Annotated in this window: 207 protein-coding genes and 2 tRNA genes (1 of these 209 cut by a window edge); 80 read left to right on the forward strand and 129 right to left on the reverse strand. The window is 52.6% G+C overall.

From position 1 onward, the window contains the following. The first annotated feature begins 16 nt into the window (after positions 1–16). Together OGY18_RS09840 and yohP are read left to right on the forward strand one after the other, a co-directional pair. Positions 17–691 carry a class I SAM-dependent methyltransferase gene (locus OGY18_RS09840; protein ID WP_286553073.1) on the forward strand — a complete coding sequence of 225 codons (675 nt, stop codon included), beginning with the start codon at positions 17–19 and terminating at the stop codon, positions 689–691. A 70-nt stretch (positions 692–761) separates the two neighbouring features. Next, positions 762–845 carry a small membrane protein YohP gene (gene yohP, locus OGY18_RS27525; protein ID WP_015572324.1) on the forward strand — a complete coding sequence of 28 codons (84 nt, stop codon included), beginning with the start codon at positions 762–764 and terminating at the stop codon, positions 843–845. Positions 846–948: 103 nt separating this feature from the next. Here yohP and dusC read toward each other — a convergent pair whose 3' ends face one another. From dusC to mhbT, 6 genes are all read right to left on the reverse strand, one after another. Next, on the reverse strand, positions 949–1,893 hold the full coding sequence (gene dusC / locus OGY18_RS09845) for a tRNA dihydrouridine(16) synthase DusC (protein ID WP_126317689.1): 945 nt from the start codon (positions 1,891–1,893) through the stop codon (positions 949–951). 61 nt (positions 1,894–1,954) lie between these two features. Continuing rightward, entirely contained in the window at positions 1,955–3,148 is a 1,194-nt protein-coding gene (locus OGY18_RS09850; RefSeq protein WP_286552862.1) for a 3-hydroxybenzoate 6-monooxygenase, read from the reverse strand. Positions 3,149–3,162: 14 nt separating this feature from the next. Beyond that, the gene (gene maiA / locus OGY18_RS09855; RefSeq protein ID WP_103014205.1) at positions 3,163–3,807 is read right to left on the reverse strand and encodes a maleylacetoacetate isomerase; all 645 of its coding nucleotides are present in this window, start codon (positions 3,805–3,807) and stop codon (positions 3,163–3,165) included. Between the two features lie 8 nt (positions 3,808–3,815). Continuing rightward, a complete protein-coding gene (locus tag OGY18_RS09860) occupies positions 3,816–4,517 on the reverse strand; it encodes a fumarylacetoacetate hydrolase family protein (protein ID WP_286552864.1) in 702 nt (233 codons plus the stop codon). 15 nt (positions 4,518–4,532) lie between these two features. Then, positions 4,533–5,570, reverse strand: a complete 1,038-nt coding sequence (gene gtdA, locus OGY18_RS09865; RefSeq protein ID WP_286552866.1) for a gentisate 1,2-dioxygenase — start codon at positions 5,568–5,570, stop codon at positions 4,533–4,535. An 11-nt stretch (positions 5,571–5,581) separates the two neighbouring features. Further along, on the reverse strand, positions 5,582–6,940 hold the full coding sequence (gene mhbT / locus OGY18_RS09870; protein ID WP_128611991.1) for a 3-hydroxybenzoate transporter MhbT: 1,359 nt from the start codon (positions 6,938–6,940) through the stop codon (positions 5,582–5,584). Between the two features lie 126 nt (positions 6,941–7,066). On the opposite strand from mhbT, the gene OGY18_RS09875 reads away from it, so the two are divergent. The 6 genes from OGY18_RS09875 (at position 7,067) to OGY18_RS09900 (ending at position 11,361) form a co-directional block, all read left to right on the forward strand. After that, positions 7,067–7,975 (forward strand): LysR substrate-binding domain-containing protein, encoded by a 909-nt coding sequence (locus tag OGY18_RS09875; RefSeq protein ID WP_149281503.1) that lies wholly within the window; start codon positions 7,067–7,069, stop codon positions 7,973–7,975. A gap of 131 nt (positions 7,976–8,106) precedes the next feature. Beyond that, positions 8,107–8,511: a CidA/LrgA family protein gene (locus OGY18_RS09880; RefSeq protein WP_003834497.1), complete on the forward strand. Its 405-nt coding sequence runs from the start codon at positions 8,107–8,109 to the stop codon at positions 8,509–8,511. Further along, entirely contained in the window at positions 8,508–9,203 is a 696-nt protein-coding gene (locus OGY18_RS09885) for a CidB/LrgB family autolysis modulator (protein ID WP_003027380.1), read from the forward strand. The genes OGY18_RS09880 and OGY18_RS09885 overlap by 4 nt, the downstream gene beginning before the upstream one ends. A 148-nt stretch (positions 9,204–9,351) precedes the next feature. Beyond that, entirely contained in the window at positions 9,352–10,236 is an 885-nt protein-coding gene (cdd, locus tag OGY18_RS09890) for a cytidine deaminase (protein WP_003834500.1), read from the forward strand. A gap of 163 nt (positions 10,237–10,399) precedes the next feature. Further along, the gene (sanA, locus tag OGY18_RS09895) at positions 10,400–11,119 is read left to right on the forward strand and encodes an outer membrane permeability protein SanA (RefSeq protein WP_003027383.1); all 720 of its coding nucleotides are present in this window, start codon (positions 10,400–10,402) and stop codon (positions 11,117–11,119) included. 2 nt (positions 11,120–11,121) lie between these two features. Then, on the forward strand, positions 11,122–11,361 hold the full coding sequence (locus OGY18_RS09900; protein ID WP_003834502.1) for a DUF2542 family protein: 240 nt from the start codon (positions 11,122–11,124) through the stop codon (positions 11,359–11,361). Between the two features lie 51 nt (positions 11,362–11,412). Here OGY18_RS09900 and mglC read toward each other — a convergent pair whose 3' ends face one another. From mglC to folE, 6 genes are all read right to left on the reverse strand, one after another. Further along, on the reverse strand, positions 11,413–12,423 hold the full coding sequence (gene mglC, locus OGY18_RS09905) for a galactose/methyl galactoside ABC transporter permease MglC (protein WP_003027393.1): 1,011 nt from the start codon (positions 12,421–12,423) through the stop codon (positions 11,413–11,415). Between the two features lie 15 nt (positions 12,424–12,438). Then, positions 12,439–13,959, reverse strand: a complete 1,521-nt coding sequence (gene mglA / locus OGY18_RS09910; protein WP_003027396.1) for a galactose/methyl galactoside ABC transporter ATP-binding protein MglA — start codon at positions 13,957–13,959, stop codon at positions 12,439–12,441. A gap of 71 nt (positions 13,960–14,030) precedes the next feature. After that, positions 14,031–15,029: a galactose/glucose ABC transporter substrate-binding protein MglB gene (mglB, locus tag OGY18_RS09915; RefSeq protein WP_043016958.1), complete on the reverse strand. Its 999-nt coding sequence runs from the start codon at positions 15,027–15,029 to the stop codon at positions 14,031–14,033. A 293-nt stretch (positions 15,030–15,322) separates the two neighbouring features. After that, a complete protein-coding gene (gene galS, locus OGY18_RS09920) occupies positions 15,323–16,348 on the reverse strand; it encodes an HTH-type transcriptional regulator GalS (RefSeq protein ID WP_032943995.1) in 1,026 nt (341 codons plus the stop codon). 144 nt (positions 16,349–16,492) lie between these two features. Beyond that, positions 16,493–17,650: a DUF418 domain-containing protein YeiB gene (yeiB, locus tag OGY18_RS09925; RefSeq protein ID WP_063940519.1), complete on the reverse strand. Its 1,158-nt coding sequence runs from the start codon at positions 17,648–17,650 to the stop codon at positions 16,493–16,495. A gap of 14 nt (positions 17,651–17,664) precedes the next feature. Then, entirely contained in the window at positions 17,665–18,333 is a 669-nt protein-coding gene (gene folE / locus OGY18_RS09930; protein ID WP_003027410.1) for a GTP cyclohydrolase I FolE, read from the reverse strand. A gap of 322 nt (positions 18,334–18,655) precedes the next feature. On the opposite strand from folE, the gene fghA reads away from it, so the two are divergent. Then, the gene (gene fghA / locus OGY18_RS09935) at positions 18,656–19,492 is read left to right on the forward strand and encodes an S-formylglutathione hydrolase (RefSeq protein WP_200921380.1); all 837 of its coding nucleotides are present in this window, start codon (positions 18,656–18,658) and stop codon (positions 19,490–19,492) included. 279 nt (positions 19,493–19,771) lie between these two features. Further along, a complete protein-coding gene (locus OGY18_RS09940) occupies positions 19,772–21,757 on the forward strand; it encodes a ligand-gated channel protein (RefSeq protein WP_123267558.1) in 1,986 nt (661 codons plus the stop codon). A 65-nt stretch (positions 21,758–21,822) separates the two neighbouring features. Here OGY18_RS09940 and lysP read toward each other — a convergent pair whose 3' ends face one another. Together lysP and yieE are read right to left on the reverse strand one after the other, a co-directional pair. Beyond that, entirely contained in the window at positions 21,823–23,292 is a 1,470-nt protein-coding gene (gene lysP / locus OGY18_RS09945) for a lysine-specific permease (RefSeq protein WP_003834517.1), read from the reverse strand. A 192-nt stretch (positions 23,293–23,484) separates the two neighbouring features. Then, on the reverse strand, positions 23,485–24,366 hold the full coding sequence (gene yieE, locus OGY18_RS09950; RefSeq protein WP_003834519.1) for a DNA-binding transcriptional regulator YeiE: 882 nt from the start codon (positions 24,364–24,366) through the stop codon (positions 23,485–23,487). Between the two features lie 244 nt (positions 24,367–24,610). Between yieE and OGY18_RS09955 the strand changes: the two genes are divergently transcribed. After that, the gene (locus tag OGY18_RS09955; RefSeq protein ID WP_003834521.1) at positions 24,611–25,660 is read left to right on the forward strand and encodes a YeiH family protein; all 1,050 of its coding nucleotides are present in this window, start codon (positions 24,611–24,613) and stop codon (positions 25,658–25,660) included. Between the two features lie 71 nt (positions 25,661–25,731). Beyond that, positions 25,732–26,589 (forward strand): deoxyribonuclease IV, encoded by an 858-nt coding sequence (gene nfo, locus OGY18_RS09960; RefSeq protein ID WP_003834523.1) that lies wholly within the window; start codon positions 25,732–25,734, stop codon positions 26,587–26,589. 32 nt (positions 26,590–26,621) lie between these two features. Here the strand turns inward: nfo and hypT are convergent, their stop codons facing one another. Next, positions 26,622–27,533: a hypochlorite stress DNA-binding transcriptional regulator HypT gene (gene hypT, locus OGY18_RS09965; protein WP_020996669.1), complete on the reverse strand. Its 912-nt coding sequence runs from the start codon at positions 27,531–27,533 to the stop codon at positions 26,622–26,624. Between the two features lie 352 nt (positions 27,534–27,885). On the opposite strand from hypT, the gene cuyB reads away from it, so the two are divergent. Together cuyB and OGY18_RS09975 are read left to right on the forward strand one after the other, a co-directional pair. Continuing rightward, positions 27,886–28,605, forward strand: coding sequence for a cysteate racemase (cuyB, locus tag OGY18_RS09970; protein ID WP_126317682.1), 720 nt, complete (start codon positions 27,886–27,888; stop codon positions 28,603–28,605). A 75-nt stretch (positions 28,606–28,680) separates the two neighbouring features. Further along, the gene (locus tag OGY18_RS09975; RefSeq protein ID WP_063940523.1) at positions 28,681–29,979 is read left to right on the forward strand and encodes an anaerobic C4-dicarboxylate transporter; all 1,299 of its coding nucleotides are present in this window, start codon (positions 28,681–28,683) and stop codon (positions 29,977–29,979) included. 106 nt (positions 29,980–30,085) lie between these two features. Here OGY18_RS09975 and fruA read toward each other — a convergent pair whose 3' ends face one another. From fruA to fruB, 3 genes are read right to left on the reverse strand one after another with little or no spacing between them, the layout of a single operon-like run. Continuing rightward, positions 30,086–31,774 (reverse strand): PTS fructose transporter subunit IIBC, encoded by a 1,689-nt coding sequence (gene fruA / locus OGY18_RS09980; RefSeq protein WP_148361737.1) that lies wholly within the window; start codon positions 31,772–31,774, stop codon positions 30,086–30,088. A 16-nt stretch (positions 31,775–31,790) separates the two neighbouring features. Further along, complete coding sequence (gene fruK / locus OGY18_RS09985) at positions 31,791–32,729, reverse strand: 1-phosphofructokinase (RefSeq protein WP_003834544.1); 939 nt, start codon at positions 32,727–32,729, stop codon at positions 31,791–31,793. Beyond that, the gene (gene fruB, locus OGY18_RS09990) at positions 32,729–33,859 is read right to left on the reverse strand and encodes a fused PTS fructose transporter subunit IIA/HPr protein (RefSeq protein WP_003834546.1); all 1,131 of its coding nucleotides are present in this window, start codon (positions 33,857–33,859) and stop codon (positions 32,729–32,731) included. The genes fruK and fruB overlap by 1 nt, the downstream gene beginning before the upstream one ends. Positions 33,860–34,227: 368 nt before the next feature. Here fruB and setB point away from each other — a divergent pair, with 368 nt between their 5' ends. Continuing rightward, entirely contained in the window at positions 34,228–35,409 is a 1,182-nt protein-coding gene (gene setB, locus OGY18_RS09995) for a sugar efflux transporter SetB (protein ID WP_057066526.1), read from the forward strand. On the opposite strand, the gene OGY18_RS10000 is transcribed toward setB, so the two are convergent. Continuing rightward, on the reverse strand, positions 35,406–35,660 hold the full coding sequence (locus tag OGY18_RS10000) for a YkgJ family cysteine cluster protein (RefSeq protein WP_016153739.1): 255 nt from the start codon (positions 35,658–35,660) through the stop codon (positions 35,406–35,408). The two genes, setB and OGY18_RS10000, sit on opposite strands and share 4 nt — an antisense overlap. Positions 35,661–35,817: 157 nt before the next feature. Here OGY18_RS10000 and yeiP point away from each other — a divergent pair, with 157 nt between their 5' ends. Then, positions 35,818–36,390, forward strand: a complete 573-nt coding sequence (gene yeiP / locus OGY18_RS10005) for an elongation factor P-like protein YeiP (protein WP_003027452.1) — start codon at positions 35,818–35,820, stop codon at positions 36,388–36,390. A gap of 55 nt (positions 36,391–36,445) precedes the next feature. Here the strand turns inward: yeiP and torD are convergent, their stop codons facing one another. The 3 genes from torD to torC are packed head-to-tail and all read right to left on the reverse strand — an operon-like array spanning position 36,446 to position 40,709. Then, positions 36,446–37,078 carry a molecular chaperone TorD gene (gene torD / locus OGY18_RS10010; protein WP_286552877.1) on the reverse strand — a complete coding sequence of 211 codons (633 nt, stop codon included), beginning with the start codon at positions 37,076–37,078 and terminating at the stop codon, positions 36,446–36,448. Beyond that, on the reverse strand, positions 37,068–39,566 hold the full coding sequence (gene torA / locus OGY18_RS10015) for a trimethylamine-N-oxide reductase TorA (protein ID WP_286552879.1): 2,499 nt from the start codon (positions 39,564–39,566) through the stop codon (positions 37,068–37,070). Before torA ends, torD begins: the two co-directional genes overlap by 11 nt. A gap of 9 nt (positions 39,567–39,575) precedes the next feature. Then, entirely contained in the window at positions 39,576–40,709 is a 1,134-nt protein-coding gene (torC, locus tag OGY18_RS10020; protein ID WP_148361732.1) for a pentaheme c-type cytochrome TorC, read from the reverse strand. A gap of 165 nt (positions 40,710–40,874) precedes the next feature. On the opposite strand from torC, the gene pdxR reads away from it, so the two are divergent. Then, positions 40,875–42,347, forward strand: a complete 1,473-nt coding sequence (gene pdxR / locus OGY18_RS10025; RefSeq protein WP_286552881.1) for a MocR-like pyridoxine biosynthesis transcription factor PdxR — start codon at positions 40,875–40,877, stop codon at positions 42,345–42,347. A gap of 45 nt (positions 42,348–42,392) precedes the next feature. On the opposite strand, the gene uxuA is transcribed toward pdxR, so the two are convergent. Beyond that, entirely contained in the window at positions 42,393–43,583 is a 1,191-nt protein-coding gene (gene uxuA / locus OGY18_RS10030; protein ID WP_279275689.1) for a mannonate dehydratase, read from the reverse strand. Positions 43,584–43,785: 202 nt separating this feature from the next. On the opposite strand from uxuA, the gene OGY18_RS10035 reads away from it, so the two are divergent. From OGY18_RS10035 to yejF, 9 genes are all read left to right on the forward strand, one after another. Continuing rightward, positions 43,786–45,252 carry a mannitol dehydrogenase family protein gene (locus OGY18_RS10035; RefSeq protein WP_003834561.1) on the forward strand — a complete coding sequence of 489 codons (1,467 nt, stop codon included), beginning with the start codon at positions 43,786–43,788 and terminating at the stop codon, positions 45,250–45,252. Between the two features lie 119 nt (positions 45,253–45,371). Continuing rightward, on the forward strand, positions 45,372–46,358 hold the full coding sequence (locus OGY18_RS10040; protein ID WP_126317673.1) for a CobW family GTP-binding protein: 987 nt from the start codon (positions 45,372–45,374) through the stop codon (positions 46,356–46,358). Positions 46,359–46,391: 33 nt separating this feature from the next. Beyond that, complete coding sequence (locus OGY18_RS10045) at positions 46,392–47,105, forward strand: phosphatase PAP2 family protein (RefSeq protein ID WP_126317672.1); 714 nt, start codon at positions 46,392–46,394, stop codon at positions 47,103–47,105. 413 nt (positions 47,106–47,518) lie between these two features. Next, positions 47,519–48,088 carry a bifunctional murein DD-endopeptidase/murein LD-carboxypeptidase gene (gene mepS, locus OGY18_RS10050; RefSeq protein WP_003834567.1) on the forward strand — a complete coding sequence of 190 codons (570 nt, stop codon included), beginning with the start codon at positions 47,519–47,521 and terminating at the stop codon, positions 48,086–48,088. Positions 48,089–48,255: 167 nt separating this feature from the next. Continuing rightward, positions 48,256–49,815 carry a cyclic di-GMP phosphodiesterase gene (locus OGY18_RS10055; protein WP_286552885.1) on the forward strand — a complete coding sequence of 520 codons (1,560 nt, stop codon included), beginning with the start codon at positions 48,256–48,258 and terminating at the stop codon, positions 49,813–49,815. 100 nt (positions 49,816–49,915) lie between these two features. After that, positions 49,916–51,730, forward strand: coding sequence for an extracellular solute-binding protein (locus OGY18_RS10060; RefSeq protein ID WP_286552887.1), 1,815 nt, complete (start codon positions 49,916–49,918; stop codon positions 51,728–51,730). Further along, on the forward strand, positions 51,731–52,825 hold the full coding sequence (locus tag OGY18_RS10065; RefSeq protein ID WP_003834575.1) for a microcin C ABC transporter permease YejB: 1,095 nt from the start codon (positions 51,731–51,733) through the stop codon (positions 52,823–52,825). Then, on the forward strand, positions 52,825–53,850 hold the full coding sequence (locus OGY18_RS10070; protein ID WP_003834577.1) for an ABC transporter permease: 1,026 nt from the start codon (positions 52,825–52,827) through the stop codon (positions 53,848–53,850). Before OGY18_RS10065 ends, OGY18_RS10070 begins: the two co-directional genes overlap by 1 nt. Before the next feature lies 1 nt (position 53,851). Further along, positions 53,852–55,441, forward strand: coding sequence for a microcin C ABC transporter ATP-binding protein YejF (gene yejF, locus OGY18_RS10075; protein ID WP_149384773.1), 1,590 nt, complete (start codon positions 53,852–53,854; stop codon positions 55,439–55,441). Between the two features lie 3 nt (positions 55,442–55,444). Here the strand turns inward: yejF and OGY18_RS10080 are convergent, their stop codons facing one another. From OGY18_RS10080 to rsuA, 3 genes are all read right to left on the reverse strand, one after another. Further along, positions 55,445–55,789, reverse strand: coding sequence for a YejG family protein (locus OGY18_RS10080; RefSeq protein ID WP_085951589.1), 345 nt, complete (start codon positions 55,787–55,789; stop codon positions 55,445–55,447). Between the two features lie 333 nt (positions 55,790–56,122). Beyond that, entirely contained in the window at positions 56,123–57,313 is a 1,191-nt protein-coding gene (locus tag OGY18_RS10085; protein WP_003834584.1) for a Bcr/CflA family multidrug efflux MFS transporter, read from the reverse strand. A gap of 15 nt (positions 57,314–57,328) precedes the next feature. Then, entirely contained in the window at positions 57,329–58,036 is a 708-nt protein-coding gene (gene rsuA, locus OGY18_RS10090) for a 16S rRNA pseudouridine(516) synthase RsuA (protein WP_003834586.1), read from the reverse strand. 151 nt (positions 58,037–58,187) lie between these two features. On the opposite strand from rsuA, the gene radD reads away from it, so the two are divergent. Beyond that, on the forward strand, positions 58,188–59,948 hold the full coding sequence (radD, locus tag OGY18_RS10095; RefSeq protein WP_286552890.1) for a DNA repair helicase RadD: 1,761 nt from the start codon (positions 58,188–58,190) through the stop codon (positions 59,946–59,948). A 124-nt stretch (positions 59,949–60,072) separates the two neighbouring features. Next, positions 60,073–60,357: a 50S ribosomal protein L25 gene (rplY, locus tag OGY18_RS10100; protein WP_003027502.1), complete on the forward strand. Its 285-nt coding sequence runs from the start codon at positions 60,073–60,075 to the stop codon at positions 60,355–60,357. 120 nt (positions 60,358–60,477) lie between these two features. Here the strand turns inward: rplY and yejK are convergent, their stop codons facing one another. Then, the gene (gene yejK, locus OGY18_RS10105; protein WP_003027504.1) at positions 60,478–61,485 is read right to left on the reverse strand and encodes a nucleoid-associated protein YejK; all 1,008 of its coding nucleotides are present in this window, start codon (positions 61,483–61,485) and stop codon (positions 60,478–60,480) included. Between the two features lie 134 nt (positions 61,486–61,619). Here yejK and OGY18_RS10110 point away from each other — a divergent pair, with 134 nt between their 5' ends. The 4 genes from OGY18_RS10110 to narP all read left to right on the forward strand — a co-directional run bounded on the left by OGY18_RS10110 (position 61,620) and on the right by narP (position 64,646). Then, complete coding sequence (locus tag OGY18_RS10110; protein ID WP_003027506.1) at positions 61,620–61,847, forward strand: YejL family protein; 228 nt, start codon at positions 61,620–61,622, stop codon at positions 61,845–61,847. A 31-nt stretch (positions 61,848–61,878) separates the two neighbouring features. Beyond that, entirely contained in the window at positions 61,879–63,639 is a 1,761-nt protein-coding gene (yejM, locus tag OGY18_RS10115; RefSeq protein ID WP_003834595.1) for an LPS biosynthesis-modulating metalloenzyme YejM, read from the forward strand. Between the two features lie 74 nt (positions 63,640–63,713). Next, positions 63,714–63,790: transfer RNA gene (locus OGY18_RS10120), tRNA-Pro, on the forward strand. Positions 63,791–63,998: 208 nt separating this feature from the next. Continuing rightward, the gene (narP, locus tag OGY18_RS10125) at positions 63,999–64,646 is read left to right on the forward strand and encodes a nitrate/nitrite response regulator protein NarP (RefSeq protein ID WP_003834605.1); all 648 of its coding nucleotides are present in this window, start codon (positions 63,999–64,001) and stop codon (positions 64,644–64,646) included. Between the two features lie 96 nt (positions 64,647–64,742). Here narP and OGY18_RS10130 read toward each other — a convergent pair whose 3' ends face one another. From OGY18_RS10130 to napF, 15 genes are all read right to left on the reverse strand, one after another. Beyond that, on the reverse strand, positions 64,743–65,792 hold the full coding sequence (locus OGY18_RS10130) for a cytochrome c-type biogenesis protein CcmH (protein ID WP_149384771.1): 1,050 nt from the start codon (positions 65,790–65,792) through the stop codon (positions 64,743–64,745). Next, the gene (dsbE, locus tag OGY18_RS10135; protein WP_003834613.1) at positions 65,789–66,346 is read right to left on the reverse strand and encodes a thiol:disulfide interchange protein DsbE; all 558 of its coding nucleotides are present in this window, start codon (positions 66,344–66,346) and stop codon (positions 65,789–65,791) included. Before dsbE ends, OGY18_RS10130 begins: the two co-directional genes overlap by 4 nt. Continuing rightward, on the reverse strand, positions 66,343–68,298 hold the full coding sequence (locus OGY18_RS10140; RefSeq protein ID WP_008785295.1) for a heme lyase CcmF/NrfE family subunit: 1,956 nt from the start codon (positions 68,296–68,298) through the stop codon (positions 66,343–66,345). Before OGY18_RS10140 ends, dsbE begins: the two co-directional genes overlap by 4 nt. After that, positions 68,295–68,774, reverse strand: a complete 480-nt coding sequence (gene ccmE / locus OGY18_RS10145) for a cytochrome c maturation protein CcmE (RefSeq protein ID WP_003834619.1) — start codon at positions 68,772–68,774, stop codon at positions 68,295–68,297. Before ccmE ends, OGY18_RS10140 begins: the two co-directional genes overlap by 4 nt. Further along, positions 68,771–68,983, reverse strand: a complete 213-nt coding sequence (gene ccmD / locus OGY18_RS10150) for a heme exporter protein CcmD (protein ID WP_149335130.1) — start codon at positions 68,981–68,983, stop codon at positions 68,771–68,773. The genes ccmE and ccmD overlap by 4 nt, the downstream gene beginning before the upstream one ends. After that, positions 68,980–69,717 carry a heme ABC transporter permease gene (locus OGY18_RS10155; protein WP_003027538.1) on the reverse strand — a complete coding sequence of 246 codons (738 nt, stop codon included), beginning with the start codon at positions 69,715–69,717 and terminating at the stop codon, positions 68,980–68,982. Before OGY18_RS10155 ends, ccmD begins: the two co-directional genes overlap by 4 nt. A 76-nt stretch (positions 69,718–69,793) precedes the next feature. Then, positions 69,794–70,453: a heme exporter protein CcmB gene (ccmB, locus tag OGY18_RS10160; RefSeq protein WP_003027542.1), complete on the reverse strand. Its 660-nt coding sequence runs from the start codon at positions 70,451–70,453 to the stop codon at positions 69,794–69,796. Further along, the gene (gene ccmA / locus OGY18_RS10165) at positions 70,450–71,070 is read right to left on the reverse strand and encodes a cytochrome c biogenesis heme-transporting ATPase CcmA (protein WP_057066517.1); all 621 of its coding nucleotides are present in this window, start codon (positions 71,068–71,070) and stop codon (positions 70,450–70,452) included. Before ccmA ends, ccmB begins: the two co-directional genes overlap by 4 nt. A gap of 20 nt (positions 71,071–71,090) precedes the next feature. After that, positions 71,091–71,693 (reverse strand): cytochrome c-type protein NapC, encoded by a 603-nt coding sequence (gene napC / locus OGY18_RS10170; RefSeq protein WP_003027548.1) that lies wholly within the window; start codon positions 71,691–71,693, stop codon positions 71,091–71,093. A gap of 9 nt (positions 71,694–71,702) precedes the next feature. Continuing rightward, on the reverse strand, positions 71,703–72,152 hold the full coding sequence (gene napB, locus OGY18_RS10175) for a nitrate reductase cytochrome c-type subunit (RefSeq protein WP_003834627.1): 450 nt from the start codon (positions 72,150–72,152) through the stop codon (positions 71,703–71,705). Then, positions 72,149–73,012, reverse strand: coding sequence for a quinol dehydrogenase ferredoxin subunit NapH (napH, locus tag OGY18_RS10180; RefSeq protein WP_286552894.1), 864 nt, complete (start codon positions 73,010–73,012; stop codon positions 72,149–72,151). Before napH ends, napB begins: the two co-directional genes overlap by 4 nt. Then, a complete protein-coding gene (napG, locus tag OGY18_RS10185; protein ID WP_003834629.1) occupies positions 72,999–73,694 on the reverse strand; it encodes a ferredoxin-type protein NapG in 696 nt (231 codons plus the stop codon). The genes napH and napG overlap by 14 nt, the downstream gene beginning before the upstream one ends. Before the next feature lie 6 nt (positions 73,695–73,700). Beyond that, positions 73,701–76,187 (reverse strand): nitrate reductase catalytic subunit NapA, encoded by a 2,487-nt coding sequence (gene napA, locus OGY18_RS10190; protein ID WP_008785300.1) that lies wholly within the window; start codon positions 76,185–76,187, stop codon positions 73,701–73,703. After that, complete coding sequence (napD, locus tag OGY18_RS10195; protein WP_003027560.1) at positions 76,184–76,447, reverse strand: chaperone NapD; 264 nt, start codon at positions 76,445–76,447, stop codon at positions 76,184–76,186. Before napD ends, napA begins: the two co-directional genes overlap by 4 nt. Beyond that, positions 76,437–76,928, reverse strand: coding sequence for a ferredoxin-type protein NapF (napF, locus tag OGY18_RS10200; RefSeq protein WP_003027564.1), 492 nt, complete (start codon positions 76,926–76,928; stop codon positions 76,437–76,439). Before napF ends, napD begins: the two co-directional genes overlap by 11 nt. Positions 76,929–77,341: 413 nt before the next feature. Between napF and eco the strand changes: the two genes are divergently transcribed. Beyond that, positions 77,342–77,839, forward strand: coding sequence for a serine protease inhibitor ecotin (gene eco / locus OGY18_RS10205; protein WP_032934607.1), 498 nt, complete (start codon positions 77,342–77,344; stop codon positions 77,837–77,839). Between the two features lie 96 nt (positions 77,840–77,935). Here the strand turns inward: eco and mqo are convergent, their stop codons facing one another. After that, positions 77,936–79,597, reverse strand: coding sequence for a malate dehydrogenase (quinone) (gene mqo, locus OGY18_RS10210; protein ID WP_286552898.1), 1,662 nt, complete (start codon positions 79,595–79,597; stop codon positions 77,936–77,938). 278 nt (positions 79,598–79,875) lie between these two features. Here mqo and OGY18_RS10215 point away from each other — a divergent pair, with 278 nt between their 5' ends. Continuing rightward, a complete protein-coding gene (locus tag OGY18_RS10215; RefSeq protein ID WP_149335126.1) occupies positions 79,876–81,123 on the forward strand; it encodes a SulP family inorganic anion transporter in 1,248 nt (415 codons plus the stop codon). Here OGY18_RS10215 and mgtE read toward each other — a convergent pair. From mgtE to OGY18_RS10245, 6 genes are all read right to left on the reverse strand, one after another. Beyond that, positions 81,086–82,522 carry a magnesium transporter gene (mgtE, locus tag OGY18_RS10220; protein ID WP_008785304.1) on the reverse strand — a complete coding sequence of 479 codons (1,437 nt, stop codon included), beginning with the start codon at positions 82,520–82,522 and terminating at the stop codon, positions 81,086–81,088. The two genes, OGY18_RS10215 and mgtE, sit on opposite strands and share 38 nt — an antisense overlap. 105 nt (positions 82,523–82,627) lie before the next feature. Beyond that, positions 82,628–84,271 carry a multidrug ABC transporter permease/ATP-binding protein gene (locus tag OGY18_RS10225; RefSeq protein ID WP_286552900.1) on the reverse strand — a complete coding sequence of 548 codons (1,644 nt, stop codon included), beginning with the start codon at positions 84,269–84,271 and terminating at the stop codon, positions 82,628–82,630. Between the two features lie 75 nt (positions 84,272–84,346). Further along, positions 84,347–84,997 carry a DNA oxidative demethylase AlkB gene (alkB, locus tag OGY18_RS10230; RefSeq protein ID WP_003834647.1) on the reverse strand — a complete coding sequence of 217 codons (651 nt, stop codon included), beginning with the start codon at positions 84,995–84,997 and terminating at the stop codon, positions 84,347–84,349. After that, complete coding sequence (gene ada, locus OGY18_RS10235) at positions 84,997–86,061, reverse strand: bifunctional DNA-binding transcriptional regulator/O6-methylguanine-DNA methyltransferase Ada (RefSeq protein WP_063940546.1); 1,065 nt, start codon at positions 86,059–86,061, stop codon at positions 84,997–84,999. The genes alkB and ada overlap by 1 nt, the downstream gene beginning before the upstream one ends. Before the next feature lie 79 nt (positions 86,062–86,140). Beyond that, positions 86,141–87,193, reverse strand: a complete 1,053-nt coding sequence (apbE, locus tag OGY18_RS10240) for an FAD:protein FMN transferase ApbE (RefSeq protein ID WP_286552902.1) — start codon at positions 87,191–87,193, stop codon at positions 86,141–86,143. A 115-nt stretch (positions 87,194–87,308) separates the two neighbouring features. After that, positions 87,309–88,433 carry a porin OmpC gene (locus tag OGY18_RS10245; RefSeq protein WP_003834654.1) on the reverse strand — a complete coding sequence of 375 codons (1,125 nt, stop codon included), beginning with the start codon at positions 88,431–88,433 and terminating at the stop codon, positions 87,309–87,311. 743 nt (positions 88,434–89,176) lie between these two features. Here OGY18_RS10245 and rcsD point away from each other — a divergent pair. Together rcsD and rcsB are read left to right on the forward strand one after the other, a co-directional pair. Further along, complete coding sequence (gene rcsD, locus OGY18_RS10250; protein WP_286552904.1) at positions 89,177–91,846, forward strand: phosphotransferase RcsD; 2,670 nt, start codon at positions 89,177–89,179, stop codon at positions 91,844–91,846. Positions 91,847–91,862: 16 nt separating this feature from the next. After that, on the forward strand, positions 91,863–92,513 hold the full coding sequence (gene rcsB / locus OGY18_RS10255; RefSeq protein ID WP_003027592.1) for a response regulator transcription factor RcsB: 651 nt from the start codon (positions 91,863–91,865) through the stop codon (positions 92,511–92,513). A 118-nt stretch (positions 92,514–92,631) separates the two neighbouring features. Here the strand turns inward: rcsB and rcsC are convergent, their stop codons facing one another. Further along, positions 92,632–95,478: a two-component system sensor histidine kinase RcsC gene (gene rcsC / locus OGY18_RS10260; RefSeq protein WP_286552908.1), complete on the reverse strand. Its 2,847-nt coding sequence runs from the start codon at positions 95,476–95,478 to the stop codon at positions 92,632–92,634. Positions 95,479–95,599: 121 nt separating this feature from the next. Next, positions 95,600–98,239: a DNA topoisomerase (ATP-hydrolyzing) subunit A gene (gene gyrA / locus OGY18_RS10265; RefSeq protein WP_003834662.1), complete on the reverse strand. Its 2,640-nt coding sequence runs from the start codon at positions 98,237–98,239 to the stop codon at positions 95,600–95,602. A gap of 158 nt (positions 98,240–98,397) precedes the next feature. On the opposite strand from gyrA, the gene ubiG reads away from it, so the two are divergent. The 4 genes from ubiG to yfaE all read left to right on the forward strand — a co-directional run bounded on the left by ubiG (position 98,398) and on the right by yfaE (position 103,326). Then, the gene (gene ubiG / locus OGY18_RS10270; protein ID WP_008785314.1) at positions 98,398–99,126 is read left to right on the forward strand and encodes a bifunctional 2-polyprenyl-6-hydroxyphenol methylase/3-demethylubiquinol 3-O-methyltransferase UbiG; all 729 of its coding nucleotides are present in this window, start codon (positions 98,398–98,400) and stop codon (positions 99,124–99,126) included. Between the two features lie 419 nt (positions 99,127–99,545). Continuing rightward, positions 99,546–101,831, forward strand: coding sequence for a class 1a ribonucleoside-diphosphate reductase subunit alpha (gene nrdA, locus OGY18_RS10275; protein ID WP_286552910.1), 2,286 nt, complete (start codon positions 99,546–99,548; stop codon positions 101,829–101,831). Positions 101,832–101,941: 110 nt separating this feature from the next. Then, entirely contained in the window at positions 101,942–103,072 is a 1,131-nt protein-coding gene (gene nrdB / locus OGY18_RS10280) for a class Ia ribonucleoside-diphosphate reductase subunit beta (RefSeq protein ID WP_003834668.1), read from the forward strand. Next, positions 103,072–103,326, forward strand: a complete 255-nt coding sequence (yfaE, locus tag OGY18_RS10285; protein WP_003027609.1) for a ferredoxin-like diferric-tyrosyl radical cofactor maintenance protein YfaE — start codon at positions 103,072–103,074, stop codon at positions 103,324–103,326. The genes nrdB and yfaE overlap by 1 nt, the downstream gene beginning before the upstream one ends. A 3-nt stretch (positions 103,327–103,329) precedes the next feature. On the opposite strand, the gene OGY18_RS10290 is transcribed toward yfaE, so the two are convergent. Continuing rightward, a complete protein-coding gene (locus OGY18_RS10290) occupies positions 103,330–104,520 on the reverse strand; it encodes an MFS transporter (protein ID WP_048234859.1) in 1,191 nt (396 codons plus the stop codon). 160 nt (positions 104,521–104,680) lie between these two features. On the opposite strand from OGY18_RS10290, the gene OGY18_RS10295 reads away from it, so the two are divergent. Next, entirely contained in the window at positions 104,681–105,559 is an 879-nt protein-coding gene (locus OGY18_RS10295; protein ID WP_008785317.1) for a LysR family transcriptional regulator, read from the forward strand. Between the two features lie 60 nt (positions 105,560–105,619). Here OGY18_RS10295 and glpQ read toward each other — a convergent pair whose 3' ends face one another. Continuing rightward, complete coding sequence (gene glpQ, locus OGY18_RS10300; RefSeq protein WP_003834675.1) at positions 105,620–106,687, reverse strand: glycerophosphodiester phosphodiesterase; 1,068 nt, start codon at positions 106,685–106,687, stop codon at positions 105,620–105,622. Between the two features lie 3 nt (positions 106,688–106,690). Further along, positions 106,691–108,049: a glycerol-3-phosphate transporter gene (gene glpT, locus OGY18_RS10305; protein WP_003834677.1), complete on the reverse strand. Its 1,359-nt coding sequence runs from the start codon at positions 108,047–108,049 to the stop codon at positions 106,691–106,693. Between the two features lie 270 nt (positions 108,050–108,319). Here glpT and glpA point away from each other — a divergent pair, with 270 nt between their 5' ends. From glpA to OGY18_RS10325, 4 genes are all read left to right on the forward strand, one after another. After that, positions 108,320–109,948 carry an anaerobic glycerol-3-phosphate dehydrogenase subunit A gene (glpA, locus tag OGY18_RS10310; RefSeq protein WP_286552914.1) on the forward strand — a complete coding sequence of 543 codons (1,629 nt, stop codon included), beginning with the start codon at positions 108,320–108,322 and terminating at the stop codon, positions 109,946–109,948. Beyond that, on the forward strand, positions 109,938–111,197 hold the full coding sequence (gene glpB / locus OGY18_RS10315; protein WP_286552917.1) for a glycerol-3-phosphate dehydrogenase subunit GlpB: 1,260 nt from the start codon (positions 109,938–109,940) through the stop codon (positions 111,195–111,197). The genes glpA and glpB overlap by 11 nt, the downstream gene beginning before the upstream one ends. Next, positions 111,194–112,384: an anaerobic glycerol-3-phosphate dehydrogenase subunit GlpC gene (glpC, locus tag OGY18_RS10320; RefSeq protein WP_003834686.1), complete on the forward strand. Its 1,191-nt coding sequence runs from the start codon at positions 111,194–111,196 to the stop codon at positions 112,382–112,384. The genes glpB and glpC overlap by 4 nt, the downstream gene beginning before the upstream one ends. 183 nt (positions 112,385–112,567) lie before the next feature. Beyond that, positions 112,568–113,521 (forward strand): Rpn family recombination-promoting nuclease/putative transposase, encoded by a 954-nt coding sequence (locus OGY18_RS10325; RefSeq protein WP_286552919.1) that lies wholly within the window; start codon positions 112,568–112,570, stop codon positions 113,519–113,521. 38 nt (positions 113,522–113,559) lie between these two features. Here OGY18_RS10325 and OGY18_RS10330 read toward each other — a convergent pair whose 3' ends face one another. Together OGY18_RS10330 and OGY18_RS10335 are read right to left on the reverse strand one after the other, a co-directional pair. Beyond that, entirely contained in the window at positions 113,560–114,756 is a 1,197-nt protein-coding gene (locus OGY18_RS10330; protein ID WP_286552920.1) for a nicotinamide mononucleotide deamidase-related protein YfaY, read from the reverse strand. Positions 114,757–114,835: 79 nt separating this feature from the next. After that, positions 114,836–115,378: a YfaZ family protein gene (locus OGY18_RS10335; RefSeq protein ID WP_003834693.1), complete on the reverse strand. Its 543-nt coding sequence runs from the start codon at positions 115,376–115,378 to the stop codon at positions 114,836–114,838. Between the two features lie 318 nt (positions 115,379–115,696). Here OGY18_RS10335 and nudI point away from each other — a divergent pair, with 318 nt between their 5' ends. The 8 genes from nudI (at position 115,697) to arnF (ending at position 123,782) form a co-directional block, all read left to right on the forward strand. Beyond that, positions 115,697–116,122: a nucleoside triphosphatase NudI gene (gene nudI, locus OGY18_RS10340; RefSeq protein WP_125112762.1), complete on the forward strand. Its 426-nt coding sequence runs from the start codon at positions 115,697–115,699 to the stop codon at positions 116,120–116,122. Between the two features lie 283 nt (positions 116,123–116,405). After that, positions 116,406–117,545: a UDP-4-amino-4-deoxy-L-arabinose aminotransferase gene (gene arnB, locus OGY18_RS10345; RefSeq protein WP_286552923.1), complete on the forward strand. Its 1,140-nt coding sequence runs from the start codon at positions 116,406–116,408 to the stop codon at positions 117,543–117,545. A gap of 2 nt (positions 117,546–117,547) precedes the next feature. Continuing rightward, a complete protein-coding gene (gene arnC, locus OGY18_RS10350) occupies positions 117,548–118,531 on the forward strand; it encodes an undecaprenyl-phosphate 4-deoxy-4-formamido-L-arabinose transferase (RefSeq protein ID WP_191235032.1) in 984 nt (327 codons plus the stop codon). Continuing rightward, complete coding sequence (gene arnA, locus OGY18_RS10355) at positions 118,528–120,510, forward strand: bifunctional UDP-4-amino-4-deoxy-L-arabinose formyltransferase/UDP-glucuronic acid oxidase ArnA (RefSeq protein ID WP_149282071.1); 1,983 nt, start codon at positions 118,528–118,530, stop codon at positions 120,508–120,510. Before arnC ends, arnA begins: the two co-directional genes overlap by 4 nt. Continuing rightward, positions 120,507–121,409, forward strand: a complete 903-nt coding sequence (arnD, locus tag OGY18_RS10360; RefSeq protein ID WP_125112627.1) for a 4-deoxy-4-formamido-L-arabinose-phosphoundecaprenol deformylase — start codon at positions 120,507–120,509, stop codon at positions 121,407–121,409. The genes arnA and arnD overlap by 4 nt, the downstream gene beginning before the upstream one ends. Further along, positions 121,406–123,064: a lipid IV(A) 4-amino-4-deoxy-L-arabinosyltransferase gene (arnT, locus tag OGY18_RS10365; protein WP_125112628.1), complete on the forward strand. Its 1,659-nt coding sequence runs from the start codon at positions 121,406–121,408 to the stop codon at positions 123,062–123,064. Before arnD ends, arnT begins: the two co-directional genes overlap by 4 nt. Further along, positions 123,061–123,396, forward strand: coding sequence for a 4-amino-4-deoxy-L-arabinose-phosphoundecaprenol flippase subunit ArnE (arnE, locus tag OGY18_RS10370; RefSeq protein WP_003834709.1), 336 nt, complete (start codon positions 123,061–123,063; stop codon positions 123,394–123,396). The genes arnT and arnE overlap by 4 nt, the downstream gene beginning before the upstream one ends. Then, a complete protein-coding gene (gene arnF / locus OGY18_RS10375) occupies positions 123,396–123,782 on the forward strand; it encodes a 4-amino-4-deoxy-L-arabinose-phosphoundecaprenol flippase subunit ArnF (RefSeq protein WP_003834713.1) in 387 nt (128 codons plus the stop codon). Before arnE ends, arnF begins: the two co-directional genes overlap by 1 nt. Positions 123,783–123,784: 2 nt before the next feature. Here arnF and pmrD read toward each other — a convergent pair whose 3' ends face one another. The 9 genes from pmrD to OGY18_RS10420 all read right to left on the reverse strand — a co-directional run bounded on the left by pmrD (position 123,785) and on the right by OGY18_RS10420 (position 132,145). Next, the gene (gene pmrD / locus OGY18_RS10380; RefSeq protein ID WP_003834715.1) at positions 123,785–124,048 is read right to left on the reverse strand and encodes a signal transduction protein PmrD; all 264 of its coding nucleotides are present in this window, start codon (positions 124,046–124,048) and stop codon (positions 123,785–123,787) included. Between the two features lie 95 nt (positions 124,049–124,143). After that, complete coding sequence (menE, locus tag OGY18_RS10385) at positions 124,144–125,568, reverse strand: o-succinylbenzoate--CoA ligase (RefSeq protein ID WP_286552927.1); 1,425 nt, start codon at positions 125,566–125,568, stop codon at positions 124,144–124,146. Continuing rightward, positions 125,565–126,527 carry an o-succinylbenzoate synthase gene (gene menC / locus OGY18_RS10390; protein ID WP_125112629.1) on the reverse strand — a complete coding sequence of 321 codons (963 nt, stop codon included), beginning with the start codon at positions 126,525–126,527 and terminating at the stop codon, positions 125,565–125,567. Before menC ends, menE begins: the two co-directional genes overlap by 4 nt. Continuing rightward, positions 126,527–127,384 (reverse strand): 1,4-dihydroxy-2-naphthoyl-CoA synthase, encoded by an 858-nt coding sequence (menB, locus tag OGY18_RS10395; protein ID WP_003027671.1) that lies wholly within the window; start codon positions 127,382–127,384, stop codon positions 126,527–126,529. The genes menC and menB overlap by 1 nt, the downstream gene beginning before the upstream one ends. Positions 127,385–127,398: 14 nt before the next feature. Beyond that, positions 127,399–128,157, reverse strand: a complete 759-nt coding sequence (gene menH, locus OGY18_RS10400; RefSeq protein ID WP_148361707.1) for a 2-succinyl-6-hydroxy-2,4-cyclohexadiene-1-carboxylate synthase — start codon at positions 128,155–128,157, stop codon at positions 127,399–127,401. Next, the gene (gene menD, locus OGY18_RS10405) at positions 128,154–129,824 is read right to left on the reverse strand and encodes a 2-succinyl-5-enolpyruvyl-6-hydroxy-3-cyclohexene-1-carboxylic-acid synthase (RefSeq protein WP_286552928.1); all 1,671 of its coding nucleotides are present in this window, start codon (positions 129,822–129,824) and stop codon (positions 128,154–128,156) included. Before menD ends, menH begins: the two co-directional genes overlap by 4 nt. Before the next feature lie 87 nt (positions 129,825–129,911). Beyond that, on the reverse strand, positions 129,912–131,210 hold the full coding sequence (menF, locus tag OGY18_RS10410) for an isochorismate synthase MenF (protein WP_286552929.1): 1,299 nt from the start codon (positions 131,208–131,210) through the stop codon (positions 129,912–129,914). Between the two features lie 104 nt (positions 131,211–131,314). Next, entirely contained in the window at positions 131,315–131,620 is a 306-nt protein-coding gene (gene elaB, locus OGY18_RS10415) for a stress response protein ElaB (RefSeq protein ID WP_003027683.1), read from the reverse strand. A gap of 63 nt (positions 131,621–131,683) precedes the next feature. Then, positions 131,684–132,145 carry a GNAT family N-acetyltransferase gene (locus OGY18_RS10420; protein WP_003834735.1) on the reverse strand — a complete coding sequence of 154 codons (462 nt, stop codon included), beginning with the start codon at positions 132,143–132,145 and terminating at the stop codon, positions 131,684–131,686. Between the two features lie 66 nt (positions 132,146–132,211). On the opposite strand from OGY18_RS10420, the gene rbn reads away from it, so the two are divergent. Together rbn and OGY18_RS10430 are read left to right on the forward strand one after the other, a co-directional pair. Beyond that, a complete protein-coding gene (gene rbn, locus OGY18_RS10425) occupies positions 132,212–133,129 on the forward strand; it encodes a ribonuclease BN (RefSeq protein ID WP_003834737.1) in 918 nt (305 codons plus the stop codon). Between the two features lie 64 nt (positions 133,130–133,193). After that, entirely contained in the window at positions 133,194–134,198 is a 1,005-nt protein-coding gene (locus OGY18_RS10430) for a chemotaxis protein (protein WP_003834740.1), read from the forward strand. Between the two features lie 58 nt (positions 134,199–134,256). Here OGY18_RS10430 and nuoN read toward each other — a convergent pair whose 3' ends face one another. The 14 genes from nuoN to lrhA all read right to left on the reverse strand — a co-directional run bounded on the left by nuoN (position 134,257) and on the right by lrhA (position 150,955). Beyond that, a complete protein-coding gene (gene nuoN, locus OGY18_RS10435) occupies positions 134,257–135,714 on the reverse strand; it encodes an NADH-quinone oxidoreductase subunit NuoN (protein ID WP_003027689.1) in 1,458 nt (485 codons plus the stop codon). Positions 135,715–135,720: 6 nt separating this feature from the next. Continuing rightward, positions 135,721–137,250 carry an NADH-quinone oxidoreductase subunit M gene (gene nuoM, locus OGY18_RS10440; protein WP_003027692.1) on the reverse strand — a complete coding sequence of 510 codons (1,530 nt, stop codon included), beginning with the start codon at positions 137,248–137,250 and terminating at the stop codon, positions 135,721–135,723. A gap of 251 nt (positions 137,251–137,501) precedes the next feature. Then, positions 137,502–139,343 carry an NADH-quinone oxidoreductase subunit L gene (gene nuoL / locus OGY18_RS10445; RefSeq protein WP_003834744.1) on the reverse strand — a complete coding sequence of 614 codons (1,842 nt, stop codon included), beginning with the start codon at positions 139,341–139,343 and terminating at the stop codon, positions 137,502–137,504. Further along, complete coding sequence (gene nuoK / locus OGY18_RS10450; RefSeq protein WP_000612644.1) at positions 139,340–139,642, reverse strand: NADH-quinone oxidoreductase subunit NuoK; 303 nt, start codon at positions 139,640–139,642, stop codon at positions 139,340–139,342. The genes nuoL and nuoK overlap by 4 nt, the downstream gene beginning before the upstream one ends. Beyond that, complete coding sequence (gene nuoJ, locus OGY18_RS10455) at positions 139,639–140,193, reverse strand: NADH-quinone oxidoreductase subunit J (protein ID WP_003028059.1); 555 nt, start codon at positions 140,191–140,193, stop codon at positions 139,639–139,641. Before nuoJ ends, nuoK begins: the two co-directional genes overlap by 4 nt. A gap of 11 nt (positions 140,194–140,204) precedes the next feature. Beyond that, positions 140,205–140,747 carry an NADH-quinone oxidoreductase subunit NuoI gene (nuoI, locus tag OGY18_RS10460; RefSeq protein WP_005129470.1) on the reverse strand — a complete coding sequence of 181 codons (543 nt, stop codon included), beginning with the start codon at positions 140,745–140,747 and terminating at the stop codon, positions 140,205–140,207. Between the two features lie 14 nt (positions 140,748–140,761). After that, complete coding sequence (gene nuoH, locus OGY18_RS10465) at positions 140,762–141,739, reverse strand: NADH-quinone oxidoreductase subunit NuoH (RefSeq protein ID WP_003028063.1); 978 nt, start codon at positions 141,737–141,739, stop codon at positions 140,762–140,764. Further along, entirely contained in the window at positions 141,736–144,462 is a 2,727-nt protein-coding gene (nuoG, locus tag OGY18_RS10470; RefSeq protein WP_079937729.1) for an NADH-quinone oxidoreductase subunit NuoG, read from the reverse strand. The genes nuoH and nuoG overlap by 4 nt, the downstream gene beginning before the upstream one ends. Positions 144,463–144,542: 80 nt before the next feature. Continuing rightward, positions 144,543–145,880 carry an NADH-quinone oxidoreductase subunit NuoF gene (gene nuoF / locus OGY18_RS10475; protein ID WP_003834753.1) on the reverse strand — a complete coding sequence of 446 codons (1,338 nt, stop codon included), beginning with the start codon at positions 145,878–145,880 and terminating at the stop codon, positions 144,543–144,545. Further along, positions 145,877–146,377 (reverse strand): NADH-quinone oxidoreductase subunit NuoE, encoded by a 501-nt coding sequence (gene nuoE, locus OGY18_RS10480; protein ID WP_003028069.1) that lies wholly within the window; start codon positions 146,375–146,377, stop codon positions 145,877–145,879. The genes nuoF and nuoE overlap by 4 nt, the downstream gene beginning before the upstream one ends. A 2-nt stretch (positions 146,378–146,379) precedes the next feature. Beyond that, entirely contained in the window at positions 146,380–148,182 is a 1,803-nt protein-coding gene (gene nuoC / locus OGY18_RS10485) for an NADH-quinone oxidoreductase subunit C/D (protein WP_003834757.1), read from the reverse strand. Positions 148,183–148,267: 85 nt separating this feature from the next. Next, positions 148,268–148,930 (reverse strand): NADH-quinone oxidoreductase subunit NuoB, encoded by a 663-nt coding sequence (gene nuoB, locus OGY18_RS10490; RefSeq protein WP_003028075.1) that lies wholly within the window; start codon positions 148,928–148,930, stop codon positions 148,268–148,270. Between the two features lie 15 nt (positions 148,931–148,945). Continuing rightward, positions 148,946–149,389, reverse strand: coding sequence for an NADH-quinone oxidoreductase subunit NuoA (nuoA, locus tag OGY18_RS10495; RefSeq protein WP_003028077.1), 444 nt, complete (start codon positions 149,387–149,389; stop codon positions 148,946–148,948). A 627-nt stretch (positions 149,390–150,016) separates the two neighbouring features. Continuing rightward, the gene (gene lrhA, locus OGY18_RS10500) at positions 150,017–150,955 is read right to left on the reverse strand and encodes a transcriptional regulator LrhA (RefSeq protein ID WP_003834760.1); all 939 of its coding nucleotides are present in this window, start codon (positions 150,953–150,955) and stop codon (positions 150,017–150,019) included. A gap of 927 nt (positions 150,956–151,882) precedes the next feature. On the opposite strand from lrhA, the gene alaA reads away from it, so the two are divergent. Both alaA and yfbR read left to right on the forward strand, forming a co-directional pair. Further along, on the forward strand, positions 151,883–153,100 hold the full coding sequence (alaA, locus tag OGY18_RS10505) for an alanine transaminase AlaA (RefSeq protein WP_286552933.1): 1,218 nt from the start codon (positions 151,883–151,885) through the stop codon (positions 153,098–153,100). A gap of 83 nt (positions 153,101–153,183) precedes the next feature. Next, positions 153,184–153,783, forward strand: coding sequence for a 5'-deoxynucleotidase (gene yfbR, locus OGY18_RS10510; RefSeq protein WP_003028083.1), 600 nt, complete (start codon positions 153,184–153,186; stop codon positions 153,781–153,783). Between the two features lie 63 nt (positions 153,784–153,846). Here yfbR and OGY18_RS10515 read toward each other — a convergent pair whose 3' ends face one another. The 4 genes from OGY18_RS10515 to yfbV all read right to left on the reverse strand — a co-directional run bounded on the left by OGY18_RS10515 (position 153,847) and on the right by yfbV (position 157,460). Beyond that, complete coding sequence (locus OGY18_RS10515; RefSeq protein WP_286552935.1) at positions 153,847–155,679, reverse strand: SLC13 family permease; 1,833 nt, start codon at positions 155,677–155,679, stop codon at positions 153,847–153,849. 77 nt (positions 155,680–155,756) lie between these two features. After that, positions 155,757–156,434 (reverse strand): sugar phosphatase, encoded by a 678-nt coding sequence (locus OGY18_RS10520; protein ID WP_008785348.1) that lies wholly within the window; start codon positions 156,432–156,434, stop codon positions 155,757–155,759. Further along, positions 156,427–156,921: a YfbU family protein gene (locus OGY18_RS10525; protein WP_003028086.1), complete on the reverse strand. Its 495-nt coding sequence runs from the start codon at positions 156,919–156,921 to the stop codon at positions 156,427–156,429. Before OGY18_RS10525 ends, OGY18_RS10520 begins: the two co-directional genes overlap by 8 nt. A gap of 83 nt (positions 156,922–157,004) precedes the next feature. After that, entirely contained in the window at positions 157,005–157,460 is a 456-nt protein-coding gene (gene yfbV / locus OGY18_RS10530) for a terminus macrodomain insulation protein YfbV (protein WP_003028087.1), read from the reverse strand. 339 nt (positions 157,461–157,799) lie between these two features. Here yfbV and ackA point away from each other — a divergent pair, with 339 nt between their 5' ends. From ackA to yfcC, 3 genes are all read left to right on the forward strand, one after another. Then, positions 157,800–159,002 (forward strand): acetate kinase, encoded by a 1,203-nt coding sequence (gene ackA, locus OGY18_RS10535; protein ID WP_286552938.1) that lies wholly within the window; start codon positions 157,800–157,802, stop codon positions 159,000–159,002. 75 nt (positions 159,003–159,077) lie between these two features. Next, positions 159,078–161,222 (forward strand): phosphate acetyltransferase, encoded by a 2,145-nt coding sequence (pta, locus tag OGY18_RS10540; protein ID WP_008785351.1) that lies wholly within the window; start codon positions 159,078–159,080, stop codon positions 161,220–161,222. Between the two features lie 199 nt (positions 161,223–161,421). Next, entirely contained in the window at positions 161,422–162,942 is a 1,521-nt protein-coding gene (yfcC, locus tag OGY18_RS10545) for a putative basic amino acid antiporter YfcC (RefSeq protein ID WP_003834773.1), read from the forward strand. Between the two features lie 56 nt (positions 162,943–162,998). On the opposite strand, the gene yfcD is transcribed toward yfcC, so the two are convergent. From yfcD to yfcF, 3 genes are read right to left on the reverse strand one after another with little or no spacing between them, the layout of a single operon-like run. Beyond that, on the reverse strand, positions 162,999–163,553 hold the full coding sequence (yfcD, locus tag OGY18_RS10550) for an NUDIX hydrolase YfcD (protein WP_003834775.1): 555 nt from the start codon (positions 163,551–163,553) through the stop codon (positions 162,999–163,001). 56 nt (positions 163,554–163,609) lie between these two features. Beyond that, a complete protein-coding gene (yfcE, locus tag OGY18_RS10555; protein WP_003834777.1) occupies positions 163,610–164,161 on the reverse strand; it encodes a phosphodiesterase in 552 nt (183 codons plus the stop codon). Between the two features lie 55 nt (positions 164,162–164,216). Next, complete coding sequence (gene yfcF, locus OGY18_RS10560; RefSeq protein WP_286552941.1) at positions 164,217–164,861, reverse strand: glutathione transferase; 645 nt, start codon at positions 164,859–164,861, stop codon at positions 164,217–164,219. A 134-nt stretch (positions 164,862–164,995) separates the two neighbouring features. On the opposite strand from yfcF, the gene yfcG reads away from it, so the two are divergent. The 4 genes from yfcG (at position 164,996) to OGY18_RS10580 (ending at position 167,549) form a co-directional block, all read left to right on the forward strand. Further along, positions 164,996–165,631, forward strand: coding sequence for a GSH-dependent disulfide bond oxidoreductase (gene yfcG / locus OGY18_RS10565; RefSeq protein ID WP_126319775.1), 636 nt, complete (start codon positions 164,996–164,998; stop codon positions 165,629–165,631). A gap of 54 nt (positions 165,632–165,685) precedes the next feature. Then, complete coding sequence (gene folX / locus OGY18_RS10570; protein ID WP_003028107.1) at positions 165,686–166,048, forward strand: dihydroneopterin triphosphate 2'-epimerase; 363 nt, start codon at positions 165,686–165,688, stop codon at positions 166,046–166,048. 20 nt (positions 166,049–166,068) lie between these two features. Continuing rightward, entirely contained in the window at positions 166,069–166,962 is an 894-nt protein-coding gene (locus tag OGY18_RS10575) for a TIGR01777 family oxidoreductase (protein ID WP_149281783.1), read from the forward strand. A 71-nt stretch (positions 166,963–167,033) separates the two neighbouring features. Further along, the gene (locus OGY18_RS10580; RefSeq protein ID WP_074170577.1) at positions 167,034–167,549 is read left to right on the forward strand and encodes a GNAT family N-acetyltransferase; all 516 of its coding nucleotides are present in this window, start codon (positions 167,034–167,036) and stop codon (positions 167,547–167,549) included. Between the two features lie 33 nt (positions 167,550–167,582). On the opposite strand, the gene hisP is transcribed toward OGY18_RS10580, so the two are convergent. The 15 genes from hisP to pdxB form a co-directional block, all read right to left on the reverse strand. Beyond that, complete coding sequence (gene hisP, locus OGY18_RS10585; RefSeq protein WP_003028114.1) at positions 167,583–168,356, reverse strand: histidine ABC transporter ATP-binding protein HisP; 774 nt, start codon at positions 168,354–168,356, stop codon at positions 167,583–167,585. A 13-nt stretch (positions 168,357–168,369) separates the two neighbouring features. Beyond that, a complete protein-coding gene (hisM, locus tag OGY18_RS10590; protein ID WP_003028116.1) occupies positions 168,370–169,077 on the reverse strand; it encodes a histidine ABC transporter permease HisM in 708 nt (235 codons plus the stop codon). Next, positions 169,074–169,760 (reverse strand): histidine ABC transporter permease HisQ, encoded by a 687-nt coding sequence (locus OGY18_RS10595; RefSeq protein ID WP_126317640.1) that lies wholly within the window; start codon positions 169,758–169,760, stop codon positions 169,074–169,076. Before OGY18_RS10595 ends, hisM begins: the two co-directional genes overlap by 4 nt. A 186-nt stretch (positions 169,761–169,946) precedes the next feature. Then, positions 169,947–170,729, reverse strand: a complete 783-nt coding sequence (gene hisJ / locus OGY18_RS10600) for a histidine ABC transporter substrate-binding protein HisJ (protein WP_003028120.1) — start codon at positions 170,727–170,729, stop codon at positions 169,947–169,949. 247 nt (positions 170,730–170,976) lie between these two features. Further along, positions 170,977–171,759 carry a lysine/arginine/ornithine ABC transporter substrate-binding protein ArgT gene (gene argT, locus OGY18_RS10605; protein WP_003834788.1) on the reverse strand — a complete coding sequence of 261 codons (783 nt, stop codon included), beginning with the start codon at positions 171,757–171,759 and terminating at the stop codon, positions 170,977–170,979. Between the two features lie 287 nt (positions 171,760–172,046). Then, positions 172,047–172,616 carry a UbiX family flavin prenyltransferase gene (locus OGY18_RS10610; protein ID WP_003028125.1) on the reverse strand — a complete coding sequence of 190 codons (570 nt, stop codon included), beginning with the start codon at positions 172,614–172,616 and terminating at the stop codon, positions 172,047–172,049. Between the two features lie 96 nt (positions 172,617–172,712). Continuing rightward, positions 172,713–174,230, reverse strand: coding sequence for an amidophosphoribosyltransferase (gene purF / locus OGY18_RS10615; RefSeq protein ID WP_003028127.1), 1,518 nt, complete (start codon positions 174,228–174,230; stop codon positions 172,713–172,715). A gap of 33 nt (positions 174,231–174,263) precedes the next feature. After that, positions 174,264–174,752, reverse strand: a complete 489-nt coding sequence (gene cvpA, locus OGY18_RS10620; protein WP_003028129.1) for a colicin V production protein — start codon at positions 174,750–174,752, stop codon at positions 174,264–174,266. Positions 174,753–174,965: 213 nt separating this feature from the next. After that, a complete protein-coding gene (gene dedD, locus OGY18_RS10625; RefSeq protein ID WP_286552944.1) occupies positions 174,966–175,634 on the reverse strand; it encodes a cell division protein DedD in 669 nt (222 codons plus the stop codon). Beyond that, the gene (gene folC, locus OGY18_RS10630; protein ID WP_286552946.1) at positions 175,624–176,892 is read right to left on the reverse strand and encodes a bifunctional tetrahydrofolate synthase/dihydrofolate synthase; all 1,269 of its coding nucleotides are present in this window, start codon (positions 176,890–176,892) and stop codon (positions 175,624–175,626) included. Before folC ends, dedD begins: the two co-directional genes overlap by 11 nt. 192 nt (positions 176,893–177,084) lie before the next feature. Next, on the reverse strand, positions 177,085–177,999 hold the full coding sequence (gene accD, locus OGY18_RS10635) for an acetyl-CoA carboxylase, carboxyltransferase subunit beta (protein ID WP_003834797.1): 915 nt from the start codon (positions 177,997–177,999) through the stop codon (positions 177,085–177,087). A gap of 149 nt (positions 178,000–178,148) precedes the next feature. After that, positions 178,149–178,808 (reverse strand): DedA family protein, encoded by a 660-nt coding sequence (locus OGY18_RS10640; protein WP_003028140.1) that lies wholly within the window; start codon positions 178,806–178,808, stop codon positions 178,149–178,151. A 24-nt stretch (positions 178,809–178,832) separates the two neighbouring features. Continuing rightward, on the reverse strand, positions 178,833–179,645 hold the full coding sequence (gene truA / locus OGY18_RS10645) for a tRNA pseudouridine(38-40) synthase TruA (RefSeq protein ID WP_003028142.1): 813 nt from the start codon (positions 179,643–179,645) through the stop codon (positions 178,833–178,835). Then, positions 179,645–180,658, reverse strand: coding sequence for an aspartate-semialdehyde dehydrogenase (locus OGY18_RS10650; RefSeq protein WP_003834801.1), 1,014 nt, complete (start codon positions 180,656–180,658; stop codon positions 179,645–179,647). Before OGY18_RS10650 ends, truA begins: the two co-directional genes overlap by 1 nt. Positions 180,659–180,726: 68 nt before the next feature. After that, positions 180,727–181,863: a 4-phosphoerythronate dehydrogenase PdxB gene (gene pdxB, locus OGY18_RS10655; RefSeq protein ID WP_286552948.1), complete on the reverse strand. Its 1,137-nt coding sequence runs from the start codon at positions 181,861–181,863 to the stop codon at positions 180,727–180,729. 108 nt (positions 181,864–181,971) lie between these two features. Between pdxB and flk the strand changes: the two genes are divergently transcribed. After that, complete coding sequence (gene flk, locus OGY18_RS10660) at positions 181,972–182,973, forward strand: flagella biosynthesis regulator Flk (RefSeq protein ID WP_286553079.1); 1,002 nt, start codon at positions 181,972–181,974, stop codon at positions 182,971–182,973. On the opposite strand, the gene OGY18_RS10665 is transcribed toward flk, so the two are convergent. Next, complete coding sequence (locus tag OGY18_RS10665) at positions 182,970–184,148, reverse strand: MFS transporter (protein ID WP_003834805.1); 1,179 nt, start codon at positions 184,146–184,148, stop codon at positions 182,970–182,972. The two genes, flk and OGY18_RS10665, sit on opposite strands and share 4 nt — an antisense overlap. A gap of 214 nt (positions 184,149–184,362) precedes the next feature. Then, a complete protein-coding gene (gene fabB, locus OGY18_RS10670) occupies positions 184,363–185,577 on the reverse strand; it encodes a beta-ketoacyl-ACP synthase I (protein WP_003834815.1) in 1,215 nt (404 codons plus the stop codon). Between the two features lie 159 nt (positions 185,578–185,736). On the opposite strand from fabB, the gene mnmC reads away from it, so the two are divergent. Further along, on the forward strand, positions 185,737–187,737 hold the full coding sequence (gene mnmC / locus OGY18_RS10675; protein ID WP_286552950.1) for a bifunctional tRNA (5-methylaminomethyl-2-thiouridine)(34)-methyltransferase MnmC2/FAD-dependent 5-carboxymethylaminomethyl-2-thiouridine(34) oxidoreductase MnmC1: 2,001 nt from the start codon (positions 185,737–185,739) through the stop codon (positions 187,735–187,737). Positions 187,738–187,851: 114 nt separating this feature from the next. On the opposite strand, the gene OGY18_RS10680 is transcribed toward mnmC, so the two are convergent. From OGY18_RS10680 to prmB, 6 genes are read right to left on the reverse strand one after another with little or no spacing between them, the layout of a single operon-like run. After that, positions 187,852–188,127, reverse strand: a complete 276-nt coding sequence (locus OGY18_RS10680) for a YfcL family protein (RefSeq protein WP_003028163.1) — start codon at positions 188,125–188,127, stop codon at positions 187,852–187,854. A 32-nt stretch (positions 188,128–188,159) separates the two neighbouring features. Then, on the reverse strand, positions 188,160–188,708 hold the full coding sequence (locus tag OGY18_RS10685) for an elongation factor P hydroxylase (RefSeq protein ID WP_003834819.1): 549 nt from the start codon (positions 188,706–188,708) through the stop codon (positions 188,160–188,162). Beyond that, a complete protein-coding gene (locus tag OGY18_RS10690; protein WP_003834821.1) occupies positions 188,708–189,517 on the reverse strand; it encodes a sulfite exporter TauE/SafE family protein in 810 nt (269 codons plus the stop codon). Before OGY18_RS10690 ends, OGY18_RS10685 begins: the two co-directional genes overlap by 1 nt. Then, positions 189,517–190,341 carry a penicillin-insensitive murein endopeptidase gene (gene mepA, locus OGY18_RS10695; RefSeq protein WP_063940571.1) on the reverse strand — a complete coding sequence of 275 codons (825 nt, stop codon included), beginning with the start codon at positions 190,339–190,341 and terminating at the stop codon, positions 189,517–189,519. Before mepA ends, OGY18_RS10690 begins: the two co-directional genes overlap by 1 nt. Before the next feature lie 3 nt (positions 190,342–190,344). Beyond that, positions 190,345–191,430: a chorismate synthase gene (gene aroC, locus OGY18_RS10700; RefSeq protein WP_079939928.1), complete on the reverse strand. Its 1,086-nt coding sequence runs from the start codon at positions 191,428–191,430 to the stop codon at positions 190,345–190,347. Between the two features lie 39 nt (positions 191,431–191,469). Further along, positions 191,470–192,402 carry a 50S ribosomal protein L3 N(5)-glutamine methyltransferase gene (gene prmB / locus OGY18_RS10705; protein WP_003834827.1) on the reverse strand — a complete coding sequence of 311 codons (933 nt, stop codon included), beginning with the start codon at positions 192,400–192,402 and terminating at the stop codon, positions 191,470–191,472. 166 nt (positions 192,403–192,568) lie between these two features. Between prmB and smrB the strand changes: the two genes are divergently transcribed. Beyond that, the gene (smrB, locus tag OGY18_RS10710) at positions 192,569–193,120 is read left to right on the forward strand and encodes an endonuclease SmrB (protein WP_003839296.1); all 552 of its coding nucleotides are present in this window, start codon (positions 192,569–192,571) and stop codon (positions 193,118–193,120) included. 74 nt (positions 193,121–193,194) lie between these two features. On the opposite strand, the gene sixA is transcribed toward smrB, so the two are convergent. The 4 genes from sixA to OGY18_RS10730 all read right to left on the reverse strand — a co-directional run bounded on the left by sixA (position 193,195) and on the right by OGY18_RS10730 (position 197,808). After that, positions 193,195–193,680: a phosphohistidine phosphatase SixA gene (gene sixA, locus OGY18_RS10715; protein ID WP_003028179.1), complete on the reverse strand. Its 486-nt coding sequence runs from the start codon at positions 193,678–193,680 to the stop codon at positions 193,195–193,197. 208 nt (positions 193,681–193,888) lie between these two features. Then, entirely contained in the window at positions 193,889–196,036 is a 2,148-nt protein-coding gene (gene fadJ, locus OGY18_RS10720; RefSeq protein ID WP_286552954.1) for a fatty acid oxidation complex subunit alpha FadJ, read from the reverse strand. Further along, a complete protein-coding gene (fadI, locus tag OGY18_RS10725) occupies positions 196,036–197,346 on the reverse strand; it encodes an acetyl-CoA C-acyltransferase FadI (protein ID WP_286552955.1) in 1,311 nt (436 codons plus the stop codon). Before fadI ends, fadJ begins: the two co-directional genes overlap by 1 nt. Positions 197,347–197,523: 177 nt before the next feature. Next, positions 197,524–197,808: a YfcZ/YiiS family protein gene (locus tag OGY18_RS10730; RefSeq protein WP_003834838.1), complete on the reverse strand. Its 285-nt coding sequence runs from the start codon at positions 197,806–197,808 to the stop codon at positions 197,524–197,526. A 371-nt stretch (positions 197,809–198,179) separates the two neighbouring features. On the opposite strand from OGY18_RS10730, the gene fadL reads away from it, so the two are divergent. After that, positions 198,180–199,466 carry a long-chain fatty acid transporter FadL gene (gene fadL, locus OGY18_RS10735; RefSeq protein WP_148361694.1) on the forward strand — a complete coding sequence of 429 codons (1,287 nt, stop codon included), beginning with the start codon at positions 198,180–198,182 and terminating at the stop codon, positions 199,464–199,466. 59 nt (positions 199,467–199,525) lie between these two features. On the opposite strand, the gene mlaA is transcribed toward fadL, so the two are convergent. Then, positions 199,526–200,281: a phospholipid-binding lipoprotein MlaA gene (mlaA, locus tag OGY18_RS10740; RefSeq protein ID WP_003028190.1), complete on the reverse strand. Its 756-nt coding sequence runs from the start codon at positions 200,279–200,281 to the stop codon at positions 199,526–199,528. Positions 200,282–200,569: 288 nt separating this feature from the next. On the opposite strand from mlaA, the gene OGY18_RS10745 reads away from it, so the two are divergent. After that, entirely contained in the window at positions 200,570–201,511 is a 942-nt protein-coding gene (locus OGY18_RS10745; RefSeq protein ID WP_286552958.1) for a formate/nitrite transporter family protein, read from the forward strand. Positions 201,512–201,586: 75 nt separating this feature from the next. Beyond that, a tRNA-Arg gene (locus OGY18_RS10750) sits at positions 201,587–201,661 on the forward strand. 46 nt (positions 201,662–201,707) lie between these two features. On the opposite strand, the gene OGY18_RS10755 is transcribed toward OGY18_RS10750, so the two are convergent. Together OGY18_RS10755 and OGY18_RS10760 are read right to left on the reverse strand one after the other, a co-directional pair. After that, entirely contained in the window at positions 201,708–202,340 is a 633-nt protein-coding gene (locus OGY18_RS10755; protein ID WP_148361693.1) for an ECs1377 family protein, read from the reverse strand. A gap of 186 nt (positions 202,341–202,526) precedes the next feature. Further along, entirely contained in the window at positions 202,527–204,425 is a 1,899-nt protein-coding gene (locus tag OGY18_RS10760; RefSeq protein ID WP_286552963.1) for a methyl-accepting chemotaxis protein, read from the reverse strand. 372 nt (positions 204,426–204,797) lie between these two features. Here OGY18_RS10760 and OGY18_RS10765 point away from each other — a divergent pair, with 372 nt between their 5' ends. Next, positions 204,798–205,337 (forward strand): DUF2058 domain-containing protein, encoded by a 540-nt coding sequence (locus tag OGY18_RS10765; protein WP_020996692.1) that lies wholly within the window; start codon positions 204,798–204,800, stop codon positions 205,335–205,337. A 105-nt stretch (positions 205,338–205,442) separates the two neighbouring features. On the opposite strand, the gene pgtA is transcribed toward OGY18_RS10765, so the two are convergent. The 3 genes from pgtA to pgtC are packed head-to-tail and all read right to left on the reverse strand — an operon-like array spanning position 205,443 to position 209,885. Then, positions 205,443–206,690 carry a two-component system response regulator PgtA gene (pgtA, locus tag OGY18_RS10770; RefSeq protein WP_148361691.1) on the reverse strand — a complete coding sequence of 416 codons (1,248 nt, stop codon included), beginning with the start codon at positions 206,688–206,690 and terminating at the stop codon, positions 205,443–205,445. Continuing rightward, positions 206,680–208,674 carry a two-component system sensor histidine kinase PgtB gene (gene pgtB, locus OGY18_RS10775; protein ID WP_186336569.1) on the reverse strand — a complete coding sequence of 665 codons (1,995 nt, stop codon included), beginning with the start codon at positions 208,672–208,674 and terminating at the stop codon, positions 206,680–206,682. Before pgtB ends, pgtA begins: the two co-directional genes overlap by 11 nt. An 11-nt stretch (positions 208,675–208,685) precedes the next feature. Then, on the reverse strand, positions 208,686–209,885 hold the full coding sequence (pgtC, locus tag OGY18_RS10780; protein WP_125112650.1) for a phosphoglycerate transport regulator PgtC: 1,200 nt from the start codon (positions 209,883–209,885) through the stop codon (positions 208,686–208,688). A gap of 415 nt (positions 209,886–210,300) precedes the next feature. On the opposite strand from pgtC, the gene pgtP reads away from it, so the two are divergent. Next, positions 210,301–211,692, forward strand: coding sequence for a phosphoglycerate transporter PgtP (pgtP, locus tag OGY18_RS10785; protein ID WP_079939112.1), 1,392 nt, complete (start codon positions 210,301–210,303; stop codon positions 211,690–211,692). A gap of 109 nt (positions 211,693–211,801) precedes the next feature. On the opposite strand, the gene OGY18_RS10790 is transcribed toward pgtP, so the two are convergent. Continuing rightward, positions 211,802–212,044 (reverse strand): DUF2545 family protein, encoded by a 243-nt coding sequence (locus tag OGY18_RS10790; RefSeq protein WP_003834857.1) that lies wholly within the window; start codon positions 212,042–212,044, stop codon positions 211,802–211,804. A 440-nt stretch (positions 212,045–212,484) separates the two neighbouring features. Between OGY18_RS10790 and lpxP the strand changes: the two genes are divergently transcribed. Beyond that, positions 212,485–213,405 carry a kdo(2)-lipid IV(A) palmitoleoyltransferase gene (gene lpxP / locus OGY18_RS10795; protein WP_149385262.1) on the forward strand — a complete coding sequence of 307 codons (921 nt, stop codon included), beginning with the start codon at positions 212,485–212,487 and terminating at the stop codon, positions 213,403–213,405. Between the two features lie 41 nt (positions 213,406–213,446). Here lpxP and OGY18_RS10800 read toward each other — a convergent pair whose 3' ends face one another. After that, complete coding sequence (locus OGY18_RS10800; protein ID WP_286552970.1) at positions 213,447–214,061, reverse strand: lysozyme inhibitor LprI family protein; 615 nt, start codon at positions 214,059–214,061, stop codon at positions 213,447–213,449. A 343-nt stretch (positions 214,062–214,404) separates the two neighbouring features. Between OGY18_RS10800 and ypdK the strand changes: the two genes are divergently transcribed. Then, positions 214,405–214,476 carry a membrane protein YpdK gene (gene ypdK, locus OGY18_RS10805; protein ID WP_010723117.1) on the forward strand — a complete coding sequence of 24 codons (72 nt, stop codon included), beginning with the start codon at positions 214,405–214,407 and terminating at the stop codon, positions 214,474–214,476. Between the two features lie 64 nt (positions 214,477–214,540). Here ypdK and alaC read toward each other — a convergent pair whose 3' ends face one another. Further along, positions 214,541–215,779, reverse strand: a complete 1,239-nt coding sequence (gene alaC / locus OGY18_RS10810; protein ID WP_008785386.1) for an alanine transaminase — start codon at positions 215,777–215,779, stop codon at positions 214,541–214,543. Positions 215,780–216,167: 388 nt separating this feature from the next. Between alaC and OGY18_RS10815 the strand changes: the two genes are divergently transcribed. From OGY18_RS10815 to OGY18_RS10830, 4 genes are all read left to right on the forward strand, one after another. Continuing rightward, a complete protein-coding gene (locus OGY18_RS10815; RefSeq protein ID WP_126317618.1) occupies positions 216,168–217,865 on the forward strand; it encodes a sensor histidine kinase in 1,698 nt (565 codons plus the stop codon). Positions 217,866–217,879: 14 nt separating this feature from the next. Continuing rightward, positions 217,880–218,614, forward strand: coding sequence for a LytR/AlgR family response regulator transcription factor (locus tag OGY18_RS10820; RefSeq protein ID WP_003834866.1), 735 nt, complete (start codon positions 217,880–217,882; stop codon positions 218,612–218,614). Positions 218,615–218,629: 15 nt separating this feature from the next. Further along, positions 218,630–219,493, forward strand: a complete 864-nt coding sequence (locus OGY18_RS10825; protein WP_149385260.1) for an AraC family transcriptional regulator — start codon at positions 218,630–218,632, stop codon at positions 219,491–219,493. A gap of 101 nt (positions 219,494–219,594) precedes the next feature. Next, positions 219,595–219,783, forward strand: coding sequence for a hypothetical protein (locus OGY18_RS10830; RefSeq protein ID WP_286552974.1), 189 nt, complete (start codon positions 219,595–219,597; stop codon positions 219,781–219,783). Between the two features lie 77 nt (positions 219,784–219,860). On the opposite strand, the gene ptsP is transcribed toward OGY18_RS10830, so the two are convergent. From ptsP to glk, 6 genes are all read right to left on the reverse strand, one after another. Next, the gene (gene ptsP / locus OGY18_RS10835; RefSeq protein WP_191236123.1) at positions 219,861–222,356 is read right to left on the reverse strand and encodes a phosphoenolpyruvate--protein phosphotransferase; all 2,496 of its coding nucleotides are present in this window, start codon (positions 222,354–222,356) and stop codon (positions 219,861–219,863) included. A gap of 23 nt (positions 222,357–222,379) precedes the next feature. Continuing rightward, positions 222,380–223,420 (reverse strand): aminopeptidase, encoded by a 1,041-nt coding sequence (ypdE, locus tag OGY18_RS10840; protein ID WP_149385258.1) that lies wholly within the window; start codon positions 223,418–223,420, stop codon positions 222,380–222,382. Beyond that, positions 223,420–224,505 (reverse strand): aminopeptidase, encoded by a 1,086-nt coding sequence (gene ypdF / locus OGY18_RS10845; protein WP_149385257.1) that lies wholly within the window; start codon positions 224,503–224,505, stop codon positions 223,420–223,422. The genes ypdE and ypdF overlap by 1 nt, the downstream gene beginning before the upstream one ends. A 17-nt stretch (positions 224,506–224,522) precedes the next feature. Further along, positions 224,523–225,770 (reverse strand): PTS fructose transporter subunit IIC, encoded by a 1,248-nt coding sequence (locus OGY18_RS10850; protein WP_079939122.1) that lies wholly within the window; start codon positions 225,768–225,770, stop codon positions 224,523–224,525. A 20-nt stretch (positions 225,771–225,790) separates the two neighbouring features. After that, positions 225,791–226,117, reverse strand: a complete 327-nt coding sequence (locus OGY18_RS10855) for a PTS fructose transporter subunit IIB (RefSeq protein ID WP_003028254.1) — start codon at positions 226,115–226,117, stop codon at positions 225,791–225,793. Positions 226,118–226,308: 191 nt separating this feature from the next. After that, a complete protein-coding gene (gene glk, locus OGY18_RS10860; RefSeq protein WP_003028256.1) occupies positions 226,309–227,274 on the reverse strand; it encodes a glucokinase in 966 nt (321 codons plus the stop codon). A gap of 204 nt (positions 227,275–227,478) precedes the next feature. Between glk and OGY18_RS10865 the strand changes: the two genes are divergently transcribed. Continuing rightward, positions 227,479–228,714 carry an ion channel protein gene (locus OGY18_RS10865; RefSeq protein ID WP_286552976.1) on the forward strand — a complete coding sequence of 412 codons (1,236 nt, stop codon included), beginning with the start codon at positions 227,479–227,481 and terminating at the stop codon, positions 228,712–228,714. On the opposite strand, the gene OGY18_RS10870 is transcribed toward OGY18_RS10865, so the two are convergent. Then, entirely contained in the window at positions 228,715–230,367 is a 1,653-nt protein-coding gene (locus tag OGY18_RS10870) for an alpha-keto acid decarboxylase family protein (RefSeq protein ID WP_286552978.1), read from the reverse strand. A 182-nt stretch (positions 230,368–230,549) separates the two neighbouring features. On the opposite strand from OGY18_RS10870, the gene mgrA reads away from it, so the two are divergent. Further along, positions 230,550–230,686, forward strand: the 5' portion of a protein-coding gene (gene mgrA / locus OGY18_RS10875) for an L-glyceraldehyde 3-phosphate reductase (RefSeq protein WP_003834887.1). Its footprint extends 853 nt past the window's final position; the window shows 137 of its 990 coding nt (coding positions 1–137); its start codon is at positions 230,550–230,552; its stop codon lies beyond the right edge, outside the window.

Below are 230,686 nucleotides of genomic sequence, written 5' to 3' on the forward strand. Positions count from 1 at the left end.
AAAAAAATCGGCCCAGATCCGCGAAATTTTAATCAGCGAGTCAGCTTGGGAAGAAATGACCTGCTTATTCGCACCTTCCCAAGGCAAAAACATTCTTGATTTGGGCTGTGGATATGGTTGGTTTTGCCGCTACGCGCGCGATAATCAGGCAGCCAGCGTAATGGGACTGGATATTTCACAAAAAATGTTAACCCAGGCACACAGTATGACGCAGGGTAATGGCATCGTTTATCAGCGTGAAGATCTCGAAACGCTAACCCTGTCCCCAAATTCGTTTGACCTGGTTTATAGCTCGCTTGCCCTGCACTATTTGCACGATATAGAACGATTATTCGTAACCATTTACCAGTCATTAACACCAGGCGGTATGTTAGTTTTCTCTGCCGAGCATCCAATTTATACCGCACCGCTTAATCAGGGCTGGATAAAAGACAAAACCGGGCAGCTGTCCTGGCCGGTTAATCATTATCAGCAGGAAGGTGAGCGCATCAGTAACTGGTTTGCTGAAGGCGTCAAAAAACAGCACCGTAAGCTGGCGACCTGGATTAATGCGCTGATTGCCGCCGGATTCGAGATCGTTTGTCTCGATGAATGGGGACCTTCCGGGCAACAGATTGCTGAAAACCCGGCTTTAGATGAAGAAAAAGAGCGGCCGATGGTGTTTCTGCTCAGCGCACGTAAACCAGCATAACAACGCCCCCAGGCAGAATGATTGATACTTTCCTATACTCAATCTGAACTTACCAAAAAAAGGAAAGTTAATGAAAATTCTGCTGTGGGTAATTCTGATTATTTTTCTGATTGGGCTATTGGTGGTAACAGGCGTGTTTAAGATGATTTTCTGATGTCGTCATTTCGCCCAGGCCTGATAGCAGAAATCTCAGGCTATTATTCTCTCTGATGCCGGATGGCGGCGTAAACGCCTTATCCGGCCTACTGGAGCTGAGATCAGGCAGTAATCTCAATAGCCTGAATCGCACGTGCGATATCCGGCGAATTATTTAACGCACGAATTTCCTGAAACAGTTCTGTTGCCTCTGAATATTCTTTGCGCAAATACCCTAACCACTGCTTAATCCGCGCTACATGATACAGCCCGGTGTCCCCCTGCTTTTCAAGGCGGGTATATTTTTGCAACAGCGTCACGACTTCAGGCCACGGCATACGCGGCTCGTTGTATTTCACCACGCGGCTCAGGTTCGGAATATTTAATGCGCCACGTCCGATCATCACCGTATCGCATCCGCTGATGGCCATACAATCCTGGGCGCTCTGCCAGTCCCAGATTTCGCCATTCGCAATAACCGGAATGGACAGCCGCTGACGGATCTCGCCAATCGCCTGCCAGTTGATATGTTCCGCCTTGTAGCCCTGCTCTTTGGTTCGGCCATGCACCGCCAGTTCGCTGGCACCAGCCTGCTGGACGGCATCGGCAATTTCAAACTGCCGGTCGCTGTTGTCCCAGCCCAGACGAACTTTCACCGTCACCGGAAGATGAGCCGGGACCGCCTCGCGCATAGCTTTTGCGCCCCGGTAAATAAGCTCAGGATCTTTCAATAATGTTGCGCCACCGCCGCTACCGTTCACCAGCTTCGATGGACAGCCACAGTTTAGATCGACACCGTACGAGCCCAGTTCTACCGCGCGTGCGGCATTCTCCGCCAGCCACTGCGGATACTGTCCTAACAGCTGAATGCGAACCAACGTGCCGGATGGCGTCCGGCTGTTGTTATGCAGTTCCGGGCAGAGTCGATGAAATACTTTTGCCGGCAGGAGCTGATCCACCACGCGCACAAACTCGGTGATGCACAGATCGTAATCATTCACTTCAGTCAGCAGCTCGCGCACCAGTGAGTCGAGCACGCCTTCCATCGGCGCCAGTAAAACACGCATATCGTCACCCGCAAAAAAAGAGGCGCTATGGTAGCGCCTCCGTTCGGGAGATTAAAGAGGCTCAGCGCGGCAACAGACAGTTATCTTCTTTCCAACCGTACAGCCATTCCATACCGCGATAAAACTCTGCCTGCGATTTGTCTTTCCACAGCAGATTACGTACCTGACGCTCGACGCCTGCGGCGTGGTAGACACGGCCCATTTCACGCGTTGACCAGACGATGCGTGCGGTACGCGGAATACGCACCGACTCATACAACGCAAAGGCATCAGCCGCATCGCCACCACACTGCTGTAGCGCTTTACCGAGCGTTACCGCGTCTTCCAACGCCATACAGGCACCCTGCGCCATATATTGCGCAACCGGGTGCGCGGCGTCTCCCACCAGCGTGATGCGGTCGGTTCCCCATTTTTCTACCGGCTCGCGGTCGGCAGTGGACCAGCGCCGCCATGATGTCGGTTTATCCAGCATCTGGCGCGGGCGCGGATGGATACCCGCAAAATAGGAGAGCACTTCCTCTTTGCTGCCATCCTTCACGCCCCACTCTTCCTGCTGACGACTGTGGAAGGTCACCACCAGGTTATATTGCTTACCGCCGCGCAGCGGATAGTGCACCAGGTGACAGTGTGGTCCGGCCCACAGAACCGGTGCGTTAATGCGTAAATCTTCCGGCATATCATCGCAATTAATCACGGCACGATAAACCACGTGCCCGGTAACCCGCGGAGCATCGCCGATCAGAGACTGACGAACAACCGATTTCACACCGTCACAGCCCACCAAAATATCCGCCGTCCAGCTGTTGCCGTGCTCATCAAATACCGTCACGTCATTCTCTGTCTGGCGGATATCAACCACGTTAGTTGAAGTGCGATACTCAACGTTAGGATGCACCAGCGCCGCTTCCCAAACGCTGGCGTGAATATCAACCCGATGGATAACCGCATAAGGACCGCCAAAGTGATCGCGGAACGCCTGGCCGGTTTCAATGCGGACCACCTCTTTCGCATTTACCGCATCCATCATCGTGATGTGGTCGGTAAAAACGGCACGCTGACGGGCGACTTCTCCCACGCCAAGGCTGTCCAGAGCAGAGAATGCATTCGGCCCGAGCTGAATACCCGCGCCAATTTCACCAATCTCGTGCGCTTTCTCCAGCAACATCACTTTAATGCCCTGACGGGCCAGCGATAGCGCGGTCGCCGCGCCGCCAATCCCGCCACCCACGATAATTGCGCGTGTCACTTTAGCCATTGTCGTTCTCCTTATCAGGCTGGAATTTTATCTTGTTGATTCTCGGGCGCGGCGGCGATAAACGCCGGAAGCTGAGTACAGGCATCATATACCGCCTTACAGCGCGGATATCCGCTCAGATCGCAGCCCATACGTAACGCGTTCGCCCACTGTGGGATCAGACAGCAATCCGCCAGCGTTGGCGCATCACCCACGCAGAACGTCCCCGAATGGCTCTGGCGCAGCATCTGTTCCACCGCGCTTAACCCTTGCTGGATCCAGTGTGCATACCAGCGTTTTTTATCTTCTTCACTGACCTTTAACTCTTCGCTCAGGTAGCGCAGTACCCGCATGTTATTCACCGGGTGGATATCACAGGCGATGGCATAGACAATTTCCAGCACCTTACTGCGCACCGGGAAGTCGGCTGGCAGCAGCGGCGTTTGCGGAAAGTGGCCATCCAGCCAGTCAATTATTGCCAGCGACTGCCCAAGTGATTCTCCGTCATCGGTCACCAGCGTCGGCACCAGTCCCACCGGGTTCATCCGTCGGTAGGCCAGTTCGTTCTGCTGACCAATGCGAATGTTGACGCCCACCGTCTGGTAATCCAGCCCCTTCAGCGCCAGCGCAATGCGCACCCGATATGACGCCGAGCTATTAAAGAAACTGTACAGCTTCATCATCCACCTCAGACAATCTTCACGGCGATGGGGGTTAAACCGTCTACGTTTCCGGTGATCACATCCCCTTTCACTACCGCCCCCACGCCTTCAGGGGTACCGGTGTAGATCAGATCGCCCGGCTGCAGTTCGAAGAAGCCAGACAGATAGCTGATGGTTTCATTCACAGACCAGATGAGGTGGCGAATATCGCTCCGCTGATGATCGTCGCCGTTGACCTGCAACCAGATTGGCGCATGGTTAACATCCACACTTTCGCTGGCTTTATGCAGCGGCGCGATGGGCGCGGAGAGATCAAACGCTTTGCCAATTTCCCACGGACGCCCCATCTGGCGCATCTCCATCTGCCGATCACGGCGAGTCATATCCAGACCGGTGGCATAGCCCCAGATATATTCGTGCGCTTTTTCCAGCGGAATATCACTGCCCTTTTTGCCAATCGCCACCACCAGCTCTATCTCATAGTGATAGTTATCGGTTTGCGATGGGTACGGCAGTTCGAGGGTCTGACCAACCGCCACCGGGACTACCGCATCGGCAGGTTTACAGAAAAAGAACGGCGGTTCGCGATCCGGATCAAAGCCCATTTCACGGGCATGAGCGGCATAGTTACGGCCCACACAGTAAACTCGGCGCACAGGAAATTGTTCATCACAGCCAACAACCGGAACGGTAACAGGCGCTTGTGGTTCAAATACGTATTGCGTCATTTTCTCTCTCCCAAATTAATAACGTGCTTCGCGGAACAACCCCAGCGCTTCCTGAACCGGTCTGTCCGAAAAACTGAATAAGACGGTATCTTCGCGGGTCTGGAACGACACGCCGTGCCAGGTCGGCACCACAAAGATATCTTTTGGCGAAAAGTTGAAGGTCTCATTGCCGATGGTGACCTGCCCACTTCCTTCCACCACGTGGTAGATAGTGCTGTCGGTGGTACGCGCCATTCGTGAGGAAAAGCCCTGCGGCAACAGTTGCAGGAAGGTTCCCATTGAAGGCATGGGATAACCGCCGGTTACCGGGTTGACGTAACGCATCTTGTAACCGTCCCATTCATCGGCGTCACCCATGCGGGTCAGGTCATGCAGTGCCTCACGGCTGCGATCGTAGCGATAGTTAAAAATCGGCGATGAATTACCTTTCTGATGACGCAGCGGCAGCATATTGGCCGCGTAGCGCGGTAAATAATCCCCTTCCTTGCGCGTGACCGTCTGCTGATCTTCCGGGTAGTCTTCCGCAAAGCCACAGCCCAGCAGGTTCACCAACGGCAGGTCCAGACCGTCCAGCCACACCACCGGTTCACTGCCCGGGTTGCCGTGATCGTGCCAGCGCCACTGCGGCGTCAGAATAAAATCGCCTTCTTGCATCTGGGTGCGCTCGCCATCCACGGCGGTAAATGCCCCTTTCCCTTCGACAATAAAGCGCAGCGCAGACTGGTTGTGGCGGTGACTCGGCGCAACCTCGCCCGGCATAATTAACTGCAATCCCGCGTACAGCGTTGGGGTGATTGAAGACTGTCCGCGCAGCATTGGGTTTTCCAGCACCAGCACGCGACGAATCGCCTCTTTCGCGCCAATCAGATTGCCACTTTCTAACAGTAGTGGACGGATCTCCTGATAGTTCCAGTACTCTGGCGCGCAATGTGCGTTCGGAGTTGGCGGCACCAGACGATGCAGCGACTCCCACAGCGGGGTCAGATTCTGCCCGGAAATATGCTGGTAAAACTGCTGACGGCTGTTCTTAACATCCTGATTCAGTTCAGACATAGGGATTCTCCTTATTCATTCACAACACCTGCGCGAGGCAGAGTATTCGAGGCAGAGGCCGACTGGCGGATAACAACCGTCAGCAGCGTAAGCATCACCGCGCTGATGGCCGCCGGGACGGCAATAATGAAAAACAGGTTATCGAATGAGAAATTCATCGCCATCATCACGCCGCCGGAAAGCGAGCCGACAATCGCGCCGCAGCGTCCCACCGCATTAGACCAGCTGACGCCCGTCGCCCGGCTTTGTGTCGGATAAAGCGTGGCGGTTAACGCATTAAGACCAACCTGAGAACCGCTGATACCAATGCCGGTGCCAAAAATGGCCAGCGCCATCAGCCACAGGCCGTTCTCACTCAGACCAATCATGACGATGCATACCGCTCCCAGCGCATAGCTCACGGCCAGCACGCGGAAAGGATTGTATTTATCCATCAGCACGCCCAGCGCCAGCGCGCCAAGCGTACCGCCAATCTGGAAGGCAGCGGTCACCCAGGAGGCATGCTGCAGATCAATTCCACGGTGGTTTAACAGCGTTGGCATCCAGCTGGAGAGCAGATAAATAATCAGCAAGCTCATAAAGAACACTACCCATAGCATCAGGGTAATGGGCAGCTGTCGCCCGACGAACAGCTGGCGAATGCTGCCTTTAGCAATTGCGGCGCCCTCGTTGAGATAAAAATGGGTATTGTCATAACGTTCCCGGGTGATGGCGCTAACGGTTCTGGCAATCACGTTTTGCGGCAGCTGACGACGAACCTGCCAGCGTGGGGATTCCGGTAGCGCAAACAGCAGGGCCACAAACAGCATCAGCGGTAGAACGCCTCCCAGCACCAGGATGCCGTGCCAGCCAATCACCGGCACCAGCTGCGCGCTGACGATGCCGCCCATTGCCGATCCCAGGGTGAATCCGCAGAACATCATGGTGACCAGTGCCCCACGCCGACGCGCTGGCAGGTATTCAGACGTCATGGTGATGGTATTTGGCATTGCGCCGCCCAGACCTAAACCGGTCAGGAAGCGCAAAATAACCAGCGTTTGTAGATCGGGTGAAAAAGCCGAGATCAGACTTAGCGCACCGAACAATGCCACGCAGAGTTCTATCACTCTTTTGCGGCCAAAACGGTCGGACAGCGGGCCACAGAGCAGCGCGCCAGCGGTCAGTCCCAGCAGACCTGCGCCAAACAGCGGGGCCAGATCGCCGGCAGTCAGCTGCCAGTGAGTGCGAATGTCGGGTGCGATAAAACCAATCGCCGCGGTATCAAATCCGTCGAGCATGACAACCAGAAAACAGCAGATGATAACGCGCCACTGGGTCTTACCGACGGGGGCGGAATCGATCAGCGCTTGTAGATCACGTTGTTGAGTCATAGTGAATGCCTCAGTGCAGGTAGAGTAGATGTCTGTTTTGTTTTAGGTATGTTGCGACTTTGTATGTTTGGAGATGAAATGTACAATGGCTTTTCATGCAGAGGTATAACCTGGAGGTTATAGCAAATGGCAAACTGGGCGCAGAAACTGAAGTTGCACCACCTGCAAACGCTTATTGCACTGGGCGAACAGGGAAATCTGACTCACGTCGCCCGGATGATGAATATCACCCAGCCCGCGTTGTCGAAATGGTTATCACAACTCGAAGATGAGATTGGCATCACGCTCTTTGAACGTCATAGCAAAGGCTTGCGTCCTTCCGAAGGCGGCAAACTGCTACTGCAGCATGCCCAACGCCTGATCAATGATATGGAACGTTCGCAGTATGAGATCGCCCGTTTTAAGCAAGGCGGCCTTGTAGGGAGTCTGAAGATTGGCTGCTCGCCAGTAGCGACCGACTGTGTTTCTCAGGCAATACTGGAGTTGCTTAAAGAGTTACCAACCCTGCATCTTAATATTGAAGAGAAAGTGATGACCCCGCTGCTGCACGATCTGCTCGCGGGTTCGGTGGATGTCGTCGTCGGTCGCGTCGGTGGCCGGGCGCTTCAGTTGCCGCTCAATTACCAGGTGCTGTATACCGAGCCGGTCTGTTTCGTCGCCCGTCCCGACCATCCCTTAGCAAAATATCCCCTGCTCACCTGGCACGATCTGGCGAACTGGCGTTGGATTGTCTGGCCGACAGGAACCCCTATCCGGATAAGCATTGATAACGCACTGGTTGATAACGGCGTCATGTTGCCGGAAAACATCATTGAATCAGCATCGATCAACGTCAGTACCAACCTGCTGCAAAGTAGCGACATGATCTCTATTCTTTCTTTGCGTCTGGCACAAAGGTATGCCGCCCAGGGACAGCTGGCTATCCTGAATCTGCCGAAGATTGAACAAAAAGGCAGCGTCGGCGTATTCTGGCGCAACAACGAAACGCCGACTACCGCCCTGAATCGTTTTTTGTATTATCTGGCACAGGTTTAGCGCGGAGAGTTAGGGCCATCGCCCGATGTTCCAGATATCTATTTCCTCTATGCTTAGAATTCATGATGTGATCGGTAGCACGTTTTTAAGTTTAATTGTATGATGAATGAGTCTCGTCAAGGGTTTCAACTATGAGCAAAGCACTGAACGTTATCTGGCAATATTTGCGCGCATTCGTCCTGATTTATGCCTGCCTCTATGCAGGTATTTTTCTTGCATCGCTACTCCCTATCACCATTCCGGGCAGCATTATCGGCATGCTGATCCTATTTGTCTTACTGGCTTTGCAGGTGTTACCGGCAAAATGGGTTAACCCTGGCTGCTACGTGCTGATTCGTTATATGGCCCTGTTGTTTGTCCCGATTGGCGTGGGGATCATGCAGTACTTTGACCTGCTCCGCGCACAATTTGGTCCGGTGGTGGTGTCTTGTACCATCAGTACGCTGGTCGTTTTCCTGGTGGTGAGCTGGAGCTCGCACATTGTGCACGGTGAGCGCAAAATCGTTGGGCAAAAAGAGGCTAAGGCAAAAAAATGATGTCGTATATATGGTGGTCGTTACCTCTTACGCTGGCGGTATTTTTTGGCGCACGTAAGCTGGCAGCTCGCTTTAAAATGCCTTTGCTGAACCCTCTGCTGGTGGCCATGGTGGTAATTATTCCCATTCTGCTGCTGACCGGTATTCCCTACGATCACTATTTCAAAGGCAGCGAAGTGCTGAACGATTTGCTGCAACCTGCCGTGGTCGCACTGGCTTATCCGTTATACGAACAGCTGCACCAGATTCGCGCCCGCTGGAAATCAATCATTGCTATCTGTTTTGCCGGGAGCGTTGTGGCGATGGTAACAGGTACAACAATCGCCTTGTTGATGGGCGCATCGCCGCAAATTGCCGCGTCTATCATGCCAAAATCGGTCACCACACCTATCGCTATGGCCGTGGGTGGCAGTATTGGCGGTATTCCGGCTATCAGCGCCGTTTGCGTCATTTTTGTCGGCATTCTCGGGGCAGTATTTGGTCATACGTTGCTTAATGCGATGCGTATTCGCACCAAGGCCGCTCGTGGGCTGGCAATGGGCACCGCGTCGCACGCCCTGGGAACCGCACGCTGTGCGGAACTGGACTATCAGGAAGGTGCGTTTAGCTCACTGGCGCTGGTCATTTGCGGCATTATTACCTCGCTGGTAGCCCCGTTCCTGTTCCCGATTATTCTGGCAGTGGTGGGTTAACCTTCATTTTTTAGCTATTTATTTGCGATGCGTTGCACATTTTTCATTTAAGTTTCATAAGTTGCACACACAATGAGATTTGGATCACATATAAAGCCATAACAGGCCCGTAAACTACGATTCCATTACATTGTTATGAGGCATCGCCATGCATCCACGTTTTCAAACTGCTTTTGCCCAACTCGCGGATAACTTGCAATCAGCCCTGGCCCCTGTTCTGGCGGATGCACATTTCCCCGCCATGCTGACTGCTGAGCAGGTCTCTTTGCTGAAACGCGAATCGGGACTGGACGAAGACGCGCTGGCATTCGCTCTGCTGCCGCTGGCTGCGGCCTGCGCACGTACTCCGCTATCCAACTTCAACGTTGGGGCAATTTCTCGCGGCATCAGCGGCAACTGGTACTTCGGTGGGAACATGGAGTTCCTGGGCGCGACCATGCAGCAAACCGTTCATGCCGAGCAAAGCGCCATCAGCCACGCCTGGCTGCGCGGTGAAAAAGGGCTCGCCGCCATCACCGTCAACTACACGCCGTGCGGCCATTGTCGCCAGTTTATGAACGAACTGAACAGCGGACTGGATTTACGTATTCATCTGCCGGGACGTGCACCACACGTGCTGCGCGATTACCTGCCAGATGCCTTCGGCCCGAAAGATCTGGAGATTAAAACGCTGCTGATGGACGATCAGGATCACGGTTTCGCGCTGCAGGGCGATACGTTGACTCAGGCGGCAATCACCGCTGCCAACAGATGCCATATGCCGTACAGCAAATCCCCAAGCGGCGTGGCGCTGGAGTGTAAAGATGGTCGTATTTTTAGCGGCAGCTATGCTGAAAATGCCGCCTTTAACCCGACCCTGCCACCGCTGCAGGGCGCGTTAAACCTGTTGAATCTCAACGGTTATGATTATCCAGATATCCAACGTGCTGTACTGGCTGAAAAAGCCGACGCGCCATTGATTCAGTGGGATGCAACCTCCGCCACGCTGAAAGCACTGGGCTGCGACAATATAGAGCGCGTACTTCTGGGTTAATCGACTCAATAACGCCAGTTCGTAGGCCGGATAAGGTGTTTACACCGCTATCCGGCACTATGCGCAATGCCTAAAATCCCCTCAATCAGACTGCTGTTTCTTGCGCTACGTCTTCCGGTACAGTAGCCTGATTGAAATTCCATCCAAATAACGAGTTTTCTGCATGTTAAAGCGCGTGTTTTACAGCCTGTTAGTCCTGCTAGGCTTGCTGCTTTTGACTGTGCTTGGACTCGATCGCTGGATGAGTTGGAAGACGGCTCCCTACATTTACGACGAACTGCAGGATTTACCCTACCGCCAGGTAGGTGTGGTTCTGGGCACGGCGAAGTATTACCGCACCGGCGTCATCAACCAATATTACCGTTACCGCATTCAGGGCGCATTGAACGCCTATAACAGCGGGAAGGTAAACTATCTGCTGTTAAGCGGCGATAATGCCCAGCAAAGCTACAACGAACCCATGACGATGCGTAAGGATCTGATTGCCGCAGGCGTCGATCCCGCTGACATCGTGCTTGATTACGCAGGGTTCCGGACACTCGACTCCATCGTGCGTACCCGCAAGGTCTTTGATACCAACGATTTCATCATTATTACTCAACGATTCCACTGTGAGCGCGCCTTGTTTATTGCGCTGCATATGGGTATTCAGGCCCAGTGCTACGCCGTACCTTCGCCAAAAGATATGCTCACCGTGCGGGTACGTGAATTTGGCGCCCGTTTTGGCGCACTCGCCGATCTCTACATTTTCAAACGTGAGCCCCGTTTTTTAGGCCCACTGGTGCCCATCCCTACTATGCATCAGGTACCGGACGATGCGCAGGGGTATCCGGCGGTCACGCCTGAACAATTACTCGAATTACAAAAGAAACAAGGAAAATAAGCATGGAAGGAAAAACGATCTTTATCGTTATTGGCGTACTGATGATTGTTCTCTGGACGTGCAGAGAAGGCCTGAAGGGACTGCGTTCCGGTATCGTCGAGAAAACAGTGAAAGGTTCGCAGACGCCAATGATCATTTCTCGCGCTAAAGAACCCAGCACTTACTGGAGCTATATCATCGTTTATTTCGGTATGGCCATTGGTGCACTGTTCACTGGTATCTGGTTACTCTTTATCAAATAAAAAAACCGATGCAGAACGCCTCTGCACCGGTTTTATTTTTCTCTTCCCAGATTACTTCTTACGCGCGTACTTCAGTGAGTCCAGCGCGACCGCGAAGATAATAATGCCGCCCTTGATAATATACTGCCAGTAAGGGTTCACGCCGATGTAGGTCAAACCGTAGTTGATGACGGTGAAGATGATCACACCGGTTACTACGCCAAACACGGTACCTACCCCGCCGCTGAACGACACGCCGCCAACCACGCACGCCGCAATCGCATCCAGCTCATACATAAAGCCGAGGTTGTTGGTCGCCGAGCCGATACGCCCGGCTTCGAGCAAACCGCCGAAGGCATAGAACACGCCAGACAACGCATAGATAATCAGCAGGTTCAGCGCAACGTTTACCCCGGACACTTTCGCAGCTTCCGGGTTTCCGCCGATGGCGAAAATGTTTTTACCGAAGCGGGTCTTGTTCCACAGCACCCACACAAAAGCCACCGCAATCAGCGCATAGAAAGTGATGTAGGAGAGTCGGAAACTGCCCAGTGCAATAAAGCCCTGCGCAAAGGTTGAGAATCCGCTGTCAAAGCCAGAAATTGGCGATGCGCCGACGAAGTCGTAGTACAGGGAGTTGATCCCGTAAACGATAATCATCGTACCCAGAGTGGTAATAAACGGCGTTACGTTCAGATAAGCAATGATAATACCGTTCACCAGACCGATAATGGCACCAATCACGCAGACAATCAGCACCACTACAATGATCGGCATCGTCGCCATTTCCGGGAATACCTTGTTGGCATTCTCCATCGACTGCAACAGAGTTGCCGCCACCACTGCCGCCAGGCCAACCTGACGCCCCGCCGACAGGTCGGTCCCTTGGGTAACAATCAGTCCAGCCACACCCAATGCGATAATAATACGCACCGAGGATTGCGTGAGAATATTACTCAGGTTCAGTAAGCTTAAGAAAGTGGGATCCTGGAAAATAATAATCGCCAGCAAAACCAAAAGAACAACGTAAATTCCGCCTTCTTTCAGGTAAGTAAGAAAACTTTTCTTATTTAACGCACTCATGAGGAGCCCCTAATCTTAAAGGTGCAAAGACGCAAGACGGAGGATTTCGTTTTGCGTTGTTGTTTTAGTGTCAACAATTCCAGCAACGAGACCATTGCTCATCACCAGAATACGATCGGTAATACCCAGCAGCTCCGGCATTTCAGAGGAAATAATAATAATCCCCTTATCCTTTTTCGCGAGTTCGGCAATCAACTGATAAATTTCAAATTTCGCGCCAACATCGATTCCACGCGTCGGTTCATCCAGCATCAGAATTTCTGGCTGGGTTAATAACCAACGACCAATAACCACCTTTTGCTGATTACCGCCAGAAAGTGAACCGATTTGCGTACGATGACCCGGTGTTTTTACTCTCATGGAGTCAATTACCCACTGGGTATCACTCTTCATGCGGGAATTATCCAACAGACCAACTTTGTTTTTATAGTTTTGGATATTGGAGATTAACGAGTTAAAACCAATGTCCAGATATGCATAAATACCGGTTGAGCGGCGCTCTTCCGTGACCAGTGCAAAACCATGGTTGATGGCTTCATTTGCACTGTGGTTATTAATTTTTTTGCCGTGTAGCGTAATCGTACCTGATGATTTCTCACGAATACCAAAAAGCGTTTCAACGATATCCGTGCGTTTTGCGCCTACCAGACCTGCAATCCCAAGAATCTCCCCTTTGTGCAAATCAAACGAGATATCACGAATCGACGGCTGGCGCAGCGAGGTCAGGTTACGCACTTGCAGAATGACTTCACCAGGTTTGTTTTCTTTATCCGGAAAACGTTGGTTCAGTGAACGTCCGACCATCATGGCGATGATCTTATCCATATCCAGCCCTTCCAGCGGCTGGGTCGCAATCCACTGACCGTCGCGTAGTACGGTAATTTCATCGCACAGCTGGAAGATTTCTTCCATTTTGTGAGAGATATAAACAATACCGCATCCACGCTCTTTCAGCTTACGGATGATGGTGAACAGATGGTTAACTTCTTTTTCAGTTAACGATGAAGTTGGTTCATCCATGATGACGATTTTGGCGTCATAGGAGAATGCTTTCGCAATTTCAATCATCTGCATTTGTGAAACGGATAATGTACCGACGCGCGCACGCGGATCGATATCAATATCCAGTTCATCAAATATCGCTTTGGTATCGCGGTACATTTTTTCCTGATCGACAAACATGCCTTTGGTGGGATAGCGTCCCAGCCACATGTTGTCCATTACAGAACGTTGTAATACCAGGTTTAATTCCTGGTGTACCATCGAAATACCATTTTCAAGCGCTTCTTTAGCAGAATGAAAATCGATTTCTTTACCCTGAAATAAAATACTGCCGGAATCTTTTTGATAGATGCCGAAAAGACATTTCAATAATGTTGATTTCCCCGCTCCATTCTCTCCCATTAGGGCGTGAATAGAATGCGGGCGAACTTTTAAATTGACATTATCAAGCGCCTTAACGCCGGGGAAGGACTTGTTGATGCCGGTCATTTCCAACAAGTATTCGCCTGACGACTGAGTATGTGTGCTGACCATAATTATACCTTGTTGGCCTTGCAGAGTGCATTATTAAGGGCGCAATGAAATTGCGCCCACATACGGAGTATTTATTTGTTGGTGAACTCTGCCAGATTATCTTTATCGACACCTACGTACGGAACGCGAACAATCTTGTTCTCAATTTTCCAGTTAGTGCCATCTGCCGCACCTTTGCCATCAGCCAGGTTTCTCGCCAGATCGAAGGTGGCTTTCGCCTGGTTGTTAGCATCGTTCAGCACGGTACCGGCCATGGCGCCAGATTTCACCAGAGCCAGCGCTTCAGGCAGCGCATCCACACCAAATACTGGTACGCTGGTTTTGTTGTGCGCTTTCAGCGCTTCAACTGCACCCATTGCCATCGCATCGTTGTTAGCGATAACCACTTCAATTTTGTTCGCGTTTGGACCAGACATCCACGCATCCATCTTATCTTTCGCCTGAGCGGTATCCCACATTGCAGTATCTAACTGCAGCTGCTCAGTTTTAATGCCCTTGTCGTTCAGCTCTTTAATCACGTAAGTAGTACGCGCTTCAGCATCCGGGTGTCCCGGCTCGCCTTTCAGCAGAACAAACTGAATTTTGCCGTCTTTGTTCAGGTCCCAGTTCGGGTTAGCTGCCCAGTGTTTGGCAATCAAATCACCCTGAATAATGCCGGACTCTTTAGAGTCGGTACCGACGTAATACGCTTTGTCATAGCTGTCCAGCGCTTTACGAGAAGGTTCTTTGTTGAAGAACACGATCGGTACGTTCTGTCCGCGTGCTTTTTCAATGACCGTGCCTGCAGCTGCCGGGTCAACCAGGTTAATCGCCAGTGCTTTAACGCCTTTAGCCAGCAGCACGTCGATCTGATCGTTTTGTTTGGACTGGTCGTTCTGCGAGTCGTTCATCAGCAGCTGTACATCTGGTGCCGCTTTGGCATCTTTTTCAATAGCCTTACGTACTACAGACATAAAGTTATCGTCATACTTATAGATAGTCACACCAATGCGGGTATCAGCAGCGTGCGCAGCCGCGCCGAATAACATGCTTGCCATTACAGCAGACAGGGTCAACACCTTCTTATTCATGGTATCTCCGGTTTTATTATGCAGGGTAGTACTTGAGATAAATGCTCGGCAGGCAGAACGTTACTGAAGTGTTACTGAACGCCGAAGCTCACTTTTAAAAAATATTTCTTCCGTGTCTGGCAACGCTCCAAAAACAGGCTTTAATTTTTGTTTAAGGCACCTATACCTCGATGAAAGTGATTATTCACCGTTACATAGTAGTTACAGCGCAACAAACAGTGTCATCATAGCTATCGCATTGTTAATATACTGTGAATTTACTCACATATTGAAAGCGGTTACATCGCGCAACGTTATGAGTTAGTGATCGGTGCCGCATTCTGCCGCAGCGCTACTGAATGGCGACGCACCAGCGTTGGCATAAAACAATGCGACGCCTGCGGATCCAACGTGCCAGCCGCCCCCTGTAGCGCAAGCTCCGTCGCCATTTTTGCCATTGAAGCAATGGGATAGCGCACAGTGGTTAGCTGCGGATCGGTGTAACGCGCGATGGGAATATCATCGAAGCCAATGATAGAAAGGTGTAATGGAATAGCGATGCCGTTATCTTTTAGCGCGGTCAGCGCGCCGGCTGCCATATTGTCGTTATAAGCGAAGACCGCCGTCAGTTGTAAGTTACGCCCCAGCAGTTCCACCATCGCGGACTCTCCGCCCTGCATATCGGGCGAACCGGTGCCGACCCAGCTTTCTGCCGCAACAATCCCCTGCTCTTTCAGAGCAGTTAACCACCCTTCTTTGCGCATGGCGTCATCTTCAATGCGGTGGCTTGATGCCAGATAACCGATGCGTTGATGACCATTATTTAGCAGCATTCGGGTAGCCATTTTGGCACCGCTGATGTTATCCAGGCAGACGCAACGGTGGGCGTAGCCAGGAACAAGGCGGTTGATCAGTACCATGCCGGGGATTTGATCCATAAACTCGGCCAGTTCCCGATCGCTCAGCGCTTTAGAGTGTACAATCAGCGCGTTACAGCGTTGGCGAATCAACACCTCAATGGCATGACGTTCTTTTTCCGCCTCATGGTAGCTGTTGCCAATCAGGACATACTTCTGATGCTGCTGAGCAACCATATCCACGGCTTTTACCAGCGCGCCAAAAAACGCATCTGATACATCCATGACGACAACACCAATCGTGTCGCTTACCTGCGTCGCCAGCGCTTGTGCGTTGGCATTAGGTCGATAGCCAAGCTGAGTGACTGCCTTCATTACCGCTTCACGCGTATCGGGACTCACCAGCGCACTGTTGTTCAGTACACGGGAAACGGTCGCTACAGAAACGCCAGACTGCCGTGCCACATCACGAATGGTTACCATATTCACTGCCCTGTTTTAGATTGCGGCTGCCCGCAGACACCCCAGGCTGGGTATTTTGTCAGCACAATGAAACGGACTGCGTGAGTGATGTCACAGGAATGAAAGCGCTTACATCCATTTTGTTAATGAATGTGATCCAGATCGTTATCTGGATGTTCGTGGTAATGATGTCCCCGAAGCACGCAGGGTTAATTGACGCCACAGCCATTCCACCGGGCCCTGCCGGTAGAAACGCAGCCATATGACAGAGAAAAGTAAGTTAATCGCCCAGACCGGGATGACGAAAAGCAGCAGCTCCAGCCGGTCAAATTTCATAAATAAACCGGCCTGATAAAACAACGTGGTGCAGATTAAGGTCTGTAACAGATAGTTGGTTAATGCCATGCGACCCACACAGGCGACGGCAATGACCCATTTTAAGCGACTAAGCTGTGGCCAGAAACCAAACATCAGCGCGGCATAACCAATGGTCTGCAACGGCGCCCCCAGTTCTCGCGGAGCTTGCAACAGGAAGGCACACCAGCGGTAGGCCCAGTCCAGTTGCCACTGGGCGATGATAGCAGGCAGGTTAATCGCCATGCCGATAATAACCAGCAGAACGCCAGTGCGTCGATAATGCTGCAAACTGTACTGCCCTTTTAGCCAGCCGCTACGCATTAATGCCGCGCCGAGCAGCATCATCCCCGCCAGTTGCCAGCCATATTGCGCACCTAACGCCAGCAAGCTATTGGACATCATATCCACGCGATTGCTGATTGCTTCCATTCCGCCGTTCACTTTCCAGTATTTTTCATACAGCAACGCTGAAGCATCCGGCGTCCAGGCCCGGCTGGTTTCGCTCCCGGAGATCACACCCAACAGCAGCAATACACCAACGCCCGCCAAATAAAGCACCACGCCGGTGTTAAACAAGCTTTTCACCGACGGCGCATCCCGGATCAGCCGCCAGCAAATCAGGCCGATCAAGCCATATGCCAGCAGGATATCGCCATCCCAGAAGAGTAAACCGTGAATGAATCCCAATAGCACCAGCAACGTAAGCCGCGACTGGATCCAGCGTTTACCACGCGGGAGCAGCATTTGCAGACCAGCACCAAACAGCAGAGCAAACAGGGTAAGGAATTTTACCTGCGCAAAGAGATCGAGCAGCGCCCAGGTCCAGGCGTCAGATAAGGTAATGTCGCCATACCAGGCGGGGTTGAGGTATGCCGCCTTCGGCAGGCCAAAGGCGCTAATATTGAGAAGCAGGATACCAAGAATGGCAACGCCACGAATAAAATCCAGCGTGACATTACGCTCCATGGTTCCTGCCCTAATCAGTTGTGATGACGTACTGCGCGCAGGAATTCCTGACGCGTGTTCTGGCTGGACTTAAACAATCCGCCAAGAGAAGTGGTGGTGGTCGCACTGGTCGCATCGCGAATGCCGCGCGCTTTCACACAGTAATGCACCGCATCAATCGATACCGCCACATTATTCGTCCCGAGCAGCGTTTGCAGCGCGGTGAGAATTTGCTGGGTCAGACGTTCCTGTACCTGCGGACGCTGTGCAAAGAACTGCACAATGCGGTTAATCTTCGACAGACCAATGACCGAATCTTTCGGAATATACGCCACCGTCGCTTTGCCATCGATAGTGACAAAGTGGTGTTCGCAGGTGCTGGTCAGCGTGATATCGCGGACCGTGACCATCTCGTCCACCTTCATTTTGTTTTCAATGACGGTGATTTTCGGGAAGTTGGCGTAATCGAGACCAGAGAAAATCTCATCGACATACATTTTCGCAATGCGATGCGGAGTTTCCATCAGACTGTCATCGCTCAAATCGAGATTGAGCAATTGCATAATCTCGGTCATATGGCCAGAGATAAGACGTTTGCGTGTTTCGTTATCCATCTCTTGCACAGGTGGGCGCAGCGGGGTTTCGAGACCACGCGCAACCAGCGCTTCATGAACCAGTGCCGCTTCTTTACTGAGTGATGACATTTCTTCTTCTCCTGCAGGTGGGGCGCCTCTGCCCTGCATGGGGCAAAGTTTTTAGGCTGTATCACAGCCAGAACATTGTGCGTGAGGCGGCGCACATAATCCAGTATTCACCGCGATAATTATTGAAATTGGCACAGCCTTTCAGCTGTAGCAATTTCACCTTCTATTCAGCCCGGTGACGTCGAGTGTTAATGTAAAGTTATATAGATGATGAAGTATGTTTGCTCAATGCGGAAGTGAAAGTTACTCACAGTGCTATGAATAATCTGTATTATGATGAGTTCGCAAACACATTCAGGTTCAACACAACAAGGAGCCACGCATGGAAATGCTTGAAGAGCACCGCTGTTTTGAAGGCTGGCAGCAACGCTGGCGTCACGACTCCACCACGTTAAATTGCGCCATGACCTTCAGTATTTTTCTTCCACCACCCCGTGATAACGCCGCGCCTCCGGTGCTGTACTGGCTGTCGGGCCTGACCTGTAATGATGAAAACTTCACCACCAAAGCAGGCGCGCAGCGCATTGCAGCTGAGCTGGGTATTGTTCTCGTGATGCCGGACACCAGCCCGCGCGGCGAGCAGGTTGCCAACGATGATGGCTACGATTTAGGTCAAGGGGCAGGATTTTACCTCAATGCCACCCAGCAGCCGTGGGCAACGCATTTTCGTATGTATGACTATCTGCGTGATGAGCTTCCGGCACTGATTCAGTCGCAGTTTAACGTCAGCGATCGCTGCGCCATCAGCGGACACTCCATGGGCGGCCACGGCGCATTGATTATGGCGCTGAAAAATCCCGGGAGATACACCAGCGTTTCCGCCTTTGCGCCGATCGTAAACCCTTGTCGTGTTCCGTGGGGTGAGAAGGCTTTTAGCGCTTATCTGGGCGAAGATAAAACACAGTGGGCAGAGTGGGATAGCTGCGCGTTGATGCTGGCCAGCAAACCCGCAGACGCGATCCCGACGCTAATCGATCAGGGAGACAGCGATCAGTTTCTTGCCGATCAGTTGCAGCCCGCGGTACTGGCCGAAACTGCCCGTCAGACCGCTTGGCCAATGACGCTACGCATCCAGCCTGGTTACGACCACAGCTATTACTTTATTGCGTCGTTTATTGAGGATCACCTGCGCTTCCACGCCCAGTATTTGCTGAAGTAATTTCTTAGTTGAGGGCGGAAGCCCTCTTCATTTCTCCATCATTCCTTCACTTTTTCTCCTTTTTTCTTCCCCAACTATCTTATTGATTAAAAAAGAATTTCACTCCAAATCACATCAAACACAAATGATTTCTATTATCATTTGTGTTTACAAATATTCATACTTTTGTACAATCCACTCGCTTCTTTACTGAAAAGAGTCCTTAAAAGACAAATACATACAATTGTCATGGCCTTTCACATGACGCGCAGTTTGATTCATTTAAATGGAATGATACAAATGACTATACCTCACGTTAAGGCTGTAGCTGCCGCAGTATGCGTCGCCTGCCTCCCATCACTCGGCCATGCCGCTGAACAAGACACCGTGGTCGTTACCGCTACCGGTTTCGAGCAGAAAATTCAGGATGCCCCGGCTTCAATATCTGTTATTACCAAGCAGCAGATTGAGGACAAAGCCTATCGAGATGTCACCGATGCGCTAAAAGATGTCCCTGGCGTCGTCGTCACTGGCGGGGGGAGCAGTAGCGATATCAGTATTCGCGGTATGGCTTCGCAATACACACTCTTCCTGGTCAACGGTAAACGCATCAGCACCCGCGGTACACGTCCTAACAGCGACAACTCAGGTATTGAGCAAGGTTGGCTGCCGCCGCTGGAATCCATCGAGCGTATCGAGGTAATCCGTGGCCCGATGTCATCCCTGTACGGCTCCGACGCGATGGGCGGCGTCATTAACGTCATCACCAAGAAAGTGTCGAATACTAAAGCCTGGACTGGTTCTCTGCACGGCGATGCCACTTTCCAGGAAGACAGAGACTCCGGCGATATTTACCAGACCAACGCCTATGCGTCTGGGCCACTGATTGACGGATTACTTGGTGCGAAGGTGACCGGATTATTCTCCCACCGCGCGGAAGATGAAATCGTTAATGGCTACAATGAACAGCGTATGCGTAGCGGGGGATTAACCCTGAACTTTACGCCAGATGATAAAAACGACATCGATTTCGATTACGCACGTGAATTGCAGGATCGCGACAGTACGCCGGGCAAATCCATGGCCGAGGAAAACTGCCGCAACGGAAGCTGTAAGCCCAACAGTAAAAGCGAAAACAAGTATGTGCACACGACGTATTCCCTGACCCACAGCGGTTATTACGACGACTTCAACTCCACCAGCTATGTCCAGCAGGAAGAGACCGACAACCCCGGTCGCCAGATGAAGTCCTACAACACGATTTTCAATAACCAGAACCAGGTATTCCTTGGGGCGCACACCCTGACGTTGGGCGGGCAATACCGTTATGAAAAACTGCGCGATAATGGCAACCAGCTGCAAGCGGCTGATGGACTGAACAAACTGACCCGCTGGAGCTGGGCGCTGTTTGCTGAAGATGAATGGGCCGTTACCGATACCTTCACGCTGACCGGCGGTCTGCGTATGGATAAGGATGAAAACTACGGTGACAACTGGACGCCGCGCGGCTATGGCGTATGGCATCTGAGCGATCAGTGGACCTTAAAAGGCGGCGTTTCCGCGGGCTATCGCGCACCGGATCTGCGCCAGTCTTCTGCCAGTTGGGGACAGGTCACCGGCGGCGGTCGTCTGAACGGAATCATTGTCGGCAACCCGGACCTGAAACCGGAGAAAAGCCTCAGCGAAGAGATCGGTTTACTGTGGGATAACGGCAACGATCTCAACGCAGGCGTTACGTTGTTCAATACCGACTTTAAAAACAAAATCACCGAAGTTCGCCGTTGTAACAGCAGTTCCGATCCGGCCTGCACCATCGGCGGCACCCATTATGACTTCGTCAGCGATCGCGTTAACGTCGATAAAGCCAATATGCGCGGCGTAGAATCCACCTTCGGCTGGAAAATAACCTCTGACGTCAACTGGACCGCGAACTACACCTACACAGAATCTGAGCAGAAAAGCGGTCAGTTCTCAGGCCAACCGTTGAACAAAATGCCGAAGCATATGTTTAACACGACACTGGACTGGCAGGCTACGCAGGATCTCGGTTTCTGGAGCCGTCTGAATCTGCGCGGGAAAACGTCTGAATACCTGAGCCGTACCTCCATGGCACAGGGCACCCCGTCCTATACTCAGGTCGACGTTGGTTTACGTTACTATGCTACCAAGGATCTGTTGATGACCGCTGGCGTGTATAACGTGCTGGATAAACAAATCGATTACGATACCTACGACACCGTCCTTGATGGACGTCGTTACACGGTTGGCATGACTTACAGCTTCTAAGTTAGGCGCAATAAAAAACCCCGGCACTCATCATGCCGGGGTTTTTGTTATGCTTTTTTATACTGTTACTTCTTTACGCGGCCCGGGAATTTCATTTCGCTGTAGCGAACAAAACGGGTTCCTTTGGTCAGCTTATAGCCAAACCAGATAATCAGGAACAGCGGGATACCGATATAGGTAGCCATCACGCCGCCCCAGTCAATGCTGTCTTTCAGGAACGCTTCGTAGTTCTGACCCAGGGTGATAATCAGGCACAGCACAAAGGCGAAGATCGGACCCAGCGGGAAGAAGCCAGAACGGTACGGCAGGTCCTTCACATCGTGACCCTGCAGCACATAACCGCGACGGAAGCGATAGTGGCTAATAGCAATCCCCAGCCAGGCGATAAAGCCCGTCATCCCGGAAGTATTCAGCAGCCACAGGTACACGGTCTGGTTGCCAAACATCGAGGTCAGGAAGCACAGCCCCGCCACCACGGTGGTCGCATACAGCGCGTTACGCGGTACGCCGCCACGAGACAGTTTACCGAAAATACGCGGCGCTTTACCGTCACATGCCAGGGTGTAAAGCATACGCGTGGAGGCGTACATCCCGGAGTTACCTGCAGACAGCACCGCCGTCAGGATAACCGCGTTCATCACCGCCGCCGCAGACAGCAGACCCGCATGTTGGAATACCAGCGTGAACGGGCTAACACTGATGTCTTTTACATCGTTGCGCAGCAGGCTTGGATCGGTATACGGAATGATCAGGCTGATAATCAAAATTGCGAACACATAGAACAGCAGGATTCGCCAGAATACCTGACGTACCGCACGTGGAATGTTCTTTTCAGGATCTTCAGATTCGCCAGCCGCGATACCGATAAGCTCTGTCCCCTGGAAGGAGAAGCCGACTATCATCGCCACGCCAATCATCGCAGCAAAACCACCGGCAAACGGTGCATCACCGGTCGTCCAGTTGCTCCAGCCCACCGGCTGAGCGCCTTTGAAGATACCGAAAATCATCATCACACCAACCACGATGAAGATAATGACGGTGGTAACTTTGATCAGTGAGAACCAATATTCCGCTTCACCAAATCCACGAACGGAAATGTAGTTCAGCAGGAAGATAACGCCGAGGAACAGCGCACTCCAGATCCAGCCCGGCGTGTCCGGGAACCACCAGCTCATCACCAGCTGTGCGGCCACCAGGTCAACGGCAATCGTTACCGCCCAGTTGTACCAGTAGTTCCAGCCCAGCGCGAAGCCAAAGCCTTCTTCTACGTAGTTCTGACCGTAGGTGGAAAACGAGCCGGAAACCGGCATATAGGCAGCCAGTTCACCGAGGCTGGTCATCAGGAAGTACACCATCAGACCGATCAGAATATAAGAGAACAACGCGCCACCTGGACCCGCTGCAGAAATAGTTGCACCAGATGCAACGAAAAGACCTGTACCGATGGAGCCTCCAATGGCAATCATCGTCAGGTGACGCGCCTTCAGTTCACGACGTAGCGTGGGCGCTTCTGTGGTTTTAGTTTCGGAAACCATGTGAAAATGCTATCCATCCAAAAAATGAGGCGCGATTGTAGCAGACGAAATGGCATTCTTCCGGCACAAATACGCTGTTATAAGAGACCTTCATGACTGGCCGCGGATTATAAGTAAAGCAGAAAATATGCTGTGTAAGGCGGTTAAATTCTAACCGCCTTACACAGAGGTGACATTACGACAGTAAGCGCCCTATTCGCCCAGCTCGACCTGATCGCTGTAATGTAAAAAACGCGTAATGGCATTGGAGATGTGTTTTTGCCTGTGATGCACGCGCCAGAGAGTACGGACTAAACGCGGCAGCGGCACGGGAACTTCGCTCAGCGTTCCCGCCTGCAACTGCTCCGCAATAACCCGACGCGACAAGCAGCTGATCCCGAGACCATGACGCACCGCATGCTTAATGGCCTCGGAGTTACCCAACTCCATTGCCATCTGAAATCTCGGCAGATGAGACAGCAGCAGGTAATCCACCAGTTCGCGCGTACCCGATCCTCGTTCACGCAGGATCCACGGCGAAGCAGCCAGCTGTTCCAGCGTAACAGGCCCCTTTGTGAGCGGTGACGACGGTGCGGCAAACACCACCAGCTCGTCTTCCAGCCACGGTTCAGAAATAATTTCAGTACTGTGACAAGGCCCTTCGATCAGTCCGATATCTACCCTAAAATCCAGCACCGCATTAATCACATCCTGACTGTTACCCACGCTCAGCTCGAGCGGCAAATCAGGGAAATCCTGCCGATAGCGGGCGATCATAGCAGGCAAGATATAGTTACCAATGGTGCTACTGGCATAGACCCGAATGGCACCATTATCTTCGCGAAAAAGCTGTTCGATTTCGGTTGTTTGCTCAAGTAACGCCAACGCTCGTGGGTAGAGCAAACGCCCGTGCTCGTTGACCACCAGTCGTTTACCGACACGGTCAAACAGTTGCACGCCGAGTTGCCCTTCCAGATCGGTAAGTGCCGCACTCACCGCCGACTGCGACAATGCCAGCATGACAGACGCCTGGGTCGTTGAACCGCTTTTTAGTACCTCAGCAAACACTTCAAGTTGTCGCAGGGTGATATGCATAGTCGTTTTCCACCGGATATCCGTTACTTATACCCTAAATAATTCGAGTTGCAGGAAGGCGGTAAGAGAGAGCATCCCCGGGAGCGTACTTAAGTACGTGACTGGGGTGAACGAGCGCAGCCAACGCACATGCAACTTGAAGTATGACGGGTATACCACTTATATAGATTAATTATAAATATATAATCAATTTTATTTTTAAACCACTTCGCCGTACTCTTTTACCCAGATAAAGGAGAAGGATATGACAGAACTCACCTTGCAGACACATCGTCGTACAGCGTGGCATTTTATTCCGGGGCTTGCCCTGAGTGCAGTTATCACTGGGGTTGCCTTATGGGGTGGATCTATTCCCGCCGTCGCAGGTGCCGGGTTCAGCGCCCTCACCTTAGCAATCTTGTTGGGAATGGTCCTCGGCAACACCGTCTATCCGCACATCTGGAAAAGCTGTGACGGCGGCGTGCTGTTTGCTAAACAACATTTATTACGTCTGGGGATCATCCTCTACGGCTTCCGCCTCACCTTCGCGCAAATTGCTGACGTCGGCGTCAGCGGTATCGTGATTGATGTGTTAACGCTGAGCAGTACCTTTATGATTGCCTGCTTCCTGGGGCAGAAAGTGTTTGGTCTGGACCGCCATACCAGCTGGCTGATTGGCGCGGGGAGCAGTATTTGCGGTGCCGCCGCCGTGCTTGCAACCGAACCGGTGGTGAAAGCGGAAGCCAGTAAGGTAACCGTCGCTGTCGCCACCGTGGTGATCTTCGGTACCATCGCTATCTTCCTGTATCCGGCAATGTATCCGCTGCTGGCACACTGGTTTAGCCCAGAAACCTACGGCATTTACATTGGTTCCACCATGCATGAAGTGGCGCAGGTAGTGGCTGCCGGGCACGCCATTAACCCGGATGCAGAAAACGCCGCGGTTATTGCCAAAATGCTGCGCGTCATGATGCTGGCACCGTTCCTCATCCTGCTGGCAGCTCGCGTTAAACAACTGTCTCCGGTTACGGGTGGTGAGAAAAGCAAAATCACTATTCCATGGTTTGCCATCCTGTTCATTGTGGTCGCGATTTTTAACTCGTTCCACCTGCTGCCGCAGTCGGTTGTGAATATGCTGGTAACGCTGGACACCATTTTGCTGGCAATGGCAATGGCTGCACTGGGGTTAACCACTCACGTTAGCGCACTGAAAAAAGCCGGTGCCAAACCGTTACTGATGGCCCTGCTGCTGTTTGTCTGGTTGATTGTCGGTGGTGCTGCGATTAACGTCGCTGTCCACGCCCTGATGGCATAAACGATCACGACTCACCTCCATTAACCCGCTATACTCTCCCTTTTTGTATTTGAGTATGGCGGGTTAAATTTATGAAATACATCGGAGCGCACGTAAGCGCCGCTGGCGGTCTGGCTAACGCTGCTATTCGAGCCGCAGAAATCGAAGCGACCGCATTCGCCCTGTTCACCAAGAATCAGCGCCAGTGGCGTGCCGCGCCGCTGACCACCGAAATCATTGATGATTTCAAATCTGCCTGTGAGAAGTACCACTACACCTCTGCACAAATCCTGCCTCACGACAGTTACCTGATTAACCTCGGTCACCCGGTCAGCGATGCGCTGGAAAAATCGCGTGATGCGTTTCTTGATGAAATGCAACGCTGTGAACTGCTTGGCTTATCTCTGCTGAACTTTCACCCGGGTAGCCATTTGATGCAGATCCCGGAAGATGAGTGTCTGGCGCGCATTGCAGAATCCATCAACATCGTCCTCGCTCAGACCCAGGGCGTTACGGCAGTAATCGAAAATACCGCCGGACAAGGCAGTAATCTGGGATTCAAGTTTGAGCACCTGGCCGCCATTATCGACGGCGTCGAAGATAAGTCCCGTGTTGGCGTTTGTATTGATACCTGCCACGCTTTCGCGGCGGGTTACGATTTGCGTTCCGCAGAAGAGTGCGAAAAAACGTTTGCGGAATTTGAACGTATTGTCGGTTTCAAGTATCTACGCGGTATGCACCTGAACGACGCCAAGAGCGCGTTTGGCAGTCGCGTTGACCGTCATCACAGCCTGGGTGAAGGCAATATTGGCCATGATGCCTTCCGTTGGATTATGCAGGATAATCGTTTTGACGGTATTCCAATGGTGCTGGAAACCATTAATCCGGATATCTGGGCCGAAGAGATTGCCTGGCTGAAAGCCCAGCAAACAGAAAAAGCGGTGGCGTAACGATCTCCGCGCGCCAGACAAGCTGGCGCGTATCAAGTGAGCGTAACCAGATCCTCTGGCATATGGTTGTACAAAATCCGCCAGAAATGCTCAGCCGTTTTATTCAAACGGGTATCCATTCGGTAAATATAGGCCTGAATTGGCACCATCAACTCCGGCGTGTCCAGACAAACCAGGCGCTTATCGCGCAATTCGTTCACGATCGTCCACGCTGGCAGCCAGGCGATACCATGACCATCTAATGCCATATTCTTCAATAGCTCACTCATCGAAGACATAAACAGCGTACGCGCCGAAATACTGCCCACCTCCGCCAGGTGACGGTTAACCAATCTTCCCATGTAGGAAGTGCTGGTATAGTTCAGAATCGGCACCTGCGGCTGATAGATATCAAACAACGCCTTACCCTGTGCATCCGCAGCACAGACGGGATACAGCTCAGACTCAAAAACCTTCAAGCCGCAGAAAGGTGACTGCATTAAGTCTTCATCGCGAAAGGAGATAATAAAATCACTTTTCCCCTCGCGCAGCGTATTCACCGCCTGGACTACGTCAATCGCTTCGACGTGGTAAACAAACTCCTCGCCCCATGCCGACATTGAATGTACTAATCTGGGCAACATCGTCAGCGACAAAGAATGTGCCGCCGCTATTTTGATATTGGGAACGCCAAGCAGGTTGTGACCACTTAGCTCATCTAAATTGCATTCCAGTTGTTGCAGCAGGCTACGGGTCTGCGAATGGAATAACTTACCCTCCTCCGTCAGCTGCAGTGGACTCGTCGTACGGTCAAACAGCAGCACCCCAACAGCGGATTCGAGCGCCTTGATCCGCCGGCTAAATGCCGGTTGGGATAGGTTGCGCTCCTCCGCGGCCTGGGAAAAATGACGACACGCTTCCAGCGTCAGAAAATCATATAACCATTTTGTCTCGATATTTTTCATGCCTGTCACGCGGATGTTTAAATATGTCGATTAGTCTTAAGCATCATGCCTGAATATTCCCGGAGATGATATTCAACATCAGTATCTGGTGATTCGTTTTTTGCATAATGCCTTCGTTTTTGACATTAACATGTTTCTTTACTCATCGACCACGACCGCTCACCCACCGCGTAACGTCGGGCCTCTGGCTGATTACCGGCCTGCTGAGGTGGTAAAAGACATCACACTCATGCGTTTTTTGCATTGAACCAAACATTATTGCATTTCTCCTCACGACACTCTGCTGTTAAACATAAGCACCAGATAGACACCAGCTCTGAATATTAAATATCGGTAAATAGAGGTATATATCGTGAAAGGTTTAATTGGCGTACTTGGTGGTATGGGGCCTGCTGCAACCGTCGATCTTTTTAATAAATTCGTCACCTTTACCGCAGCGCAACGCGATCAGGAACATATCCCATTAATTATTTCATCCATCCCTGATATTCCAGACCGAACTGATGCGTTAATGCATCATGGTCATTCCCCACTTCCGGCAATGCGTGATTATATGCACAAACTGGAAGATGCTGGTGCGGAGTGTATTGTGATCCCCTGTAATACCGCCCATTTTTGGTTTAATGAATTAAAAGAGTGCTGTCATACAGAGTTACTCAGTATCGTTGAAACAACCATGAATGAGGTCAAAAACTGCGGAAAATCACGTATCGGTTTACTTGCTACTAACGCCACCCTTTACATGGGACTCTACCAAAAAGGCATAGAATCTCTTGGTTTAACCTGCATCAGTCCTGATTCATCCGATCAGGAAAAGGTCATGGAAAGTATTTATTGCTTAAAAGCCGGCGACCTTAAGCGGGCACAAACGCTGATGAATGAACAGGCTGAAGTGCTCTTCTCACGCGGCGCACAAATCATTGTACTGGGATGTACTGAAGTCCCCGTCATTCTTGCCGACACAGTCAGAAAGTCTCCAGATAAATATATTGACTCAACCGGATCATTAGTTCGCGCTGGTATTAAATGGTACGAAAAACGAGTTGGCAAACATCATCTTCTGGCGCAATAACAGCCATTACCAGATTAATAAAGCATTAAACAACCACTTATTTTAATAACAAATTATTCTCTGGCGGAGGCCATTATGGTTTGGTTAGAAATTATCGTCGTGTTGGGTGCAATATTTTTTGGTATCCGCCTCGGCGGAATAGGTATCGGTTTATGCGGTGGTCTGGGGCTGGCTATTTTAACGTTGGGATTTGATCTGCAAATTGGCTCGCCACCCGTTGACGTTATCCTTATTATTATGACAGTTGTCGTGGCAGCATCGGCGCTACAGGCCGCAGGAGGTATGGATTATCTGGTTCGTGTTGCCGGTAATTTCATGCGGCGTAACCCTAAATATATCAATATTATTGCACCGATTATCACCTGGTCGATGACCATAATGGCCGGAACAGGGTTCATTGTATTTTCTACCCTGCCAGTGATTGCCGAAGTCGCCAAAGAGTCCGGTATCCGCCCTTCTCGTACGCTCGCCGGATCCGTAGTCGCCTCCCAGGTGGCGATATCCGGTTCGCCGATCAGTGCCGCAATGGCGGCGATGCTGACCATTATGGAGGGCAACGGTATCACCTTTATTCAGGTCATGGCGGTATGTCTACCAGCTTCGTTTGTCGCCGCGATGGTTGCCGCTTTTATCGCCTCACGTCAGGGATGCGAGCTTCAGGATGATGAAGTCTATCTGGAACGCCTGCAAAAAGGATTAGTGCGTAAATATGAAGGGCAAAACAGCACCACGCCGGGTGCCAAACTCTCGGTCGCCCTGTTTATGCTGGCAACGGTCGTCATCGTTATTCTTGCCGCCTGCCCGCAGCTACGCCCTGGATTCGATGCAGGTAACCCAATGAATACCCGGGATATCATCATTATCTGTATGTTGGCTGCCGCTTGCCTGATGGTGGTGTTATGCAAAACATCAACCGATGCTATTGTCCTGACATCCACGTTTAGATCAGGGATGAGTTCACTGGCGGTCATTCTCGGGATTGTTACACTGGGAACGACCTTCATTGATGCCCACTTAGCGGAGATTAAGGATATCGCAGGCGATATTCTACGGGCTTATCCCATGCTGTTGGCACTGGTGCTGTTTGGTACCTGTGCGCTTCTCTACTCGCAAGGCGCCACCACGCCGCTGATCATCCCTCTGGCCGTTGCGCTCGGCGTGCCTACATGGGCAATTCTGGCCTCCTATGTGGCGGTAACCGGGGTGTTTGTTCTACCAACATACCCGACTTCGCTGGCGGCAATGGAGTTCGACACCACAGGGACAACGCGCGTGGGCAAGTATGTCTTAAACCATCCGTTTATGCTGCCAGGACTGGGTGGGATCATTGCTGGCGTTGCCTTTGGTTTTATCATCGCGCCAATGATTACCTGACCCGTTTTATTAAGGCTGGATGGATTATTGTGGCGATGCTGCAACGGTATAGGTAAAAGCATAAAAAAGGGGCAGAGAATTCTCTGCCCCTGGTATTGACGTTAAATCAGGCCGCCTTTGCCACAACCTCAGCTTCCGGGCGCTTCAGCACCGCGTAGGAGAGACCGGCTACCAGCGTACCGGCAATAATTGCCAGCAGGTATCCCAACACCGGCGTGATTGCACCTGGGATTAACAGGACAAACAGCCCGCCGTGTGGCGCCATCAGCTTCGCACCCACCGCCATCGAGATAGCCCCGGTAATCGCACCACCAACGATACAGCAAGGCAGAACGCGCATTGGGTCACGGGCAGCGAACGGGATTGCCCCTTCGGTGATAAAGCACAGGCCCAGTACCAGGGCAGCTTTGCCGCCTTCCTGCTGCGCTTTGTCGAACTTACGACGCGCAACCAGCGTTGCCAGACCCAGAGCCAGCGGAGGTACCATACCCGCAGCCATGATGGCCGCCATCGGCGCATAAGTTTGTGTACTCAGCAGACCCACACCGAAAGCATACGCCGCCTTGTTAACCGGACCACCCATGTCGGTACACATCATGCCGCCAAGAATCGCGCCAAGCAGCACCGCATTGGCCGTACCCATGGTTTGCAGCCAGTGAGTCAAACCTTCCAGAATACCCGCCACCGGTTTGCCGATCAGGTAAATCATGGCCAGGCCAACCACCAGGCTTGAGAACAGCGGAATGATCAGGATCGGTTTCAGCGCTTCCATACTCTGCGGGAGTTTCAGCTTCGTGCTGATAAGCTTCGCCACATAACCGGCAAGGAAACCAGCAATAATCCCGCCAATAAAGCCGGAACCGGTGCTTACCGCCAGCATACCGCCGATAAGACCCGGCGTCAGACCCGGACGGTCAGCGATGGAAAACGCGATATAACCTGCCAGTACCGGCACCATCAGCGCGAAGGCTGAACCACCGCCAATCTGCATCAGCGCCGCCGCCAGCGTACCCTGCTCTTTAAACGCTTCGATACCAAAAGCGAACGAAAGTGCAATACACAGGCCGCCAGCAACTACCATCGGCAGCATATAAGAGACGCCCGTCAGCAGGTGACGATACGCCCCCGCGCTCTCTTTCTTACTTTCGGTTGCTGAAGTCTGCGCTTTACCGGTTGGCTGGTACGGTGTTGCTTCTTCCAGCGCTTTGTCCAGCTCCTGCTTTGTTTTCTTCAACGCAAGACCGGTAGAGGTGCGATACATCGGTTTGCCGGCAAACTTCGCCAGATCAACTTCAATGTCAGCTGCCACAATCACCAGATCAGCCTGAGCCACCTCTTCCGGCGTAATAGCGTTACCTGCGCCAACAGAACCTCGGGTTTCAACCTTCACCCACCAGCCACGTTTTTTCGCTTCAGTTTCAATCGCTTCAGCGGCCATAAACGTATGAGCAACACCGGTCGGACACGCCGTCACCGCCACCACGCGTTTTGGACCACTGCTGGCCACAGCTGCTGTTGCAACCGGGGCACTGTAAGGTTTTGCATGGCCTTTAGCTTCGCTGAGGAAGAGTTCAGGATGCGCAACCGCACGACCAATGTCGCCCAGCCAGACTTTTTTGCCATTCAGCGAACTGTCGGCAGGAAGCGTATCGCCCAGAACAATTGCCAGTTCGGCATCATTCGGATTATCAATAATTTCCAGATGTGCTTTCTGTGCCGCCGCTCCAAGCAGGGTTTTCGCCATGTAAGCGCGAGCCTGGCCGAGATTAGCGTCAATAATCAGCAGCGTTTTCATTATGCCTCTCCTGCTGTCAGTTAAACGGTTTTAAGTCGACACGCGCCATCATTGCGGCCAACTGAGGACGATCGGTAATGCCTACATTACTTTGGCTTACCGCCAGGGCGGCAACAGCCGTCGCCAGACGCAGGGTATGTTCGCTGGACTCACGCATCAGCAGGCCGTAAATCAGACCGCCAACCATTGAATCACCCGCGCCGACGGTGCTGACCACCTCAACTGACGGCGGTTTAGCAATCCACTCGCCTGAGGCGTTAACCCACAGCGCACCTTCCGCGCCGAGTGAAATCACCACATGAGCGATCCCCTGCTCGCGAAGCGCATGCGCCGCTTCAATCACATCTTTCATTTCCGGCAGCTTACGACCGGCCCAGATTTCCAGTTCGCGACGGTTTGGCTTCACCAGCCATGGCGCCGCTTTCAGACCTGCTACCAACGCTTCACGACTACTATCAAAGATAATGCAAGGACACTGACTACGCAGGCGCGTCATCCAGTCGGTGAAGGCTTCCGGGCTCACGCCGGTTGGCAAACTGCCGCTGACGCACACCATGTCGAACTGGCCCAGCCAGCTCAGCGAATCATTTACAAAGCGTTCCCAGTCAGCCGGGGTGACTTCAAAGCCGGAGAAGTTGAAGTCAGATACTTCACCGTCTTTTTCGGTCAGCTTGACGTTAATACGGGTACGGCCCTGCACGACCTGAAAACGGTTGGCAATGCCCAGCTCGCTGAACAACTGCTGAAAACCATCCTGGTTGTCTTTACCCAGGAAGCCACCCACTGTGACATCGATACCTAAATCCTTCAAAACCTTAGCGACGTTGATCCCTTTCCCTGCCGCATGCAGACCGGTGGTTTTAACCAGGTTCACTTCACCGCGTTCAATTTCCGGGCAGAAACCCACCAGGTCGTAGGCCGGGTTAAGGGTGATAGTAGCAACACGTCTGCTCATTACGCGCCCTCCCCAAGACCTGCTGCGATGGCTTCGCCAATCGCCTTCAGCGCCTGTTCAGCATCTTCGCCCTGTGCAGTAAAGCGCAGGTGATGTCCTTTCTTCACGCCTAACGCCACAACTTTCATCAGACTGCGTCCATTCGCCGGCTTGCCGGTTCCATCAAGATTTGTCACGGTAATTTCACTGTTAAATTGTTTAATCGTATTCACCAGCATGGTGCCCGGGCGGGCATGTAAACCATGCTCATTGCGCACAATAAATTCGGCGCTCAGTACATCATCAGTTAAGGCGTCATCGCTGGTCAGCAGCGCCAGCACCGTTGCCGCATCAGCTTTCAACAAACGGTCAGCTTTATTATTCAGCAGGAGATCGCCAAGGCGCTTCAGCACCGCAACCGGTTGATCGTCATTCATGGCGACGGTCACCAGCAAGGCTGCCGCTTCACCTTGTACATCGAACGCTGTTGCTGCACGACTAACCGCAACGGCGCTACGCACGTTACCTTCAGCACAGTCATTCAGCCAGATCCCCTGACCGAGATTCATCGGTTGCTCATTGATTGCTCTGGCCACAAAGGTGGCGTCAACCGCACCGACTTCTTTCAGCCGTGCCGCGTTGAGTGCCTGCAGCGTCACCAGCGAGTTGGCCACGACATCCAGCGACAGCGTTTCGTTATCAAGCTTCAGCTGTTCACTTTGCTTTTCACCCATCAGCAGCGCACGCAGTTCTTCCGCCGTGGTCGCAGATTTCAGCTGTTCAGCGACGGAGTCATCGCTCAGCACGTGTGTCAGCTGACGCAGTAAACCGAGGTGTTCATCAGAACTTGCGGCGATGCCGATTGCCACATAAGCAACCTGCCCTTCGCCCCAGGTCACGCCCTGCGGAAACTGAAATACCTGCACACCGGTTTTCAGTACCTGATCGCGCGTGTCCGTCGTACCGTGAGGAATCGCAATACCGTTGCCGAGGAACGTGGACGTCTGTTGTTCGCGCGCCAGCATGCCATCGACGTAGCCTTCCGCGACGTTACCCGCCTGCACTAAGGCAGCGGCAACCTGGCGAATAGCCTCTTCTTTATTCCCGGCCTGTTCGCCCGGGTGAATATCCTGAACAGATAACTGGAACATGATTCTCCTCTCCCGCCGAATTGAAACGATTCAGCCAACATGAGAAAAAAGGCGTCACCCGACTCCATCAGTTAAGGCAAGATGACGCTGAAACGTTTCAAGAAGTCTTGCTCTTTTTTCTTCAGCACACAAGTAAAGTTGACAAATTACTTGCTGAATTTAGAGATAACGCACATTTTCTCTGCGGAGGAGAAAAAATTGCTGACGCAAAAACGCCGTCAGCTTGTCAGATTCAGCAACGTCAGCAAGCAGCATTCTTTGACTGAAATGCTATTTTGATTTTTGATGCCGATTTTGATTTGGCTCCCTGTTTATTTTCTGACAAGCGGCGTAAACTCCGCGTCTCTTCACATCATTGATATCAAAACATGCATAACACCCCCGTAGCCGCCACACCCAAGGCGTTTGATTTAACGTCTTCGGCGTTCCTGCTTGTCGCATTTCTGACGGGTATCGCCGGTGCGTTGCAGACGCCAACGCTCAGCCTTTTTCTGACGGATGAAGTCCACGCCCGTCCCGGCATGGTCGGGTTCTTTTTTACCGGTAGCGCTGTGATCGGTATTCTGGTAAGTCAGTTTCTGGCCGGACGTTCAGATAGAAAAGGCGATCGCAAGAACCTGATTGTGTTTTGCTGCGTGCTGGGGATGCTGGCCTGCGTGCTGTTTGCCTGGAATCGTAATTATTTTATCTTGCTGTTTGTCGGGGTATTCCTCAGCAGCTTTGGATCGACCGCCAACCCGCAAATGTTTGCTCTCGCCCGTGAACACGCCGACCGCACAGGTCGGGAAGCCGTCATGTTCAGCTCAATATTACGTGCGCAGGTTTCGCTAGCCTGGGTAATTGGCCCGCCGCTGGCCTACGCGCTGGCCATGGGATTCAGCTTTACAGTGATGTATCTCAGCGCGGCGGTGGCGTTTGTTGTCTGCGGCGTAATGGTCTGGCTGTTTTTACCCTCAATGAGTAAAAACGTGCCTCTCGCGACAGGCGCAGTTGAGGCCCCGCGCCGCAATCGACGCGACACGTTGCTGCTGTTTGTTATCTGCACATTAATGTGGGGAACCAATAGTCTCTATATCATTAATATGCCGCTGTTTATCATCAACGAACTGCATCTGCCGGAAAAGCTGGCTGGCATCATGATGGGCACCGCAGCTGGTCTGGAAATCCCGACCATGTTGATTGCTGGCTATTTTGCAAAGCGTCTGGGTAAACGTCTGTTGATGAGAATTGCCGTCGTTGCCGGATTCTTCTTTTATGCCGGTATGCTGCTGGCTCACTCTCCGGCGATATTGCTTGGCTTACAGCTGCTGAACGCGATTTACATCGGTATTCTCGGCGGGATTGGTATGCTCTATTTCCAGGACCTGATGCCGGGACAGGCGGGTTCAGCCACCACCCTCTATACGAATACCATTCGCGTGGGCTGGATTATTGCCGGATCGCTGGCGGGAATTGCCGCTGAAATTTGGAACTATCACGCGGTGTTCTGGTTTGCGCTGGTGATGATCGTCGCCACCGTCGTATGCCTGGCGCGCATCAAGGACGTTTAAGGCGCGGTCAGCGCTTCAAGCTCGATGAGATAAACCATGGCCTGGTGCGTCGTCTGTCCGCACATTTCCGCACTGGGCTGTAAACCGGCGCACACCTTTGGTCGTAGCGGCGACGCAAAAATTTTGCAACGCAGGGATTCATCCAACTGAACGCAGGGCGTATTAGCGGGCTTGCCATCAGGCATACCGGGGATGGGACTGGAGATTGAAGGCGCGGTGCAGCATGCACCACAATCCGGACGGCATTCCATACAGTACTCTCTTTATCGTAAACCATCGGATTGTGCGGGAAGGGCACAGTACCACCTTTTTTGCACCAGCAAAAGCATGAATTCCGCTTGCCTGAATGCCCCGGCGCGAGTAGTTTTACGCGATATTTTAGACACTCCTCACTACAGGATTTTTTCGATGCCAAGAGCGAACGAAATTAAAAAAGGTATGGTACTGAACTACAACGGCAAACTGCTGATTGTAAAAGATATCGATATTCAATCACCGTCCGCACGTGGTGCTGCCACGCTGTACAAAATGCGTTTTTCTGATGTGCGTACCGGTCTGAAAGTTGAAGAGCGCTTCAAAGGCGACGATATCGTGGATACCGTCACTCTGAGCCGTCGTGGTGTTGATTTCTCCTACGTCGATGGCAACGAATACATCTTTATGGATAAAGAAGACTATACCCCATATACCTTCACCAAAGACCAGATTGAAGAAGAGCTGCTGTTCATGCCGGAAGGCGGTATGCCGGACATGCAGGTACTGACCTGGGACGGCCAACTGCTGGCGCTTGAACTGCCGCAGACTGTAGACCTGGAAATCGTTGAAACCTCACCGGGTATTAAAGGCGCTTCAGCGAGCGCGCGCAACAAGCCAGCAACCCTGAGCACCGGTCTGGTGATCCAGGTTCCTGAGTACCTAAGTGCGGGTGAAAAAATCCGTATTCATATCGAAGAACGTCGCTATATGGGCCGTGCAGATTAATTTTCTGCTGCGCAGTGACGGCAAGGGACAGCGCAGGCTGTCCCTTTTTTCATTTTCAGCGCTGGCTGCTGAGATAAAAATCATCCATCAGCAATGACTCCAGATACTGTTCATCCTCTTGCATAAAACGCACTATCAGATTAACTGCCTGAGGATAAAACCCCTCGTTATCCCGCACCAGACAAGCGTCGCGAAATAACGGTGCCCAGCACAGAATATGATGATGCAAAAAGTAATATTGCGCCGATACCCTCTCCTCTTTAGCAACCATCCTCGCCATTAATGCCAACTGCACGGCAATATGATCGGAGGGCTCATTCTCTCTCGCTGCCAGACCTTGCTCAATCAGCAACACATTCATTTGCCGACGTTCTTCTGCCGCTGTCGTGTGTGGATAGTGCCCTGCATAGGGAGAAACACTAGCCGGCGGGGCCAGCAGAAACAGCGAAGCAAAATCTGCTGCCAGCTCCAGCTGTCGGGAGTCGCGCCGCAAAACCCGGCCCAGGCTACGCTCAAAACGTTTAACCTCGGCAGACACTCCAGGAACCGCCGCCAGTGAGGCAATCCAAGCCTGGCTATCGCCGTTTTCCAGACTGGCGAGCTGTTTTTCATCCAGCTCACGAAATAACAGTTGCGAAAACCACTGGTACACAGCCGCCCGCTGCTGATGAATTTGCTTATGCTGCACTGGTCCCCTCCTCTTTCACAATCTGCGGACCACCGAAAGCCGTCACTTGCGGGGCTTTCTGCTGATAACGCTCGACCTCCACCAGCACGGTATGCGCTGAAGGCCCCTGGGCCAATTGTGAAGTACCGATATCCGCGCTCAGCACGTTCGGGTCGCCATAGGTGCATAATGTCCCGGCTTTCCCCCCTTCCTGCGGGGAATACCACGCGCCTTCATGAATACGAATCACGCCAGGGGAAAAATCCGGACTGACAACCACGCCAGCCAGTACCTGACCACGAGCGTTATAAACGCGGGCGATATCACCGGCTTTTAAGCCACGAGCGGTGGCATCCTGATCACTGATATAAAGCGGCTCTCTTCCGGCAACCGCATAGGTGTTGCGAAACGCCTCGCTAGAGCACAGTTGGGAATGCAGACGTTTATCCGGATGGCAGGATTGCAGATGCAGCGGGTATTTATCTTTTTTGCCGCTATGGGTACGCTCAAAGGGTTCCATCCACACGGGATGCCCTGGACAATCCTCATAGGCAAAGCCCGCGATGGTTTTGCTGTAGATTTCAATCAGACCTGACGGCGTTCCCAGCGGATTCAGGTCTGGCTGGTCGCGAAACTCACCGTGCCGTACCCACGGCTGACCCGGCGGATATTCAATATATCCGTCACCCTGCCAGAACGTTGTGAAATCCGGTAATGAGACACCGAGCGACGCTCCCATCTTCACGCCTTCATCATAAAGCACCTGTATCCACTGCATTTCATCACGGTTTTCACGGTACACCGCTTCCTTGTCAAAGCGCTTACACAGCCCGGCAAACACATCAAAATCATGTCGCGCTTCATATTGCGGTTTGACGATCTGATGCAACGCCATCAACCCTTTATTCGAATGCGTACCGAACTGCTCAATATCGTTACGTTCAAAGCGGGTGGTAACGGGCAGGACGATATCGGCGAATCGGCACGACGCGGTCCATTGATGATCCAACACCACCACGGTTTCCAGCTTCTTCCACGCGTCGATCATGCGATTCCTGTCCTGCTGCGCATGAAATGGATTTGCCGCACTGTAGATCGCCATTTTGATGTCAGGCCATGTTAACGTCTCGCCGTTAAAGGCAACCTTTTTGCCCGGCTCAAGCAGGCAGTCAACGATACGTGAAGTGGGGATATGCTCCGATGCGCCGCGAAAATCCGCGTTGTACTTTGCCTGCGGGGGATTCGTGATCCCTCCCAGTCCAGAGAGCACAGGCCCGGCGGATGTTACCGTACCTCCACCGTTGTAGTGCCAGCCAAATCCTACCCCGCCGCCGGGCAAACCAATTTGACCGACCATGCTGGCCAGCACCACCAGCATCCACGGATACTGCTCACCATGGTGCATGCGTTGTACGCACCAACCGCCCATAAACTGTGTCCTGCCTTTCACCAACAGGCGGGCGAAGTCTCGGATCTGCTCTGCCGTCAGGCCGCAGATTTCTGCCGCCCATTCGGCATTTTTCGGCTGTTTATCGGCTTCGCCCAGCAGATACGGCAAAAACTGCTCAAAGCCGACGGTGTAATCGGTAATAAACGCCGTGTCGTACAATTTTTCTTCGTACAAGGTATGCGCCAGCGCCAGCATTAACGCCACATCGGTTTGTGGCCGCAACGCCAACTGCTCGCAGCCAAGAAAGTTTTGCGACTTGCTACGCACCGGATCAACACTGATAACGCGCATCTTACCCTGCGCTACCGCCTCTTTAATCTGCTGCCAGTAGCCAAACGCATCGTGATCGGGAACCAAAAACTCGATCTGCAGGTTCTTGATCGGATCGCAGCCCCACAGCACGATGGTATTGCTGTTTTGAATCACCAGCGGAAGCGACGTCTGCTGCTCATAAACTTCCAGCGAACCAATCACATGCGGTAAAATGACTTGTGCCGCTGCCGCAGAATAGTCGCCGACGGTTGTCACATAGCTACCATGCAGGCCAAGTCCCCGGTCCATCGCCCCGCCCGCTTTATGGTATTTGCCCACCATCTGCCAGTCGGCAAGCCCGGTAAATACGCCTGATGAGCCATAGGTTTTTTGCACCCGCTCCAGCTCTTCGTAAAACAAATCCAGCGCCTGATCCCAACTAACCCGTACAAAACGGTTATCTCCGCGCTGGCTGCGATCCGACTTCTCACGCTTACGCAACCAGTCCAGACGCACCATTGGGTAGCGCACCCGCGACGGGTTGTAAACCACTTCACGCACCGCGTTCAGCATATCGCAGGGGTATTTGTCATGTTTGAACGGACGGGTTTCGGTCCACTCACCGTTGACCACTTTGGCTTCAAAAGCGCCATAGTGCGAACCAGATTGGATCCACTGTTCGGGATTTTCCCCCGCCGCCCACACTTTTGATATCAGCGGATTAGGCGCCAGTGCGCTGGCAGCACCCACCGCCAACATACCGCTAAGAAAACGGCGGCGGGACGGATTAAAGTCATGAATATCCATACATTATCCTTACTTTTTGTTGGTTTCAGACACATCGCTGGCGTGGGTCTGGAGGTATTTCAACAACGTACGTTCCTCCACCGGATTAAGCCGGTAATAGGTCGACATGGCTTTCAGTCCGGCGATCCAGCCGTTAGCGGTATATCGGGTTGTAGGAGGAGTGCTATGACAGGCGCTACAGGTGGATTGCAGCATTTGATCTGAGTACTCCCAGATTGGCGCGAGCGTGTTGATAAAGTCCTGATCGGTGGTCCAGGCGGTGACGCTCACCTGCTGCCATTCCTGATGTGAGTCAGGATCGACCTGGGTTTGTAGCACTTTTACGTTCGCCATCAGGGGCTCATCGAGAACGGCGGAGAAAACGCGTTTCCCCATATACTGGGTGATCACCCGTCCGCGTCCTTTGCTTTCACGCCAGCCCGTGATTTCGAGCTGCACGTTACGGCCTTCTTTTTTCAGCACCTTGACCTCGGTGGCGGGAAATAACAGCGCCTTCCCGGCCGGACTCCCTGCCGTTGCCGCTAGTGATTTTTCGCTTAATGAGAACAGCGTGGTCGCATCCGTTGGCGTATCTCCCTGACGCTGTAGTTGCTTATAGCGATCGCGAAAACCGCTGCTCATATCGGGTTTGTGATGGGCTATTCCTTTGTGACAATCGATACAGTTACTGTCTTTTGCTGCCGCTGCGGTCATTTGCGCCGCTGCATTTGCCGATTGCTTGCCATGATCCATTGCCTCATAGCTATGGCAGGATTTACACGCCGCTGAATTATTCGCGCTCATGCGCGCCCACTCCCGCTGGGCCAGCTCCGGGCGTTTGGCAGCAAACTTTTCAGGAGTATCGATAGAAGGAGAAATAAAGGTGTGATAGAGGTCGTTTAAGGCTTCAGTTTTACGAATAAGCGTTGGAATAACGCCCGGTGGAATATGACAATCCTTACACTCAGCCCGCACGCCAGATGCGTTGCGAAAATGCACGCTGGTTTTATATTCCTCTCCAGCCGTGCGCATCGAGTGACACGATAAACAAAATTCGGTGGTACTGGTGTAATGAACGCCTTGCCACGTTCCCCAAATAGCCAGGGCCATTGCCACCGCCCCAGCCAATACGCACCACAATGCGTTCTTTCTTATCCACGACATGCTTGCCTCCATTTTTTTAATAGCGACACGCTAAGGGATAATAAAAACCAAAAATAGAGACAGCGATAGCAAGTTATAGGAACAGCCACTACTCCATGAGGTGTATCAAATAGTAAAAACGAGAAATTCGTAATATAGTGGCCATATATTAATAAGGAATTCCTCATGCTTACATTAACGCTCAATAGAGAACTCCGCACTCCGCTGCAATTGCAAATTTTTCAATTTTATTTCCAGGCTATTCAGCGGGGAGATTTGCTTTGTGGCGATAAGCTTCCCTCTATTCGCGAGCAGGCTCAGGTATTGAGCGTAGCCAAAATAACGGTAGTGATGGCCTATGATAAGCTTATGGCTGCAGGGTTAATCAAGAGCCGACACGGTATTGGCTATGAAGTGATATTCACAACGCCTGTACGTATAACACCAACACTTGTGCCCGTTACCCAGGGTTCTCCGCCCACAAAACCTAAAGCTGCCGGGGTCTCTACCGATGTTTACGCCGAGCCTGGACGAGAGTGCTACTGCCGGATGGGCGTCCCCGATCCCAACGCTTTTCCCTGGTCAAGCTGGCGGAAATGGAATAATGCTCCAAGCATACTTAAAGAACAATTATTTACCCGATATCATTCACCAAATGGATTATTTTCATTGCGTGAGCAATTGGTCAGATACCTTAATTTATCCCGCGGAATTAATACCCGAGCAGAGAACATCATCATTACCAACGGGATTCAGGAGGGATTATCACTGCTCAGCCAAATATTTATTATTCATCATGCTGTCAGTCAGCAAAAAAAGTGCCATATTGTGACCGAATCCCCTTGTTATTCTGGCGCATGGCATCTTTTCAATTATTACGGTGCAGACATTACGTCAATCGCCGTAGATAACCTCGGGCTGCAAACAGATAATTTACCCGAGTATGAAACCCAGCTTTGTTATGTTACTCCAGCGCATCAGTATCCGATGGGAAGTGTACTTTCGCTGGAGCGCCGTCAGTCATTATTAACGTGGGCGCAACGCGTCGGCGCTTACATCATTGAAGATGATTACGATGCCGTTTTTACCTATGGGGAAAATCCCCTTCCCGCGCTGAAAGCCATGGATTATCACAACCGGGTTATCTACATGGGGACATTTTCTAAAACGCTGGGGCCAGGCGCACGGCTTGGCTATCTTATTTGCCCTGATGAACTGCTTCCGGCGGTACAGAATATGAAAGCGCTCAATAACAACGGCAGTCAGTGGTTGTTGCAGCAATTTTTAGCCGAACTGATGCAAAATCAGGTGTTTTATACGCATATCAGCAAGCTGGCCTGCAGCTATGCGACGCGCCTCGCCCTGTTACGCGATGGCCTTTCCACTCTGTTTCCCGAAGGGAAAATCGCTGGCGCAACGGCAGGTCTGCACCTCTCGTTACGCATTGCCAGACATACCGAATTCATAGCCAGGCTGCAACAAAGCTGCCTGTTGGCCGGGATCCGTTTCGACACTCTGCCGGATATAGAAAATGGATCAGAAGCCACATGGCGCAAAGAGAACAGCGATGCTGTTATGTTTTTTGGATTTGGTGGATTGCAGATACAGCAGATCAATAAAGTGCTGACAGTGCTGGAGCAGGCGCTTGCGCAGCCTTGATGAATAACAGGGATCGCGCCTGTCGCGCAATCCCTGTGGTTAGACTTACAGCAGGTCGCGGAACTGCGTTTGTTTCAGCGCCAGCTCAACGCCGCGGACTTCTGCCAGGCCTTTCAGGCGACCAATCGCAGAGTAGCCCGGATTAGTTTTCTTGTGCAGATCGTCAAGCATCTGGTGTCCATGATCCGGGCGCATCGGGATAGGACGCAGGTCGCCCGCCTTTTTACGCCGCTGCTCTTCGCTCAAAATGGCAGCCACCACCGATACCATATCCACATCGCCCTGCAGGTGCGCACCTTCATGGAAGGTTTTCGGGTTATCTTCACGACAGGTTGAGCGCAAGTGTGTGAAGTGGATTCGATCGCCAAAGGTTTCGATCATTTTCACCAGATCGTTATCAGCGCGCACGCCGTAAGAACCGGTGCACATGGTAAAACCGTTATTAATGCTATCGACCGTTTCTTTCAGCCACTGCATATCTTCGATAGTCGAAACGATACGCGGCAGGCCGAGGATCGGGCGCGGCGGATCGTCAGGATGCACGGCCAGACGCACGCCGACTTCTTCTGCCACTGGCACAATCGCCCGCAGGAATACCGCCATATTATCACGCAGATCGTCCTTGCTGATGCCGTCATATTCAGCGAGACGCGCACGGAACTGATCCAGCGTATAGCCCTCTTCTGCACCTGGCAGCCCAGCAATGATATTGCGGGTCAGCTTTTCAATTTCTGCATCACTCATGGCATTGAAGTAGTCCAGCGCCTGGCGTTGTTCTTCGGCGGTATAATCCGCTTCAGCTCCCGGGCGTTGCAGAATGTGAAGTTCGAAGGCCGCAAAAGCAATCTGGTCAAAACGCAGCGCTTTGGAACCATCCGGCAGCTGATATTCGAGGTCGGTACGCGTCCAGTCGAGGATCGGCATGAAGTTATAGCACACCGTATCGATACCACAGTTCGCCAGATTACGGATACTCTGCTGATAGTTGGCAATCCACGTTTGAAATTGACCTGAACGCGTTTTGATATCTTCGTGGACAGGGATACTTTCCACCACCGACCAGGTCAGCCCTTTTTCAGCCAGAATGGCCTGACGCTGTTGAATTTCTTCTACCGGCCACACTTCACCGTTAGGAATATGGTGCAAGGCGGTCACAACACCCGTTGCGCCAGCCTGACGCACATCATCAAGCGATACCGGATCGTTAGGTCCGTACCAACGCCAGGTTTGTTCCATTGTTTCACCTCACAAGTTGTTATACCAAATTAAATCATCTTAATGACGACTACCATACAGGCATCCGTCAACTGATCAACACATTGCCGATGATTGGTTGATCAAGCTCACATTCCCCGGATAAATGAGGCACACCAATTCAATTTGTTGTCATATAACTTTATACTGCCATTGTTAATTTATGGTTAATCAGGTGTATTAAATGAAAACTATTGCCTCAGCGCCACTGGCGGAAAATGTCATGATCCCGCAATACGACCGCCAGCAATTAAAAACGCGGATTGTGCATTTTGGTTTCGGTGCTTTTCACCGCGCCCATCAGGCGTTACTAACCGACAGGGTGCTGAATGCGCAGGGTGGAGACTGGGGTATTTGTGAGATCAGTCTGTTCAGCGGCGATCGACTGATGAGCCAACTGCGCGAACAGGATCATTTATTTACCGTGCTGGAAAAAGGGGCCAACGGCAACCAGCCAATTGTTATCGGCGCCGTCAACGAATGTCTCAACGCCAGGCTGGATTCGCTGGCGGCCATTATCGAAAAATTCTGCGAACCTCAGGTGGCTATTGTCTCGCTAACCATCACAGAAAAAGGCTACTGCATCGATCCGGCGACAGGCTCGTTAGACCTCAGTAATCCACGTATTGCTCACGATCTGCAAACACCGACTGAGCCGCACTCTGCCCCCGGAATTATTGTTGAAGCCCTACACCGCCGACGTGAACGCGGGCTACAGCCGTTTACCGTCCTCTCTTGCGATAACATCCCGGACAATGGTCATGTGGTAAAAAACGCCGTCCTTGGAATGGCGGAGAAACGTTCACCAGAACTGGCAACCTGGATTCAGGAACATGTCAGTTTCCCAGGCACCATGGTCGACCGCATTGTCCCTGCCGCCACTGAAGAGTCACTGGCCGAAATTGCCCGCGAGCTGGGGGTTGCCGATCCTTGCGCAATTAGCTGCGAACCGTTTATCCAGTGGGTGATTGAAGATAATTTTGTGTGTGGCCGCCCACAATGGGAAACGGCGGGCGTCCAGATGGTCGAAAATGTGTTGCCGTGGGAACAAATGAAACTGCGGATGCTGAACGGCAGTCATTCGTTTCTTGCTTATCTCGGCTATCTGGCCGGGTTCCAGCACATCAGCGACTGTATGCAGGACAGCGCTTTTCGTGAAGCCGCTTACCGCCTGATGCTCAACGAACAGGCACCCACGCTGCAAATTACCGATGTGGATTTAGACCAGTATGCCCTAAGCCTGTTGGAGCGTTTTGCCAACCCAGCGTTGAAACATAAAACCTGGCAAATCGCGATGGACGGTAGCCAGAAATTACCCCAGCGCATGTTGGAAGGGATCCGCGTACATTTAGCCCGCCAAAGTGAGTGGCCACTGCTGGCGCTCGGCGTCGCAGGCTGGATGCGTTATGTGAGCGGCGTGGATGATTCAGGCACCGCTATTGATGTTCGTGACCCGTTGAGTGAGAAAATTGCCGCTCTGGTTAAACAGAGCACAGAGTCAGAACGCGTCAACGCCCTGCTTTCGCTGCGCGAGATTTTCGCCACCGATCTCGTACAGAATCCGCAGTTTGTCGCGGCCATTCAGCAGGCCTGGCAACGCATTGCCCAATACGGTGCGCATCAGGCTGTCATTGAGACGTTAAAAAGTTAACGATTTCTGCCATTAAGCAGGACGAAGCGCCTCTTCGTCCTCTCCCCCCTTCTCTTTTTCCCCGTTTTTCGCCAGGATTGTTAAATGCCATTACGGTAATTTATGATTCTGGAGTAAATGTGACTAAAACCAATCTCATCACCGGTTTTCTCGGCAGTGGCAAAACCACCTCTATTCTTCATTTATTGGCAAACAAAGATCCTGCTGAAAAGTGGGCCGTGCTGGTTAATGAGTTTGGCGAAGTTGGCATTGATGGCGCGTTGCTGGCCGACAGCGGTGCGCTGCTAAAAGAGATCCCCGGCGGCTGTATGTGCTGTGTTAACGGCCTGCCAATGCAGGTTGGCCTCAATACGCTGCTGCGTCAGGGAAAACCCGACCGTCTGCTGATTGAGCCCACCGGCCTCGGGCATCCCAAACAGATTCTGGATTTACTCACTGCACCGGTTTATGAGCCGTGGATCGATCTGCGCGCAACCCTCTGTATCCTTGATCCTCGCCTGTTACTGGATGAGAAAAGCGTCGCCAATGACAATTTCCGCGATCAGCTGGCCGCCGCTGATATCATTGTTGCCAACAAAACCGACCGTGCCACGACGGAAAGCGAAAACGCCCTGCAAAGCTGGTGGCAACACTACGGCGGTAATCGCCAGTTAGTTCATGCCGACCATGGGCAAATTGACGGACAGCTACTGAATTTGCCCCGACTAAACCTGGCGGAGCTTCCTGCAAGCGCGGAGCACGCCCATAGCCATGCCAACAAAAAGGGGCTGGCAGCGTTGAGCTTACCCGCACAGCAGCGCTGGCGTCGTAGCCTGAACAGCGGTCAGGGCCATCAGGCCTGCGGTTGGATTTTTGACGCCGATACAGTGTTCGATACCATCGGTCTGCTGGAATGGTCGCGTCTTGCTCCTGTTGGACGCGTGAAGGGGGTAATGCGTATTAAAGAAGGACTGGTACGCATTAACCGCCAGGGAGACGACTGGCATATAGAGACGCAAAACGTCGCACCACCCGATAGCCGTATTGAACTCATCGCCGATACCGAGACCGACTGGAATGCGTTACAGAGCGCGTTGTTGAGACTTCGTTTAGACGCTAGCGCGTAAGGTTGCCTTCGTTTTTAGCAATGGTAAACGACGATGAAAACCCGATACCCTTCAATCCTCCTGCTAAATATTGCGGGCCTGGCACTGTTTATGTCCTGGTATATTCCAGTCGGGCATGGGTTCTGGTCTTCACTGGATACGGGCGTTTTCCGCTTCTTTAATCATAAACTGGTGGAAAGCCCACTGTTCTTATGGGTTGTTGCTATTACCAATAATCGGGCATTTGATGGCTGCTCATTGCTGGCTATGGGCGCATTGATGCTGCACTTTTGGCTCAAAGAGACGTCGGAAGGTCGCCGACGTATTGTAGCTATCGGTTTGGTTATGCTGCTCACCGCAGTGGTATTAAATCAGCTGGGCCAGGCGCTTATTCCCGTTAAACGCGCCAGCCCGACCCTGATGCTGGATAATATTTATCGCGTCAGCGAACTGCTGCATATTCCGACCAAAGATGCGTCGAGAGACAGTTTTCCTGGCGATCACGGCATGATGCTGCTTATTTTTTCCGCATTTATGCTGCGTTATTTCGGAAAAGTCGCAGGAATAATCGGCCTTATTATTGCTGTGGTTTTTGCCTTTCCACGCGTAATGATTGGCGCTCACTGGCTCACTGATATCGTGGTTGGTTCCATGACGGTGGTCTTGATTGGCCTTCCCTGGTGGCTAATGACGCCATTAAGTGACCGATTAGTCACTCTGTTCGTGAATTATCTCCCCGGCAAAAACAAACAATTTTTAAACAAATAACGCAGAGTAATTAACATCATCAGGGATGCTTCTGATTCCCTGATGATGCCGGGCAATATTTCATCATTCTGATTGTCATTCCCCTGTCATCTTATTCATGTTTAAAATGAGTAGGTTGCGTATTTTTTACCCTGATTGTTCTTAATTTAGACAATGCCGTTTATTCACTTTCTGTATCAATTTTTCTTATAAGAAATCACGTAAAATCACTCGCATTGACCGGAACGATCGGGTAATCTCGAACTCGTTTTGCCTCGCGGGATAATTATTCCCTTTCAGAATAAATTTGTGCGTTCTGCCACAGATTTGACCTTAAGGAATTGTCTCATCGTGCGATGGTAATTAGTCTCGTCACGTTTGGCATTTTTTATAACGATATTTATCGTTAAGGACTTCAAGGGAAAACAAACAAAATGGTCAAATCTCAACCGATTTTGAGATATATCTTGCGGGGCATCCCCGCGATAGCAGTTGCGGTTCTGCTTTCTGCATGTAGCACAACGAACACCGCCAAGAATATGCATTCTGAGACGCATGCTGTGGGCAATGGAGATAACTCTTCACTGCAAGCCTCTCAGGATGAATTTGAAAATATGGTACGTAATATCGATGTTAAATCACGTATTATGGACCAGTATGCTGACTGGAAAGGCGTGCGTTACCGCCTTGGCGGCAGCACCAAAAAAGGTATTGATTGCTCAAGCTTCGTGCAGCGTACATTCCGCGAGCAATTTGGTTTAGAGCTTCCGCGCTCAACCTATGAACAACAGGAAACGGGAAAATCCGTTTCGCGCACTAATCTGCGCACAGGCGATCTGGTTCTGTTCCGTGCTGGCTCTACCGGCCGTCACGTCGGTATTTATATCGGTAACAACCAGTTTGTACATGCCTCGACCAGCAGTGGCGTTATCATTTCCAGCATGAACGAGCCTTACTGGAAAAAACGCTACAACGAAGCTCGCCGGGTTCTGAGCCGCAGTTAGTTTCGTTTGGCAGCTATCCCTTGGCTATCCTGATGAGACATTCCAAAAGCACTGCTTCGGCGGTGCTTTTTTGTTTCACCCTGCGACTAAGAAAAATCTCACAACATGAGTCATTTCAGGTTATATTCATACAGAGTAAGCGGTTAAATCAGGTAAAATAAGGATCTATGTTCAGACGCTCTTCTTCATCCGGTCGGAAAATCCTGCTTTCCTGTATGTTAACGGGGCTTATCGTCGCAATACTCGTGAGTACCCTGCAGTTTTTCGTCACCTGGCATAAACGAGAAGTTAAGTACGACACGCTCCTTGCCGATATCCAGAATTACGTCAGCAGCTACTTCACCGACCTCAAAACCAACACCGATGCCCTTCAGCCGCTGGTTGCCAACAGTTGCCAACAAGTCAGCGCTAAACTGACCTCCAGTGCAGCCTTTAGCCTGAACGTTCGCGCTTTTTTACTGGTAAAAGACGGCATCGCTTTCTGCTCTTCCGCAACAGGTTCCATGTTCACTCCGATTTTAGATTTGATCCCGAACCTCGATATCAGCAGAAATATTGATGTGGAATTACTTCCCGGTACGCCCATGATGCCGGACAAACCAGCGATCATGATTTGGCACCGAAACGCGTCGTTCAATGATAGCGGCGTATTTACCTCACTGAATATCAATCTGGCGCCTTACCTACTCTATACCGCCCGGCAGGATGATTTTGACGGTATTGCTATTATCGTCGGTAATACCGCAATTTCGACATTCTCATCGCGAATCATCGATGTCTCCGCTCTTCCTCATACCTCCTGGCGGCAGGCCACTCTTGAAGGGATCCCGCTTAAAATTCGCTTATACGCACAAGAGTGGAACTATACCGACGTCTGGTATTCTATTTTGTTGGGATGTATGGCCGGGATTATTGCCTCCCTTCTCCTCTGGTACTACATCTACAGCATCCGTTTACGCCCAGGCAAAGATATCCTCAACGCCATCAAACATAACCAGTTTTATGTGGTGTACCAGCCCGTCGTAGAGATGCAAACGCTGGAAGTGAAAGGCGTCGAGGTCCTGTTACGTTGGAATCACCCAACAACGGGCGAGATCCCACCGGATGCCTTTATTCATTACGCTGAATCACAGAAAATGATTGTCCCGCTGACTCAGCATCTCTTTAAGTTGATCGCCCAGGATGCCCCGACGCTGCAAAAGGTATTTCCCGCTGGCGCAAAATTGGGGATCAATATCGCGCCATCACATCTGCATGGCGAGACGTTTAAAGACGACATTCGGCACCTGCACGCTTCGCTTCCCGCAGACTATTTTCAGATAGTACTGGAAATCACTGAACGAGATATGCTCAATCAGCACGAGGCCACAAAGCTATTTGAATGGCTGCATTCCGCAGGTTTTGAAATTGCGATTGATGATTTTGGCACCGGTCATAGTGCGCTTATTTACCTGGAACGGTTTACCGTTGACTACCTGAAAATCGATCGCGGGTTTATTAACGCCATTGGGACGGAAACACTGACTTCTCCGGTACTGGACGCCGTGTTGACACTTTCTAAACGTCTTAATATGCTGACGGTTGCGGAAGGGGTAGAAACTCCTGAGCAAGCCCGTTGGCTGCGCGATCGTGGGGTGCATTTTTTCCAGGGGTACTGGATTAGCCGACCATTACAGCTTGCTGATTTTGTGCGTTGGATGGCACAGCCCAATAAGCCGACGTGGTGATCGCAGTATGCGATTCATATACTCTCACTCGCCGCTACATCCCTTATCTTTCAGGCATGATGCCCGTCGGGTTGTGGCAGGAAAAGGAAATCGCTTTTATATGATCCCTCGCCTACTGCTGCTGTTTATCGCCCTCATCGGGTTTAGCGTCCAGGCGCAATCCATCAAAGAAAGCTATGCGTTTGCCGTACTGGGTGAACCGAAGTACGCGTTTAACTTTAACCACTTTGATTACGTCAACCCAGCCGCCCCCAAAGGCGGGCAAATCACCCTCTCCGCGATTGGTACGTTCGATAACTTCAACCGCTATGCGATGCGTGGCAATCCCGGCGCACGTACCGAAACGCTTTACGATACGCTATTTACCACCTCTGACGATGAACCTGGTAGCTATTACCCGCTCATTGCCGAAAGCGCACGCTATGCTGACGACTATTCCTGGGTAGAAATTGCCATTAATCCACGCGCGCGTTTTCACGATGGCTCACCCATTACCGCCCGCGACGTCGCATTCACCTTCCACAAATTTATGACTGAAGGCGTGCCGCAGTTTCGTCTGGTCTACAAAGGAACAACGGTAAAAGCCATCGCGCCATTAACCGTACGCATTGAATTAGCCAAACCGGGTAAAGAGGACATGCTCAGCCTGTTTTCATTACCCGTGATGCCAGAGAAGTACTGGAAAGATCATAAGCTCAGCGATCCCTTATCATCGCCACCGCTCGCCAGCGGCCCTTATCGCATTACCAAATGGAAGATGGGCCAGTATATTGTCTATTCGCGCGTCAAAGATTATTGGGCCGCTAATCTGCCCGTCAATCGTGGACGCTGGAACTTTGATACCATCCGCTACGACTACTATCTGGATGATAACGTCGCCTTTGAAGCGTTTAAGGCCGGTGCGTTTGATCTGCGTCTTGAAAATGATGCTAAAAACTGGGCGACGCGTTATACCGGGAAAAATTTCGCGAATCATTACATCATCAAAGATGAGCAAAAAAACGAGTCCGCGCAGGATACCCGCTGGCTGGCATTTAATATTCAGCGTCCGGTATTCAGCGACCGACGGGTGCGGGAAGCCATCACGCTGGCCTTTGATTTTGAATGGATGAATAAAGCGCTGTTCTATAACGCCTGGAGCCGGACCAACAGCTATTTTCAGAATACCGAATATGCCGCGACAAAATACCCCGACGCGGATGAGTTGGTGATACTCGCGCCCTTGAAAAAGGATCTTCCCCCTGAGGTCTTTAGCCAAATCTATCAGCCGCCAAAATCAAAAGGCGATGGCTACGATCGCGACAATCTGTTGAAAGCCGATACCTTACTGGAACAGGCCGGGTGGATACTAAAGGGTCAGCAGCGCGTAAACAGCGCCAGCGGTAAACCTCTGAGCTTTGAACTGTTGCTCCCTGCGGGCAGCAACAGTCAGTGGGTGCTGCCGTTCCAGCACAACCTACAGCGCTTAGGCATTACCATGAATATCCGCCAGGTGGATAACTCACAAATCACGAACCGCCTGCGCAGTCGCGACTATGACATGATGCCGAGGTTGTATCGTGCGATGCCGTGGCCGAGTTCGGACCTGCAAATTCTGTGGGCCTCTCAATATATTGATTCCAGCTACAACGCCCCCGGCGTACAAAGCCCGGTGATTGATAAACTGATCGACCAAATCATCGCGGCGCAAGGCGATAAAGCCAAATTGATCCCACTGGGCCGGGTGCTGGACAGGGTATTAACCTGGAACTACTACATGTTGCCTATGTGGTTTATGGCAGAGGATCGCATTGCATGGTGGGATAAATTTTCACATCCTGCTATTCGCCCAATTTATACTATTGGCCTCGACAACTGGTGGTATGACGTCAACAAAGCGGCGAAGCTGCCCGCAGCCAGGCGGCAGGGAGAATAAATGGGCGCTTATCTGATTCGACGTCTGCTGCTGGTGATCCCAACGCTTTGGGCCATCATCACCATCAACTTTTTTATCGTGCAGATAGCCCCCGGCGGTCCAGTTGAACAGGCCGTCGCCGCCATTGAGTTCGGGCAAAGCGGAGCATTACCCGGCGCAGGTAGCGAAGGCGTTCGTGCCAGCCACGCGCAAACCGGCGTGGGTAACATCAGCGACAGTAATTATCGAGGCGGCCGGGGTCTGGACCCGGAAGTGATCGCCGAAATCACTCGCCGCTATGGGTTCGATAAGCCCATTCATGAGCGTTACTTCAAAATGCTCTGGGATTACATTCGTTTCGATTTCGGTGACAGCCTGTTTCGTAGCGCCTCGGTGCTGACGCTTATCAAAGACAGCCTGCCTGTTTCCGTCACGCTGGGGCTGTGGAGTACGCTCATCATCTACCTGGTGTCGATACCGCTTGGGATCCGCAAAGCGGTGCATAACGGCAGCCGGTTTGATGTCTGGAGCAGCGCATTTATTATTATCGGCTATGCCATACCGGCCTTTCTGTTTGCCATTTTGCTGATCGTCTTTTTTGCCGGGGGAAGCTACTACGACCTGTTCCCGCTTCGCGGGCTGGTATCCGCCAATTTTGACTCCCTGCCCTGGTATCAGAAAGTGACCGACTATCTGTGGCATATTACCCTGCCGGTGCTTGCGACGGTGGTTGGTGGGTTTGCCGCGCTGACTATGCTGACCAAGAACTCATTTCTGGATGAGGTGCGCAAACAGTATGTCGTCACCGCACGCGCTAAAGGGGTCAGCGAGAAAAATATTCTGTGGAAACATGTGTTTCGCAATGCCATGTTGCTGGTGATCGCTGGCTTCCCGGCAACGTTTATCAGCATGTTTTTTACCGGCTCACTGCTGATTGAAGTGATGTTCTCACTTAACGGCCTGGGATTGCTGGGTTATGAATCTACCGTATCACGCGACTACCCGGTAATGTTTGGCACGCTTTATATCTTCACCCTGATCGGTCTGCTGCTGAATATCCTCAGCGACATCAGCTATACGCTGGTCGATCCTCGTATTGATTTTGAGGGACGCTAATGTCGCGATTAAGCCCCGTCAATCAGGCCCGCTGGGCGCGCTTTCGCCACAACCGTCGCGGCTACTGGTCGCTGTGGATTTTTCTGGTGCTGTTCGGCCTTAGCCTGTGTTCAGAACTGATTGCCAATGATAAGCCGCTACTGGTGCGCTACGACAATAGCTGGTATTTCCCCCTGTTCAAAAACTACAGTGAAAGCGACTTCGGCGGACCGCTGGCGACTCAGGCTGATTATCAGGACCCGTGGCTACAACAGCGCCTGGAAAACCAGGGCTGGATCCTGTGGGCACCAATACGCTTTGGGGCCACCAGCATTAACTTTGCCACCGATAAGCCCTTCCCTTCCCCGCCTTCCGCACAAAACTGGTTGGGAACAGACGCTAACGGCGGTGATGTACTGGCACGCATCCTCTACGGCACACGTATATCTGTCTTGTTTGGTCTAATGCTCACCCTCTGTTCGAGCGTGATGGGCATTATGGCTGGCGCAATTCAGGGCTATTATGGCGGCAAGGTGGATCTGTGGGGGCAACGATTCATTGAAGTTTGGTCAGGAATGCCAACGCTGTTTCTCATCATTCTGCTATCGAGCGTGGTCCAGCCTAACTTCTGGTGGCTGCTGGGCATTACCGTACTGTTTGGCTGGATGAGTCTGGTTGGCGTGGTGCGCGCGGAATTTTTACGTACCCGAAACTTTGATTACATTCGAGCCGCTCAGGCGCTCGGCGTAAGCGATCGCAGTATTATTCTGCGTCATATGCTGCCCAACGCGATGGTCGCGGCCCTGACTTTTTTACCGTTTATTTTATGCGCCTCGATAACTACTCTGACCTCACTGGATTTTCTTGGGTTCGGTTTACCGCTTGGCTCGCCATCACTGGGAGAACTCCTGTTGCAGGGTAAAAACAACCTGCAGGCACCGTGGCTTGGCATCACCGCGTTCATCTCCGTTGCCCTGCTACTATCGCTACTGATCTTTATTGGTGAAGCGGTACGCGATGCGTTTGATCCCAACAAGGCGATTTAAAATGACACAACCTCTGTTAGCCATTGAGAATTTATCGGTAGGTTTTCGTCAACAAGAGACCGTGCGCACCGTAGTCAATGCCCTCTCACTACGGGTTGATGCCGGACAAACGCTGGCGCTGGTGGGTGAATCTGGCTCGGGTAAAAGCGTGACCGCGCTTTCTATCCTACGGTTGTTACCGTCCCCTCCGGTAGTTTACCCTTCCGGGGACATCCGTTTTCATGGTGAATCATTACTTCACGCCAACGAGCAGACGCTTCGCGGCGTACGGGGGAATAAAATCGCCATGATTTTCCAGGAGCCGATGGTGTCACTGAACCCGCTCCACAATCTGGAAAAACAGCTTTATGAAGTGCTGTCGCTGCATAGGGGAATGCGTCGGGAGGCGGCGCGGGCAGAAATCCTGACCTGCCTGGATCGCGTTGGCATCCGTCAGGCAGCCAAACGTCTCGCAGACTACCCGCACCAGCTTTCCGGCGGTGAACGCCAGCGTGTGATGATCGCCATGGCGTTGCTGACACGACCAGAGCTGCTTATTGCTGATGAACCGACTACCGCGCTGGACGTTTCCGTACAGGCGCAGATCCTGCAGCTGTTGCGGGAGTTACAGCGTGAGCTGAACATGGGATTACTGTTCATCACCCACAACCTGAGCATTGTGAAAAAGCTAGCCGATACCGTGGCGGTCATGCAAAACGGTCAGTGTGTAGAGCAAAATAAAGCGGTACAACTGCTCGCTGCGCCAACGCATCCCTACACGCAGAAGTTGCTAAACAGTGAACCTTCCGGCGACCCGGTACCTTTGCCTGTCGGACAAGCCCCGCTGTTGGAAGTAGAAAAGCTTCGCGTCGCCTTTCCTATCCGCAAAGGTATCCTGAAACGCGTGGTGGACCACAACGTCGTCGTTAACGATGTCAGTTTTTCCCTTCGGCCCGGTGAAACGCTGGGGCTGGTTGGAGAGTCAGGCTCCGGAAAAAGCACCACCGGGCTGGCGTTACTGAGGTTAATCACCTCACAGGGAAGCATTGTGTTCGATGGTCTGGCGCTGCATACCTTAAATCGTCGCCAGCTGTTACCGGTCCGGCACCGCATTCAGGTAGTGTTTCAGGATCCCAACTCCTCGCTGAACCCACGCCTGAGCGTGCTACAGATTATCGAGGAGGGGTTGCGCGTTCATCAGCCTACCCTGTCAGCTGAACAGCGCGAGGCACAGGTGAAAGCGGTGATGGCGGAAGTGGGACTGGATAGCGAAACACGGCATCGTTATCCTGCGGAGTTTTCTGGCGGGCAACGCCAACGCATTGCTATTGCCAGGGCATTGATTCTTAAACCTTCCCTGATCATTCTGGATGAACCAACATCGTCGCTCGACAGGACCGTACAGGCGCAAATCCTGACGTTGTTAAAGTCCTTACAGGAAAAGCATCGGCTAGCTTATATTTTTATCAGCCATGATTTGCACGTAGTACGCGCGTTATGCCATCAGGTTATTGTGCTACGTCAGGGAGAGGTCGTGGAGCAAGGGCAATGCGAGCACGTATTTAACGCGCCACAGCAAGCCTATACGCGTCAGCTGCTCGCGCTAAGCTGACGCTCAAAAAGGATTGTTGTTTGAAAACGGTTCTGCGATAGCCACGCCGAAGTTTTTCAGTCTGCAGGTCGCGGCAAATTCGTCCTGGCGATTCACAAACAGGCACGGCTCCCCTTCACATTCCAGTACGGAACAAGGAACCTCGATATCACTGAGGGCCTGGCTGAGCTTATGCATGACTGACCACGCGCTGTCACCATCAGGGCTGAGCAATTTGAGTGCCACCAGGCTGTTCTCATTACTCTGACCGTTTTGCGGAATCGGTTCAACTTTCGAACCTGCGAAACCCACCGACCAACGATAGCTCTGCGGCAGACGATGAACGATTGAGAGTTGTAATGTCATCACTTTCTTTCCCTGGAAGCACAATCACTTCACAATTATTTTACATCAATATTAACACATCATTGACAATACGTCTTTAGACAGTTGGTAAACGTTTACATCCAGTACTTATGCTGCTTACAGAACCCAGTAATTAAATTTATTCAACGGTTCTGGCATATTTCCGGGCTATATGTACTCGTTTCTGCGATCTAACTCAACCTTTTTAACTACAATGATGTGACTTTTTACATAAATTGATTTTACATAAAATAAACATAAGCAGGGGAAATGATAGATTTGCGGTTGATGTACATCAACTCTGGAGACCTTATGGCCCCCAGGTTGTGTAATAGATCACCGTTTTTGAGCGCGACTGGCGTAAAGATAGAAGAGAATTGAGCAGGTAGCGCAAAATGCGATCGACCATATCATTGGCCAGGCCGAGTTAAAGGTCGCCAGAGACAACAGGGCCCCGACAATGGCGCCAATGCCGAAGCGGAATGTCCCAGCCAGCGATGACGCCGTTCCTGCCATATGCGGAAATTCATCCAGGATAACCGCCATGGCGTTTGATGACACCATCGATACACAGCCAACAAACGCCGCAACGCCAACGACCAGAGCCCAGAACCCCAGCCCAAACAGTGCACTAAAGACCATCCATCCCGCCATCACGAACTGGATCCACAGACCAGTACGGAACATATTCAATGCCCCAACCCGACGCACAAAGCGGCTGTTGATGATAGTCATCACGAACAGGAATACGATGTTAAGTGCGAAGTAATAACCGAAATGCTGCGGTGAAACGTGGTTAATCTCAATGTAAACAAAGGGTCCGGCGCTCAGAAACGAGAACATCCCGGCAAAGCTGAACCCGCTGGCCAGCATATAGCTCAGCACTCGTTTATGACGAAACAGCGAGGCAAAGTTGCCAATAGTGGTACGCAGGCGAAACGGCTGGCGACGCTCTACAGGCAGGGTCTCTTTGATTAGCGTAAAGATCATCACCGACGCCAGAACAGCCGCCATGGCGAGGATCCAAAAGATATAGTGCCAGCTCAGCCATACCAGCACCCAACCACCCACGATAGGTGCCAACAAAGGCGCAATTGTGGTCACCAGCATGACGAATGACATCATGCGCGAGAACTCTTCCTTCGGATAGATATCGCGCATCAGGGCGTTGATAACCACGCTCGCCGCCGCGGCAGCCAGACCGTGGAAGAAACGCATCACGATCAGTTGATCGATAGTTTGCGCCAGGGCGCAGGCCACTGCCGCCGCCGCAAACACCAGCGTTCCGCCCAGAATCACCGGCTTGCGCCCAATGCTGTCAGCCATTGGGCCATAGAGCAACTGCCCCACTGCAAACCCCAGAATATAGGTACTGAGGGTCATCTGCGCGCTACCCGCAGGCACACCAAACTGTTCTGAGATAACAGGTAGCGCCGGAAGATACATATCAATCGACAACGGCATCAGCATGGCTAACAAGCCAAGGATAAAGACTATGGCAATTGACGAGTTCTGCCGGGTGGTCACATTTAGCTCCTGAAATTAACGCGGGGTTAAGTTAACGCTGGCGATTTCTTCTTCGGTCAATGGACGGTATTCACCCGGCTCCAGATCGTCATCAAGCCTGATGTCACCAATTCGTTCACGGTGCAGTTCCACAACGTGGTTACCCACCGCGGCAAACATACGTTTTACCTGATGATAGCGCCCTTCGCTGATGGTCAATCGCACCTGAGTTGGCGTAATGACCTCCAGAACAGCCGGTTTGGTCAGGTCTTTTTCATTATGCAACTGTACGCCACGGGCAAACTGCTCGGCGGTATCGTCTGCCACTGGCGACTCCAGCGTCACCAGATAGGTTTTCTCACAATGGTGACGAGGAGAGGTGATACGATGCGACCACTGTCCGTCATCGGTCATCAGTACCAGTCCGGTGGTGTCGATATCCAGACGCCCTGCCGCATGCAGTTTGTAGGCAACCGGTTCATCAAGGAAATAGAGCACCGTCGGATGATCCGGGTCATCCGTTGAGCAAACATAACCCTGAGGCTTATTCAGCATAAAATAGCGCGGGCCATTTTGTTGAACCAGGGAATTACCGTCATATTCGACGTCGTGTTCTGGTAGCAGCTTAAAGGCACTGTTTTTAACGATTTCACCGTCGACGGTAACGCGGTTAGCACGGATCTCACGCCCGGCAATAGCGCGGCTGACGCCGAGTTGCTGAGCGATAAATTTATCAAGTCGCATGAGTGTGATTTTTGCCTGTAAAAAAACGAGAAGCGGGTTTACGCCCGAAAAGTGGGACTGTTATCCGCCCAGTATAGCGGTGTTACACCATCCCTCAAGGGAAATGATTCATGGCATACTATACATTGTTGCTGTTTACCTTAATGAGCTCATGATTTTTACTCTTCGCCCGTACCAAAAAGAAGCCGTGGACGCCACGCTCAACCATTTTCGCCACCACCGCACGCCAGCGGTTATCGTCCTGCCAACCGGCGCGGGCAAAAGTCTGGTGATTGCAGAACTGGCCCGCGTAGCACGTGGTCGCGTACTGGTACTGGCGCACGTCAAAGAACTGGTCGCACAAAACCATGCCAAATATTGTGCACTGGGGCTGGAAGCCGATATTTTTGCCGCAGGCCTGAAGCGTAAAGAGAGCCACGGGAAAGTAGTCTTTGGCAGCGTACAGTCGGTAGCGCGTAATCTGGACGCCTTTCAGGGTGAATTCTCCCTGCTGATCGTCGATGAATGTCATCGTATTGGCGATGATGAAGAGAGTCAGTATCAGCAAATCCTCACTCACCTGACTAAAGTAAATCCCCACTTACGTCTGCTCGGGCTTACCGCCACACCTTTTCGTTTGGGTAAGGGCTGGGTATATCATTTTCATTATCATGGAATGGTGCGCGGCGATGAAAAAGCGCTGTTTCGCGACTGCATTTATGAATTACCGCTGCGCTACATGATTAAACACGGCTACCTGACGCCGCCAGAACGCCTCGACATGCCGGTCGTGCAGTATGACTTTAGCCGCCTGCAGGCACAGAGTAACGGCCTGTTTAGCGAAGCGGATCTGAATCAGGAGCTGAAAAAGCAGCAGCGAATAACGCCGCATATCATCAGCCAGATTATCGAGTTTGCCCAAACCCGCAAAGGGGTGATGATTTTCGCCGCCACCGTTGAGCACGCCAAAGAAATTCTGGGCCTGCTGCCCGCTGACGACGCCGCGCTAATCACTGGAGATACGCCAGGCGCTGAGCGAGACGTGCTGATTGAAGAGTTCAAAGCCCAGCGCTTTCGCTATCTGGTGAATGTGTCGGTCCTGACCACCGGCTTCGATGCCCCGCACGTCGACCTTATCGCTATTCTGCGCCCAACAGAGTCAGTTAGCCTTTACCAACAAATTGTCGGTCGTGGGTTGCGCCTTGCACCGGGTAAAACCGACTGTCTGATCCTCGATTATGCCGGCAACCCGCACGATTTGTACGCACCGGAAGTGGGTGCTCCGAAAGGAAAAAGCGACAACGTTCCGGTACAGGTGTTCTGTCCTGCCTGCGGATTTGCAAACACCTTCTGGGGCAAAACCACGGCAGACGGCACGCTGATTGAACATTTTGGCCGCCGCTGCCAGGGATGGTTTGAAGATGATGACGGCCATCGCGAACAGTGCGATTTTCGTTTCCGTTTTAAAAACTGCCCACAGTGCAACGCGGAAAATGACATCGCCGCCCGCCGTTGTCGGGAGTGCGACGCGGTGCTGGTTGACCCGGATGACATGCTGAAAGCCGCGCTCAGGCTCAAAGATGCGCTGGTCCTGCGCTGTAGCGGTATGGTGTTACAAAACGGGCAGGATGATAAAGGCGAATGGCTGAAAATCACCTATTACGATGAAGATGGCGCTGACGTCAGCGAACGCTTTCGCCTGCACACTCCCGCGCAGCGTACGGCCTTCGAACAACTGTTTATTCGCCCGCACACCCGAACACCCGGTATACCCTTACGCTGGATAACCGCCGCCGATATCCTCAATCAGCAGGCGTTGTTACGGCATCCTGATTTCGTGGTGGCGCGTATGAAAGGTCAGTACTGGCAGGTCCGTGAAAAGGTCTTCGATTATGAAGGACGCTTTCGTCGGGCACATGAATTACGCGGTTAATCGTACTTTTGATTGATGTACCAGCCGTTTGAGTATAGAATCTCGCCCGCTTTTGCATACGCAAAGCAGATCACTTACCTGTTGCTGGGTCGCCTGTAGCAGGAATTATTAAAGAGAGATTTAAATGTTTACTATCAACGCTGAAGTACGTAAAGAGCAGGGTAAGGGTGCGAGCCGCCGCCTGCGTGCCGCTAACAAGTTCCCGGCAATCATCTACGGTGGCGCAGAAGCCCCGATTGCTATCGAACTGGATCACGATGCAGTTATGAACATGCAAGCTAAAGCTGAATTCTACAGCGAAGTTCTGACCATCGTTGTTGACGGTAAAGAAGTTAAAGTTAAAGCTCAGGCTGTACAGCGTCACCCGTTCAAGCCGAAGCTGTCTCACATCGACTTCGTTCGCGCGTAATCGCCAACAAGTTGAAGAAAAACCCCGCCTTGGCGGGGTTTTTTTATGGGATTTTGTCATCGATACTGATGGTTCTCGTCGACCGGATAAGGCATTAACGCTCTCACCCGGCAAACGGTTTTATTTCCCGCCCGACGTGCGGCGCTGCAGCTGGTCGCGCAGGTTCGGCGGCGTACCTTTGATGGTCAACGTATCTGTAGCCGGATCCCAGAAAATACGCTCACCCAATAACATAGCGTCGAAGTTAATGGTTAACCCACCGCCGCTGCCGGCAAATTTGGTTAACTGACGCAGCGTACTGCGATCCGCAGGGAAGCTCTCTTCCAGCTCGTAACCTTTATCAGCGGTAAATTCGCTGAAGCTAACTTCACTGACGCCGGAAAGCTCTTTAGACAGCGACTCCAGTTCGATCTCTTCACCAGCCTGCAGCTGCTCGTTACAGTAGCTATACACCTGCTGACGCACGTTCTGGCGTTCGGCTTTATCGAGTTGCGCCTCGGCAGTAAAGTCATCGACCGCCTGCAGCAGGCCACGGTTTTGCGCTTTGGCATTCAGACCTTCGCTGGCACCGAGGAAGTCCATAAAGAAATCGGCGACTTTGCGCCCTACCCGCCCTTTCAGGAACGTCAGATAGCGCGTGGACTCCGGGTTGGTTTCCCACTCGGTTAAATCAATGCGCGCCACGATGTCCGCATGATTGATATCCAGATAGTGCGTCGGATTGATATCCAGATTTTCATTGACGCGCATGCTGCTTAAATTGTTCAGCACAGCAACTAACAGATACTCTACCGCCAGATAGCGATAATGGCAGAACAGAACAATACCACCGTCGGCAAAAGGATATTTCGCCAGTTCGTCCCGCAAGCGTCCGGTCGCGGCACGACTAAATGCCAGAAAATCCTCTTCACCCTGACGCTGTAAACGCAGCGTTTGCGCCAGTTCACTCTCTTCGCTAAACAGGCCATAGGCTTTATTCTTGGCGCTATACACCCGATGCAACTCAGCCATCATATCGACAACCGTCGCTGTCGGTTCCAGTAATGAATCGCGCAAGACCAGCTCAAGGTTCTGCTCGTCACGTTTGATAAGCTGGTGCAGGGCAATCTGGTTGATATCCAGACTCATGATAAACTCTCCTTTTAGACCGGGCGGTATTCAACCACCTGCCGGGCAGTGACGCAATAGAAGATAAAAAAGCAGAAAAAAAACTGTCTGTACGGTAATATGTTGCCCTTTCATGAACAGACTGATTTCGATTTATGCCACAAATTTCCCGCTATAGTGACGAACACGTTGAACAACTGCTGAATGAGATGCTCAACGTACTGGAAAAACATAAGGCGCCGACCGACCTTTCCCTGATGGTACTGGGAAATATGGTGACTAACCTTATCAATACAAGCATCGCACCGGCCCAGCGCCAGGCGATTGCCAACTCTTTTGCCCGCGCATTGCAGTCTTCGGTAAACGACGACCAAGCGCATTAAGAGCCTGCTCCGGGGAAACGAACAACAGTTTATGGTAACTCATCGTCAGCGCTACCGTGAGAAAGTCTCCCAGATGGTTAGCTGGGGGCACTGGTTTGCCTTGTTCAACATTCTGTTGGCCATGGTTCTCGGTAGCCGTTACCTGTTTGTTGCCGACTGGCCGACAACCCTTGCAGGTCGTGTATATTCCTACCTGAGCGTTGTCGGGCATTTTAGCTTTCTGGTGTTTGCCACCTATCTGCTAATCCTGTTTCCCCTGACGTTTATCGTCATGTCCCAGAGGCTGATGCGATTCTTATCGGCTATTCTGGCGACGGCTGGCATGACGCTGTTGTTAATCGACAGCGAGGTTTTCACCCGCTTCCACCTGCACCTCAACCCGATCGTCTGGGAACTGGTCATTAACCCTGACCAGAACGAAGCGGCGCGTGACTGGCAACTGTTGTTTATCAGCGTGCCGGTTATCCTGTTAATAGAAATGTTGTTTGCGACCTGGAGCTGGCAAAAGCTGCGCAGCCTGACGCGTCGTCGCCATTTCGCCAAACCGTTAGCGGCATTCTTTTTCGTTTCTTTTATCGCCTCGCATGTGGTGTATATCTGGGCTGATGCCAATTTCTATCGCCCGATTACCATGCAGCGCGCAAACCTGCCACTCTCTTACCCGATGACGGCGCGTAAGTTTCTGGAAAAACATGGCCTGCTGGATGCGCAAGAGTATCAGCGTCGCCTGATCGAACAGGGCAATCCGGAAGCGGTTTCCGTGCAGTACCCGCTCAGCGAACTGCACTATCGCGATATGGGCACCGGCCAGAACGTTCTGCTAATCACCGTAGACGGCCTGAACTACTCACGCTTTGAAAAGCAGATGCCTGCGCTGGCTGAGTTCGCCGGGCAGAATATCTCCTTTACGCGTCACATGAGCTCAGGCAACACCACGGATAACGGAATCTTTGGCCTGTTCTACGGCGTTTCGCCAAGCTACATGGACGGCATTTTATCGACCCGAACGCCTGCGGCGCTGATCTCTGCACTGAACCAGCAGGGTTATCAGTTAGGGCTATTCTCCTCGGATGGCTTTACCAGCCCGCTTTATCGTCAGGCGCTGCTGTCAGATTTCTCTATGCCGAGCGTGCAAACGCAATCAGACGAACAAACCGCAAGCCAATGGATTAACTGGCTGGGACGCTACGCGCAGGAAGATAATCGCTGGTTCTCCTGGGTCTCCTTTAACGGGACAAACCTTGATGACAGTAACCAGAAGAACTTTGCCAAACGCTACGCCAGCGCCGCTCAGGATGTGGATGCCAATATTAACCGTGTTCTTAGCGCCCTGCGCGACTCGGGTAAACTGGACAACACGGTGGTAATTATTACCGCTGGTCGAGGCGTGCCGCTGACGCAGGAAGAGAACAACTTTGCCTGGTCGCGCGGTCATCTGCAGGTTCCTCTGGTTATTCACTGGCCGGGAACACCTGCCCAGCGCATCAATAGCCTGACCGATCATACAGACCTGATGACGACGCTGATGCAGCGCCTGCTGCATGTCAGCACGCCGGCTAACGAATACTCGCAGGGGCAGGATTTGTTCAATGCTACACGCCGCCATTACTGGGTGACCGCCGCTGACGGCAGCACGATGGCAGTGACCACACCAGAGATGACGCTGGTACTGAACAACAACGGTAATTACCAGACCTATGATTTACGTGGCGAGAAAATTAAAGATCAGAAACCGCAGCTCAGCCTGCTGCTACAGGTTCTGACGGATGAGAAACGATTTATTGCTAACTGATTAATTATAAATCAGTTAGTGAGGCATCCTCTTGCATTCGTAGCGGAAAGCAGTAGTATTAGCAGCCATAGCGTCGGCACGTAGCGCAGCCTGGTAGCGCACCGTCATGGGGTGTCGGGGGTCGGAGGTTCAAATCCTCTCGTGCCGACCAAAAATCCCAAAAAAAACCAACCCTTGCGGTTGGTTTTTTTATGCCTGCGATTCTGTATTCCTGAGTATTACCACCACCTTCAGCACAGGTTTTACTACTTACCCATGCATAAATTGGGGTAAAATTTATCTTCTCATCAGCGCGATGAATCTGGACGATTGATGCGCTGAAAACAATAATGATACTAATAAAAGCTCAGGAGAATAGTATGCCTGAAGTAACGCCTTTTCGGGTGCTGATTGTCGACGACCACCCGCTCATGCGGCGGGGAATTAGTCAATTATTGCAACTGGATCCCGCATTTGACGTAGTCGCTGAAGCTGGCGACGGCGCAAGTGCTATCGATCTGGCAAACCGTCTGGACCTTGATGTGATCCTGCTGGATCTCAATATGAAAGGTATGAGCGGGCTGGACACCCTGAATGCGCTGCGTCGGGACGGCGTCACCGCGCAAATTATTATTCTTACCGTATCGGATGCCGCCAGCGATGTGTACGCCTTAATTGATGCCGGCGCGGATGGTTATTTACTGAAAGATAGCGATCCTGAAGTCTTGCTGGAAGCCATTCGTAACGGCGCCAAGGGGGGTAAAGCGTTTAGCGCTCGCGTTAGCGAATATCTGCGCGAACGTGACCTGTTTGGCGCACAAGAAGATCCGTTCAGCATTCTCACCGAACGCGAGCTGGATGTATTGCATGAACTTGCTCAGGGGCTGTCGAACAAACAGATTGCATCAGTGCTGAATATTTCTGAACAGACGGTGAAGGTGCATATTCGCAACCTGCTGCGCAAACTCAATGTGCGTTCTCGCGTTGCTGCCACCATCCTGTTTTTGCAAACGCGCGGCATGCAGTAATCAATGAGATGCCGGATGACGACGCAGCAGCGTCATATCCGGCCTACAAAGCTCGCACAGGCCCGAAAGCAGCACGCCTTCGGGTAATCTGGACTCTTACTTCTCCTGCGGCGTTAGCTGCTCCATCGCCTGCTTAATGCTGCGTTCTATCACCGCCCGACGGGTATCATTGGCCGGTAATAATTTCAGCATCATCTCCCACGCCGCAACCGCCTCACCAAAGCGCTGCTGTTCAAAAGCGTTAAATGCGTACATGCTGAGAACCCGCACGTTGGCATGCTCGCCGCGCACCAGCTGGCGTAACAGCTCCCCGCCCCTGCGATTATCGTCAGGATCGGATGAACGGGTCAGTGCTTCCGCATAACCCAGCGCCGCATCGCTGTTTTTAGGATCCAGTCGATATGCATTGGCATAGGCTTCAGTGGCCGTACTGGCATTACCGAGTACCATGCCAATACGGCCAAGCATGATCCAACCTTCAACGTTTGTAGGATCGGCTTGTAAACGCGTGCGCAGCCCCAGCGCCAGACGTGTCATATCCTCTTCATTGAGCGGGTCAGCTTTCGGATCCAATGCGCGTTCCAGCAGCGCCGGAGCCTGAGCAGTGGCCTGATGCCAGACCTGAACCTGCTTATAGCTGCCGGTTTCATAATAGCTCACCGCGCCAACGATCAGCGCCACCACTATGCCGGGCACAAACAACCCAAATCCACCGCGCTTGCCATCCGGGATAACGTCATCAGGAAACTCTTCCAGCTTCACCCGAACGCGTCGGCGAGTACGGGCAAAAATAATCCAGCCGCCCAAACCAATCGCTACTACCGGCATCACCCACAAAAGCACTGTAAGCGGCGTCAACGGCGGATCGTAGGTGACGAAGTTGCCGTAGCGCGCCACCATGTAGTCGACAATCTCTTTCTGACTTTTTCCTTCCTGCATCAGTTCGTACACTTTCTGGCGCAGGTCGGTGGCAATCATCGAGTTAGAATCGGCGATACTGTTGTTCTGACATTTAGGACAGCGCAGCTGTTCGGTAAGCTGACGGAATTGCTGCTCCTGCGCTTCATCCTTAAACTGCATCACATCGATGGTCGCCAGCGCAGATCCCGAGATAATCAGCATCAGCAGGCCCAGTAAAAATCTCATTGCGCAGCCTCCTTACTGTACTTATCCCACAACGGTTTGATCTCGCTCTCCCACACCCTGGCATTCAAATCACCGGCATGGCGATAGCGAATAATACCTTTACCGTCGATCAGGAACGTCTCCGGCGCGCCGTACACACCAAGATCCAGACCGAGCATACCGTCACCGTCAAACAGGCTTAATGAGTAAGGATTGCCCAGCTCTTTCAGCCAGACAATGGCTTTCTGACGATCGTCTTTATAGTTCAGACCCACCACCCGCACGCCTTGTGCAGACAGCTGGTTCAGATACTGATGTTCGGCGCGACAGGTCGGACACCAGGTCGCCCAGACGTTCAGCAATACCGGTTTGCCCTGGGTCAGCACATCGGCCTGATAATGCTGACCTGGATTCTCCAGCGACTCCAGGCGGAATGTCGGAACGGGCTTGCCGATCAACGCCGATTCCAGATTCGTGGGATCGTCCCCCTGAGCGTTACGCGCCAGCTGCCACAGCAGCGCCGCCGCAATGATCAGAAAAATAATAAACGGAATTAACAGTGCGTTGCGCTTCATACAGCCTCCGACGCATTTTTTTGCACCGCGGCGCGAGGACGCGCGCGCTGACGATAGCGTGGATCAAACAGGCAGAACAATCCGCCCAGCGCCATCAGCAATCCTCCGGCCCAAATCCAGCGAATAAACGGTTTGTAGTACAGACGCACAGCCCATGCGCCGTTATCCAGTTCTTCACCCAGCGCGGCGTACAGATCGCGCGTGAACCCGCCGTCAATTGCCGCTTCGGTCATCATCGAACTGGTGCTGTTATAGAAGCGTTTTTCCGCATGCAGCGTGGCTTCCGGTTTACCATCTCGGGTAACGCCAATAATGGCGACACCGCCCCGGTAGTTAGGTCCGGTAATATCTTTCACTTCGCGGAACGTGAACTGATAGTTATGGATACTGACGCTATCACCCGCTTTCATGCGGACATCGCGTTCAACGCTGTAGTTCTGGCTGAAGGCAATACCGACAATAGTAATCGCCAGCCCAACGTGGCCCGACACCATACCCCAATAGCTTGGTGTTAACTTCGTTCCGCGGGAAACACGCAGGAATGCTTCGGACATCGCCAGCACGAATATCCAGCATGCCATCGCCAGCCCTACCACCGTCATAGCGGCAATGCGATCCTCAAACAACCACGGCAGCAGCAGCGACAGAACAAGCGTGGTGACAAACGCGATAATCAGTAACGTTTTCAGTTTACGCGGTCGGTCACGGCCCCAGCGCACTAATGGCCCAATTCCCAGCAGCAATGCGAACGGCGCCATCAGCCAGGTAAACATGGTGTTGAAGAATGGTTCGCCAATCGAAATGCTGCCCAGCCCCAGCTGTTTGTGCACCAGCGGCAGCAGCGTGCCCAAGAGCACCACCAGCATGGCGGCAATCAGCAGGACGTTGTTGCCCAACAGCAGAGATTCACGCGACCACAGCGCGTTGTTTACCCGTGAGCGGACCTTGTGACCACGCACGGCAAACAGCAGCAGAGAGCCGCCAATCACCAATACCATAAAGGCCAGAATAAACATCCCGCGCGACGGATCGGAGGCGAAAGCATGCACCGATACCAGTACGCCGGAGCGCACCAGGAAAGTCCCCAACAGGCAAAGCGAGAATGCGCAGATTGACAGCAGCAGCGTCCAGGCTTTAAAGCTGGCACGCTGTTCGGTTACTGACAGCGAGTGCATCAGCGCCGTTCCCACCAGCCATGGCATAAACGAGGCGTTCTCAACTGGATCCCAGAACCACCAGCCGCCCCAGCCCAGCTCGTAATAGGCCCAGGCCGAACCGAGCACAATGCCCAGCGTCAGGAACACCCACGCCGCCAGCGTCCACGGGCGCGAAAAACGAGCGAAGGTACTGTCCAGTCGTCCACTCATCAGCGCGGCAATCGCAAACGCGAAGGCCACGGAGAAACCGACATACCCCATGTACAGCAACGGCGGATGGAAAATCAGCCCCGGATCCTGCAACAACGGGTTCAGATCGCGCCCTTCAATAGGGAAGTTGGGCAACGTACGGGCAAACGGGTTGGAGGTAAACAGAATAAACAGCAGGAAGCCAACGCTGACCATCCCCATCACCGCCAGCACGCGGGCAACGATGTCCAGCGGCATACGCTGGCTGAATGCCGCAACGGCGAACGTCCAGCCGCTCATCAGCAGCACCCATAGCAACAGCGAGCCTTCATGAGCCCCCCAGGTTGCTGCCACCCGATACCAGACCGGAAGCTGGGTATTGGAGTTACTGGCTACATAGGTGACGGTAAAGTCATTAACCACGAAGGCGTTGACCAGAATCAGGAACGCCCCCATCACGCAGATAAACAGAACCCAGGCAAAAGGCCGAGCGGAGGCCATCATTCGCACGTCGCCGCGCGCTACGCCCCACAGCGGATAGACCGACAGTAGTAACGCCACGCCTAGCGCAAGGCACAACAGCGCATTGCCAATTTCAGGCATCATGACGTTTTATCCTTATAAACACTTTCCGGGCGACGATGGTTTTCCTGCATCGCTTTTTCGACTTCCGGCGGGGTGTAATTCTCATCATGTTTGGCAAGAACCTCTTTGGCCTGCACATGATTTCCCTCGTCCAGTTCGCCCTGAACAACAACACCCTGCCCTTCGCGGAACAGATCCGGCAGAATGCCTTCATAGGTGACATCCACCACACCTTCGGCGTCATAGATACTGAAATTCACCTTCAACGACTGCGGATCGCGCTTTACGCTACCGGGCATCACCATTCCGCCCACGCGCAGGCGCTGACCGACTTCGGGCATCTGCTGCGTTTCGCGCTTACCGTAGAGTATCTCTCCCGGCGTATAGAACAGGTCAATATTAGAACGCAGCGCATAAAGCACCAGCGTAATGGTCAACGCCAGACCCGCCAGTACCGCACAGGCTATCCATAACCGATTTTTACGTCGAATATTCACGCCGCCTCCCGTTGCACTTGCGCCGCACGCATACGCGCTTCTCTCGCCCGCTGCTGCGCCACACCGCGTAAAATTGCGCGATGTTGTAACGTGGAATGCAGTACCAGCACCACCAGCGGGATAATGCTCATCGCTACGGCAAGCCAGACATACAAGGCGTAGCCGCCCATCGCGAAAAAATCACTCCATGATGCAAATGCAGGGGTCATTGGCGGCCTCTTTTTAAGATCAGTTCGCTCACCCACGGGCGGCGTTTTTCCATCATCAAAATCAGGTTACGCATGCGCATCAGCGCCAGCGTGACAAACAGTAACAGGTAGCCGACGATCGCCAGACGCAGCGGCGTACGCATCGCCGGATCGATGCTTTGCTGCATGCGGGTAGACCCCTGATGCAGCGTATTCCACCACTCAACCGAGTAGTGGATAATCGGTAAGTTGACCACGCCAATCAGCACCAGAATACCGGCGGCACGACCTGCCAGACGGCGGTCGTCAAAGGCATGCCACAGCGCAATGGCGCCCACGTAGAGAAACAGCAGCACCAGTTCAGAGGTGAGTCGGGCATCCCAGACCCACCAGGTTCCCCACATCGGTTTGCCCCATGCGGAGCCGGTCACCAGCGCAATAAAGGTAAACACTGCACCAATCGGCGCCATCGCAGCCAGCGCCAGATTGGCCATTTTCATCTGCCAGACCAGGCCGATAAACGCGGCAACAGCCATCGAGGCATAAATGCCCATCGACCAGATTGCCGCCGGAACGTGCAGATAAATAATGCGATAGCTCTGCCCCTGCTGATAATCCGCAGGCGCAAAACCAAAGCCCCAGACCCATCCCGTTATCAGTACCACCGCGCTGGCAATCGCCAGCCACGGGATAAACCAGCCACAGATCTGATAGAGCCGAGGGGGCATCGCCAATTGATGAAGTGTTTTCCACATAGTTCAGTCACCAGACTCCATAAATTAAAATCCGTTGTGCCAGAGCGCCTTGCCCGGCCTACACATCTAATTCTCGTTACTGCACGCTTATCCGTAACGCAGCGGCTGTGGCAAACGGGCTTAACGTGGCGCTGCCGACCAGCAACGCACCCAGAATTGCCATGTACCCTTCAACCGGTAAGTGCATAGAAGCCGCATCCATCGCGGCGGTTGCAAAAATCAGTAAGGGTATGGTGAGCGGGAGCACCAGCACGCTTAACAGCACGCCGCCGCGCTTTAATCCCACCGTCAACCCCACACCCGGCGCGCCGAGAAAACCCAGCGTCGGAGTACCAAGTAACAAGGTCAGCGCCATAATTTTCCAGCCGTACATATCCATGCCCAGCAGCAGCGCCACCAGCGGCGAGAGGATCAGCAGCGGCAGGCCGGTCACGACCCAGTGCGCCATCACTTTTGCCAGCACCACGGCCGGCAGCGGCAGCGGCAGCAGCATCAGTTGCTCAAGGCTGCCGTCCTGCAGATCATCACGAAACAGGCGCTCCAGCGCCAGCAATGACGCCAGCAGCGCCGCAACCCAGATGATGCCCGGCGCAATGCGCGCCAGCAGCTGTGGCTCCGGCCCAATGCTCAGGGGGAACAGCGTAATAACAATCAGGAAGAACCATAAAGGATTGGCGATTTCCGCACTATGACGAAACGCAACTCGCAGTTCTAAACGGAAGATTCGCCACATCATTGCGTTGCCCTCTCGCTGGTCAGCGCAATACGTCGCACTTTATCGGTTTCGACATTGAGCGGTTGGTGGGTGGTGAGAATAACAATACCACCCTGCTCTGTATGCTGCGCCATACGCTGAGTCAGTCGCTCAACGCCGTTCACATCAATGGCGGTAAAGGGTTCATCGAGGATCCACAGCCGGGCGCGGGTCAGCCACAAACGGGCCAGCGCCACACGCCGCTGTTGTCCGGCGGAGAGCTGGTTCACCGGGATATCTTCATATCCGGCAAGTCCCGCCTGCGCCAGCGCAGCCAGACACTGTGCAATGTCGCCGTCATGATGGAAGAAACGCAGGTTCTCCAACGCCGAAAGCCGGGTTTTTATCCCCGGCTGATGTCCGATCCACAGCAGTTGCTGATGGTAGTTGTCCCGCACGTGATGCAGCGGCTGCTCTTGCCAGCAAACCTCCCCTGCATCGGGACGCGCCAGCCCGGTAAGCAACCGCAGCAGAGTAGTTTTCCCTGCGCCGTTGCTGCCGGTAATTTGTACCCATTCCCCTGCGTTGACGCGAAATGACAGATTGCTGAACAGTATTCTGTCATCCCGCTCGCAAAGTAATTCTCTGGCTTCAAGCATACCTGGTTATCTACATCCTGTTAAAAGCCCGGTTTGACTTCGCGCATATCAGGCAGTTTGTGCGCTATCCCTTTATGACAGTCAATACAGGTTTGCCCGTCTTTCACGGCCTGGTCGTGCATTTTGGCCGCAACGCCTTTCTGGGCGGTTAAATCCATAAACTCGAAGTTGTGACAGTTTCGGCACTCTTGCGAATTATTATCTTTCATACGCCGCCACTCATTTTGCGCCATCGTCAGACGATGATCTTCAAATTTCTGCGGTGTATCTATCAGCCCCAGTGCTTTCGCGTACAGCTCTTTACTGGCCTTGATCTTACGAATCATTTTCGGGCCCCACTCATGCGGGACGTGGCAATCAGGGCAAGTCGCTCGCACACCACTGCGGTTGTTGTAGTGTACGGTTTCCATGTATTCCTGGTATACCGTATTGCGCATTTCGTGACAGCTAATGCAGAACTCTTCTGTATTGGCCTTTTCCATACCGGTATTAAAGCCGCCCCAGAAAATAATGCCGCCCACAAAGCCGATTAACAACAGCGTGCCGAGCGCCAGACGGCTGGGGCGACGCCACCATTGCCAGACGCGCTTAATCCAGCCTGGTTTACGGTTAGAATTTTCCATAATGACCTCTTATTTCCCGTAACCTTTCGAGGGGGTGAAGGTATTTTCAACAATCGGCGCGGCGTCAGCCTGCGGAACGTGACATTGCAGGCAGAAATAACGACGCGGCGCAACTTCAGCCAATACCTTACCGTCGCTGTCCATAAAGTGCGTCGGACTGATTCGCGGCGCACCGGTAGTGCGATAGCTTTCCACACCGTGGCATTGCAGGCAGCGGTTAGTGTTAGTCGTCACCTGATACCCTTCAACGCTATGCGGAACCATCGGCGGCTGATTCACATAGTTCAGCGGCATGCGCTCTTGCTCTTTCGGCATGCGAATCGCCCCTTCCTGTGTTCCTGAGACTTCCGGTGACTGGCTCAGATCCACTCCATTTGCAGCCCAAACGGCCCCACTGACGACCAGGGCAAGCAGGGCCGTCCATTGACACAGCGTCTTAATCAGGTCATGGCTTTTCATGATTTCGCTCCCGAACTCCATCGTGTTGTTATTGTAAAAACATCCTCAGAACAGACATCCACACAGCGACCGCAGGCCATGCAATCGCGGCTGGTTACCTGCACCGGACTTTGCTCATCCAGCACCGGCGCACGTAGCACATGCGGTTCCGGGCAAACATGAAAACAATCCATACAGCGGTTACATCTGTTACGTTCTTTTGCCGAAACGGTTAATACACCTTTACTACCCACCACGCTATACAGCGCACCCAGTGGGCAAAGATGCCCGCACCAGCCATGCTCAACGACCAGTAAATCAAATAAAAACAGCGCGAGGATCAGCAGCGCTCCGCTACCGAATCCCATTACCAGGCTCCGTCCAAGCAGAGAAACTGGGTTTATCCACTCCCAAAGCAGCGTACCGGTCAGGGCGGAACCGACCAGGATAACCACCAGCAGGACGTACCGTATATGGCGCGGCAGGGTTGCGGACTGATTCAGGTCAAACCTTCTGCGCAACCAGCTGGCTAAATCGGTAACCGGGTTCATGGGACAAACCCAACTGCAAAACAGTCGCTTACCGGCCAGGGCATACAGCACCGTGATGATAGCTGCTCCCGTTAACGCCACCGTCGCCGGCAGATGCCCGCTGGCCAGGCTTTGCAGAGTAATCAGCGGATCGGTGAACGGGATAGCGTCCAGCAACAGGCTGCTACTGTAGTTGCCATGCAGGATCCACACGCCAAGCCACGGGCCGCTGAGGAACATCGCCAGTATCAAAAACTGACTCAAACGACGCAGCAGCAGCCAGCGATGACTCTTCCACCATCCTTTTTTTGCCTGCGCTTCACGCCCGGCATCACGTTTACGATTTGCCATTGTTCCCCTCCAGCCAACCGAAGCGGTAATGGTGTCCTAACTCCCCTTTCGCCAACGACAGCGGCAGCACTTTTATTGCTGGCTGTTCCAGTACGCAGACTTTTTCGCATTTCCCACAGCCGGTACAGGCATCGCTGTGCACGGTCGGAATAAAACGCGCATGCTTGCCGGTACGCATGTTGCGGTCCAGCTCCAGGGTGATCGCCTCATCGATTTTCGGGCACTCGCGATAGCAAACGTCGCAGCGTAATCCCTGATAGTTGAGGCAGTTTTCGTGATCCAGCAGTACCGCCAGCCCCATACGCGAATCGTCAATGGATTCAATTTCCCTGTCCAACGCGCCGCTCGGGCAGACTTTGGCACACGGAATGTCCTCACACATTTCGCAGGGAATATCACGGGCGACAAAATACGGCGTACCGGCCGCCAGCCCGGAGGCCAACGTTGCCAGTTTCAGCGTGTCATACGGACACGCCTGAACGCACTGACCGCAACGTACGCAGGCGCTGGCGAATGCCTCCTCGCTCAGTGCACCTGGCGGGCGCAACCGCACGCCGGTTGCGCGTGCGGTTTGTTGTTGCAACCCCAGCGCCACGCCAACGACGGCCAGCCCGCCCGCTGCGCGAACCATATCGCGCAGAAAGCGGCGGCGGCCATTTTGGGGTTTTGCTGACCGGGACATAACGCGTTACACCTTCGCCAGTTTCACGGCGCACTTCTTGAAATCCGTCTCTTTGGAGAGCGGATCCGTCGCATCCAGCGTCAGGTTGTTCACCAGCTGTGCGGCGTCGAAGAACGGCATGTATACCAGCCCCTGTGGCGGACGGTTACGCCCACGTGTTTCAACAATCGAAATCACTTCGCCACGACGGGAAATCACTTTGACCTTATCGCCACGACGCAGATCGCGTGCTTTTGCATCCAACGGATGGATAAACAGCACGGCTTCCGGGAAAGCACGGTGCAGTTCAGGCACACGACGCGTCATACTGCCGGTATGCCAGTGTTCCAGCACACGTCCGGTGGACAGCCACAGGTCATATTCTTTATCCGGCGCTTCAGCAGCAGGTTCAAATGGCAGCGCGAAGATAACCGCTTTACCGTCCGGTTTACCGTAGAACTTGTAGCTTTCACCTGCTTTCACGTAAGGGTCGTTGCCTTCGCTGTAGCGCCACTGGGTCTCTTTACCCTCAACGACCGGCCAGCGTAAACCGCGCGCTTTGTGGTAATCGTCAAATGGCGCAAGGTCGTGCCCGTGGCCGCGGCCAAACCAGGCGTACTCTTCGAACAACCCTTTTTGCAGGTAAAAGCCCAGCTCACGGGATTCATCGTTCAGTTGATCTTCAGCCAGTTCAGTAACTGGGAATTTCGTTACTGCTGGTGTAGCAAACAGCACGTCATACAGCGTTTTACCGCGCAGTTCCGGTTTTTGTGCCAGCAGCTCTTCCGGCCACACTTCTTCTGTTTTGAAGCGACGAGAAAATTGCACCAGTTGCCACAGATCCGATTTCGATTCGCCCGGCGCTTTAATTTGCTGACGCCAGAACTGCGTACGGCGTTCCGCGTTCCCGTAGGCGCCTTCTTTCTCTACCCACATCGCGGTCGGCAGGATCAGGTCAGCCGACAGGGCGCTGATCGTCGGGTACGGATCGGAGACGATGATGAAGTTGCGCGGATCGCGCCAGCCCGGCATACGCTCTTCGTTGATGTTCGGACCAGCTTGCATGTTGTTGGTACACATCGCCCAGTAGACATTGAGCTTGCCATCTTTCAGCGCGCGGTCTTGCGCCACGGCGTGCAGACCAACTTTTGCCGGAATGGTCCCTGACGGAATGTTCCAGTGCTTCTCGCAGATATCGCGGTGTTTTTCGTTCGTCACCACCATGTCCGCAGGCAGACGGTGAGAGAACGTACCGACTTCACGCGCAGTGCCGCACGCGGAAGGCTGGCCGGTCAGAGAGAACGGGCCGCAGCCTGGCTGGGAGATTTTGCCAGTCAGCAGGTGCAGGTTATAGACCAGGTTGTTGGCCCACACGCCGCGGGTGTGCTGGTTAAAGCCCATCGTCCAGTAGGAGATAACTTTTTTCTTCGGATCGGCATACAGCTGCGCCAGCTGTTCCAGCTGATCTTTCGGTACGCCGGTCATTTCGGCCGTTTTATCCAGCGTGTACTCAGCAACGAAGGCTTTGTAATCCTCAAAACTCATCGGTTCAGAGGCATCGGATCCCGGGTTTTTCGCCGCTTTTTCCAGCGGATGGGTTGGACGCAGACCGTAGCCGATGTCCGTCACGCCTTTACGCAGGTTAACGTGCTTGCTAAAGAAATCCTGGTTAATCGCATTGTTTTGAATGATGTAGTTCGCGATGTAGTTGAGGATCACCAGATCGGTTTGCGGTGTGAAGACCATACCGTTATCCGCCAGCTCAAAGCTGCGGTGCTGGAAGGTGGAGAGAACCGCGACGTTAACATTAGGATCGGACAGACGACGGTTGGTGATGCGCGACCACAGGATCGGGTGCATCTCCGCCATATTCGCGCCCCACAAGACGAAGGCATCGGCATGTTCGATATCGTCATAGCAGCCCATCGGTTCATCCATACCGAAGGTACGCATAAAGCCGACTACCGCTGACGCCATGCAGTGACGTGCGTTCGGGTCGATGTTATTGGAACGGAAACCCGCTTTAAACAATTTGGCAGCGGCATAACCTTCCCAAATCGTCCACTGACCAGAGCCGAACATACCGATAGACTCCGGGCCTTTCTCTTTCATCGACGTTTTGAATTTCTCTTCCATCACGTCAAAGGCCTGGTCCCAGCTAATCGGGGTGAACTCGCCTTCTTTGTGATATTTGCCGTCTTTCATGCGCAGCATCGGCTGCGTTAAACGGTCTTTTCCGTACATGATTTTCGGCAGGAAGTAACCTTTGATGCAGTTAAGCCCACGGTTAACCGGCGCATCCGGATCGCCCTGGCATGCCACAACACGCCCTTGCTGCGTTCCGACCAATACGCCACAGCCCGTCCCGCAAAAACGGCACGGGGCTTTGTCCCATTTGATGGCTTCTTGCTGACCGACTACCGCGCGGGCTACGCCCGGCACGCTTAACCCGGCAGCCGCCGCAGCGGCCGCAACGGCGTTAGCTTTCATAAAGCTACGACGACTGAGTTTCATGGTGTTTCCTCACCTTGCTCATCCTGCTGGTGATAAACCAGCGACACCGCCAGCACGCCCGCAACGTTGCGCACTGACTCAATTGTTTTCATTAGCGTTTCACTTTGCTCAGCTTCAACCACCACAATCAGCTGACCGCTTTCCACATCGCTGAGTGCAACTTCGCAACCGGGAAAGGAACGCAACTGCGTGGCGATATCGTTGATATGCTGGCTTTTGGCCTGAACGACCAGGCTGCAGACCTGCCAGTTATTGTCCATGGTTGTACTCCGCGTTAATGGCTGATACCGGGCAGATAGCGACACAGGCGCCACATCCGTTACAGTCCTGATTGTCGAGCTGCGGCTGATAAATGCCGGAAAGCGTGGGGCGAAAGGTTATTGCCATGGGCTCACAGCTATCCTGACAGCGGTGACATTCAACGGACTGATGTGCGAGACAGTTTTCCCCAATCGTAAAATTCAGATCCCATGCCCTGGTGTGGCGCGGAAGAAAAAGTGATTCGGGACAGGCTTCTGCGCAGGCATAGCAAAAGCTGCACTCGCCGTGTTTGAAATTTACGCTCGGGTAACCACCCTGGCCTCGCTGCAGGATGTCGGTTTCGCACGCCTGGATGCAGGCGTCACAACGGAGGCAATGAGCCAGAAAGTGAGAGTCTTCCTTGCTCCACGGCGGACGGATCCCTGCGCTGGCGTTTCGCCAACTGCCTGTCAACATGCCTCGACGGGATAAATCAACCATGACATTGTCCTTCCATAATGACGCCCTCCCTCGGCGGGTTGAACGACATAAAAAACTGCACTATTTATGAGTAGTTATTTTTAGCCGTAAGATATTTCAGGATGTGTTAGAGGTGCATACCCCAATTGGGGTAAATGCTGTTGCCGGATCAAAAGAGTGTTGAGTTGGCGGGAAAAAATGCGCTTTTGCTCACATTTCAATGAGTTATATAACAATGTATATAACGATTTATTTAAAAAGACAAAGATCTCAATATTAGGATAATTCCTGGAATATATCGCTACCTTGATAGTAAACCTCTATCTAATACACTTTAAATATAAGTAAATCCAGATTAATAGATTATCCAAATATGTTAACCTGCTACAGACTCGTTCATAAGACAGAAGAAAGGAAACACTGTGAACAATAAGATGAAGACAATTGTCCCTGCCGTACTTTTCGCCGCCTTTGCCAGCACCTCTGCATGGGCTGCCAGTAACGAAACCGCCGCTCAGCCGCTGGAAAAAGTCGCCCCTTATCCTAAGGCGGAAAAGGGTATGAAGCGCCAGGTTATCCAGCTTACCCCTGAGAAAGATGAATCTACTCTGAAAGTAGAACTGCTGATCGGACAAACGCTAGAAGTTGACTGTAACCAACACCGCCTGGGCGGAGAACTGGACAGCAAAACGCTGGAAGGTTGGGGATATGACTACTATGTCTTTGACAAAGTTACGTCTCCGGTTTCAACCATGATGGCCTGCCCGGACGGTAAGAAAGAGAAGAAATTCATTACTGCGCATCTGGGTGATGACGGTATGCTGCGTTATAACAGCAAGTTGCCGATTGTGGTCTATACCCCGGAAAACGTGGACGTTAAATACCGTATCTGGAAAGCGGAAGACAAAATTCAGGACGCAGTCGCGCGCTAAGTGAGAATGTGCCGGATGGCGGCATACCGCCTTATCCGGCCTACAGACGCATGAACCATGCCGGATAAGCGCAGCAGCGCCATCCGGCATTTTATTTTACAGCGCGATATCCGCGACGGCTTTCTGTTCAGGCTGCGGTTGTGCCTGAGGTTTCAGCTGTGGTTTCGGCGCTTCATCAGCAACCTGCGGCTTGTCATATTTCAGACCCAGAACCTCACTGGTGTACTGCAGCTCTTGTTCCGTAGCCTCAACGTTACCGTTCAGCTTAGTACCATAAGACGGAATAATGGTTTTCAGCTTCGCCTGCCACTCGGGGCTGGCTACTTTATCTTTAAACACTTTTTCCATCAGATGCAGCATAATCGGTGCCGCGGTAGATGCGCCCGGAGAAGCTCCCAGCAGCGCAGCAATCGTGCCTTCTTTATCGCTGACGACTTCAGTGCCCAGACGCAGCACGCCGCCCTTCTCCGCATCGCTTTTGATGATCTGCACACGCTGGCCGGCCTGCCATAAACGCCAGTCTTCTTTTTTCGCCTGCGGATAGTACTCTTGCAGCGCAGCAAAACGGTCGTTGTCGCTGAGCATCACCTGGCTCACCAGATATTTCACCAGATCGAAGTTATCCAGACCCACGTTGACCATCGGCATAAAGTTTGAGGTGGTGGTCGAGCTGAGCAGATCCCACAATGAACCGTTTTTCAGGAACTTGGTGGAGAATGTCGCGAATGGCCCAAACAGCACAACGCGCTTGCCATCAAGGATACGGGTATCGATATGCGGTACAGACATCGGCGGCGCGCCAACGGAGGCCTGGCCGTACACTTTTGCCAGGTGGCGATTGACCACATCCGGGTTTTCTGCAACCAGGAACTGCCCGCCAACCGGGAATCCGGCATAGCCTTTCGCTTCCGGAATGTCGGTTTCCTGCAACAGCTTCAGCGCAGCGCCACCGGCACCGATAAAGACAAACTTCGCCTTGATATCATGTTCCGCTTCGTTATTTTTCAGATCGGCGACTGTGACAGTCCAGCTATTGTCGGCATTACGCTTAAAGCCACGTACTTCGGTGCTCAACTGCAGTGCAAAGTTGGGCTTTTTCTGCAATGAGGTAATCAGTTGGCGGGTGATTTCGCCGTAGTTCACGTCAGTACCAATCTCGGTACGCGTTGCTGCGACTTTCTGCTGCGGATCGCGACCTTCCATGACCAGCGGCGCCCACTCTTTGATCTGCGCGTGGTCTTCGGAATAGCGCATACCACGGAATAGCGTGCTCTGCTGCAGTGCGGTGTAACGGGCACGCAGGAAGTTCACGTTCTCGTCACCCCAGACAAAACTCATGTGCGGAACGGTGGTGATAAACGAGCGTGGTTCATGCATTACGCCATTATTGACCTGATAGGACCAAAACTGGCGGGAAATCTGGAAGGCTTCGTTAATTTCGACTGCCTTTTCAATGCTGATGCTACCGTCGGCCTTTTTAGGCGTGTAGTTCAGCTCCATCAGTGCGGAGTGTCCCGTTCCGGCGTTATTCCAGCCGTTTGAGCTTTCCTGCGCTACACCATCCAGTCGCTCAACCATGGTCATTGACCATTGCGGCTCCAGCTCCTGTAAATAGGTTCCCAGCGTGGCGCTCATGATGCCGCCGCCAATCAACAGTACATCCGTTTCCTGCTCTTCCGCCGCTTTCGCTTTTGCCGCCATTGAGACAACGTTCAGCCCTACAGCCATGGTGAAGAGCATGGCAGTCACTTTTTTCATAATGTTAATGCCTTACTTTTAGTATCGCTTTTTTGCTTTTAATGCAGGTGAAAATCGAGCGGCATCAACGGTAACACTTAAGTAAAAATAATTAAATATTGTTTATAAATTATATTTAATTTTTAAAAATGTTATTAATACGTTGATAGTTTATACGGTTATTGACAATCATTTCTGGAAACCAGTCCATCAGACGGGTACTATGCTGCGCTTTGCTATTCACCGCACGGATGCCTGTCGGTCTGCTGTATCAGGCCATTTTTGACCTGAGTGTAACTATGTCTGCAACTCAACATTCTTCTGCCGCAGTCGCTGAACACGCGACCCGTGCCGTCCTGCGCCAACCCCGTCTGCTGGTTCGCGAAACGCTGGCCGGTGTGGTAACCGCCCTGGCGCTGATCCCGGAAGTGATCTCTTTTTCCGTGATCGCAGGCGTTGATCCTAAAGTCAGTCTGATAGCCTCGGTCGTACTGTGCCTGGCGATGTCTTTTTTAGGTGGTCGTCCGGCAATGGTTACCGCCGCTGCAGGATCGGTCGCGCTGGTGATTGGTCCGATGGTGCATCAACACGGCGTGCAATACATCCTGCCTGCAGTGGTGCTGGCCGGGATGATTCAGATCCTGTTTGGTGTATTGGGAATGGCACGTCTGATGCGATTCATCCCTACGGCCGTGATGACCGGCTTTGTTAACGCGCTGGGTATATTGATTTTCTTTGCCCAGGTCCCGCATTTCTGGGGCAAAAGCCCGCTCATCTGGGGGCTGTTTGTCCTGACGCTGCTGATTGTGCTGTGGGTTCCGCGGTTTATTAAAGCAATTCCCGCACCGCTTATCGCCATCGTGCTGCTAACCGTGTTCACTGTCACCAGCGGGCAACTGTTACCGACCGTCGGTGATGAAGGTTCAATGAGCGGCGGCCTGCCGGGTTTCACCGAGTTGTTGGTTCCGCTCAATCTGCAAACGCTGGCGATTATCTGGCCCTGCGCGCTGAGTATCGCTTTTGTTGGTTTGATGGAGTCGCTGTTAACCGCCCGTCTGGTGGATGACCTGACGATGACGCCGTCGAATAAGAATCGCGAGAGTGCCGGGCTGGGGATAGCCAATATTCTGGCCGGATTTTATGGCGGCATCGCCGGGTGCGCGATGATTGGTCAAACCATCGTTAACGTCGAGATGGGCAAAGGACGCAGCCGCGTCTCGACGGTTGCCGCCGGACTGGTATTGCTCCTGTTAGTCACTGGGTTAAGCGAAGTGATGGCAGAAATACCCATGTCGGTGCTGGCAGGTATTATGGTGATTGTGGCGGTAAAAACCTTCAGCTGGCACAGCATCCAGCCCGCTACGCTGAGGAATCTCCCCGTCACTGAAACGCTGGTGATGCTGGTGACCGTCGCTGCCACGGTCTCAACCGGCAACCTGGCGATTGGCGTGGTTGCCGGGGTGATGACGATGCTCATTCTGCCGCGTATCGTCAGACGCAAACGGGCGACTACATCAGAAACAGCGTTGCCAGACCGAGAAAAATAAAGAAACCACCAGTATCAGTGATAGCGGTTATCATGACGCTCGAGCCGACCGCCGGGTCGCGCCCGAGCTTCACCATCGTCATCGGAATGATAACCCCCATCAACGCCGCCATCAGTAGATTGAGCATCATCGCCAGAGTCATCACACCACCGAGCGCCATATCATCGTACAGCCACCAGGTAATGCCGCCCATAATCCCGCCCCACACGAGGCCATTGATTAGCGCCACGCCCATCTCGCGCAGGATGAGAAACGTCAGGTTCCCCGGCTGAATATTTTGCAGCGCCAGCGCGCGGACGATCATAGTGATAGTTTGATTCCCGGTATTGCCGCCGATACCCGCCACAATCGGCATCAACGAGGCCAGCGCCACCAGTTGCGAAATCGTATGTTCAAAGCCGTCGATCACCCGCGAGGCGATAAAGGCGGTACAGAGGTTAACGGCCAACCATGCCCAGCGGGTTTTTACCGCTTTGGTAACAGGTGCGAACACGTCCTCTTCGGCGCTTAAGCCCCCCATTCGACGCAGATCGGTGTCGGTTTCTTCATAGACCACATCAACGATCTCATCAATGGTTAAACGGCCCATCAGTTTACCGGAAGGGTCAACCACCGCGGCACTAACCAGGTTGTCACGTTCGAAAGTACGCGCAGCGTTTTCGGCGATATCTTCCGGAGAAAAGGTGAGCGGGTCATCTTCCATCACCTCGCTGACTTTTCGCTGCACGTCATTGAGCAAAATGCAGGTTAGCGTCAGTTCGCCAACCAGCACTTTATTGCGATCGGTCACGAAAAGTTTATCGGTGTTCTCCGGCATTTTCCCCAGCCGCCGCAGGTAGCGTTGCACCACTTCCAGCGTCACGTCCGGACGCACGGTGATGACTTCGAACTCCATGATCGCGCCGACGCTATTCTTCTCATAGTGCAGCACCTGGCGGACGCGCGTCCTCTCCTCTGCCGGTAACGTCGCCAGCAGACGACCGGTAAGGTTACGAGGCAAATGTTGAACAAGGTAAATCTGTTCATCAATATCGAGGTATTGCAGCGCATCCAGCAGCTCGCGGTCGCTCATCTCATCGATCAGGTCGTCCCAGACGTTTTCAGACGCCTCAAGCAAGACGTTACCGCGCTTTTCATTTTCGACCAGTCGCCACAGGGCGTGGCGCTCTTCTGAGGGCAAAGCTTCGAGGGTATCGGCAAGGTCAGGCGGTGGCAGGTGAGCCACCAGCGCCCCTACCTCAGCAATATCGTCGGCTAACGTACCGACGTCATATTGCTCAGCCAGGGTAAGCTTGCCCAACAGCGTTGAAATAATGGCTTTATCAGTGGTCAGCAGCCAGATGAGGCGCGCACGCTCTTCATCACGCAGTCTGGCGCTGTTTTTGTTTATTACGGACATTAATCATAAATCCATGATATGAAATATCATTAATCATGATGCCGATTTATGTAAATAACAATAAACAGTGCCGCCGGGTGGCTAAAAAACCGGCGGCACGAAGGTTCAGGCTGTGCGAGCCACCGCGTCGCGCGAGGCGGCGTCACGCTCATCGCCCAGCAGTTCACTCAACTGTCCGTTACGCATTTCCAGCAGGCGATCGGCGTGAATAAAATAGTGATCATCGTGGCTGATGGCGAAAATGGTTTTCCCCATTTCCTGCATCAGCGGTAACAGGACCTGGTAGAACTCGCGGCGGAAATGGGGATCCTGATCGGCAGCCCATTCATCCAGCAGAATGATATCGCGCTCCTCCGCCAGGGCCAGCAGCAGCGCCACGCGTTTCTTCTGCCCTTTCGACAGCTTCAGATTGAGGATACGGCCATCGCTCAGCTCCAGCTTATGACCCATCTTCAGATGTTCCAGCCACTTCGCGACCAGCTGAGGATTAGCCTCTTTACCTTCCGGCCCCAGCAGTTTGTCGAACAGCCAGACGTCGGTAAACACGGCGGAGAATAGCTTGCGATAGTCTTCCGGTTTTTCAACAGCGACGCTCTTGCCATCAAGCAATATCTCGCCTGACTGCGGCTGGTATAGACCGGTCAGTAACATCGCCAGCGTAGATTTCCCGCTACCGTTGCCGCCAATCAGGAAGATCAGTTCACCGCGATGAATCGTCAGATTCACCGGACCTACGGAAAACGCATTATCCTGATAGTGGAAAACCACGTTGCGCAACTCCAGCGTTTGCCAGTTGGGAAACGCGGTTGGGCGTGGGAATTCGGCCTTAAAAGATGCTAGTGCGAATTTATTCAGTTTGTTGAACGCCACCTGCGCGGTAAGCAGCGTCGGCAGCGCGCCAACGGCAGAGAGCAGCGGCGTTCGCAGGAATAACAGCGTCAGAGAATAGGTCGCTGCCACGGCGGTATCAGCCCATCCCAGACTGTTAGCCATCCAGAACACCAGGCCAATGGCACCCAGCATCATAATGTTCGACCAGTTAACCGCGCTCAGGTGGAAGGTATCGGCACGGATAATATGGTGGCGATACTCTTTGGCATCCGGGACGTACATCTGATTAAAGATATGCTCGGCGCGCTCGCGGTTAAGCGTCAGCTCTTTGCGCCCTTCCAGCACCGTCTGATAATCGTTGTACAACTTGTCTTCAGTTTCGCGCAAGGTGGCCATGTGTTTATACACCCGCGCCACCAGCACAAATCCGCCCCAGATGGTGATTGCCATCCAGATTGCCGTTACCAGCAGCATTTTGGTCGACAGCATCGCCAGATACGCCGCCGATCCGATGGTCAGGATAATCCCCTGTACCAGTTCAGGCAGACGAACAAAGGCGATGGTGATGTTGCGGATATCACTGGTTAAACCGGCCAGCAACGAGGCGCTGCCAAGCTGTTCAATACGCTCGACGTGAGTATCCAGAATTCGTTTGATAAATTCGCTACGCAGGCGGTAGACAAAGTGGTGACCCAGCGTGGTCAACGCCAGCTGAGAACCGAGGGTGACAACCATCAACAACAGCAGCAGGCCAAGAAACTCCGGTAGCACCATCAGCGTGGTGTCGACCGTTTCGATCAAGCGCTGGTTGATAAACGCAATCAGCCCAATCCCCAACGCGGCGCTGGCGAGGCTGAGCGCCATCACGCTGATAAATGGCCAGCGATACTGCCGCCAGACAAGAAGTAAAAGTTCCATGCACACAACCCGGACAAGTAATAACAGCCCGCAGTTTAAACATCTCTTCGCTGACAGCAATAATAATTCTTATTTTTATTCTTTTTTACCCGCCAGACGAAACGTCAGGTTGTAACGACAGTCTCCGGTTAATGGGTGATACCCTGTTTTAAGCGGCTGGATCCCATGATAAAACAGCCGCGAATTACCGCCCCACACCACGACATCGCCGTGTTCCAGCAGTAAACGCTTTAAAGGGTCATTACGGCGCAAGCCGCCAAATTGAAAGATGGCTGGTAGCCCCAGCGATACAGAGACAATCGGCGCCCGCAGGTCGGGCTCGTCTTTATCCTGATGTAAGGACAGTTTTGCCCCTGGCGTGTAGCGGTTAATCAGGCAGGCATCGGGTTGAAAATCAGCATAGCCCGCCGCCGTCGCCGCCTGTTGGCACAGATCAGCGAACGCATCCGGCAGCGGCGGCCAGTGCGTGCCGGTGAGTGGATCAAACGGAGAATAAAGATAGCCATGCTGATCCGTCGTCCAGCCCAGATGGCCGCAGTTGGTCATCGCCACCGACATTGTATAGCCGCCGGGCGTCACCATCTGGCGAAACGGCGACTGTCTGGCGACAGCCGCTATCGCCTGCAGTAAAGAGGGCGCAGAGTCAAAAGCGAAACGTCGCAGAATAACCGCACCTGACGCCAGCGGCTCCTGCCAGGGTTTCGCATCCGCAAAGAGATCGAGCATTATGTTTCCTCGCCAGTAGTTTCCCGTTGCAGTAACTGCGCCTTGCGCGCAATACCCCATCGGTAGCCCGAAAGTGCGCCATCGCCACGGATCACCCGGTGACACGGAATAACAATCGCCAGTTTGTTGGCCCCACAGGCACTGGCCACCGCGCGCACCGCCTTCGGTTTGCCGATGGCGCTGGCCAGCTGTTGGTAGCTCACTGTTTCGCCGCACGGAATTGTGCGCAGCGCCTGCCACACCTGCTGCTGAAATGCGGTGCCCCGGATATCCAGGGGTAGCGATAGCGACGCGTCACGCGAGTTGATCGCAACGATCACTTCGCGCACGCGCTGCTGAAAATTGGCCTCTGCAGGAACATCCTGCGCAGCGGGAAACAGCGCATGAAGATCCGCAACCAACGTAGCGTCATCATCGCCAAGCAAGATCGCGCAGATACCCCGCTCGCTTTCCGCCACCAGACAACGGCCCAGAGCGCAATCTGCGAGGGTATAGCGTACAGAAACGTTGTCGCCACCTTTACGAAATTGCTTTGCCGTCATGCCTAATGCTTGATCGGCTTTGCGGTAGTAGCTGCTGCTGTCGGGGAATCCGGCATTGAGAATCGCCTGTGTAACCGGAACACCTTTCGCCAGGGCATCACGCAGACGGCGAGCACGCCATGATTGTTGCCACACTTTCGGGGTCATGCCCGTCGTGGCTTTGAACAGACGATGCAAGTGATACGGGCTCATTGCCACCTGCTGTGCCAGCTCGTCCAACGTAAGAGGTGACTCTTGCTCCAACAACTGACAGGCGCGGGCAATTTTGTCCAGCCGATGCTGTTGCGCGCTGTCTTTATCAGGCTGGCAGCGCTTACAGGGGCGAAACCCGGCATCCTGTGCCTGCTGGGCATCGGCGAAAAAACGGACATTTTTGCGCAGCGCATGTTTTGCCCGACAGGACGGACGGCAGAAAATACCGGTAGTCTGGACGGCAAAAACAAACTGACCGTCGGCGTCAACGTCTCGATCCACAACGGACTGCCAACGGTCATCGTCAGTGATGCGTAAACGATTTTTCATTTCGGACTCCTTTGTTAAGCATAGCGCTTAGCCTCAGTGTGTCCCCATCGTCGGGCATAAAAACCCGCAATCTTGCTTTTTAATTATTTTCGCTGACCAGAAAGCTATTAAACTGCGGCGACATCCAGGTTTTAAACCCCTCACCCTCTTTCACAATCATATAGACCGCCAGCCCTTCACGACGCACGACTTCTTTGGCCTTTTCCGGGCCGAGCACCATCAATCCTGTATCCCAGCCATCGGCTTCCAGCGCCGTTGGCGCAATCACCGTTACGGATACCAGATTATGTTCGATCGGGCGACCGGTTTGCGGGTCGATAACATGGGAAAGGCGCTTACCGTCCAGCTCATAATAGTTCCGGTAGCTGCCGGAGGTGCTAATGCCATGCCCATTAATGTCGACAATCGCCTGCACCGCGTTTTCACGATCGGTGGGTTTCTGGATTGCCACTCGCCACGGATGCCCTTCAGCATTCATTCCCCTGCTGTTTAGCGCACCACCAACGGAAACCAGATAACGGGCGATCCCCTCTTGCTCCATCAATCGAGCCAGATGATCGGCGGCGTACCCTTCGCCAACGGTTGAGAGATCAACATACAGATCCGGCAAGTCTTTTTGCAGGTAGTTCTGATGCGCTTCATTCATGACTTTCAGATGAGAAAGCCCGGTTTGCGCTTTTGCAGCGTCAATTTGCCCCTGGGTGGGAATATGCAACGGTTGCTGATCCGGGCCAAAGCCCCACAGGTTGACTAACGGCCCCACGGTGATATCCATGGCCCCATCGGTTTTTGCACCAATGCGTAGCGCCGAAGTCACGATATCCGCCATGGCGTCATTAACCGGCCACGGCGACAGACTTTTCGACAGGTTAAAGCGCATTAACGCAGAATCGTTTTTATAGGTAGAGAGCAGTTGATCATCGGCATCAAGCTGAGTCTGGATCTTGGCCTGCAGTTCCCTTGCGCGTTTGGCATCTACGCCTACCATACTGACCCGCCAGAAAGTGCCCATCGTTTTACCTTCCAGAACCGTGGCAGGAATTGTGGTCTGAGCAGGTTTCGAGGCCTCATCGCACCCGACAAAAAAGATGGTCACAGCCAGCAGTGCTGCGCGATAAAAATTCATTTCCATACGTAATTATCCTCATGCGAACGGGCGCAAGAGTACACCAAAAATCGTTGTTTGTACGGCGGAAAAACGACATTAAAAAAGGCCCCGCAGGGCCTTTTAACGACATGAGCGCAGATTAGAACTGGTAAACCAGACCCAGCGCTACGATGTCATCGGTAGCAATGCCAGCATCACGGGTGAAGTTGTTGTCATCCAGCAGGTTGATTTTGTAATCAACATAGGTAGACATATTTTTGTTGAAGTAGTAGGTTGCGCCAACATCAACATATTTCACGATATCCTGGTCACCGTAGTTGGTGAAACCATTGCTGATGTCTTTACCTTTTGACTGCAGGTAAGCGACGGATGGACGCAGACCGAAATCGAACTGGTACTGTGCCACAACTTCAAAATTCTGTGCTTTATCCGCGAAGCCATATGCAGCAGTCGGGTTGCTACCATTAGAGGTACCGAAACGGGTTGCGTTATAGGACTGGGAGTACTGTGCTGCCAGGTAAACGTTGTTAGCATCGTATTTCAGACCACCGGTATAAACCGTTGCACGGTCACCGCTACCGTACACGCCAACAGCATTCTGATCAGCAGTACGTTTAGACGTCGTGATAGCACCACCAACACCAAAGCCAGCGCCGATATCATAGGTCACAGATCCGCCATAACCGTCGCCATTCTGGGTCAGCAGGCTACGACCACCTACGTTTTCACCGCTTACGCTGCCGTTTTTACCCTGGTACTGCAGGGCAAAGTTCAGGCCATCAACCAATCCGAAGAAGTCAGTGTTACGGTAGGTCGCATAACCGTTACCACGCTGCTGCATGAAGTTATCAGCACCGTAGGTGTCGCCGCCGAACTCCGGCAGAACGTCGGTCCAGGACGTTACATCATATGTCACGCCATAGTTACGACCGTAGTCGAAAGAACCTGCATCAGCGAATTTAAGACCCGCGAATGCCACACGCGTCCAGGCGTCGTTGCTCGCTTCACTCTGGTTACCCTGAATCTGGTATTCCCACTGGCCGTAACCGGTCAGTTGGTCGTTAACCTGAGTTTCGCCTTTGAAGCCGATACGCATGTAAGTCTTGTCACCATCATCACCTTTGTTGTCGGAGAAATAGTGCAGACCGTCGACTTTACCGTACAGATCTAATTTGTTGCCGTCTTTGTTATAAATTTCAGCCGCATTCGCTGCGCCTGCTACCAGCAGTGCTGGTACCAGGAGGGACAGTACTTTAACTTTCATGTTATTAACCCTCTGTTATATGCCTTTATTGCTATTGCTTTTTTATGCCACTGCATACTGATTAAGGTCATTAACCAGTCGGCAACTTCATTCTCCGCAAAAACACAGAATAATCCAACACGAATATGATACTAAAACTTTTAAGGTGTTTCATTTATCGGTATAGATGTTTCAAAATATTAATATGAGGGAACTTTTTTAAAATCAAAAAACAGAAAAAATAAGCACAAATAATCAAGAATCATTTTAATGATCTTTAAAATCAATGCATTACACAAAAAAATCTTATAGCACTGAATGACAAAACAAAATCTTCACTCGCAACTAAAATAGACCCGCTATCATCATTAACTTTATTTATTACCGTCATTCATTTATGAATGTCTGTTTACCCCTATTTCAGCCGAATGCTCTGCGTTCGGTTTTTTTTTACCCTTCTTTACACAAAACTTACCTTTCCGTGCTACCGATGCAAAACTATAACGACTATTAACTATCTCGGGCGTCACGATCAGATATAAGTTTGATAAATAATTTCTTGTTATTTAATGCTAAATGTATACATTCCGTACGAATATTTGTACCCGCCTTTATCTTCTGTACACCTTTGCATCGTAATGGCTGTAACAAAATCAGGCGCAAAGAATGCAGGCCAGGCGGCGTGGTGTAAGTGTGGTAATTCATACATTACCCTTTATACTGCCCTTTCATCTTTCGCGTCGTTTAACAGGTCATAAACACGAATGAGTCAGTCTGACACAACGGTTTCCACCCGATTCTCCCTGTTACCAGGAAGTATTACCCGTTTCTTCTTATTACTGATCGTTGTGCTGTTGGTGATGATGGGTGTTATGGTCCAGAGCGCCGTCAACACCTGGTTAAAAGATAAGAGCTATCAGATTGTCGATATTACCCATGCCATTCATAAAAGGGTCGATACCTGGCGATACGTGACCTGGCAAATCTATGACAATATTGCCGCCTCAACCAGTTCGCCGGGTGCAGAAGGGCTGCAGGAAACACGTCTGAAACAAGACGTCTATTATCTTGAGAAGCCGCGCAGAAAGACTGAGGCGCTGATTTTCGGCTCGCATGACAGTTCTACATTGGAAATGACCCAGCGCATTTCAACGTATCTGGACACGTTGTGGGGCGCGGAGAATGTCCCATGGTCAATGTATTACCTGAATGGCCAGGACAACAGCCTGATCCTAATCTCAACGTTACCGCTGAAAGATCTGACCTCTGGTTTTAAAGAATCGACGATTGGGAATATTGTCGATTCCCGGCGCGCTGAGATGCTGCAACAGGCTAATGCGCTAGATGAACGTGAAAGCTTCTCTTCACTGCGCCGTCTGGCCTGGCAGAACGGGCATTACTTCACGCTACGCACGACCTTTAATCAGCCAGGACATCTGGCAACGGTTGTCGCCTTTGACCTGCCGATTAATGACTTGATCCCGCCCGGTATGCCGCTGGACAGTTTCCATCTGGAACCTGATGCCACCTCAACGACCGAGCACCTGAATGAAAAAGAGTCGCCTGACAGCGTCAGCATTAATTTCAACAACAGTAAAATTGAGATCTCTTCGGCGCTAAACTCAACGGATATGCGGCTGGTGTGGCAGGTTCCGTTTGGCTCATTGCTGCTCGACACATTGCAAAGCATTCTGCTACCGCTTTTGCTGAACATTGCGTTACTGGCTCTGGCGCTGTTTGGCTATACCACCTTTCGCCACCTCCCTGCCCGTTCCACCCAGGTGGCGCCAAATCTTGCGGCAAATAATGAGTTGCGTGTTCTGCGCGCAATCAATGAAGAGATTGTTTCCCTTCTGCCGCTGGGATTACTGGTACACGATCAGGAAGCAAACCGCACGGTTATCAGCAATAAAATTGCCGACCACCTGCTTCCGCATTTAAATCTGCAAAATATTACCAATATGGCAGAACAGCATCAGGGAGTGATTCAGGCCACCATCAATAATGAACTGTATGAAATCAGACTGTTTCGCAGCCAGATCTCCCCGAGAACGCAGATCTTTATCATTCGTGACCAGGACCGCGAGGTGCTGGTCAATAAGAAGCTGAAACAAGCGCAGCGGCTGTATGAGAAAAACCAGCAGGCCCGCGCGGCCTTTATGCAGAATATTGGCAACGCGCTGAAAGACCCCGCGAAAACGCTGGCTGCTAATGCCGCCGCGCTCAATACACCAGACAGCCAGAAACTGGCCAATCAGGCCGACGTTCTGGTGCGGATGGTGGACGAAATCCAGCTAGCCAACCTGCTGGAGAACGATGCCTGGAAAGGTGAATCCACACTGTTTTCCGTGCAGGCATTAATTGACGACGTGGTTCCGGAAGTTCTGCCGGCCATTAAGCGTAAAGGGCTGCAGCTACTGATTAAAAATCACCTAAGCGCCCATGACGAACGCCGTGGCGATCGCGATGCCTTGCGCCGTATTTTGCTGCTGTTGATCCAATATGCGGTAACCACCACGCAGATAGGTAAAATCACGCTGGAAGTCGACCAGGATGAGTCGGAGGCCGAACGCCTGACCTTCCGCATTCTGGATACCGGGGAAGGCGTCACATTAAATGAAGTTGATAATCTCCATTTCCCATTCATTAATGACACGCAGGGCGATCGGTATGGCAAAGCCAACCCGCTGACGTTCTGGCTGTGCGATCAGTTAGCCCGCAAGCTTAGCGGACACCTGAATATTAAAGCACGGGAAGAACTTGGAACACGTTACATCGTCCATGTTAAAATGCCGCTGCACGATCAACATGCTGATAGTGAAGAGCGCCTGTTGGATGACGTCTGCGTAATGGTTGATGTCACCTCAAATGACGTACGGAGCATTGTATTACGTCAACTGGAAAACTGGGGAGCAACCTGCATCACGCCCGATGAACGGTTGAATAGTCAAGAATATGATCTCTTTTTAACAGATAATCCGTCTAATCTTACTGCCTCGGGCTTGCTTTTAAGCGATGATGAGTCTGGCGTACGGAAAATTGGCCCCGGTCAGCTGCGCGTCAACTTTAATATGAGCAATGCTATGCAGGAAGCTGTCCTTGAGCTGATTGAAGAGCAGCTGGCACAAGAAGAGTTCCAGGAACTCCCCCTCGGCGGAGATGAAAACGCCGAACTTCATGCCAGTGGTTACTACGCTCTCTTTGTAGACACAGTACCGGATGATGTTAAGAGGTTGTATACTGAGGCGGCTATCAGCGATTTCGCTGCTTTAGCCCAAACGGCCCATCGCCTGAAAGGCGTGTTTGCCATGCTTAATCTGGTACCCGGCAAGCAGTTATGTGAAGCGCTGGAACATCTTATTCAAGAGAAAGATGCTCCAGGTATAGAAAAATACATCAGCGACATTGACGTTTACGTCAAGAGCTTGCTGTAGCAAGGTAGCCCAATACATGAACACTATGAACGTAATTATTGCCGATGACCACCCGATTGTACTGTTCGGTATTCGTAAATCACTTGAGCAAATCGAGTGGGTAAATGTTGTCGGCGAATTTGAAGACTCCACTGCACTGATCAACAATTTGCCTAAGTTGGATGCGCATGTGTTGATTACCGACCTCTCCATGCCGGGAGATAAATACGGTGATGGGATCACGTTAATTAAATATATCAAGCGTCATTTCCCGAGCCTGTCGATTATCGTTCTGACCATGAACAACAATCCGGCTATCCTGAGCGCGGTACTGGATCTCGATATTGAAGGGATCGTACTGAAGCAAGGTGCGCCAACCGACCTGCCAAAAGCGCTGGCCGCGCTGCAGAAAGGTAAGAAATTTACCCCGGAAAGCGTGTCTCGTCTGCTGGAGAAAATCAGCGCCAGCGGCTATGGCGACAAACGTCTGTCACCGAAAGAGAGTGAAGTTCTGCGCTTGTTTGCCGAAGGTTTCCTGGTTACTGAGATCGCCAAAAAGCTCAACCGCAGCATTAAAACCATCAGTAGCCAGAAAAAATCGGCAATGATGAAGCTCGGTGTGGAAAACGATATCGCACTGCTGAATTACCTCTCCTCCGTGACGCTGAGTCCGTCAGACAAAGAATAATTCTTTATCACGTCAAAATGCCTGATGGCGCTGCGTTTATCAGGCCTACGAACACACAGCATCGTGCACGTTTCGTAGGCCGGATAAGACTAACGCCGCCATCCGGCTCTTTTATTCCCTATCCCCGCGTTTTTCTCACTCTTTCCGCATAGACCGCCAGCGTTTGCTTCAATACGTCTAAGGTCACCGGCTTGGACAGACAGCTATCCATACCTGATTCCAGACAACGCTGCTTCTCTTCGGCAAGCGCGTTTGCCGTTACCCCCACAACAGGCAGCGTTAACCCTAGCTGGCGGATACGCTGCGTCAGGCGATAACCATCCATATTTGGCATGTTGACGTCACTCAGCACAATGTCGATATGGTTTTTGCTGAGTACATTGAGCGCATCCACACCGTCATTCGCCGTTTTACACTGATATCCCAACGATCCCAACTGATCGGCCAGTAAGCGCCGGTTGATAGGGTGATCGTCAACAACCAGGATCATCATGTCATCGTTCGTCGCACCGGCTTTATCCGGGACTGGCAGCGCCGTGGAGAGATCTTCACTCCCCAGCTCTACACTGTATATATGCGCCAACAGCGCAGGCAGTTCATGCGGTGACGCCACGCTGTGCACCCATTCTCCAGGCTTTCTTTCCAGCGGAATGCCAATATGTCGGCGGCAGAAAATCACCGCTGCTCGTCCCTGCCAGGCCTGTTCCAGCACATCGTCGGCCACCAACAGGTCATCCGCATCGGGCTGTTGTCCCTCATATCGCAGCACCGTCATCCCATTACGCGTCAGGCTGGATTCGAGAAAATGGTACAGTGACGCATTACGTACTGCCAGCCAGCAACGCGTGCCAGCCAATCCTTCTACACCCTTTTTCAGCGGATACTGTGCGCCATAAAGCGGAATACGCAGCGTAAACTGACTCCCCATTCCCGGCTCGGAATCGACGGAAATATCCCCATCCATCATGCTGATCAGTTTTTCACAAATCGCCAAACCGAGTCCCGTTCCCTGGAAATTACGCTGTACGCCAGTCCCCACCTGGAAGAAAGGATCGAACAACCGAACCACCTCTTTGGCAGGGATCCCTACACCGGTATCACGCACTCGAATGCTCAGGTAGTCGCCGCTGCACTGCACGTGCAGCACAATACAACCGGTATCGGTAAACTTGATTGCGTTACTCAGCAGATTAGAAATCACCTGTTGTAAACGCATCGGATCGCCATTCAGCGCCACAGGCACATCCGGGTCGATAAAGCAGTACAACCCCAACTGCTTGCGGACCACCAGCGGCAAATAGTTAGCCGTAATATGGTTCATGACTTCACGCGGTGAAAACTCTCGCGGCTCAATCTTCAGCTGTTCAGATTCAATCTTTGAGAAGTCGAGAATATCGCTGATAATTTTCAGCAGCAGACTGGAAGAGTTATTCATCGCCGTTACCAGACGATCCACCCCACTCGGTAACTCTTTGGTTTGCAACAAATCAAGGTTACCGATAATGCCATATAGAGGTGTACGTAGCTCATGGCTCACCGTCGCAAGGAACATCGATTTGGACTGGCTGGCCTGTTCCGCCGCCTGCGCCATCTCCTGCAACGACTCTTCCATTTTAACGCGCGCACTGACATCAACCAGGACACAAATTGCCACGTTTTCATTGCGATAGCGCGAGTGCACAAAGCTGATTTGCAGATTGGTATTGTTGCTGGTCAGCACATCAACAAAATTGACCTGTTGGCCGCAAATAATTTGCGTTAACCGCTGACGGTCTTCATGCGTCAGCATGTTCAGATAGGTGTGCGCCAGTTCGTTACTCAGGATGTTAATGCCATCCATCGTGCGCAGAATACAAATACCCACCGGCGCAGAAGCTACGATTTTACGGTTAAACTGCTCATGTTCTTCCAGACGCTGAGCATCGCTTTCCGCTGGAATAAAAATGCGCCGTTCATACATGCGCGTGAGCATAAACAATGCCGCCCCGACCAGCACGTTCAACAAGATAGCGTTCAGGATCATCATGCGGATCCGCTCCAGCACCAGATCGACCGGTACGGAGTACACGATGCTCAGGGAGGACGGAGGCAGATTCTTCTTCAATACCAGCTCGCGGAAACCCGGTGTGTAACCAAACCAGGAGCGTTCCTGCATCCAGTGGGGCTCAGCCTTAATATTCCCTTCAGGGCCAGTGAGAGAAATTAGCGCATGCCCATTTTCGTCGAGGATGGTCACGCCCATCGGTAAACTGCCCGGCGTGAAGAAATTCTCCATGCGAATTGGCTGCTCTACGCCCAACAGCGCCTGGAGGCGATTGGCGAGGTAAACCGGCGTCAGCGCATAGAAATACCCTACTCCCGGACGTGGCCCCTGGCTGATCCAGAACAAGTTGTTGCCATTTTCGTCTTGCGTAGCATTACGATACTTAATAATGCGCTCATGCAGCGCCTTCAGGGCCTCGTCACGTTCAACGGGCATATCACGCAAACCGAAATTGGCCATACAGAGGTTGTCGCTGCCGATCAGGAACACTCGATTTAAATCATAGGCGGCGGAAAAGTTGTCGCGCCAGTAGCGCATAAACCATGCCAGTGATTCCAGAGAACCTCGCCAGGCGTTGCCCATGACAGAACAGTCGGAGTCGGCAAACAACGGCTCAAAATTAGGCACGACGGTTTTATCATCTCGCGCCCGCAGCGACATCACACCGTTTTCCGCCGTTAAGCGATTCTCGGCAATATATTTCAGCTCTTTAATGACATCAGATGTGCGCTGAATGTAGCGCTGGGCCTGATCGGAGCTGAGATTAAGCTCCTGATGGATCTCAGACTCTCGCTGGTGCAGCGCATTCACAATGTAGAACACGGAAGCAAACGCAATCAGACACCAGATAACGAGCGCCAACGCTCTGAACAGGTAGCGTGAGACTTTTAGGGTTGAATGAACGGAAGCAAGGTATTTCAAAGGGGCGAAGCTCCGCCTCAGGGCATTAATAGAGTGTGGTTAAGGTAGCGGTAAATGTCTTTTGTCGCAATGCCATTAAAAAAAGGGCCGGATTTCTCCGGCCCTTTTTATAGCGTCTTAATTACTCGTCAGCGTCATCCGCTGCTGCATCGTCATCGCTTTCCGCTTCAGGTGCGATATCCTCGTCACCTTCAGCTGCGCTTCCGTCGATGGAGTCGAGCTCTTCATCATCAACCGGTTCAGCAACGCGTTGCAGACCCACGACGTTTTCGTCTTCCGCAGTACGGATAAGGATCACACCCTGGGTATTACGCCCTACCACGCTGATTTCCGACACGCGAGTACGTACCAGCGTACCTGCGTCGGTGATCATCATGATCTGGTCGGTATCTTCAACCTGCACTGCGCCAACAACGGAACCGTTGCGCTCGGTAACCTTGATGGAGATAACGCCCTGGGTCGCACGAGACTTGGTCGGATACTCTTCCGCCGCCGTACGTTTACCGTAACCGTTCTGAGTAACGGTCAGGATCGCACCTTCACCGCGCGGAACGATCAGCGATACCACGCTATCTTTTTCCGCCAGCTTGATACCGCGTACACCGGTCGCGGTACGACCCATTGCACGGACAGCATCTTCTTTAAAGCGCACTACTTTACCTGCCGCAGAGAACAACATGACTTCGTCACTGCCAGATGTCAGATCTACACCAATCAGTTCGTCGCCTTCGTTCAGGTTAACCGCAATAATACCGGCAGAACGCGGACGGCTGAATTCGGTCAGCGCCGTTTTCTTCACGGTGCCGCTGGCGGTTGCCATGAAGACGTTCACGCCCTCTTCGTACTCACGTACTGGCAGAATTGCGGTAATACGTTCGTTAGCTTCCAGCGGCAGCAGGTTGACGATTGGACGTCCACGCGCGCCACGGCTTGCTTCCGGCAACTGATAGACCTTCATCCAGTACAAACGACCACGGCTGGAGAAGCAGAGGATCGTGTCATGGGTGTTGGCCACCAGCAGGCGGTCAATAAAGTCTTCTTCTTTAATGCGTGCTGCTGATTTACCTTTACCGCCACGACGCTGCGCTTCGTAATCGGTTAACGGCTGATATTTCACGTAGCCCTGATGAGACAAGGTTACGACAACATCTTCCTGGCTAATCAGATCTTCGATGTTGATGTCAGCGCTGTTCGCGGTGATTTCAGTACGACGAGCGTCACCGAATTGTTCACGAATCAGCTCCATCTCTTCACGGATAACTTCCATCAGACGATCGGCGCTGCCCAGAATGTGCAGCAGTTCAGCGATCTGTTCCAGCAGCTCTTTGTATTCGTCGAGCAGTTTTTCGTGCTCAAGGCCGGTCAGTTTCTGCAAACGCAGATCCAGAATAGCCTGGGCCTGCTGTTCAGTCAGATAGTACTGACCGTCACGCACGCCAAATTCCGGCTCCAGCCATTCAGGACGCGCGGCGTCATCACCGGCACGCTCCAGCATGGCGGAAACGTTGCCCAGTTCCCACGAACGCGCAACCAGCGCAGCTTTCGCTTCAGCCGGGGTCGGCGCGCGGCGGATCAGTTCGATGATTGGATCGATGTTCGCCAGCGCAATCGCCAGCGCTTCAAGGATGTGCGCACGGTCGCGGGCTTTACGCAGTTCAAAGATAGTACGACGGGTAACGACTTCACGGCGGTGACGTACGAACGCGGCAATAATATCTTTCAGGTTCATGATCTTCGGCTGGCCATGGTGCAATGCAACCATGTTGATACCGAAGGAAACCTGCAGTTGGGTCTGGGAATAGAGGTTGTTCAGAACCACTTCCCCGACCGCATCGCGTTTCACTTCAATCACGATGCGCATACCGTCTTTGTCAGACTCGTCACGCAGCGCGCTGATGCCTTCAACGCGTTTGTCTTTTACCAGCTCGGCGATTTTCTCAATCAGGCGCGCTTTGTTTACCTGATACGGAATTTCGTGAACGATGATGGTTTCGCGACCCGTTTTGGCATCCGCTTCGACTTCCGCGCGTGCGCGAATATACACTTTGCCACGACCGGTACGGTAGGCTTCTTCGATACCACGACGACCGTTGATGATCGCGGCAGTCGGGAAGTCCGGACCCGGAATATGTTCCATCAGCCCTTCAATGCTGATGTCTTCATCGTCAATATATGCCAGACAGCCGTTGATCACTTCGGTCAGGTTGTGCGGCGGAATGTTGGTCGCCATACCTACCGCGATACCGGACGAACCGTTCACCAGCAGGTTAGGAATTTTGGTCGGCATGACGTCAGGAATTTGTTCGGTGCCGTCATAGTTGTCGACGAAATCAACCGTTTCTTTTTCCAGGTCAGCCATCAGCTCATGGGCGATTTTCGACATACGGATTTCCGTATAACGCATCGCCGCTGCGGAGTCGCCATCGACAGAACCAAAGTTACCCTGACCATCTACCAGCATGTAGCGCAAGGAGAATGGCTGCGCCATACGAACAATGGTGTCGTAAACGGCGGTATCACCATGAGGGTGGTATTTACCGATTACGTCACCAACGACACGGGCAGATTTTTTATAGGCTTTATTCCAGTCGTTGCCCAATACGTTCATGGCGTAAAGTACGCGACGGTGAACCGGTTTCAGGCCATCTCGGACGTCCGGCAGCGCACGGCCAACAATGACCGACATCGCATAATCCAGATAGGAGCTCTTCAGCTCTTCCTCAATGTTGACCGGTGTAATTTCTCTCGCAAGGTCGCTCATCTAACCGCTATCCCTCTACTGTATCCCGGATTCAAAGGTCGCAAATTATAACACATCCGTGCAGATTCAGGTAAATGGATTCCCCCTGACAGAGGCTTTATTCATCCCGTCAGGCTGATATACTCATTTGCATCGCAAATTTAGGAGTAGAAGCCCCAATGAATGCCGAAAAACCTCCGGTAGCTCACAACGTTGACCATGAAGAAATTGCCAAGTTTGAAGCAGTCGCGTCACGCTGGTGGGATCTTGAGGGTGAATTTAAGCCGCTGCACCGCATTAACCCACTGCGTCTGGGCTATATTACTGAGCGCTCAGGCGGCCTGTTTGGTAAAAAGGTACTCGACGTCGGATGCGGCGGCGGTATTCTGGCGGAGAGTATGGCGCGCGAAGGTGCCACCGTCACCGGACTGGACATGGGTTTTGAACCGCTGCAGGTAGCAAAACTACATGCACTGGAAAGCGGTATCCAGGTAGAGTACGTACAAGAAACCGTCGAAGAGCATGCGGAAAAGCATGCACATCAGTATGACGTTGTCACCTGTATGGAAATGCTGGAGCACGTGCCAGACCCACAGTCAGTGGTCAGAGCTTGCGCCAGGCTGGTCAAACCGGGTGGCGAAGTATTTTTCTCCACGCTTAACCGCAACGGTAAATCCTGGCTGATGGCGGTGGTCGGAGCGGAATATATTCTGCGCATGGTGCCGAAAGGCACGCACGATGTGAAAAAGTTTATTAAGCCTGCTGAATTATTAGAGTGGGTTGACCAGACCGTACTGAAAGAGCGTCATATGACCGGCCTGCATTACAACCCCATAACCAACACCTTCAAACTTGGCCCGGGCGTTGATGTGAACTATATGGTACATACCACCGCCAAGGTTGATTAACTGCACCTGTAGGCCGGAAAAAGCGTGCTACGCCGCCATCCGGCCTGCTTACTGGAACCATGCCTGATGACGTTTCGCTTATCAGGCCTACAAATCCTGTGCCAGATCATAAGAACTTTCCTTGCCTTAGATGAAGAAATCAGCACTCGATCAAATTTTCTATTTTTTTTCTCAATTATTGACATCCTCGCCAGGCCTTATAAGACGCGCACTTAGCGATTATCACCCTTTTGCAACCTCAATTTAACCTCAAAATCAACTCTTGTGCTGAAAAGAATCCCTACTAGAATACTCACCATATAGCGTCTATTTTATCAAACAACCCCTACATATAGTATTTATCCACAGACTTAGTCACAACATGACTCTGTGGATAATATGGGGGATATTTTTTCTTTCACGGACAGGTAAAAAACCACATGAATCAGAGTCTGCTGGTGACAAAGCGTGATGGTAGTACAGAGCGCATCAATCTCGACAAAATCCACCGAGTTCTGGATTGGGCGGCAGAAGGACTGAATAACGTATCGATTTCTCAGGTCGAGCTGCGCTCCCACATTCAGTTTTATGACGGAATCAAGACCTCCGACATCCATGAAACAATCATCAAAGCAGCCGCCGACCTGATCTCCCGCGAAGCGCCGGATTATCAGTATCTGGCTGCCCGTCTGGCGATTTTCCACCTGCGTAAAAAAGCCTACGGTGAGTTTGAACCGCCAAAGCTGTTCGACCATGTCGTGAAAATGGTTGAAATGGGCAAATACGACAATCATCTGCTGGAAGACTACACGGAAGAAGAGTTCAAGCAGATGGGCTCGTTCATCGTACACGACCGTGATATGACCTTCTCCTACGCGGCGGTGAAGCAGTTGGAAGGTAAATATCTGGTGCAAAACCGTGTTACCGGTGAGATCTATGAAAGCGCACAGTTCCTCTACATTCTGGTAGCGGCTTGCCTGTTCTCTAACTATCCGCGTGAAACACGTCTGCAATATGTAAAACGTTTCTACGACGCCGTTTCTACGTTCAAAATCTCGCTGCCGACGCCAATTATGTCCGGCGTGCGTACCCCAACGCGTCAGTTCAGCTCCTGCGTACTGATCGAGTGCGGCGACAGCCTGGACTCCATCAACGCAACCTCCAGCGCAATTGTGAAATACGTTTCTCAGCGTGCCGGTATCGGCATTAACGCTGGTCGCATCCGTGCGCTGGGTAGCCCGATTCGCGGCGGTGAAGCGTTCCACACCGGCTGTATCCCGTTCTACAAGCATTTCCAGACTGCGGTGAAATCCTGCTCTCAGGGTGGCGTACGCGGTGGTGCAGCCACGCTGTTCTACCCAATGTGGCACCTGGAAGTTGAAAGCCTGCTGGTCCTGAAAAACAACCGTGGCGTCGAAGGCAACCGCGTTCGTCACATGGACTATGGCGTACAGATCAACAAGCTGATGTACACCCGTCTGCTGAAAGGCGGTGACATCACCCTGTTTAGCCCGTCCGACGTCCCGGGTCTGTATGACGCGTTCTTCGCCGATCAGGATGAGTTCGAGCGTCTGTACACCCAATATGAAAACGACGACAGCATCCGCAAACAGCGCGTGAAAGCGGTTGAGCTGTTCTCACTGATGATGCAGGAACGTGCCTCGACCGGTCGTATCTACATTCAGAACGTTGACCACTGCAACACCCATAGCCCGTTTGATCCGGTTGTCGCGCCGGTACGCCAGTCCAACCTGTGCCTGGAAATTGCTCTGCCGACCAAACCGCTAACCGACGTTAACGATGAAAACGGCGAAATCGCACTGTGTACGCTGTCCGCATTTAACCTGGGCGCTATCGAAAGTCTGGACGAACTGGAAGAGCTGGCTGTACTGGCGGTACGTGCGCTGGATGCGCTGCTCGATTACCAGGATTATCCGATTCCGGCCGCCAAACGCGGTGCGATGGGTCGTCGTACGCTGGGTATTGGCGTGATCAACTACGCTTACTGGCTGGCGAAAAACGGTAAACGCTACTCTGACGGCAGCGCCAATAACCTGACTCACAAAACCTTTGAAGCGATTCAATATTACCTGCTGAAGGCTTCTAACGAGCTGGCAAAAGAGCAAGGCGCATGCCCATGGTTTAACGAAACCACCTATGCGAAAGGTATTCTGCCGATTGATACCTATAAAAAAGATCTTAATGCTATCGCTAACGAACCGCTGCATATGGACTGGGAACAGCTGCGTGAATCTATCAAGACTCACGGCCTGCGTAACTCCACGCTGTCAGCCCTGATGCCGTCCGAGACCTCTTCACAGATCTCCAACGCTACCAACGGCATTGAACCGCCACGCGGTTACGTGAGCATCAAAGCATCGAAAGATGGGATTCTGCGTCAGGTCGTGCCGGACTACGAACACCTGCACGACGCATACGAACTGCTGTGGGAAATGCCAAACAACGACGGCTATCTGCAGCTGGTAGGCATCATGCAGAAATTTATCGATCAGTCGATTTCCGCCAACACCAACTACGATCCGTCGCGCTTCCCGTCCGGAAAAGTACCGATGCAGCAGTTGCTGAAAGACCTGCTCACCGCCTACAAATTTGGTGTTAAAACGCTGTATTATCAGAACACCCGTGACGGTGCGGAAGACTCTCAGGACGATCTGGTACCGTCCATTCAGGACGATGGCTGCGAAAGCGGCGCATGTAAGATTTAATCTTTTGCCGGGTGGCGTAGCGCTTACCCGGCCTACAAATTAATTCGCGGTATTGTAGGCCGGATAAGCAAAGCGCATCCGGCAGTACATTCCAGACAGGATTCACATCAATGGCATACACCACTTTTTCACAGACGAAAAATGATCAGCTTCTGGAACCGATGTTCTTCGGCCAGCCGGTGAACGTCGCCCGCTACGATCAGCAAAAATATGACATCTTTGAAAAACTGATCGAAAAGCAGCTCTCTTTCTTCTGGCGTCCGGAAGAAGTCGATGTTTCTCGCGATCGTATCGACTTCCAGGCATTGCCGGAACATGAAAAACATATCTTCATCAGCAACCTGAAGTATCAGACGCTGCTGGACTCCATTCAGGGACGTAGTCCTAACGTCGCGCTGCTGCCGTTAATCTCGATCCCTGAACTGGAAACCTGGGTGGAAACGTGGGCGTTTTCTGAAACGATCCACTCCCGCTCTTACACCCACATCATCCGTAATATTGTTAACGATCCGGCGGTGGTGTTTGACGATATCGTCACCAACGAGCAAATCCAGAAACGCGCAGAAGGCATCTCCAGCTACTACGACGAATTGATCGAGATGACCAGCTACTGGCATTTGCTCGGTGAAGGTACGCATACCGTTAATGGTAAAACGGTTGTCGTAAACCTGCGTGAGCTGAAGAAGAAGCTGTATCTGTGCCTGATGAGCGTGAACGCGCTGGAAGCGATCCGCTTTTATGTCAGCTTCGCCTGCTCTTTCGCCTTCGCCGAACGTGAACTGATGGAAGGCAACGCGAAAATTATTCGTCTGATCGCCCGCGACGAAGCCCTGCACCTGACCGGTACTCAGCATATGCTGAACCTACTGCGCAGCGGCGTGGACGATCCGGAGATGGCGGAAATTGCCGAAGAGTGCAAACAAGAGTGCTACGACCTGTTCGTACAGGCCGCGCTGCAGGAAAAAGAGTGGGCAGACTATCTGTTCCGTGATGGCTCAATGATTGGCCTGAACAAAGACATTCTGTGCCAGTACGTTGAGTACATCACCAACATCCGTATGCAGGCTGTTGGACTCGATCTGCCATTCCAGACACGTTCTAACCCGATCCCTTGGATCAATACCTGGCTGGTGTCTGACAACGTCCAGGTTGCGCCGCAGGAAGTGGAAGTCAGCTCTTATCTGGTCGGCCAGATCGATGCCGAAGTCGATACTGACGATCTGAGTAACTTCCAGCTCTGATGGGCCGCGTGACTCTGCGCATCTCTGGCACGCAGTTGCTGTGCCAGGATGAACACCCTTCCCTGCTTGCCGCGCTCGAGTCGCACGATGTTGAAGTCGAATATCAGTGTCGTGAAGGCTACTGCGGCTCCTGCCGTACCCGCCTGGTGGCGGGACAGGTTGACTGGATTGCAGAACCGCTGGCCTTCATTCAGCCCGGTGAAATATTGCCGTGCTGTTGCCGGGCAAAAGGCGATATTGAAATAGAGCTGTAGTGTTTAGTGAACTTCATGCGCGGAGACCAGTACCACGTCTCCGCGTTTTTTCATCTGCATGATATACAACGCCCCGGCCAGTACCACCAGCAGCGCCCCCACCAGATAAATCGCCCGATATCCCACACCCTCGACCATCATCCCCATGATAAACGCGCCGATTGCCATTCCTGCATCCATCGCATTGAAAAACAGCGAATTGGCGATACCAATTTTATGGGGTTCCACCGAGCTAATAATCTGTGTCTGAAATACCGGCGTAACCGAACCATAACCAATACCAATTAATCCACCAGAAATAATCATCATGATGCTGCCGTTGGTATAGCCAAGAGCCACCAGCCCGACTGTGAAAGCCAGCAAACACGGATAGACCACGTATTTCGGCCCTTTTTTATCACAAACATTGCCGGTAAAGGTTCGACAGATCATCAGGCAAATGGCGTAACACAACAGGAAATTACTGGCGGCGGCCATCAGATCGAGCTCGCGCGCATACAGTGCGAGAAAAGCGGAAACGCCCGCGTAGGAAAAGGTCATGAAAAACGTCACCATCGCGAAAGGCAGTGCGGCGCGATCAAACATTGCCGCAAATCCCAGCTTCGGTTTTGAGCCGTCAGCATGACGGATAACCGGCGGTACGGCGACAATCAATGACAGGATAATACCCAGTACGGCAACCGCGCTACACAGCCAGAATGCTGTGGTAAAAGCTTCCCAGCGTGCCATGTTCAGCCCTACCCACGGCCCCACAACCATTGCCAGTCCCATGGCTAACGAGAAAAAACTGATGCCCTCTCCACGTCGGGAGGCCGGTATCAACCGCGCGGAAATCGTTCCTTTTACCGTGGTAATAACGCCAAACGTTACACCATGAAGCACCCGAATCAACAGCAGTGATTCAATTGAGTGGCAAACAGGATACAGCGCAGTGACCACCAAAAAGGCCAGAGAAGAGAGCACCAGAATTGTTTTATTCGAATATTTTCCTACCCATTGTCCCGCAAACGGGCGCACAACAATTGCGGCCCCCAAAAAGAAGGTGACTAATAATCCGGCCTTATCTGGAGTGGCATGCAGGCGATCCGAAATATAGATCGGTAACAGCGTGAGCAGGACATAAAAAACAAAAAATATAATAAAGCTGATTATCGTTATTGCCCAAAAATCTTTCGTCCACAGTTTTTCTTTCATATTCGACAACCTGTCCAGACGGCGCACGCAGGCAACGCTCAGCTCAACTGAACTACGGACAGGTGCGTCGAAGTGTGATTTTACGGTAGACCGCAAGTATAAACAGGTCCATTATATTAGAGAAATCAATCGTTTTAATATTGTTGATTAGAAGAAACTAATGACACTAACCCAGATCCACGCCCTGCTTGCCGTACTTGAGTACGGTGGATTTACCGAAGCCAGCAAGCGGCTGTACATGACCCAATCCGCCGTTAGCCAGGCAATTTCAGCGCTAGAGGAAGAGCTAGGGGTTGATATTCTTATCCGAGAACGCCGCAAAGACATTCAACTTAGTCCGGCCGGGAGTCGGATCGTTTCACACCTGCGGACGATCGTGTCTGAAACCAACGCGGTGAAAGAGATTGCCGAGCAGGAGCGACAAAACCCGGCCAGAACCCTGCGTATCGGCTGCTTTCCCAGCGCCTGTGCCTGCATTTTGCCCGGCATCATCCACCACTTCGAACAGCACCACCCGCATATCAAAATTATCCCTTATGAAGAAAACAGCACGGCAATAGTTGATTCCCTGCGCAGTGGGGATATCGATGCGGGATTTGTGCATTTCCCGGTAAATGGCATGTACTGCGTACCGGTGTATCGCGACAAATTTACCGTTGTAGTTCCTGAAAGCCATCCGCTGGCGGCCAATAGCACGATTTCAGTGGAACAACTGGTTGGAGAACCGCTCATTATCAGCAAAGGTCGCTATGAATTAAGCATCATGGCGCTATTTAAAGAGAAGGGGATTGAACCGGTCATTAAATACGAGTTTAACCATCCGGATACCGCGATGAGCTTTATTCGTCAGGGGCTGGGTATAGCATTATTACCGGAATTAACGCTGAAGGCGGTTGGTGGGAAAGTACGCTCAGTCGCGCTGGAACCAACGTTCTATCGACAGATATCCTTACTGGCAAAAGAGCCGCCGGTGGACGGCAGCCCTTTATTTCTCCTGCAGGCATGTATGGAAACGTTGACAGCAGACGGCCTTATCTAGCAGTTAAAACGTTCATCCATTAAGGCCTGTGACCGGAGGTGCATCACAGGCCTTACGCCATCACTCTTTATTCAAGAATTTCACTGCCTTGTCGGGGAAGTCGGTGAACAGCCCGTCAACGCCCGCTTTGTTATAAAGAATGTCATACAGCTGGTTTACGTCAGTGGTGTAATCCGGCAGTTGATCGGCGCGAACGGTATAAGGATGCACTACCATCTTACTCTGATGTGCGTCCTGTACCATGCCAGTTAACGAGATATTGCCCTTCTTCGACTTCTCATCAATCAGCATGTGGTAGTCCGGCCCAATACCGTCAGCATACTGCGCAACCTGCTTCATGGCACCCGGTTTAAACATCCAGTCGTAGTTGTAATTCACCCAACTGCCGTCCGGCTTTTTCTCCTGGGTTTCATTCCAGTCAGTGTACGCAATCAACTGTACCAGATTGAGATCCATCCCCATCTTCGGTTCCAGTTCATTTTTAATGCGCTTCAACTCTGCAACATCAAAACACTGTAGATAGACCTTGTCGTTCTTGTCGGTATACCCGTACTTTTTCAGTACTTCCAGTGTTTTAGCCGCAATGTCCTTCCCTTCCTGGTGATGGAACCACGGTGCTTTCATTTCCGGGTAAATACCGATGTTTTTACCGGTGGAATGATTTAATCCCTGAACAAACTCAATCTCTTCTTCGAACGTGTGCACGCGGAAATCAGATTTACCCATCGGGAAGCGCCCTGGGTAGGTCTGGACCTTTTTGCCATTTTCGATATCGAAGCCTTCGGTAAATTTCAGCGATTTAATTTCATCCAGCGTAAAGTCGATGGCGTAGTAACGCCCATCTTTACGCGCACGATCCGGAAAACGCTCGGCAACATCGGTGACGCGGTCAAGATAGTGGTCATGCAGGACGACCAGATGGTCATCCTTGGTCATAACCAAATCCTGCTCCAGATAATCCGCACCCTGGGCATAGGCCATCGCTTTTGCTGGCAGCGTATGCTCCGGCAGATAACCGCTGGCGCCACGATGCGCAATCACGATTTTATCTGCGGCAACCGCTGCACTGCTGACCACCATACCTGCGAGCATCAGCGCCACGCTGAGACTTTTCAATGTGGTTTTCATCTATTAGCCCCCGTTACGCTTCAGTTCCATCTCTTCGTGATGGCGTTTTTCGCCAATCATGACGACTACCAGCAGAATAACCGCCAGCACGCTACCGCCAATCATCACCATAAAGCCGCCGTCCCAACCGAAGAAGTCAACGGTGTAACCAACAATGGCGCTCGCGGCCACAGAACCACCGAGATAACCGAACAGACCGGTAAAGCCAGCCGCCGTTCCCGCCGCTTTTTTCGGTGCCAGTTCCAGCGCGTGCAGACCAATCAACATTACCGGGCCGTAGATCAGGAAGCCGATGATGATCATACAAGCCATATCCACGTTCGGGTTGCCTGCCGGGTTCATCCAGTAAACGATGGTTGCAATAGTTACCAGCGTCATAAAGAACACGCCGGTCGCGCCACGGTTACCACGGAAGACTTTATCCGACATCCAGCCGCACAGCAGCGTGCCCGGAATACCCGCATACTCATACAGGAAGTAGGCCCAGGATGATTTGTCCAGTGCGAAATGCTTCACTTCTTTCAGGTAGGTCGGTGACCAGTCCAGGATGCCGTAACGCAGCAGATAAACAAACACGTTAGCGATAGCGATGTACCACAAAAGTTTGTTCGGCAGTACGTACTGCATGAAGATCTGCTTCGCAGTCAGCTCTTCTTCCGCTTTCTCGGTGTAATCGTCCGGATAGTCGTTCTTATACTCTTCGATAGGCGGCAGACCACAGGACTGCGGCGTATCACGCATCAGGGCAAAAGCAATCAGCGCGACGACGATCGCACCGAAAGCAGGCATATACAGCGCCGCTTTCCAGTCATTGAACCAGGCCATACCCAGCAGGAACAACAGCGGAGGCAGACCGCCACCCACGTTGTGCGCACAGTTCCAGACGGAAACAATTCCTCCACGCTCTTTCTGCGACCACCAGTGCACCATAGTACGGCCACACGGAGGCCAGCCCATCCCCTGGAACCATCCGCAGAGGAACAGCAGCACAAACATAATAGCAATACTCGATGTCGCCCACGGCACAAAGCCCATGAACAGCATCACTGCGGCGGCCAGAATCAGACCGGCTGGCAGGAAAACGCGCGGATTCGAGCGATCCGAAATGGACCCCATGATGAATTTCGAAAATCCGTAAGCAATGGAGATACCGGACAACGCAAAACCCAGATCGCCACGCGAGAAACCTTGTTCAACCAGATACGGCATCGCAAGGGCAAAGTTCTTACGTACCAGATAGTACGCGGCATAACCAAAGAAAATCCCCAGAAAAATCTGCCAACGTAATCGACGATATGTCGGGTCGATCTCCGCTGCAGGTAAACGCGCCGTGTGTGACGCTGGTTTAAAAATGCTCAACATAGTGTAGCCTCCGTGGCCGTCTTTCATTCGAAGTAAACACTGCAGTTCGTCATTACTACCCTACCGCTCCCAGTGTGGCCGCGATGTTAAGGAAAGATACATAACAAAAATGTGAAACGCAGCACATATTGTTACAGATTTATGACAAATGTTCATAAAGGCGCACGAAATCACGTTTCATTTTCGAATAATGAGCGATTATGCGCGAAATCAAACAATCCATGTTTTTTATGTGGCTAAATGATAAAAAACGAACTGTGAGGAAAAACAATGAAAACTCGCGACTCGCAAACAAGTGACGTGATTATCATTGGTGGAGGAGCAACAGGTGCAGGGATCGCACGTGACTGTGCGCTGCGCGGGTTGCGCGTCATCTTAGTGGAACGCCACGATATCGCCACAGGTGCGACCGGGCGCAACCACGGCCTGCTGCACAGCGGTGCACGCTACGCCGTCACCGACGCTGAATCTGCCCGTGAGTGCATCAGCGAAAACCAAATTCTGAAACGTATCGCCCGCCATTGCGTTGAGCCAACGGACGGTCTGTTTATCACCCTGCCGGAGGATGAGCTGTCCTTCCAGTCAACCTTTATTCGCGCCTGTGAAGAGGCAGGGATTCGCGCAGAAGCGATTGACCCTCAGCAGGCACGTATTATCGAACCTTCTGTGAATCCACAGCTGATTGGTGCAGTAAAAGTACCAGACGGCACGGTCGATCCTTTCCGCTTAACAGCAGCTAACATGCTGGATGCGCGTGAGCATGGCGCGGTTATCTTAACGGCGCATGAAGTGACTGGACTGATCCGCGAAGGCGCAACGGTTTGCGGCGTTAACGTGCGCAATCATCTGACAGGCGAAATGCAGTCCCTGCATGCACCGGTTGTCGTCAACGCCGCTGGGATCTGGGGTCAACGCATTGCGGAATATGCCGATCTGAGCATCCGTATGTTCCCGGCCAAAGGTTCATTGCTGATTATGGATCATCGCATTAACCAGCATGTCATTAACCGCTGCCGTAAGCCTTCTGACGCCGATATTCTGGTGCCTGGCGATACCATTTCACTGATCGGTACCACCTCACAGCACATTGATTACGACGATATCGACAGCAACCGCGTCACCGCAGAAGAGGTCGATATTCTGCTGCGTGAAGGCGAGAAGCTGGCGCCGATTATGGCGAAAACGCGCATTTTACGCGCCTACTCTGGCGTACGCCCGCTGGTGGCTAGCGACGACGACCCAAGCGGTCGTAACGTCAGCCGTGGGATTGTACTGTTCGATCACGCTGAACGTGACGGACTGGAAGGGTTTATCACCATTACCGGCGGCAAACTGATGACCTACCGCCTGATGGCGGAATGGGCCACCGATGCCGTTTGCCGTAAGCTGGGCAATACCCAGCCTTGCACAACGGCAGACACCGCGCTGCCTGGCTCACAGGAATCTACCGAGCATACGCTTAAACGCGTGATCTCATTGCCAGCTCCACTGCGCGGCTCGGCGGTCTACCGTCACGGCGATCGCACCCCTGCGTGGCTTAGCGAAGGCCGCCAGCACCGCAGTCTGGTCTGTGAATGCGAAGCAGTCACCGCAGGCGAAGTGCAATACGCCGTCGAGAATTTAACCGTCAACAGCCTGCTCGATTTGCGTCGCCGTACCCGTGTTGGAATGGGGACCTGCCAGGGCGAATTGTGTGCCTGCCGCGCCGCAGGTTTGCTGCAACGTTTTAATGTCACTACCGCAGCGCAGTCCATTACCCAGCTTTCCGACTTCCTCAACGAACGCTGGAAAGGCGTGCAGCCTATCGCCTGGGGAGATGCGCTGCGCGAGAGCGAATTCACGCGCTGGGTTTATCAAGGGTTGTGTGGTCTGGAAAAGGAGCACCAGGATGAAATTTGATACCGTCATTATCGGCGGCGGCCTCGCCGGACTGCTATGTGGCCTGCAACTGCAAAAAAGCGGACTGCGCTGCACGATTGTTACCCGCGGCCAAAGCGCCCTGCATTTTTCCTCCGGCTCACTGGATTTGCTCAGCAGCTTACCCGATGGTCAACCGGTGACGGATATAGAAGCGGGTTTGAATGCGCTGCGCACTCAGGCACCCGCACATCCGTATAGCACCATCGGAACGCAGAACGTTCTGGAACTGGCCCAGCAGGCGCAAAATTTACTGGAAGAATGCGGAACGCATTTGCAGGGCAAAGTGCATCAGGCGCATCAACGTGTTACCCCGCTGGGCACCCTACGCTCAACCTGGTTAAGTTCCCCGGAAGTGCCGGTCTGGCCGCTGTCCGCACAGCGTATCTGCGTTGTAGGGATTAGCGGGTTACTGGATTTTCAGGCGCATCTCGCCGCAGCGTCATTACGCCAACGCAATCTCAGCGTCGAGACAGCAGAAATCGAGCTACCGGAACTGGATGTCCTGCGTGATAACCCAACCGAGTTTCGCGCCGTTAATATTGCGCGCCTGCTGGATAACGAAGATAAATGGTCGCTGCTCTATGACGCATTGCTGCCAATGGCAAAAACCTGCGACATGATAATCATGCCGGCATGCTTTGGTCTGGCCGATGAGCGGCTCTGGCAGTGGCTTAACGAGCGCCTCCCCTGCTCGCTGACACTGTTACCGACCCTACCACCTTCGGTACTGGGCATGCGTTTGCACAACAAATTACAGCGCCAGTTTGTGCGCCAGGGCGGTGTGTGGATGCCGGGTGATGAAGTGAAAAAAATCACCTGTCAGGATAGCGTGGTCAGCGAAATCTGGACCCGAAATCATGCCGATATCCCCTTGCGGCCACGTTTCGCCGTGCTCGCCAGCGGCAGCTTCTTCAGCAGCGGGCTGGTCGCCACGCGTGAGGCAATCCACGAACCAATCCTGGGACTGGATGTACAGCAAACAGCTACCCGCGCCGAGTGGTATCAGCGTGATGTTTTCGATCCACAACCGTGGCAACAGTTTGGCGTAACAACCGATACCGCATTGCGTCCATCACTGGCGGGAAAAACGATAGAGAACATGTATGCCATCGGTTCCGTCCTCGGCGGATTCGACCCTATCGCCCAGGGTTGCGGAGGCGGCGTGTGCGCAGTTAGCGCCTTACATGCCGCGCATCATATTGCGAAACGTGCAGGAGGACAGCAATGAGCGACACACGTTTTGAAAGTTGTATCAAATGTACGGTGTGCACCACCGCCTGCCCGGTAAGCCGCGTCAATCCGAGCTACCCGGGCCCTAAGCAGGCCGGCCCGGACGGTGAACGTCTGCGCCTGAAAGATGGCGCGCTATATGACGACGCGCTGAAATACTGCATCAACTGTAAACGCTGCGAAGTGGCCTGTCCGTCAGACGTGAAAATCGGCGATATCATCCAGCGCGCGCGTGCCAAATACGACACAACGCGCCCATCGTTGCGTAACTTTGTCTTAAGCCATACCGATTTAATGGGTAGCGTATCCACCCCCTTCGCCCCAATAGTGAATACCGCCACCTCATTAAAACCGGTGCGTCAATTGCTGGATTACGCGTTAAAAATCGATCATCGCCGTACGCTGCCGAAGTACTCCTTTGGCACCTTCCGCCGCTGGTATCGTAGCGTTGCCGCACAGCAGGCGCAGTATCAGGATCAGGTCGCCTTTTTCCACGGCTGTTTTGTGAATTACAACCATCCCCAGCTCGGCAAAGACCTGATCAAGGTTTTGAATGCGATGGGAACCGGCGTGCAACTACTGAGTAAAGAGAAATGCTGCGGCGTGCCGCTGATTGCCAACGGTTTTACCGATAAAGCGCGTAAGCAGGCAGTAAGCAACGTGGCCTCACTCAGAGAGGCAATTGATGGCAAAGGCATTCCGGTGATTGCCACCTCATCAACCTGCACCTTTGCGCTACGTGATGAATATCCGGAAGTGCTGGATGTCGACAACTCAGGCCTGCGTGAACACATTGAACTGGCAACCCGCTGGCTATGGCGCAAGCTGGATGAAGGTAAAACGCTGCCGCTGAAAACGCTGCCGCTGAAGGTGGTCTATCACACGCCATGTCACATGGAGAAAATGGGCTGGACGCTCTATACGCTGGAGCTACTGCGACAAATTCCAGGGCTGGAGCTGACGGTGCTGGATTCTCAGTGTTGCGGGATTGCCGGGACTTACGGCTTTAAAAAGGAAAACTATCCAACTTCACAGTCTATCGGCGCACCGTTATTCCGCCAGATTGAAGAAAGCGGCGCTGATATCGTCGTCACCGACTGCGAAACCTGTAAATGGCAGATTGAGATGTCAACAAGCAAGCGCTGCGAACATCCTATCACCCTGCTTGCCAAAGCGTTGGGTTAACTCTGTTGCCCGGTAGCATTTGCTACCGGGCATTTTTGCGTAGCCCGTTCCGCTTAATTGAATACGTTGCAGTCGGGCGTATTTATCTCTAATTCATCCACGCAAAGAACCCATTTCCCACATGCAGTGCATATTAAAAGTAGATACCGTCACGCCATCTTCTCTTTCTGGTGACGGACTACCATGGCTAAATCCACTACATCTACACCGCATGATGCCGTTTTTAAAAAGATAATGTCTTACCCTGAGATGGCTCGGGATTTTCTGGATATACACCTTCCCATCGCATTACGTGAGATATGTGATTTACAAACGCTGAAGCTGGAGTCCACCAGTTTTATCGAACAGGATCTCCGCGCATACTACTCCGACGTAGTGTGGTCACTAAAAACCCGCGAAGGCCTGGGCTATATTTATTGTGTTATTGAACATCAGAGTACCGCGGTACCGCATATGGCATTTCGCCTGATGCGTTATGCCACCGCGGCGATGCAGCATCATCTTGATGCCGGGAATAAAACGCTGCCGCTGGTGATTCCCATGCTGTTTTATCACGGTCAACAAAGTCCCTATCCCTGGTCGCTCAACTGGCTGGATGAATTTGATAATCCGCAACTGGCACGACAACTGTATTCAGAGGCTTTTCCGCTGGTCGACATTACCGTAATACCTGACGATGAAATCGCGCAGCATCGCAGGGTTGCGCTGCTTGAGTTGATGCAAAAACATATCCGCGATCGTGACTTAATGGGGTTAGTGGATCGACTGGTCTCGCTATTAGTTACAAGCACTGCTAATGACAGCCAGCTACAAACGCTATTTAATTACCTGCTACGGTACGGCGACGTTTCTCGCGTCAGCGAGTTTATCCGCGAAGTTGCCGAACGATCCCCCCATCACAAGGAGAAGCTGATGACAATTGCAGAGAGACTCAGGCAAGAAGGCCACCAAAATGGACTGCAAGAAGGGATACAGCAAGGGTTAGAACAAGGAATGCAAAAAGGGTTAGAACAAGGGGTGCAAAAAGGTACGCAAGAAGAAGCCTTACGTATCGCTCACATAATGCTGGAACAAGGTATTGATCGTGATTTAGTTCAGTTAATTACCGGGCTATTGCCTGGCGATACCACCGCATGAGCCAGATTGGGAAGGCATTTAGCCTTCCCAATCAATAATTAAATCGTCAACGACTCAACCACTTCGATCCAGCCGTGTTCGCTAGCGATATCCTGATTGTTAAGCCAGCGGCGCAGCATATTTAGCGCCATCATCGCGCACACTTCCTGACGAATCGCCAGGCAGTAGCGATTTGCATTCAGCCTTACGCGCAAGGCGTGTGTCCCATCAGGCGTGGCCAGCGCAAAGTTAATATGTTCGTTTTCGAAAGCCGATATCGCGAGTGCCAATCCAGCATAATGTTTGCTGCGTCGTTCGGTTATCCAATGCGCCGTTTGCGCCAGCGTTTCTTCCTGAGGCGGAACCACTTCACTCGCCAACAGTGGCGCATTCGCACGAGAAAGCTGCAATGCCACCAGACCACCGGTGAATTGTTCGCTCAGCGTCAGGCTGAATTGCCGTTCTTGCAACGTGCGGGCGATTTGCGCGGGTAAGCCTTCCGTACCTTCAAAAATCATATTCTGCCCGGCAACCCGCTTAACTTCTGGCCACAGCGCCAGCATCGCTTCCCGTTGGGAATCCGGACCGGTCAGCTTCAGCTCAATAATTGGCATTGAGGAGCGATAACCCATTGTTACTCCCGGAGGCAACGGGAGCGGATCCAGACTCTGCGCCAGGTCGCTTTCAGAACGGCCAAAGGTGGTTAATCGCAGGCATAACGGGGGCTGAGCCAAAGAGAAACGCTCACGCAAACGAGGCAGGATCTCATGCTCCACCATGACTTTGAATTCTGACGGTACACCTGGTGTAAAGAACATCAGGCAGCGGTTAAGCTTCAGGGCGAACCCACACGCGGTACCCACCGGATTATTGATAAACTCAGCGCTGGCCGGAAGTTCAGCCTGTTTGCGGTTGCTTGGCGCCATCACGCGGCCACGATCGCGGAAATATCGCTCCATCTCGGCCAGCCATGCTTCATGCAGCACCAACCCTTCGCCTTTTGCCGTTGCCGCTGCCAGCGCGCTCAAATCATCGCTGGTAGGTCCCAGACCGCCATTAACGATCAGTACATCGGCGTGCTCGCTACGCTCACGCAAAACGGCGACCAAATCGTTAAGATTGTCACCTACCGTGTTGCGGCGTGTTAGCGGTAAACCCTGATTAAAGAAAAAATCGGCCAGCCAGGCGGCATTAGTGTCGACGATTTGTCCATGCAACACTTCATCCCCGGTGGATAGCATCTCCACGTTTAACATCGTGTTCTCCTGCTTTTATGATGAAAACACTATAACGCATGGAGGGGGGAAGGCGCGACTGAACGCCGCGCCAGAAATGTTAGAAGCTGGCGTTAACCCCAACGTACGGGCCATCAGCAATCGCGTTATCACGGTTGCCATCTTTGCCTGCCAGGTTTAGGTAACGATAACCGGCTTCGATGCTCAGCGGACGCATAATGGTCAGACGCGCACCGGCATTCGCTTCTTCATAGCTGTCGATACCGCTGGAAAGTGAATCAGGAGAGTAATAATACTCACCAAACAGACGGAAGCTATCGCCAATCGGCCATTGTAAACCACCACCGACAGCGGCAGCATAGCCTTCATCGCCATCATTTGGATTGGTATAAACACCTTTACCACCAACGGTCGCCATCAGCGGCCCCAGTGGGATATTCAGACCTAAACCCAGCCCGGCAACATCACCGTCGTCATCGTTATGCATCCAGTTACCGCTGACAGCCAGACCGGTGGTCTCAGTGCCCATACCGAATCCCAGGTTGGTGTAGTCTTCACCAGCCTGGCCGCTGATGCTAATCGCGTTCGCCGACGCGGAAACAAACAGCATTCCGGCAAAACCCAACATTAAACTTTTTTTCATTTTCTATCCTTTCCAGCAAGAATCAAAACATAGCCCCAAAACCGATGAATTGTACTGTCAGATGACGAGGAATCAATGAGCTAAAAAAGCGATGCAATGACATATTGTAACTAAATACTACTCACAAGATTTGTTAAAGGTTAAATTCTTGTGCCAATTACACAGATGGACGTCCCAGAACGTCATTTTCAACAAACATCCTGATTTCCCTGCCAAAGCGCTCTTAATTGCCAATGAAACATTTTTTCTGCCGCCAGCAAAAGGTAAGATGAGCACATGATGGAATTTTTCTATACCTCCCCCACAAGGACTCGAATGATGCGCCAAAGAACGATTGTTTGCCCATTAATTCAAAATGATGGCTGCTATTTACTCTGCAAAATGGCTGATGACCGCGGTGTGTTTCCCGGTCAGTGGGCGCTTTCCGGTGGCGGTGTTGAACCGGGTGAACGTATTGAAGAAGCTCTGCGCCGTGAAGTGAGGGAAGAGCTGGGCGAACAACTGGTGTTATCAGAAATTACCCCCTGGACCTTCAGTGATGATATTCGCACTAAAACCTATGCTGATGGCAGTCAGGAAGAGATTTACATGATTTATCTCATCTTCGATTGTGTGGCGGCGAATCGTGAAGTGAAGATTAACGAAGAGTTCCAGGCATTCGCCTGGGTTAAACCGGAAGATCTCGGTGCCTACGATTTAAATATCGCCACGCGTAAAACGTTAACCTTGAAAGGGTTACTGTAGGTTATCATTTTAATAACGGCATATAATTAACATTCCGAATAGCGGCATTGTACTCATAAACTTATAGCAAACAGCAATGCCGCAAAAACAGAAAAAATAATTTAATTTCATCAAGATAAATAAAAATCACCTCTATTTATCCGTCTATCCCAAACCTTAAACTCTTAAGGATAAATTAACCTTCAGTCATTAACCTTTATAGCCTGATGAAATAATTAACGACGCCCCTGTTTATCACTAAAAATAAAGCTTTGGTGGCGTTAAATGGCTTGAAGGAATAATGATGTCTGACTTTTTGCCTTTCTCTCGCCCGGCAATGGGTGCTGAAGAACTTGCCGCAGTGAAGGCAGTTCTGGACTCTGGGTGGATAACCACCGGCCCGAAAAATCAACAGCTGGAAGAAGCCTTCTGTCAGCTCACAGGAAATCAACACGCCGTCGCCATCTGCTCCGCCACGGCGGGTATGCACATCACGCTGATGGCATTGGGCGTAAGCGCAGGCGACGAGGTCATAACGCCGTCGATGACGTGGGTTTCTACCCTCAACATGATTGTCCTGCTGGGGGCAACGCCCGTCATGATCGATGTCGACCGCGATACGCTTATGGTCAGACCTGAGCAAATTGAAGCCGCTATCACCCCACGAACCAAAGCCATTGTTCCGGTACATTACGCTGGCGCTCCCGCCGACCTCGACGCGATTTATGCCATTGGCGAGTGTTATGGCATCCCGGTAATAGAAGATGCAGCCCATGCCGTAGGGACATTGTATAAGGGCCGTCATGTCGGTGCTCGCGGTACGGCAATCTTCTCGTTTCACGCTATTAAAAATATCACCTGTGCGGAAGGTGGACTGATCGTTACCGACGACAGCCAGCTCGCTCAGCGGCTTCGCAGCCTGAAGTTTCACGGTCTGGGCGTTGATGCTTTTGATCGACAAACCTACGGCCGGGCACCACAAGCCGAAGTGCTTGCACCTGGATACAAATACAACCTGACGGATATCAATGCCGCTATTGCGCTGGTACAGCTGAATAAGCTGGAGCAACTGAACTCACGCCGGGCGAAAATTGCCCAGCACTATCAACAAGCGTTGGCTGATACGCCATTTCAACCGCTGGGCCTGCCCCAATGGTCGCACGTTCATGCCTGGCACTTATTCATCATTCGAGTTGACGAAACGCGCTGCGGGCTGAGCAGAGATGCCCTGATGGAAGCGCTGAAGACCAAAGATATCGGCACCGGTCTGCATTTTCGTGCGGCCCATACGCAAAAATATTATCGCGAACGCTTCACTACCCTTTCGCTCCCAAATACTGAATGGAACAGCGCGCGCATCTGCTCGCTGCCGCTATTCCCTGACATGACCGACGCTGACACCCAGCGGGTCATCACGGCACTTCGCGAGATTGCAGGACAATAACCATGTTTGAAGCAGCCCCGATCAAAAAAGTCTCGGTAGTCATTCCCGTTTTTAATGAACAGGAAAGCCTGCCAGAGTTAATCAGACGCACCAGCGCCGCCTGTGAGAAATTGGGCAAAGACTATGAAATTCTGCTCATCGACGACGGCAGCAGCGACCGTTCCGCTCAGTTGATGATGGACGCCTCTCAGGCACCGAACAGCCATATTGTCTCTATTTTACTGAATCGTAATTACGGACAGCACTCGGCGATTATGGCCGGTTTCAGCCATGTCACCGGAGACTTGATCATCACGCTGGATGCCGATTTGCAAAACCCGCCGGAGGAGATCCCACGGTTGGTCGCCACCGCAGATGAAGGCTTCGATGTGGTAGGCACGGTACGCCAGAACCGTCAGGACAGCGTATTTCGTAAGACCGCCTCACGAATGATCAACCATCTGATACAGCGCACCACCGGTAAAGCAATGGGTGATTACGGCTGCATGCTACGCGCCTATCGCCGTCACATCGTCGATGCCATGCTGCATTGCCAGGAGCGCAGCACCTTTATCCCTATTCTGGCCAACATTTTTGCCCGTCGCGCCACGGAGATCCCGGTACATCATGCAGAGCGTGAATTTGGTGACTCCAAATACAGCTTCATGCGTCTGATCAACCTGATGTATGACCTGGTAACTTGCCTTACCACAACACCGCTTCGCATGCTGAGCCTGTTGGGCAGCGTGATCGCCGCCACGGGCTTTACCTTATCAGTCCTGCTTGTTGTTCTGCGCCTGACGCTCGGCCCGCAGTGGGCAGCGGAAGGGGTATTCATGCTGTTTGCCGTCCTGTTTACCTTTATCGGCGCACAGTTTATTGGCATGGGTTTACTCGGCGAATATATCGGTCGCATCTATAACGATGTCCGCGCCCGCCCCCGCTATTTTGTTCAACACGTTATTCGCCCACAAACCACGCAGTCAACCGAGGAAAACCGCGCATGAAAGCCGTCGTATTTGCCTATCACGATATGGGATGTCAGGGTGTCCAGGCCTTGTTGGATGCAGGTTATGAAATCGCTACCATTTTTACGCACACAGACAATCCGGGTGAAAAAGCGTTTTTTGGATCTGTTTCCCGCCTCGCGGCCAGCGCCGGTATTCCGGTTTACGCCCCCGACGAGGTTAATCATCCCCTGTGGGTTGAGCGCATTAGCCAACTGGCGCCGGATGTTATCTTCTCATTCTACTATCGCCATTTACTGAGCGATGAGATCCTCAGTCTTGCCCCTAAGGGCGCATTTAATCTGCACGGCTCGCTGCTGCCGAAATACCGTGGTCGCGCCCCGCTGAACTGGGTATTGGTCAATGGCGAAACCGAAACCGGCGTCACGCTTCACCGCATGGTCAAACGCGCGGATGCCGGTGCCATTGTTGCCCAGCAGCACGTTGCTATTTCACCAGATGATGTGGCGTTAACGCTGCACCATAAGCTGTGCCAGGCAGCGCGTCACCTGCTGGAAGAGGCGCTGCCCGCGATTAAAACGGGAGATTATGCAGAACTCCCCCAACAGGAAGCAGAGGCTACCTGTTTTAGTCGCCGTACGCCGGAAGATAGCTTCCTCGACTGGAACAAACCAGCTGCAGAGTTACATAACCAGGTCCGCGCCGTCAGCGATCCGTGGCCGGGCGCATTTAGCTATGTTGGCACACAAAAGTTCACCGTCTGGTCATCGCGCGTTTGCACAAACGACATTGCGGCCCAGCCGGGCACCGTCATCTCCGTGTCTCCTTTACTGATCGCCTGTGTCGATGGTGCACTGGAGATTATTACCGGACAAGCTGGCGATGGTATTGCAATGCAGGGTTCACAACTGGCGCAAGTTCTGGGTCTGGTGCCAGGTTCTCGCCTGAACAGCCAGTCAGTGACCACCAGCAAACGCCGTACTCGCGTACTGATCCTCGGCGTTAACGGCTTCATTGGTAACCATCTGACCGAGCGCCTGCTACAAGAAGATAATTACGAAGTGTATGGACTCGATATTGGCAGCGACGCCATTGGGCGTTTCCTGCAACATCCGCGATTCCATTTCGTCGAAGGTGATATCAGCATTCACTCCGAATGGATTGAATATCATGTGAAAAAATGCGACGTTGTGCTGCCGCTGGTGGCGATCGCAACGCCTATCGAATATACCCGCAACCCGCTGCGCGTATTTGAGCTCGATTTTGAAGAAAACCTGAAAATCATTCGTTACTGCGTGAAATACCGCAAGCGCATCATTTTCCCGTCAACCTCCGAAGTCTACGGCATGTGTACCGACAAAGTCTTTGATGAAGACAGTTCGAATCTGATCGTCGGTCCGGTCAATAAACCACGCTGGATCTACTCCGTATCCAAGCAGTTACTGGACCGTGTTATCTGGGCGTACGGCGAAAAAGAGGGATTGCGCTTCACCCTGTTCCGCCCGTTTAACTGGATGGGACCGCGTCTGGACAGCCTTAACGCCGCGCGTATCGGCAGCTCACGCGCCATTACACAGCTGATCCTCAACCTCGTGGAAGGTTCACCGATTAAGCTGATTGAAGGCGGTAAGCAAAAACGCTGCTTTACCGACATTCGCGATGGTATCGAAGCTCTGTACCGCATCATTGAAAACGAAGGCGGCCGCTGTGACGGTGAGATTATCAACATCGGTAATCCACAGAACGAAGCAAGTATTCAGGAACTGGCAGAAATGCTGCTTTCCTGCTTTGAAAAACATCCGTTGCGTAACCACTTCCCGCCGTTTGCCGGTTTCCGTGACGTCGAAAGCAGCAGCTACTACGGTAAAGGTTATCAAGACGTTGAGCATCGTAAGCCTAACATTCGCAATGCAAAACGCTGCCTGAACTGGGAACCGACCATTGAGATGCAGGAAACGGTAGAAGAGACGCTGGACTTCTTCTTACGCAGTGTGGATATCACGGAACACACATCATGACCAAAGTAGGCTTGCGTATTGATGTCGATACATTCAGGGGAACGCGCGAAGGCGTGCCCCGCCTGCTGGAGACATTAAACCGACATAACGTTCGGGCAAGTTTTTTCTTTAGCGTTGGGCCTGACAACATGGGGCGCCATCTCTGGCGTCTTGTGAAGCCGCAATTTCTGTGGAAAATGCTGCGTTCAAACGCAGCATCGCTCTACGGATGGGATATTTTATTGGCGGGAACCGCATGGCCGGGAAAAGAGATTGGCCAGGCCAACGCGGCAATCATTGCACAAACCGCCCAGATTCATGAAACCGGTTTGCATGCCTGGGATCATCACGCCTGGCAGGCACGAAGCGGAAACTGGAATGACAAACAGCTGATTGATGATATTTCGCAAGGCATCACCGCACTTGAAGCCATCATCGGTCAGCCAGTCTCCTGCTCTGCCGTTGCCGGATGGCGTGCCGACAACCGTGTCGTCCATGCCAAAGAAGCATTCCATCTGCGCTATAACAGTGACTGTCGGGGAACGTCGTTATTTCGTCCGGTGCTGGAATCCGGGAAAACGGGGACACCACAAATTCCCGTCACCCTACCAACATGGGATGAGGTGGTTGGTCAAGAGGTCCAGGCGGTGGACTTCAACTCTTATATCCTCTCCCACATCCAGATGAGCAGAGGAACACCGGTGTACACCATTCATGCGGAAGTTGAAGGCATCGCCTTTCATCAGAATTTTGACGAGCTGCTTACTCGCGCCGCGGACATGGGGATGACATTCTGCCCGCTTGGCGAGCTGTTACCTGACGACATCAGTACACTGCCGTTAGGACAGATCGTACGTGGAAAAATACCCGGCAGAGAGGGATGGCTCGGCTGCCAACAACCGTTGAGTGTGACACAATGAAATCTGCTGCCCGCTACACTCTGGCATTTATCGCTTTAATCGCACTGTATTTTATTTTACCTATCAACAGCCGTATGCTCTGGCAGCCTGATGAAACGCGCTATGCTGAAATCAGCCGGGAAATGCTCAACTCTGGTGACTGGATCGTTCCACACTTTTTAGGGCTGCGTTATTTTGAAAAACCAATTGCCGGATACTGGTTGAACAGCATCGGACAATGGTTGTTTGGCGCCAATAATTTTGGCGTCAGAGCGGGGGCTATTTTTGCCACTTTGATGACGGCGCTACTGGTAGCCTGGCTTGCCATGCGACTGTGGCAGGATAAGCGTACCGCCGTACTCTCCTCCGCTATCTTTTTAACGTTTTTTTCGGTTTACAGCATCGGCACCTACGCGGTACTTGATCCCATCATTGCGCTTTGGCTGATGGCGGGCATGTGCTGTTTTTGGGAAGGCATGCAGGCCACCACCAGAACACGCAAAATCATCGCTTTTTTGCTGCTTGGGCTGACCTGCGGTATGGGTGTAATGACCAAAGGTTTTCTGGCACTCGCCGTCCCTGTGCTTAGCGTATTACCATGGGTTTTTGCACAAAAGCGTTGGAAAGACCTCATTCTCTACGGTCTGCTGGCGGTGATCGGCTGCATCGCGATCGTACTACCGTGGGGTATAGCGATTGCGCAACGCGAGCCGGATTTCTGGCATTACTTCTTCTGGGTTGAACATATTCAGCGCTTTGCGCAGGATGATGCCCAGCATAAGGCTCCTATCTGGTACTACATCCCGATATTTGTGGCAGGCACATTACCGTGGCTCGGGCTACTCCCCGGCGCGCTGCGTACGGGCTGGCGTGAGCGGGATGTTCCGCGCAGTGCTCTGTACCTGTTAAGCTGGATTATTATGCCAATCCTGTTTTTCAGCATCGCGAAAGGAAAACTGCCGACCTATATTCTTTCCTGCTTCGCGCCGCTGGCGATATTAACGGCGCGCTTCGGCCTGCAGGCTGCGGAAAAAGGCTCGACCGCGCTGCGCGTGAATGGTTGGATCAACGTGCTGTTCGGCATCGTCGGCATCGTCGCCACGTTTATTGTTTCCACGCTGGGTCCATTGAAGACGCCAGTCTGGTCGCATATCGAAACGTATAAGGTTTTTTGTGCCTGGGGCATCTTTATCATCTGGACGCTTTTTGGCTGGTATACGCTAAATAACCGCGAGAAGAACTGGAAATTCGCAGCACTATGCCCATTAGGGCTGGCGCTGTTATTTGGCTTCTCCATTCCTGACCGGGTGATGGAATCTAAACAGCCGCAGTTTTTTGTCGAGATGACCAAAGAATCGCTGGAGCCGAGCCGTTATATTCTCACCGACAGCGTTGGCGTCGCTGCGGGACTGGCCTGGAGCCTGAAGCGCGACGACATCATGATGTACGGACAAACGGGCGAGTTAAAATATGGCCTCAACTACCCGGATGCCCAGGGTCGCTTTGTCAGCCGGGAAGGCTTTGCCGACTGGTTAGCGCAACATCGACAGCAAGGAAACATTACGCTCGTGCTCTCGATTGATAAGAATGAAGATATTAATCAACTTGCCATCCCTCCCGCTGACTACATTGATAATCAGGGGCGTCTGGTCCTGATTCAGTATCGGCCCAAATGATCTGGATAGCCTTAGTCCTCGCCAGCCTGCTCAGCGTCTGCGGCCAGCTATGCCAGAAGCAGGCGACCCGACCGGTGTCTGTTCGTGCGCGAAAACGCTACATTACGCAATGGATTGGGCTTGCTCTGGCAAGCCTCGGCCTGGCCATGCTGCTATGGCTGGCGGTTTTACAAAACATTCCTGTCGGTATTGCCTATCCCATGCTGAGCCTTAACTTTGTCTGGGTTACTCTCGCCGCATGGAAAATCTGGCGCGAACCCGTAACAACCCGCCACTGGCTGGGCGTTGGGCTGATCATTACCGGCATATTTATTCTTGGGAGTGCAGTGTAATGGGCGTATTTTGGGGATTATGTAGCGTGATGATCACCTCCATCGCCCAGTTGAGCCTCGGCTTTGCGATGGATAATCTGCCGCCAATGCTGCAGCCGCTGGCGTTCATCTCTGCCGTATTCTCTGTCAGTATCGGAGCGTTTGCTTTATATGCCGGATTGACAGGGTATTTACTGTCAGTGATTTGCTGGCATAAAGCCCTACACCAACTCGCGCTGAGCAAAGCCTATGCCCTACTCAGCCTGAGCTATGTGCTGGTGTGGGTTGCCTCAATGATCCTGCCCGGCTGGCAGGGAACATTTTCAGTGAAAGCGCTGGCAGGGGTACTGTGCATCATGGCAGGGCTAATGACGATTTTTCTGCCTTCACGCAAACACCAACCCTGAGATTACTTATCTTCAGACTGTCGTAACAGACGTTCCCATTCATCACAGATGTACTGTCTGGCATCAATTACCTTAATGACCCGGGATTTATCGCGGTTAATACAATACTGTGCATCCTTCAGCGGTGAAAGGAGATCGCCGGGCTTAACCCGCTCGGAAGATTGCGCCTCAGCAAGCATCTTTAGCGAACCACCGCTATCGCAAAGTACGATATAGAGCTTCCCTGCTTTTTTGTGACAGCAAGACTTCTTCACATGCCATTCCATAGCGCACCTTTTGTTAATAAATTTCACAATAGGTTACACTTTAGCAGGTAAACAAAAAGACAATAGCTGCGGAATGACAGAAACGAGAAATACTGTTAATGTTTTCTTAATGTTAATGATGAAGTACTTACCCAATCCAATAACGCACGGCGCGAAATTTTAATTCCTCCAGCTTTGAGCTCGGGCGGCAATGTTAGCCAACATACCGGCTGCTGAAAGCGGGCCAGCTTATCTTTTACCCACACTGCGAGATTAGTTTCTCCAGCATTAGCGTCATACTCAATGACCGCCACCGGGCGATGGCCAAACTCTTTGTCTTCTATCGGCACAATAAAGGCTTGTAGAACATGCGGATGCGCTGCAATCACGCGTTCCACTTCTTCCGGCTGTATACCTTCCCCGCCGCTAAAAAACAGATTATCCATACGACCGACAATCGTTAACTTGCCGTCCTTTAGCATGCCGCGATCGCGGGTTGCAAACCAGCCTTCCGCGTTCACTAAAGGAATAAGCTGTCCGTTACGCCAGTAACCTTGCGCCATGCTGGCAGCCCGTAGCCAGACTTCATCATCAACGATTCTGACTTCTCTGCCTGCCAGAGGGGAACCCACATCTGCCAGACCATCCGCCTCTTTCGCACAGACCGTAGAAGCAAACTCCGTTAATCCGTAACCGCACCAGCAACGAATCCCTTGCTCGCGCGCTTGCTCCGTCAATTCAACAGGAATTGCAGCGCCGCCCAGCAGTACCGCTTTGAGCGTGACTGGCGTGTTGTTGACCAGCAAGCGCCACAGCTGCGTGGGCACCAGTGAAGCGTGGGTACATCCAGCCAGCATTTGCTCCAGCGGCTGCTTGTCGCGCACGGTCATTCGCGCTCCGGCGAACAACCAGCGCCACAAAATACCCTGGCCGGAAACATGAAACAGCGGCAGCGAGAGCAGCCAGTCATCCTCAGCACCAAACGGCATTAATGACAGGACGCCCTGCGCGCTTGCCAGATGCGCCTGACAGGTATGAACAGCCGCTTTTGGCAATCCGGTAGAACCTGAAGTTAACGTCATCGTGCTCAAACGTTCAGGCAACCACGCTGCGGCGTGATCGCCTGGCAATGGCTGCATCTGCAACGGGCTGAGTTCCGGAAGTGCGATAGCGGCCTCCAGATCCAGCGCAAAACGTAGCGTTAAGTCCGGGATCAGCGCATCAAGCAGCGGCTGAGGCAACTGTGGGTTCACAGGTAAAACCCGCGCCCCACATTGCAGCAGCGCGAGCCAGGCCAGCAAAGCGCGCGGATGATTCCACGCGCGAAGCAGAACACCATCGCCCTCTTCCACGCCCTGAGCGGCAAAACCGCAGGCCAGATGATCGATGCGAGCGCAGAGCTCGCTCCAGCTTAATACCTCATCGTTGAGGCGTAGGGCTGGCACCTTCGCACGAACCTGTCGCCAGTGACGCCACGGCCAGTCACCCGGTTGTACCAAGCCCGATAAGCTCACGCTATCGGACCTTTCCTGCTGGGTCATAGCAGACGTTCCAGCGCATCAACGTCGATACACGGCAACGTGCTACCCGGCCAGGTGCGAACCTGCTGGCACTGCATCAGGCTCAGGGTATCCAGACCCGGAATGGTCTGCGGCGTTAACCATGCGGCAATTCGCGCCAGCTGGGTTAAGCCCAGACTCGACTCGATTGACGAACTGATAACGGCAGTAAGACCAAGCGCATGTGCCGCAGCCACCTGTTCACGGACTTTATCGAGACTGCCGGTCAGCGTAGGTTTGATAACAACGGCCTTGACGCCTTCTTCGGCTTCGAAGGTGAAATCCGCTTCACGCAGGCTTTCATCCCAGGCGATGGCAATGCCGGTTTCACGCGCGAAGGCACGGGAGTCGTCGCGGGTTTTGCACGGTTCTTCGAGGAAGGCAATGCGTCCGCGATACTCCGGATTAACGTATTTCGCGAACTGCTGAGCTTTCAACGGCGTCCAGGCCCGGTTGGCGTCAAGTCGCAAATGCAGCTCCGGGATCGCCTCAAGCAGCAGATTGGCTACCATGCCGTCGCGGACCGCTTCATACAGACCGACCTTGATCTTCGCCACTTTTTCGCCCGGCATGTCCGCCAGTTGTAGCACCAGATCGTCAGGATCGCCCGTGCACAGCGGCGCAGCACGATAGTCCGCGTCCTGTGGCAATACGCCAGTCAGTTCGGCCAGCGCACAGCTTACGCCAAAGGCGACCGAAGGCAGTTGCGGTAAGGAGTCATCCCCTTGCAGCCAGCCTTTCACCCAGGCCAGCAGCTCGGTTTGCGCCTCTTCCCAGCTTTCCTGACTGAAGCCCGGCAGCGGGGAGATCTCTCCCCACCCTTCGCGCTCACCGTCACGAAGACAAACGTACAACCCGTCACGCGTTTTTAACCGCCTGTCGCGCAGAATCACCCCCGCGTCCATGGGGATCTGCCAGCGGTATACCTGCGCGCTACGCATTACGGATTCCGTTTGAATTTGCTGAAATCAGGCTGACGTTTTTGGTTAAAGGCGTTACGGCCTTCCTGACCTTCTTCCGTCATGTAGAACAGCATAGTGGCGTTACCTGCCAGCTCCTGCAGACCAGCCTGACCATCACAGTCGGCGTTCAGTGCGGCTTTCAGGCAGCGCAGCGCCATTGGGCTGTTTTGCAGCATTTCGCGACACCAGCGTACGGTCTCTTTTTCCAGATCCGCCAGCGGAACCACGGTGTTGACCAGACCCATATCCAGCGCCTGTTTCGCATCGTACTGACGGCAAAGGAACCAAATTTCACGCGCTTTCTTCTGACCGACGATGCGCGCCATGTAGGAAGCGCCCCAACCGCCGTCAAAGGAACCGACTTTCGGGCCGGTCTGACCGAAAATAGCGTTTTCAGCCGCAATGGTCAGGTCACACATCATGTGCAGTACATGGCCACCGCCAATGGAGAAACCTGCAACCATCGCTACTACCGGTTTCGGACAGGTACGAATCTGGCGCTGGAAGTCCAGTACGTTCAGGTGATGCACACCGGAGTCATCCTGATATCCGCCGTAGTCACCACGTACTTTCTGATCGCCGCCTGCGCAGAACGCTTTGTCGCCAGCACCAGTCAGAATAATTACGCCAATGTTGTCATCATAGCGGGCATCCGCCAGCGCCTGGATCATCTCTTTCACGGTGACCGGACGGAAGGCATTGCGTACCTGCGGACGATTAATGGTGATTTTTGCGATACCGTCGGTGGATTTCTCGTAAAGAATGTCGGTATAGCCTTCAGAGCAATCGTGCCATTCTACCGGTGCGTAAAGCATTGTTTCATCAGGATAGATCATAAAATGTCCTATAGTCAGCGACGCAGAATCTGAGCCAGACAGTCCACTACGCCCGCGGGGTTGTCCCGATGCGCGTTGTGTCCGGCATTACGAATCACATGGTTTGGTACTGATATTTCCGCCGCCAGAGCGCGGAATTTATCGTCACGTTCACCACATAAATAATAAAACGGAAATGTGCGCATCGTGAGTTGCGCACGTAAATCAGGTTGTACGGCAAGCGAGGTGGCCTCCAGCATTGCCGCCAGCGTTTGCCCATTATTCTGGCTACGCAGAGCGACCAGCGCCTCTCTTTGTGCCGCGTTCAGCGAGGAAAAAACGGGCTGTTGATACCAGTCATTAAACACCTCACGTAGCGGCTCTGCGCGAAAACGCGCAGCCCAGCGGCCATCCGAGAGACGACGCTGAATGCGCGCTTCTTCGCTTTGCAAGCCGGGATGTCCACCCTCAACCACCAGACCACAAAGCCCGGGCATCTCCTGACAGGCCGCCATCATCGCGACTCTGCCGCCAAGAGAGTATCCCACCAGCCAGCAGTTAAGTATGTTGTAACTAAGTAGAGTATTACGCAGCAAAACGCTGACATCATCAAACCCGCTCACGCTGATGTCAGCGGAGCCACCGTGTCCCGGCAGGTCGATGTATAGCCGCGAATAATCCTGAAACGCTTCGCCGACCGTCTGCCATTCCTGGCAATCGCCAGAGAAACCGTGCAGGAAAACCAGCCAGGGAAACCCCGTCTGCCCCTCTTTCGCCTGCGCATGCAGGATCATAGGTGACTTACCTGCGCCAGCAGTTGCTGCAAGGTTTGCGCCCCGTCAGTTTCGTTCACCACCAGCTCAATCACCGTGGCCGCAGGTGTACGCCATGCGTTAGTCAACGCGCTCTCCAGCTGCTCCCAGTTTTCCGGGCGCTGGTATTTAAGGTTAAACATGGCGGCAGCATGCTCGAAATGTACGTTCTGCGGCATCAGATAGAACCGTTCGCGTTCGCTGGCTGGCGTCGGCAGCAGGGAAAAAATCTGCCCGCCGTTATTATTGACCACTATCAGGACAAACGGTGCAGAAACCTGGCGCAATAACGCCAGCGCATTCAGGTCATACAATGCAGATAAATCGCCAACAATCGCCAGCGTCGATTTCGCGCTGGCACGCTGTACACCAGCTGCCGTTGACAGCAGGCCGTCAATACCGCTCGCGCCACGGTTGCTATAGACCGGGTAACCAGCCGGAAGCTGCGACAGCGCATCAATCAGGCGTACCACCAGACTGTTACCCACAAACAGCTGCCCCTGCTCCGGCAAGTATTCGCGAATACGGTGGGCTAATTGCGCTTCACCAAACGCCTCACGACGGGCTTCTACCGCCTGCCAGGCCAGTTGTGCCAGACGAGGGATTTCCACGCACCATGGCTGACGTTTCTCCGCCGGATGCAGCTCCAGCCAGTCACCAACTTTCGCCACCAACCTGCGGCCGCGATGATGGGCCGGATCGAGACGGCCTTCGATATTATCGACAATCCAGTATTCCTGCGGATCGCAGCTAGCCTGCCATTGCAGCAGACGTTTTCCGGTCAGGCTACTGCCAAGCTGCACCACAATCTGCGCCTGCTGTAACTCAGCTACCGCTTTCGCATTCCCGAGCCACAGATCGGCGCACGGCAGAGGTTGTCCGGTTTGCGACAGAACATCGCCAATCAGCGGCCAGCCTAACGTCTGCGCCCACTGCGCAACCTTCTTACCTTCTTCGGCGCTCATACGGCCGGCAATGACTACGCCGCGTTTTTGCCGCCAGAAAAACCAGTCGCGCTGTTTGTCGCTTTCCAGCCGACGCGCTTCTCGCAGCCAGGGTTTATCGTCCTGCCACCAGTCGCCGAGGCGCTGCTGCCAGGCAATCCCCGTTTCGTCCATATCGCCATACAGCGGTTCCGCAAACGGGCAATTGATATGAACCGCCCCGCTATGCAGGGCCGCTAACGCATTATCAATAGTGGACACCAGCCAGCTTGCCGGAATGTCCTGAGTCGGACGCGGTAAAGAGAGCGTTTGCGATGGATGCGAGGCAAACATTCCGGCCTGACGAATCGCCTGATTCGCGCCACAGTCGATAAGCTCTGGCGGTCGGTCTGCCGTAAGTAAAATCAGTTTTTCACCGGTCAGGCCCGCTTCAATCAACGCGGGATATAAATTCGCCACCGCGGTACCGGACGTCACAATCACGGCGACAGGCTGACGGCTGACTTTTGCCAGACCTAAAGCCAGATGCCCAAGTCCACGCTCGTCAAAATGGGTGTGGTGAATGAATGCGGGGTTTTCCGCTGCCGCCAGCGTCAACGGTGTAGAACGAGAGCCAGGGGCAATGCAGACATGCCTGACGCCGTGGCGAGTGAGTGCTTCCAGAATGACCGCCGCCCAGCGTCGGTTAAATGCGCTTACTGACATGAGATTGTCCGGTATCAATATTGCGACACAGTATAGAGAATCGAATAAATGGATTTTTGATATGAATCGGAAATATACACGAAATCACTATCCTTCCATCTGTAATAAAGTACGTAACCCTGCCGCTTTATTGTCTATTTCTTGCCATTCCTGCTCAGGATCTGAACCGCGAACAATCCCTGCCCCGGCATACAGGCGCACCACATTTGCGCTTATTTTCGCCGAACGCAATGACACACAAAACTCGCTTTGGCGCAAAGAAAGATAACCCGCTGAACCGGCATACCACTCACGTTCAAAGGGTTCATTTTGTTGGATGAATTCACGCGCCAGCTCACGCGGAATACCGGCGACTGCCGCCGTGGGCTGGAGTTGCATCAGGCAAAGCGTATCGTCGGCCTGATTCAGTTCCGTCCAGATGCAACGGCGCAGGTGCTGCACTTTACGCAGCCTGAGCACCTGCGGCGGCAGCACGTCGAGAGTTTGCGTACAGCCTTGCAGGCGCTGGCAAATATCTTCGACCACCAGCATATTCTCACGCTGGTTTTTATCATCTTTCATTAGCCAGTCGCCTAATTGCCAGGCCCGATGATCCTCAGGGTGATTGGCCACGGTTCCGGCCAGCGCCTCGGTGCGTAACGCCGTATCACGCCGACGCCACAGGCGTTCTGGCGACGATCCAAGAAATGCACACTCTGCCGAAAAGGCCATAAAGAAATGGTAGCAGTTCAGATTTAAGCGACGGCTGGAAGCCATCACGGCAGCGGCATTTACCGACTGAGGAAACTGTAAATCGGTCGCCCGCGCCAGCACGACCTTATCGAGGTCTTTTCCTGCGATCGTTTGGGTGGCGAGTTTTATCAGGTCTATCCAGCCAGCTTTATCCGGCCAGTGCTGTTCTCCCGTCAAATTCAAACGTAATGCAGGGAGCGGTTTTACGGGAGCAAGTGATGAGATAAAGGCGGCAGCTTGTGCAGCGTCTTCACGTAGCGACACATCGCTACAGAGATGTAAGCGTAAGCTCGCCACTCCGGCGCAACGTCGCCACTCCAACCGCGGCAGCAGCAAATTGCCACGCTGAGGCTCAAAGGCATTCAGGCCCCAGATGCGCAGGTCGGGATGATTATCATGCTGATGTAAAAATTGCTGGGCTGATTCCAGCGAGGAAAATGCGGCGACGGCCCCTAATACGGCGGCTTCTTCATCGCCGTTACGCTGCTGCCAGTAAAACTGGGGCCAGACGGGTTGACTGGCCAGCCATCCTAAAGCGTCAAACGCATCATTCAGTGGGAAAGGTATATCGTAAATACGAATTCCAGGTGCTGCTGGCATCTCCTGCGATAAATGACGCATCAGACTTTCCAGCGCAGTAGTGATTGAATGCACGCGGACCTCTCCCTGTTAAAAACCTCTCATTATACGGGGTACTGAGCAGAAAAAGCAGTACCCCCAGTTAGGGAGTACGTACAAATGCGATGACAGAACGGAATTTATCGCCGCGCTAACAATAATCCCATCACTAAACCGACTGTGGCGCCAACGCCGATTCCGCGCCAGGGTTTTTCGTGCACATAGTCATCCGCCCGACAAACGGCTTTTTTCGCACGGTAATAGTAGCTATCAGAAGCATGGCTGACGCGATTTCTCACCTCTTCTAACGCCCGCTCTGCCCGCGCTTTTAACTCAAGGTATTTTTGATCTGCTGGGTCGCCAGAAGAACGCAGCACCTCTTCCAGCGTTTCGCTTAATAATTCCAGATCATCATCGATACGTGATTCATAAGAATGAAAAGACATTATATTCTCCCTTTCTATTGACGTACCCGCTAACTATAGACAACCTGGACTGATTGCGCCTGTTTACGCCTGATGTGCTTCCCGCGCCATTCCGACGTGTGGAATACCATCTTCGTCATAGATATCCGTCACCGGAACAAAGCCAAAGCGCGCATAGAACGATTGCAGATGCGCCTGCGCGCCCAGATACAACGCCTTGTGTGGCCAGTGTTGCACGCAGGATGCCAGCGTCTGGGCCATTAGCTGTTGCCCCAGTTTTTCACCACGCAGCGCTTCGCTTACAATCACCCGACCAATCACTACCGGCTCCAGCTCGTCATCGCTTTTCAGAATCCTCGCATACGCCACCAGCTCATCGTTATGCCAGCCCAGAATATGCCGATTCTCTCCGGCCAGGTCATCGCCATCCACATCCTGGTACGGACACTGTTGCTCAACTACAAACACCGCGCATCGTAGCTGAAGTAGTGCGTACAGTTGTTGGGTACTCAGCTTTGCATGGTGGAGATCTTGCCAGTGAATCATTGTCTGCCCCTATGTTGTGATAACCTGAACACCCTGCCTTATTGATGGCGAAAGTGTAACGCAAAGATGGAATTACTATTTTTAGGCACGTCTGCGGGAGTCCCCACGCGCTCACGCAATGTAACGGCAATTTTACTGAATCTGCAACACCCGACTCAGGCGGGGCTGTGGCTTTTTGATTGCGGCGAAGGGACGCAGCATCAGATGCTCACCACGCCTTTCAATCCAGGAAAACTCGATCGTATTTTTATCAGCCATCTGCACGGCGATCACCTGTTTGGTTTACCGGGGCTACTGTGCAGTCGCTCAATGGCCGGCAATGTCCAGCCTCTGACGCTCTACGGGCCAAAAGGGTTGCGAGAGTTTACCGAAACCGCATTGCGTCTGAGCGGCTCCTGGACCGATTATCCGCTGGATATTGTGGAAATTACCGCGGGTGAGATTGTGGATGACGGCCTGCGAAAAGTAACGGCGTACCCGCTGGCGCATCCGCTGGAATGCTACGGTTTTCGCATTCAAGAGCACGACAAACCGGGTGCGCTTGACGCCAATGCCCTGAAGGCGGCAGACGTTAAAGCGGGCCCGTGGTTTCAGGATTTGAAAGCCGGAAAAACCATCGTGCTGGAGGATGGTCGAGCGATTAACGGTGCCGATTTTCTTTCCCCGCCCACCAGGGGAAAATCAGTCGCTATTTTCGGTGACACAGGACCCTGCGCGTCCGCCATTGAACTGGCTCGAGGTGTAGATGTCATGGTACACGAAACCACGCTGGACGCGTCAATGGAGGAAAAAGCAAACAGTCGCGGGCACAGCTCAACCCGACAAGCCGCACAGCTGGCGCTGGATGCCGGAGTGGGACGTCTGATAATGACCCACGTTAGCTCACGCTACGATGAAAAAGGCTGCCAGCGCTTACTCGCAGAGTGCAAAACAATATTTCCAGACACGGCACTGGCTCACGATTTCGCCATTTTCAGCGTTTAACGCTCTATTTTTCCGCCTCAGTGCCGATAACAGTGGAAAGGCTGGCTTTCACACTGAGGACAGGATGAACAATTTCCAGAAAGATATTGATGACAGGACAAACCTAACCCTGTCTAACCGTTTTGAACTGCTGCTGTTTCGCCTCGGCAAATCTGTTGAGGAGCAGAAATCAGAGCTGTTTGGCATCAACGTATTCAAGCTACGTGAAATCGTGCCGATGCCGACCTTTACGCGTCCGGCGGGTATGAAGGCCCCGTTACTGGGTATGGTTAATATTCGCGATCAGGTGATCCCGGTGATTGACCTGCCCGCCGTTGCGGGCTGTAAGCCAGAGACCGGACTCAACATCCTGTTGATCACAGAATATGCCCGCAGCGTCCAGGCGTTTGCTGTGGAGTCAGTGGAAAACATTATGCGCCTGGACTGGCAACAGGTGCATACCGCCGAGAAAGCCGTTAATGGTCGCTATATCACCAGTATCGCTTGCCTGGACGACAACAAAGAGACTAACAACCTGGCGCTGGTGCTCGACGTTGAGCAGATCCTGTACGACATCGTACCGGCGAACCACGACCTGCGCGCAACCGATCTTAAAACCAATAAATTCAACATCACGCCGGGTGCGGTGGCGATTGTGGCTGATGATTCCAAAGTGGCCCGCGCCATGCTGGAAAAAGGGCTTAACGCCATGGAGATCCCGCATCTGATGCATGTAACAGGTCAGGATGCGTGGGAAAAAATACAGCAGCTTTCCGCAGAAGCGCAGGCGGAGGGCAAGCCAATCAGTGAGAAGATCGCCCTGGTGCTCACCGATCTCGAAATGCCGGAGATGGACGGTTTTACGCTTACCCGTAAGATAAAAACCGACGAACGTCTGAAGAAAATCCCGGTCGTTATCCACTCTTCGCTTTCCGGTAGCGCGAACGAAGATCACGTTCGCCGAGTAAAAGCGGATGGCTACGTGGCCAAATTCGAAGTCAATGAGCTTTCTTCAGTGATCCAGGAAGTGATGGATCGCACAGCGAAAGGCATCAGCGGTCCGCTGGTGAGCCGTCAGCTATTAAACTGACCGTATTTCACGCATAAAAAAACCCGCCAAGGCGGGTTTTTTCGTTTCTGCATTTCGTTTACATCAGCGGAGTCGCTAACTGCACAATGCTGATCAGCGGTTGTGGGTAAATACCCAGCACCAGAACCAGCAGGGCAGAAATCAGCACTACGATACCGCCCGCGCTGTACTGCCAGTTAGACGGCGCATCACGGTTCAGCTGTTGCGGTGCGCTCAGGTACAGGCTCACGGCAACGCGCAGGTAGTAGTACAAACCAATCGCGGAACCGACCACCACAGCGGCAACCAGCCACCACAGGTTAGCCTGCACACCGACGGCCAGTACGTAGAACTTACCGATAAAGCCCAGCGTCATCGGGATACCTGCCAGAGACAGCATCATCACCGTCATCACTGCCGCGAGGATCGGACGATGCCAGAACAGCCCACGGTAGGAGAACAGAGAGTCCGCATCCGGGCCGCGGTACGGGCTGGACATCAGGCTGACCACACCGAACGCGCCGAGGCTGCTGAACAGGTAACCGGCCAGGTAAACGCCAACCGCTTCCATCGACATCTCGCCGCTCTGCAGAGCAATCAGCGCCACCAGCAGGTAACCGAGGTGAGAGATAGAAGAGTAACCGAGCAGACGTTTAATATTGGTCTGGCTCAGCGCCATCAGGTTACCGAAGATGATGGAAGCAAAGGCAATTACGCCCAGTACGATACGTACCGCTTCGCTATCCCCTACCGGGGCGTACAGGAACAGACGCATCACCACGCCGAAGATAGCGATTTTGCTCGCCGTCGCCAGGAAGGTGGAAACCGGAGCAGGAGCACCCTGGTATACGTCTGGGGTCCACAGGTGGAACGGAACCAGCGAGAGCTTAAAGCCGAGGCCAACAATCATCAGACCGAAGCCAGCCAGCAGCAGCGGTTCGTGCAGCATGCCGTCGCCGAGGCTCTTACCGAGTGCAACAAACGACAGATTTCCAGACTGCGCGTACACCAGCGCCATACCGAACAGCAGGAAGGAAGACGCTGCGGCAGACAGAATGGTGTATTTGATACTGGCTTCCAGCGAACGTTTCTGACGGAACGCATAGCCAACCAGACCAAACAGCGGCAGAGAGATCAGCTCAATACCAAGGAACAGCGCCGCCAGATGGTTAGCGTTAGCCAGCAGAATACCGCCAAGTGCGGCAATCAGCACCAACAGGTAGAACTCTTCCCGGTTGTCATCGTAGCCTTCCAGCCACGGGTAAGCGAAGGTACAGGTGGCAAGACTCGCCAGTAGCACCAGCCCGGTGTAGAGCATGGCGAAACCGTCAACCCGCATCAGCGGGGTGACGTCCATGGCGCCCGCCTGGCCAACAAACCAGAGCGAAACCAGCGCGGCGTTAAGCCCAATGACCGACAGCGTGGCATTGAGGAAGTGATTGCGTCGCCACGCAATGGAGAGCATCACAACCACCACCGTCAAGCCGACGATCAGCAGCGGTAGCAGCGCAATCAGGTGTTGTGGAGTTATTGTCATGGCGATTTACGGCCTTGTAGTAGTAACGGAATTAACAAACCACTGCTGGATGTTGCTCATCGCAGAATGCGAGGTATCCAGAATCGGCTGCGGATAGAAGCCAAGCAGTACCAGAAGCACGACCAGCAACAGGATGATAAACAGCTCACGCAGCGACATCCCTGGCAGTTCAACACTGGCAATCTGGCTCTTCGCTTTACCGAAGTAAGCGCGATGCAGCATCGCCAGCGAGTAAACAGAGGCAAACACCAGACCAAAAGTCGAGATCACGGTAATGACCGGAACCACCTGGTAGCTGCCGAACAGAATCATAAATTCGCCAACGAAGTTACCTGTACCCGGCATACCCAGCGTACACACTGCGAAGAACATCGACAGCGCAGGCAACCATTTCATTTTGCCCCACAGGCCGCCCATCATACGCATATCACGCGTGTGCAGACGTTCGTACAGCTGACCACACAGAATGAACAGACCGGCTGCGGACAGACCGTGCGCAATCATCTGGATAACAGCACCCTGGTACGCCAGCTGGCTGCCGGTGTAGATAGCAATCAGTACGAAGCCCATGTGCGATACGGAGGTGTAAGCGATCAGACGTTTGATATCGTACTGATTAAAGGCCATCCACGCGCCATAGAAGATACCGATAACGCCCAGCCACATTGCGATAGGTGCAAACTCCGCCGACGCGTTCGGGAACAGCGGCAGAGAGAAGCGCAGCAGACCGTAAGCCGCGGTTTTCAGCAAGATCCCCGCCAGGTCAACGGAACCTGCCGTCGGTGCCTGGGAGTGCGCATCCGGCAACCAGCCGTGCAGCGGAACCACCGGCATTTTCACCGCAAAGGCGATGAAGAAGCCCAGCATCAGCAGATATTCCACACCGTGGGACATCGGGGTATTCAGCAGCTCTTCATAGTTGAAGGTCCACACACCGGTCGCTTTATAGTGCACAAACACCAGCGCCAGGATGGCAATCAACATCACCAGACCACTCGCCTGGGTATAAATGAAGAACTTGGTCGCCGCCGTGATACGCGTTTTACCGTCAGAGGCTTTATGCCCCCACAACGCGATCAGGAAGTACATCGGCACCAGCATCATTTCCCAGAAGAAGAAGAACAGGAACATGTCGATGGCAAGGAACACGCCGATCACGCCGCCTAAGATCCACATCAGGTTCAGATGGAAGAAGCCCTGGTATTTTTCGATTTCATTCCAGGAGCAAAGTACCGCCAGAACACCGAGCAGACCGGTCAGCACTACCATCAGCAGCGACAGACCGTCGATAGCCAGATGAATAGAGATGCCAAAACGTGGGATCCACGGCAGAACAAATTCAGACTGCCACTGCGGAATGCCAGCGGATTGCGTCAGTGAATAGCCGCCCTGCAACCACAGTTGCAGGCCAAGCGCCAGCGTCAATCCCATGGTAATCAGCGCGATCCAGCGCGGCACCTTCACGCCAAAGCGTTCGGTCTGCCAGCACAGGAAGCCACCGATAAAGGGAATTAATATCAACCAGGGTAATAACATAGCTAAGTATGTCCCTTATATTTACTCCTGCTCAGGCTATCTCACTCGTCAGCCCAAATCCCGGCAGTGCTCGCAATCCTCACGTACTTCAGTACGCTCCGGTTGCTCTGCGCTGGCGGTCTCCGGTCTGACTTCGCCGATGACGCCTGTACATCAGGAACAGATTTTCAACGAATTCTAAAAATTATTTTTGGGTTTGTAGGCCGGATAAGCGCAGCGCCATCCGGCAATCGTTCATCCAGCCAACAAACTCAACGCAGTACCATCAACAGTGCCAGCACAACGACGGCGCCGATGCTCATTGATGCAACATACCAGCGCAGATAACCGTTCTCGCTCAACAGCAGGCCTTTACCTGCAAAGCGGGAAAGGATCGCCGGAATGTTCATCATTGAGTTGAGCGGATCGCGTTTCAGCAACCAGGCAACACCCAGGAATGGCTTGACGAACACTTTGTCGTACAGCCAGTCGAAGCCCCAGGCGTTATACCACCAGGTACCCAGCAGGCGGCCCGGCGCACTGTTCGCAATCGACGTCACCAGCGTGCGTTTACCCAGCCACAGCCATGCTGCGATCAGGATGCCCGCAATCGCTACGATACCGGAGGTAATTTCCAGCGTCATGACGCGACCATGCTCAAGCTCGGTCGTCGCAGGCAGTACACCCTGCAGCGGCGGCACAATCAGCGCGCCAACGAAGGTGGACAGGATCATCAGCACAATCAGCGGCAGATGATGGGTAATCCCCTTCCCTGCGTGAGCGTGAATTTGTTCTTTACCGTGGAACACGATGAAAATCATTCGGAAGGTATACAGAGAGGTCATGAACGCACCGACCAGACCTGCAACCATCAGATTAATATGACCATTCGCCATTGCACCGGCCAGAATCTCATCCTTACTGAAGAAGCCAGCGGTAATCAGCGGCAGAGCCGACAGCGCCGCGCCACCGATCAGGAAGCAGAGATACACCAGCGGAATTGACTTACGCAGCCCGCCCATCTTGAAGATGTTCTGTTCGTGGTGGCAAGCCAGGATTACCGAGCCGGATGCCAGGAACAGCAGCGCTTTAAAGAAGGCGTGCGTCATCAGGTGGAAAATAGCCGCATCCCACGCTTGTACGCCGAGAGCCAGGAACATATAACCAATCTGGCTCATGGTGGAGTACGCAAGAACGCGTTTGATGTCGGTCTGTACCAGCGCAGCAAAACCCGCCAGCACCAGAGTGATGGCACCGATAATCCCCACCAGGTGCAGGATTTCAGGCGTCATCAGGAACAGGCCGTGCGTACGTGCAATCAGGTAGACACCGGCGGTAACCATCGTCGCGGCGTGGATCAACGCGGAGACAGGCGTCGGGCCAGCCATCGCATCAGCAAGCCAGGTCTGCAACGGCAGCTGTGCAGATTTACCGACCGCACCGCCCAGCAGCATCAGGGTTGCCCACATCAGCATGTTGTTACCGTCTGCAAAGTGCGCAGGCGCCAGTTCCACCATTTCGCGGAAGTTCAGCGTGCCCAGCTCGTTGTAGAGGATGAACAGCGCGAACGCCAGGAATACGTCACCAACGCGGGTTACCACGAAGGCTTTCATTGCCGCAGCGCCATTCTTCGGATCGGTGTAGTAGAAACCAATCAGCAGATAGGAGCACAGGCCCACGCCTTCCCAGCCGAGGTACATCAGCAGCAGGTTATCCGCCAGCACCAGAACCACCATGCTGGCGATAAACAGGTTGGTGTAGGCGAAGAAACGAGAATAGCCCTCTTCTCCGCGCATATACCAGGAGGCGAACATGTGGATCAGGAAACCCACGCCGGTCACCACGGAGAGCATGGTCAGCGACAGGCCGTCCAGCACCAGGTTAAAACCGATGTTGAAGTCGCCGACTGACATCCACGTCCACAGCGGCTGGCTGTATGCCTGCTGGCCATTGGCAAAGAAATCAACGCCAACAAACGCAGTCACCAACGCGGCCAGACCGATCGACCCGACACCCACGGTAGCGGACAGATTTTCTGACCAACGACCACGAGAAAACGCCAGTAATACAAAGCCAATAAATGGCAGAATAATGGTTAAGGCAAGCATGTTCATCCACGCATCTCACTTACTGAATCGATGTTCAGGTTCTGGCGACGGCGATGAAGTTGCAGCAACAGCGCAAGCCCAATGCTCGCTTCGGCAGCCGCAAGGCTGATGGCGAGAATATACATCACCTGACCATCGGTCTGGCCCCAGTAGCTTCCGGCGACCACAAAGGCCAGCGCAGAGGCGTTAATCATGATTTCCAGTCCGATCAGCATAAACAGCAGATTGCGGCGGATAACCAGACCGGTTAAGCCCAGCACGAATAAGATCGCAGCGAGGATCAGTCCATGTTGTAAGGGGATCATGCGTGCTCCTCCGTTTTTCTTTTCGCGCGGTCATCGGTGCGATTGCTCAGCACTTCACCAGAACGCTCTTCGCGCCCCACGTGGAAGGCCACAACCAGACCCGCCAGCAGCAGCATCGAAGCCAGTTCAACCGCCAGCACATACGGTCCGAACAGGGAAATACCGACTGCTTTCGCGCTAATTGGCGTGCCGTCGATGCCCTGATCGTTAACGCCCAGAATGGCGTAAACAATAACCACCAGCATGATAGCCGACAGAATCGCCGGACCAATCCACACCTGCGGTTTCAGCCACTGGCGTTCCTGCTCAATTTCAGAACCACCGAGGTTGAGCATCATTACCACGAACACGAACAGCACCATGATGGCGCCCGCGTAGACAATAATTTCCAGCGCACCGGCGAAGTAAGCGCCTAACGAGAAGAACACCCCAGAAATCGCCAGCAGCGAAATAATCAGGTACAGCAACGCGTGTACCGGATTGGTGTGGGTGATCACCCGCAAGGTTGCGAGAATGGCTATCAGGCCACAGATATAAAAAGCGAACTCCATTGCCCCTCTCCTTACGGTAACAGGCTCTTGACGTCGATAGGCTTAGCTTCGTTCTCTGCTTCGCCCTTATCTTTGCCGTCGATTGCCATACCTGCCATCCGGTAGAAGTTATATTCCGGGTATTTGCCCGGACCGGAGATCAGCAGATCCTCTTTCTCGTAAACCAGGTCCTGGCGCTTGTACTCACCCAGCTCGAAATCTGGAGTCAGCTGAATAGCCGTAGTCGGACAGGCTTCTTCGCACAGGCCGCAGAAAATGCAGCGTGAGAAGTTAATGCGGAAAAACTCCGGATACCAGCGACCGTCTTTGGTCTCTGCTTTTTGCAGAGAGATACAGCCTACCGGACACGCTACCGCACACAGGTTACAGGCAACGCAGCGTTCTTCACCGTCTGGATCACGAGTCAGAACGATACGACCACGAAAACGGGGCGGTAGATAGACCGGCTCTTCCGGGTACATCTGCGTTTCGCGTTTCGCGAACGCATGCAGGCCGATCATCCAGATACTACGTACCTGGGTGCCGAAGCCTACTAACAATTCTTTTAAGGTCATGGTCTTTGTGTCCCTTATTGCGCCTGCCAGAGAATGACAGCCGCCGTTACCAGCAAGTTGACGAGCGTCAGCGGCAGACAGACTTTCCAGCCGAAGGACATTACCTGGTCATAACGAGGACGCGGTAACGACGCACGAATCAAAATGAACATCATCATGAAGAACGCGGTTTTCAGCGCGAACCAGACGAATGGCGGTAAGAACGGGCCATGCCAGCCACCGAAGAACAGGGTAACCATCAGTGCAGAAATGGTGACGATACCGATGTACTCACCCACGAAGAACAGACCGAATTTCATACCGGAATATTCAATGTGGTAACCGTCGGCCAGTTCCTGCTCGGCTTCTGGCTGGTCAAACGGGTGACGGTGGCACACCGCCACGCCCGCGATGGCAAAGGTGACAAAACCAAAGAACTGCGGAATAACGTTCCAGATATCAGCCTGGTTGTTGACGATGTCGGTCATGTTAAATGAACCGGCCTGCGCCACCACGCCCATCAGGGAAAGTCCGAGGAACACTTCATAGCTCAGCGTCTGCGCAGAAGCACGCATCGCACCGAGCAGAGAGTATTTGTTGTTACTGGACCAGCCGGCGAACAGCACCGCGTATACCGCGAGGCCCGCCATCATCAGGAAGAACAGGATCCCGATGTTCAGGTCAGCAACCACCCAGTTCGGACTCACCGGCACAATGGCGAAAGCCAACAGCAGCGAGGTAAAAGCGATCATCGGTGCCAGGGTAAAGATGACGCGATCCGAGAATTTCGGGATCCAGTCTTCTTTAAAGAACATCTTGATCATGTCCGCAACCAACTGGAGCGAACCGCCCCAGCCAACACGGTTCGGTCCGTAACGGTTCTGGAACAGACCCAGCAGACGACGTTCGCCAAAGCTCATGAATGCCCCGCAGGTGACCACCACCAGCAGGATCACGACCGCTTTGAGAATGCTCAGCAGGATCTCAATCAGATCGGGTGTAATCCAACTCATTGTTGTGCCTCCTGCAGATCCTCAAGACGCGCACCAGCCAGAACCGGCGCGATGCCAGGCATACCCATCGGCAAACCAACCTGCCCTGCCGTTAATCCTTCGGCGATTTCAACCGGCAATGTAACCGTGTTGCCATCGTAGCTGAAAGAAACGCGCGTACCGGCATTAACACCCAACTTCGCGGCATCAGCCGGGTTGAGTTTGATGTACGGCTGCGGCATACGGGTCTGGAAGACCGGCGCACGCTGGGACATTTCGTCGCTGCCAAACAGATGGTAGTACGGCGCGATACGCCACTGACCATCCTGAGCCTGGAAGCTCGCCGGAACGGTAGTGAAGTAATCCATACCATCCGCAGAAGCTTCGATCAGGCGCACGCCCGGATCGCCATGGCGCAGTTTTCCGCCCACTTCATCCTGGAACTTGTTCCACGCCTGTGGGGAGTTCCAGCCTGGAGCCCAGGCAAACGGAATTTGTGAACGCGGCGCAGACGGTTGGTTGTTCCCTTCCATAGAGAAGGCGAACATGGTGTCTTTGTCCTGCGGCTGGCGCGGTTCGTGTACGCTGATGTTGGCGCGCATAGCGGTACGACCGCTGTAGCGGTGCGGTTCACGTGCCAGTTTCTGTCCACGGATACGGAAGGTTGCGTCCGGCGCGGCATCTTTGATACCCGCCAGTTGCGGCAGCTTCTCAACGACCGCATCGATAACGTGGTCGAGCTGCGTCCAGTCCACTTCACGGCTCTGCACGGTGCTGTGCAGCGAATGCAGCCAGCGCCAGCTTTCCAGCATGATAGTGTTGCTGTCGTAGTAGGACGGATCATAAACCTGGAAGAAACGCTGGGCGCGGCCTTCGTTGTTAATCACCGTACCATCGCTTTCGGCGAAGCTTGCGGCGGAAAGCACCAAATGGGCGTTTTCCATAATTGCCGTACGCTGATGGTCAATGACCAGTACCAGCGGCGCTTTCGCCAGCGCGGCGTTCACACGCGTTGCTGAAGCATGGCGGTGCAGATCATTTTCCAGTACTACAACGGCGTCAGCACGACCTGTTTCCAGCTCGGTCAGCGCATCGTCAAGGGAACCACCGCCAATCATACCCAGGCCCATGCTGTTAACAGAGCGAGCAATCATGGTGATGCCGACATCTGCGCCACGGCCTTTCAGCGCTTTCGCCACGTTGGCAGCCGCCTGAATCACTTCGGCGCTACCGGCGTTGGTGCCGGAAATAATCAGTGGTTTCTTCGCCCCGGCCAGTGCCTGAACGATAACGTCAATTTTGTTTTGCAGGTCACGGTCGATACCGTCAACCGCCGGTGCGTTGTTATCCAGCGCATGAGCGATAGCGAAACCTAAGCGCGCCTGATCTTCAACCGGTGCACGATAGGTCCATGCGGCGATGTCATCCAGACGGGTGTTATCGACGTTGGTAACGAACAGCGGGTGCTTAGCACGCTGGCCGATGTTAAGGATTGCTGCGATCTGCCAGTCAGCCACTTTCTGTGCCGCCGCCATTTCGCGCGCTTTGCCTTTCACCGCCTGACGCACTGCCAGCGCAACGCGTGCGCCGGTCTGGGTGACATCTTCGCCCAGCACCAGAACCGCATCATAAGATTCGATTTCGCGTAGAGCCGGAGTATGAATCCCGCCGTCACGCAGCACGCTCAGTGCCAGTTGCAGACGTTCCTGCTCGCCCTGGGCGATACCGGTATAGAAGTTATCCGCACCGACCAGTTCACGCAGCGCGAAGTTGCTTTCAACGCTGGCGCGCGGGGAGCCGATACCAATCACTTTCTTCGACTGACGCAGAATATCTGCCGCGCCCTGCATCGCCTGCTCGGCGTTCAGCGTGATCAGGTCATCGCCACGACGCTGTACCGGCTGACGCGGACGGTCTTTCAGGTTCACGTAACCATAGCCAAAACGACCACGGTCGCAGAGGAAGTAGTGGTTAACGGTACCGTTATAACGGTTTTCGATACGACGCAGTTCACCGTAGCGCTCGCCCGGGCTGGTGTTACAGCCGATGGAACACTGCTGGCAGATGCTCGGCGCAAACTGCATGTCCCATTTACGGTTATAACGCTCGGAGTGCGTTTTATCGGTGAAGACACCGGTTGGGCAAATTTCTACCAGGTTACCGGAGAACTCGCTTTCGAGCGTACCGTCTTCCGGACGACCGAAGTAGACGTTGTCATGTGCGCCATAGACGCCCAGATCCGCGCCATCGGCGTAATCTTTGTAGTAACGTACGCAGCGATAGCAGGCGATGCAGCGGTTCATTTCGTGAGAGATGAACGGCCCCAGGTCCTGGTTACGGTGAGTACGCTTCGTGAAGCGGTAGCGACGGAAGCTGTGACCGGTCATGACGGTCATATCCTGCAGGTGGCAGTTGCCGCCCTCTTCACAGACCGGACAGTCGTGCGGGTGGTTAGTCATCAACCACTCCACGACGCTTTCGCGGAACTGTTTCGCTTCTTCGTCATCAATAGAAATAAAGGTGCCTTCGGTGGCCGGTGTCATACAAGACATCACCAGGCGACCACGCGTGTCTTCCGCGTTTTGATATTGCTTCACCGCACACTGGCGGCAAGCACCGACGCTTCCCAGCGCCGGGTGCCAGCAAAAGTACGGAATATCAAGGCCGAGAGACAGACAAGCTTCCAGCAGGTTGTCCGCTCCGTTGACCTCATATTCTTTGCCGTCTACATGAATCGTAGCCATAGTCAGCATGCTTCCAGTTGGCTCGGTCGTAACCGAGCGTTAATCGAATTTCTTATCGCGACACAGGGCTAACCCTGTAATCACCAGCGCTCTTTCAACAGGTTCGGCTGAATACCACCAATCTGATGGGTATTGCTGAAGGACTGCTTGATGCCAGCTTCGAATTCTTCGCGGAAATATTTAATGGCGCTCTGCAGCGGTTCCACTGCGCCCGGTGCGTGTGCACAGAAGGTTTTACCCGGGCCGAGGAAACGACACAGTTGCTCAAGTGTCTCGATATCCCCTGGCTGGCCTTCGCCACGCTCCAGCGCGCGCAGAATTTTCACACTCCACGGCAGACCGTCACGGCACGGCGTACACCAGCCGCAAGACTCGCGGGCAAAGAACTCTTCGAGGTTACGCACCAAAGGAACCATGCCAATCTCGTGATCGACAGCCATGGCCAGCGCGGTGCCCAGACGGCTACCTGCTTTACCAATGCTTTCGAATTCCATCGGCAGATCGAGGTGTGCTTCGGTCAGGAAGTCAGTCCCTGCGCCGCCAGGCTGCCAGGCTTTGAACTTCAGTCCATCGCGCATGCCACCCGCGTAATCTTCGAGGATCTCACGCGCGGTAGTACCGAAAGGCAGTTCCCACAGGCCAGGATTCTTCACGCGACCAGAGAAGCCCATCAGCTTGGTGCCCGCGTCTTTGCTCTTCGAAATGTTCTGGTACCACTCCACGCCGTTCGCGAGGATAGCCGGTACGTTACACAGGGTTTCGACGTTGTTTACGCAGGTCGGTTTGCCCCATGCGCCAGAGCTTGCCGGGAACGGCGGCTTGGAACGTGGGTTAGCACGGCGACCTTCGAGGGAGTTGATCAGCGCGGTTTCTTCACCGCAGATGTAACGCCCTGCCCCGGTGTGGACAAACAGTTCGAAGTCGAAACCGGTGCCCATGATGTTTTTGCCAAGCAGACCGGCTTCGGTCGCTTCGGCGATCGCGCGACGCAGATGCACGGCTGCTTCGATATATTCACCGCGCAGGAAGATGTAACCACGGTACGCTTTCAGCGCAAACGCGGAAATCAGCATGCCTTCCACCAGCAGGTGCGGCAGCTGTTCCATCAGCAGACGGTCTTTATAGGTGCCCGGCTCCATTTCATCGGCGTTACACAGCAGGTAACGGATGTTCATGGATTCGTCTTTCGGCATCAGGCTCCACTTCAGACCGGTGGAAAAGCCCGCGCCGCCGCGCCCTTTCAGGCCAGCGTCTTTTACCTGATTAACGATTTCGTCCGGTGACAGCCCGGTCAGGGCCTTACGCGCACCTTCGTAGCCGTTTTTGCTACGGTATTCGTCCAGCCAGACCGGCTGTTTGTCATCACGCAGACGCCAGGTCAGCGGATGGGTTTCGGGAGTACGGATAATGTCTTTCATTTATACCGCTCCAGTAGTTCGGGAATGCCTTCCGGGGTCAGGTGAGCATGAGTATCCTCATCGATCATCATGTTTGGCCCTTTATCGCAGTTCCCCAGGCAACAGGTCGGCAGCAGCGTAAAGCGACCATCAAAGGTCGTCTGCCCCGGCTTGATGTTGAGTTTTTTCTCAAGCGCGGCCTGAATCCCCTGGTAGCCGTTGATATGGCACACCACGCTGTCGCAATAGCGGATCACGTGGCGACCTACCGGCTGGCGGAAGATCTGGCTGTAGAACGTGGCAACACCTTCTACATCGCTTGCCGGAATACCCAGCACATCAGCGATCGCGTAGATCGCCCCATCCGGCACCCAGCCACGCTGTTTCTGAACGATTTTCAGCGCTTCAATGGACGCCGCACGCGGGTCTTCGTAGTGGTGCTTTTCGTGCTCAATCGCTTCACGCTCAGCCGCACTCAGCTCAAAAGCCTCGGTTTGTGGTTGTTGATTCTCGTGCATAATTAGCGGTCCACATCTGACATAACAAAATCGATACTACCCAGATGGACGATTAAGTCGGACACCAGGCTGCCACGTACCGCTACCGGGATCTGCTGCAGGTGCGCATAGCTCGGGGTGCGGATACGGGTACGGTAACTCATGGTGCTGCCATCGCTGGTCAGGTAGTAACTGTTGATACCCTTAGTCGCTTCCACCATCTGGAAGGACTCGTTTGCCGGCATAACCGGACCCCACGAAACCTGCAGGAAGTGGGTGATAAGGGTTTCGATATGTTGCAGCGTGCGCTCTTTCGGCGGCGGCGTCGTCAGCGGGTGATCCGCTTTGAACGGGCCTTCCGGCATGTTATTGAGGCACTGCTCAAGGATGCGCAGACTCTGGCGCAGCTCTTCAACTTTCAGCATCACGCGGGTATAGCAGTCGGACACGCCGCCGCCAACCGGGACTTCAAAGTCAAAGTTTTCGTAGCCAGAGTACGGACGCGCTTTACGCACGTCGAAATCAATACCGGTCGCGCGCAGCGCAGCACCGGTACAACCCCAGTCCAGCGCTTCTTTCTTACCGTAAGCGGCAACGCCCTGCGAACGGCCTTTCAGGATGGTGTTACGCAGTGCGGCTTTCTCGTAAGAATCCAGACGTTTTGGCATCCAGTCGAGGAAGTCACGCAGCAGCTTGTCCCAACCGCGCGGCAGATCGTGTGCCACACCGCCGATACGGAACCAGGCCGGGTGCATACGGAAACCGGTGATCGCTTCCACCACGTCATAGATTTTCTGACGGTCGGTAAAGGCGAAGAATACCGGGGTCATCGCGCCGACGTCCTGAATGAACGTGGAGATGTACAGCAGGTGGCTGTTGATACGGAACAGTTCGGACAACATCACGCGAATCACGTTTACGCGATCCGGCGTGGTGATACCAGCCAGCTTCTCAACGGCCAGTACGTAAGGCATTTCGTTTACGCAGCCGCCGAGGTACTCAATACGGTCGGTGTACGGAATGTAGCTGTGCCAGGACTGACGTTCACCCATCTTTTCAGCGCCACGGTGGTGGTAGCCGATGTCAGGTACGCAGTCGACGATTTCTTCGCCATCAAGCTGCAGCACAATACGGAAAGCGCCGTGAGAAGACGGGTGGTTAGGACCGAGGTTGAGGAACATGAAGTCCTCGTTTTCGGTACTACGCTTCATACCCCAATCTTCTGGTTTGAAGGTCAGCGCTTCCATTTCCAGATCCTGTTTGGCTTTAGTCAGCTCAAACGGATCGAATTCGGTCGCACGCGCCGGGTAGTCTTTACGCAGCGGATGGCCTTCCCAGGTATGCGGCATCAGCAGACGCGTCAGGTGCGGGTGACCTTCGATATCGATGCCAAACATTTCCCAGGTTTCACGCTCATACCAGTTGGCGTTCGGGAACAGTTTGGTGAAAGTCGGTACGCGCAGATCGTTTTCAGACAAAGCCACCTTGAGCATGATATCGCGATTGCGTTCAATGGAAATCAGGTGATAGAAAACGGAAAAATCCGCGGCAGGTAACCCTTCGCGGTGCGTACGCAGACGTTCGTCCATGCCGTGTAAGTCAAACAGCATGACGTAAGGTTTCGGCAGTCTCTTTAAGAAATCGCCAACTTCCAGTAATTGTTCACGCTTGACCCAAACAACGGGTACCCCGGTGCGAGTCGCCTGAACGGTAAAGGCATCCGGCCCAAAACGGTTGCGCAGTTCGCCAATGACCGGGTCATCAAGGTGATCCCGTGTTTGCCATACGGCGTCTTGCGCGGTTAAGTCGGTCATATTGTTCACCATTGCAAATGGTCCGTGGTGGTCGGCAGTGCTTCGCGCTATTTATGTAGTGATAAGCGAAGGAAGTGCTGCTGCCGACAGGCGCAAATTAAATCTCGTCTGGTGTACGAAGATTCGTTACAGCAATACGTTCGCCGCGTTTACGCTCGCGTTCTGACTGCATATTGGCGCGATAAACGCCCTGATCGCCAACCACCCAGGAGAGCGGACGGCGTTCTTTGCCAATGGAATCTTGCAGCAGCATCAGAGCCTGCATATACGCTTCTGGGCGCGGCGGACATCCCGGGATGTACACATCGACCGGAATAAATTTATCAACGCCCTGCACCACAGAATAGATGTCGTACATACCGCCGGAGTTGGCGCATGCGCCCATGGAAATAACCCATTTCGGTTCCAGCATCTGATCGTAGAGGCGCTGAATAACTGGCGCCATTTTGGTAAAGCAGGTTCCGGCTACGACCATCAGGTCAGCCTGACGCGGCGATGCACGCAGTACTTCCGCACCAAAACGGGCCACATCGTGCACGGCGGTAAACGAGGTCACCATCTCAACGTAGCAGCAGGAAAGGCCAAAGTTATATGGCCAAATTGAGTTTTTACGGCCCCAGTTAACCATGTCATGCAGTTTGCCCATGAACACGTTTTTGTTAACTTCTTGTTCCAGGGGGTCGGTTACGATCTCCTGTTTTTGCAGGGGGTAACGGTCGTTCTCACCGTTAGGATCTATGCGGGTGAGCGTATAATCCATCTTAATGCCTCGCGGTTAGCGTTGACGATTAGCGATACTGTTCGTTTCCGGGTTCATACGCTCGCGGCGTGAACGCGCGGGCGTCCAGTCCAGCGCGCCAATACGCACCAGATAAACCAGACCTGCCAGTAACACAAAAATAAAAATTGCAGCTTCCACAAAGCCAATCCAACCGCTTTCACGGATAGAAGTTGACCATGCGAACAGATACAGCGCTTCAACGTCGAAGATAACGAAGAACATGGCTACCAGATAAAACTTGGCAGACAGGCGCAGGCGGGCGGTGCCGACCGAGTCGATACCTGATTCAAACGGCACGTTTTTAGATCTCGCGCGTGCGCGACCCCCTAAAAACCAGCCGCCGACGAGCATCAGGCAGCACAGGCCAATGGCAACGATAAGAAAGATAGCGAATGCCCAGTGATGAGCGATGATTTCAGTGGATGTTGACATACTCATTGCTTACTCATCAAAAGTAGCGCCAAATTCTCTGCTCTTTTCGGCAGATGAACGCCACATCGATTCATGGGGAGGAATAAAAAAAACCTTACAATCACTGTGAAAAATCATTTTATACAGCTAATTGATGGGGTTTTTTACTCCTTTCTATAACCTTTTGTCAACTTTAACAAAAGTTTCCTCACATTATTTTACACTGTTCCAACTTCATTAACATAAAGTGCTCTTTAGACCCATTTCGATTGCATCATCGGTCATTTTTAATGTTGTTGAATCGTGTCCGTAGTGAAGTAAAAAAGATAATACACGTCTATTTTGACAGGAATTCACCCAGATGCCTCCCCCTAAATGGGAGTATTTTCTTGATCTGTGACACGCTTTTGTTAATTCACCATAAAAAACAGCAACAATTTCTCTAGTTTTTTAACATGGAAACATTTAGCAACTCAGCTGATTATTTTTCACCCGATTGTCGGGCTGTTTTTTTACCTGCTGATTTTGTTAAGTTTTAGTATATGAATGAACAGAAAGCAGTAATATTTGCATAAAAAAAGAGCCGCTGGATGTTTTTTCATCATCAGTGGCCCTTTTTTACACTTACATTTTAAAACGTTTTTTTGTGACGCTTTACTCAAAGTCGCCTTCAACAATCAGCGAATCATCTCCCCCTTCAGGGGTAAACTGATTGTATTGCCAAGGATTTTGATAGGTCTGCATCGACTTAAAGATAACCTGAGCTAATTCATTTTGCGTGGCCGGATCGCTGCACAACAGATACTCGGTATCAGGCAGAGGTGGCAATCCGTCCGCCGCACCCAGTACGCGTAAATCCGGGCTCATCATTTCGACAGGACGGGCAGTAACGCCCAGCCCTGCTTTTACCGCCGCGCGGACCGCAGGCAATGTTGAAGCGACATAAGCCAAACGCCACGGTATCTGTGCGGCATTCAACGTCGCCAGCACGATATCGCGAAACGGGCTGGGATCGTCCAGCAGAACTAACGGCACCGGTTCCCCTTTTTGCAGGATATATTCGGCTGCGCAATACCAGTGCGTCGGTGAAGTTCGCAAATTCAGGCACTCAAAATCGCCAGGTCGGTTAGTGGTGACCACTAAATCCACTTCTTGCGACTTAAGCATCTCCACCATGTAGGCGTTGCGTTTCACTCTGACATCCAGTGCAAGTTTCGGATAAACCGAACTTATACGGTTAAGCAGAAAAGGGAGTATGGTATCGGCGGATTCATCAGAAGCACCGATAGTTAACACCCCCTGAAGATTGTTAAACATCAATGATGAGCATGCCTCATCATTAAATCGCAGTATTTTCCTGGCGTAACCCAACAACTGGATACCATGTTCGGTCAGCAGTTTGTTGCGTCCATGGCGCGCGAACAACTCTTTCCCCACAAGTTGTTCAAGACGCTGCATTTGCTGACTTACCGCAGACTGAGTTCGACATACCGCAGCTGCCGCAGCCGCAAAGGTATTCAGGTCGGCAACAGCAACAAAGGTTCTCAGCAGATCGAGGTCGAGGTTAATTATCGGACGATTTGCATTTATCATAGTTTTTCACTTACTCGCGGGTCATACCGGGTTAATGCTGTGCATTCAGAATCAAACAACTCCATTTGTAATGTGCCTCCCTTCAGTTTCGCTTAGTGTAACCAAGTGAAAATAAGGATGTATTTGGTTTAACAAACGAAACAATTCTCTTTCTGAGCTATTTTAATACCCGTGATATTCATCGGAATATAGCAACGAGAAAGAGCCGTATTTTTAGCTGCTGGATGATTCTGACTAATGGGAAACATGTAAATTTTGTAAATTTAAAAAATAGTTAACGAACAATAATTTACACATTAAAAACTAACTTTTCAGGATGTTAGGAACAACCAACAAACATTTGAATTATCGTAAAATTCGTACTACACACCATTTCATAGGAGTTATCTTAACCTAAAACCACTATATTTATAAGTGTTATCGCGAATAATTCCGGGCAAATTGGTGTTATGTCAGTGCAACGGTTTTCGTATTATTGGCCCACTCAATTTGATGTCGTTTAAATAATAAATAATAATTAATTAAGAATCTCTCAATTCATTAATTATGCTTAACAATGGATTCACACCGCATCACGCAGGGATCAGACCGATAACAGATTTCGCAGGCAAAACCTCAGTATTTTCGAAATACGCCATTCAGCTGAGATCTCGGCTACCTTTTTCTTTACAGGCCTAACTTTTTTAGGCCAGACAAATCACCATACCCATACTAACAAAGCAAAATATAAACCACAAAAAACACAACAACCCAGATTATTACTCTACAAAAATCATATTATTTAGTTATTAACAGTGAATTATAACCCTCCTGCTTTCCAAAATCTTCTACTAAAGACCCTTCAAAACTCACCGTCGTGGGAGTACATTGTGCTGGGCTGACTTCCACGGCAGGGAGTGGCATTCACAGCTAAAAAGGTCAACGTTCATGTCCCCCATTGAAAAATCCAGCAAATTAGAAAACGTCTGTTATGACATTCGCGGCCCGGTTCTGAAGGAAGCAAAGCGCCTGGAAGAAGAAGGCAACAAAGTTCTGAAACTGAACATCGGCAACCCTGCGCCTTTCGGGTTTGAAGCGCCAGATGAAATTTTGGTGGATGTGATCCGCAATTTGCCAACTGCGCAAGGATATTGCGATTCCAAAGGCCTTTATTCAGCCCGCAAAGCAATCATGCAGCATTACCAGGCCCGTGGGATGCGCGACGTAACCGTGGAAGATATCTATATCGGTAACGGCGTATCTGAATTGATTGTGCAGGCCATGCAGGCATTGCTAAACAGTGGGGACGAAATGCTGGTTCCTGCACCTGATTATCCACTGTGGACGGCGGCGGTTTCGCTCTCTGGTGGTAATGCCGTGCACTACCTGTGTGACGAATCGTCAGACTGGTTCCCGGACCTGGATGATATCCGCGCCAAAATTACGCCGCGTACCCGTGGGATCGTCATCATCAACCCAAACAACCCTACTGGCGCGGTGTATTCTAAAGAGCTGCTGATGGAGATTGTTGAGATTGCCCGCCAAAACAACCTCATCATCTTTGCGGACGAGATTTACGACAAAATTCTTTACGATGACGCCGAGCACCACTCGATTGCGGCAATGGCCCCTGACCTGCTGACTATTACCTTTAACGGCCTGTCAAAAACCTATCGTGTTGCCGGTTTCCGCCAGGGCTGGATGGTACTGAACGGACCGAAGAAACATGCCAAAGGGTATATCGAAGGCCTTGAGATGCTGGCTTCTATGCGCCTGTGTGCCAACGTTCCGGCACAACATGCCATTCAAACCGCACTGGGTGGATATCAGAGCATCAGCGAATTCATCATGCCTGGCGGACGTCTGTATGAGCAACGTAACCGCGCCTGTGAACTGCTTAATGACATCCCCGGCGTCTCTTGCGTAAAACCGCGCGGTGCGCTGTATATGTTCCCGAAAATTGATGCTAAACGCTTCAATATTCATGATGACCAGAAGATGGTACTCGACTTCCTGTTGCAGGAAAAAGTACTGCTGGTCCAGGGGACGGCATTCAACTGGCCGTGGCCGGATCATTTCCGCATCGTCACGCTACCGCGTATTGACGATATCGAAATGTCGCTGAGTAAATTTGAGCGTTTCCTGTCAGGGTATCGCCAGCTGTAACCACGCAAAGTGCTGCCGGGTTTGCATCCGGTAGCACTCTCTGCGCAAAATACCGTTACTGAAGTCACTGAGTAAGGGTCGTTATGAAGCAGAGCCACTTTTTTGCCCACCTCTCCCGTCTGAAACTCATTAACCGCTGGCCGCTGATGCGCAACGTGCGCACCGAAAACGTGTCCGAACACAGTCTGCAGGTTGCCATGGTTGCCCATGCGCTGGCCGCAATTAAAAACCGTAAATTTGGTGGTCAGGTTAATGCTGAGCGTATTGCCCTGCTGGCGATGTATCACGATGCGTCAGAGGTGTTAACCGGCGATCTCCCTACCCCAGTTAAATATTTCAACTCGCAGATTGCTCAGGAATATAAAGCGATAGAGAAAATTGCCCAGCAAAAACTGGTCGATATGGTTCCTGATGAGCTGCGCGACATTTTTGCGCCACTCATTGATGAACATGCCTTAAGCGAAGAAGAGAGGTCGATTGTTAAACAGGCCGATGCCCTGTGCGCGTATCTGAAGTGCCTGGAAGAACTCTCCGCCGGTAACAACGAATTTCTGCTGGCGAAAACACGTCTGGAAAAAACGCTGGAGTCACGACGAAGCGAAGAGATGGACTACTTTATGGACGTGTTCGTCCCGAGTTTTCACCTCTCATTAGATGAAATCAGTCAGGATTCTCCATTGTAAGTTTGCGACAACGTTACCTTTGTAGGCCGGATAAGGCGTTAGCCGCCATCCGGCACATAAAAATCAAAACGGAAACAGCATCGGGATCATCACCACGCACACCACCATCACAATGATGGTAAACGGCACGCCAATTTTTACGAAATCGCTAAAGCTGTAGTTACCCGGCCCGAGCACCAGTGTGTTTACCGGTGAAGAAACTGGCGTCATAAAGGCTGCGGAAGCCGCCATCGCAATCACCATCGCAAAAGGATACGGCGAAACGCCCATAGACTTTGCTGCCGCCAGCGCAATCGGCGCCATCAGAACCGCCGTCGCAGTGTTAGAGATAAATAACCCAATGGTCGCGCACAGCACGAACAGGCAGCCCAGCATCATATACGGGCCGTACCCTCCACCAACGTCCATTAACCCTTTAACCACCAGATCAACACCGCCCGTTTTCTGTAATGCCAGCGCAAAGGGCATCATTCCGACAATCAAAATAATACTTGGCCAGTGAATGGCTTTATAGGCGCTTTCGGCATCAATGCAACGGAATTTTCCCATCAGCAAACAGGCGATAATCGCGGCAACCGTATTAGGAATTTCATCGGTGAGCATTAACGCGACCATCAGCACCAGACAGAAAATCGCATGCGGCGCCTGGCTGTGCGCCGGGGAGGCTTCACTAACTTCCACGGGCATATTCAGCACCACGAAATCGCGCCCTTTTTGCCCCAACAAAGTGATGAGTTTCCAGTTACCCACCACCAGAATAATATCGCCCATCAGCAGCGGCTCATTGAAGACCGCCCCGTCCAGCGCCGCACCATCACGCTTCAGTCCGACGACATTCAGACCATAACGTGTGCGAAAGGCGATTTCCCGTACCGTTTTGCCGATCAATTCCGATTCAGGGATCAATGAAATCTCGGCCATACCCACATCAAGCGCCTGCTCAGAGAAGTATTCGCCACGCAGCACCATTGGCTCCAACAGTTGCTCGCTGCAAAATTCACGCAGGTCAACGTCGGCCGCTGACATATCGATCAGCAATACGTCACGGGCACGGAACTCAGAAACCCCGTTAACATCAACAATCACGCGGCGAAAACGCCGCCAGCGTTCAACACCAATCACGTTTGCCCCGTAGCGCTCACGCAATTTCAGGTCATCCAGACGTTGGCCAATCATGGGAGAACCCGGGCGAATCGCCAGGCGACGAGCACGTCCTGTCAGGCGATATTCTTTAATCAGGTCGCGAAAGGTCCGGCGCTTCCAGCCGTCTCCCGGCTGCCCGGAGTCTTCGCCTTTCAGCATAAAACGCATCACCAGCATATAAATTATGCCGAGAACCAACACCACCAGCCCCAGTGGGGTTACGCTAAAAAAGCTAAAACCGTTAAGTCCTTCACGTAACAATTCACTGTTGACGACCAGGTTCGGCGGCGTTGCCACCAGCGTCATCATGCCGCTTATCAATCCGGCATAGCTCAATGGCATCATCAGGCGTGAGGGGGAGATTTGCATGCGCATGGAAACGCTTAAGACAACCGGAATAAAGATGGCGACCACACCGGTCGAACTCATGAAGGCACCAAGTCCGGCTACGGTTATCATCAGCAACACCAGCATTTTGACTTCACTGCTACCGGCGACCTTCACCAGCCAGGCACCCATTACCGTCGCCACGCCGGTACGCACCAGGCCGTCGCCGATAATGAATAAAGCCGCTATCAAAATAACGTTAGGATCGCTGAACCCGGAAAAAGCCTCTGTGATGCTCAATGTTCCGCTCAGAACAAAGGCAATAATGACCAGCAAAGCGACCGCGTCCATACGCACTCTGCCAGTTGCAAACAAGACGACGGCAATCGCCAGCAATGAGAGAACCCATATCAATTCACCGTTCACAACATATCCTTGTTAAATGAGAGGGATGGACTGATTCTGCCATAAAAAAGCCCCAACAATCTGGGGCTAAATCATGATCAGGTATTTCTTATAACGACCACATTTCCGTTGGGTTGTTTGGTCACAGAAATATGTTCCAGACTGGTCAGCGAAAAATCAACTTCGTCCAGACGCGGCGTATCCGCTGGCGCGTTAACCGCGATGACATGGCACCCAGCCGCCAGTCCTGAGAGCACCCCTGCGGGGGCATCTTCCACCACTGCACATTCCTGCGGTGCCAGGCCCAGAAGCTGAGCGCCTAACAGATACGCGTCTGGTTCTGGTTTCCCTCTCTTTACCCGCTCGGCGGTGACAAACACTTCAGGAGCAGGAAGCCCAGCAACACGATGGCGCGCCCGTGCGACCGGCATGGAGCCGGAGGTCACAATCGCCCATGGAATACCCGCTTTATTGAGATGGTTGAGTAAATCAACAGCCCCCGGCAGCGCGGTGATCCCGGCGGTTTCCGTCGCTTCGATCTGCTCCAGACGGGTAAACTCCGCGGCGATCTCTGCCTCAGATTTGCCCACCATAAAGTGTCGCAGGGAGGTAATGGCCTGCTTACCATGAATAAAGCCGAGTACCTCGGCGTGATCGAGGCCGAAGCGATCGGCCCAGTTGCACCACGCACGCTCTACTGCGGGTAAGGAATCGACCAGCGTTCCATCCAGATCAAACAGAAAACCTTTGCACTGCACGCTCGCCCCCTCAGGCATTAATGATTTGGTTAATTTCATTCGCGCTCAGGTGATACTGACGCGGGCAAGAGTGCCAAACATTCAGCATACGCTGATATTTTTCCCACATTGGGGTCTGGGCGTTGAAGCCATGCGTACCCGCATCAAAGTGGGTGTAACGACCTTCCACATTGACCATAAAACGAACATACCCGAGGAAACGGGCTTCCGTTGCAGCGTCAAAACCGAGGAAGGTCACGCGACGCTCATCAATAGCCTGTGCATCCTTAAGATTAGTCCAGGACACATGTAATGCGTGATACATCTCCATAATATCGATAATCGTACGACAGGTTTCTTCCGTCAGCTCACCAAACTCACGATCCAGCTCACGCATCTGCAAGCCGTAACCGCGTTCAATAATCGTCTGCAAACGACGATAACGCTCGGCGTTAGTTGGATCGAGCATAGTCATCATTTTGTACTGATTCGACAAAATCAGACGTTGAGCGTTGGTCATTTCCATTTGGGACTCCTGTATCACTACTACTGCGATGAAAAAAAAGAAGGCATCATGTGCCTTCTTTTATATGCGTAATCAGGGGTCAATTACAAATCATCAAGGAAAGTTTTATCCAGTTGTTTGAAGGCGCGCTTAAGCGTGTCAGCCAGCGCCTGGTAATCCGGCTTTCCTTCTACCGGAGAGAGCGCCTGCCCAGCTTCTTGCAATTTACCCCGAACTTCGTAGAACCAATTGAGAATTGAAGGCGGCAGCGGCGTTACAGAACGTTTTCCCAGCCACCACATCCCCTGCATCGGCAGGCTAAGCGCAAACAGCGCAGTCGCCACGGCCGGGCCCAACTGCCCCCCTAACGCAATTTGCCAACATAAGGTGAAGACGGCGATAGGCGGCATAAAACGGATCGCGTAACGCGTCATGCGGATCACGCGGTTCTCAACAAACACGGGCGCAAGGCGCTTTTCCATTGGCCACGTCTTTGCATAGTGCTGCCCCCGGCGAAACAAGCTAAAAAAATTGACGGAGCGATTATCCGGTGTCGACATGGCGGTTACCTCAACTTCACATATAAAAATTAAAAAATTTGTGCAAAACAACAACTACAAGGGACATCGTTCAAAACATTTTGTCTTTGATACCCACATTCAGGTATCCTGTGCCGGCCTGTAAGGCCTGTAGTCCAAAATCATTGAGTCGTCAAATTGGCATACATTATGCCATTGCCTGAAAAATACGCAAAATGACATAGACTCAAAGGTATTTATTCCATCGTGCCCAAAAAGACTATGGCGCATGATGTTAATCATAAACGTCGGTGTCATCATGCGCTACGCTCTATGACTCCCTGACGTTTTTTTAGCCACGTATCATAAATAGGTACTTCCATGTCGAGTAAGTTAGTACTGGTTCTGAACTGCGGTAGCTCCTCACTGAAATTTGCCATCATCGATGCAGTAAACGGTGAAGAATACCTCTCTGGTTTAGCCGAATGTTTCCATCTCCCAGAAGCACGAATCAAGTGGAAAATGGACGGCGGTAAACAAGAAGCGGCTTTAGGTGCAGGCGCCGCTCACAGTGAAGCGCTGAACTTTATCGTTAACACTATTCTGGCACAAAAACCAGAATTGTCTGCGCAATTGACCGCTATTGGTCACCGTATCGTACACGGCGGTGAGAAGTACACCAGCTCTGTGGTTATCGATGATTCCGTTATTCAGGGCATCAAAGATTCTGCCTCTTTCGCACCGCTGCATAACCCGGCTCACCTGATCGGTATCGCAGAAGCGCTGAAATCCTTCCCTAATCTGAAAGACAAAAACGTGGCTGTATTCGACACCGCGTTCCATCAGACTATGCCGGAAGAGTCTTACCTCTATGCTCTGCCGTACAACCTCTACAAAGAACACGGCGTTCGTCGTTACGGCGCACACGGTACCAGCCACTTCTTCGTCACACAGGAAGCGGCAAAAGTACTGAACAAACCGGTTGAAGAGCTGAACATCATCACTTGCCACCTGGGCAACGGCGGTTCTGTATCTGCTATCCGTAACGGTAAATGTGTTGATACCTCCATGGGTCTGACCCCACTGGAAGGTCTGGTGATGGGTACACGTTCCGGTGACATCGACCCGGCGATCATCTTCCACCTGCACGATACCCTGGGCATGAGCGTTGACCAAATCAACAAAATGCTGACCAAAGAGTCCGGCCTGCTGGGTCTGACCGAAGTCACCAGCGACTGCCGTTATGTTGAAGATAACTACGCTACTAAAGAAGACGCTAAACGTGCAATGGACGTTTACTGCCACCGTCTGGCGAAATACATCGGTTCTTACACTGCGCTGATGGATGGTCGTCTGGATGCAGTTGTCTTCACCGGTGGTATCGGTGAAAACGCAGCGATGGTTCGTGAACTGTCTCTGGGCAAACTGGGCGTTCTGGGCTTTGAAGTTGACCACGAACGTAACCTGGCCGCACGTTTCGGCAAATCTGGTTTCATCAACAAAGAAGGTACCCGTCCTGCGCTGGTTATCCCAACCAACGAAGAACTGGTTATCGCGCAAGACGCGAGCCGCCTGACTGCCTGATTTCACACCGCCAGCCTAGCTGGCGGTGCTGTTTTGTAACCCGTCTAAATTGGCGGTAACGAAAGAGGATAAACCGTGTCCCGTATTATTATGCTGATCCCTACCGGAACCAGCGTCGGCCTGACCAGCGTCAGCCTTGGCGTGATCCGCGCAATGGAACGCAAAGGCGTTCGTCTGAGCGTCTTTAAGCCGATTGCTCAACCGCGTGCCGGTGGCGATGCGCCAGACCAGACTACCAGCATCGTCCGCGCTAACTCTTCTCTGCCAGCCGCTGAGCCGCTGAAGATGAGCCACGTTGAATCTCTGCTGTCCAGCAATCAGAAAGATGTGCTGATGGAAGAGATCATCGCGAACTACCACGCGAACACCAAAGACGCTGAAGTTGTACTGGTTGAAGGCCTGGTCCCAACCCGTAAACATCAGTTCGCGCAGTCCCTGAACTACGAAATCGCGAAAACGCTGAACGCGGAAATCGTCTTCGTTATGTCTCAGGGTACCGACACCCCGGAACAGCTGAACGAGCGTATTGAACTGACTCGCAGCAGCTTCGGCGGCGCGAAAAACACCAACATCACCGGCGTAATCGTTAACAAACTGAACGCACCGGTTGATGAGCAGGGCCGTACTCGCCCGGATCTGTCCGAGATTTTCGACGACTCTTCCAAAGCGAAAGTGATCAAAGTTGATCCGGCTAAACTGCAAGAATCCAGCCCGCTGCCGGTTCTGGGCGCGGTGCCATGGAGCTTCGATCTGATCGCTACTCGTGCAATCGATATGGCGCGTCACCTGAACGCCACCATCGTTAACGAAGGCGATATCAACACCCGCCGCGTGAAGTCTGTGACGTTCTGCGCACGCAGCATTCCGCACATGCTGGAACACTTCCGCGCAGGCTCCCTGCTGGTAACTTCCGCAGATCGCCCTGACGTGCTGGTTGCAGCATGCCTGGCGGCCATGAACGGCGTGGAAATCGGTGCCCTGCTGCTGACTGGCGGCTACGAAATGGACGCGCGCATCACTAAACTGTGCGAACGTGCATTTGAAACCGGCCTGCCGGTATTCATGGTAAACACCAACACCTGGCAGACCTCTCTGAGCCTGCAGAGCTTCAACCTGGAAGTTCCGGTTGACGATCACGAGCGCATTGAGAAAGTCCAGGAATACGTTGCTAACTACATCAACGCTGACTGGATTGAATCCCTGACTGCGACCTCTGAGCGCAGCCGTCGTCTGTCTCCGCCAGCGTTCCGTTACCAGTTGACCGAGCTGGCGCGCAAAGCGGGCAAACGCGTTGTTCTGCCGGAAGGCGACGAACCGCGTACCGTTAAAGCAGCAGCCATCTGTGCTGAACGTGGTATCGCAACCTGCGTACTGTTGGGTAACCCGGATGAGATCACCCGCGTTGCAGCCTCTCAGGGCGTTGAACTGGGCGCTGGCGTAGAAATCGTTGATCCAGATGTGGTTCGCGAAAGCTACGTTGCTCGCCTGGTCGAACTGCGTAAAAACAAAGGTATGACCGAAACCGTTGCCCGCGAACAGCTGGAAGACAACGTGGTTCTCGGTACCCTGATGCTGGAACAGGACGATGTTGACGGTCTGGTTTCTGGTGCAGTACACACCACCGCGAACACCATCCGTCCGCCGCTGCAGCTGATCAAAACTGCACCGGGTAGCTCCCTGGTGTCTTCCGTGTTCTTCATGCTGCTGCCGGATCAGGTTTACGTTTACGGCGACTGCGCGATCAACCCGGATCCGACTGCAGAGCAGCTGGCAGAAATCGCGATTCAGTCCGCTGATTCCGCAATTGCCTTTGGTATCGAACCGCGCGTAGCGATGCTCTCCTACTCCACCGGTACTTCTGGTGCAGGTAGCGACGTAGAGAAAGTTCGCGAAGCAACCCGTCTGGCGCAGGAAAAACGTCCTGACCTGATGATCGACGGTCCGCTGCAGTACGACGCCGCCGTTATGGCTGACGTAGCGAAATCCAAAGCGCCGAACTCTCCGGTTGCAGGTCGCGCTACCGTGTTCATCTTCCCGGATCTGAACACCGGTAACACCACCTACAAAGCGGTACAGCGTTCTGCCGACCTGATCTCCATCGGGCCGATGCTGCAGGGTATGCGCAAGCCGGTGAACGACCTGTCTCGTGGCGCGCTGGTAGACGATATCGTCTACACCATCGCACTGACCGCGATCCAGTCTTCCCAGCAGCAGCAGTAATCTGCCGAGTGTGCCGGATCTCTTATCCGGCAACACATCTGCTTATCAAACCGGAAATAGCTGATATTTCCGGTTTTTTTATGTCTGTTTCCCCTTTGGCATAATCTGAAATATTTGCCTGAATGCGCTGCATCAATGAATAACCATTCTTCTGTTCGCATACTTACTCTCTTTTGCGTTGCAACAGGGATAGTCTTTCATGTCAGCAGTAACAGAATCACAGCCAGCTAAAAAATGGGCGATGCCCGACACGCTGGTGATTATTTTTTTCGTCGCCATTTTAACCAGTCTGGCAACATGGGTTGTTCCCGTCGGGATGTTCGATAGCCAGGAAGTTCAGTATCAGGTTGATGGACAAACCAAAACCCGTAAGGTGGTTGACCCCCATTCCTTTCGTATTCTGACCAACGACGCAGGTGAAGAGCAGTATCACCGGGTGCAGTTATTCACCACCGGAGATGAACGCCCAGGCCTGATGAATTTCCCGTTTGAAGGATTAACCTCCGGCTCGAAATTCGGCACTGCTGTCGGCATCATTATGTTTATGCTGGTCATTGGCGGTGCATTCGGCATCGTTATGCGTACCGGCACCATTGATAACGGTATCCTGGCGCTCATTCGCCATACGCGGGGCAACGAGGTCCTGTTTATCCCAGTGCTGTTTATTCTCTTCTCCTTAGGCGGCGCGGTGTTTGGCATGGGGGAAGAGGCTGTTGCCTTTGCCATTATCATCGCTCCTTTGATGGTACGGCTAGGTTACGACAGTATCACCACCGTTCTGGTTACCTATATCGCGACTCAGATTGGTTTCGCCAGCTCATGGATGAACCCATTTTGCGTGGTGGTCGCACAAGGTATTGCGGGAGTACCGGTGCTCTCTGGTTCCGGGCTACGCATCGCGGTCTGGGTGATCGCTACACTAATCGGGCTGACCTTCACGCTGGCCTATGCGGCGCGTATCAAAAAGAATCCGCTTTTGTCCCGGGTACATGAATCCGACCGCTTCTTTCGCGAGCAGCAGGACGAGGTCGTGGAACGACGCTTCACGCTGGGCGACTGGTTAGTGCTACTGGTGCTGACCGCGGTGATGATTTGGGTTGTCTGGGGCGTTATCGTCAACGCGTGGTTTATTCCTGAGATCGCCAGTCAGTTCTTCACGATGGGTCTGGTGATTGGCATTATCGGCGTCGTGTTCCGGCTCAACGGCATGACGGTCAACATCATGGCCTCCTCATTCACTGAGGGTGCACGAATGATGATTGCCCCAGCCCTGCTGGTTGGTTTTGCCAAAGGCATTTTACTGCTGGTCGGTAATGGAGAGGCGGGTGAAGCCAGCGTGTTAAACACTCTGCTGCACAGCATTGCCAATGGCATCAGCGGGCTGGATAACGCCATCGCGGCGTGGTTTATGCTATTGTTCCAGGCAGTATTTAATTTCTTCGTCACTTCCGGCTCTGGTCAGGCTGCGTTAACCATGCCGCTACTGGCACCGCTGGGCGATCTGGTTGGCGTAAACCGTCAGGTCACGGTCCTGGCCTTCCAGTTTGGCGACGGATTCAGTCATATTATCTATCCGACGTCAGCATCTCTGATGGCTACGTTAGGCGTTTGTCGGGTGGATTTTCGTAACTGGCTGAAGGTAGGTGCTACGCTGTTGGGACTGCTGTTTATTATGTCCAGCGTGGTGGTGATTGGCGCGCAGATGATGGGTTACCATTAAAAAGTGTGCGTCCGGCCTACTCGATTTCTCGACGCAGTAGGCCGGATGAACAGAGTTTACTCAGCTTCTTCCTGCTTTTCGGCTTTCGCCCCTTCATTCTTGGCGTTGCGGGTCATCCACAGCGCCAGGGCTTTCAGGGAGTCCGGTGTAAATTCGTCGCAGCGCGCGGTAATTTCTTCCGGCGTCAACCAGCAAACTTCACTGACCTCATCTTCCTGAAGCGCAAACGGTCCGTGGGAAACGCAGCTAAACAACCCACCCCATACGCGACAGTTCTGGTCTTCAAAGTAAAACTGACCATGCTCGGCAAACGGCACGCCCGCAATCCCCAGTTCCTCTTCTGCTTCACGACGCGCTGATTCCAGCATCTGCTCGTCAGCCTGAACCACACCGCCTGCGGTGGCATCCAGCATGCCGGGCAAAAAATCTTTTGTCTCAGTGCGACGTTGAACCAGAATTTTGCCCATACCATCATGCACAACGATATACGTTGCACGATGGCGTAAGCGTTGCGCCCGCATTTGTTCCCGGCTGGACTGTGCAATGACTTCGTTGTCTTCATTCACAATATCCACCCATTCAGTACTTGCCAAACGACGCTGTTCCACCATCAGGAAACCTTCTTTTTTCTGGCGCTCTTACGGCGCGTTTATGTTTGTGGGGTAAATTACGGATTAATCTCGACCTGTGCAATAACACTTTGATCATTGAGTGCCATTACGCTGAGAACATTATCATCCAGAATCCCGTAACTTGCCGCAAAGCCCCCTTTCGGGATGCTTACCGAACCGGGATTGAAATGATAGATATCCTCGCGCCGCTCAGCAACCGGCAGATGAGTATGCCCATAAACCAGAACATCGCCCGCATTGAGCGCCGGCATATTTTGCGGGCCAAAAAGGTGTCCGTGCGTCAAAAAGAGTCGCTGGTTTTCTGTCAGAATTTGCTGCCACGGCGCAGTCATCGGAAAATGCAGGAGCATCTGATCCACTTCGCTGTCGCAATTACCACGCACCGCAATAATTCGCGATGCCAGTTCATTCAGCCGTTCTGCAACCTGCGCAGGTGCATAGCCTTCTGGAAGCGCATTACGCGGCCCGTGGTTTAAAACATCACCCAATATCACCAGCCATTGCGCGCCGCTTGCAGCAAACCGTTCGAGCACGCGTTCCGTGGCTGGCAACGAACCATGAATGTCCGATGCGAACATCAGTTTCATCACTCACTCCTCGCTGAAAAGTACCTTGTAATGATACTGGATTACGGCCCGTTTTTCAGCAGGAACGCTTCGCTGAAAGCGCGATAAAACGCTGTACTGAGGCGCGCTGCCACTGGAAGGTGGCGTATTCCGCAAGCGCTTCTGGAACCTCATCGCCATTCAGGACCAGGCGATTAAGCATTAGCGCTAAATCACAGTCAGCGATACACCATTCGCCAAATAAATTCTGTTTACCGTGGCTCAGTAAACTGCTCGCAGTAGCGAACAGTTTTTCCGCACTGGCTTTTCCCGCTTCACTCAACGGAGCTTTCTTTACGCCAGCAAAAACCACATCCGTTGAGCGTTCTTCACGGATAGGCATTAAATCGCTGCGGATCCACGCCTGAACCTGGCGCGCCCGCGCGCGTTTTTGCACATCGTGCGGATAGATACGCTCCCACTGTGGCGGTGCAAAGCTCTCTTCCAGGAATTCCGTAATCGCTGATGATTCGCTCAGTTCAAAACCATCGATCTCCAGAACCGGTACGCGGCGCGTTAAGGCGTAACCCTGCCATGACGGTTGCAAATGTTCGCCACTGCTGAGGTCAACAGTTTTCAGCATAAAAGGCAGCCCTTTCTCTTGCAGAGCGACATAAACAGACAGCACGTAAGGGGAGAAAAAATTGGCATCTGACCACAGCGTAATTGCAGGTTTGCTCATAATGTCCTCTGAAGTGTATTGGCTTGCCTTCAAAATATAGAGTCTTTCTCTCGCTGTCACTTGATGAAAACTCACGCACGCCAACAGGCTCTATACTTGTTATGACCCGGTTCATGACAAAACGGATGCTGAAAATGATCGATCTCTATTACACGCCATCGCCAAACGGTCACAAAATCACGCTGTTTCTTGAAGAGGCACAGCTGCAATACCGTCTGATTCATGTCGATATCAGCAAAGGTAGCCAGTTTCGCCCCGATTTTCTGCAGATCTCGCCGAACAATAAAATCCCGGCCATTATCGATCATGCCCCGGTGGACGGCGGAAGGCCCATCAGCCTGTTTGAGTCCGGAGAAATTTTACTCTATCTGGCGGAGAAGAGCGGTAAGCTGCTCAGCGGTGAATTACGCGAACGCCACACCACGCTCCAGTGGTTGTTCTGGCAGGTCAGCGGTCTGGGTCCTATGCTGGGGCAGAATTATCATTTCAGTCATTACGCTCCGCAAACGATCCCTTACGCTATTGAAAGATACCAGGTTGAAACCCAGCGCCTGTACAACGTGATGAATAAACGTCTGGAAACGTCACCCTGGCTGGGAGGCGATCACTACAGCATTGCTGACATTGCCTGCTGGCCGTGGATCCACGCCCATCAGCGTCAGCGCATCGATCTCGACAACTATCCGGCAGTCAATAACTGGCACGAACGCATCCGTACGCGTCCCGCCACGGAACGCGCCATGCAGCAAGCACAGAGTGAGAAGCGGTGACGCAATTCGGTTCTCGTGTATCATGCAGAGGTTCATACATGGAGGAAACCTGCAATGTCACAACCTGACGCTATTATTCGTATAAAAAACCTTCGTCTGCGCACCTTTATCGGCATCAAAGAAGAGGAGATCCTTAATCGCCAGGATATCGTCATCAACATTGCCATTCACTATCCGGCAGACAAAGCCCGTACCAGCGAAGATATCAACGACGCGCTGAATTATCGCACTATCACCAAGAGCATCATTGCCCACGTGGAGGGTAACCGCTTCTCATTGTTAGAAAAATTAACTCAAGATGTGCTCGATATCGCACGCGAACATCACTGGGTCACTTATGCTGAAGTAGAGATAGATAAACTTCACGCATTGCGTTACGCCGACTCAGTATCAATGACGCTGAGCTGGCAGCGCTAAAACGTAACCCGGGAGGCGACATGCAGATTCTGATTACCGGCGGTACTGGCCTGATTGGACGTCATCTGATCCCCTGCCTGCTGGAACTGGGGCATCAGATAATTGTAGTGACACGTACCCCTGATAAAGCGCGTCAGATTCTCGACTCTCGGGTCGCGTTATGGAAAGGACTGGAAGAGCGGCAACATCTCAATGACATTGATGCCGTGATTAACCTTGCCGGAGAACCTATTGCAGATAAGCGCTGGAGCGCACAGCAAAAGGAACGCCTGTGCCAGAGCCGTTGGGGCATTACGCAGAAACTGGTCGATTTAATCAATGCCAGCGAGACGCCGCCCGCGGTGTTAATCTCCGGTTCCGCTACCGGTTACTACGGCGATTTAGGCGAAGTTGTGGTTACGGAAGAAGAGCCACCGCATAACGAATTTACCCATAAGCTATGTGCCCGCTGGGAGCAAATTGCCAGCACTGCGCAAAGCGACAAAACCCGCGTGTGTATGCTGCGTACCGGCGTGGTACTGGCCTCAGCAGGCGGCATTCTGGCAAAAATGGTCCCGCCGTTTCGTCTTGGCTTAGGCGGCCCGATCGGTAACGGACGCCAGTATATGGCCTGGATCCATGTTGATGATATGGTCAACGGAATTATCTGGCTGTTGAATAACGATCTACGCGGTCCCTTCAATATGGTTTCGCCATACCCGGTGCACAATGAGCAGTTTGCCCACGCGCTGGGTCACGCTCTGAACCGCCCTGCCATTCTGCGCGTTCCCGCCACCGCTATGCGACTGCTGATGGGGGAATCGTCAGTACTGGTCCTTGGTGGACAACGCGCATTGCCCAAACGCCTGGAAGCTTCCGGTTTTACGTTTCGCTGGTACGATTTAGAGGAAGCGCTGGCGGATGTCATCCGATAACCCCTAAGCGCTATTCACAGTCGCCGTTGTGGTGGTAAGGTTATAGACCAGATTTCCGCAATGGCGACGTTATGGCGATAATATCGACTCCCCGACTTACCCTCTCTTTGTTTCAATTTTCTGACTGGTCATTTTTCCAGAAACTCCGTGAATGTCCTGAAGTCATGCGCTATATGGGCAACATCGCCCCGGCGAAAGATACCCGGCTGTTATTCGCCAGACGTCTGGCCGCACAGCACACTTTCGTCATCCGCGAGCATAACAGCCCAACGCCACTCGGCGATATTGGTCTGCAAATCAGCCATCTTTACCCGCATGAAGCCGACCTCGGCTACGCCATCATGCCACAGGCTCAGGGGAAAGGTATTGCCAGCGAAGCCGTCCGCGCGGTGTGCCAGTATGCCTTCGAGCATGCAGGTGTAACGGCGATAAACGCATACGCGCTGGCGGATAATAAAGGTTCAATCCGTATTCTGGAAAAGACAGGCTTTGTACGTACGCAGGTACTGGAAAAGGCGTATGAGATTGACGACATCGCCTACGACGACTGGGTGTTTCGGCTGGAGTGCGACGCGCTAAAATTGTAAGCCCGGAAAGCGTATCGCCTCCGGGCAGGTGATTTACTTCAACGAACCTTTGAGGAACTGCTGCAAACGCGGGCTTTGCGGATTACCGAATACCTGTTCCGGGTCACCCTCTTCCTCAATTTTCCCCTGATGCAGGAATATCACGTGCGTGGAAACATGACGGGCAAACCCCATTTCGTGGGTCACTACCACCATGGTTTTCCCCTCTTCAGCCAGCTGTTGCATAATGCGCAGCACTTCACCCACCAACTCAGGATCAAGCGCCGACGTAGGTTCATCAAACAATAACACTTCCGGTTCCATCGCCAGCGCACGGGCAATGGAAACACGCTGCTGCTGACCACCGGACAGGTGCACCGGATATTTGCCCTGTGCGCGCTCATCAATGCCCACTTTAGCCAGATACTTCACCGCACGGTCGCGAGCTTCCTGCTTGCTCAGCCCCAACACCTGAATCGGCGCTTCCATGACGTTTTCCAGCACCGTCATGTGGCTCCACAGATTAAAGTGCTGAAAAACCATCGTCAGACGCGTACGCAGCAGGCGTAGCTGATTTTTGTCCGCAACCTTCAACTGGCCGTCTTTGTCGCGCACCAGACCAATGTTCTGACCACTGACGACAATCGACCCGGCACTCGGTTTCTCGAGAAAGTTAATGCAGCGCAGGAAGGTACTTTTACCGGAACCTGACGAGCCAATAATGCTGATAACATCACCCGCGTTGGCCTGCAGCGATACCCCTTTTAGCACTTCATGTTCGCCGTAGTGCTTATGTAAATCGATAACGTTTAATTTATTTTCAGACATCGTGTTACTCGAATCATTTAGAGGATACATGCTGCAACCAGCGTTTTTCCGCTTTACGGAACAGACTGATCAGGACATACGAAATAATCAAATACAGTACAGCGGCAATACCGAATGCGGTAAACGGCTGATACGTTGCCGAGTTGATATCGCGAGCGATTTTCAACAAATCAGGCACCGTTGCAGTAAATGCCAGCGCCGTTGAGTGCAGCATTAAAATAACTTCATTGCTGTATGCCGGCAGCGCAATACGCAGCGCGGAAGGTAAAATAATGCATCGATACAGTTTGAATGACGAGAAACCGTATGCGCGCGCAGCCTCAATCTCACCGTGAGGCACGGAACGGATAGCCCCGGCGAAAATCTCCGTGGTATAGGCGCAGGTATTCAGCGTCAGCGCCAGCACGGTGCAATTCAGCCCGCTGCGGAAAAACGCGTTGAGGAAGTCCGTGCCTTTAACTATCTCCAGCGTATACATCCCGGAATAAAACACCAGTAGCTGAACGTACAGCGGCGTCCCACGAAAAATATAGGTGAATAGCCAGATGGGAAACTGGATAAATTTGTTACTGGAAACGCGACCAATCGCCAAAAAGAGTGCCAGTATTCCGCCCATCACTACTGACGAAATCAAAAGCCACAGGGTGATAGCGACGCCAGTGTAGCGATATCCGTCGGTCCACAGCAGGGACTTCCAGTATTCCTGAATAATCTCAATCACAGGTCAGCCCTCTTCACACCCACGGAATAGCGGCGCTCAAGGTACAGCAGCACACCATTAGAAACAGTGGTAAACACCAGATAGATGACCCCGCACACGACGGCAAAATAGAACGGCTCCCAGGTACTCTTCCCGGCAAGCTGAGTCGCTTTCACCACGTCTTCAAGTCCAAGCAACGATACCAGCGCCGTAGCCTTAAGAATAACCTGCCAGTTATTACCGATTCCCGGTAAGGCATATCGCATCATCGCCGGGAACATAATGCGACGAAATATTTGTGAGCTGGTAAAGCCAAACGCCGTCGCGGCTTCAATATGGCCTTTTGGTACAGCCATAAATGCACCGCGGAATGTTTCGGTAAAATAGGCACCGTAGATAAACCCGAGCGTAATGATACCCGCGACCATCGGATCGATATCAATCTGGCCGATACCGATGGCATCGGTAACGGTATTCAGCGCGATTTGTAATCCGTAGAAGATCAGCAGCATTAAGACCAGATCGGGCACGCCGCGGATTAGCGTTGTGTACCCTTCGAAAATAAGCCCCATTGCCCGGCTTTGCGACAGCTTTGCTGCTGCGCCGACAAGACCTATCAGAACCGCCAGTACCACCGAGCTGAGTGCCAGCTCCAGCGTAACAATTGCGCCCTGTAAAATAACACCTGAAAAGCCATACAACATGCTGCCTGTCCTGTCGTGTGTGGTGGAGTAGTAAGCCTCTTTTGATTTCAGACTAACCGTTAAATGCCGGATGGCGGTTTTGCCTTATCCGGCCTACAAAATCACCGTAGGCCTGATAAGCGCGGTGCCATCGGGCATAAATTCAACGCGTCAAAAATCTACGGGCTTTATCAGCACCTGCGGTAATTAACCGCCGTAAACATCAAAATCGAAGTACTTTTTCGCCAGCTTCTCGTAAGTACCGTCAGCTCGCATTTCGGCAAAGGCTTTGTTCAGCGCTTCGCGCAGCTCGTTATCGTCTTTGCGCAGTCCCATACCGGTACCCACGCCGAACAACTTCTCGTCTTTCACAGACGGGCCGCCGAATTTGTAATCTTTACCGACTGGCTGTTTCAGGAAGCCTTCGCTAGCCGCGACTTCATCCTGGAACGCGGCGTCAATACGCCCGGCAGTCAGGTCAGAATAGATATTGTCCTGCCCCTGATAAGAGACAATCTCAATACCTTTTGGCGCCCAGTGTTCGTTGCCGAACGTTTCCTGGGTAGTGCCCTGCAGCACACCAACACGTTTACCTTTCAGCGACTCAATGGTCGGCTGAATAGCAGAATCTTTAGCGACAACCAGACGCGAATCGGCTGCATAAAGCTTGTCGGTAAATGCGATTTCCTGCTGACGTTTTTCAGTAATGGAAAGCGAGGACATGATGGCATCAATTTTCTTCGCTTTTAGCGAAGGGATCAGCGCGTCCAGAGGGTTTTCCACGAAGGTACATTGCGTATTGATACGTTTGCACAGCTCTTTAGCCAGATCGATATCAAAACCGACTAATTCACCCTGCGCATTCTTCGATTCGAACGGCGCATAAGTAGGATCGGTACCGATACGAATTTTTTGCGGAATGGCTGCAAATGCTGCGGTAGCACTGGAGAAAGCCAGAACTAGAGAAAGAGACAACACCAGTTTTTTCATAACTATCCTCAACAGACTGTCTTTTATAGGGGATCTTTACAGGACCAGGTGCAGTTATCGTGCCATTAATCAGGCCGACAAGGCAAAGCATTCTACCCTGTCGGCGGTATTTATTTGCATGAAAAGCGCTTAAGTATGCACTCATGCCTATTAAGGCAGCGATAAAAGCACCAAAACAGTGCACTGAATTTATTATGCACCGAAATGGTTACCCGCAATGGTGCAGTCAATTCCCCACGCCGCTGTATTAATCGCCGTAGACATTAAAATTAAAATATTTGCTCGCCATTTTGTCGTAGGTGCCGTCTTTACGCAGTTCGCCCAGCGCTTTGTCGAAAGCGGCTTTCAGCTCTGTATCATCTTTGCGCAAGCCAATCCCGGTTCCATCACCAAAGTATTTTTTATCTTTCACCGACGGGCCGGCAAAAGCGTAATCCTTACCAGCAGGCTGCTTCAGGAAGCCTTCGCTGGCCGCGACTTCATCTTGTAATGCCGCGTCCAGACGGCCTGCCGTCAGGTCAGAATAGATGAGGTCCTGGTTCGCATAGGCCACCACGTCCACGCCTTTGCTGCGCCAGTTGTCATTGGCATAGGCTTCCTGAGTAGAGCCTTGCAGGACGCCAACGTGTTTACCCTTGAGGGAATCCAGAGTCGGCTGAATTGGGGAACCTTTCGCGGCGATCAGACGTGAGTCTGCAGCGTAAAGTTTGTCTGAGAACGCAATCTCTTGCTGACGCTTTTCGGTGATAGAAAGCGAGGAGATGATGGCATCAATTTTTTTCGCTTTCAGCGATGGGATCAGCGCATCAAAGTCGCTGGCAACCCAGGTGCATTTGATCTGCATGCGCTTACACATCTCATTTCCCAGATCGATATCAAAACCGACAAAGTCGCCTTTGGCATCTTTAGAGGAAAAAGGAGCGTACGTTGTATCTGTACCAATACGAACCGTCTGCGGAAGTGCTGCGTAGCTGGCCGCGGTGGCGGAGAGTCCTACCAGCAAAGACAAAGCAAGAACCGTCTTCTTCATACATAACCCTCAAGTAGCGTAATTTTATTATGTTTTACGTTGTGTTGTGTGTTTGCAGACTTTTTCATGCAGGTCTTATGCCATTTTCGCGTCGATGAGGATATTCGACGTTAAATATGTTAATAAAACGTTGCAATAATGTCCTGATTTTGAAGATAGCAGGTCTGGCGGTTGAACCGCAGCGTTTCGTTGAGTTTTAACGAATTAAATGTTGAGGATATGATCGCGGTTACAAAATTGCCCTGAAACAGGGCAACCGATGATTCTTTGCACGCTGATGGAACGGCTTACGCCCCTTGCCAGCGGGTGAACAGATCCTGCGGAAGGGTAATATCAAACTGGTCAAGCACGCGATTAACCGTTTGATTAATCACATCATCGAGCGTTTGCGGACGATGATAAAACGCCGGGACAGGTGGCATAATTACCGCCCCAATTTCTGCCGCCTGCGTCATCAATCGCAAATGCCCCAAATGCAGCGGCGTTTCGCGTACACACAGCACCAACGGACGACGTTCTTTCAACACTACATCTGCCGCACGGGTAAGCAACCCATCGGTGTAACTGTGGACGATGCCAGAAAGCGTTTTGATTGAACAAGGCAGGATAACCATTCCGGCGGTCTGAAAAGAGCCGGAGGAGATACTGGCGGCGATATCACGGGTATCGTGATTCACATTAGCCAGCGCCTGCACATCACGCACAGAGAGGTCCGTTTCCAGCGCCAGCGTCTGCCGGGCAGCGGCACTCATCACCAGGTGGGTTTCCACATCAGTGACGTCACGCAATACCTGCAACAGGCGCACGCCGTAAATTGCCCCGCTTGCACCAGAAATACCAATGATGAGTCGTTTCATGTGTAATCGCCCTTACTTGCTCAGGGCCGACTTTGCAGGAAATTACGGTGAGTTGCAAGCAAGGGCGCAGGTTGCGTCCTTGCTTGCGAGCAAACATTAACCTTCGTTGTGCATCTCAAGGTTTTCCGCTTCGTTCTGACGCAACACCGCTTTGGCATCGTCATTACGCAGGGAGTCGAGGAAATCGAGATATTGCTGGTCGACGTCTTTAGTAACGTACACGCCGTTAAACACTGAACATTCAAACTGCTGAATATCCGGGTTCTCAGCACGGACAGCTTCAATAAGATCGTTCAGATCCTGGAAGATCAGACCATCTGCGCCGATTATCTGGCGAATCTCGTCCACTTCGCGACCATGCGCAATCAGCTCCGTCGCCGTAGGCATATCGATGCCATAAACGTTCGGGAAGCGAATTTCCGGGGCGGCAGAGGCCAGATACACCTTCTTCGCGCCAGCTTCACGCGCCATCTCGATAATCTGTTCTGAAGTGGTGCCGCGCACGATGGAGTCATCCACCAGCAGCACGTTTTTATCACGGAATTCCGCACGGTTAGCGTTCAGCTTACGGCGCACAGATTTACGACGCAACTGCTGGCCCGGCATGATAAAGGTACGGCCCACATAGCGGTTTTTCACAAACCCCTGGCGGTACGGCTTACCGAGAATACGGGCAATTTCCAGCGCGATATCACAGGAGGTTTCCGGGATTGGGATTACTACATCGATGTCCAGATCTTCCCACTCACGGGCAATTTTTTCGCCAAGCTTAGTCCCCATATTCACACGGGCGCTGTAGACGGAAATCTTGTCGATAAAGGAGTCAGGGCGAGCGAAGTAAACGTATTCAAACAGACACGGATTGCTCACCGGGTTATCAGCACACTGACGAGTAAACAGCTGGCCTTTTTCGGTGATGTACACCGCTTCGCCAGGTGCTACGTCGCGCAGGAATTCAAAGCCCAGCGTATCCAGCGCTACGCTCTCAGACGCCACCATGTACTCGGTACGGCCATCGCCAATATCGCGTTTGCCCATCACCAGCGGACGGATACCGTTAGGGTCGCGGAAGGCAACCATGCCGTGACCGATAATCATCGCCACGCAGGCATAGGCGCCGCGAATCTGGCGGTTGGTTGCCGCAATGGCAGCAAAAATATTGTCGGCTTCCAGCGGGTAATGGCGGAAGTTATCCAGCTCGCTGGCGAAAATATTCAGCAGAATTTCAGAATCTGAAGTGGTATTGATGTGGCGGCGCTTTTCTTCAAACAGCTTTTTACGCAACTCATGCGCGTTGGTCAGGTTGCCATTGTGGGCAAGCGTAATGCCATACGGTGAGTTGACGTAAAAAGGTTGAGCTTCGGAGGCGCTGGAGCTGCCAGCCGTTGGGTAACGCACATGACCGATGCCCATATTGCCCTGCAAACGCTGCATATGGCGCGCTTCAAAAATATCGCTCACCATTCCGTTTGCTTTACGCAAGCGGAAGCAGTTGTTGGCATCAATGGTGATGATGCCCGCAGCATCCTGACCACGATGCTGGAGCACCGTTAACGCGTCATAAATCGACTGGTTTACCGGCATAACACCGGCGATACCGACAATACCGCACATACGTCTTTTCCTCGTTCAGCAACGACCCAAAGTTTATACTTTGGGCAAGAAACTTGACGAGCTTTGCAGATAGTCAAAGAACCATCTGATGATGAAACTGAACTGCGGGATCAGCTGTGACTTACCCCAGTCTTCACTTTTCGACAGACCGGTAAAGGTATCGAGAAAGAACAGTATGGCGGCGACGATCAACGCTCCACGCAAAGCACCGAAGCAAATCCCCAACACTCTGTCGGTACCCGACAGTCCTGTTTTCTCTACCAGTTGGCCTATCACAAAGTTAACGATAGCGCCGACGATAAGTGTCGCGATGAACAGTATCGCGATAGCAATCCCATTTCGAACCAGTTCGTCTTCAAAGCCCGTAAACCAGACAGACAGGTAAGTGTAGTAATGGCTGGCGACAAAGAAAGCACAACCCCAAGTCACCAACGATAATGCTTCACGAACAAAGCCACGGATCAGGCTAACCAGACAGGAAAAACCAATCACCGCGATAATGGCGTAATCAATCCAGACCATATGTGTCCCACGATTTTACGCCCTGTCGTCCTGTTCGGGGCGCATTCTAACAGAAAAAGAAAACGTTTGCGTAGGGATTTCCTTTCCACGCGTAAATAAAAATGGCGCTGAAAAAATCTTCAACGCCATACGATTTTATGCCTCTTCGGGCACTGCCGGATGGCGGTGTAAACACCTTATCCGGCCTACATCAGAGCAACGTAACGCAATCCCTTAGTTAGGGGTATACCCCATCACCACCCCGCTCAAACCAGAGATCTTCTGCAGCTCGCCCAGCGAGTTCTTCAGCTTATCTTTGGAGGCGTCAGGCCCTACGAGAATGCGGGTTATTTTACCCTGCACCGGCGTTGACGGGGAAGTATATACCCGGAAGCCCGCGCCACGAAGTTTACCCACGATCTCATTGACCTTATCCGCGTTTTTCAATGCACCGAGTTGTACAACGTACGCTTTGCCGGTTGGCGCTGGCGCTTCCTCAGCGGCCGGTTTCGGCGCTGGAGTCGGTGCCGGTGTTGGCGTCGGGGCGACGGTAACAGTCTGCGGCTTCGGTTTAGGTTTCGGTGGTTCCACAGGCGCAGGGACAGGATCTAACTCCGCGCTGTTTGCCGTCGTCAAACGTGATGGATCCAACGATGGCGCGGCAGCATCACCCGCACGCACCTCTTCTGCCGCCCCTTCCGGCGGCTGAGTCGGCAGCGCCTGCGTTGCTGCAGGCATCATGTCTGGTTCATCGCGATCGCCGGGTTTAGGCACCAGTGGGATCGCTGCAAATTCATCCTGATAATGCTTTTTCTGCCCGTCAAGCAGCCCGGGAAGCACAATTATCCCGAGCGCGACCAGCACAATTGTGCCGACTAATCGGTTCTGAAACTTACTCGCCACCGCTTCTCCCCACGTCTATTACTTCCATGACATGTGCGACAGTGTGAAACGATCCACACACCAACACGGTATCTTCTGGCTTCGCCTCAGCCAGTGCCGCAGTCCATGCCTGCGCCACGCTGTCATAGGCGCTGCCTTTGCCCAGGTGCTCCAGCAGCTGTTCTGCCGTTGCTCCACGCGGCCCTTCCAGGGGCGCACAGTACCAGTCGTCAACCACGCTTTTCAGCCAGGCCAACGTACCGGCAATATCTTTATCATGTAGCATACCGATAACCGCAAGTACACGCCCGCTTTTCACTAACTTTTTCAGACGTCCGGTCAGATACTCCGCCGCATGCGGGTTATGGGCAACATCAAAAATCACTCGCGGCGACTCGCTCACAATCTGGAAGCGTCCCGGTAAAATCGCTTGTTCGATACCGTCACGAATGGCCTGCTCGCTGACGTTAAGGCCGCTTGCGCGCAGTGCGGCCAGCGCGGTTGCTGCGTTAGGTTGTGGCACCTGCGGCAACGGCAGGTGCGTCAACGTTCCATGAGCGTCCGTAAACGACCAGTCATTCTCCGTGACCGTATAGCGCCAGTCCACACCGCAGCGCTGCAAAATCGCCCCGCTCTCCTGAGCGACATCCGCGATGGTGTAAGGCATTTCCGGTTCGCCGACGATGGCCGGTTTCTCTGCACGGAAAATTCCCGCCTTCTCACGACCAATACTTTCGCGATCCGGGCCCAGCCAGTCAGTATGGTCAAGCGCAATACTGGTGACTACTGCGACATCGGCATCGACGATATTGGTGGCGTCAAGGCGGCCGCCTAACCCCACTTCCAGAATAACGACATCCAGCTGGGCCTGTTTAAACAGCCAGAGTGCCGATAACGTACCGTATTCAAAGTAGGTCAGGGAAATGTCACCCCGTGCGTCTTCAATCTCAGCAAACGAGGCGGTATGGGCTGATTCCGGCAGTTCACGCCCCTGCACGCGTACGCGTTCCGTGTAGCGCACCAGATGAGGCGAACTGTACACCCCAACTTTATAGCCTGCCGCAGTCAGCACAGATTCCAGCGTACGACAGGTTGTGCCTTTCCCATTGGTTCCTGCCACCGTAAAAACAAATGGCGCAGGTTTCAACACACCCAGTTTACGCGCCACCTGACTGACGCGTTCAAGGCCCAGATCGATGGTTTTACTGTGCAGGTTTTCCAGATAAGAAAGCCACGACGCCAGGGGCGACGCGGCTTGAGGGATACGTTTATTGTCCATGATGCCTGTAGATTCTTTACGTTGAGAAAAGCAAAAGGGCAGCGCCAACCGGCCTGCCCTTTTTTACACGTTGTTTTCCACGTTGCAGATGCGTTGGCTGTACTCGCTCTCCCGAATCACTTACCGGTGTAAGCTCATCGGGATCAACGCTCTTCTCGCCTGCCTGCAACCCGAAACCCATAGCGTAAACTATCAGGCCTCTGGTTCCTGATCGGGAACCGGAGGTACCACTTCGCCTTCACGCGGCTCATCCGGATTCGGCGCAGGAAGATTCATCAGCTTCGCCAGGATGCTTGCCAGTTTCAGACGCATTTCCGGACGGCGAACGATCATATCGATAGCGCCTTTTTCAATCAGGAACTCGCTGCGCTGGAATCCCGGCGGCAGTTTCTCACGTACGGTTTGCTCGATAACACGCGGACCAGCGAAGCCGATCAATGCTTTCGGTTCTGCAATGTTGAGATCGCCCAGCATCGCGAAGCTTGCAGAAACACCACCCATTGTTGGGTCGGTCAGTACAGAAATATACGGTAAACCGCGTTCCTGCATTTTCGCCAGCGCAGCAGAGGTTTTCGCCATCTGCATCAAAGACATCAACGCTTCCTGCATACGCGCCCCGCCAGAAGCAGAGAAGCAGATCAGCGGACAGTTGTCTTCCAGCGCCTGCTCAACGGCACGGACAAAACGCGCGCCGACCACAGAGCCCATGGAGCCGCCCATAAACGCGAACTCGAATGCCGCAGCAACGACCGGCATACCGTGAAGTGTGCCTTTCATCACCACCAGCGCATCTTTCTCGCCAGTTTCTTTCTGCGCAGAAGCCAGTCTGTCTTTGTATTTTTTGGAGTCACGAAACTTCAGCACGTCTTTCGGCTCAAGCTCGCTACCCAGTTCCACAAGAGAACCTTCATCTAACAGGCTATGCAGGCGATTGCGCGCCGACATGCGCATATGATGGTCACACTTCGGACAGACCTCAAGATTACGTTCCAGCTCAGCACGGTATAAAACCTGACCGCAGCTATCACACTTGGTCCACACCCCTTCAGGAATGCTTGCCTTGCGGGTGGGAGTAATGTTGCTTTTAATTCGTTCAATCCAGCTCATTGGTGACCTTTCTGCCTGAACCCTAGTCAGCTTTGTTATAAGGGGCGCATAATGCCATTTTTGCCCCTAACAGACCATGAATGTTGCACATTAAAACATAACAGCCCGAAACTTTGGATAAAAAAGTGGTCGAACCGCTGAGTTACTTTCTATTTTGCAGCCCGTGACGCAGCACGCTTATGGCGAATTACTTCAATCACCCCCGGCAATACGGAAAGGACGATAATCGCCACAATCAATAATTTCAGGTTTTCCTGGACGATCGGCAGATCGCCGAACAGGTAGCCTGCGTAGGTGAACAACAATACCCACAGCAGTGCACCGACGACGTTATACATCGCAAAGTGACGGTAGGACATATGTCCCATACCGGCAACAAACGGCGCAAATGTACGCACGATAGGCACGAAACGCGCCAGGATAATCGTCTTACCGCCATGACGCTCGTAGAACGCATGGGTTTTATCCAGGTAGCTGCGGCGGAAAATTTTGGAGTTCGGGTTACTGAAAAGTTTTTCCCCGAACAATCGACCAATCGTGTAGTTCACCGCATCGCCCACAATCGCCGCCACAATCATCAGTGCCACCATCAGATGAACATTGAGATCGTTGGTTGGCAGCGCAGAAAGCGCCCCCGCAACAAACAGCAGCGAGTCCCCAGGCAGGAAGGGTGTCACCACCAGCCCAGTTTCACAGAACAGGATCAGAAACAGAATGGCGTATACCCAGATACCGTATTCCGCAACCAGCTCCGCCAGGTGCACATCAATGTGCAGGATAAAATCGATAAGAAAGTAAATCAGGTCCATAGTTTTGCCTTTATACGACTCAAATTAGTCCGCCAGAAATAGCGGGCCCATAGGCGGTTTTGGCAGGTCGAACCGGTCTGGGTAATCTACCGCAACCAGATACAGTCCTTCCGCTTTCGCCGTTGCCGCTGCCAGCGTTCTGTCCTTTGCCGCTAACAGTTCTGCTATCCAGCTCTCCGGCTGGTTGTTGGCGCCAACTTCCATCAGGCTGCCGACAATATTCCTGACCATATGATGTACAAAGGCATTCGCTTTAATATCCACCACCACATATGCACCGAAACGTTCGACGTTAATGTGCATCACGTTTCGCCACGGCGTGCGCGACTGACACTGCACCGCCCGAAACGAGGTAAAATCATTTTCGCCAATCAGACACTGGGCCGCACGATGCATACGCTCAGCGTCCAGCGGTTCATAGTAATGGGTTACCCCTTTACCCAAAACCGCAGGGCGCAACCGATGATTGTAGATGATGTAGCGATAACGGCGAGCCGTGGCGCTAAATCGGGCATGAAAATCATCGGGTACAGCTTTAACCCAGCGCACGGCGATGTCACCAGGTAAATTCGCATTTACCCCCAGTGTCCAGGCCGCATCTTTACGCTGGGCAGTGGTTTCGAAATGCACGACCTGCCCAGTGCCATGAACGCCCGCATCCGTACGTCCTGCACAAAAAACATTGATGCGCTCATTCGCCACCTGAGAGAGCGCTTTTTCCAGTTTTTCCTGAACGCTACGCACTTCGTTCTGGCGCTGCCAGCCATAATATTTGCTGCCGTCATACTCAATGCCCAGCGCAATTTTATGGGTTGACGGCTGTTGCTGGTCAGACATTAGTACAGGTACTCCTGCACCAGTTTTTCCGCAATTTTCACCGCCATTAACGCGCCGCCAAAGCGAACGTTGTCCGCCACAGACCAGAACTGAACTTGCTCTGGCATACCGTAATCATTATGCACGCAGCCAATAGAAAGGTGCGGCGTGCCCGATGCATCGCCAACCTGGGTCGGGAAATCGGTCTCTTCCGACAACACCACGTCTTCACCGCGTGAAAACGCATCGCGCGCTTCTTCCGCCGCCAACGGACGCAGGGCCTCAAAATTCACCATCTGCGCGTGGCCATAAAATACCGGGGACTGCACGATGCTGGCAGAGATGAGCAGGCCGTCATCCTGCATAATTTTGCGCACTTCATCAACGATACGACGTTCTTCACGCACGCTACCTTCACGATCGGGCAGCATCGGCAGCATGTTGAATGCCAACTGACGGCCAAAGAAATCATCTTCGTCAATCGGGATGCCATTAAGCAGTTTCGCACTCTGTCCTGCCAGCGCATCCACCGCTTTTTTGCCATGAGCGGAAGCTGAGATAATATTGGTCACCGTAATACGCGAAAGCCCACCGTCATCAATCAACGGTTTCAGCGCAGACAGCAGTTGGCTGGTCAGGCTGTTAGGCACCGCAATCACATTGCGGTTACGGTAATCCGCCAGCACGAACGGGTTAACGTCCGGAACCACCAGCGGAACGTCAGGCTCGAGCGCGAACAGACCGCTGCTGTCAATCACCAGACAACCCGCATTAGTGGCTTCTTCTACCCATGCGGCGGTGGCTTCAGCGCCCGCAACAAAAAATGCCAACTGTGCCTGCGTCCAGTCAAAGTCTGAAACGTCCTGCACTATGACCGATTTACCGTTAAAACGCAGATGCTCACCGGCGCTTTCATTACGCGCCAGCGCATAAATTTCACCGACCGGGAACTGGCGTTCAGCCAGCGTATCGAGCAGGGCTTCGCCTACGGCGCCCGTTGCGCCCAGAATGGCAATATTCCAGCCTTCAGACATGGTGATTTACTCCAAGAAATACGTAAGCGTCCCTGTCGCATTATTCGACAGGGAGCATTAAGAAGACATTAATGTGCCGGATGATGAACAGCGTTAAAACCCAGCTTACACAATAAGGCAGCAGCCGTTGCGTCGTCACACATCACATATAAAGACGACCATTCACGACGTTCAAGGTAATTTTTACGCAGTTTATCAAACTCACCCGGAATTCCAGCGACTTTACGCAACGGCGCATCATCGCGGCGCACATCATACACTAAATGCACGAGCCTTTTCAGCGTTGGCTGATCTAACGGGCCATGCAGGGTAATACGACCAAATTCCGGCGCAGGTAACAGGGTACTGAGCGCAACGTGCTGCTCGTGACCAATAAACTTACTATAGGCCTCAAAGACCTGCGTGGTACCACGCGCTTTTCCTTCGAGGGTATACCCGGCAATGTGCGCCGTACCGATATCAGCTTTCTCCAGCAACGCCACATTGAGATCCGGCTCTCCTTCCCAGACATCCAGCACAACACTCAGCGACTGACTGGCATTCAATCGGTTCAGCAATGCCGTATTGTCGATGACCGGCCCACGGCAGGCGTTGATCAGAATAGTGCCCGGCTTCAACCGGCTAATCAGCGCGTCATCCGCCATGTGCAACGTTTTGTACGGCCCGTCTTTAAACAGCGGCGTATGGAAAGTCAGCACATCGGCTTGCTCTACCAGTTCATCCAGCGAGCAGAAATTGCCTTCATCACCGCGATCGGCTCGCGGTGGATCGCACAGCAGCGTGCGGATCCCCAGCGCTTCCAGACGCGCCTGCAAACGCCCGCCCACGTTGCCTACACCCACAATGCCCACGGTGCGATCGCGTAACGCAAACCCGTCGCGCTCCGCCAGCATCAGCAACGCTGAAAAAACATATTCTACGACCGCTATCGCGTTACAGCCGGGTGCGGCGGAAAAACCGATCCCCGACTGCGCAAGCCAGGCGTCATCCACATGGTCTGTGCCAGCGGTTGCCGTGCCGACAAATTTAACCGATTTTCCGCCAAGCAGTGATTCATTTACTTTCGTCACCGAGCGCACCATTAAGGCATCCGCATCATCCAGTTCGGCAACGGGAATCGGACGACCAGGAACCGCTTTGACCTCCCCCAAACGACTGAACAGTTCGCGGGCATAGGGCATATTTTCATCAACGAGGATTTTCACGTCTTTCGCACCTGTTTGAGAACGAGAGTTAACCGGGCAAGTGTGCCATAATCTCGCCGCCAGGCATACTGCGAGACCTGGTCAGCACAGATTTAAGGAACAGAGATGATGCAGCCCATTTCAGGTACGCCCGCACGCCCTCCCGGCGAAGGCCAAAATGCCCCTTCCGCTGCGGGTGAACAACCGTTATCCACACAACAACGTACTGTGCTGGAACGGCTAATTACCCGTTTGATTTCACTCACCCAGCAGCAAAGTGCTGAAGTGTGGGCCGGAATGAAGCACGATCTGGGCGTCAAAAGTGATACGCCGCTGCAGTCACGTCACTTTCCAGCCGCTGAGCAAAACCTTAACCAACGGCTGGGGGTTGCTCAGCAAAATCATGTTAACCGTCAGGTGCTTTCGCAGCTCACTGAATTACTGAGCCAGGGAAATAATCGCCAGGCAGTGAGTGATTTTATCCGTCAGCAGTATGGGCAAACGGCGCTCAGCCAGCTCACGCCTGAGCAGTTAAAGAACGTGCTCACGCTACTGCAACAGGGGCAGCTGTCGATACCGCAGCCACAGCAGCGCCCGGCCACCGATCGTCCGTTGCTCCCCGCAGAGCACAATACGCTGAACCAGTTAGTTACCAAACTGGCGGCGGCCACGGGAGAATCCGGGAAGATGATCTGGCAGTCGATGCTGGAGTTGTCTGGCGTAAAAAGCGGTGAGCTGATCCCTGCCAAACAGTTTACGCACCTGATCACCTGGCTGCAGGCGCGCCAGACGCTCAGCCTGCAAAGCGCCCCGACGCTACAAACGCTCCAGGCGGCGCTGAAGCTGCCATTAGAGCCGAATGAGCTGACAGCAATAAAAGAGTACGCACAGCAGACGTATCAGATCCAACCACAATCGATTCTGACCACGGTGCAGGTGCAGGACTTGCTCAATCAAATTTTCCTGCGGCGCGTGGAACGAGAACGCGAGCTCAGCGATCCGCGCCATCTGCAGCCCATTTACAGCCCGTTCGCGCCGATGATTGAAACGGTTAAATCTCTGTCGGCACGACCGGGACTGCTGTTTGTTGCGTTGATAATTGCGTTAACCATTTTCTGGCTGGTCGCCTAACCTTTACGCAGCGTAAGCAACGTTACAATAATCCCCACCACGGCAGATATCGCCCCGGCAAGGAACACTGAGGGATAACCGTACGCGGTGGCCAGCACCCCGGCGACCGGACCGCTTATGCCGTAGGAGATATCCTGAAACGCGGCGTAACCGCCCAGCGCCGTCCCACGAACCTGCGCGGGCACTCGCTTCACTACCTCGACACCCAAGGCCGGGAAGATAAGCGAACACCCGGCCCCGGTTAATGCCGCTCCGAGCAGCGCAATCCAGGCCGATGGGGCCTGCCACAGCAGAATCAGCCCCGCAGTTTCCACCAGCAAAGAGACAACGGCAACCTTCACGCCGCCGAACCGGTCCGGCATCCAGCCAAACAGAATGCGCATCAGCACAAACGCCCCACCAAACGCAGTCAGGGTGAACCCCGCCATCGTCCAGCCGTTGCTGACAAAATAGAGTGAAATAAACGTACCGATCACCGCAAAGCCAACGCCCTGCAGCGCCAGGCCCAGGCCCGGTTTCCAGATAAGCCCTACCACGCTCCATAACGAAGGACGTTCTCCTGCATGCGCAGGCACTTTGCGTACAGTGCCGTTGAATGCCCATGCCAGCAGCGGTAATACCATCGTCGTCCCGGCCAGCGCCGCGAAGCCAAAGTGGCTGTGGATCAACAGGCCTAACGGTGCACCGGCGGCCAGCGCGCCGTAAATCGCCATTCCGTTCCACGACATCACTTTACCGGAGCGTGTCGGGCCGACCAGCCCAAGTCCCCAGGTCAGCGTTCCGGTGAGCAGTTGGCTTTCGCCAAAGCCGAGGATCAAACGCCCGACGATTAATAACGCAAATTTTACGGGAACAGAGACAGGCAATAGCGCGGCTAAAAGCCACGCCGCGCCCGCCAGCCCACAGGCAAACATTCCCTGTAGCGCCGAACGTTTAGCGCCATATTGATCGGCTAAGCGCCCGGCGTAGCCGCGCGTTAATACCGTTGCCAGAAACTGTACGCCTACGGCGATACCGACCATGGTATTGCCATAGCCCAGTTCCTGATGCACAAACAGAGGAATCACGGGCAAAGGTAGGCCGACCGTCATATAGGTCAGGAAAACCGCAAAAGCGATACGAAACAGCGAAAAGTTCGCCGAAGGTGTTTTTTCTTGTTGGGTTACAGCTGTCATGCGTTACTCCAAAATGCAGAGTAAGGCGAGGAATGTCCACGCCCCCTCTACCTGACTATCAGGATTAAGGTGCGTTGGATAACGTTAAACGCTTACGCATTATCAAGAGGATAATGTTGAAGCTGGAGTCTGCCTGTAAACCGGATCGATTGTCAACGATATAAAAAAGGGAGCCATCAGGCTCCCCTTTGCATCTCATTTTGTAGACTTACACTTACAGCTTACGCATGACCAGCGTTGCGTTGGTGCCGCCAAAGCCGAAGCTGTTGGACATTACAGTAGTCAGCGCCTGCTCGGTCGGTTTGGTCACGATGTTCAGACCTGCCGCCTGCTCATCCAGCTCTTCAATGTTGATGCTCGGCGCGATAAAGCCGTGTTCCAGCATCAGCAGAGAGTAGATAGCTTCCTGCACGCCAGCCGCACCCAGAGAGTGACCGGTCATGGCTTTAGTCGCAGAGATGGCCGGGCTGTTATCACCAAACACTTCACGGATTGCACCCAGCTCTTTCACGTCGCCTACCGGAGTAGAGGTACCGTGAGAGTTCAGGTAGTCGATCGGGGTGTCTACGCCGTGCATCGCCATCTGCATGCAACGTACTGCGCCTTCGCCAGACGGAGCAACCATGTCTGCGCCATCGGACGTTGCGCCGTAACCGACGATTTCCGCGTAGATATGCGCGCCACGTGCCAGCGCATGCTCCAGCTCTTCGACCACGACCATACCGCCACCACCAGCGATAACGAAACCGTCACGGTGTGCGTCATAGGTACGGGAAGCTTTGGATGGATCGTCGTTGTATTTAGTAGACAGCGCGCCCATTGCGTCGAATTCACACGCCATTTCCCAGCACAGCTCTTCGCCGCCGCCAGCAAAAACGATATCCTGTTTGCCCAGCTGAATTTGTTCTACCGCGTTACCGATACAGTGCGCAGATGTCGCACAGGCAGAGCTGATGGAGTAGTTTACGCCGTGGATTTTGAACGGCGTTGCGAGGCAGGCAGAAACGCCGGACGCCATCGCTTTGGTGACCACATACGGGCCAACCGCTTTCAGACCACGCGGGCTACGCATTGCGTCAGCACCGAACACCTGAAAACGCGGGGAGCCGCCGCCGGAACCTGCAATCAGGCCAACGCGCGGGTTGTTCTGGTAATCTTCTGCTGCAAGGCCGGCATCAGCCACTGCCTGTTCCATAGAAAGGAATGCATAGATGGATGCGTCGCTCATAAAGCGCACTACTTTGCGGTCAATGAGGCCAGTGGTATCCAGTTTTACGTTGCCCCAAACGTGGCTACGCATGCCGGAGTCCTTCAGCTCCTGAGAGAAAGTGATCCCTGAACGTCCTTCACGCAGAGATGCCAGGACTTCCTGCTGGTTATTACCGATGCTGGAAACGATGCCCAAGCCAGTAATCACTGCACGTTTCATTCAATACCTCTGTAAGTCGCACTATTTTAAAGTTTCGAGTGGCACAATAGCGTACACTTGTACGCCGAACAAGTCCGATCAGCCATTTAGTGTGGAAATTTGCGCAGCCAGGCACTCATCGCTAAGATCGGGGCACAGCCTGCCAGACGAGTAACTTACGTGAAACAATACGCTATACAACCAGCAAACCTTGAATTCAACGCTGAGGGTACACCTGTTTCCCGAGATTTTGACGATGTCTATTTTTCTAATGATAACGGGCTGGAAGAGACACGTTACGTCTTTCTCGGCGGGAATCATCTCGCCCAGCGATTCCCTGCGCATTCACGTCCCCTCTTCGTGGTGGCAGAAAGCGGGTTTGGCACCGGACTTAACTTCCTGACACTCTGGCAGGCATTTACCGATTTTCGCGATACCCATCCCGAAGCTACCCTGGAAAGATTACATTTCATCAGCTTTGAAAAATATCCACTGACGCGCGAAGATTTAACCTTAGCCCATCAGCACTGGCAAGAACTTGCCCCGAGGGCCACGGCGCTGCAAGAGCAATGGCCGCTGCCGCTGGCGGGATGCCATCGCCTGCTCCTTGATGAAGGACGTATCACGCTGGATCTGTGGTTTGGCGATATTAACGAACTGACCAGTAAGCTCGATGACTCCCTGAATCAAAAAGTGGATGCCTGGTTTCTGGACGGTTTCGCGCCTGCAAAAAATCCGGATATGTGGACGCCAACGCTGTTTAACGCAATGGCCCGTCTGGCTCGTCCCGGCGGTACGCTGGCAACCTTCACCTCAGCGGGCTTTGTGCGTCGGGGATTGCAGGAAGCCGGATTTACGATGCAAAAATGCAAAGGCTTTGGTCGCAAACGCGAAATGCTCTGTGGCGTAATGGAACAGACGCTGACGCTCCCCTCCTCGGCGCCGTGGTTTGCACGTACCGGAACAGATAAACGCGAAGCCGCCATTATTGGCGGGGGGATTGCCAGCGCATTGCTGTCGTTGGCGTTACTGCGTCGCGGTTGGCAGGTCACTCTCTATTGCGCCGACGATAACCCAGCCGGGGGTGCATCCGGCAATCGCCAGGGCGCGCTTTATCCGCTACTCAGCAAGCATGACGCGGCCATTAATCTCTTTTTCCCCACCGCGTTTACCTTCGCTCGTCGACTGTATGACGCCCTCCCCGTTGAGTTCGCGCATGACTGGTGCGGTGTGACACAACTGGCGTGGGATGAAAAAAGCCAGCAAAAAATCGACCAAATGCTGTCCCTTGAATTGCCTGATGCGCTCGCCATCGGCGTTAACGCAGAGCAGGTTTTACAAACGACCGGCGTAGAAACCGGATGCGGCGGCATTCAGTACCCTGCCGGAGGATGGCTGTGTCCGGCACAGTTAACCGCCGCCGTATTCGACTACGCCGCAACGCTGGGATTACGCACCCGGTATCAACATACGCTGGCCTCGCTGTCTCGGCAGACAGAAAGCTGGCAATTGACGTTTTCCAGTGGCGACACCGCCACTCACGCTGCTGTAGTTATGGCTAACGGGCATCGCATTAACGGCGTTGAGCAAACGCAGTCGCTTCCGGTGTACTCCGTAGGCGGTCAGGTGAGTCACATTCCTACCACGCCTTCGCTTTCAGCGCTGCGTCAGGTGCTGTGCTATGACGGCTACCTCACGCCACACAACCCGCAAAACCAGCAGCACTGCATTGGCGCCAGCTATCATCGCGGAAGTGAAGAAACGGTGTATCGCGCGGACGATCAGCAGCAAAACCGTCAGCGCTTAATAGATTGTTTCCCGAATGCCTCGTGGGCAAAAGAAGTAGACGTTAGTGGCAATGACGCCCGTTGTGGAGTGCGCTGCGCCACGCGCGATCACATGCCGATGGTCGGCAACGTCGCGGATTATGACGCCACGCTCAGCCAGTATGCCACTCTTGCCGAAGACAAAGTGCACGCCGTAAACGCCCCGGTGTATTCCGATTTATTTATGTTAGGTGCGCTGGGCTCGCGCGGGCTGTGTACTGCCCCGCTGTGTGCAGAAATTCTTGCATCGCAAATGAGCAATGAACCCATACCAATGGATGCCAACACGCTGGCAGCGCTGAATCCGAATCGTCTGTGGGTAAGGAAGTTATTGAAGGGTAAAGCGGTGAAATAAGATACCATCTCGCCATTGCCTGATGGCGCTACGCTTATCCGGCCTACAACTCCCGTCCGCGTAGGCCGGATAAGACGCCTTCGCGTCGCCATCCGGCACAATCCACTGCAATTATTATTGCGTTGCCTTCTGGAACAGTGTGTCCCACATCTCTTTCACTAACGCCTGGTCACGCGGCGAGAGTTCGCCTGCGCTGATGGCTTTTTCCAGGCTGCTGGTCACATTGGCGTACAATGCCTCAGCGGAATGGTCCTCGCCAGCATCCAGCTCAGCCACAGCCAGCGTCAGGTGCCCACGCAAATAGCCACTGGCAAACAACTCATCATCGCTGGCGTGCTCTACCATATCGTCGATTAATGCCAGAATGCGTGATTCAAACTCCGCGATCATCTTATTTCCTCATTGTAAACGTGGCAGCGGCTTCAGTTGAGCGCTTCGGGCCACGGGAATTGTTCCGCCGTAAGTTCAGGCGTGTGATAATAATTCTGTAACGCGTTAATGAAACGCGCCGGACGTTCAGGGATCCCTTTTTCCAGGTACTCCATCACCTGAGCATGAACACGGCGCTGGAATACCACGCGATCCGGTTCAAAGTCCCCCTCCAGATTGTCGCAACTGACGTTAAACGGGTAGCCCGCCGCCATGCAAAACAACCAGTCAAACGCCTGCGGCTTCACTTCCACATCTTCAAACTGGCATTGTGTCTTCGCGTCGCGTCCGTCCGGGCAGTACCAGTAACCGAAATCGACCAGTTCACGACGGGCTTTACCGGCGATGCACCAGTGTGAAATTTCGTGTAACGCACTGGCGTAATAACCATGCGCAAAAACGATACGGTGATACGGTAATTCCGCATCCGCTGGAAGATAGATCGGTTCGTCGTCGCCTTTAATCAGACGGGTATTAAATTCATCGGCAAAGCAGCCGTTAAAAATCTCAATTAACTGTTCGTAGTGATGCGTATTATTCATTAGTTCATCCCCAGCCAGTGGAGAATCTCCTGTCCATGATTATCATAAAGTAGCTTGGCGCTCATCACGGCGGAGACAATAACGATCATTGGCCGAATAAGTTTTTGTCCTTTGCTGAGTACCAGTCGAGAGCCCATCCGTGCGCCAATAAACTGGCCAATGAGCATCACAAAACCTGTCGCCCAAATCACTTTGCCGCCGAGAGCAAACAGCAACAACCCGCCGATATTCGAGGTGGCATTTAATACTTTGGCGTGGGCCGTCGATTTCGCCAGGTTGTATCCGCACAGCATGACAAAAGCCAGCGCGTAGAACGACCCCGCCGCCGGACCAAAAAAGCCATCGTAAAAGCCGACGCAGCCTCCGGCCACCAGCGCGAAAGGCAAACCGTGCAGTCGGCGCTGTCGGTCCTCTTCCCCGATTTTCGGCATCAACAGAAAGTAAAGGCCAATACAGATAACCAATACTGGCAGGATCTGGCGCAGAACATCTGACTGCACGTGTTGAACCAACAGCGCGCCACTCATTGAGCCGATAAAGGTCATGAAGATATTGAGCTTCTGATCCGCCAGATTAACCACACCCCGACGAATAAAATAGAGGGAGGAAGAGATAGATCCCCCGCAGGCTTGCAGCTTATTGGTCGCCAGCGCTTGCGCAGGTGGCATCCCGGCCGCCATCAATGCCGGGATGGTGAGTAGACCACCGCCTCCGGCCAGAGAATCAATAAAACCTGCCAGCATCGCCACAAAAAAAAGCACACCTAAAAGCAGTGGCGACACCATAAACAGAGAGGCAAAATGATCCATTAGAGTACATGCTCGTCCAGTAGCGCCTGGCAGGAAGGCGGCAACGGTGGCGGTGTCTTCTTCTCAGGCTTGGTGGTTCCAGGTTTTGGAGGTTCGAACCAGCTTTGCAGCTCTGCGCCACAGCCGTCACCCGGTGGCGGTAACGGTTGATCTTCGCACTCAAGGCTGTCGGCAGGGCAACGTAACCGCACGTGCATATGCGCACGATGCTGGAACCACGGCCGCACTTTACGCAACCAGTCCCTGTCGGTCCCTGCATCCAGACAAAGTTGTTGCTTAATCGCCGGATTCACGAAAATACGCGTTACTTCATTATCTTTTGCAGCCAGCCTGATCAGGCTGAAAATCTCCGGTTTCCACAGTGACGGCACAACACGTTTGCCATCCTGTGAGACCAGATCTAACGCCTGCGGCCGCAGCAGTTGCGACTGGGTCCAGCGCGTTTTCGGCAGTTGCAGGAAAATATCCACATCCAGTCCCGTCTGGTGGCTGGCGTGACCGCCATTGAATCGCCCACCGGCCGGCATCCCCATATCGCCGATTAACACCGTGCCCAGCCCCTGACTATTGGCCTGATTACTCAGACGCTGGATAAACCTCACCAGATCCGGATGGCCAAAGTAACGACGCTGATCGGTGCGCATCACCTGATAGTGTTTTGACTGGACAGGCAGCGTATCTGCGCCAACAATACAGCCATTGGAAAACGCGCCGATAGACTGCGCGCTGCCCGCAACCGGATGGGTAATTTTCTGCCAGGGCGTCGCCGCCAGACAGGCGGTACTGGCAAACAGAGCCAGCGCCGCAAGTGCCGTTTTTTTCATCTCTTACCAGCGTGGAATATCGGTCTTCACGTCCGCATTTTGCGCCCGCTGACGCAGCAGGTGATCCATCAATACGATCGCCAGCATCGCCTCGGCGATCGGTACGGCGCGGATCCCTACGCACGGATCGTGGCGACCTTTAGTGATCATTTCGACTTCTTCTCCAAAGCGGTTAATAGTGCGCCCAGGAACGGTAATACTGGACGTCGGTTTCAGCGCCATATGAGCAATGATTTGTTGCCCGCTGCTGATCCCGCCCAGAATGCCGCCCGCATGGTTACTCTGGAAACCTTCTTTGGTGATTTCGTCACGGTTCTGACTGCCGCGCAGCGCAACAACGTCAAATCCATCGCCAATCTCAACGCCCTTAACGGCGTTAATGCTCATCAGCGCATGGGCGATGTCGGCATCCAGGCGGTCGAATACAGGTTCGCCGAGACCCGCAGGTACACCGCGTGCAACAACGGTCACCTTAGCTCCGATGGAGTCACCTTCTTTCTTCAGCCCGCGCATCAGTTCGTCCAGCGCGTCGAGTTTATCCGGGTCCGGGCAAAAGAACGGGTTAAGTTCCACCTGGGACCAGTCTTTAATCTCCAGCGGAATATCACCCATCTGCGTCAGGCAGCCGCGGATCTCAACGCCGAATTTTTCCGCCAGATATTTTTTGGCAATCGCTCCGGCCGCCACGCGCATCGCTGTTTCACGTGCGGATGAACGTCCGCCGCCACGGTAGTCGCGCAGGCCATATTTTTGCTCATAGGTATAGTCGGCGTGTCCCGGACGAAAAACGTCCTTAATCGCGCCGTAATCCTGTGAACGCTGATCGGTATTTTCGATCAGCAGGCCAATGCTGGTGCCTGTGGTAACGCCCTCGAACACCCCGGAGAGGATTTTCACCTGATCCGGCTCACGACGCTGCGTAGTGTAGCGCGATGTGCCCGGACGGCGTCTGTCGAGATCGTGCTGCAGGTCAGCTTCTGTCAGAGAAATGCCCGGCGGAACACCATCGACAATACAACCGAGCGCCAGCCCGTGTGATTCGCCGAAAGTGGTTACGCGAAAGAGTTGCCCAATTGTGTTTCCTGCCATCACGGCTCCGTTATGCGTGTTGTGTATGTGCGCGTGTAATTAGTCTTTATAAATGCTGAAGTGCTCGCGAGCAGCAACTAACTGCTCTTTGGTCAGCATGAATACGCCGTCACCGCCGTTGTCAAACTCCAGCCAAGTGAACGGTACATCCGGATATTGCTCCATCAGATGTACCATGCTGTTTCCGACTTCACAAATCAGAATACCGTTATCTGACAGGTAGTCCGGGGCGTTCCCCAGAATGCGGCGGGTAAGTTTCAGCCCATCGCTGCCGGACGCCAGACCCAGCTCAGGTTCGTGACGATATTCGTTTGGCAGATCGGACATATCTTCCGCATCGACATACGGCGGGTTGGTCACAATCAAGTCATACTGGACTTTCAGCAGATCGCGGAACAGATCGGAACGGATCGGCGTGACGTGATGGATCAGACCGTGTTCTTCAATATTGTGTTCAGTCACCGCCAGCGCGTCAGTGGAAATATCCACCGCATCGACTTCGGCTTCCGGGAAGGCATAGGCGCAGGCAATGGCAATACAGCCGCTGCCGGTACACATATCGAGGATATGCTGCGGTTGCTCATTAATAAGGCCCGCAAAGCGGTTATTGATAAGCTCGCCAATCGGTGAACGTGGAACCAGCACGCGTTCATCAACATAAAATTCATGCCCGCAGAACCAGGCTTTGTTGGTCAGATAAGCAACCGGAATGCGCTCGTTGACGCGGCGAATCACGCGTTCAACAATACGATGACGCTCGCTGGAGGTCAGACGCGCGGTACGCATATCTTCTGGAATATCCAACGGCAAATAAAGTGACGGCAGCACCAGTTGTACGGCCTCGTCCCATGGGTTATCCGTGCCATGGCCATACCAGATGTTCGCCGCGCTAAAACGGCTGACCGCCCAACGCAACATGTCCTGAATGGTATGCAGTTCACTCACTGCTTCATCGACGAAAATTTTATCCACGTATTCCTCCAGGGCATGCTCGTATTAATTTCGGCGGCTAGTTTGCCACGAAGACGGCGATAAATCAGCATTCACACGGGGCCTGAACGCGAAAATTGCGTTTTAAGCGATCGGATGCCCGCCGAGTCGGGTTAAACTAACGGAAAATAAAAGTTGAGACTCTCGAATGAAAAAGAAAACATCGCTCAGCGAGGAGGATCAGACGCTGTTTCGCCAGCTGATGACCGGCACGCGTAAAATTAAACAGGACACCATTGTTCACCGACCTCCACGTAAAAAAATTGCCGAGGTTCCGGTTAAAAGGCTGCTACAGGAGCAGGCTGATGCCAGCCACTATTTCTCGGATGAGTTTCAGCCGCTGCTGAATACGGACGGCCCGGTAAGATACCTGCGCGCCGACGTCAGCCATTTCGAACTGAAGAAAATGCGCCGTGGCGATTACTCTCCGGAGCTGTTTCTCGATCTGCATGGGCTGACCCAGCAACAGGCCAAACAAGAGTTAGGCGCGCTGATTGCCGCCTGTCGCCGTGAGCATGTGTTTTGCGCCTGCGTGATGCATGGCCACGGAAAACATATTCTGAAACAGCAGACGCCGCTCTGGCTGGCCCAGCATCCGCACGTAATGGCCTTTCATCAGGCACCGAAGGAGTACGGTGGCGACGCCGCGCTGCTGGTGCTGATTGAAGTGGAAGAGTGGCTACCGCCCGAACTTCCGTGATGCAGAAAGACAAAAAGAGCCGCATTTGCGGCTCTTTGATTTTCCGGGTGGCTGCTGCGCCTTATCCGGCCTGTTTAAATCGCTTTTGCCATTTTCAGGTTACACGGGCTCATTTGCCAGTTAAAAGTACCCTTCCCGCTCTCATCAAGCGTAACGCTGGCAATCGCTGATGTGGTAAACATCGGCGGTGTTTCACCTGGGCAAAGCTCAGACACCAGATATCCCACTAAAGGCAAGTGAGAGATAACCAGTGCGGTGGCGATACCTTCATTGGCCAGAGCCTGTAAATAGGCGCTGACCAGACCGACATCGCCGCAGGGAGTCAGCTCCGGCAAAACATCCACACCGGTTGGCAGGTTCATACACTCCCCCACCACATCCAGCGTTTGTTCGGCTCGTAGGAACGGGCTCACCAGAACACGTTCGATATCCACTTTTTGACCTTTCAGCCAGTTCGCCATCAGGCGAGATTCGTCACAACCACAGGAGGTTAAGGGACGAACCGAATCACTGGCGGCATCGAGGGCCGCGTCGCCGTGACGCATGATAAAAACTTGCATATTGCACCGCTTTTGTTAACCAGAATCACCACTACCTTTATTCACAGCCCCTATTGGCTGTGGTAACGATATGGTGGCCGGCATTGTGCCTTATCCATTCACCGAATGAAACGCTGTTTTTTACCTCAACGGCGTAAGTATAGTCAATCTCTGTTTACATTTTGAGCGCGACCCATACATTCAGTGCGGATTCATCCTACCTTTGACCTCATGAATTCAGGTCAGTTTCCCCAATATTCCAGAATCTTTCACTGCGTTCCGCCATCTGCAATAACTGCTCACACGGTGTAAACCGCGAACCGTACTGCGTGGTCAGCCGTTGCAGAACCGCAACCACTTCACCCGCGCCGAGAGAATCCATATACCGGAACGGGCCGCCGAGGAATGGCGGAAAACCAATACCAAATACAGCGCCGATGTCGCCATCACGTGCGCTGCGGACTATCTTCTCGTCGAAACAACGGGCTGCTTCATTGAGCATTAACATGACGCACCGCTCTGCTACCTGCGCGGCGGTAAGTCGGCCCTGGCCCTGGACGCCAATAAGCGTATAAATTGCAGGGTCGACCTGTTTTTTGCTTTTACGCCCTTTCGCACCATAAAGATAGAAACCCCGACCATTTTTTCTACCTTTGCGATCGTCATTCAAAATTGAAGCAACAACATTTGCAGGCGCGCTAAAACGTTCTCCATATGCAGCTTCAAGCACTGGTATAATTTTAGTGCCCGTATCAATTCCGACCTCATCCAAAAGTTGGATTGGCCCGACCGGAAAACCAAACTTAACCAGCGCGGCGTCTATGGTTTCAACCCGCTCGCCTTCGGTCAACATACGAATCGCTTCGTTAATGTAAGGCGCTAAAATGCGGTTAACGTAAAAGCCAGCCTTATCTCTGACTACTATCGGCGTTTTGCCCTGTTTTTTCGCTAACTTAACGGTGGTTGCAATCGTCTGTTCAGAAGTCGTGGCATGTGGGATCACTTCGACCAATGGCATTTTTTCCACCGGACTAAAAAAGTGTAAACCAATCACTTGTTCAGGCCTGGCAGCATTCGCGGCAATATCGCCAATGGGCAAAGATGAGGTGTTAGAAGCAAAAATGGTGTGAGGTGCGCAATTTTGCTCAACTTCAGCCACCATCCGTTGTTTTAGCGACAGATCTTCAAACACGGCTTCAATAATCAAATCGCGATGCGCAAAGCCACGGTAGTCGATCGATCCCGAAATCAGCGCCAGTTGTTTATCGCGTTCACTGGCTTTGATATGACGGCGGCGAACCTTCGTTTCAAGCTGATCCCAGCTGTACTTCAGCGCGTGGTTGATTCCCTTAGCGTTTATATCTTTGATGCGCACAGGCAAGCCGCCTTTACAGGCCGTCACGTAGGCAATACCACCGCCCATCAGACCGCCGCCCAAAATACCTACGCTGTTTAGCGGGCCAGGTTTCGCATCACTTCCGGGATCTTTTTTCACATCGGTGTTGGCAAAAAAGATGTGCCGTAACGCCCGAGACTGGGATGTCATCGCCAGCTCACCAAACGCACTGGCCTCAGCGTCGTAACCGCTACTGCTACCTTGCGCTAGCCCGGTTTCGATGACCTCAAGGATACGTTCTGTTGCAGGGTAGTTACCTTGCGTTTTTTGCACCGTCTTTTTACTGGCCATGCGGAACAACAGCGCCCGCCCCAGCGGCCCCGCCAACACTCGCTCTCTCACGGGCAGTGTTCGATGCGCAGAACTGTCCTTTTTAGCCAGTTCTACGGCCGCTTCCAGCAAAATGGAATGCGGTACAACTTCATCCACTAAACCAACTTTCAGCGCCTGTTTTGCGCGTAATTGTTTTCCGGTGAGGATCATATCCAGTGCAGTACTGACGCCAATCAGGCGCGGCAGCCGCTGCGTACCACCGGAGCCGGGCAACAAGCCAAGTTGTACTTCCGGTAAACCCAGAACGGTTTTAACATCATCGGTACAAATACGGTTGTGACACGCCAGTGCCATCTCCAGGCCACCGCCGAGGCATGCGCCATGAATCGCGGCGATAACCGGGATCGGCAAGGCATTAATTTCCGCCATCATCTGCTGCCCCTGACGGGCCAGCGTTTCGGCTTCCTGCGCGCTACGACAACTACCAATCATGTTGATATCCGCCCCGGCAATGAAGTTATCGGGTTTAGCCGAAATAAACACCACGCCGCGCAATGCTTTGTTATCGCGGATTTGTTTCAGAATGGCCCGTACCTGAGAAGCAAACTCCGCTTTCAGGGTGTTCATTTTCTCTCCGGGCACATCAATGGTGACAACAGCAACGTTATCCAGACGTACGTTTAGTGTAAAAGCCGATGCCATTTCCATTATTCCGCCTCCAGAACCATGGCTGCACCCAAACCACCAGCTGCACAGGCGGTCACTAAACCAAAACCACCGCCACGACGTCGTAACTCATGTAGGGTTTGGGTGATCATGCGCGCACCGGTAGCGGCGAAGGGGTGTCCATAGGCAATCGATCCACCCAGCACGTTAAATTTACTGTCATCAACTTCGCCAGTGGCATGTGCTCTGCCCAGCACGTCGCGGGCAAAACGTTCGCTACCCAACAACTGAAGATTCGCCAGCGTTTGTGCGGCAAAAGCTTCATGCATGTCGATCAGGGTTAAATCTGCCATGGTCAGACCGGCTCTCTCCAGGGCTAGCGGCGTTGACCACGCTGGTCCCAGCAGCATGTCCTGCCAGACATCGATGGCGGTAAAAGCAAAACTACGCAGGTATCCCAGCGGCACCAGCCCCAACTCTTTCGCACGCGACTCCGTCATCATGATCACGGCGGCTGCGCCGTCCGTTATCGGGGTACTGTTTGCTGCGGTGACAGTGCCGTGCTTGCGGTCAAACGCCGGACGTAGTTTGGCGTAATCGGCCAGCGTAGAGTTACCGCGAATATTGTTATCTTCTGAAAAAGGATCTTTAAACGGTGGCGCGTAGGTAGTCATTACCTCATCTGCCAGCTTTCCTTCAGCCCACGCCTGAGCGGCACGCTGATGAGAGCGGTGCGCCAGAGCATCCTGCTGTTCTCGGGTAATACCATAGGTTTTGGCCATTTGCTCAGCCGTATCCCCCATACGCAAACCAGTGGAATACTCGGCGACGGCTGGCGGCACAGGCATCAGGTCACGTAAACGCAGTCGGGAAAAGAGTTTAAGGCGTTGACCGGTTGTCCGGGCCTTATTGACATCCACCAGCACCCGCGCCAGCTTTTTACTAACGCCAATAGGCAAGACTGACGATGAGTCCGCACCACCCGCAATTCCCGCACGAATAGACCCCGCCATCAGGCTTTCCGCGACATTCGCCACTGCCTGAAAACTGGTCGCGCAGGCTCGGCTTACGCTATAAGCATCCGTATGCACATTCATGCCGGTTCCCAGCACGATTTCACGAGCAATATTTGGCGCTTCAGGCATTTGCACCACCTGACCAAAAACCAGTTGCTCAATCACATCAGCAGGTATTTCGCTGCGCGCCAGCAGCTCACCGACGACCATTTTTCCTAAATCAACGGCGGGAATGCCATGAAACGCGGTAGCCTGACGAGCAAATGGCGTACGCAATCCACTTACAATGGCAATACGGTCGCCCTGGCGGGTAACCAGCGGTAAAGCCTGACTCATAACACTCCCCTGTAAAAAAATAAAATAAGTGGTCTGACCTGATCATAGTCTTAACCAATTTTTTACATTTAGCCAAGCGGAGAGAAAAGAAAGTGGGAGCTAAGACACAGTGAATAATCACTGACAGTTACGAAAAAGCCCTTGCTATCAGATAGCAAGGGCTTTTGCAGAGGGGGATTAACGCAGGCCCAGCTGGAAGATCAGCGTTTCAGCTTCACAGGCAAAAACAAAGTCGATATCCAGACGCACACCTTCTGACTCTTCAGTAAAGGTCGAGGTGATTTGGCAAGGCTCAGATTCCACGCCACGCGCCTTTTCAGTCAGAGCGGCCAGCGTTTCTTCTGCCTCTGCGCGGTTCGCGAACACACGGCTGTAGGACGCGGTGCAATCGGAGTTGTCCATGATGGTGCCAACATCCATACAGCAGCAAACCGGGGTTTCATCAGCACTGCATTTACTCATTGTAGATTTCCTCTGTATTCGCACCTGAGGTGCCAGATAAACGATAGGGATATTTTACGCTCCCATTATTCGCCTCTCCAGTCGTTAATTGTATGAAATGCGATAAGTGACCGAAATCACACTTAAAAATGATCTAAAACAAAAATCGCCCAAACAGGTGAGTGCGCCCCCCCGCAATTTTGCCAGCTGGATCGCGTTTCTCTGATCAAATTTGAAAATATTTATAAACATACTTGCAACATTCCAGCTGGTCAGACCTATACTCACGCCACTGGTCTGATTTCTAAGTCGTACCTCAGACCCTACACTTCGCGCTCCTGTTACGGCATGTAACATTGTTTGTATAAAAATAAATCTATGAGGTTATGGTCATGAGCCAGAAAACCCTGTTTACAAAGTCTGCTCTCGCAGTCGCAGTCGCAGTGGCAATTATCTCCACACAGGCCTGGTCTGCAGGCTTTCAGTTAAACGAATTTTCTTCCTCTGGCCTTGGCCGGGCATATTCGGGTGAAGGCGCAATTGCAGATGATGCAGGTAACGCCAGTCGTAACCCGGCACTGATTATGATGTTCGATCGCCCTACTTTCTCAGCAGGTGCGGTGTATATCGATCCAGACGTTAATATTTCCGGTAAATCGCCATACACCGGACGCAGCACTGATGCGGACAACATCGCGCCTACGGCGTGGGTTCCCAATGCTCACTTCGTGATGCCTATCAACGAACAGTTTGGTTGGGGTGCTTCCGTTACCTCAAACTATGGCCTGGCTACCGAATTTAACGACAGCTACATCGTCGGTGAATACGGCGGTAAGACCGACCTTAAAACGGTCAACCTTAACCTGAGCGGCGCCTACCGTCTGAATGATAGCTGGAGCTTCGGTCTCGGTTTTAACGCCGTTTATGCTGATGCAAAAATTGAACGTTATTCTGGCGAGCAGACGGCTGCATTACCGAAGGTCAGCAACAAAATTGCCAGCCTGAAAGGGGACGAATGGGGCTACGGTTGGAACGCCGGGATTCTGTACGAACTGGATAAAAATAACCGTTATGGTTTAACGTACCGTTCTGAAGTTAAAATTGATTTTGATGGCGATTATAAGAGTGGCATCCGTACCCAGGCGAACGCTATACCTGGCGCTGGCACTACATTCCCATGGGGAACGACCAATGCCACCGTCCCGGGTTCTCTGACACTTAACCTTCCTGAAATGTGGGAATTGTCAGGTTATAACCGTATTGCACCACAGTGGGCTATCCACTACAGCATGGCCTATACCAGCTGGAGTCAGTTCCAGGAGCTGAAAGCCACAGGTTCCAATGGACAGACACTGTTCTATAAAGAAGAAGGCTTCAAAGATTCTTACCGCATTGCATTGGGTACGACTTACTATATGGATAAAAGCTGGACGTTCCGTACCGGTATTGCTTATGACGATAGCCCGGTTCCAGCAAGTAAGCGTTCCATCTCGATTCCGGATCAGGATCGCCTGTGGTTGAGTGCAGGTACAACTTATGCGTTCAATGACGATGCCTCTATCGACGTCGGTGTGTCTTACATGCACGGACAAAAAGTAACAGTGCAAGAAGGCAACTATACTTTCGACTCTGAAGGTAAAGCCTGGCTGTTTGGTACAAACTTCAACTACGCATTCTGATTTTCTTCAGACGTAAAAAAGGTGAGCTTTTTAGCTCACCTTTTTATTTGCCCAATTCCTTACTCAGAATCGATCTCTTTTAAATCATCCTGAATATCTTTCGCGTTCGGGTTTTCTTCTGGTTTGAGTTTCCCGCCGTTCGCAATAAAGTCATGACGCTGGAAGTAAGCTTCGCGCACCATGATGTAAGGATCGGAAGACTGACGCAGCAGACCGTCAGAGTCGAGCAATTGCGCACGGGTTTCAATCCCTTCAACCGTCCATTTGCCTATCGACAACGGCCAGGTCAGCCAGGACAGTACCGGATACAGCGTATCGACCATATCGCCGCCGTCATCACGCAGCGTGAAACTACCGTAGAACGGAAGCTGCATATACGGCCCGTAACCAACATCATAATGGCCTAACGTACTGCCAAAGCGGTGTGGTTCAACGCGCTGCAACTTCGGATTAGCCATACCTGCCACATCTATAAAGCCGCCCATACCTAACAGGGTATTCAGGAAGAAACGGGTAAAGTGCACCATCCCCTGATAAGGATCGCCTTGCAGGAAGTAGTTGACCATGACGGCCGGCTCTTCAAGGTTCCCCGTAAAGTTGCTTAAACCATTACGCGCTGGCTGCGGAACATAATCACGCCAGGCAACAGCTACGGGTCTAACAACATATGGATCTAAAACATTAAAGTTGAAGTTGTACATGGTGCGGTTGAACCCTTCAAATGGGTCCGAACGCCCCTGCTGTTCAGTACCGGAGCTCGCACACCCCACCAAAAGTGTGGTTCCCAGCGCAAGCGCCGACAGGCGAAGCTTCATAAGTGTCTCCCTGTGTTTTATGGCTATCGCTGATTGCCATCCATGACGGAACGATGACGTATCCGCCTGTTTAGATGTGAGCGATTGTAACAGCACGTCAAATGATGTCTATATACCCTGTCTTACTGATTTGATCATAGCCTGGTAATGCGCACTCCGCGGCGGTTCTATTCTAACTAACCCGATAAAAACAAACGTTACTATTTTTGCTATCTCAGACTTTCTCCCGCTGGTTTTCGGACAAAAGCCGCTACGCTTTAGCAATACGTGCTTATTCAGGATTCGGCTATGAATGACATCAAGAAAGATAAGATCGATCGACACAGCGACGAGCTCGAGGTGGAAAGCGATGAAAAGCTAACAGGGACAAAGATAGAGCTTGATGAGGACAGACTCCCCTCCCGCGCCATGGCAATCCATGAACATATTCGCCAGGATGGGGAGAAAGAGATGGAGCGTGACGCGATGGCGCTACTGTGGTCAGCCATCGCAGCAGGACTGTCGATGGGCGCCTCATTGCTGGCTAAAGGGATTTTTCACGTACAACTGGAAGGCGTGCCAGGGGGATTTTTACTCGAGAACCTCGGTTATACCTTCGGCTTTATTATTGTCATTATGGCCCGCCAGCAACTCTTTACCGAAAATACCGTCACCGCTGTACTGCCGGTGATGCAAAACCCTACCCTCGGCAATTTTGGCCTGTTGATGCGCCTGTGGAGCGTGGTTCTGCTGGGTAATATTATTGGCACCGGGGTTGCCGCATGGGCGTTTGAACATATGCCGATTTTTGATGAAGAGACCCGCGATGCTTTTGTCAAAATTGGTATGGATGTGATGAAAAATACGCCAACAGAGATGTTTTCCAACGCCATCATTTCCGGCTGGTTAATTGCCACCATGGTGTGGATGTTTCCGTCTGCCGGGGCGGCAAAAATTGTGGTCATTATTCTGATGACCTGGCTGATTGCGTTAGGTGATACCACGCATATCGTCGTCGGCTCGGTGGAAATTCTCTATTTGGTCTTTAATGGCACGCTGCACTGGAGTGATTTTTTCTGGCCCTTTGCGCTACCAACGCTCGCCGGGAATATCTGTGGCGGAACGTTTATTTTCGCGCTGATGAGCCATGCGCAGATCCGCAATGATATGAGCAACAAACGCAAGGAAGAAGCCAGGTTGCAAGCAAAGCGTGATGAGCAAAAGCAGAAAAACCAGAAAAAACAGGCCTGAATGGTGACTGTTTGAGCAGTCGGGCGGCCTGAGACTTACCGTTGTGAGTAAAAAACGCTATACTCGTGCCGCTTCGTCCCCTTAGTTAAATGGATATAACGAGCCCCTCCTAAGGGCTAGTTGCAGGTTCGATTCCTGCAGGGGACACCATGAATTCTTGTGCTCCCCGTTATAATCCTTTCATTTACCAGTCAGTTCATCCCTGGGCCAGGCGGTAAAACGGCACATTCCTCACTGTTGCAGTAAGATTGTCGGACACCATTGTCTGCTTTGTCGCTATCCGCATCCCTGCTTTTCTCAGCCTCAACACATCAGCGGCAATACGCTGGCTGCCAAACCAGAAAAGCCCGTCCAGCGCAGTGACATCAAGGCCCGATTCCAGTGCCAGCTTCAGACGTTCACGCGGCGCTTTTACTGTTTTAGCAATCTGCTGATATGGCGCTTCGCCTGAACCTGCAGGACTAATGCGCCGGATACGATGTGACAGGCGGTACTGAAATTCATTCGGGATCCCGCCGAGACTCGCTTTCAGGCTGTAAACACATCCAAAGCGTTTGCCGTTAAAGATGACGTTTTTCTGACTAAGCTGCAGCTCTTCACGCACGCTGGCAATCAGTTGTGGAGTACGGAGTAATAACAGGCGGAAAGGCAGCTCAAAGCTGGTCACATAGTCCACATTCAATAAAGCAATACGCAGACGTTCTTGGGGCCCCGCCTTCATTTCCCGGCATTCAGCAATAACATCAGCCCACTGGCCGGTAAGACGGGAACACTCTGTCGCCTCAGTAAAACTGTATTTTTCAGCCTGATAATCAATACGCTCAGTCACACTGAATTCCCTTCTGGCCAGATCTCGGTATTGGTTGCTCACTTTACCAGCGACGACATCCCTGTGTCAGAAATCTTTTTCTAACCCACTGAAAGTACCTGACCAATGCTCCTTCCTATCCTCACCATGAGGATACGATAACTAACCGACCCGGTATGTTTTCCGGGTCGGTTAAACGGCGCCACGTCAGACAACAAAACGGTTAACCAGATCCTTCATGGTTGCCGACAGATTGTCCAGCCGCTGGCTGTCGCTCGCAGCCTGAGATACCAACGCCGCATTTTGCTGCGTAACCTGCTCCATCGGTCGCAGTGCCAGGTTTATCTGGGTTACCCCTTGCGACTGCTCCGTCGCCACACGAGCGATATCCGCAATATATTGCTTCATACTGGTGGTATTATCCGCCGCGGCTTCCAGCGCGGTAGCAGATGCCGTAACCCGCTCAACACCTTCACTAATTTTGACCATATTCTGCGCGACCAGCTCACGGATTTGGTTAGCCTCTTTGGCGCAACGCTGCGAAAGATTTCTCACTTCACTGGCTACGACCGCAAACCCCCTGCCCATCTCTCCTGCCCGTGCAGCTTCCACTGCCGCATTCAACGCCAGTAAGTTAGTCTGAAACGAAATATCGTCAATCGAGGTCACAATATTCGAGATTTTCTCACTGGAAGCGCGAATATCCCCCATGCTCTGGTTCGCCGCACTGGCAACGTTACTGGCCTGTCGGACCTCTTTTTCCAGCCTGATTGTCAGATGCTCCGCTTCGCGGGCATTATCTGCCGTTTGCGTAATCGCTGTTGATAGCTGCTCCATACTGGCCACAGCTTCTACTATTGATGCTGCCTGTTCATCTGTACGTTGCGCCAGATCCTGATTTCCCGCCGTAATACTGCTACTGGCATCAGACAAAACCACGGAGCCTTGCTTAATCTCCTGTACGATATGCTGAATACTTTCCAGCATCGTGTTATAGGCGCGATTAAGTGAGGAAAGCTCATCTTTGCCCGGGGTCGCCAGACGTTGAGTCAGATCGCCGTTCATACCCGCAATCTTGCGTAGCGTGTCACTAAACTGACGGTGCATATTGATTGCGATGGCCCCAGCGAACGTCAATGATGCAAGTAGCGCTAACAGGCTGACAGCCATATATATTTGCCAGTTTTTTCGTGCATCCTGCGCGAGTTTTTCTGCATTCGCCAACAGAAGATTCGCCGCCACATTTTCTATCTGCCGCATCACTTCAATACGCTGGGTTTGTACTTTAAACCAGGTAGTAGGATCGACACCAAATCCACCGTTGGCGGCATGGCTAAACGCGGTTTCACGAAATGCGAGGGCTTTTGACGCTTCTGCTGACTGTAAGCGGCTTTTCAACATGGCTGCCTGTTCCGGTGAACTCAGGCGTAACGATTCTGCTAACCAAACGTTCTGTTTACTGACGACATCACTGAGCTGATGTAACTGTCCGTCGGCGAAATGGCCGGAGGAAAAGATATTTGACAGCAGAGCTCGTTCAATACCCGCCTGTTCTTTTAAATTCAGCAGGTTGTAGTAGGCGGCGAATGCGTTTGCCATCTCGCCAGAATCCGTCAACTGCCCCAATCTACCCACAAAATTCAGCACATCAGCAATGACGTTGGTATAAAACTTAACAACATCTGAAGCCGGAAGCCCTAATTGCGTGACGTTCTCCCGTATAGTGGAGAGAGAAAGAATGTTTTTCTTAAACGTGGCGACAGAGGTGGCGACATCCCCTTCCGGTAATGCAGTATCGGACAGTGACCGCACAAATACCTCGATCTCGCGATCGGTCAAAGCCCGCTGTGCATTTAACTCATCTTTGAACGTCTTCCCTGCAGCCCCCAGAAACCCGACACTCATACCGCGTTCTTTTTGCAATTCATGCACTACATTTCCGGCACTGTGTGCGAGCGCTGTCAGTTGGGCAATATTCTCCATCTGCCGTTCTGTCTCAATGCGCGTTAATATTCCTGAACCAGCAAACCAACATAACGCCAATAATAATGGTTGTAGCGCAATTATTAACTTCATTTTCATCGGCATTCGATAAACCCACCACATGCCACTTCCCTCCATTATCCATATTTTCACTATGGTTATCGGCGTAAAGAAGCGGCTCTTTAAATTTGAACAATGGGCAACTGTTTGTTTTTTAGATTAAATTTTTGCCAGTATAACTCTATTTAATTACTTCAATTAGAATAAAACACTGACTAATGTGAATTTGCAAACCTATACTCCACTTTATTAACTTATTTGGCATATTATTTTTTATTAAAAATCAGGTAATCATCAACTGATTCAGAAAAAGGAGAGACACAGAACAAGTGACAGCGGCCCGAGATAACAGCCGTGGCTGCGGCCATCATTCTGGCGTCCCGCCGAACGTTAAGGTTATAATCCTTGCAACGATTTTTTGGATTAGAAGCGACAATGACAAAACTTACCCTACAAGAACAGATGCTTAAAGCAGGTCTGGTCAGCAGCAAAAAAATGGCGAAAGTGCAGAGAACGGCGAAAAAATCGCGCGTTCAGGCTCGTGAAGCCAGAGAAGCGGTTGAAGAAAATAAAAAAGCACAGGTCGAGCGTGATAAGCAGCTCAGCGAACAGCAGAAGCAGGCCGCATTGTCTAAAGAATACAAAGCGCAGATCAAGCAACTGATTGAAATGAACAAAATCACCATTTCCCGTGGCGATATTGGTTACAACTTTACTGACAATAACCTGATCAAAAAAGTTTATGTTGATAAGGTAACCCAGTCTCAGTTGATCAAGGGCCGTCTGGCCATTGCCCGCCTGACGGCTGAAAGCAGCAGCGAGAGCGAATACGCCATTATCCCGGCTGTTGTCGCCGACAAGATTGCCCAGCGCGATGCAAGCTATATTGTTCTAAATTGCGAACTGAGCCAGGAAGCGAAGGACGAAGACGATCCGTATGCTGATTTTGTCATTCCTGACGATTTGATGTGGTAAGAAAAACACCCCGATAATCACCCAGAGTTCCGTCGCGTATTTCGGTGAACGCTAGTGCCACCACCGAAATACCGTCACCCGCTCTTCTTCCCCACATGCCATCTGCTAAAACTTATAGTGTTCCTTGCTCAGTCCGTATTTTCTCATGCGCAAATACAGTTTCTTACGCGGAATTTGTAAATACTCCGCCACTTCATTAATGCGTCCCTGATGAATATTGAGCGCTTCGGTAATGATCTGTCGCTCGTACTCGTCGACCCGACGATCGAGCGGTGTCGGTTCGGGCAAATGCAGTTGCGGATTCGCGGTTTCAGCCAGTGGCAGTAGCCCAACAGCAAAAAGCTCGGCGGCATTGGCCAGTTCCCGGACATTGCTTAACCACACGCGACGCCGCATGCCTTTCAGTAAATCCACTTCAACTTCAGGCACCGGATGGTTCAGACGCAGACAGGCTTTGTGCAGATAATGACGAAACAGCGGCTCAATATCATCCGGGCGCTGAGACAACGGCTGGCAACCAATTTGCGTCATCGCGAAACAGTAATATAGTTCAGCCACAATCTGGTTGGTTGCCGCCAGTTCCACCAACGAAGTGGCGCCAATGCCAATTAAGCGAAACGGACGCCGCTCCTGACTTTGCAAATGCACCAGCTGGTGCTGCTGTTCGCGCGTCAGGCACTCAATATGGCTCAGGACCAGCGTTCCCCCTTGCGCCTGGGCAATAAGGTCATTGAGTTGCCCCGCATTCTCTAACGTCAACTCCCCACGAATAAACGGTCCTTCAGCGCTGCGCCCAAGCTGATGCAAATAACGGGCACCGGTCATACGTCCGGTTCCCGGCTCGCCATAAAACCAGACGGCAATATCCGTTTCAGCCAGTTGCCGTAAGCGCTGGCGGTACTGATTAACCCAGTCACTGTAGCCGACCAGTTCAACCTGGAGCTTTTGCTGGCAATAGTGACGACGTGCAATCACAGATTTTCTCTGCCGCAACGCGTCCTCTACCAACACCAGCAGTTTGCCAGGATCAACCGGTTTTTGCAGAAAATCCCTCGCACCTTTCTTCACCGCGTCCACCGCCATAGGGACATCGCCATGTCCGGTGATCAACAGGATCGGAAGCTGATTGTCATCCTGATGAAACAACGTCATCAGGTCAATTCCATTACAGCCAGGCATACACACGTCGCTCAGGACAATCCCTGGCCAGTCGGCCTGCAGCCAATTTCGGGCATCAAAAGGGTTACTGCATGCGAATACATGATATCCCTCCTGTTCAAGCAACAAGGTGTAAGCGTCAAGAACATCGGCATCATCATCAATAAGCAGAACAGAATATTCATCACTCAACATCGTTTACATCCGTCAGATTAAATTGCAGAACGACGCAGGCATTGCGCCCCGGGGTCGACGCCAGGCGCAGTTCGCCGCTCATTTGCATCATTAACGATACACAAATCGATAAGCCAATACCGAGGCCAACATCCTTACTGGTGGTAAACGGTTTTAACAGTGATGGTAATAATGCCCCAGGCCAGCCGGGGCCGTTATCGCTGATAAATACGCACAACCGGCTGCCTTCGGTCTGCCAGTGAACCTCTATTTTCGCCGCAACCGGACAGGCATCCAGCGCATTTGCCAGGACGTTTACCAGCACCTGCTGAATACGCACTTCATCACCAGCCACCCACACGCCCCGGTCTGGGAGCGTCAGCGTACCCTGCTGTGGCTTGTGTCGCATGGCCAACAGTTCCCAGGCAGCGTTGAACGTTTGTCGTAGATCGACCGGATGCAGAGGCGTGCCAGGCTCGGCCCGGCGCGCAAACTGACGCAGTGAACGGATAATGGCATCGATGCGAGTAATCAGCCCCTCCGCTTTGGTTAACGTGCTTCTGGCCTGAGCGGGTTGTCCCTGTTCGATTGCCCTCCCCGCCGTAAACAGGTACATCGACAGCGCATTCAGCGGTTGATTAATCTCGTGCGCCAGCGTGGTCATAGTCTGGCCGACCACAGCCAGTTTTGCCGTCTGGATCAGCTCATCCTGCGTTGCACGAAGATCGGATTCAATCTCCTTGCGCTCGGTCACTTCCTGTTCCAGCTGATTTTTTTGCGCGCTCAATTGCCCCAGAGTATGGCGCAGCAAGCCTGCGATACGCCCCAGTTCATCGCGTCCATACACCGGGATAGAGGCATCCGTTCTGCCAAGACCAATTTGCACCACGGCCTGGTTGAGCGCAGTAAAACGCTTCACCAGACGCGAGCGAATGAAGTAGTGGTTAAGCCCCCAGGCGAGAAGTAGCGCCAGCAACGTCGCCAGCAGGATAAGCCCACCGCTGACGCGAACAATTTGTTCCAGCCGCTGGTTAAACGTCTGCATTTGCTGATGGCTACTCCCCAGTTGCGCTTCCAGCAGTGTTCGAAAGCGCCCAAGCGTGGCCTCTCTGGCATGGCTGGCATCAACCAGCGCTTTTTGCGCTGCAACATAATCGCGCATCGTATCGGGCATTTTATTTTTCATCATCCCGATTTCCAGCAGCTCATCGATAGTTTGTCGCAGTGTGATAGTGCTGGGCCAGTCATCGAGGGTACGAATATTTTCATCCGCCGTTTTCTTCAGATTTTCCAGGTAGCGGATGTGATTCTCCACCAGCATGCCATCGTCGCTACCCGATTTCAGTTCATTGAGCCTGTCGCGTAAATCATCAACGATCTGGTTTTCAATTCTTGCCAGGGTGTAGACCTGCTGCTGCTCGTTTTGCACCTCTCGGGCACGTTTGAGATACAGCGCCGCATCACCATTTTTGGCCTCGATTTGATCCAGCAACGTCCCCTGCTGCCAGGTAAAATCCTGCACCAGTGAATTCAGCTCAGTAGTAAAATCATCATGTAGCCAATCAATGCGCGCGGAAAGTTCGCTCACTTTTTCGCGTACAAGGAACATGTTGTAGAGCACCCGGTCCAGTTCCGCCATCAGCGCCCGGCTGTCCTGCAAAATCACCGCCAGTTGCTGCTGCTCTGCTGATTGCAACCCCCTGCTCAGCACTTCGATTTTATCCAGATGCGAGATTATCTGATTGCGCAGTTGCAGTCTTACCGTCGTATTGGGAGCCAGCAGGAATTCATTTAGCTGGTCCACAACCAGGTTAAGATTTCCTTCAATCAAGAAAGCGGAATGCACGCGCGGGAAGTAATCATCAAGCGAATAGCGTATCTGCGAGCTCTGCTCATGCCAGGAGTACAAACTGACGCAGCTGACGCTCAACGTCAGTAATGCGCCCGTTAGAAAGGCTCCCCGCAGGCTGCTGCTGATGCTGAGTTGGCGAAGGCGTTGCAGTATCGATCCACCTTTCATTTTAATTCTTCCAGTTTTGATATCGCCTGACGCTGATTTTTAAGAAACCAGAGCTGCCACTCCATCATCTGCTGTTCGGCAACGCTTTTATTATCAAACTGCGCAAGCCAGGCTTCATCTTCACTACTTTTGGCATCTATCGGAACGCTGGTCAGTAAGGCTCTGATTTCGGGTAGCGGGCGCTTCAGGCGCGCTTCCGCACTGTATAGCGCCCGCCATGCATCCTTCAGTTGCGCAAGACGAAAACTGATGGCGGTATCAAACATCCGCTGCACTAACTGTTGCCGCTTAAGGATCAGTCGATAATTAAGCGGAGGCTGGTTCATTAAAATAGCCTGCTGAGCAGCGCGGGGATTATCAGATGCGAGCTGCGTTACCGGATATTTTCCCGTATTCGCATCAGCAAGGATCCGCTGTCCCTCCGGGCTTAACAAATAGCGGATAAAACGACGCGCTTCATTGGGGTGCTGGCTGTTCTTGAGAACAGCCACATAGGTTGGCGATACCGCCGAGCGTGGAAAATAGGTAAAAGCCAGGTGAGGATCGTTAAGCAACAGGTTGGCATAGTTATCAATGACCGGCCCCGCCACGCCCAGGCCACTCTTAATTTTGTCGGCTACGCCAAAACTGCGTGATGAAATCGTCACCAGATTTCCAGCACTCGCCAGCAGCGTCGCCCACCCCGCTTCCCACCCTTTTTGCTGTAGCAATGACTCAACCATCAGATGGTTGGTATCCGAACGCGATGGGCTACTCATCAACAGCGCGTTCTGATATTTGGGCAGCGTTAAGTCCCCCCAGTCGGCAGGAGGCGACAGATGTCGTGCCGCCAGCGCAGAACGATTAATTAACAGACCAAAACCAGATATCGCCACTGCCACGGAGGTCGAACGGATAGAGTCTGGCACCAGCCGCTGGCTTTCCGGCAACGCATTGTCGAAGGGCGCCAACTTCTGATGTTCCTGCAGATGCTGCAACAGCATAGGGGATGAGGTCAAAATCAGATCAACATTTTCCGCATTCGCGGTATCCAGCAGTTGCTCCAACGAACTGCTGGTCCGGTTTAACGTGCGAATCATCACCGACCCCGGTTCAGTCTGCCAACGCTGAATAATCCAGGCCGTTGCCCCCGGTGAAAAGGTTGTCGCCATTACCAGCTCTTTACCCTGCGCCAGGCAACTCACCGACAATGACATAAAACAGAGCGAGATCGCCCAACAACGCCCCCGGCCCAAAAGTCTGTTTGTGATCCTGTTCATAAATACCAACATGTGCAAAAAATAATATTGAGACAAAACTTACCCGTTTATCACCGACTGGGGGAAGAATAAGGTTATTCGTAGAATAACCAAACGGAAAGTGACGACATCGGTGAAGAATACCCGAAAACGCAGTCTGGATTTGTTAATATCCGCACACGCCGATGATAAAAGCATCCGTAAAAGAATAGAATTGAAAATCCATTATTTAAAAAGAGTCAAAATCAGCCACGCAATCCACAAATTGTGTCAATAGTGACTCATTTCATCAACTTGAGTTTCTCTGCTGTCTATTTCACTCTTCACTGCGAAAAATCCTGATATTCACATCAATATAAATTTAGGTGATGATATGTTATCCATATTTAAGGCAGGGCCAGCGGCAAATAAAGTCCCGGCGGAGAAAGTCCAGGAAACTTATGGCCGATACCGCATTCAGGCATTACTCAGTGTATTTCTTGGCTATCTCGCATACTATATTGTGCGCAATAACTTCACGCTCTCAACACCGTACCTGAAAGAACATCTGGATCTCAGTGCCACGCAAATTGGTCTACTCAGCAGTTGTATGCTTATTGCCTATGGGATCAGTAAAGGCATTATGAGTAGTCTGGCAGACAAGGCCAGCCCTAAGGTCTTTATGGCATGCGGCCTGGTTCTGTGCGCCATCGTAAACGTCGGTTTAGGATTCAGTACCGGATTCTGGATTTTTGCCGCTCTGGTCGTTTTCAATGGCTTGTTCCAGGGAATGGGCGTTGGTCCTTCATTTATTACCATTGCCAACTGGTTTCCGCGTAAAGAACGTGGACGCGTCGGCGCATTCTGGAATATTTCTCACAACGTTGGCGGTGGTATTGTCGCTCCGATTGTTGGTGCCGCCTTTGCCATTTTAGGGAGCGAGCACTGGCAAAGCGCCAGCTATATTGTCCCGGCCGGTGTTGCCGTACTGTTTGCTTTTATTGTGCTGATGCTGGGGAAAGGTTCACCGCGCCAGGAAGGCTTACCGGCTCTGGAACAAATGATGCCGGAAGAAAAAGTAGTATTAAATTCCCGACACGCTGTCCAGGCACCAGAAAATATGAGTGCCTTCCAGATTTTCTGCACCTATGTGCTGCGTAATAAGAATGCCTGGTATGTTTCACTGGTAGATGTCTTCGTCTATATGGTGCGTTTTGGCATGATTAGTTGGTTGCCTATTTATCTGTTAACCGAAAAACATTTCTCGAAAGAGCAAATGAGCATCGCTTTTCTGTTTTTTGAATGGGCGGCAATCCCTTCCACATTACTGGCGGGCTGGCTTACCGATAAACTGTTTAAAGGCCGTCGCATGCCGCTGGCCATGATTTGTATGGCGCTGATTTTCGTCTGTTTGATCGGCTACTGGAAAAGTGAATCCCTGCTGATGGTCACTATTTTTGCCGCCATTGTGGGTTGCCTGATCTATGTTCCACAGTTCCTCGCTTCTGTTCAGACGATGGAAATCGTCCCCAGCTTCGCAGTAGGTTCTGCAGTAGGACTGCGCGGATTTATGAGCTACATTTTTGGCGCATCGCTGGGCACCAGTCTGTTTGGCGTAATGGTCGACAAAATGGGGTGGCACGGCGGCTTCTATCTGCTGATGGGGGGTATTGTTTGCTGCATCCTGTTCTGCTACCTCTCTCATCGCGGTGCGCTGGAACTTGAACAACAGCGAAAAAATGCTCAACAAGAAGAAGCATCACTCCAGTTGGCGGATGCCCGGTAATTCATTTCGGTCTCACAAAAAAGTGCCAGCGATGCTGGCACTTCAATAAACTCAGACAAATAATAAATAACTTAAGGTGATAATTTATTGCTAAACGTAACATTCCAAATTATTGCTTACCGTCTGCGACCATAAAGCGAATGATCAAACCACATGCCGGGGCAAGAAACAGGAATAATCCAGTTACCATTTCGTCACCATTGGTCAGCCGCATAGTAAAAACGTAAATTAATGCCGTAAGGATGGCCATGCCGAGAAAAGCGCTAATTGACGCCGCAGCGCCTATAACCTGCCAGATATAGCAACTGACGCACAGAATGCTCAGTATGAGAAAGATCCAGAAATAGAGCATAGCGATACCTCCTGTCTGCCGTAAACTTAACGTAAGTCCTTACACTCCCTTAACTTTATATTCTAAGACAATTCCTATCTGCATGCAATTTGAGCAACATTTTATTCACAAAAATCATTCGACCGCTTACTATTACACTGTTTCTCCGTCGTTTATTTAATCATCATAAAAACAACGAATTATATATAGGCGAAATTTTGCCCTTAATCGCCCTAAAAACATTTACGAATCTTGAGTAATTATTTCTGGCTGACATTAATTTTCGGGTGTACATTGTGCGTCCGATCATTCATGCCCCCTCGTGGTTTTGTCCTGACTCAGTTTTACACTCTTTACAGGAACCAATGTCGTTCATGGCGGCCTAACGATCAGTGCAGAGTGTAAAGCGACAGGCAAAGAATCTTCGCGATACATCTATTTCGTATCAACAACAGGTGCTTATGTTCCCCCAAAGTAAATTTTCACGCGCGTTTTTGCATCCGCGCTACTGGCTCACATGGTTTGGTGTTGGTGTGCTCTGGTTACTGGTACAGCTTCCCTATCCCGTATTGTGTTTTCTTGGTACCCGTACAGGAACGCTGGCTCGTCCATTTTTAAAACGCCGTGAATCTATTGCACGTAAAAATCTCGAACTCTGTTTCCCAAATCTGTCGCAGGAAGAAAGAGACAAACTGGTCGATGAGAATTTCCGTTCGCTCGGCATGGGGCTGCTTGAAACAGGTATGGCCTGGTTCTGGCCGGACCGTCGGGTGCGTAAATGGTTTGATGTAGAAGGGCTGGACAACCTGAAGCGCGCTCAGATGCAAAATCGTGGCGTGATGGTTGTAGGTGTACACTTTATGTCGCTCGAGTTGGGTGGACGCGTAATGGGACTTTGTCAGCCGATGATGGCAACCTATCGCCCGCACAACAATAAGTTGATGGAGTGGATCCAAACCCGCGGTCGTATGCGCTCCAACAAGGCGATGATCGGCAGAAATAATCTGCGTGGTATTGTCGGTGCCCTGAAAAAAGGCGAGGCCGTATGGTTTGCCCCCGATCAGGACTATGGTCGTAAAGGGAGTTCATTCGCCCCCTTCTTCGCAGTCAAAGACGTGGCGACCACCAACGGTACCTACGTACTGTCACGATTATCGGGCGCAGCAATGCTGACCGTAACCATGGTGAGAAAAGCAGATAACACCGGTTACCGCCTGTTCATCACCCCGGAAATGGAAGGTTACCCGGCAGATGAAAGCCAGGCTGCGGCGTATATGAACAAAATTATCGAAAAAGAGATCATGCGTGCACCCGAGCAGTATCTCTGGATCCACCGCCGCTTTAAAACTCGCCCGATGGGTGAAGCTTCGTTGTATATCTAAAAAGAAAGGCCGTAAGGCCTTTCTTTTTTTCTGCGGCTGAATTACTTAACGCCCCATTTGCTGTGCAGTTCAGCCATTCGCTCGCTGTAGTTGCGGGCGATGCAGGCTGATTTATCCTGTTCCTTCCAGCACTCGTTACGCCCTTTCACCCAGCCTCGTTGCTCTGCTTTCAGCGTCGGGTTATTGCTTGATTTAACCAGCGCCTGCTTATAGGCCCCGTTTAACGCCAAATCCATTTCTGAGAGCGAAGGACTCTGGCAGATAATCTCTTCGATACTGCCTTTTTCTACCGCAGCGCAGGAAAAAGAGGGTCCAGTGCTGGTCGATTTTTTGGCCCCGGAAAAGTCGGTATTGTCCTCAGGCGGGCATACCCCGTGCTTACGATTAGGGCCGGCCCAGGAAACGTCCGGATTCCCGTCGTTTTTACGGGAGATAGAAACGGTATTGTTCCCGCTTTTTGCTTCCCAGTAATTTTCATTAATGGTCTTCACCGTCGCCTTCGTGCCATCAATCCAAACATTGCCTTTACCATCGCTATTCACACCACCAATACTTGCGCAGCTGAAATTAAACGCCAACGGTGAGGCCGCCATCGACGTCAATGGCGTGAAAACGAGTGCTAACATCATTAATCTGGTCATTTTTAACCTTTTCATTATCTCATTCCGCGAAAAATTAACCGCATTAACATAATGGCGATATAAGAATTCTCCGAGTAAACATTACGTCGCTCAATAGCAATTTATTACCGGCAGAAATTAAACTGTCGCCGAATCACGACAGTTGTAAGTTATTAAAATCAAATAGAAAAATGCCTCTTGTCTCGTCTCATTTTTAGGCGTACATTAGCGCCGTCTGGAGCATTAAAGCTCAGAATTCTGAGGTGATGCAGCCAAGCAAATGAGGGGTATTCTCCCTTTCGTTCGCGTGTGCATCAGCTCTCTGTCAGGTAAGCATATGTTCATTTAGACGTACCCCAGGTACGCGGAGAGATGAAAAGTGAAATATTTCTTTATGGGCATTTCTTTTATGGTCATCGTTTGGGCCGGTACTTTCGCCCTGATGATCTAAATTAAAAGACGCAGCAAAAAACAGGAGCCATCAGGCTCCTGTTTGCATTTTGGGGGAATATTCGTCAGTCGGTACTTTCAGAAGTCGATTTTGCACTGGTCGGTAACAAGCCATCTGCACGGAACATTGCTTTGATGCCGCGAATAGCCTGGCGGGTACGGTCACGGTTTTCAATCAACGCAAAACGCACATGCGTATCACCATAATCACCAAACCCAATCCCTGGCGAAACGCATACCTTCGCTTCGTTCAGCAGCTTCTTGGCAAACTCAAGTGACCCCATCCCGGCGTATTGCTCTGGAATTTTCGCCCAAACGTACATCGAGGCTTTTGGCATCTCGACCATCCAGCCAGCTTCATGCAGCCCTTTGACCAGTACATCACGACGACGTTTATATTGCTCAGCGATATCCCGCACGCACTGCTGATCGCCTTCCAGCGCGGCGATGGCCGCAACCTGCAGTGGCGTAAAGGTCCCGTAATCGTGATAGCTCTTAATTCGCGCCAGCGCGTTCACCAGCGTTTTGTTGCCCACCATAAACCCGATACGCCATCCCGCCATGTTGTAGCTTTTCGACAGGGTGAAAAATTCAACTGCGACGTCGCGAGCGCCTGGTACCTGCATAATCGATGGCGCTTTCCAGCCGTCATAAACAATATCAGCGTAGGCCAGGTCGTGAACCACCAGCACGTCATAGCGTTTAGCCAGGGCCACCACTTTCTCAAAAAATTCCAGCTCAACGCACTGCGCGGTCGGGTTGGAAGGGAAACCTAAGATCATCATCTTCGGCTTCGGGTAACTTTCGCGTATTGCGCGTTCCAGCTCATTAAAGAAGTCGACACCTTCAACCAGCGGCACTGAACGCACCTGCGCGCCAGCGATCACCGCGCCATAGATATGGATGGGATAACTTGGGTTAGGCACGAGGACCGTATCACCGTGATCGAGCGTTGCCAGCATCAGGTGCGCAAGTCCCTCTTTGGAACCGATGGTCACAATGGCTTCGGATTCAGGATCGATCTCAACGTCATAGCGTTCCTGGTACCAGCGGGAAATCGCCCGACGCAAACGTGGAATGCCGCGAGAGGTGGAATAACCATGAGTATCCGGGCGCTGCGCCACGGTACACAGTTTTTCAACAATGTGAGGAGGCGTGGCCCCATCCGGGTTCCCCATGCTGAAGTCGATAATATCTTCGCCGCGCCGACGCGCAGCCATCTTCAGTTCAGCGGTGATGTTAAAAACGTACGGGGGAAGGCGATCAATACGCGTAAAGCGACGTTCAGGGCGGGAGTCAGCCATAATATCCTCAGATTAACGTTAGCGCCCGGACCGTCCGAGCGACGCTGCCACGATGGTGGCACGTTTAGAAAATAGCCTGAATAATTTCCTTCTGTCGAGAGGCAACACAAAATATTTTTTCCTGACAAAAAAAGAGGAACAGCATAGTAAAATGAGGAAATATTCATTTTCACAATCCGCTTAAAATTACCATCATTTAACATTTTGTTGTTAAATACATTACCTTGAATGCGGCGCTGACAGGACAGGTATTGTAAATACAACAATCATGCAACAATCCCCTTTTAATATTATGGTTTTTCCCCATTAGCTCTGAGCTGCGGGGATGCTGGTCATCCTGCCTCAGGTTACCTATCATAGTGGTTTAACCCTTGCGCAAGAGTCACCCGTGCACGAAATATTCAATATGCTGCTGGCGGTATTTGACCGGGCAGCACTGATGCTGTTCTGTCTGTTTTTCCTGATTCGTATCCGCCTGTTTCGCGAACTGTTGCACAAGTCAGCCCACTCCCCAAAAGAGCTGCTCGCCGTTACCGCGATTTTCTCCATGTTTGCCCTGTTCAGTACCTGGTCAGGCGTACCGGTAGAAGGTTCTCTGGTCAACGTGCGTATTATCGCGGTTATGTCAGGAGGGATCCTGTTCGGTCCGTGGGTTGGCATTATTACGGGGCTGATCGCAGGCACCCACCGTTACCTGATCGATATTGGCGGCGTAACTGCCCTGCCCTGCTTTATTACCAGCATTCTGGCTGGCTGCATTGCCGGGTGGATCAACCGTAAGATCCCCAAAGCGCAGCACTGGCGCGCAGGTATTTTAGGCGGAATGCTGTGCGAATCACTGACCATGATCCTCGTTGTCGCCTGGGCGCCCACCACCGACCTGGGGCTGGATATTGTCTCAAAAATCGGTATCCCGATGATCCTCGGCAGCGTCTGTATTGGCTTTATCGTGATGCTGGTACAAAGCGTTGAAGGTGAGAAAGAAGCCAGCGCTGCAAAACAGGCCAAGCTGGCGCTGGATATCGCCAACAAAACGCTACCGCTCTTTCGTCAGGTCAACAGCGAGTCGTTACGTCAGGTGTGCGAAATTATTCGCCACGATATCCACGCTGACGCGGTTGCCATCACCAATACTCAGCACGTTCTGGCCTATGTTGGCGTTGGAGAGATCAACTACCGCGATAACGATGACTTCGTCAGCCCCACCACGCAGGAAGCCATAAATCACGGTAAAATTATCATAAAAAACAATGATGAAGCGCATCGCACCCCGGAAATTCACTCCATGCTGGTGATCCCGCTTTGGGAGAAAGGCGTCGTGACCGGCACGCTGAAGATCTACTACTGTCACGCTCATCAAATCACTTCCTCGTTACAGGAAATGGCGATCGGTCTGTCGCAAATCATCTCCACCCAGCTTGAAGTCTCCCGCGCAGAGCAACTACGAGAAATGGCAAATAAGGCAGAGCTACGCGCGCTGCAAAGCAAAATAAATCCCCATTTTCTGTTTAACGCTCTGAACGCGATTTCATCGTCGGTGCGGCTTAACCCGGACACCGCACGTCAGCTCATTTTTAATTTGTCGCGCTATCTTCGCTATAATATTGAATTAAAAGACGATGAGCAGATCGACATCAAGAAAGAGCTGTATCAAATCAAGGATTACATCACCATCGAACAGGCCCGCTTTGGCGACAAGCTGACCGTTATTTATGATATCGACGAAGAAGTAAGCTGTTTTATCCCCAGCTTGTTGATTCAGCCGTTGGTAGAGAACGCTATCGTCCATGGGATCCAGCCCTGCAAAGGAAAAGGCGTGGTCACTATCAGCGTTGCGGAGTGCGGTAACCGGGTACGGATTGCCGTACGGGATACGGGTCATGGTATCGATCCAAAAGTGATTGAACGGGTCGAATCCAATGAAATGCCGGGTAATAAAATTGGTCTGTTGAATGTGCACCATCGCGTTAAGCTGCTCTACGGTGAGGGATTACATATCCGCCGTCTGGAGCCAGGCACTGAGATTGCCTTTTATGTGCCTAATCAGCACTCGCCCGCTGCCGCACCGGCCACATTATTGCTTTAACCAGGAGTGAAGTCGTGAAAGTCATCATTGTTGAAGATGAATTCCTGGCCCAACAGGAACTGAGCTGGCTGATAAAAGAGCATAGCCAGATGGAGATTGTCGGCACGTTTGACGATGGTCTGGACGTGCTGAAATACCTCCAGCACAACCGCGTTGACGCCATTTTTCTGGATATCAATATTCCCTCGCTGGACGGCGTATTGCTGGCACAAAATATCAGCCAGTTCGCGCATAAACCTTTTATTGTGTTTATTACCGCGTGGAAAGAGCACGCCGTCGAAGCCTTCGAACTGGAAGCTTTTGACTACATTCTGAAGCCGTACCAGGAATCACGCATTGTCAGCATGCTGCAAAAGCTGGAAGCCGCCTGGCAGCAACAGCAAACGGGAACGTCCCCTGTAAGTCCGGTAGCCCGCGAAAACGATACGATCAACCTGATCAAAGATGAGCGGATCATCGTGACCCCAATCAACGACATCTACTACGCTGAAGCGCATGAAAAGATGACGTTCGTCTATACGCGACGAGAATCATACGTCATGCCGATGAACATCAGCGAATTTTGCAGCAAACTACCGGCTTCGCATTTCTTCCGCTGCCACCGCTCGTTCTGCGTAAATCTGAATAAAATCCGCGAGATCGAGCCCTGGTTTAACAACACTTATATTCTGCGTTTAAAGGATCTGGAATTTGAAATCCCGGTTAGTCGGAGTAAAGTGAAAGAGTTCAGACAGTTAATGCATTTATAGCGCAGAGAAAGAACGATGAAAGAGCCAGGCCTACCCGCAGACCAACAGTTTTTCGCCGATCTGTTCAGCGGCCTGGTGTTAAACCCGCAGCGCCTGGGGCGCGTGTGGTTCGCAACCCAGCGAACCACTCTACCGACCGGTAGTTTATGTATTGACCTCCCGCGCCTCGATATCGTGCTACGTGGGGAATACAGCAACCGGCTGGAAAAACAGCAGCATAGTCTGGCGGAAGGCGACATGCTGTTTATCCCGGCGAAAGCGGCGAATCTGCCCGGCAGCGATAAACCCGTGATGCTACTAAGCCTGGTGTTTTCCCCGGCATGGCTGGGACTCTCTTTTTACGATAACCGAACCGCATCGCTGTTACGTCCAGTTCGCCGTATTGAGCTACCGCATCCGCAACGTGGCGAAGGCGAGGCGATGCTCACTGCATTAACCCATTTAAGCCGCTCTCCTCAGGCCCAGGATATTATTCAGCCGCTGGTGCTTAGCCTGCTGCATCTGTGTCGTAGTGTGGTCAATACCCGCCCTGACGCAGAGCGTCCGCGCGCTGAATTTCTCTATCACAGTATGTGTAATTGGGTACAGGATAACTATGCTCAACCACTGACCCGGGAAAGCGTGGCGCTTTTTTTTAATATCACACCCAATCACCTGTCAAAAGTGTTTGCCCAGCACGGTACCATGGGGTTCGTCGAGTATCTGCGGTGGGTCAGAATGGCGAAGGCACGCATCATCTTACAGAAATACCATCTGTCGATTAGCGAAGTCGCACAACGGTGTGGATATCAGGACAGTGATTATTTCTGCCGCCTGTTCCGACGTCAGTTTGGCCTGACGCCCGGAGAGTACGGCGCACGCTTTCAGTCGGCGCGTTAAATGAGACAACACCAACGCTGTTAGTCATATCCGTTTGCCTCGTTGTAAAATAGCGGCCTTTAGCCAAATCCTACTGGCTTACTCGATAAAGTGAATATGCGATGAAAAACAGACGTGCACTCTCCGTGATGTGTTTTCAAATGCTGGAATCAGGTGCGGATCGTCAGACCGTGAAAAGAGCCCTCACCTCCCGCCGAGTTAAAGGTCGTCATGCGGTGGTTCTGCTCTGCAAGCAAGAGATGAAACTGTTAAGAGCCGGGAAACTGCCGGGGCACAACACGCCGCATTGATGATTTCACTTTCCGGTAGCGTTTACCCAGCCTGCAACCACAACGCCACAGGCTGGATAGCGTTCTTTCAGTGAAGCTTAAAATGTCAGTTCCGCCTCCAGCAGCGCCAGAATGCTCTCGGCATCTTCAGCGGCAAACAACGACTGGCGGAACTGCTTGTTCACCAGCTTACGCGCCAGCTGCGAGAAGACCTTCACGTGGTTAATGCCTTCATCGGCACCCAGCGTCAGCATGATCACCAGTTCCACCTCGCCCATCTCAGACTGCCAGTCAACGGGCTGAGCAAGCCGGGCAATGCTGATGCTGGAATGGCGGATCCACTGGGATTTCGTGTGAGGGATTGCCACCCCAAAACCGACGGCGGTGGTAACTATCTCTTCGCGCTGCCAGACATCCTCTTCCAGCTCAAACGGATGTTCAGTGCGTCCGTTTACCCCAAGATTGCCGCACAGAAACTGGAGCACCTGCTCTTTGTTGCTCAGAGATTCACCAACAAAGATATTCTCCAGCGCCAGCAGCGGACGCACATCTTTTTGCGGTGCAAACTGATTCAGCAGATCTTCAATCTCCTGAGCGCTACGGCACTCGCAGGCCTGCATAGCGAGTTCGCGGCATGCCTGGCTGTTCAGTTGACGAAGCTGACTTTTTACCGCCGGAATGCGTGGACTGCTCATACTCAGCTCATCGAGTCCTAAACCCAGCAGCAACGGTAAATAGCGTCCTTCGCCGCCCAGTTCTCCGCAAATACCCACCCATTTACCACGTTCGTGCGCCACGTGAACAATCTGCTGCAACATACGCAGGAACGACGGCGTAATCGGGTTGTACAGCGGCGAAACGCGTGGATTATTGCGATCGACGGCGTACAGGTACTGGGTCATGTCATTTGAACCAATACTGAAGAAATCCACCTCATCGCAGAAATGGTCGATGATGTAACACACCGAAGGGACTTCAACCATAATCCCCAATGAGATTGTCGGGGCATGACGTAAACCGTCTGCTTTCAGCGCCACCAGCGCTTTTTGCAGTTCGCTTTTTACCCACAAAATCTGGTCAAGGCTGTGCACCATCGGGATCATCAGCTGTGCGTTACCGAAGGTCGCCGCGCGTAGGATGGCACGCAGTTGGGTACGAAACAGTCCGGCAAACTCCGGATAAATCCGCACCGCACGGTAGCCGAGAAACGGATTATCTTCCTGCGGAATATTGAGATAGCGGATATTCTTATCACCACCGATATCCATGGTGCGAAAGATAACCGGCTTGTCGCCTGCGGCCAATAAAACCTGCTGGTAGGCTTCAAACTGTTCCTGCTCGTCAGGAGCACTGTCGCGGTCCATAAACAGCATTTCAGTACGAAACAGCCCAATCCCTTCCGCACCATTGGCAAATGCACCCGGCGCTTCGAGCGCGGTGCCGATATTCGCCGCAACATCAATACGCTGATTATCTTTGGTCAACGCGGGCTGGGCGGCATCAAGCGCCTGCCGCCGCTGGCATTCATCGGCCAGCTTCTGCGCAATCGCGTAATAGCCGCGAACCGCATCGTCCGGATTGATGGCCAGTACTCCACAACGGGCATCCAGTACCGCAGGCTGCCCTGCATAGCGGCTAATAGCCTCCAGCGGCAAGCCACTAAGCACCGGAATAGCGGATGCGCGAGCGAGAATCAGGGTATGCGAGGTACGCCCTGTTTTCTCCAGGATCATGCCAGACAGATGCTGCAAATCGAGGCTTAAAAACTGGCTGGGCGTCAAATCCTCAGCGACCAGAATCGTCGGCTTATTCAGCACCAGCGCATTGCGCGGACGTCTTTCAGGCCAGGTGATGTGCAGCAGCTGTTCGCTGATATCACGGATGTCGCTGACACGCTCGCGCAGATAATCGCTACCGGAGGCCGACAGCTTATCGCACACCTGTTCCATATTGGCGACGATTGCGGCCCCTAGCCCCAGATGCTGCTCCAGCATTAAGCGGCGAATATTCCCGGCAAACTCGTCGTCCTGAATCAGAGACAGATGCGCGCTGAGGATGGTTTTACTCTCGCCGTCACGCTCGCGCAGCTGTTGATTGAGCTGTTCGGCAAGCGTCGCCAGACTGTGTTCCAGCCGGGTGTTGTCTTCCGCACTCGCTGCAATGGCGCGATAGCTTTCCAGATTATCGCTCTGCCAAAGCGTGAGCGTACCTGCCCCCACGCCCCCTGCCAGCATGGTGCCATAAAGAAGGTCTGGATTGAGGCGAATCAGCGAACGCGGCAACGGATGCGCCGCCAGTTCCTCCGGAGTCGGTTGAACGCTATCGCTGTCAATAAACCGGTGCTGGAGATACTCCTCCAGCACTCGCCGAGCCTGTTCTTCATCGTGACCGGTGATGGTTAAGCTACAGCTGTCGTTAAACAGCGTCCCGGTGCCAATCAGCGCCAACGAGCTTTTCGCATCCGCCCTCGCATTCTGGCGATGGTTAATAAATATCACCTCACTTTGCCACTGGCTGCACTGCTCTTTCAGCTCCCACGCCGGACGTGCATGCAGACCATTGGGTAACGGGCAAAGAAATTGAATCGTTAGCATAACAACTCCTGATTAGCGCGAAATCAGCACCTGAAATCCGTCAGATGAGCCACGGTTTCGCACGTAAGATGTGAAATAAGAGCCGACAACAACTGCTGGGTCTGAATGATGTCACGACAGTCTGCAATCGATGCCGCGCAGTGCCCATGCCGTGTGGCGGGCCCCATGACAAACGTTGGGATCCCCGTGCCGCTTACGTGCACAGCTCCACCGTCGGTGCCGCCGTTACTGAACATGTCGAGCTGCAAGGAAATCCCCACATCGGCGGCCACGCTTTCAACCCACGCCGTCAGCTTTGGTGGTGCAATCAGCGATTTATCGCTTAACACCAGCATTGGGCCTTTACCAGTCTGCCGATGGTTGGCCGCACCATAATCAAAGTTTTTGGCCCAACAGGCGGTATCCAGCACGATTGCCACATCCGGTGCGACTGCACGTGCTGCTGTTTGTCCTCCGCGCAGTCCTACTTCTTCACTGGAACTGGCCACCAGCCAGACCTCACAAGGGGGAGTTGAGTCATGCCATTCGCGCAGTAGCGCCACCAGCAAATAACATCCAAGTCGGTCATCAAAGGCTTTGCCCATAACTTGCTGATGCGGCAAAACCTGAAAAGTTGTATCAAAGGTGACGCGATCGCCAGGGCGTATACCGGCCTGAAGTACCTCGTCGTAAGATCGCGCGCCAATGTCTACCCGCAGGGCACTGACCTCATTACCGCTGCGCTCTCCATCAAGCAGACCGGGAATTTTGCTCTCTTCACGGGTGGTAATCCGCACCGGCTGCAATTGTCTGGCCGCCATACGCACATTTCCCACCGGCAATACATCGATAGCTCCTTCGCTGGAAATGCTGCGCACGATAAATCCCACTTCATCCATATGCGCGCAGATCATCACCTTCGGACCGGTTGATTCATTCAGACGGATCAGCACCGACCCCAGGCCATCAAAGCGCACCTCTTTATGCAAACGATCCGCCTCTTCAAGCAGGATCTGACGCACTTCTTGTTCTGAAGAAGCGATCGCATCCGCCTCGCTCAGCGCTTTCAGTAGCGATAAGTCCATTACGCCTCTCCCGTGTGTAACAATGTTTTCGCCATGGTGTAGAGCACCTCTCCGCCATCTGGCGTAACCAGCACCACATCCTCAATACGTACTCCTCCCTGCCCCGGCAGATAAATACCCGGCTCAACGGTGAGTAGCATGCCAGCCGCCAGAGTCGTTGTGTCATTAGGGGAAAAACGTGGGTTTTCATGCACCTCAATGCCAATAGCGTGTCCGGTATTGTGGCCAAACGCGTCGCCATAGCCCGCCTGCGTAATAACCCGCCTGGCTGCGGCATCCACCTCATTGCAACGCGCGCCTGGTCGAATTGCCGCCACCGCGGCACGCTGCGCCGCCAGGACAATCTGATACACGGCAAACAGCGCGCTTTCTTCCGCTGGCAGGTTGGCGTCGGGGATGCGAAAGGTTCGCGTCATATCCGAACAATAGCCCTGATACTGTGCGCCAAAATCCAGCGTAATGAACTCACCCGCCTCAACACGTTTATCGCTGGCTTTGCCGTGTGGCAGAGCACCGCGCCAGCCGCTGGCGACAATGGTGTCAAAAGAGGCTTTATCTGCGCCGAGCGTGCGCATAAACCACTCCAGTTCAGCGGCAATTTCGCGCTCACTGAGACCAGGTTGAATAAAGCGGCGTATATGTTCAGCACTAAGGTCGGCGATCCGGCAGGCTTCGCGGATGCAAGCTATCTCCTGCGCCGTTTTCACCTGCCGGAGTACGTCCGGCACGGCGCTCACTAATCGGGCGCACAGTTTGCCCGACCACGCGTTTGCCGTTTCCCAGCTTACCTGCTCACCTTCGAATCCCACCGTCTGCAGCTTTTCGTTCGCAATGATGTGATTAACCTGCGAATACAGCGTCTGTGTTCCATCGAGTAGATGGATCTGATAGCCCTGAGTACACGTGGCGACATCGGTGTAGTAACGGGCATCGACCAGGATGTGCGCACTTTCGTGGCTGATAAACACAAACCCTGAACTGCTGGAGATCCCCATATGTGGCTGTTTGTTCTGCCGCGATGACAGCAGCATCGCATCAAGATGTTGCGCTGTTAACCAGTCGCGCAGCGAGGCAAGTAAGCTCATGGTCACAATCCTTTTAATCAGAGACTTTCAATCAGCAATTTGCCTTTGCGATACATCATGTTGCGCAGGAACACCACCATCAGCGCCGTAATCACCGCGCCTAACAGGATCCCCGCCATATAGACGCCGAGGTTAGTTACCAGCGGCCACGCCCAGATAGCCGATTCCGGGAACCACTGCACCGCCCCCAACCAGACGGCAGCCGTCGATCCAACAATGGCACCAACCATGTAGGAAGGAATTGCCGTGATGGGACTTTCCAGCGCAAATGGGATCGCCCCTTCACTGATGCCCATAAACGCGAGGAACATCGCCGTTTTTCCCTGCGGGTAGAGCTGTGCGCTGAACAGACGTTTGCCGGTTAAGCGACGATCAATAAGCGTGGCCAGCCCAAGACCAATCGGAGGAATGACAATCGCAATAGAACGCGCGGTTACCGGTAGAACATGATCGGTGGTAAAGCTGAAGGCGACAAAACCTGCTGCTTTATTTATTGGGCCACCAAGGTCAATCGCCGTTGCCGCGGAAATACCCATCGCATACATCAGCGTGCCTTTCTCGCCAGCCGCCGTCAGCAGAGTACGGATCCCGCCGTTGATCCAGCCGCCAAACGGTGTGATCACGTAGTACATCGCCAGCATGACGAATATCGCGGAAAGAATGGGCAGTAAAAAAGTGGTTTTGAACGCCAGCAGGAAATCAGGCAGCTGGATTTTTTGGTTCATCCACTTCACCAGATACCCGGCGACAATCGAGATAATCAGCGCGCCAATAAAGGTTGACGGTACGGGAGCACTGGTTGCCCATTGCAGCGTCGCGGGGTCAAAATTCAGCATCTGCGTGGGCTGAGTAGACATTAGCCCGCCGATGAACCCCGCCGGAAATGCCAACTTGCCGCCGATAGAGTTAGCGACAAACGCGGCAAACATCGGGATAGCAAAGCCAAACAGCACGCCGCCAAAAGATTGCGACAGCCAGGCAAACTTCAGCAATGAGAGATTAAAACCAGTAAATTTTCCGCTGTTCAGCGCATCCATGATGCCTGTGTCAGCAGGAATATCGAGCCAGCTATAGGCGATCAGTTGCGAGAAGGCGAGAATGACCCCGCCCATAATTAACGTCGGCACCATGCGTGAAATACCCGACATCACATGTTGCGGAAGTTCGCCCCAGAAGCTATTGCGGGAGGCCGGTGGATTTTTTATTGCCGCTGCCGCACCAGATGCGCCAGGCACAACGGTTGCACTGCGTTTTTTAATGGCCATACGTAATTCCCTGTCGATGATTATTGTTGTTCAGCGGCAACCATCTCTTCGATCTCTTTAATGATGCCGGCCGCATTTTTTATCGCGTCCTGTAACGTAATTTCATAGACGTCACGCGACTCAAAACGCTCGTTATCTTCTGGAGTAACAGCAACAGAGTGGATGATTAACGTCGCCTCAGCGATATCCTGCGCCGTCAGACGATTTTGAATTCCGTCCGCGCCCTGAGTTTCAATTTTCACTTCATAACCCGCTTCAACCGCCGCTTCTTCCAGCGCCTGAGCCGCCATAAAGGTATGGGCCAGGCCCATTGGACACGCGCAGACGGCAATCAGTTTTTTGCTCATAATCATTTCCTCGTAATAGTTAACGAGTGAAATTATGGTCCGAGGAAAGTAACAACCGTTATCAGACAAATAATGCTTTTACTGGACAATTAATCCCGTCATTCGGAAATGTGACGAAGGTCGGAAAGGTAGGCGGTAGGCATAAAAAAACCGCGTAATTTACGCGGTTTTGCAGGTTTCTGATTGATGAATTAAAGAATATGGCCTAACGTCTGACGTAAATGCGCACCAGCGCCAAGTAGTCCAGGATTATCGTGCACGATCAGATACACCGGAATATCCTGCACATAGGCTTTAAAACGGCCTTTATCTTCAAAACCACCACGGAAGCCCGACGCTTTAAAAAAGTCGAGGAAGCGCGGCACGATACCCCCGGCGATGTACACGCCACCAAACGTGCCCAGCGTTAACGCCAGGTCGCCACCAAAACGTCCCATGATGACGCAGAACAGCGACAGCGCACGACGACAGTCGATGCAGGAATCTTCCAGCGCCCGTGCGGTGATGTCCTTCGGCTGCAGATTTTCCGGCAGGCGTCCGTCAGATTTGACGATGGCGCGATACAGATTCACCAGCCCCGGACCAGACAGCACGCGCTCAGCGGAAACATGACCTATTTCCGCGCGCAGAACCTCAAGGATAATTCCCTCTTCCTCGCTGTTAGGCGCAAAATCCACGTGGCCGCCTTCACCAGGGAGACTTACCCAGCGTTTATCCACGTGCACCAGATGCGCCACGCCGAGCCCGGTTCCTGCGCCATAAACCGCAATAGGTTTACCTTCAACAGGTTCCGCGCCACCAAACTGGATTAAATGCTCTTTTTTCAGCATCGGGATCGCCATCGACACAGCGGTGAAATCATTGATGATTTCCAGATGGCTGAAGCCCAGATTTTTTTTCATCTCAGCAATAGAGAACGCCCAGGTATGGTTGGTCATTGCCACCCAGTCGCCGGTTATCGGACAGGCAATGGCAATACAACCATCTTCAACGCTAACGCTATGCTCATCCAGGTACACGCGCACCACCGCCTCCAGACTTGGATAATCCAACCCGGAATAGGTTTTTGCCTGCGAAATCTCGCCACTGGCAATATCGCACAGAGCAAGACGCGCGTTGGTGCCGCCAACATCCCCTACTAAAGCATATTTTGTCATTCTTCCACTGCTCCGCTAAAGTCAGAATAAATCTTTGCCACACTGTAAATTCATGGGGACATAACAACAACGGTCTGAAGGCTGATGCCCGTGGAAAATCGATCCAGATCACACAATTACTTTATCGTTTCAGCACCATTTGCAGCGATGTCGTCAGGCAGGCTGTGCAAACTATGTCTATGACTCTGTTTTAAGGAATAGAAAATGCTCCATCCGCGAGCCAGAACGATGCTCTTGCTATCAACCCCAGCGCTAATCATTGGCATAGCGTCCAGCCTGGTGTTGATCGTTGTGATGAAAGTGGCTTCCGTTTTACAGCAGTTTTTGTGGGAACGTCTGCCTGTTAGCATCGGTATAGCCCAGGACTCTCCGGTCTGGATTATCGGTATGCTGACGCTCACGGGGATCATGGTCGGGTTAGTTATCCTCTACAGTCATGGCCACGCAGGTCCGGATCCGGCCTGTGAACCGTTAATTGGCATGCCGGTGCCAACATCAGCAATACCGGGCCTGCTGGCAGCGCTAATCCTTGGCCTCGCGGGTGGCGTCAGTCTGGGTCCGGAACACCCCATCATGACCGTAAATATCGCTCTGGCAGTAGCACTTGGTAGCCGCATGTTTCCCCGTATTGCGAAACTGGACTGGACCATTCTCGCCTCTGCCGGCACCATCGGCGCACTATTTGGTACCCCCGTTGCCGCCGCGCTGATATTTTCGCAAACGCTGAATAGCTCAAACGATGTGCCCTTGTGGGATCGCCTGTTTGCGCCGTTAATGGCCGCCGCCGCGGGTTCGCTAACCACCAGCCTGTTTTTTCACCCCCATTTTTCACTGCCCATCGCGCACTACACGCAGATGCACTTGACGGATATCCTCAGCGGCGCGGTTGTTGCTGCCATCGCCATTGCCGCTGGAATGGTGGCCGTCTGGTGTCTGCCGCGTTTGCACCATTTAATGCATCGATTAAAACACCCGGTGCTGATCCTCGGGGCAGGCGGTTTTATCCTTGGCATTTTGGGTGTTATTGGCGGGCCGCTTACCTTGTTTAAGGGACTGGACGAAATGCAGCAAATGGCGTTTAGCCAAACGCTGGGGACATCAGATTATTTCATGCTCGCCGTCATTAAGCTGGCGGCATTAGTGGTTGCAGCCGCGAGTGGTTTTCGCGGCGGACGAATCTTCCCGGCAGTATTCGTTGGCGTCGCGCTTGGCTTAATGTTGCACGCCCATGTTGAAGCGGTGCCGGCTGCCATCACGGTTTCTTGCTCTATTCTCGGGCTGGTGCTGGTCGTCACTCGCGACGCCTGGCTGAGCCTGTTTATGGCAGCAGTGGTGGTACCAGATTCCACCCTGCTGCCGCTGCTGTGCATCGTCATGCTGCCCGCCTGGCTGCTGCTGGCGGGCAAACCGATGATGGTCGCTGAGCGCCCTGATAAATAGCTATCCGCCGTTGCGAGATTCCAGCGCACGGGTCACCGTGCGCAATAATTCAGGAAGGTCGGCTTTCGGTAGCACCACCTCGATTAACGACAGTCGTTGCGGTTGGGACAGCCGGGCCAGCACTTCTTCCAGCTGTACCGCCTGCTTCACCCGCCAGCATTCCGCCTGACATTCACGACTAAACGCCTGCGGCACCGACGTCCAGCTCCAGGCGGCGATGTCGTTATAGCGCTGATTTGCCCCGTGTATGGCCCGCTCCACGGTATAACCGTCATTGTTGAGCAGTAAAATAACCGGCGATTGCCCGTCTCTGAGCATCGATCCCAGCTCCTGAATGGTGAGCTGCGCCGCGCCATCGCCAATAATCAGGATCACCCGACGGTCCGGACAGGCCGTTTGCGCGCCGAATGCCGCCGGGAGCGCGTAGCCGATAGATCCCCACAACGGTTGAACCAGCACTTCCGCCCCGCAAGGTAGCGAGAGCGCAGCCGCGCCAAAGGCGGCGGTTCCCTGATCGACGAGGATAATGTCATCAGGCTTCAGAAACTGCTGCACCGTGTGCCAGAAGTTTTCCTGCGTTAGTGGGCCTTTCTCAACCTGAACACGCCCAATTGGCGGACGTTCTGGCGGCAGAGAAAACGACATTTCCAGGCACAGCTCACGTAATGTGGTGACCGCCTGCTCCATCGGGATGTTAAACCAGTGGGATCCAATTCGTGACGCATGGGGCTGAACGTCAATGGTGCGATCCTGCGGTAGCTGTTGTGTAAACCCAGCTGTCAGGGTGTCGACAAATTGTGTGCCGACACACATTATCGTATCGGCATCTTCTATCGCCTGACGAACATAATCGCTACTGGCTCCGGCGCTGTATGTGCCAACAAACGCCGGATGACGCTCATCGAACAGCCCTTTGCCCATCAATAACGTAGCATGGGCCATCGGCGTTTCCGCCATCCAGCGCTGCAAGACCGGCTGCAGGCCAAAACGCAGCGCGAGAAAATCTGCCAGCAGCGCTACGCGCGGGCTATCCAGCAATCGTTCACGGGCATGGTAGCGAAACGCCTCTGCCACGCTACTTTCCGGCTCGCTCAGAGGAACAATCAGGATGTCATTCGGTGGTGTGGCGGGCTGTTTTGCCACATCAGCAGGTAGCATCAGATAGCCCGGTCTGCGCTCGGTAAGCATCATTCGCAACACACGGTCAATTTCATAGCAGGCATTTTGTTCATCCAGTATCGCGCTGGCCGTCGTTACCGCCTGCTGCATGCGGTAAAAATGCTGAAAGTCACCGTCGCCAAGGGTGTGATGCATCAACTCCCCGCGACGCTGAGCGCCGTGACAGGGTGCGCCAACAATATGTAAAACAGGAACATATTCCGCATAGCTTCCCGCGATACCGTTAATCGCGCTTAACTCCCCCACACCAAACGTGGTGAGCAGCGCCCCTACCCCGGATACCCGGGCATAGCCATCTGCCGCATAAGCCGCATTCAATTCATTCGCACACCCGACCCAACGTACGTTGGGATGTTCAATCACGTGGTCAAGAAACTGCAAATTATAATCGCCCGGCACACCAAAGAGATGGCCGACGCCACAGCCTGCCAGCCTGTCGAGCAGATAATCAGCAACGGAATACGGGGTTTGCATGACAGCTATCCTTCTGACGGTAACCTCATGTTGAGTATCGAAGAACTGTGATGACTGTCCAGGAAAGTCGCTGTGAAGGGGTGGAAAGCAGGATTTACAGTTTTGGTGGTTAAAATTCATTGAAGAATCGGCGGTGTAACCGTATACACTGGAAGACACACGCATTGTGGAAGGGGGGTGACATGGTTTATCACGCAGATGAAAATCGTTATCAGACAATGGAGTACCGCCGCTGCGGTCAAAGCGGCCTTAAACTCCCGATTGTCTCACTGGGTTTGTGGCACAATTTTGGCGATACCACGCAGGTCGAGAACAGTCG

It is taken from the genome of Citrobacter sp. Cpo142, assembly GCF_030332425.1.
GTDB classification, from domain to species: domain Bacteria; phylum Pseudomonadota; class Gammaproteobacteria; order Enterobacterales; family Enterobacteriaceae; genus Citrobacter; species Citrobacter portucalensis.

Excerpts from the sequence above, each read along its gene's own strand:
- glpC (WP_003834686.1), top strand. The coding sequence starts at position 111,194 with ATGAGCGACACACGTTTTGAAAGTTGTATCAAATGTACGGTGTGCACC.
- ubiG (WP_008785314.1), top strand. The coding sequence starts at position 98,398 with ATGAATGCCGAAAAACCTCCGGTAGCTCACAACGTTGACCATGAAGAA.
- rplY (WP_003027502.1), top strand. The coding sequence starts at position 60,073 with ATGTTTACTATCAACGCTGAAGTACGTAAAGAGCAGGGTAAGGGTGCG.
- OGY18_RS09900 (WP_003834502.1), top strand. The coding sequence starts at position 11,122 with ATGGAAGGAAAAACGATCTTTATCGTTATTGGCGTACTGATGATTGTT.
- glpT (WP_003834677.1), bottom strand. The coding sequence starts at position 108,049 with ATGTTGAGCATTTTTAAACCAGCGTCACACACGGCGCGTTTACCTGCA.
- OGY18_RS10595 (WP_126317640.1), bottom strand. The coding sequence starts at position 169,760 with ATGTTGTATGGCTTTTCAGGTGTTATTTTACAGGGCGCAATTGTTACG.
- OGY18_RS10520 (WP_008785348.1), bottom strand. The coding sequence starts at position 156,434 with ATGCCTGAGGGGGCGAGCGTGCAGTGCAAAGGTTTTCTGTTTGATCTG.
- setB (WP_057066526.1), top strand. The coding sequence starts at position 34,228 with ATGCATAACACCCCCGTAGCCGCCACACCCAAGGCGTTTGATTTAACG.
- nuoC (WP_003834757.1), bottom strand. The coding sequence starts at position 148,182 with ATGGTGAACAATATGACCGACTTAACCGCGCAAGACGCCGTATGGCAA.
- OGY18_RS10060 (WP_286552887.1), top strand. The coding sequence starts at position 49,916 with ATGATCCCTCGCCTACTGCTGCTGTTTATCGCCCTCATCGGGTTTAGC.
- OGY18_RS10140 (WP_008785295.1), bottom strand. The coding sequence starts at position 68,298 with ATGATGCCTGAAATTGGCAATGCGCTGTTGTGCCTTGCGCTAGGCGTG.
- nuoM (WP_003027692.1), bottom strand. The coding sequence starts at position 137,250 with ATGTTATTACCCTGGTTGATATTAATTCCCTTTATCGGTGGCTTCCTG.
- lpxP (WP_149385262.1), top strand. The coding sequence starts at position 212,485 with ATGTTCCCCCAAAGTAAATTTTCACGCGCGTTTTTGCATCCGCGCTAC.
- arnD (WP_125112627.1), top strand. The coding sequence starts at position 120,507 with ATGACCAAAGTAGGCTTGCGTATTGATGTCGATACATTCAGGGGAACG.
- OGY18_RS10610 (WP_003028125.1), bottom strand. The coding sequence starts at position 172,616 with ATGAAACGACTCATCATTGGTATTTCTGGTGCAAGCGGGGCAATTTAC.
- argT (WP_003834788.1), bottom strand. The coding sequence starts at position 171,759 with ATGAAGAAGACGGTTCTTGCTTTGTCTTTGCTGGTAGGACTCTCCGCC.
- napA (WP_008785300.1), bottom strand. The coding sequence starts at position 76,187 with ATGAAACTCAGTCGTCGTAGCTTTATGAAAGCTAACGCCGTTGCGGCC.
- OGY18_RS09940 (WP_123267558.1), top strand. The coding sequence starts at position 19,772 with ATGACTATACCTCACGTTAAGGCTGTAGCTGCCGCAGTATGCGTCGCC.
- yejK (WP_003027504.1), bottom strand. The coding sequence starts at position 61,485 with ATGAGTCTGGATATCAACCAGATTGCCCTGCACCAGCTTATCAAACGT.
- glpB (WP_286552917.1), top strand. The coding sequence starts at position 109,938 with ATGAAATTTGATACCGTCATTATCGGCGGCGGCCTCGCCGGACTGCTA.
- pgtP (WP_079939112.1), top strand. The coding sequence starts at position 210,301 with ATGTTATCCATATTTAAGGCAGGGCCAGCGGCAAATAAAGTCCCGGCG.
- napD (WP_003027560.1), bottom strand. The coding sequence starts at position 76,447 with ATGGACAATAACTGGCAGGTCTGCAGCCTGGTCGTTCAGGCCAAAAGC.
- OGY18_RS10290 (WP_048234859.1), bottom strand. The coding sequence starts at position 104,520 with ATGAAAGAAAAACTGTGGACGAAAGATTTTTGGGCAATAACGATAATC.
- mlaA (WP_003028190.1), bottom strand. The coding sequence starts at position 200,281 with ATGAAGCTTCGCCTGTCGGCGCTTGCGCTGGGAACCACACTTTTGGTG.
- OGY18_RS10245 (WP_003834654.1), bottom strand. The coding sequence starts at position 88,433 with ATGAAAGTTAAAGTACTGTCCCTCCTGGTACCAGCACTGCTGGTAGCA.
- ypdE (WP_149385258.1), bottom strand. The coding sequence starts at position 223,420 with ATGGACTTATCGCTACTGAAAGCGCTGAGCGAGGCGGATGCGATCGCT.
- OGY18_RS10830 (WP_286552974.1), top strand. The coding sequence starts at position 219,595 with ATGAAAAACAGACGTGCACTCTCCGTGATGTGTTTTCAAATGCTGGAA.
- nuoF (WP_003834753.1), bottom strand. The coding sequence starts at position 145,880 with ATGAAAGACATTATCCGTACTCCCGAAACCCATCCGCTGACCTGGCGT.
- purF (WP_003028127.1), bottom strand. The coding sequence starts at position 174,230 with ATGTGCGGTATTGTCGGTATCGCCGGTGTTATGCCGGTAAACCAGTCG.
- pgtA (WP_148361691.1), bottom strand. The coding sequence starts at position 206,690 with ATGTTGAGTGATGAATATTCTGTTCTGCTTATTGATGATGATGCCGAT.
- mqo (WP_286552898.1), bottom strand. The coding sequence starts at position 79,597 with ATGAAAAAAGTGACTGCCATGCTCTTCACCATGGCTGTAGGGCTGAAC.
- rcsB (WP_003027592.1), top strand. The coding sequence starts at position 91,863 with ATGAACACTATGAACGTAATTATTGCCGATGACCACCCGATTGTACTG.
- OGY18_RS10225 (WP_286552900.1), bottom strand. The coding sequence starts at position 84,271 with ATGGAACTTTTACTTCTTGTCTGGCGGCAGTATCGCTGGCCATTTATC.
- pmrD (WP_003834715.1), bottom strand. The coding sequence starts at position 124,048 with ATGGAATGGCATGTGAAGAAGTCTTGCTGTCACAAAAAAGCAGGGAAG.
- nrdB (WP_003834668.1), top strand. The coding sequence starts at position 101,942 with ATGGCATACACCACTTTTTCACAGACGAAAAATGATCAGCTTCTGGAA.
- maiA (WP_103014205.1), bottom strand. The coding sequence starts at position 3,807 with ATGAAGCTGTACAGTTTCTTTAATAGCTCGGCGTCATATCGGGTGCGC.
- folE (WP_003027410.1), bottom strand. The coding sequence starts at position 18,333 with ATGTCATCACTCAGTAAAGAAGCGGCACTGGTTCATGAAGCGCTGGTT.
- OGY18_RS10325 (WP_286552919.1), top strand. The coding sequence starts at position 112,568 with ATGGCTAAATCCACTACATCTACACCGCATGATGCCGTTTTTAAAAAG.
- OGY18_RS09885 (WP_003027380.1), top strand. The coding sequence starts at position 8,508 with ATGATGTCGTATATATGGTGGTCGTTACCTCTTACGCTGGCGGTATTT.
- nuoJ (WP_003028059.1), bottom strand. The coding sequence starts at position 140,193 with ATGGAGTTCGCTTTTTATATCTGTGGCCTGATAGCCATTCTCGCAACC.
- OGY18_RS10335 (WP_003834693.1), bottom strand. The coding sequence starts at position 115,378 with ATGAAAAAAAGTTTAATGTTGGGTTTTGCCGGAATGCTGTTTGTTTCC.
- nuoG (WP_079937729.1), bottom strand. The coding sequence starts at position 144,462 with ATGGCTACGATTCATGTAGACGGCAAAGAATATGAGGTCAACGGAGCG.
- yeiB (WP_063940519.1), bottom strand. The coding sequence starts at position 17,650 with ATGGAGCGTAATGTCACGCTGGATTTTATTCGTGGCGTTGCCATTCTT.
- glk (WP_003028256.1), bottom strand. The coding sequence starts at position 227,274 with ATGACAAAATATGCTTTAGTAGGGGATGTTGGCGGCACCAACGCGCGT.
- alkB (WP_003834647.1), bottom strand. The coding sequence starts at position 84,997 with ATGCTCGATCTCTTTGCGGATGCGAAACCCTGGCAGGAGCCGCTGGCG.
- elaB (WP_003027683.1), bottom strand. The coding sequence starts at position 131,620 with ATGTCTTTTCATTCTTATGAATCACGTATCGATGATGATCTGGAATTA.
- OGY18_RS09955 (WP_003834521.1), top strand. The coding sequence starts at position 24,611 with ATGACAGAACTCACCTTGCAGACACATCGTCGTACAGCGTGGCATTTT.
- OGY18_RS09880 (WP_003834497.1), top strand. The coding sequence starts at position 8,107 with ATGAGCAAAGCACTGAACGTTATCTGGCAATATTTGCGCGCATTCGTC.
- ackA (WP_286552938.1), top strand. The coding sequence starts at position 157,800 with ATGTCGAGTAAGTTAGTACTGGTTCTGAACTGCGGTAGCTCCTCACTG.
- napF (WP_003027564.1), bottom strand. The coding sequence starts at position 76,928 with ATGGTTGATTTATCCCGTCGAGGCATGTTGACAGGCAGTTGGCGAAAC.
- mglA (WP_003027396.1), bottom strand. The coding sequence starts at position 13,959 with ATGGTCAGCACACATACTCAGTCGTCAGGCGAATACTTGTTGGAAATG.
- OGY18_RS10000 (WP_016153739.1), bottom strand. The coding sequence starts at position 35,660 with ATGGAATGCCGTCCGGATTGTGGTGCATGCTGCACCGCGCCTTCAATC.
- menD (WP_286552928.1), bottom strand. The coding sequence starts at position 129,824 with ATGTCAGTAAGCGCATTTAACCGACGCTGGGCGGCGGTCATTCTGGAA.
- OGY18_RS10850 (WP_079939122.1), bottom strand. The coding sequence starts at position 225,770 with ATGGCCATTAAAAAACGCAGTGCAACCGTTGTGCCTGGCGCATCTGGT.
- OGY18_RS10760 (WP_286552963.1), bottom strand. The coding sequence starts at position 204,425 with ATGTGGTGGGTTTATCGAATGCCGATGAAAATGAAGTTAATAATTGCG.
- yfaE (WP_003027609.1), top strand. The coding sequence starts at position 103,072 with ATGGGCCGCGTGACTCTGCGCATCTCTGGCACGCAGTTGCTGTGCCAG.
- OGY18_RS10065 (WP_003834575.1), top strand. The coding sequence starts at position 51,731 with ATGGGCGCTTATCTGATTCGACGTCTGCTGCTGGTGATCCCAACGCTT.
- ypdF (WP_149385257.1), bottom strand. The coding sequence starts at position 224,505 with ATGAGCTTACTTGCCTCGCTGCGCGACTGGTTAACAGCGCAACATCTT.
- ada (WP_063940546.1), bottom strand. The coding sequence starts at position 86,061 with ATGAAAAATCGTTTACGCATCACTGACGATGACCGTTGGCAGTCCGTT.
- fadL (WP_148361694.1), top strand. The coding sequence starts at position 198,180 with ATGAGCCAGAAAACCCTGTTTACAAAGTCTGCTCTCGCAGTCGCAGTC.
- OGY18_RS09875 (WP_149281503.1), top strand. The coding sequence starts at position 7,067 with ATGGCAAACTGGGCGCAGAAACTGAAGTTGCACCACCTGCAAACGCTT.
- napB (WP_003834627.1), bottom strand. The coding sequence starts at position 72,152 with ATGAAAAGCCATGACCTGATTAAGACGCTGTGTCAATGGACGGCCCTG.
- gtdA (WP_286552866.1), bottom strand. The coding sequence starts at position 5,570 with ATGTCTGAACTGAATCAGGATGTTAAGAACAGCCGTCAGCAGTTTTAC.
- OGY18_RS10640 (WP_003028140.1), bottom strand. The coding sequence starts at position 178,808 with ATGGACCTGATTTACTTTCTTATCGATTTTATCCTGCACATTGATGTG.
- nuoK (WP_000612644.1), bottom strand. The coding sequence starts at position 139,642 with ATGATCCCCTTACAACATGGACTGATCCTCGCTGCGATCTTATTCGTG.
- radD (WP_286552890.1), top strand. The coding sequence starts at position 58,188 with ATGATTTTTACTCTTCGCCCGTACCAAAAAGAAGCCGTGGACGCCACG.
- glpA (WP_286552914.1), top strand. The coding sequence starts at position 108,320 with ATGAAAACTCGCGACTCGCAAACAAGTGACGTGATTATCATTGGTGGA.
- yfcG (WP_126319775.1), top strand. The coding sequence starts at position 164,996 with ATGATCGATCTCTATTACACGCCATCGCCAAACGGTCACAAAATCACG.
- nuoN (WP_003027689.1), bottom strand. The coding sequence starts at position 135,714 with ATGACAATAACTCCACAACACCTGATTGCGCTGCTACCGCTGCTGATC.
- OGY18_RS10130 (WP_149384771.1), bottom strand. The coding sequence starts at position 65,792 with ATGAGATTTTTACTGGGCCTGCTGATGCTGATTATCTCGGGATCTGCG.
- yfcF (WP_286552941.1), bottom strand. The coding sequence starts at position 164,861 with ATGAGCAAACCTGCAATTACGCTGTGGTCAGATGCCAATTTTTTCTCC.
- OGY18_RS10730 (WP_003834838.1), bottom strand. The coding sequence starts at position 197,808 with ATGAGTAAATGCAGTGCTGATGAAACCCCGGTTTGCTGCTGTATGGAT.
- hisP (WP_003028114.1), bottom strand. The coding sequence starts at position 168,356 with ATGTCTGAAAATAAATTAAACGTTATCGATTTACATAAGCACTACGGC.
- fruA (WP_148361737.1), bottom strand. The coding sequence starts at position 31,774 with ATGAAAACGCTGCTGATTATTGACGCTAATCTCGGCCAGGCTCGCGCT.
- ccmA (WP_057066517.1), bottom strand. The coding sequence starts at position 71,070 with ATGCTTGAAGCCAGAGAATTACTTTGCGAGCGGGATGACAGAATACTG.
- lrhA (WP_003834760.1), bottom strand. The coding sequence starts at position 150,955 with ATGATAAATGCAAATCGTCCGATAATTAACCTCGACCTCGATCTGCTG.
- torC (WP_148361732.1), bottom strand. The coding sequence starts at position 40,709 with ATGTCGTGGATAAGAAAGAACGCATTGTGGTGCGTATTGGCTGGGGCG.
- OGY18_RS10330 (WP_286552920.1), bottom strand. The coding sequence starts at position 114,756 with ATGTTAAACGTGGAGATGCTATCCACCGGGGATGAAGTGTTGCATGGA.
- nfo (WP_003834523.1), top strand. The coding sequence starts at position 25,732 with ATGAAATACATCGGAGCGCACGTAAGCGCCGCTGGCGGTCTGGCTAAC.
- arnE (WP_003834709.1), top strand. The coding sequence starts at position 123,061 with ATGATCTGGATAGCCTTAGTCCTCGCCAGCCTGCTCAGCGTCTGCGGC.
- OGY18_RS10680 (WP_003028163.1), bottom strand. The coding sequence starts at position 188,127 with ATGATCGCGGAGTTTGAATCACGCATTCTGGCATTAATCGACGATATG.
- mgtE (WP_008785304.1), bottom strand. The coding sequence starts at position 82,522 with ATGTCCGTAATAAACAAAAACAGCGCCAGACTGCGTGATGAAGAGCGT.
- nrdA (WP_286552910.1), top strand. The coding sequence starts at position 99,546 with ATGAATCAGAGTCTGCTGGTGACAAAGCGTGATGGTAGTACAGAGCGC.
- truA (WP_003028142.1), bottom strand. The coding sequence starts at position 179,645 with ATGTCTGACCAGCAACAGCCGTCAACCCATAAAATTGCGCTGGGCATT.
- yfbR (WP_003028083.1), top strand. The coding sequence starts at position 153,184 with ATGAAGCAGAGCCACTTTTTTGCCCACCTCTCCCGTCTGAAACTCATT.
- OGY18_RS10665 (WP_003834805.1), bottom strand. The coding sequence starts at position 184,148 with ATGACAGCTGTAACCCAACAAGAAAAAACACCTTCGGCGAACTTTTCG.
- nuoI (WP_005129470.1), bottom strand. The coding sequence starts at position 140,747 with ATGACCTTAAAAGAATTGTTAGTAGGCTTCGGCACCCAGGTACGTAGT.
- nuoA (WP_003028077.1), bottom strand. The coding sequence starts at position 149,389 with ATGAGTATGTCAACATCCACTGAAATCATCGCTCATCACTGGGCATTC.
- napC (WP_003027548.1), bottom strand. The coding sequence starts at position 71,693 with ATGGAAAATTCTAACCGTAAACCAGGCTGGATTAAGCGCGTCTGGCAA.
- OGY18_RS10865 (WP_286552976.1), top strand. The coding sequence starts at position 227,479 with ATGCTCCATCCGCGAGCCAGAACGATGCTCTTGCTATCAACCCCAGCG.
- yeiP (WP_003027452.1), top strand. The coding sequence starts at position 35,818 with ATGCCAAGAGCGAACGAAATTAAAAAAGGTATGGTACTGAACTACAAC.
- sixA (WP_003028179.1), bottom strand. The coding sequence starts at position 193,680 with ATGCAAGTTTTTATCATGCGTCACGGCGACGCGGCCCTCGATGCCGCC.
- OGY18_RS10215 (WP_149335126.1), top strand. The coding sequence starts at position 79,876 with ATGTCTGCAACTCAACATTCTTCTGCCGCAGTCGCTGAACACGCGACC.
- OGY18_RS10690 (WP_003834821.1), bottom strand. The coding sequence starts at position 189,517 with ATGGATCATTTTGCCTCTCTGTTTATGGTGTCGCCACTGCTTTTAGGT.
- arnT (WP_125112628.1), top strand. The coding sequence starts at position 121,406 with ATGAAATCTGCTGCCCGCTACACTCTGGCATTTATCGCTTTAATCGCA.
- ccmB (WP_003027542.1), bottom strand. The coding sequence starts at position 70,453 with ATGATGTGGCGAATCTTCCGTTTAGAACTGCGAGTTGCGTTTCGTCAT.
- yejF (WP_149384773.1), top strand. The coding sequence starts at position 53,852 with ATGACACAACCTCTGTTAGCCATTGAGAATTTATCGGTAGGTTTTCGT.
- mepS (WP_003834567.1), top strand. The coding sequence starts at position 47,519 with ATGGTCAAATCTCAACCGATTTTGAGATATATCTTGCGGGGCATCCCC.
- OGY18_RS10745 (WP_286552958.1), top strand. The coding sequence starts at position 200,570 with ATGAATGACATCAAGAAAGATAAGATCGATCGACACAGCGACGAGCTC.
- apbE (WP_286552902.1), bottom strand. The coding sequence starts at position 87,193 with ATGGAAATGAATTTTTATCGCGCAGCACTGCTGGCTGTGACCATCTTT.
- OGY18_RS10035 (WP_003834561.1), top strand. The coding sequence starts at position 43,786 with ATGAAAACTATTGCCTCAGCGCCACTGGCGGAAAATGTCATGATCCCG.
- OGY18_RS10430 (WP_003834740.1), top strand. The coding sequence starts at position 133,194 with ATGAACAATTTCCAGAAAGATATTGATGACAGGACAAACCTAACCCTG.
- nudI (WP_125112762.1), top strand. The coding sequence starts at position 115,697 with ATGCGCCAAAGAACGATTGTTTGCCCATTAATTCAAAATGATGGCTGC.
- menE (WP_286552927.1), bottom strand. The coding sequence starts at position 125,568 with ATGACCCAGCAGGAAAGGTCCGATAGCGTGAGCTTATCGGGCTTGGTA.
- menC (WP_125112629.1), bottom strand. The coding sequence starts at position 126,527 with ATGCGTAGCGCGCAGGTATACCGCTGGCAGATCCCCATGGACGCGGGG.
- nuoL (WP_003834744.1), bottom strand. The coding sequence starts at position 139,343 with ATGAACATGCTTGCCTTAACCATTATTCTGCCATTTATTGGCTTTGTA.
- OGY18_RS10855 (WP_003028254.1), bottom strand. The coding sequence starts at position 226,117 with ATGAGCAAAAAACTGATTGCCGTCTGCGCGTGTCCAATGGGCCTGGCC.
- fadI (WP_286552955.1), bottom strand. The coding sequence starts at position 197,346 with ATGAGTCAGGCTTTACCGCTGGTTACCCGCCAGGGCGACCGTATTGCC.
- sanA (WP_003027383.1), top strand. The coding sequence starts at position 10,400 with ATGTTAAAGCGCGTGTTTTACAGCCTGTTAGTCCTGCTAGGCTTGCTG.
- OGY18_RS10790 (WP_003834857.1), bottom strand. The coding sequence starts at position 212,044 with ATGCTCTATTTCTGGATCTTTCTCATACTGAGCATTCTGTGCGTCAGT.
- yfcE (WP_003834777.1), bottom strand. The coding sequence starts at position 164,161 with ATGAAACTGATGTTCGCATCGGACATTCATGGTTCGTTGCCAGCCACG.
- yfcC (WP_003834773.1), top strand. The coding sequence starts at position 161,422 with ATGTCAGCAGTAACAGAATCACAGCCAGCTAAAAAATGGGCGATGCCC.
- folX (WP_003028107.1), top strand. The coding sequence starts at position 165,686 with ATGTCACAACCTGACGCTATTATTCGTATAAAAAACCTTCGTCTGCGC.
- mglC (WP_003027393.1), bottom strand. The coding sequence starts at position 12,423 with ATGAGTGCGTTAAATAAGAAAAGTTTTCTTACTTACCTGAAAGAAGGC.
- arnB (WP_286552923.1), top strand. The coding sequence starts at position 116,406 with ATGTCTGACTTTTTGCCTTTCTCTCGCCCGGCAATGGGTGCTGAAGAA.
- hypT (WP_020996669.1), bottom strand. The coding sequence starts at position 27,533 with ATGAAAAATATCGAGACAAAATGGTTATATGATTTTCTGACGCTGGAA.
- uxuA (WP_279275689.1), bottom strand. The coding sequence starts at position 43,583 with ATGGAACAAACCTGGCGTTGGTACGGACCTAACGATCCGGTATCGCTT.
- napG (WP_003834629.1), bottom strand. The coding sequence starts at position 73,694 with ATGTCCCGGTCAGCAAAACCCCAAAATGGCCGCCGCCGCTTTCTGCGC.
- OGY18_RS10295 (WP_008785317.1), top strand. The coding sequence starts at position 104,681 with ATGACACTAACCCAGATCCACGCCCTGCTTGCCGTACTTGAGTACGGT.
- fruK (WP_003834544.1), bottom strand. The coding sequence starts at position 32,729 with ATGAGCAGACGTGTTGCTACTATCACCCTTAACCCGGCCTACGACCTG.
- yfbV (WP_003028087.1), bottom strand. The coding sequence starts at position 157,460 with ATGTCGACACCGGATAATCGCTCCGTCAATTTTTTTAGCTTGTTTCGC.
- lysP (WP_003834517.1), bottom strand. The coding sequence starts at position 23,292 with ATGGTTTCCGAAACTAAAACCACAGAAGCGCCCACGCTACGTCGTGAA.
- nuoH (WP_003028063.1), bottom strand. The coding sequence starts at position 141,739 with ATGAGTTGGATTACACCCGATCTGATTGAGATCCTGCTGAGCATTCTC.
- yieE (WP_003834519.1), bottom strand. The coding sequence starts at position 24,366 with ATGCATATCACCCTGCGACAACTTGAAGTGTTTGCTGAGGTACTAAAA.
- eco (WP_032934607.1), top strand. The coding sequence starts at position 77,342 with ATGAAGACAATTGTCCCTGCCGTACTTTTCGCCGCCTTTGCCAGCACC.
- ptsP (WP_191236123.1), bottom strand. The coding sequence starts at position 222,356 with ATGCTAACGATTCAATTTCTTTGCCCGTTACCCAATGGTCTGCATGCA.
- glpQ (WP_003834675.1), bottom strand. The coding sequence starts at position 106,687 with ATGAAAACCACATTGAAAAGTCTCAGCGTGGCGCTGATGCTCGCAGGT.
- pgtC (WP_125112650.1), bottom strand. The coding sequence starts at position 209,885 with ATGTCATTGTCGGTGAGTTGCCTGGCGCAGGGTAAAGAGCTGGTAATG.
- dsbE (WP_003834613.1), bottom strand. The coding sequence starts at position 66,346 with ATGAAGCGCAACGCACTGTTAATTCCGTTTATTATTTTTCTGATCATT.
- OGY18_RS10110 (WP_003027506.1), top strand. The coding sequence starts at position 61,620 with ATGCCACAAATTTCCCGCTATAGTGACGAACACGTTGAACAACTGCTG.
- OGY18_RS10685 (WP_003834819.1), bottom strand. The coding sequence starts at position 188,708 with ATGAATAATACGCATCACTACGAACAGTTAATTGAGATTTTTAACGGC.
- OGY18_RS10765 (WP_020996692.1), top strand. The coding sequence starts at position 204,798 with ATGACAAAACTTACCCTACAAGAACAGATGCTTAAAGCAGGTCTGGTC.
- mhbT (WP_128611991.1), bottom strand. The coding sequence starts at position 6,940 with ATGACTCAACAACGTGATCTACAAGCGCTGATCGATTCCGCCCCCGTC.
- hisJ (WP_003028120.1), bottom strand. The coding sequence starts at position 170,729 with ATGAAAAAACTGGTGTTGTCTCTTTCTCTAGTTCTGGCTTTCTCCAGT.
- menH (WP_148361707.1), bottom strand. The coding sequence starts at position 128,157 with ATGATCCTGCATGCGCAGGCGAAAGAGGGGCAGACGGGGTTTCCCTGG.
- gyrA (WP_003834662.1), bottom strand. The coding sequence starts at position 98,239 with ATGAGCGACCTTGCGAGAGAAATTACACCGGTCAACATTGAGGAAGAG.
- arnC (WP_191235032.1), top strand. The coding sequence starts at position 117,548 with ATGTTTGAAGCAGCCCCGATCAAAAAAGTCTCGGTAGTCATTCCCGTT.
- nuoE (WP_003028069.1), bottom strand. The coding sequence starts at position 146,377 with ATGCACGAGAATCAACAACCACAAACCGAGGCTTTTGAGCTGAGTGCG.
- menB (WP_003027671.1), bottom strand. The coding sequence starts at position 127,384 with ATGATCTATCCTGATGAAACAATGCTTTACGCACCGGTAGAATGGCAC.
- pdxR (WP_286552881.1), top strand. The coding sequence starts at position 40,875 with ATGCTTACATTAACGCTCAATAGAGAACTCCGCACTCCGCTGCAATTG.
- narP (WP_003834605.1), top strand. The coding sequence starts at position 63,999 with ATGCCTGAAGTAACGCCTTTTCGGGTGCTGATTGTCGACGACCACCCG.
- OGY18_RS10525 (WP_003028086.1), bottom strand. The coding sequence starts at position 156,921 with ATGGAAATGACCAACGCTCAACGTCTGATTTTGTCGAATCAGTACAAA.
- OGY18_RS09975 (WP_063940523.1), top strand. The coding sequence starts at position 28,681 with ATGGTTTGGTTAGAAATTATCGTCGTGTTGGGTGCAATATTTTTTGGT.
- OGY18_RS10650 (WP_003834801.1), bottom strand. The coding sequence starts at position 180,658 with ATGTCTGAAGGCTGGAATATTGCCATTCTGGGCGCAACGGGCGCCGTA.
- OGY18_RS10575 (WP_149281783.1), top strand. The coding sequence starts at position 166,069 with ATGCAGATTCTGATTACCGGCGGTACTGGCCTGATTGGACGTCATCTG.
- arnA (WP_149282071.1), top strand. The coding sequence starts at position 118,528 with ATGAAAGCCGTCGTATTTGCCTATCACGATATGGGATGTCAGGGTGTC.
- smrB (WP_003839296.1), top strand. The coding sequence starts at position 192,569 with ATGAAAAAGAAAACATCGCTCAGCGAGGAGGATCAGACGCTGTTTCGC.
- fabB (WP_003834815.1), bottom strand. The coding sequence starts at position 185,577 with ATGAAACGTGCAGTGATTACTGGCTTGGGCATCGTTTCCAGCATCGGT.
- accD (WP_003834797.1), bottom strand. The coding sequence starts at position 177,999 with ATGAGCTGGATTGAACGAATTAAAAGCAACATTACTCCCACCCGCAAG.
- fruB (WP_003834546.1), bottom strand. The coding sequence starts at position 33,859 with ATGTTCCAGTTATCTGTTCAGGATATTCACCCGGGCGAACAGGCCGGG.
- nuoB (WP_003028075.1), bottom strand. The coding sequence starts at position 148,930 with ATGGATTATACGCTCACCCGCATAGATCCTAACGGTGAGAACGACCGT.
- rsuA (WP_003834586.1), bottom strand. The coding sequence starts at position 58,036 with ATGCGACTTGATAAATTTATCGCTCAGCAACTCGGCGTCAGCCGCGCT.
- OGY18_RS10800 (WP_286552970.1), bottom strand. The coding sequence starts at position 214,061 with ATGAAAAGGTTAAAAATGACCAGATTAATGATGTTAGCACTCGTTTTC.
- dusC (WP_126317689.1), bottom strand. The coding sequence starts at position 1,893 with ATGCGTGTTTTACTGGCGCCGATGGAAGGCGTGCTCGACTCACTGGTG.
- OGY18_RS09850 (WP_286552862.1), bottom strand. The coding sequence starts at position 3,148 with ATGGCTAAAGTGACACGCGCAATTATCGTGGGTGGCGGGATTGGCGGC.
- yohP (WP_015572324.1), top strand. The coding sequence starts at position 762 with ATGAAAATTCTGCTGTGGGTAATTCTGATTATTTTTCTGATTGGGCTA.
- OGY18_RS10870 (WP_286552978.1), bottom strand. The coding sequence starts at position 230,367 with ATGCAAACCCCGTATTCCGTTGCTGATTATCTGCTCGACAGGCTGGCA.
- OGY18_RS10580 (WP_074170577.1), top strand. The coding sequence starts at position 167,034 with ATGGCGATAATATCGACTCCCCGACTTACCCTCTCTTTGTTTCAATTT.
- galS (WP_032943995.1), bottom strand. The coding sequence starts at position 16,348 with ATGGTAACCATTCGTGATGTGGCACGGCAGTCTGGCGTTTCTGTAGCG.
- rcsD (WP_286552904.1), top strand. The coding sequence starts at position 89,177 with ATGAGTCAGTCTGACACAACGGTTTCCACCCGATTCTCCCTGTTACCA.
- OGY18_RS10045 (WP_126317672.1), top strand. The coding sequence starts at position 46,392 with ATGAAAACCCGATACCCTTCAATCCTCCTGCTAAATATTGCGGGCCTG.
- flk (WP_286553079.1), top strand. The coding sequence starts at position 181,972 with ATGCAGCCCATTTCAGGTACGCCCGCACGCCCTCCCGGCGAAGGCCAA.
- yejM (WP_003834595.1), top strand. The coding sequence starts at position 61,879 with ATGGTAACTCATCGTCAGCGCTACCGTGAGAAAGTCTCCCAGATGGTT.
- mglB (WP_043016958.1), bottom strand. The coding sequence starts at position 15,029 with ATGAATAAGAAGGTGTTGACCCTGTCTGCTGTAATGGCAAGCATGTTA.
- cvpA (WP_003028129.1), bottom strand. The coding sequence starts at position 174,752 with ATGGTCTGGATTGATTACGCCATTATCGCGGTGATTGGTTTTTCCTGT.
- folC (WP_286552946.1), bottom strand. The coding sequence starts at position 176,892 with ATGGACAATAAACGTATCCCTCAAGCCGCGTCGCCCCTGGCGTCGTGG.
- OGY18_RS09860 (WP_286552864.1), bottom strand. The coding sequence starts at position 4,517 with ATGACGCAATACGTATTTGAACCACAAGCGCCTGTTACCGTTCCGGTT.
- alaA (WP_286552933.1), top strand. The coding sequence starts at position 151,883 with ATGTCCCCCATTGAAAAATCCAGCAAATTAGAAAACGTCTGTTATGAC.
- OGY18_RS10825 (WP_149385260.1), top strand. The coding sequence starts at position 218,630 with ATGAAAGAGCCAGGCCTACCCGCAGACCAACAGTTTTTCGCCGATCTG.
- torA (WP_286552879.1), bottom strand. The coding sequence starts at position 39,566 with ATGGATATTCATGACTTTAATCCGTCCCGCCGCCGTTTTCTTAGCGGT.
- cdd (WP_003834500.1), top strand. The coding sequence starts at position 9,352 with ATGCATCCACGTTTTCAAACTGCTTTTGCCCAACTCGCGGATAACTTG.
- yfcD (WP_003834775.1), bottom strand. The coding sequence starts at position 163,553 with ATGGTGGAACAGCGTCGTTTGGCAAGTACTGAATGGGTGGATATTGTG.
- napH (WP_286552894.1), bottom strand. The coding sequence starts at position 73,012 with ATGGCAAATCGTAAACGTGATGCCGGGCGTGAAGCGCAGGCAAAAAAA.
- fghA (WP_200921380.1), top strand. The coding sequence starts at position 18,656 with ATGGAAATGCTTGAAGAGCACCGCTGTTTTGAAGGCTGGCAGCAACGC.
- ccmD (WP_149335130.1), bottom strand. The coding sequence starts at position 68,983 with ATGACCCCTGCATTTGCATCATGGAGTGATTTTTTCGCGATGGGCGGC.
- OGY18_RS10070 (WP_003834577.1), top strand. The coding sequence starts at position 52,825 with ATGTCGCGATTAAGCCCCGTCAATCAGGCCCGCTGGGCGCGCTTTCGC.
- OGY18_RS10055 (WP_286552885.1), top strand. The coding sequence starts at position 48,256 with ATGTTCAGACGCTCTTCTTCATCCGGTCGGAAAATCCTGCTTTCCTGT.
- arnF (WP_003834713.1), top strand. The coding sequence starts at position 123,396 with ATGGGCGTATTTTGGGGATTATGTAGCGTGATGATCACCTCCATCGCC.
- mepA (WP_063940571.1), bottom strand. The coding sequence starts at position 190,341 with ATGAAAAAAACGGCACTTGCGGCGCTGGCTCTGTTTGCCAGTACCGCC.
- fadJ (WP_286552954.1), bottom strand. The coding sequence starts at position 196,036 with ATGGAAATGGCATCGGCTTTTACACTAAACGTACGTCTGGATAACGTT.
- rbn (WP_003834737.1), top strand. The coding sequence starts at position 132,212 with ATGGAATTACTATTTTTAGGCACGTCTGCGGGAGTCCCCACGCGCTCA.
- OGY18_RS10420 (WP_003834735.1), bottom strand. The coding sequence starts at position 132,145 with ATGATTCACTGGCAAGATCTCCACCATGCAAAGCTGAGTACCCAACAA.
- alaC (WP_008785386.1), bottom strand. The coding sequence starts at position 215,779 with ATGGCTGACTCCCGCCCTGAACGTCGCTTTACGCGTATTGATCGCCTT.
- aroC (WP_079939928.1), bottom strand. The coding sequence starts at position 191,430 with ATGGCAGGAAACACAATTGGGCAACTCTTTCGCGTAACCACTTTCGGC.
- OGY18_RS10155 (WP_003027538.1), bottom strand. The coding sequence starts at position 69,717 with ATGTGGAAAACACTTCATCAATTGGCGATGCCCCCTCGGCTCTATCAG.